The organism is Caballeronia sp. AZ1_KS37 (assembly GCF_023631165.1).
In the GTDB taxonomy this organism is placed as follows: Bacteria; Pseudomonadota; Gammaproteobacteria; order Burkholderiales; family Burkholderiaceae; genus Caballeronia; species Caballeronia zhejiangensis.
In genome coordinates, this window is record NZ_JALQDP010000043.1 from 1 (window position 1) to 230208 (window position 230208).

A 230208-nucleotide genomic window follows, 5' to 3' on the forward strand; every position below is an offset into this window, starting at 1 on the left:
CAAAGCCGATCAAGTGGAAGTATGACGATCCTTCACGTCGAATCCGCCAGGTGCCAAATCAATGACGCAGTCGACTAGCGTCCTGCGACCGCGGCGCGCTTGCGCCGTGCCCATCGCACGTTATCTCTGCATCGCCGCAGCGCGATTGATACAGGTCAACTCTGTGCAAAGGCGGGCGCGAGACGACCACCCTCAGTTCGACGACACGTGAAGCCTCACGCCCAGCCGCGCTAAGTTGCGGCCACGAAAGCGTCCGGCGCGTCTCGAAAGCAGAAACACTTAATCCAAGTCAATCAGCTATGGGACTATCGGTCATAACCTGAACGCTCGGACCAAAACTCATGAGTTCACGCGATGAGCAAGATTCTAGGGATAGTCGGTATTGCGATACTGATTGTGATCATCATCAGTGTTGCAGTCGTTCAGTACACAATTTGGAAAAACGCCGATTAGCAAGACATCGCGAACAGTTGCGGGCTTCAGGTCGGCGGGCCGACCCGCCCATGCTACTGTTGAGCGAAGCGATGCACACGAACTCGAGCGCATCGCTTCGCCGCTTTTCAGTGCGACAGCAGAACTGGAAGCGTTGATGTTTCCAGCAGAGTGCGCGTAACCCCACCGAGCACGTGCTCGAGCCCGCGCGAGTGGGCATAAGCACCCGCGACAAGCAGGTCCGCGTGAACACTATTCGCTCGGTCGATCAAGGTCATGCCCGTGTTTTCCCCGCGGAGGCGAGGCGTCGAAGAAAAGCTCGCGCGCACGCCTTGTCGATGGAGATATGCAGAGATCTCAATGCCTGCGGGCGCTTGCTCGTCCCGATTGCGCTCGACGGTCATGACTTCGACGAAGCGCGCGCGATGCAGGATGGGTAGCGCATCGGCGACGGCGCGAGCGGCCTCGCGACTGTCGTCCCACGCGATGGCCACATTCTCTCCAATGGTCTTGATGTCGCCAGCGCGCGGTACGAGCAGGACCGGGCGGCCTGAACCAAAGACGACATCCTCGATGAAGTGTCGCGCAACAAAGGCTCCAGAATCATCGGGATCGTCCTGTCCGAGCACAAGCGCATCGGCATGACGCCCGTGCGATATAGCCGCATCGAGCACGGGGCCTGTCGGCGCGCGCCACTCGGCGCTGACGCCAGCCAACTTTGTCGCATGCTCGAACGCTTCGCGCGCTTTGTCAAGCGAGTGTCGACGATGTTCTTCGTAGGCGCTGTGTAGCGTGGGCTCAGCGGCATCGAAAACGTCACGAAGCAGGTCCTGATAAACGAGGTAAAGACCAATGACGTGGGCATCGAAGCGGCGAGCGATGTCTAACGCAAAATGCGTCCGCGCCTCGGACCGCCGGCTGTCGTCCAAATGGACAAGGATCGTTTTCCAATTCATGATGTCGTTTCCCTCTAATGATTACAACCGCGCTCGACGACTCGAGGCGACTCCCCTTGCGCCGCTCGATCGCTTGCACGCGTTCTTGCCGGCACCACCAGGACCGGGCAGGGCGAAAGGCGCACTAGCTCTTCAGCGACGCTGCCTAGGGCGATGCGACGCCAGCCGCTCCTGCCATGAGTGCCCATCACGATGAGGTCGGCGCGGAACTCGCTGGCGCTTGTCGCGATTCGCTGTGCGAGGTCGTCGTCGGCGAGATCCACTTCGACCACCCGTGTTGAGCTCTGGAAATCTGTGTTTTCCATGCGGAGCGCAGCTTCGGCGCACACCGCCTTGCCTTCCCTCGCGTAAGAGTCGTGGAAGTCCTGGAAGCTGTATGGGCTGGCTCGGTCGCATACCGGCGGCGCATCAATTACGTAGAGCGCCTGGATATTCGCGCCCGCGTCATGCGTGAGGGCAAGCGCTTCGTCAAGCGCGCGACTCGAGATCGCACTGCCGTCTAGCGGCACGAGAATGCGGCTATACATGGATGGTCTCCTGCGTCATGAAGGTCAGTGAGACATCAGGACGGGCACGGTCATCGACCCGAGGAACGTTTTCGTTGCGCCGCCGAGCACGAGCTCCTGCCATCGTGCACGTCCATAACCGCCCATCACCACGAGATCTGCGCCCAGGTCCGCGGCCCGTGACAACAGTAATTCGCCCGCGGATGCGTCTGACGTGGCGCCGGCCGACAAGACTTCGGCCTTGACGCCGTGCCGAGCAATGCAGGCAGCAATGTCCGCACCCGGAATCCGGTCGCCGCGCGCCTCACCTCGGGCCGTATCGATGCTGACGATTGAGACCCGCTCGGCTCCCTTGAGAAAGGGCAGGGCATCGTGAACCGCGCGCGTTGCTTCCCGGCCACCGTCCCAGGCGATCATGGGATGCTTCCCGATCGAGGAAAAGAAGCCGGTATATGGGAGGAGCAAGACCGGCCGGCCGGAGGCGAGGATCACGGTCTCAGGGAAGTGATCGCCGACGTACGACTCGGGGTCGGTCGGATCGTCCTGGCTCGCAATCACAAGATCTGCGCATCGCGCAAAGCGCGGAACAGCGCGGTTCGCCCGTTCATGCGTTTCGACCCATTCGCCCGATACGCCTGCGCGCTTGACTTCCGCATGAAAGAGCCGCTCGATCGCGCCGCGCTGTTCGCTACGCACGGCCGCGTGCTGCTCATAGTAGTCGGCGGTGCCCGCCATGACGCTGAAGGCGCGCGGTTCAGGCTCGAAGACGGCAAAAAGTCCGGTGACGTGCGCGTCGAATCGCTTGGCCAACTGCAAAGCTGTTTCCAATCGGGGGTGTGCGCGTACGCTCGTGTCGAGGTGCACGAGAATCGTCTTATAGCTCATTGTCTAACTCCTGGAGTCGAGACCTGCAAATATGAACTGACAGGCACCGAGTCTAGAGAGGCGGCACGACGACCCGGTTGACGCAAGTCAATCGCGCCGCGCTTGGTCTACGTTCTTCTTACCGCTTGATTCAGGTCAATTGCAGAAGTTAGTAGGGGAATACAGTGGCCGCGTTACTTTGACCTTCTTCGTCTATGGAGCAGGATGATGAAAGCGCTCGTGTATCACGGTCCTGGCAAGAAATCGCTCGACGAACGCCCTCTGCCGACGCTCGTCTCTTCCACCGATGCGATCGTGCGCGTCACGAGAACGACGATCTGCGGCACAGATCTGCACATTCTCAAGGGCGATGTGCCGAGCTGCGAGGCTGGTCGCGTGCTCGGGCACGAAGGTGTTGGCGTCATCGAGCAAACCGGGGCCGCCGTTGCCGCCCTCGAGCCTGGCGATAACGTGCTGATTTCGTGCATCTCCCCTTGTGGCGAATGCGAGGCGTGCCGGCGCGGCATGTACTCGGATTGCTCGACAGGCGGTAGGATTCTGGGCAATAGAATCGACGGTACGCAAGTCGAATATGCCCGCATTCTCCACGCGGAAACGTGGTCGTTATGCTCTCGGACCAACCCGGCCAATAAGGCCATTGAGCACGCCGCGTTCGAAGCCCGTCAGAAAGATGTACAGTCCCAATCTTGGGAGGAGGACCGATCGGCCTCGCCTTGCTCACCGCGCAGTTCTATGCGCCAGCGCAAATCATCGCCATAGATGGAGACGATCACCGGCTCAAAACGGCGCATACCTTTGGCGCTGCGGCTTGCATCAACGTCGCGAAGAGCGAACCTGTCGCTGAAGTCCGGCGGCTGACGGATAGCGAGGGCGTGTACTGCGCGGTCGAAGCCGTGGGCGTTCCGTCGACCTTTGAACTGTGCGAGGAGATCATCGCGCGAGGTGGCACTATCGCTAACGTCGGTGTGCACGGCGAAAAAGCCGATTTTCATCTGGAAACACTGTGGGATCGCAACATCAACATCACCACAAGGCTCGTCGACACGGTCAGTACGTCGATGCTGATGAAGACCGTGCGCGCGGGGCGCCTGGACCCGAAGCGGCTTATCACACACCGCTTCACACTGGATCGAATACTCGATGCGTACGATACCTTCGGTGACGCCGCGGACACGAACGCGTCAAAGGTCGTCATCGAAGCGTCCTGAAGTGCTAACGGAGTAGGCTTATGTCGAAAGTGCTCGTCGTTTGTTTTTCGCGCAGCGGTAATACGCGGGCTGTCGGGGCAGCGTTCGCCGAGCGCCTGCATGCTGACTTCGAAGCCATCAAGGAGCTGAATGATCGCTCCGGTGTGTCAGGGTATATACGTTCTCTCATAGACGCCGTGCTCACGCGGAGCGTGCGCATCGAACCACCCCAGTATGATGTGAGTCTGTATGACATTGTGATTGTCGGCACGCCGATTTGGGCGGGCACGGTCAGCGCACCGGTGCGTACATGGCTTGCTTTGCACCGGCGCAAGCTGCCGCATCTTGCATTCTTCTGTACCGAACGCGTGCGAGGCGACAACACCGCATTCCAGGAAATGACAAGGCTTGTCGGCAAACAGCCTGTTGCGCGGTGCGCCGTCCGAGCAAGCCTCGACGGCCACGAAAAGAAGCGCATCGCCGACATCTTCATCGAGCGTATCGAGCGCAGACTCTCGCGCATCGACAACCTTGAGTGGGCTGCCTGAGTGGGCAGCGACTGAACGGGCTTGGGCTAACCGGAGATGCCATGTCTCGGAATATTGTGGTCGCATTCGACGGTAGCGCATCGTCGCTGCGCGCTCTGGATGAAGCGATCAGCGTTGCACAGGGTTCGCAAGCCGCTGTGCACGTTTTGCTTGTCGCGGACGGCGCCGCAATTTCGTCCTACCCGGCACATCATCGCAAGGAAGTTTTCTCCAATGCACGTCACATGCATCGACGATGCACGCATGCGTATGCGTGACGCTGGAGTGGCAGGCGAGACGGCCCTTCTCGAAACGGAAAACACGACCCACTCGATCGCGCGATGCCCTCAGCGGTACGCCGTGCAAATGCACGCCGATCTCGTCGTAAGGGGACGCTTGGTCGTACCGGAGCGCCTTGTTCTCGGCAGTGTGGCCGAAGCGTTTCTGCGGCACTCAATGTGTCCGGTGCTCCTTGTCCGTCCAATGCCTTGAGTGGTGCCGGATGTATTCCGCACTTCGAGAGGGACCGGAAGCTCACGCGATCGACCCGCGTGCGCTTCTTTCAGCGGCGAGCTTCGCGAGCGCAATCGACGCGAGCCGCACCCGCAGACTGTCGGCCCGACTAGTGACAATGATCGGAACACGCGCGCCTAGCAGTACGCCTGCTGCATCTGCGGCGCAGAAAGACATCATCTGCTTGGCCAGCATGTTGCCTGCTTCGAGACCCGGTACAAGGAGGATGTCGGCGTTGCCCGCGACCGGCGAAACGATGCCCTTAGTGGCCGCTGCGGCGGCACTGATCGCATTGTCAAGAGCAAGCGGCCCGTCGACTGTCGCGCCATCGATCTGCCCCCGTGCAGCCATCGCGGTGAGCGAGGCAGCGTCGATCGTGGCGGACATCTTCGGGCTCACGGTCTCAACTGCGGCGAGCACCGCGACGCTCGGACGTTCATTGCCGAGCAGATGAAGCAGATCAACAGCATTTTGACAAATGTCGCGCTTTTGTATGAGCGTCGGCGCGATGTTCACCGCCGCATCGGTCACGAGGAGCGGCTTCCGATAGGTTGGCACGTCCATCGCATAGGCGTGGCTCACGCGCCGGTCGGTTCTCAAACCGGAGCCTTTTGCTACCACCGCAGATAGCAATTCGTCGGTGTGCTGGCTGCCCTTCGTCAGCGCCACGACTTGGCCTGCAACGCTCAGCTGAACGGCGCGCGCTGCTGCTGCATGGCTGTGTTCGACTGCTTCGATGGCGACGCCCGTCAGATCAAGATGCGCTGCCTCCGTGGCAGCGCGGATCCCGGCTATTGGCCCAATCAGCAGGGGGTCAATGAGACCTTCATCGCGCGCCTCCATGGCGGCGGTGATTGATTCCGGCGAGGAAGGATGGACGATGGCCGTGCGCATAGGCGAACCTTGCGCTTCGCGCACGAAGCGGGCGTAACGGTCGTGCTGACGCACGTAGATGTCCGGCTCGGGCTCGACGGGCCACGTCAGGCCGCGCAGCGGAGCGATGACCGCAGCCGTTGCGCGAGGCACGACATCGCCGTTTTGGTTCGTACAACACTTATTGAGGCAGATCAAACGGCGCACGCATGCGTACTGATCCTATGCACGAGTCGTGATTTGCGTCAACGGCTCGATCGTCGTCGGATGCGAGTCTACACACTACGCGCACCTTTCGATCGTGACGGCACAAGGGAAAAGTAACCATAGAATGAGACATTGGCTTCGCACCCTCGGCTCGCACGGTGTCGAGCCTCACGATGCGCCCGCTGCGGTGCGGGCGTGGCAACGCATGCGCTGGCCGCTGCTTGGGGCGTTTCTGGCTTGCGTTCCCGCCTTTTATCTCGAACTCATCGGTCCCGCGCTCGCGCTTACTGTTGCGCGCTGCCTCTATGCCGCAGCGGGGCTGATAGGCATGGCCCTCCTCGGCTGGATGCTCGCTTTGACCCGCCATCCGTCGAAATTTCTGCGCCGCAATGCGCTGGATGCGGCGCTGACGATAGCAGCGCTACTCAGCGTCTTGGGCGGAGCGACGCCGTGGTCCGTTCCGGAATGGGTGCTGAGGCTCGCGTTCATGGGCGCGCTCGCGCTGAGGATCGTGCTGGCGCTACGGGCCTTGTTTGTACCTCACCGGCTGTTGATTTTGCTCGCGATTGGCGCTGCCGTGCTGATGCTCGCAGGCGCAGGATTTTATCTGCTCGAGCCGCGTGTGCATACCTACGCAGAAGGCCTGTGGCTCGCTTTCGAAAGCAGCGCGACGGTCGGATACGGCGACATCGCGCCGACCACGCCCGCCTCGCGTGTGTTCGCGGTGTTCATCGTGCTGTTGGGCTACGGCATGCTGTCGCTCACGTTCGCGAGCATTGCGGCGCTTTTCATCGGTCAGGAGGAGCAGCAGATTCGTCGCGACATGCACCGCGACATCAAGCGGCTGGAAGCGGAGGTGACAGGCATCCGCGATGACCTGCGCGTATTGCACGAACTCCTCGCGCGCAGCGAGCACGCGTCCGAAACTTTCCAGGCGGTAGAAGCCAAGCGCGAGCTTCAGTGAAGCTGCTGTTCACAATGCGCTTCGCTGAGCCAGATCAACCGAGCTCCGAACACGCGCCCGTATCGTACTTTCATCGACAAAGACAGGGCGGAGCCGAAGATGAAGAAGCGGGTCATCTGGGCAATCTTGCTGATCGAACTCGGAGCATGCGCATCACAAGTGCGTTGGAATCGATTCGATCAGACCGAGTCAGCGCTCATGCAGGCGCGAGAGTTCGCATCGGTCGACTGTTCCGGCATCGACGAATGTACGCAACGTTGGGAACGCACTCGCCAATATGTTGCGCGCTATTCCGCCACGCGCATCCGACGCGCGGACCAGACCGAAATTGAAACCGGGCGGCCGCTCGAGGCTGGCGTGGTCTATCTATGGGCTACGCGCACGCCAGCGGAACCCGGGAGTGAGCGCGCGCGAATCAGGCTCAAGGGAATGTGCAAGGGCATGTACGCAATGGACGGTGGGCCCGGCTTGCTCTACGCGCAATGCGCTGCTCAAATCCGTAGTATCGAGGAAAATTTTCGTGGCTTCATTCTGGCACCCGTAGTGGGACCGGCGGACGACGCCGCGTAATCACGCACAGGTTGATGTGGGTCAATTCAGTGAAGCGACGAAAGACGACGATGGGATGACTATAAGGTCGTGTGTTGAACGCCAGATCCATACGCCAAGTTGGCGACGAAAGCAGTTAGCGGGAGAGAAGACGTCATGGGCCTCGGAATGCAAATCGCCTATCAAGGCTTCGCCGGTAACAACGATGTCGAACGCGAAGCCGGCATTGAGCTCGTGCGGCTTGAACGCGCAGCGCAAGACATTGCCAACTGCCATCTCACGATCGAAGCGTATCGCGACGCGTCGGGGGACCGGCGATACGATGCCAGGCTTGATCTGGTGACCCGTGAATTCAACCTGATTCCGATCGAACGGGGTTCGGATAAGAATGTCGAGATGGCGGTCCATCAGGCGTTCGAAAATGCCATGCGGCTGCTTCGGCAGAGGCGCAATGCGTAAGCCCAAATTGACTGAGCTCCTTTGGGCTTACGCTTTTGTGCAGATCCGATGCCGTCTTACGTTGCAAACGGGCCGGGATCCCCTGCGCGCGCACTGCCGCCGTTGAATGCGTCTGGCTCGTCGGAAAACACCTCGTGCTCGGCAATGATGCTCTCGCGATCGACGCACTGCACATGCCAATGGCCATTGTCCAATGGGCAAGCTTTGCTGCGTGTGCCGCATCCGAAGTAATCGGCACGACCCCTTTGCGCTTCCCACCTCTGTTGGGCAACGTCCTGATGTGTGTCCTTCGTAGCGCGCATGTCGCTCGATGTGCTTAGCCGCAGCCCGTGAAGCATAAGAAGCGCTTTCGACGTGGCGGGGTCGAGTAACAGCGTGCCGTCGGACGCGGACTTCCACGTTCCCCAGGGTGGGACGTCGAGCCACTCGTGTCCTTCGCGGGACCAGCGGGCATTTTCCCGGTCGAGCCACAGCACCGCAAACGCGGATTCGCCGGCGTGATCGAATGCATCGAGCTTGATGGTGATACGCATGGCCGGTTTCCTCCGAGGACGTGTCAATGACGCAGCACCCATTCGACGAGCGTATGCGCGTCTTCTGGCGAGAGCGGGCCGCCGCGCTCCGCTGGCGAGGGCATCGCCATGTTGCCCCAATGCGCCCGACCTCCCACGCGCAGCTTATGTTCGAGCATGAGCTGGGCATGCGGGTCGTCGCGGTATCGATTGGCGATCTCCTGGAACGACGGCGCAAGGAAAGGCGCGTCGTTCATGTGGCAGAACATGCAATGTTGCTGGTCGATTAGGGCAGTCGGCTCGGACTGTGCGAGCGCTCGCGACGCGAGGAGCAGCAACGCCCCGAGCAGTGCCGCCAACGCGACGTGGCGGGCGTGAACATGCACGCCATGTGATCGGGCCTGCGAGTCATGAGGAAGGTGAGTGAGCATGGCGGATAAACGGAAGTGGGACACTGTGATGATGCAAGCGCACCCGTCCCGGATCGTTGATCTGCATCAACGCATGCCATGCGCCAAGCGCGAACACTAGAGCCGTATTCGAGCCCTTGCCTTTACCCGAAAGTGCTGACATGAACATCACGTTTCTTGCGCAAGCGCCGATATATCTCAGCGATGAGCCCGCGCTGCTGTTCACCGCTTTGGTGGACGACCGCAGCGTCGAATGTACGATCTCTGCGGAAGCGCTTGAGGATCACTTCGGCGCGGCGTCTTTGCGAGAAGAGGATCTACAACGCGCGTTCGAGAACAACCGCGCGGTCATAGAAGGCGCCGCAGAGCAATTGTTGACGAGCGTCGGGTGCAGACCGGTGATGCTTCGTAGCGGATATTTCAGATTCAGCGGGAAACGCATGGCTGTCGGCATGGAGCCCAGGCATGCGCGTTCCTTGAATGAAGGTCATAGGGCGGGGAATGGAAGTCAGCGCGGAACTCACGTGCCGGGAGGCGAATAATGCGAGCCATGCTCTATGAGGGAACCGATCGGCTACTGCGGGCAGCCGATGTCGAGGAACCGGTCGCGGGTCCCGGACAGTTGCTCATCAACGTGACGGCCTGCGGTGTTTGCCGGACGGATCTACATCTCATCGACGGCGAATTACCGCATCCGAAGCGCCCGGTGATCCCCGGACACGAGGTTGTCGGTCGTGTCATCGCTATCGGTCCTGGCGTGCAGGAATTCTTCTCGGTCGGAGATCGTGTTGGCGTGCCGTGGATGGGTCACACGTGCGGCGATTGTACTTATTGCCTCAACGATCGCGAGAATCTCTGCGACAGCCCCGGCTTCACCGGCTATACGCTTGATGGCGGCTACGCCGAACGTATGGTCGTTGATAGCCACTTTGCCCTGCATCTTCCGCGGCGCTACACCGACTTTGAAGCAGCCCCGTTGTTGTGCGCGGGGCTCATCGGCTTTCGGACGCTGCGCATGGCGGGACACACCAAGCGCCTCGGGATTTATGGCTTTGGCGCCGCTGCGCACATCGTCGCGCAGGTGGCGCAGCATCAAGGCCGGACCGTCTATGCGTTCACCCGTCCGGGCCACAACTCGGCACAGGAACTTGCATTGCAGTCAGGTGCTGCCTGGGCCGGCAGCAGCACCGAGCGCGCGCCGGACGAACTCGACGCCGCGCTGATCTTCGCCTCGGCGGGTGAGCTCATCCCTGTGGCATTGCGCGCGATTTGCAAGGGCGGCGTGGTCGTTTGCGGCGGCATTCATATGAGCGACATTCCGTCGTTCCCTTATTCGCTGCTCTGGGGTGAACGGCGCATCGTCTCGGTCGCCAATCTGACGCGTGCCGATGGAGTCGACTTCATGCGGTATGCGACCGACATTCCATTGCGCGTGCAGACTCAGATCTACCCGCTTGCCGAGGCGAATCGGGCGCTCGCCGATTTGCGGGACGGCAGAGTAGTCGGAGCGGCAGTGCTGCGTGTCGCCGAGTGACGACAAGCAGCACTGCGCGTGCTCACACGCTTTCGAGGCCCGCCTGATCGAGGATTTTCACTTCCTTGCCGCGCGCATCAACCACGCCGGCCTTCTGCAACTTCGAGAACATGCGGCTCACAGTCTCGAGCTTGAGGCCGAGATAACTGCCGATCTCTTCGCGCGTCATGCGCAAAACGAACTGAGCGGGCGAATAGCCGCGCGCCTTCATGCGCGTCGAAATGTTAAGCAGAAACGCTGCGACCCGTTGCTCGGCCGTCATCGTGCCGAGCAATAACATGAGGTTGGATTCCCGCACGATTTCGCCGCCCATCAGGCGATGCACATGGTGCTGGATCGCCTTGACCTCGCGGCAAAGTAGTTCGAGGAGGTCGAACGGGATGATGCAGACGACACTGTCTTCGAGCGCAATTGCATCGCACCCGTGGCGGTCGGAGCTTACGCCGTCGAGGCCAAGTGCGTCACCGGCGAGATGAAAACCCGTGACTTGCTCGTTTCCGTCCCGGTGTACAACCACGGTTTTAAAGCAGCCGCTGCGCACCGCATAGACGCTCTGAAAGGCATCCCCGGACCGGTAGAGCGTCTCGCCCCGCCGCACGTTCCGTGTCGAGCAGATGATCGCGTCTAGCCGCATATATTCATCTGACGAGAGGCCGCTCGGCATACAGACATGTTGCATCGAGCAGGTTGAGCATCGCACGGCCTTGCGCGTCGCGGGAGGCTGAGAGATATCCGCTATCTGGAAGGCGCGGCGCGGCGACGGTGCTTCAAATTGCCGGACGATAGGTTTGCCTTCGTTCACTGAGAGCATGCTGTGTCTCCTGTCGAACTGGTGTTCTCGCGTACGAGCCGGATGCCGGAAAGCTCAGCCCTCGATGCGCGGCAGACGAATCCATGCGTCGAATTATTGGCTGCGCTACCCTGGAAATAAATCGGCGATCGCGGAAAGTTCGGTAGGGATTTCGGCAGGCGTGTAGGGAAATGCTGACACGTTGCTGGGGACGCACCTCAGCCGTCGTCGACGTCATCATCGAAAAGCTTGTGACGCACCGCGTAGCGTACGAGCCCCGCCTCGTGCGGCATCTGCATCTTGTCCAGAACACGCGCTTTGTACGTGCTGACGGTCTTTGCGCTAACGGAGAGCGCCTCGCCAATCTGGTTGATGGATTCGCCTGCGCAAAGCCGGCGGAAGACTTCGAATTCCCGGTCCGACAAGCGTTGATGCGGCAGCGCGTCGGCAGGCTCGGTCAGGCTTTGGGCAAAGCGCTCCGCCATCGCTACGCTCACGTACGCGCCACCCGCGGCGACCTTGGTGATGGCGGCAAGCAATTCCGCGCTCGCGCTCTCCTTGGTCAGATAACCCGACGCGCCCCCCTTGAATGCTCGTGCGGCGTATTGGTGCTCAGCGTGCATGGTGAGCACGAGAATGCGCAGCGAGGGCATCTCCTCTTTGATCTGTTTGAGCAAATCGATGCCGCTTCGGCCCGGCATCGATAGATCAAGCACCAGTACCTGCGCTGGCGTTGAGCGCACCAAAGCTAAAGTGCTCGCGGCGTCGTTGGCTTCGCCGGCCACCACGAATTCACGCGCATTGGCGAGAATCTGGCGCAGTCCGTCGCGCACCATCGCGTGATCATCCGCAATTAGCACTCTCGTGGTCATGGTTGCGCTTCCTTGTCTCGCACCGCCTCGCGCGGCAGGACGACTGTCAGGACGAACCCGGTTTCTGGCATTGCATCGATGAAGACCTGCCCGCCCAGTGCATTGGCCCGTTCACGCACGCCGAGCAGGCCGAAGCACTTGCTGCCCGCCGCCGGCAAGGCCGAAGCGCCGATGCCGTCGTCGGCGACGCGCAGCACGCAACTGTCGCCGTCGGCACGCAGCGACAGATCGACGCGGCTCGCATGGGCATGACGCGCGACATTCGTCAGTGCTTCCTCAATGATACGGAAGATCGCCGTCGCTGCGTCGGCGCCGAACGCAATTTCGCCGGTCTCGACGTCGTGTTTGACCTCGATCCCGTGGCGTTGCGTGAAGTCGTCGACAAGCCAGTCGATGGCCGCCTGCAATCCAAGATCGTCAAGCATGACGGGCCGCTGTTGCGCCGCTATGCGCCTGAGCGAGGCAATATTGCGATCGATTAGACCGACCATGCGCTGCATCTGAGTGCCAACATCTTCATGTAGCAGGATATGGGTGTCAAGCTGTGCGTGCAGCGCAAACACATTCATTTTGAGCGCGCTAAGTGTTTGTCCTAGATCGTCGTGCAGTTCACGTGCGACACGGGTTTTTTCCTGCTCGCGGATTTCCTGGAGATTCGCAGAAAGCGCGCGCAATTCCTCACGTGACTGTCTGAGCGCTTCGTCCGCCTTCACGCGTTCGGTCACGTCGCGAAGAATCACGGTGAACAGCTTCTCCTCATCATCTTCGACCTGCGATATCGATGCCTCAATAGGGAACTCCTCCCCGCCCGCGCGCAATCCGTACAAGACGCGCTGCGGACCCATCTGGCGATCTGAGACCCCGGTCTTACCGAACTGCCGGACCTGATGTTCGTGCGCCGCACGGTAACGTTCGGGGATGAAGCGCGACAGAGGGCCGCCGATCGCGTCGCTTGCGGCACACTGAAAAACACGCTCCGCCATGGGGTTGAACAGGAGAATGCGCTGCGCCGAATCGATGGTGATGATGGCGTCTGTCGTAGACCGGATGATGCTGTCGAGCCGTGCGTGGCTCATGCTTCTTTGATCAAAGCCCGCCTGCGCGGCGCGTTGCCTGCCAAGGACAACAGTGAGGCTCGCGAGCAGCAGAGCGGACATCGCTGCTCCTGCTAGCAGCCACGCGCGCGCTGACGTGGCGATAGTTCCGGCGGGGCAAAACGCGAGAAACTGCTGGATGCCAATCCACCACCCGCCGAAGAGCGCCGCTCCCGCGAGCATCCCGTACATAAGCATCCTGTACGACAAGGCGTCAGGGACGGACGAACCGTTCGGTTGTGCGGGGCTGTGGCCTACGATTTTGCTCATATTCGCCTTGGACAAACGGAGGTCAGCCGGCCGTGCTTGCGTTTCGAAACCGCACGGTAAGGGAATGGCGAATTCATTATATTTCGAGATCCGGGTGCGGGGCGCACCTGAGTCAAAGGCGTCCGCGCCCGCGATGCGTTGCAGTCACTTGGTAGGTTGCGATGCGCTCTCACGACGTTTCGCGTCTTCTTCCGCCTCCCGTCCTGGCACGAGCATGACGGGGCAATGCGCGAGCCGCATGAAACGCTCAGCGACGCTGCCGAGCACAAGGCGTCGCCAGCCACGCCGGCCATGCGTGCCCATGACGACGAGCTCGGCGCCAAAGCCTTCGGCACATCGCAGAATGCGTTGTGCGATGTCATTGCCCGTCAGCTCGACTTCGCTCATGCGCGGCGTGCCTTTCACGCTTTCGCGCGCCATGCGCTCGACGGCCTGAGCGCCCAGTCGCTTGCCCTCTTCGAGAAGCGCTTCGCGTATATCAGGGTAGAAGGTCGCTGCAGCGTTGTAGGCGACGGGCTGTAAATCGACGACATAGAGCGGCTGGAGCTCGGCGTCGTTTGCACGCGCGATCTTGATCGCCTCGTCGAACGCGTGCGCGGAAGTAATGCTGCCGTCGATCGGAGCGAGGATTCGCTTGTACATGGTGGACTCGTCGAACGTGGGACAGGTTTCGGTCAATGCGACATGAGAACAGGCACCGGCATTGAGCGCAGCATGGTTCGTGTGGCGCCTCCGAGCACGACTTCCTGCCAGCGGGAATGGCCGTAGCCGCCCATGACGATGAGATTCGCGCCGACGCTTCGCGCCTCTAAGATCAACGCGTCGCCGACGGGCGTGTCAGCGGTTTCGACGGTTGGATCGGTTTCGCGGACGGTCACGCGCACGCCGTGCCTCGCGAGCGTTGACGCGATATCCGCGCCGGGGATGCGGGCGCCGGCCTGGTCGCGTTTTATCGCATCGATGCTCACGAGTGTGACGTGCCTGGCTTTCCCCAGGAACGGCAACGCATCCTGCACCGCTCGCGCGGCTTCCCGGCTGGCGTTCCAGGCGACCAGTACGTTGTCGCCCATGTTCGGGAACACGCCCGAATAGGGTAGGAGCAAGAGCGGACGTCCGGTCGTCATGACGAGCGTCTCGGCGAAGTGATCGGCGATATAGGTTTCCGGGTCGTTCGGATCGTCTTGTCCAGCGATGACGAGATCCGCGCACCGTCCGCGCCGGGCGACTTGCTCATGCGCGGGTGTCGGCGCTTCGATCCAGTCTCCGGAGAGTCCGGAGCGGGAGAGGCCGGCATGAAACAGCCGTTCCAGCGAACGGCAACGCTCCTGCCGATGGTTTTCAAGTTTTTCATACCAGCCTGCTGAGGCTGCCATGACACCCCAAGGCGACGGCTCTGGCGTGAACGTCGCGAAGATGGCCTCCAGGTGCGCTTTGAAGCGTTGAGCGATCGAGAGGGCGCGATCGAGACGATATGTGGCGCGCTCACTCGTATCCAGGTGAACGACGATGCTCCGGTAGCTCATCCAGGGACTCCTGAAGCGGGTGGCATCGAAAAGCGATGCGTCATGGCGTGATACCGAGTCTGCGGCCGTCGTCTTGGATGGTGATTGACTCAAATCAAACGATTACATCTCGGCTTCGATGGCGGCATACATTGATCTGGCTCAAGGGCGCGAAGGTCGCAACCCGTAGAGTTGGCGTGTCCCACGCGCGTCACTCGGTTCCGTCCATCAAGCGTTTTAGCCTCAGCCAACGATGAAAGCCTATATTCCCGATCTCGTCGCGGGCCACGGCGCTGTCGCCGACACGCATGCGAGCCGATCGACCGACCCGTGTCATGTCGATCTGCCACCCGCCGATGAAGGAATGCGGGCGTTCGATCGCTCGACCCATGCCGTGCTTGCTGCGCTTACGTCGGGTGTTTCGCCCGCGTCGCTGAGTCTCGCGTGGCTCGACTGGGCGCTGCATTTCGCGATCTCGCCGGGCAAGTGGCTAGAGCTGTGGGAGCAGGCCATGAAGGGGCTCGCCGGTACGGCGCCGCGTTCGGAGGCCGATCCGCGGTTCGGATCGGCCGCGTGGGAACGCTGGCCGTTCTCCGCCTACCGGGATACGTTTCTACGCGTCGAGCAATGGTGCAGCCAGGCCACGACGGGCGTGCTCGGAGTCGAGCGGCATCACGAGGACGTTATGCGCTTCGCTGTGCGGCAGATGCTCGATGCTATCTCGCCAGGCAATTTCGTGTGGACCAATCCCGCCGTCATCGAGGAAGCCATCCATACGCGTGGCGCCAACTTCGCGAGAGGTGCGCGGCATCTACTCGAAGATCTGGAAAATCTGTGCGAGCGTTCGCGCGGACAGCACAAGCAACATGGACCGTTCTCGCCTGGCGTGAACGTCGCCGTCACACACGGCAAGGTCGTATGGCGCAACGCACTGTGTGAGTTGATTCAGTACACGCCTGTGACTTCACAGGTGGCGCGCGAGCCCGTGCTGATCGTGCCGTCCTGGATCATGAAATACTATGTGCTCGATTTGCAACCACATAACTCGCTGGTCCGCTTTCTTGTCGATGCGGGCTTCACCGTATTTGCGATCTCGTGGCGGAACCCAGGCGCCGAAGCCCGTGATGTCGGCCTGAACGACTATTTGAAGAAGGGCTTGCTGGCTGCACTCGACGAAGTGAGATCGAGAAGCGCAAATGCGCGGGTCCACGCGACGGGCTATTGTCTGGGCGGCACGCTGTTGGCGATCGCGGCGGCGGCGCTCGCGCGCGACGGCGATAGTGCGGGGCTCGCCAGCATCACGTTGCTCGCTGCATTGACTGACTTCAGCGAACCGGGCGAACTCGGCATCTTTATCGATGCGGGCCAACTCGCAGCGCTCGATGCGCTCATGTGGGAGCAAGGTTTCCTAGACGGCGCACAGATGGCTGACGCCTTTCAACTTCTCAATGCGCGGGATCTCATTTGGTCGCGCATGATGAGCGAATACCTGCTCGGCAGGCGATCGAAACCGAACGACCTGATGGCCTGGAACGCTGACACGACGCGCATGCCATACCGCATGCACAGCGAGTACCTCTCGAAGCTGTTCCTGCATAACGATCTCGCCGAAGGACGTTATTGCGTGGAGGGCGCGCCCGTCGCGTTATCCGACATCGAACAGCCGACCTTCGTGATCGGCACGGAACGCGACCATGTTTCACCATGGCGCTCGGTCTACCAATTGCATCTGCTGACGCACAATTCGCTCACTTTCGTGCTCACTTCAGGCGGGCACAACGCGGGCATCGTTTCGGAACCGGGGCACGCCGGGCGCCATTATCGTAGCGCTATCCGAGCGGAGGGTGCGGCGTACCGCAGCCCCGAGACGTTCCTAACCGAATCTCAGCCTTTGGAAGGCTCATGGTGGCCGCTATGGTCTCAGTGGCTGCATGCACGGTCCAGTGGCGAAGTTGAGCCACGTTGCGTGGCCGCCGGAATCATTGACGCGCCCGGCACGTATGTCCTGCAACGTTAACACGCCGCGCGCTGCGACGAATTTTTGAATCACTCGAGGGAGAACCGACATGTCGCTCAAGGGATCTATCGACGATAGCGATTGGACCGTCAGTTGCATTACGGAGCAAACGCCAAGAGGCATAGAATGCTCGATCAACGTGGAGCAGCGCAACGTGGACGGCGGACGCTTCATGCACCGGTTCAAGCATGCGCATACGTTCGACAATGAGCGCGAGGCTATCCTCGCAGGACTGCGCGAAGGCATGACCTGGATTCGTCTCAAGACTTCGCATACGATTGGCGTTTAGCTCAAGTCGGCTGTTACTGAGCGATTCTGGTGCCGAATCTGATGTAGTCGAACCTGCAGCGAATGCCAGAATGCGCGCTGCTCGAACGCGTCTAGATCGATGTTCGTCTGAAAAGTCTCCGTGATCCGTTGCTCGTCGCGCTCCAAAGGCTCAGCATGAAGAAGTTGTTGCTTGAGCACGACCACATCCGCATCCGAAGGCCCATCCTGCGAGCAGGCGCGCGAGGCGACGCGCGCGAACAGCACGGAGCGGGGCGCCACGAAATCGAGGATCAGCACGGGCACGCGTAACACGCTCGCGACTTCCATGAAGCGCTCGCGGTGCGCGCGTAGGAGGAACGTCGCATCGACGATGGCGGCCATTCCCGCGTCGAGTACGTTGCAGGTGAGCTCTAGCAAATGCTCGTAATGTCTATCAATGGCGGCGGGGTCGTATGCCTCGGCCGGGAGACGCCCGCCTCGCGGCGGCGCCAACGGTGTCACGCGCTTGCGCTCGATATCGCTAACGATCCGCACAGCGCCAATTAGATGCGCGAGTGCAGCGCTTGCTGCGGACTTCCCGGAGCCGGAATATCCGTGGCATAGTAGGAGATACGCCGATCCACCGCGCGCCGCAATTGACGCTGTGCGCACGTATCGTCGCGCTTCGTCCGCGTGCCGCTTCAAACTTTCCACCAGCGCTCGCACGAGCGCTCGATATACGACATAGAAGCGCCATCCCTGGAGCCCGGCATAGTCGCCCGTCGCGAGCAGCCACGCGCTTAGGGCCCGTGCGCCGAGGTCGTTCCGGCCGTGCGCTTCGAGGTCCATGACAAAGAAGGCCACATCGCTTACCACGTCGATCCATCGCAAGCCCGCGTCGAACTCGATGCAGTCAAAGATCAAAGGCCTCTTGCCCTGCAACACAATGTTCTGCAAATGAAGATCCCCGTGGCATTCGCGCACGAATTCTTGTGCGCGTCGTTGCTCGAAGTGTCTTTCGAGGCGCAGCAACTCCGCCCCGCACCAGTCAGTGAGCTCTTTTGATATGAGCCGCGGCGCGATCGTGCGCAGATCGTTGAGTACCGAGCGGAGCTGACGCGCACAAAAATCGCTTGTCCCATACACGCGGCGCGGCGGTATGCGAGACGCGCATCGATGGAAGCTTGCGATGTCTGTCGCCGTGCGCTCGATGGTGTCGCCGTCCAGCGCGCCGGCGTCGATCAGGCGCGCAAAAATTCGTTTGTTGTCGAAGCGGCGCATCATGACCGCATGTTCGACCGCCACCCCTGCGCCCTTGATTCGAAGCCCGCGTCCGCGCCGCACGATCGGGACGACACGCAGATAGATTCGCGGCGCGAGCCTTCGATTGAGGCGGCACTCGTCCTCGCAGGCGAGAGAGCGTGCCGACGCGCGCGAGAAGTCCACGAATCCGAGATCGACCGGTTTCTTGATCTTGTAGGCGAAGCGGCCCGCCAGATAGACGATCGAGATGTGCGTTTCGATCCGCTCAATGCGTCCGGCCGGATGCGGATAGGTTGCGGGCCGGTGCATGGCCTTGTCCACTGCTCGTAATTGTCGCCGTCCAAAGCGTTGCTCGAGCCGTTTATTCAAGGTTTCGGTCATGACGTTAATGAGAGCGTCTCGGCGGGTCTGGCTGCTCCAGTTCGGTAGCCTTCAGGGCATTGTTGGCGGCATCACGGTCCGCCTTGCGGTTGATGCGTGCGTTGTCAACCTCTTCCTTGTAGCGCGCGTTGGCCTCGGCGATGGCGGTGCGCCGTTCCCGTTTCGACGACTGCTTCGATGCATGGTAATCGGCGTTGGCCTGAGCGTTGGCGTTGCGCCTTGCCACGAACGGGTCGGCCTTTCCCGGTGTGACGATCCGTTGTTCCCCCGATGCGTCCTCGAGCGACGCGGGCTGTGCCATGGCAATCGACGGCCAGCATATGAACGCTAACGAGGCAAGCGCGATTGCTGCCCAAGGCGCGTGGCACATACTAGACGCGTGTGACTTCATTGTTTTTCTCCGCAGGATTCATCCATCGAAGATGACTGTAGCGCGTTGAACAGGTGTTACCGATTGACTCAGGTCAACGCCACGAAAGGGATGGTGCTCTTAGCTCGTTTGATTCACGTCAAGCCGTCCGCCTCAGTTGACGGCAGCATGGGATGACTTAATCGAGAATGTTTTTCGAGGGATGCATGCAGCGAATCTTCTATGCCGTGATAGTCGGCTTGATCGCCCTGGGCGTGTCCGGATGCATTTACGTGCCCGTCAACCGGAACCCGCATGCAGACAACATTCTCGTACCGGTGCCCGTGGACCTGCCTCGCTACATGGGGCGTTGGTACGTGATCGCGAATATGCCGATGGTGGATGAGCGTGATTACGTGGCAAGTTGCGCCGTGTGGACGTTGCGCCCCGATGGACGTGTCGAGGATGCCGTCGTAGGGCGCAAGCACGGCTTCGATCAACCGGAAACAGGCACCACGTTCATCGCGAAGCCTGGGCACGGATCGCAGAATTCGGTTTGGCGGGTGCGTCCCTTGTGGCCGTTCGAGTTTATCGTGCTTACGGTGTACGTTGACCCCGACTATGAGTACACAGTCCGTGCGACCCCGGACAAGGAATTCGCATGGATACTCTCGCGCCATCCCACCATGAGCGAAGAGACATACCAGTCGCTGCTTGCGCGGCTCGATCAAATGGGCTTTGACACGCCGCGCTTCAAAAGAGTGGTGCAATTCCCCGAGCAAATCGGTCAGCCTGGCTTCCACGCGGTGCGCTGAAGCTTGATTGAAGAAGGAGATTCGCACAAAGCGGGTGTAGACTTTTCCTTACACGATCGACCGCCCGCTCACAGCATCTTCCGCCGTTCCTGATCGGCGTTGCCTGCTGGCTCGCCCATACTGCAATCAGACGAGGCGCGCGCATCAGCGCGAATCGGGGCGCAACACCCTCTGTGCTGCGCTTCCGGATCCGGGCGTCCTCGACGGAAGAGGAGTCGAAGATGGCCAGCCAGCGATTTCTGTCGAGACAAGAGATCTTCGACCACGCAGTCGATCATCTGTCCACGCAGCGTAGCGCGGCCCTGTTGCCCCGTGGCGGCGCAGCTTATCGCGGCGGATGCGGCGGATGGCCGATCGGCAGTTTCATCCGGCCGGCCGACTACGCGAGTGTGATCGAAGGCGTGCCGGTGCGCTTTCTCGACCCGGATGTGCCCGGGCGGCCTGACATTATGGAGCTGGGTCTCGCCGTGTTGCGGCGTGCGCTGAGGCGGGCTCGCATCGACGTAGACGATTCGTGCACTGTCGCGCTTCTCAGCTGCCTGCAGAACGTGCATGACGTCTTCGGCGTGTGGGAGTGGCGCGAGAGACTCGTCTCCATCGCCCAACAGTTCCAGCTGACCTGCGCGTTTCTCGCCAAGGCTGCCTGAGCTCCGGTTACGTCGCCTTGATGTGCATCAATCGTAAAGTGCCGATTGATGGGACGCTTGCCGTGGTCGCACACGGTGCGTTTCGTTGCACGCAAACATGCTCGGATTCCCGCAGACATTCAGCTTCCCCAAGCGCTCGGCACATCGATTGAATCAAGGTTCGCCATCAATGCGGGCGGGTGAATCGACTGAGGTGTTGCGCAAGATCGCGCGCCTCGACGGCGACGAGGCGCTCGCGCGCATGTCGAGCGCGGCATCGGGGCTGGAAGCGGCCGAGGCGCTCAAGCGATTGCAAAGACATGGGCCGAACGATGTCGCGCGCGCGAAGCAGCACGGTGTGCTACGTGAACTTGCCGGCCGCTCGGTCAATCCGCTCAATGCCCTTCTTTTGTCGCTCGGGACGGTGTCGCTCTATCTCGGGGAGCAGCGCGCCGCGGCGATGATCGTCGTCATGGTAGTTCTGAGCGTCGGTCTCGGCTTCGTTCAGGAGCATCGCTCCAACCAGGCCGCGGATGCGTTGCGCCGAATGGTTCGCACGACCGCGACCGTTCGCCGTCGCGGTGAAAGCCATACCGACCACATCGAAGTGCCGATCGAGGGAGTCGTGCCAGGCGATATCGTGCTGCTTTCGGCCGGCGACATGGTCCCCGCCGATCTGCGGCTCATCGCAGCCAAGGACCTGTTCGTCAATCAGTCGGCATTGACGGGCGAGTCGATGCCGGTCGAGAAATTTGCTCATGCTGCCGCAATCGATGTGCAAACGACGTTCGATCTTCCGAATATATGCTTTACCGGCACATCGGTGCTGAGCGGAGCCGGCTGCGGCGTCGTGGCGCTGACGGGCCCGCGCACGGCATTCGGGCATGTGGCGGGCATGATCGCCGCGCAGCGCGCGCTCACGAGTTTCGATCGCGGCATCTCGCGCTTCACGTGGATGATGATCGGGCTGATCGCCGTGATGGTCCCGCTCGTGTTCGTGATCAATGGTCTGACGAAGGGCGACTGGTTCGAAGCGTTGCTCTTTGCCGTTGCAGTGGCGGTTGGACTCACGCCTGAAATGTTGCCGATGATCGTAACGGTCAATCTCGCGAAAGGCGCGATCGACATGGCCAAGGCGCGCGTGATCGTCAAGCGTCTTGATTCAATTCAGAACTTTGGCGCGATGGACGTGCTCTGCACCGACAAGACCGGTACGCTTACGCAGGACCGAATCATTCTTAAGCGGCATCTTGACGTTCACGGCGACGAGTCCGACCGCGTGCTCGAATACGCCTATCTGAACAGTCTCTATCAGTCGGGGCTGAAGAACCTGCTCGATGTAGCGGTGCTCCAGCATGTGGAGATGGAGGAGCACCTGAAGATCGGTGGCGGATTCCAAAAAGTCGACGAAATGCCGTTCGACTTCGAGCGGCGGCGCATGTCCGTGGTGCTGGCCCGGGAAAACGGCGAGCGCCTGCTGATCTGCAAGGGGGCGGTGGAAGAAGTGTTTGCCGTTTGCACGCGCTATGCGACCGAAGCCGAGGAGGGCGCGCTCGATGCGGGCCATTTTGCCGATGCGCAGCGCACGACCGCTGCACTCAACGCGGACGGCTTTCGCGTGGTCGCCGTGGCATGCAAGCGCCTGCCCGAAGCGTCGCGCCCTTACACGACGGCAGACGAGCGCGAGCTCACGCTGATGGGCTATATCGCGTTTCTCGATCCGCCAAAAGAAACCTGCGCCGCCGCGCTTGCCGCGCTCGCAGCCAGCGGCGTTCAGGTGAAGATCCTTACTGGCGACAACGACATCGTTACCCGCAAGATCTGTCACGAGGTCGGGATCCGCGCGGATCGCATCGCGCTCGGCCGCGAGCTCGAATCGGCCTCTCCCGAGGCGCTCGAAACGCTTTCGGAAGGCGTCTCGGTATTCGCGAAGGTATCGCCCGCGCAGAAAGCGGCCATCATCGAAGCCTTGCGCCGACGAGGCCACGTGGTGGGCTATCTCGGCGACGGCATCAACGATGGTCCCGCGCTCAAGGCCGCGGACGTGGGCGTATCGGTCGATAGCGCGGTCGATATCGCGAAGGAATCGGCCGATATCATCCTGCTGGAGAAGAGTCTTGCCGTGCTCAACGAGGGCGTGCTGGAAGGCAGAAAGGTATTCGGCAACATCACGAAGTACATCAAGATGGGAGCGAGCTCGAACTTCGGCAACATGTTCAGCGTGCTCGGGGCGAGCGCCCTGCTTCCGTTTCTGCCGATGGCGCCGATTCAGGTGCTCACCAACAATCTACTGTATGACTTTTCGCAGGCCGCCATTCCCACGGACAACGTCGACGAAGACTACCTCGCCATGCCGAGGCGCTGGGACATCGGCACGATCTTCAGGTTCGTCGTGCTGATCGGACCTATCAGCTCCCTGTTCGACTACGCGACCTACTTCATGATGCTGTACGTCTTCCATGCCTGGGACAATGCGCCGTTGTTCCAGACCGGCTGGTTTGTCGAATCCCTGATGAGCCAGACGCTCATCATTCATATCATCCGGACGGCGAAGGTGCCGTTCGTCGAGAGCCGCGCGAGTGCGGCTTTGATCGCGACGAGTCTTTCGGTCGCGGCTTTCGGCATGGTCCTGCCTTATCTTTCGCTGGGTTCGCTGCTCGGCCTCGTGCAATTGCCGGGCAGATACTGGATCGGACTGCTGGCCATTCTCGCGAGCTATGCGCTGTTCACGCACATCCTCAAACGCTGGTTCGTACGCCGGTTCGGCCTGAACTGAACGGACACCGCTTGACCTGCATCAATGAGCCGCGCGCGCTGCCCGTTACGCTGAGTGCTCCGTCAACAAGCGAGCGGAAGTATCCGGTCGAGCCTTCCAGAAAGGGCGCAGCGTGATAGGCATCCTGAAACTGGCGTTCAAGCTGCTCGTCAACGACAGTGCGAAGTTCACGGCGTTGATCGTGGGCATCACTTTCGCGGTCTTCCTGATGGTCGAGATGACCTCGCTCTTTGCAGGCATCCTGAACCGCTCGTCGTCCACCGTCATCAACATCGGAGCCAAGGTCTGGATCATGGACCCTGGCGTGCAGACGATCGCCAGCAGCATCGGCATGCCGGACTATGTACTCGACGCGGTGCGCAGCATTGACGGCGTGAAGTATGCGGTCCCGCTCTATTCCGGCGGAGCGCTCGTGAAATTGCGCAACGGCGCCTATCAGGCCGTTACCGTGATCGGCCTCGACGACACGAGCCTCTTCGGCCGTCCCGCGATGCAGCGCGGAAGGATCGAGGACATCTACGCGGAGAACGGCTTCATCGCGATCAACGACCCGGAGTTCCATAAGCTCGGCAATCCCACGCTGGGCAGCGATTTCGAGCTCAACGATCATCGCGGCGTGATTGTCGGCATCGGGACCGTGACGAGCAGCGGCCTGTTCGGCTCGCCGACGCTTTACACGACCTTCAAGCGCGCCGTCGAGTACATTCCGTCGGCTCGCTTCACCACCTCCTATATCCTCGTCGAGCCGAGGTCCGAAGCGGACATTCCTCATATCAAGGAGGCGGTGCACGCGCTCGGCTACCTTGCTTACACGAAGCGCGAGTTCATGCAGCGCATCGCGGACTTCTACAAGTATGAAACCGGACTCGGCACCAACATCCTGCTGATGACGGCGATCAGCTTCATCGTCGGACTGTCCATCTCCGGTCAGACCTTCTATACGTTCATTCTCGAGAACCTCGAAAGGTTTGGCGCGCTGAAGGCGATCGGCGCGAAGAGTCACGAACTGGTGGCGATGATCCTGTTTCAAGCCACGTTTACCGCATTGACTGGCTATGGACTCGGCGTCGGGCTGTGCGCGGGACTCATCACCCTCGCGCGCATGCGCATTCCCGATTACGCGGCGATCATCTCCTACGGCAATCTGACGCTCGCTTTCGTGATGGTGCTTGTGATCGCGGCGAGTTCGAGCTACCTGGGCGTGCGGCGCGTGCTGCGCATCGAACCCTTCGATGTCTTCCGGGGATAGGCATGCCCGAGATCGCCATCGATGCGCGTGCGGTGTCGAAGTGGTTCGGCGAGGGCGATGCGCGCACGTACGCCGTGCGCGAAGTGTCGATGCAGGCGCGCTTCGGGGAGATGCTCCTCATTGTTGGCCCATCGGGCAGCGGCAAGACGACGCTGCTCAGCGTGATATCCGGCATCCTGAGACCCGACGAGGGCGGAGTAGTGGTGGATGGCGTCGATCTCTGGAAGCAATCGAAGGACGCACTGGCCGATTTCCGCCTCAAACGCATCGGTTTCGTATTTCAGGACTATCACCTCTTCGGTCGGCTCACGACAGTGGAGAACGTGGCCATTCCACTGATCCTCAAGCGGCAGCCGTGGGAGGATGCAACCGCGAAGGCGCTCGACTGTCTGAAGATCGTCGGGCTGGCCAATCGCGCCGATCTCACGCCGGTCAAGTTATCGGGCGGCGAGCAACAGCGCATCGCGATCGCGCGTGCGATCGTGGGGCAGCCCGACATCCTCATTCTCGACGAACCAACCGCATCGCTGGACGGCGACACCGGACGCAACATCATCGAATTCGTGAAGCATCACGTGCTCAATGAGCGTCGCTGCATCGTGATCGTGACGCATGACAGCCGCATTTTCGAGTACGCCGACCGCATCCTCAAGATGGAGGACGGGCGGCTGACTCACATCGAGCAAGGCGGCGCACGATGAAGCGGATCATTCTCTTTCTGCTTGCATTCGCCGGTTTCGCTGCCGGGATGTTCGCGGCGTACGTGTACGGCATTCAGCAGCAGCCGCAGCCGCCGGTCTTCGATCCGGCTTCGAATCCGTATACGCGCGGCGTGTACGCCAACGGTATCGTCGAGAGTGAGCAGAGCGCCGGCGAGAACGTCAACGTTTATCCGGAAGTGTCGGGGCCGGTCATGCAGATCTTCGTGCACGAAGGCCAAGCGGTGCATGCCGGCGATCCGCTCATCGCGATCGACGATACCGTGCAGCGTGCGACGAGCGCGCAGGCGGCGGCCCAGGCGGACGCGGCGCAGGCGTTGCTGGACGAGTTGCGGGCCCAGCCGCGCGCCGAGACGCTGGAAGTATCCAGGGCGCAGGTCGGCGCGGCGACGGCAAGTCTCAAGATGGCGCAGGACCAGTATGAAAAGCAGCGCCGTGCATTCGAGATCGATCCCAAGGCAGTGAGCCGCGACGCGATGGACAACGCCCAGAACGCATGGAAAGTGGCACAGGCCAATCTTGACGTCGCCGCGCGCCAGTACCGGCTGACCCAGGCGGGGGCCTGGACCTACGATATCCGCAATCAGGAGAAGCACGTCGAAGCGCTGCGCCGCGCGCAAGCCGCGGCGGCGGCATTGCTGGACAAATACACCTTGCGCGCGACGGCGGACGGCGTCGTGCTGTCGATCAACGCGGCGCGCGGTGCTTATGTGTCGCCACACGGCGTCTACGAAACCTATACCCAGGGGCAAGCGCCTGTCATCGTGCTCGGCAGTGGCCTGCAACGGCTCGCGGTGCGCTGTTATGTCGACGAGATCTTGATCCACCGGCTGCCCGATCTTCATCGGCTGAAGGCACGCATGTTCGTGCGCGGCACCAGGATCGAGGCGCCGCTCGAATTCATGCGCGTGCAGCCTTACGTGTCGCCCAAGATTCAACTGTCGGATCAGCGTACGGAGCGCGTGGACGTGCGCGTGCTGCCGGTGGTTTTTCGGATCGCGCAGCCTGACGGCGTGCGTCTCTATCCGGGGCAGATGGTCGATGTGTACATCGCAGCGGAATGAACCGTTGAGACCCCTGGGGCCCTTGAGCGCGGCTCGACGTGCCGTTTGCGTCGGCGCGTGCGCGCTTCTGTGCGCACTGCCGGCTTGTACGATGGGCCCAGATTTTCATGAGCCTCCCGCACCGCGCGTCGGGCGCATGGAGCGCGGCGCGCCTGTGGCAGGTGTAATCAACGGCGCGGGCGGGTCGCAGCGATTTTCCGCCGACGCGACGCTTCCGCGCGACTGGTGGACGACATTCGGTTCCTCCGCGATCGACCGGGTCGTGACCGACGCGCTCGTCGCGAATCCCACGCTCGCCAGCGCGCAAGCCGCGTTGCGCCAAAGCGAGGATGACGTGCGCGCCGGCGCCGGCGTGTTCTATCCGCAATTCGACGCATCGATGAGCGCGTCGCGGCAAAAGTATTCGCCGTTGCGCGTGGGCGCCGACGAGCCTCCGATGCTCTTCAATCTCTTCACGTTGTCCGCGCAGGTCAGCTATGCGCTCGACATCTGGGGCGGCGAGCGGCGCGCACTCGAAGCGTTGCGCGCGCGGAGCGACGTGCAGCGTCACGCACTCGCGGCGGCTTATCTGACTCTGAGCGCCAATATCGTCAATACGATGATTGCGTTCGCCGCATATGGCGACGAGATCGCCGCCACGCGCGAAATGATCGGGCTGCTCGACGAGCAGGTGAGCGTCACGCGCAGCCAGGTGACGGCCGGTGTGGCGGCGTACTCCGCCGTGCTGACGCTGGAGAACGAACGCGCGACACTGGAAGCCACGATCCCCGCCCTCATGCAGCGGCGCGAGCAGGCGGGCAATCTGCTCGCGGTGCTCTCGGGCAGCTTGCCCTCGCAATGGGACGCGCCCGATCTGTCGCTGCGGAACATCGCCATGCCCGCGCAGTTGCCGCGCGCGGTGTCCTCGGAGGTCGTGCGGCAACGGCCCGATATCCGGCAGGCCGAAGCCGCGCTGCATGTCGCGAGTGCGAATATCGGCGTCGCGACAGCGAATCTGGTTCCAGGCGTGACGCTCACTGCGAGCGGCGGATACGGCAACCGCTCGATGGGTGCGCTCTTGAGCCAGAACGGACAGGCGTGGTCGGTAGCGGCGGACGTCACAGCGCCGCTCTTTCACGGCGGCACGCTCTGGTTCCAGCGCCGCGCGGCGGTCGATGCTTACGACCAGGCGCGTGCGGCATACGAGCAGGTCGTGCTGGCGGCCTTCGAACAAGTCGCCGATACGCTGCGCGCGCTGGAAAACGACGCGCTTGCGCTCGATGCCGATGCGCGTGCCCTGGCGACATCGGACGAGGCGTTGCGGCTCCTGCAGGCGGACTACGAAGCCGGCACGGTCGGCTACCTGTCGATTCTCGCGGCCGACGGCCAGCGTCATCAGGCCCGTATTGCCTGGCTGCAGGGGATCGCGCAGCGTTTGCAGGACACAGTAGCGCTTTTTGCGGCGCTCGGTGGCGGCTGGTACGGGGAAGAGGCGCGTTGAGCTTGGCACGCGACTTCGAACTTCGATCCCTCAAAGGACGACCATGTCCGACATCGCGCGCCGCGGCGTGTGCGGAGACTTCGGGCCCCGGCCGATGCGCAACAGCAATTGAGGCAGCGTCGTCGTGCCGGTTTCGCGCCGCAGCACGTCACGAAGCGCGTCGATTTCAATCGGCTGATTCAGATACGAGACGCAGAGTCCAAGTCTGACCGCCGTGAGCAGCACGCGCTCGAGCGCTTGCCCGGCAGCGAGCCACGCCGCAGGATTGTCTTCGCCGGTGCCGATACACAGCAGCATCGGGGAATGTTCCACCAGGCGGCGATGGGCGGCTGCGGCGCCCGATCCGAGATCGAACGTACGCACCACGGACGATGCAATCGGCGATGCGAAATCGAGCAGGGCGCTCACGCCCGCTGCGTAGGCAGGCATGCCGTCCTTGCGTCTGCTCGCGTGAATCCAGCTTGCGAGTTCGCGACGAAAGCGCGGATCGCGGAATTGCTCGCGATCCGCCTGGGCGACGAGTTCGGCGATGCTTTCGCGCGTCGCGGCCCACGCGATGGACTGCGCATCCACACCTTCGGCGATGGCAGCCTGCACCAGTTCATCCTGCACATTCATCGGCACCGGCTCGATGTCGAACGCTTCGCGCGTCGTGACGCGCTCCGTCATGGCGTCGAAGAGCGACGCGAGGCTCGCATCACGCGTGCCCTGGAAGACACGCACCTGCGCGAGAACGTCCGGATCGAGGTGATCGGGCAACAAGGTGATCGCGTAGCCGAGGCCGAGGTGCTGCAACGCGACCCGCAAGTTGAAGAGCGCCGCGCCGCATCCGATGATGAGCTCCCGATCGTATGGATCGACGACGGGCAGCGCGCGCGTGCGATCGGCGCACAGAAATACGCTCGTCCCGTCGACGATGAAGCGCCATGGCTGCGCATTGTGATTCGACGGCGCAAGCACCGCGTAATGGAGCGCGAAACGCAGTTTCGCGGCGTCGTCCGCAAGCGGAGCAAGGTCGGTCTCTTTGATGCTCCAGGGATCGTTTGAGACGTTTGAAAGCATGACGTGCCTCGGATGATGACGTTGGATAGGTCTTCCCTAGCTTGAGCCGACTTCATTCACCGCGATTGATTCACGTCAACGGCAGGCGGACCGAGGAACTCCCTGCGCCGTTGATTTGGATCAACGGTGCAGGGTCGTCTGAGAATAGAGTCGGGGCGTACGCACAGCGCCTGTCGCGCCGGGCACGGCAAAGGGGAGGGTGTCATGCAGTTAAAGCCGGAACAGCCGTTCGACGTTCCCCGTGAGAACCTGCGACTCGGCCTGCGTTGGCTGCAGCTCGCCAACGACTGGCGCAGGCACCTGTGCGCGATCCAAATGCGAAAGATCGAGCTCGACGCTCGCACGGTGTCGCGGGAACGGGACGCCATTGCCGCGTGTAACGACTGGAACGAGGTCGCGTCATCGACTCAGACGATCATGCGCGATTACGTCGCGCAGATGATGTCACTCGCGCAGGAATCCATCGGCCTCGAATTGTCGGGAGAAGACGCAGTGACCCAAGTGCTTTCCAAGAGCCTGATGGACTGGCAACAGGCGTGGCTCAGACAAGCGAGTCGGCTCGTGGGAGCGGGAAACATAGCGGAGTTAATGCCGCTGGCAGTCGTGCGCGGCGACGAGCCTGAGGCGCGCGCAAAAGGAGATCAGCATGTCGCATGAGCGTACCGCGCTGGTCACGGGCGGCATGGGCGGTTTGGGCGCGGCGATCGCGCGAGCGCTGCATGACAAGGGCTATCGTGTCGCGGTCACCTGTTCGCCGCGCAATGACCATGTTCAAGCGTGGCTCGGAAACGAGTGGGAGAACGGTCGTGAATTCGGCGCCTTTGAAGTCGACGTCGCCGACTTCGACGCGTGCGCGCGCTGTGCGAACCAGGTGATCGCGGCGTTCGGCGCGATCGACTGCCTCGTGAATAACGCTGGCATCACGCGCGATGCGCGCTTCGTCAAGATGACCAAGGCCGACTGGGACGCGGTCATGCGCACCGATCTCGATGCGCTCTTTAACATGACCCAGCCGTTCATCGGTGCGATGGTCGAACGCGGCTTCGGACGAATCGTGAATATTGGTTCGGTCAACGGGTCGCGCGGGGCATTCGGACAGGCGAACTACGCGGCCGCCAAGGCGGGCCTTCACGGTTTTACCAAGGCGCTGGCGCTCGAAGTGGCGAAGGCAGGCGTGACGGTGAATACCGTCTCGCCTGGTTATCTCGCGACCGCCATGATCCAGGCCGTTCCCGAGGAGGTCATGCGCACGAAGGTCCTGCCGCAGATTCCGGTTGGCCGGCTCGGCCGCCCGGAGGAGGTTGCGGCGCTCGTGGCATTTCTTTGCACCGAGGAGGCCGCGTTCATTACCGGCGCAGATCTCGCGGTCAACGGGGGCATGCACATGCATTAAGGCCGCGGCGTGGCCTTCACTATCATCGTGGGCATAGAGGATCGTATGAGCAACACACCAACTTCGCGCAAGCCACGTGCGTCCTTCGGACGCGTCATGCTATGCATCGATTCGACCGAAGACTGGGCCGATGCCGCCGCGCTGATCGTCTCACTCGCCGACGCGGACACGAAAGTGCGCATTGTCGGATTGCTCGAAAACGCGCGCGCGATGATTCCGCACGCGCCGCTCGCGTTCTTCAATCTGAGCGCCGCACATGCGCACTTGCAGCGCGGCGTCGAGGCCAGCGTGAGCCGCGGGCTGGCCTGCCTGAAGAACGCGGGCATCGACGTCGACGTGCATATCGCCGATCTGTTCGAGGGCGGGGGCGATGCGGCTCACGCGCTCACAAATGCCGCGCAGTCGTGGCGAGCGGACCTCGTGGTGCTCGGCGCACGCCAGCACCTTTCCATCCTACAGTGGACCGAGCGCGCGGCGCGAGAGGCGCCGGGCACGGCCCATTGCTCGATGCTGGTGCTGCCTGAGAAGCACCCACGCAATCTAATCACGCGCCCCAGCCGACTTCTGTGCGCTGTCGACGGTAGCCCCGGTTCGTTGGAGTCGTTGCGAGCAGGGTTCAGGATTGCCGAGCCTGGGGCGCTCGTGAAAGCGATTTACGTGGTGGATCGATCGGTGAGAGGAACGGACACCGCGTCACGCGCGTCGCTTCAGGAAGCGTTTCGTGACGAAGGGCAGTTGGCATTGGCCAAGGCGCGCAGCATTTTTTCGCAGTGCTGGAGCGCGCAAGACTTCACGTTCGACGCGGCGCTTGTGCCCACCGAGGAGGTCGGGGACGATGTCGCGCATGCGATCGTCCGGGAAGCTGCGCGCTGGAAAGCCGATGCGATCCTCATGGGCACCCACGGGCAGCGCGGCGTTGCGCGGTGGATGCTCGGCACCGTGTCCGGGCGCGTGACCCAACTGACGGAAGTGCCGGTTCTGCTGTCGCGTCGTCGGCCGCTCGAAGCCATTCAGAACGCATGATCGTCGCCCCTTGCCCAACTTTGCTTGACTCAGGTCAATCGGGTCAAGGGCAAGAAAGTTACAGTGGTCCGGTACTCCATCAACGATGTGGAGTCCAAACACGGGCCGATCGTCAGCGACCGGTCGTCTCATTTTTCAGCTGTGCTCTCAAGGAGATTGTCATGAGCAATCTGACCCGTTTCGATCCCTTTTCCATCGAACCCGTATCCGAGATGTTCCAGGGACTATTCCGCCCACTACGCGGTCTCTCGCTCGAGGAGTCGCCCCTGGGCCAGGTCAAGATCGACGTGAGCGAAACGGACGCGTCCTATCAAGTGAAGGCCGAACTGCCCGGCGTCGAGAAGAAGGACATCGACGTCAAACTCGACCGTAGTACTGTGTCGATCCATGCCAAGTCCGAGCGCAATAAGGAAGTGAAGGAAGGCGAGCGCGTGATTCGCCGTGAGCGCTATGCCGGCGAAGTGAGCCGCACCTTCTCACTGGGCAGCGAGATCGATGAAGCCGGCGCGAGTGCACTGTATCAGGATGGCATCCTGACGCTGACGCTGCCAAAGAAGGCACCCGCGGACCAAAAGCGTCTGCAAATCAACTGACGTCTAGGGCAGGCGCGCGGCCTTCGCGCGCCAGTGATCGAAGCATGGAGGTGCGACTCATGAAAGAGGACTGGAAGATCAAGCAGGACGTGGAAGAAGAGCTCGAATGGACGCCGGGAGTGGTCGCGACCCACATTGGCGTAGAGGTCGCGAACGGCATCATCACGCTATCGGGGCATCCTGCGAGCTACGCCGAGAAGCTCGCGGCAGAGGACGCCGCACGTCGCGTGGCCGGCGTGCGCGCGGTGGTGGTCGAGATGGAGGTCCGGCTGCCTCATCACGAGGTGCGAAATGACGCGGACATCGCAGGCGCGGTCGACACCTTGCTGCGCTGGACAGCGGGGCTGCCCGCGGGCGCGGTATCGGTGCAAGTAGAAAAGGGCCATGTCACATTGCGTGGAGATGTCGATTGGGCGTACCAAAGCCATCTCCTTACCCGTGGAATAGCCCATATGCGAGGGGTAACCGGCGTAACGAATGTGATTTGTGTGCGCGCGGACCGTGCCGCCGCAGATATTGGCGAAGCGATCTCTCGCGCGCTCAAACGTCATGCCGAGCGCGAGGCCAAACACATCAACATCAAGGTGGAAGACGGGACCGTGACGCTCACCGGCAAGGTCGACAGCGCGTCAGAGCGCGATGCTGCCCGGGGTGCGGCGTGGGCGACGCGCGGCGTGACAGCAGTGGTCGACAACCTTGAGTTCACTTGATAAGGCCGGAGCTTCGAATGGCGAGCGAGTTCCGCGTGCAAGGCGCGCAAACGAGAAGAGCGGCGCGGAACATCGGAGGAAATTCACCAGATTCGGCCGGTTTCGTAACCGGAGACGACCCGCCACGGCGACAGTCTCACAACTCCGTGCTCTGCTTGTAGACTGGTACCGAGCAGGACCAGTGCAGCGTCTCTTCGATCCGGCGCCTGAGCGCGTCTGCCGCAGTTGGTTCGCCATGTGTAATGAAGGTGCGGCTCGGCGCCTCGGGCATGCCGCGCAACCAGTCCAGCAATTCGGCATAGTCGGCATGGGCCGACATCGAGTCAAGGGAGGCGACGCGCGCACGAACCGGAACATATTCGCCGAAGATCTTGATCGTGGGCGCATTTGCCGCGAGGGCAGCGCCACGTGTCCCAGCCGCCTGATAGCCAACGAGCAGGATCGTGTTGCGGTCATCCGGGGCGAAGACCTTGAGATGATGCAGAACGCGGCCTCCCGTCGCCATGCCGCTGCCGGCAACGACGACCATGGGCCCCTTGCGCGCGCAGACGGCTTTCGACTCGTCCACGCTGCGCACGATCGTGGCGACGTGCTCGATCGCCTCCAGTTGCGAACGCGTAAGACGGTGGTCGCTGGCGTGGCGAACGTAGGTCTCCGTCACGTTTGTGGCCATGGGGCTGTCCAGGAACACCGGCACGCGCGCAATGCGACCGGTTTCCCGGAGTGAAGCGATGAAATGAAGGAGCATCTGCGCACGTCCAACCGCGAAGCAAGGAATGATCACCACGCCCGCACGGCGGAACGTATCGGCGAACACGGCAGCGATTTCATCCAGCGGGTCGACCGTCGCATGAAGACGGTCTCCATAGGTCGACTCGACGACGAGCACATCCGCGCGCGGAGGAGCTTGAGGCGCGCGCATGAGCGGATCGCAAGGCCGGCCGATGTCGCCCGAAAAGAGCAGCGTCTGGCCGCCGATCCGCAACTCGACACTCGCCGCGCCAAGAATATGTCCAGCGGGCAGGAGCCGAAATGCCGCGTTGGGGCCAAGCTCTGTCGTCACGTTGAAGGCACGCGGCACGAGCAGCCGGAGCGCGTCCTGCGCATTCTTGAGCGTGTAGAGCGGCAAAGCAGGGTGGTGCTTGGAGAACCCATGGCGCGTCGCGAATGACGCTTCCTCTTCCTGAAGCTTCGCGCTGTCGAGCAGCAGAATTTCGCACAGATCGCTGGTGCCGGGCGTGCAGTAGACGGGTCCGCGGTATCCCGCGCGTGCGAGCACGGGCAGATAGCCCGAATGGTCGAGATGGGCGTGCGTGAGGATGATCGCGTTTAGCGAATCGACCGGGAACGCTGGGCTTGCCCAATTCAGCAGACGAAGGTTCTTTGTGCCCTGAAACAGGCCGCAGTCGACGAGGATGCGCTTACCCTCATGCTCCAGCAAGTATTTGGAGCCAGTGACTGTTTCGGCCGCGCCAAGAAACGTGAGTCGCACGATATCTCCGAAGGGTTTCATGAGCGTGAAAGTACTCGCGTTGAGCTGATCGGATTTGACTCCGATCAAATTCCCGCATCGAGCCGAATGTGCCGGCTTGATTGATCTGAGTCATGGGCTCCAAAAGGGCCGAACGTTAGGCTAGCGTGATGGATCTGCGCAGAGCGCGACGGGAGGAGCCATGGAAACCGATACAGACGTGCTGCCGCAGATAAGCGGCTTCAGACGCATCGTGTTATGCGTCGATTCTTCCGACGCATCGCACTGCGCCGCCAGGTTTGCCCGGCGATTCGCGCAGCACGGCGTCGAACTGACCATCGCCGCTGTGGCGCTGGATCCGCGGCCGCTCGCGCCGCACGCGGCGCTCTCGGGTCTGGATCTGAGCGTTGCGCGTAGGGAATTGCTGGACGACGCGCAACGCGCGATCACCGAGTCCAGCAGTGCGCTTGCAAACACGGCTGCCGCCGTGCGGGGGCACGTGATCGATCTTGCCAAAGAAAAGGGCGATGTCGCGCATGCGCTCGCCGGGATGGCCAAAGCCGCTCACGCAGACCTGATGATTCTTGGCACCCGGCAGCATCATGGCCTGGTGAGGTGGCTCGATCCGTCCGTGACAGACAGGCTCAGCCAGCTCGCGCCCTGTGCGATGGTCGTCGTACCGGACGGATACGAAAGTCCGCGCGAGCCGGGCTTTCAGCGCATTTTGTTTGCGGTCGACGGCAGTCCGATGTCGTGTGCTGCCGTGGGCATAGGTGCTTTGCTTGCAACGCCCGAGACAGCGATACGCGTGGTCTATGTCGTCGATCGCGCGGTGCGCTACAGCGATTTTGTGCCGATGACGCTGCTCGAAGACGCCTTTGTCAAGGAAGGCGAGTTGGCCATTTCAGAGGCGGCGCAGCGCCTCGAATCACTGCGCAATGTGACGCGGGCCCGTGTTTCGGCCAATCTTGTCAGCACCGACATCAGCGCAGACGATGTCTCGCATGCGCTGCTGCGCGACGCCGAACGCTGGAATGCCGATCTTATAGTGATGGGCACGCACGGCAGGCGTGGCGTGGCGCGCGCGTTCTTCGGCAGTGTGGCCAACCGGGTAGCCAGCCTCGCCAAGATTCCCTTGATGCTGGTGCGCGACCAGCATGAAGAAATCACGCCGAGCGCCGAGTCGAAGAGCGGGCGTTGAAGAATGTTCAGCGGGGCAATTCGGCCGGGTCGTAACGGTTTCTCGGGTTCCAGAGCATCCACCCGTCCGTGTCGGCCGCCTCGGCGGCCTGAACCTGCGCACGGATGGCCTGCGCGCCGAATTCCCGATGATCGAAGGCGTAGTCGCGAAACGCCTGAAGCCAGGGTCGGAATCGCACGCCCGGTAACCCGGTTCGTTGCTTGGCCTCCGCGAGCGAGCGTCTGACAATCTGCGCCGGATCGGCAACAGGGTTCACGCAACCGGGCAGGCCCCAGGTAAATCCCGAAGGGTAGAGCATCGGTGAGATGTAGTCGACGGATTGCCCGAGCGTGTTGATCTCCTGGCCGATTGAGGTGTCGTCCAGATTCCAGCAGACATAGCCGAAGATGTCGGCGGACACGAAGACGTTATAAGGGGTGAGCCGCTCGCGCGCAGCACTCAGAAACCCGACGATCGCAGCAGTACGGTTCGATCGTGAGTTCGATTGCGCAAACCGTAAGCCGCTGGCATCCGGGAAGCGCACGTAGTCGAACTGGATTTCATCGAAGCCGAGCCGTGCGGCCTCTTCCGCAATGTCCAGATTGTGCCGCCATACGTCGTGCGAGAACGGGTCAGTCCATTGCAGTCCTTCTCGGTCGCGCCAGGGTCTGCCAGATGCATCTCGTACGGCCCAGTTAGGATGAGCATCGGCGAGTGGGTCATCCTTGAAGACCACAATGCGTGCGATCAGGTATAGACCGGTACCCCGAAGTTCAGCGAGTCGCGCGGAAAAACGCTTGAAGTCGGGCAGATGCACCATCGCGCGCGACGTCGCGCCGATCGCCTCTCGCGCGGCACTGCGGTAGGGCGACAAGCCGCGATCGTCCTTTACATCGATGACCAATGCATTGATGACGGTGCTGCGAGCGAGTGCCAGGGCCGGTCTGCGTAGGGATTCGCTGTTGATACCATACGCGGAAAGGTAGACGGCTTTCGGACGGAATGGCGCGAGCGCCAGCGTGACCGGACCGTTGCCGCTGGCCTCGGCGTCGGCGCGACGATATCCGGGCGCGCGAGCAGAGATCCGAGTCGATGAGCTATGGAGCGCAAAGTCGCCATTCACGTCGCTGAGCGACGACTCATTTGACGCCACCACGGTCGCGCCTGCAATCGGTGCGTGCGTACGTGCGTCGATGACGTTGCCAGTGAGCGCCCACGCGAAACCACCGGAGCTGATTGCCACGAATCCCGATATCGAAACGAGCAACGTGCTCATGCGCAGCCGCGTCATGAAAGCCGGAGCCATGCGCATCATGGCCGCTTGCCCGCGGCGGTATTGGAGATCAGCCGTGCAAACCCCTTTGTGCCGGTCGCTTCGACGATCATGAAGCGCGGCAGAGCAAGTCGCGAATCGCCACGGCGCACGGGCCGCGCGTCGAGCGAGAAAGCGGCAATGTACCTTTCCTGCGATGCGAGCGCCATCAACTGGTCATCGTAAATGCCAAAGGGCCACGCGAGCAGGTCCACGGGTTGTCGGGTGTGAGCCTCAATGCGTTGACGGGACATCTCCAACTGCTGTCTCACGAAGCGCACGTAGTCAGACGGTCTGCGCCGCTCACGTTCGTGCCTAAAGTTCGGATGCCAGTAAGTGTGCGACTGGATATCGAACAAACCCGATTGCGCGAGCGCGCGCACTTGCTCCCAGGACAAAGCATAGTCCGCATTGGAGATGGCTGACGGATAGACAAAAAGCGTCACCGGCAACCTTTCCTTGCGGGCAATCGGGAAGAGCACGTCGTAGACCGATCGATGTCCATCGTCGGCAGTCAGCACCGCGACTCTGGCGGGCAGCACGGCGGAGGGCTCCTCGAGCCAGACGAGCACCGCGCGCAGCGGTACGATCTGATAACCGTATTCCTTCAATAAGCGCAATTGGGCTTCAAATGTCTCTGTGCGCACGGTCATGGAGTCGGCGACGTGATCGCTGAAGCGGTGGTAGACAAGAATTACCACATGAGACTCGGTCTGGGCTGCATAAGGGGCTCCGACTGAGAGGACGGTGAAAAAGACGAGAAGACGGAGGGCGCTTAGCATGCTTGCGAGTCTCGTGTGAAGCGTGCGCCAACTTTCTGTAACGCGCGCGGCCGCTATGTAAGCGCCGCGCGACATAGTAGTTCGGCAGCCGCGATCCTCATCGGATCGCAGGCTTGCCGACAGTCTGCGCGAGAATCGGCACCTCGTCCTCGTTCAGCCGCAAGGCATCAGCAAGCACGCGATGATTGATCCAGCCGCGCACCACCGTGGCCAGCCCGGCCGATGCGCAGTAGAGCGACACGTTCTGCGAAATGCATCCGGCTGCGACGGCCGCGCACGCCTGTCGCAACTGAGGTGGAATCTGCAAGAGGCGCGACATCTGGACTACATAGACGAGGTCGAGCGGCGCCGCCCCGACGAAATCCTGGTAACCCGTGAGGTTGCGAGCGTCGACGGCGTGCTTGAGCATGAGCCGGTGCCCTTGCGGATCGTAGCGATAGACGCCACCGGGCAGCGCGGCGTACACGTCAATCTCGTTGAACGCGTGTGCCGACGGCGCGGTGCGCCCGCCCGTCTCGGGGCGATTGATTCCGTTGGCGGCCCACAGCAATTCGCCCAAAACTTCTGCCGAAAGCGCTTCCTCATTAAAGGTGCGCTGGCTTCGACGGCGCGACAGTGCTGTCATGAGCGGGGCGCCTGCGTCGATGTTGGGATCGGCAAGCTCGATGACATCGACGGCTTCGCCGCTCGCGGCGGACGGTCGAGCCTCGGGCAGGGGTTCATAGGGAAGCAGAAGGGTGTCAGTCATTTGCGTTCTCTCTGTAAAGTTTCAACTGCGGCGGACTGCAAAGGCTCACGATGAGTCTCCCGGTCGTTCGGTTTGCGTCGAATCGAGGCTTGGCACAATCCCGCACGGTACGCTCTTCACGCGTGCCGGCGATAGCGTTCAGAGCGCGGCGGTGCGTGCCGCACGGCTTGCGCGAGTTCGCCGAAGGATCCACCGATCGCCCCCGAGTGCTTGCGAGACGGATAGCGGCGGCGCTCGTCCAGTCGAGGCCGCGTCCTCGCTGATGCAAGCTCGGTGCGTCGCTGGAACGGAAACGACACATGTCCGCCGAAGACGAGCGCACCGGCTTGCACGCGAGAGCGGTCGCGACTCATCACGCGCTCGATGAGCCCAATCAATCCCGAAATCTCGCGCAGCCGCGAGACGGAGAGGAATCCCGATGTGAAGGACGGCATGTCGTCGAGCATGCAAGCTGCATGTCGAATATCGATTTCGCCAAGGCGAGGGTCTTCGCGGAGCGCAACATATACGTCGTAGGCACGACGCGGACTGCGCTTCCTGATGTAACGGAAGCACACTTCGGTGCGGCCCTCGCCGCGTACCCAGGGATGGATCGAAGACATCATGTCGAATGCTCTTGGACGAGGACGGTTGCCGCTATTCAAACCTCATCGGCCAGTTATCGGCTTGATCCAGGTCAGCGAAATGCGGTTATCGCTGGTGTTTCGTTGCCTTGATTTACATCAGAAGCACTTGGAGCTCAGTGCGGCATGCTCTTTCGACGCGTTCGCCAACGGAGGAGATGGACCATGAAGAAGCGGCCTTTCGAGCTATCGAAGGCAATTCTGATGATTGGCCTCTACGGCTTTCTCGTGCTGTTGCTGAGCGATCTCGCGTTCTTCAACACGCGCGCCCGCGAGATCGCTTACAGCGACTTCCAGACGCTGCTGCGCGCCGGACAGGTCGACAACCTCGAGATCAGCCCGACGCAAATCAATGGCACGATCCGCTCACCGGAAGCGCTCGCCCGGTTACCCGAGGCCGACGCTTTGGCGCTGCGCAGCCAAGGTGCGCCTTACCGTTTTTCGACGGTGCGTATCGGTGACGAAGCGCTCGCCACGCAACTCGGGGCGACCGACGTCCGCTACACCGGCGTCGCCGACCGCGCGTGGCCCATCGGCTTGCTGGGGTGGATGCTTCCGCTGCTGGCGTTTTACCTTTTCGGGCGCTACGCCTTCAAGGGAGTGGGCGGACTGAAAGACCTGAGCGGGGTCGGCAAGAGCGGAGCATCCCTCTATGAACAACAGCAGAGCAGCGTCACGTTCGACGACATCGCGGGCATTGACGAAGCGAAGGCCGAATTGCAGCAGATCGTTCAGTTTCTTCGCAGCCCGGAGCGCTACCGCCGGCTGGGCGGGAAAATTCCCAAGGGCGTGCTGATCGTCGGTGCGCCGGGCACGGGCAAGACGCTTCTGGCAAAGGCGGTGGCGGGCGAGGCCAAGGTCCCCTTCTTGTCGATCAGCGGGTCAGCCTTCGTCGAGATGTTCGTGGGCGTCGGCGCGGCCCGCGTGCGCGACCTCTTCGAGCGCGCGAAGCAACTCGCGCCGTGCATCGTGTTCATCGACGAGCTCGATGCGCTCGGCAAAGTTCGCGGCGCGAGCGTGGTTGCCGGCAACGACGAGCGCGAGCAGACGCTCAATCAATTGCTCGTGGAGATGGACGGCTTCGAGCCGAACTCGGGCGTGATCCTGCTGGCGGCGACGAACCGGCCGGAGATTCTCGATCCCGCACTGTTGCGGCCGGGCCGCTTCGACCGGCATATTGCAATCGATCGGCCCGACATCAATGGCAGACGGCAGATCCTCCAGGTACATGTCAGGCAAGTCAAGCTTGCGGGCGATGTGGACCTCGCCGAACTGGCCGCGCGCACACCCGGTTTCGCTGGCGCTGACCTCGCCAATGTCGTCAACGAGGCCACCCTTCACGCGGCCGAGCTGGAGAAGGCCGCCGTTGAAATGGCAGACTTCGACGAAGCCATCGACCGCGCGATGGCGGGCATGCAGCGAAAGAGCCGCGTCATGAACGAGCGTGAAAAGCTGACTATCGCCTTTCACGAGGCGGGGCACGCGCTGGTTGCGCAGTCTCGGCCGCATTGCGATCCCGTCAAGAAAGTGTCGATCATTCCGCGCGGCGTCGCGGCGCTGGGCTATACGCAACAGGTGCCGACGGAGGATCGCTACGTGTTGCGCGAGAGCGAATTGCTCGATCGACTGGATGCGGCGCTCGGCGGCCGCGTGGCCGAGGAGATTATGTTCGGAGACGTTTCGACGGGCGCGCAGAATGACCTCGACCAGGCCACGGCACTCGCGCGCCATATGATCGTGCGTTGCGGGATGAGCCCGGCGCTGGGTCTCGCGACGTTCAGCGACGACGAGACGCTTTCCGGACCCGGCTCGATGCCGCGTCATCCGCTGCGCTACAGCGACCGCACCGCCGAATTGATCGATGCGGAGGTGAGGCGCATGCTGGCGGAAGCGCACGAGCGGGTGCTGCGCACGCTGAGGGACGAAAAGCCGTTACTCGAAAAGCTCGCCCGCCTGCTGCTGGCACGGGAGGTCGTCGATCACGAGACCTTGCGGCAGCTGATGGCAAGGGACGCCTCTCAGCAGGCCAATGGGCAACTTGCGTCTGAATCGATGCCGTTGCAGACGCAGACGCCTAACGAGCCGATTCATACCAGCGGTTGACGGTTTCCCAAGTCTGCGCCGCCGATTCCGCAAAGCTGAACAACGCGAGATCCGCCGCGGACACAAGTCCTTCCTGCAAGAGGAAATCGAAGTTCACCGCCTTGCGCCAGAACGCCTCGCCCACCAGCACAACCGGCAGAGGCCGGATCTTGCCCGTCTGCAAGAGCGTCAGCACTTCGAAAAGCTCGTCGCAGGTCCCGAATCCGCCGGGAAAGAACACGGCTGCCATCGCGCGTTCCAGAAGATGCAGCTTGCGGATCGCGAAGTAGTGAAAGCGCAGGCACAGCTCCGGCGTGATGTACGGGTTCGGATACTGCACGTGCGGCAGGGTGATGTTCAGACCGACGCTGGCGTGCCCCGATTCGAACGCACCGCGATTGGCGGCTTCCATGATGCCTGGGCCGCCGCCTGTCACGACGGTGAGCTTTGGCAGCGTCGCGGTCGCTGGCGCGCGGCCGACGATCTCGCCGAGCGCACGCGCGATCGCATAGTAGCGGCTATTGGACGCGATGCGCGTGCTGCCGTAGACGACGATGGTGTGGTCGACTGCGTGACCTTTCAATAGCGCTTCGGCCTTCCAGTAGTCGAGTTGAAGCCGCAAGCCGCACATCTCCGGGCGTTGCAGGAACTCCGCGTCCTGGTCCGCCTGGACGTAGCTCGGGCTATCGATCAACTTCTGTATGCGGCGCGCGACCTCGGGATCGTCATTAAGATGCGGCTTGATTTTGCTGCAATCCGACGTTTCGGGCGTGAGGGCGGGCATTGCTTTGTCTCGTCGGCATTTGATTGACGCAGATCGTCTCTCCGAATCGGCGCGGCGAACTTGATGCGAGTCAAGGCTGCGCTATTCCAGTATCGGGGCGCCGCGCCCGTTCGACTACGTTGCAAGCCATTGATGCATGTCAACGGGGTAAAAGGCGTGCGCGGTATCGTGGACACGCACTAGACGAGTTGTTTTTTTTCCTGCTCCGATATCCGAACCGCCTGGAGACCATGATGCAAGCACGCGATGTAATGACCACTACCGTCGTTTCCGTGACGCCCGAAACCACGGTGCATGAACTGGCCCGGTTGCTGATGCAGCATCGCATCAGCGCCGCACCGGTCGTCGACGCAAACCGGCGTGTAATCGGCATGGTCAGCGAAGGCGACTTGCTTCATCGCGAGGAAATCGACACCGAGAAGACGCAAGGCCGCCAATCCTGGTGGCTCGAGATGCTCGGTACCGACCGAGGCGCTGGAGACTATATCAAGTCGCATGCGCGCACGGTCGGCGAAATCATGACGCGCGAACCCATTTGCGTGAACGAGGATGCCTCGCTTGCAAACATCGCGTCCGTTCTCGAGAGCCGCCACATCAAACGTGTTCCGGTATTGCGAGACGGGCGCCTCATCGGCATCGTGAGCCGCTCGAATCTCGTGCAGGCGCTGGCATCCGCGCCTGTGGACGGTCGTACCCCCGGCGCAAACGATGCGGAGATTCGCGCGATGCTCATGGGCGAACTCGTGGGGCGAGGCTGGGCTTTACCCGGCCGCAACGTCGTGGTGCGCGACGGCGTGGTGCATTTGTGGGGTACTGTCTGGTCGAGCGATCAGCTCGACGCCATGCGCATTGCGTCGGAAGGCATTCCCGGGGTAAAGCGCGTGGAAGACCATACCATCCCGTATCCGATCATGCCGAGTATCTGAACGTGTGCGAGCACGGCGGCGTGCTCGCACGCCGTGCGAATCGAAGACTGGGGGAGGAGCGAAGCCATGATTCAAGAACTCACGCTCGATGTACCCTTGCGCGTCTACACGGACTGCGTTGAATTCACCGGTCGCCTGCACGGATCGCAGCAGGCTTTTCGCGTCGATGCCTGCGTGTTTAGGGACATGCTGCAGGTCAGGCATATCGACGAAGCCAGCATGAAGAATCTCTTCATGGCCGACCCGGAGCATTTTTTGTTCGCCGCGGCGCGCAAGCTCGCCGAGTCGGGTCCGAGCAGCGCGCCGATCCAGCTGACGCTTGCCGATCTGCTTCGTTGAGCGCGCCGGATAGGACCGCTCAGTTGCCCTCAGTTCACGGTCTGTTCCCGATCAGTTCGACATCACGACCGGCAGAACCGCCTCTTGCAGTGCGGCCCGGGTGAAGCCGCCGAGGAGCGTTTCGCGCACACGGCCGTGATGGAAGGCGCCCATGACGAGCAGTCGCGCGCTTGCAGAACTCAGGTAGGACATCAACGCCGTCTCGACGTCGGCCTCCCGAAGGACAGAGACTTCGACGACATTCACATGCACCGAATGCCTGATCAGGCTCCGTGCAAGGTCCGACGCGGCTAGTCCGTCCCCGAGCGAAGGACGTTTGTCAGCACGGACAGATACGATGTCCACGCGCCGCGCGCGCCGCAAAAACGCAAGCGCATCGAAAGCGGCGCGCGCGGCTTCCCGACTGCCGTCCCACGCGATAACCGCAGTTCCATCCAGCGGACTCGACGCGTTTTCGCGCGGCCAAACCAGGACCGGGCCGCCCGCGCCCATGATCGTGCTTTCGGGAAAACGGTCGGCAAGGTAGGCGTCGGATTCGTTGGGGTCATGCTGTCCGACAATTGTGAGATCGGCGCATCGAGCATAGTGGATGATCGAAGGCCCTCCGGTCATTTCACTCGCGACCCAGTCGTGCGCGAGCTTCGTTGCAGCAAGTCGTTCGCGGAACAAGTGTTTGGTGCGTTCACGCCGCTCGCGGCACACCTCCATGAGCGAAATGTCATAGCGGTGCACACTGTCCGCCTGATAGTAGAAGCGCGGATCGAGGGTGAATTCCGAGTACACGCCGCGCAGGTAAGCATCGAAGCGCTCGGCCAGCCCGACGGCGGCATCGAGCCGGTTCGCCGCGTGGCTGCCTGTATCGAGTCGAACGACAATCGTCTTGAACGTCATTTTGGTCTCGCTAGCCGGGTTGAATGCGCAACTTGACCTACTGGCTCAGCACCCACTGAACGAGCTTGCGGGCATCGTCGCCAGAAAGCGGCCCACCGCCTCGCCCGGCGGCAGACGGCATCGCCATCTTTCCCCAATGCGCCTCGCCACCCTGGCGCAGCTTTCTTTCTAGCATGCTGCTTGCATCCGGCACGTCCCGGTAACGGTCAGCAATCTGTCTGAACGACGGCGCACGGAAAGGCGTGTCGACCTTGTGGCAAAACATGCAGCGCTGCGCATCGACCAACCTCGTCGGTTCCGGCGTCATGAACGCGAGGCAACTCCCGCAAGTACCCACCCATACGAATGGGGCGAGCAACTTGAATAGGATCGCGCGCTCGTGCTTCTCGCGGTCTCGGAGCAGGCGCAACGACCGCGGCTGATTCGCCGCAAGGCCGCGCAATGACGGGGTCGGCGCGGCCTTCGTGCTCATGCGTCCTCGCGCGATTCGGCGACTGCTGGCACCGCATTAGCAATCAGACGATAGAGGCTCTCCAGGCTCTCGCCTTCGAATGTCGCCTCGCCAAACGGGTCCAGGCGGTTCTCGACGGCCGCATTGATGCGTGCCCAGTCACTTTCGGAGAGGAAACGCTCTGCGGCAGGAAGAACTACCGTCTCCTCGACCCGCCGGTGGTTCGCGCAAAAATTGACATATTGCTCCATCAGTGTGCGCAGCCCCAGCAGGGCCGCCTCGCCCTTCAGCTCGAAACGCGTGAGCGCATGCTCGAGATTGCGCAGGCGAACGTCGCCTTCTATGTGCTCGCATTGCAGCTCGTCCAGCACCTCGTCGAAGTCGTCCGTGCGGCTTCGCAGCGCAGCGAAGAGGTAGCGGTCCTCCATCGGGTGATGGAACTGTTCCGGATATTCGCGGATGTAGTAAAGCATCGCGCGCAGGAGGATAGGGTCGGGGGCGGCTCCGTCTTCGCCAAGCATGCGAACGAAATCCAGCATGGCTGCCGTGACTGCGGCTAGGCGCTTGTGATCGAGGCGGATGACATCCACCGCGAGGCGTTCGGGTTTGCTGTTCATACCTGTTCCACTTCGAAGTCATTGAACTGATTGAGTGCGTGCGAAATGCCCGACGGTTTGCGCAAGTACCGGCGTCGAGCCGACGGGCAGTTTCAGGTTGACTGCGAGGGCGGTGCGGTTCATCCAGCCGCGGGCACCCGCCGCCAGACCCGCCGAAGCGCAGTACAAGTAGACGTTCTGCACGATCGCGCCGGCGCTCGCATAAGCGAAGCTTTCGCGCTGGCGGGCCGGTACGTCCTGCATCCGATTCAGGTCGGCCACGAAGACGAGATCGACGGGCGCGTACGACAGAAACTCCTGATAACCCGTGGTCGCGCGCAAGTCGAACGGCGCGGCGAGCACCAGCCGATGTTTATCGGGTTCATACCGATACGAACCCGTCTCCAGCAGCACGTACATATCGATCTCATAACCGCCCAACGCGGAGGGCGCCGTGCGGCCGCGCTCCGCATCGCGGTTGATGCCATTGGCGGCCCACAGTAACTCGCTGAGCAGGTCCAGAGAGACGGGTTCGTCCGAGAAGTCGCGCGAGGTGCGGCGTGCAGCAAGCGCGTCCAGCAAGGGGATGCCGCCAAAGCGCTGCGGCTGGGGAAGATCGACGACGGCGCGAGGCGGGTTGTCGAGCGGTCGAGGACCCGGTGCGTTAAGCACGGCGCCGATACGAAAAAGAGGCTTGGCCATAGCTGCAGGCTCGCGCAAGCAAGCACGTGACGAAGAGTTGTCCGATTCTTGCACCGCGTGCAGTCTGGGGATTGATCTGGATCAGTCTGCATGTGTTTGCCGCCAGGGTTTTAACGTCACCCACCACTCGCGGTTTTTGCCGCGCCTTCCGATTGACTCACATCAACGATTTGCCTGCGCTGACGCTTAAGCTGGCCCGGATCGACCGACAGATCACGACGGAGACAAGGCGATGAACTGGCTCAACGAGTACTTCCTGCAGAAGACAAGCCCTTTGACGCTCTATCTTTGGGCCTATCCGCCGCTGTCCTTCGGGCCTGAAGGACCTTTGGCGCCAGCTTCCTGGCATCTGTCTCATGCGGGCCTGTCGCTCACGTACGTCGCCGGAGGCAAGGTCGAAGCCGGCGGCAAAGAGTACGCGTTACCCGCGCGCTACGAAGGCACGCAACAACCTGGCTCGCTGAGCGGGGCTTCGACCGACGAAACCGGCCGGCCGCTGATCCGGCTCATTTCGATCATCGCGCCGTCGTCGTTCAATTCCGACTTCACTGTTCGGATTGACGATGCATTCGCGTTCACGCCTGTCTTCGCGACGGACGGTAGCCCCGGATTTGTCGGCACGTGCATGGCGAAAGGCGATCGGGAGAGCGAGGGCGGCTCGGGTATGAAACTGCCCTGGCTCTTCCAGGGATATCTGAGCATCTAAACAGTGCGAGTTTTGCTCAAGGAAAAAGGAGCTCCAGATGGACGCTTGCACTTCGCAGATTGCCTGGTTCGAGGACCTGAGGCGCACGGATATCGCACGCGTGGGCGGGAAGAATGCATCGCTCGGCGAAATGGTGGCGATGCTCGAAGGCGTCGCCGTCAAGGTGCCACCCGGCTTCGCGCTCACGTCCGATGCCTATTGGGAATTCATCGACGCGAACAGGCTGCGCGAACCCATATCGTCGCTTCTCGAACAATGGGCGCAGGGCAAGCGCTCGCTCGCGGAGACTGGCGACGCGATACGCCAGGCGATCGTTCAGGGCGACTGGCCACCGGCGACCGCGCAGGCGGTGCGCAGCGCCTACGAAGCGCTCGGCAATCGGTCGGGACAGGATCGGTGCGACGTCGCGGTGCGTTCGAGCGCAACGGCCGAGGACTTGCCCGACGCCAGCTTCGCGGGACAGCAGGAGACCTTTTTGCATATCCGCGGAGAGGAGGCCCTGCTCAATGCCTGCCGCCGTTGCTATGCATCGCTGTTCACGGATCGTGCGATCAGCTATCGGCAGGCGAAAGGCTTCGATAACATGAAGGTCGCGCTGTCCGTCGGCGTGCAGCGCATGGTCCGCTCGGATCGTGCGGGAGCGGGCGTGATGTTTTCGATCGACACGGAAACCGGCTTCGATCGCATGGTGCTGATCACTGCTTCATGGGGACTCGGAGAGAATGTCGTTCAGGGCGCAGTTGAGCCCGATGAGTACGAGGTGTTCAAACCGCTGCTCGCGAACGAGCCGCTCACGCCCATCGTCAGCAAGAAGAGAGGTGCGAAGCGCTGCAAGCTCGTCTACGCGACGCAAGGCGAGCATCCAACGAAAAACGTGCCGACGTCGAAGCATGAGCGCGAGTCCTTTGTGCTCGACGACGCGGAAATCCTGAAGCTCGCACGCTGCGCTTGTGCGATCGAGAAACACTACGGCCAACCGATGGACATCGAATGGGCCAAGGACGGCGACACGGGCGAACTCTTCATCGTGCAGGCGCGGCCGGAGACCGTGCAGTCGCAGCGTGCGGCCGGCGCGGTGCGCAGCTGGCGCATCAAGCAGGCAGGCGCGCGGCTCGCGACGGGCATCAGCATCGGCGAGGCGATCGCCGCGGGGCGGGTATGCATTATCGAGAACATTCACGATATGGGGCGGTTCGTCGATGGCGCGGTCCTCGTCACCCAGACGACCGATCCCGACTGGCTGCCCGTCATGCGGCGCGCGAGCGCCATCGTCACGGATCACGGCGGCCGCACGTCGCATGCGGCGATCGTGAGTCGGGAACTGGGGCTGCCGGCCATCGTCGGTGCGGGAAACGCGACCCGCGTCCTTCACGACGAGCAGGACGTGACCGTCTCGTGCGCCGAAGGACGCGAGGGATTTGTGTATGAGGGCGTGGCCGACTTCGAGGTCGAGGACATCGATCTTTCATCCATTCCCGAAACCCGCACGAAGATCATGCTCAACCTTGCCAATCCTGCCGCCGCGCTGCGCTGGTGGCGCCTTCCGGCGGATGGCGTAGGACTCGCGCGCATGGAATTCGTGATCGGCAATCACATCAAGGTGCATCCGCTCGCGCTCGCTCGCTACGACGCGCTCGAAGACGAAGACGTGAAGCGCCGGATCGCGGAGCTCACGCAAGGCTACGCCGACAGGACCGATTACTTCGTGGACCAGCTCGCAAGCGGACTGGCGCGCATCGCGGCAGTGCTGCATCCGCGGCCCGTCATCGTGCGCATGAGCGACTTCAAGACCAACGAGTATGCCAATCTGATGGGCGGCGCACAGTTCGAGCCCAAGGAAGAAAACCCGATGCTCGGCTTTCGCGGCGCCTCCCGCTATTACTCTGAGCGCTACCGCGACGGCTTTGCACTGGAATGCCGCGCGATCCGGCGTTTGCGCGATGAGCTCGGCTTCAGCAACGTGATCGTCATGATTCCCTTCTGCCGATCGATCGAAGAAGCGGACCGCGTGCTGGACACCATGGCGCAGAATGGCCTGCGGCGAGGCGAGGGAGGTCTCCAGGTCTATGTGATGTGCGAGATTCCGTCGAACGTCATCCTGGCCAAATCGTTCGCTGCGCGCTTCGATGGATTCTCCATCGGTAGCAACGATCTGACGCAGCTCACGCTCGGCGTGGACCGCGATTCCGCAGAACTTGCCATGCTCTTTGACGAACAGAACGCCGCAGTCGAGTGGATGATTCGCAGCGTGATCGGTGCGGCGCACGAGGCTCAGGCCAAAGTGGGACTGTGTGGACAGGCGCCGAGCGACCATCCTGAGTTTGCGGATTTTCTAGTGGACTGCGACATCGATTCGATCTCCGTCAGTCCCGACAGCTTCGTTGCCGTCAAGCGGCGTGTCGCCACCGCGGAACGGCGCCAGGGTCACGAACGTCAGCACGGTGCGGTCGTAGCGTGGTGATGCTGCAAGGGGAATCGAAATGACAGACATCGTGACGGTGACGTTCAATCCCGCTGTGGATGTGGCGACGTCGGTCGACGTGGTCCTCGACACGCAGAAGCTGCGCTGCGCGCCGGCGCGACGGGATCCCGGCGGCGGTGGCATCAACGTCGCGCGCGTCGTGCAACGGCTCGGCGGCGATTGCGTGGCCTATTATCTTGCGGGCGGACCGGCGGGCGGTATGTTGAGCGCGCTGCTGAACGCCGAGCAAGTGACGAGCGAATGCGTGCCGATTGCCGGAGAGACGCGTGAGAACTTCTCCGTGCGCGAGAACGCGAGCGGTCGCGAATTTCGCTTCGTGCTCCCCGGGCCCGCCGTTGAAGAGCATGAATGGCAAAGCCTGATCAAGTGCGTCTGCGCGCTTTCGCCCGCGCCAGCCTATCTCGTGCTGAGCGGTAGCTTGCCGCCGGGGATCCCGGTGGACGTGTATGCCCGATTCGTGCATCAGATGCATTCCCGTGGCACGCGCGCGGTCGTCGACAGTTCAGGCCCGGCGCTGGCCGCGTCCCTGGCTGCGCCCGTGTTTCTGCTCAAAGCGAGCCTGGGAGAACTGCGAGCGTTGTCGGCATGCGAGTTGTTGTCCGAGACTGAATGGCGCGATGCCGCGCTCAGACTTGTGACGCAAGGCCGTGTGGAGGTGTTGGCACTGACGCTGGGCGCGGAAGGTGCCCTCATCGTGACGCGGGAGCGCTGCATCAGGCTACCCGGCCTGGCGGTGCCGGTCGCGAGTTCGATCGGCGCGGGGGACAGCTTCGTCGGCGGATTTGTCTGGGCGCTCAATCGGGCCGCGACACTTGACGATGCAGCCCGCTATGGCCTCGCGGCCGCTTCGGCGGCGCTGTTGAGCGAGGGCACTGGGCTATGCGAAGCGTCCGCCGTGGAGGCGATGTATCAACGCGTCTGCGACGCCGCTCCATCGAATACATTGACACATGTGGCCCGCGCATTGACCTCGTAGCGCTGCCTAGTCGATTCTGTGCTGGCGGACGATACGGGCCCAGTGAAGCACCAGCACCAGCGCACCCAACATGCCGCCCAGATGCGCAAAGTGCGCGACGTCGGGCTCGTTGCCGCTCATGCCGAGCAGCAGTTCGAGGAGCGCGTAAATCGTTGCGAACAGCCAGGCGGGCATCGGCACGGGCGGGAAGAGCAGGACCACGCGAAGGTGCGGGAAAAACAGCGCATAAGCGACCAGCACGCCGAAGACGCCGGCAGACGCACCGACGGTCGGATAGGCATCGCCTGCATGCGCAAGCGAAACCACCAACTGAACCAGCGCCCCCGACAGGATGCTCGCCAGATATAGTGCACACCAGCGCTTGCCGCCCAGCGTTCGTTCGACATCGCGACCGAACATATAGAGTCCAAACATGTTAAGCGCAAGATGCCCGGCATTCGCATGCAGCATGCTATACGTAAGAACCTGCCACAGATGGAACGGAGGGCCGCCCATCGCATGGCTTTGCAGCGGCCACAGCGCGAAGAGAGCGACCGCGCGATCGGGGTCCACGGCTTCCCACGCGAAGACGGCGATGTTTGCCAGAATGAGTGTGACCGTCATGGGCTTCCCTCGATACCTGTTCGAGACGCGACCTACGCTTTTACTCACCGCGTCGTGTCCGGTTCGCCGCTGTGCTGCACGATGACATCGCGCACTGCGTCGCGCATGCGGGCCGCCGCAGAGAAATCAGCGCCAGCAGGCGCAATGGGCGCAAACACGCTGACCGTGACAGGGCCAGGACGCGGAATCCAGTCCCCGTCACGCAGGACGGCTCGTGTGCCTCGCAATACGACCGGGGCGACAGGGCGTTGCGTGACGCAGGCGGCGCGAAAAGCGCCGAGATGAAACTCACGCACGCCTGCTGATCGCACAAATGTTCCTTCGGGGAAGAAGAAGAGGCTATCGCCCTCACTCGCGTGTCGGACGAGTTGTGTTTCGTCAGCCACGCTGCCCGAGAACACATCGCGCTCGACAAAGCGCGTGCCGAGCCGGCGCAGGATGGGGCCGACGAACATTCGGTCAGACAGTTCGCGCTTCGCGACGAAATTCACGGGCCAAGGCAGCGCCGCTGTGAGGACGATCACATCGAGATAGCTGGTGTGATTCGCGGCGAAGATCGGACGTGTGTCGAGAAGCGTCGTGCGCTCGCCATCCAGCGTGACCCTTACACCTGCGACACGCAGGAACAACCGGCAGGCGCGTGCCGCGATGCGCCAGTTGCGCCCTGTATCGCTGCTGAACGCGACCTGGCATCTTACCCAAAGCCCTAGAAGCAGCACCGCACTGCCGCAGGCGAGACCTCGCAGAATGCGCGCGGACCGGGCCGCGAGATCGCGGCAGGCAAGCGCGAGCGAGCCGGCGGCGATATGCACCCACTGCCTCGAGAGACTCAGCCGTGTCGTGGCTTGTCCCCGTTCCTCGAAACGCTCGAGCGTCGCTGCGTGGCGAATCTTGCCGCCGGGCGTTTTCAGAATCGTGTCGGGCGGCACCAGTGCGATCTCTTCGGCGGGGGCGCCGAAACATACGACGGTGGCTTCGTTGATGCGCGTTTTGAGAAGCGTTCGCGCTGCCTCGTCGGTGGACGTGGTCTCGACAATGATGACAAGCCGCTCGGTGCCTCCCTGCGCGTCAGGACGGCCGCAGACGGCGACGCCGCCTTGCGCCACGCCGGGCAGCTTGCCGATCGCCTCTTCCAGTTCGTACGGGAAGAAGTGCCTGCCGGCACGGATGATCATGTCCTTCAGGCGTCCGGTCACGTAGAGCTCGCCTTGCGCAAGATAGCCGAGGTCGCCCGTGTCGAGCCAGCCATCGTGTATGAGCCGGGCGGTCTGCACCTCATTGCGAAGATATCCGCGCGTCGCGGCATTTCCCCGGAACTCGATACGGCCAATGTGACGCTCGTCCAGAACCTCGCCATTTTCTCCGACGATGCGCAGCTCCGTTCCGTGCAGCGCGTATCCACAGGCCGCCAGTTCGGTAGCGTCCTCGTCATGTTTCGCGGGCTTGGCCTCGCCCCGTTCGGAAAGTAGGTCACGCACGACCCGGTCCGTCCTCAAGCCGCGCAAAGGCGGCGGGAAGGTTACCGCAAGCGCATTCTCCGCGAGTCCGTACACTGGCGCGAGGGCCCGTGCGTCAAATCCGTAGCCGGCGAAGCGGTTGGCGAAAGCGCGCAGGCTGTCGGGGCTGACCGGCTCCGCACCGCAAAACGCGAAGCGCAGCGAAGAAAGCTCGAGCCCTTCGAGGGCTTCCCGACCGAGCCGAGCCGCGCAGCGCGCATAGGCGAAATTGGGCGCAGCGGTGATCGTGCCGTGGTAGCGCGAGATCATCCGGAGCCAGCGCTCGGGGCGCGCGAGAAACGCGAGCGGCGAGGTGACGACGACCGGCAAGCCGTAGTAGAGCGGCGCGAGCCACGCGCCGATCAACCCCATGTCGTGATAGAGCGGCAGCCAGCTCACCAGCACGTCGTTCGAATCGACACGCATACGGTCGCCCATTGCGCGAATGTTGGCGAGCAAATTCGCATGCGTCAACACAACGCCTTTCGGCTCTCCGGTGCTGCCGGAGGTGTACTGGAGCAATGCGACATCGTCGCTGCCCGCCACGAACCACTGCCTTGTCTCGCGCGATTCGATCTGCCCGGGCACCAGCACCTCACGCAGCGTGGACACGCGTGCACGAAGCAGGCTCCCGAGTACGCCCAACTCGCCGAAAGTGATGAGAGCCTTTGCTCGCGCGTTTTCGAGTATCGCCGTGTGGCGGACGATGTGTTCTTCGAGCTGAGTCGCACGCGCCGGCGGATAGATGGGCACGGGCACCGCGCCGCACAGCACAATGGCCATGAAGCACACGAAGTAGTCCGATCCCGTCGGAAGCATCAGCGCGATGACGTCTCCCGGGCCGATGCCGCGCTCCTGCAGACCCGCAGCGTGCTCGCGCGCCCGGTGAAAGAGTTCAGCGAAGGTGATGCGCGTTTCGCGGAACTCGTCATCGAGGAGGATCAGATGCACCCGGTCCGCATGATGGATGGCGTGCCATTGAAGTGCTTCACCGAGCGAACGTGCGGAACGCGGCTCGTCGATCCTCGCTTGCGCGACGAGCGACGTTTCGCGACGGGCTGGCGTCGCGTTGGGGGGCGTCGCTGGCGCGGCATGGCGTAGGACCTGAAGGACATCGCCAAGCGTGACGGCCGAAGCGAACATCTCCACGGGCAGGCGCGTTGCGTACGCCTGCTCGATTCGACTCAGCAATTCGGCGCGGGTGAGGCTGTCGAAGCCAAGGTCGCGTTCGAATTGCGAATCCATTGCGACGTGGCTGGCCGGTGCGCGCATGTCATGCGTTTCGGCAACGAGCGACTCGACGATATCGATCAAGCGCTCGCCCATCATGGAATCTTCAGCGGTAGCGGTGCGGGCGTCCAAGGGCGTCATCGAATGACTCTGTTCGGTTTCGTGCGCGTTCGGTTCGTGAAGCGGCTCGGCTCGTTCATCGTCCGAGATCGCGACTGAGGAGCGCCACGACCCACGATCGGTTCTCCGATGGGCGTATCCCCGCGACCCGGGTGCCAGCCGATGTCACCGGTGAGCCGAGCCTCCAGCCGGCCGCGCGCACTGCGCAGGACATCGAGTTGATCGCCGCCTGAATGCGGCGCGCGGCGCGCTTGTCCCGTGCCGGCGCGCATCCCGGTCGATGGCCGAGGCATGCCGCGGTTACGGTCGCCGTCAGGATCTCGTCGACGAGTGTGGGTGTGGCGCTGAAGATACCTTCACGCAAGTCGGCGCGACCGCGGTTGATTCAGGTCAACCGAAGCGCAGTCGAGGGTCACCCTCCCGCTTGATTCAGGTCAAGCGCCAGCATCGAGCGCAGTCTTACGCTACGTGACTGGGGGATGAAAACACTCTCGGGTGAACGTGATGCGCTATTTCGACGTATGCAATGGGGATGCGGACGGGCTGTTTGCAATGCATCAGTTAAGACTCGCCCATCCGCACCGGGCCACGCTCGTCACCGGGCTGAAACAGGACGTCGCGTTGCTCGAGCGCGTCACCGCGCGGCCCGGCGACCGGGTTACCGTGACGGACGTGTCCATGCATGCGAATATCGCCGCCTTGGAACGTCTTCTGGCGCGCGGCGTTACGGTCGAGTATTTCGACCATCATCACGCAGGACCTATTCCGCGTCATCCGCTCTTGCACGTGAACATCGACCCTGCCGCCGATACGTGCACCAGTATGATCGTCGATACGCAACTCGGCGGCCGTTTTCGGCGCTGGGCTGTCGCAGGCGCGTTCGGCGACAACCTTGCGGCGCGCGCGCGCCGGCTCGCATCTCAATGCGGTCTTGGTCCAACTGACACCACTCGCCTGCAGGAGCTGGGCGAGAACGTTAACTACAACGCATACGGCGAAGACGAGCACGATGTGTTGGTGCCGCCCGCGGATCTTTATGCGGCGCTCTCGAAATACGAGGACCCGCTGGAATTCATCGGTAACTATCCCAAACTTGCCTTGATCGCACATGCGCGCCGGCAAGACATGGAACGGGCCTGCGCGACGCGTCCGTTCGTCTCCACGGCGCACGCCGCGATTTACAGGTTGCCGGACACACCTTGGGCGAGCAGGGTACGCGGCGCGTTTGCCAACTGGCTGGCCACGACAGCGCCCGACCGGGCGAACATCGTCGCGAAACACAAAAAGGATGGCGCATGGCACGTGAGCGTGCGCGCACCGCTGAGCGCGCCTCATGGCGCGGATCGACTATGTCGCCACTTCGGCGGCGATGGACGAGCCGGCGCGGCGGCGATCAGCGGTCTGCCCGATCACAGGTTCGACGCCTTCATCACCGCGTGCCTGCGCGGGCTCAAGAGCGAAGGGAAGCATTCCGACGGCTCTCGTCCGGGATGAGAGCGGCTGGCGGAGAGGGTGCGACTTCGCGCGCATTTACACGCTTGTACAGCACCGTAAGTCACGCTCGTTCTGCCGGCGTGTCAGCCGCGCCGAGTACCTGATGTCGATGTTCGGGCGCATCATCGCCAAGCGGGGCGAGAGCGTCGACGTACCTGCCGATTGCGGGCAGCGCCGTGACGCCGTGAGCGAAAATGCTAAGCAAGATCGTCGCCATGACGACGAGTTTGACGGTCTCTTCGCCGGGCAGGGCGGTTTGGCCATCGAGGTAGACGAGGCCAAGCACGATCGACGCTAGTCCGCGCGGGCCGAACCATCCCATGAATAGGACGGACGCCCGGCTAAGGCCGGTGCCCCATAATGCGATTGCGACCGGCACGACGCGAACCAAGGTGAGGCTCAGAATGCTGTACATGACGATGGCAAGACTGAACTGCGTCCAGACCTGCGTGACGAGCAAGCCGAATATGAAAAAGACGAAATAGTTGAAGAACTGCCCCCAATCCTCTGCGAACTCCAGACTATGTTTGGCGACCTGGGTGAAACCAGGCTGCGTTGCGAAGCCGGCGACGAACGCGGCGATGAACATGCTGGCGTGCGTCGCTTCAGACGCCACGACACAGCCAAGCGGCAACGCTACCACGCCAAGTTGCGCGGCCGCATCCGCCATCCATTGCTTTCGTTGAGCGAGACCTAGGAGCCAGCCGCCGAGCAGGCCGACTCCAAGTCCTATCAACGCTCCATAGCCGAGTTGCTCGATCAGAAAGCGCGTCAGGATCGCGCCACCGCGGCTTGTCTCGCGGGCCTCCGCCAATGCGATAAAAAGCATCAGGAAGGGCACCGAAAGGCCGTCATTGAGGCCTGCCTCGACGTTCAATGCCTGACGGATGCGTGGTGGCACACGCGGGCTGTTCACGATTACCTGCCCGAGCCCGGCATCGGTTGGAGCAAGAATGGCAGCCAGAATTCCTGCCTCCCACCAACTCAGCTTCCCGAGAACGACCATCGCGCACAGTACGCCGAGCGCGATCGTGACCAGCATGCCAGTGCTTAGCAGGCGCGCGGGCAAATTCGTTTCACCCTTCAGCATGCCCGGACTGACCCGTGAAGCGTCGGCGAAGAGCGTCATCACGAGCCCCAGTTCGGCAACCAATAGCAGATCCTTGCGGTCAAGCGCGAGCTCGTTCAGTGCTTCATGCGATAGAGACATGAGCGCGCCGAGCGCGGTGAACAACATGGGTGCAGTGAAGACCGTTCGCTTGAGCACCCGAGACACGAGGCTATACATAAAGACCGTCGAGATGAACGCGGCAATGATCAGCATCTGCGGACTCCTGCACTGGAACGTAACGCACGTAGCTCAAGGGTGGTGAAGACGAAAAGCCCATCCCGGCATCAAACCGTGGCTAAACGAGATGTTGGCTGATCCGGGTTAAGCCGGTGGAGAAGTCGCGCCCAGAATTCAGCCCGGCTCGGATACCTGATCGCTGAGGGGTTGCCTGCTCGGCTCGTCGAGTATGCGACTGGATTGATCTCAGTCAAGCGCATGCGATCCGGCAAGGCGAACAATGGCGCAAAGCCGTGGCGGCATGTCGCGGCTCGATGCCGTCGAGAGGGACGGCGCTAACTTCCTTTAAGGGGATGAGCATGCGAGCAGCCGACATCATGACGACGTCCGTCATATCAGCCGATCCGGAAATGACCGTGCGCGACGCCGCAAGAACGATGGTGCTCGGAAACATCAGCGGAATGCCGGTGATCAACGAGACCGGCAGGCTCGTCGGCATGGTGACGGAAGGCGATTTGCTGCATCGGCAGGAAATTGGCACCGGCTTCGAGCATCGCGCGTGGTGGCTCGAGCTTCTATCGTCGACGCGGGAACTCGCAAGCAAGTACGTCAAGGAACACGCAGGCAAGGTCAAAGATGTCATGTCGACGGAGGTCGTGACCGTCAACGAAGACTGTACCGTCGCGGAACTCGCCGAGTTGCTCGAGCGGCGGCGCATTAAGCGGGTGCCTGTTATGCGCGACGGAAAAGTGGTTGGCCTGATCAGCCGCGCCAACCTGATGCGTGCGATCGTCACCTTGGCACCCGAGCCACCCGCGCCGGTCGATCACAACGACGCCTCGATACGCAATGCGATTGTGCTCGCCATGAAGGGGCAGCGCTGGGCAGTCGCACCCGAGAATGTCCTCGTGAAGGAGGGCGTCGTCCATCTCTGGGGGGTCGTAATGAGCGAGGAGGAACGCCAGGCGGCTCGCGTCGCGGCGGAGAACGTCGAAGGTGTAAAGGAAGTCGTCTCGCACCTCGAGTTCCCCGTGGTGATGCCGGCCGCTTAGAGACGAGGCAATCTCGCCCGGTTTTTCGCTCAACTTTGCTCCGAAATGCCTAAACCCTGGTAACGATGAACACGCTGAACGACCCCGTCTTGCTAACCGATCTGTACGAGCTCACGATGCTGCAAGCGTACTTCGACTGCGGCATGAACGAGACGGCGACTTTCGAGCTGTTCGTTCGTTCGCTTCCGGCACAGCGGAATTTTTTGATGGCCGCGGGGCTCGATCCCGTGCTCGATTATTTGAGCGATCTCGAATTCAACCCCGTGGTGCTCGGATTGCTCAAGCGCACCGGCCGGTTCAGCGATCCGTTCCTTCATTCGCTCGAATCGCTACGTTTCACCGGTTCCGTGCACGCCCTGCCGGAGGGCTCGGTGTTCTTTGCGAACGAGCCGGTGTTGCGGATCACCGCACCCCTGCGTGAGGCGCAACTGGTCGAAAGCCGAGTCATGAACCTGATTCACTACAGTACGCTGGCCGCAACCAAGGCCGCGCGCTGTACGCTCGCCGCGCGAGGCAAGTCGCTCATCGATTTCGGGTTGCGCCGGGCCCACGGCAGCGAAGCGGCGATGCTATCAGCACGATCCAGCTATATTGCCGGCTTCGACGGTACAGCGACGCTTCTTGCGGGCTTGCGCTATGAGATTCCCGTCTTCGGCACGATGGCCCATTCATATGTCCAGGCGCACGACAGCGAACGCGAAGCCTTCGCAGCTTTCATGCGTTCACAGCCGGACAACGCCACGTTGCTGATCGACACCTATGACACGGAGAGGGCGGCCCGCATCGTCGTTGAGCTTGCCGGACACCTGGCTGCAGACGGACTCGCGATTAGGGGCGTTCGCCTCGATAGCGGTGACCTCGCCGAGCATGCGCGCCGGGTGAGGCGCATTCTCGACGAGGGCGGTCTGGCGGAAACAGCGATACTCGCGAGTGGCAATCTCGATGAGTGGCGCCTGCGCGACCTCGTACGCTCAGACGTGCCGATCGACAGCTTTGGAGTCGGCACGCGCATGAACACTTCGGCGGATGCCCCATATCTCGACTGCGCGTACAAGCTCACGCAGTATGCGGGCCGCCCGCGCCGTAAGCGTTCGGAGGGGAAGGCGACGCTGCCGGGCGTCAAGCAGATATTCCGGCGCTACGACGCTGCCGGAACGATAAGGTCCGACGTCATCGCGCTCGAGGAGGAGCCTTGCTCGGAAATGCCGCTCCTGCAGCCCGTGATGCGGTATGGGCTGCGTGTCCGCCCCACGCTATCCCTGAGCGAAGTCCGTCAGCATGCGCGGCGCGAAATGGCGTCGCTTCCTGAACGTCTGCAAGAACTCGACCCCGCGGACCCATTACGAGTCGAAACTTCGGCAACGATTAGCGAACTGGCTCGCCGCCTCGATCACGACCGCGAGTTCATGCGGGATGACCGCGGACTTGCGCAGGATCGCAAGACGTTTGAATGATGAGCCTACCACTCACGCCCAACTCGAGGTGATCATGCGCGCCGGCCAAATCTGCACGCTCAACGTGGTGACATGCGATCGCAATACAACGGTCCTGGAGGCTTCGAAGCTCATGCGAGCAAGCCATGTGGGCGACGTCGTAGTTGTCGAGAAGACGCACGATCGGATCGCGCCAATCGGCATCGTCACCGACCGCGACATTGCCATCTCCGTAGTGGCCGAAGAGGTCGAGCCAGGATCGGTTCTCGTCTCGGACATCATGAGCTCGCCCGCCGTAACAGCTTTCGAATGGGAAGACGGCTTTTGTTTGCCGCGGCGCATGCGGCGCCTTGGGGTTCGACGCATCGCCGTGATCGACGACGCGGGGAGTCTCGTCGGCGTCGTGACGGAGGACGATCTGTTGCAATTTATCGGCGATTACCTCGTCGAACTGTCCCACGTGAGCACGCGGCAGACAATACTTGAAGAAAAGCGGCGCGCCTGATTTCCCTTGTGGGCGAGAGCTGGCGTCGAATGTCATGTTGAAACGATCCCCCTCGCTCCACGTTTGCATCGTTGGCATTGAGGCGCTCGGCCTTGCAGTCGGCGTTGTCCTGTTTATCGCTCGCAAGGTAGGCTTGGCACATGCGATCTGGCTCGCCTGTGTCGTGCCTTCATGCGTGGTCTTGTGCGTCTCGGCAGCAAATGCGTTTCGTCGGCGAGAGGCCGGAATTGATGTGCTGGCGCTGCTCTCAATGATTGTCGCAGCGGCCATCGGCGAATCTTTTACCGCAGCGGTCGTTTCATTGATGGTGGCAGGAGGGCGCGCGCTCGAGGCCTTCGCGCAGGCCCGCGCGGGTGCCGAGATGACGGCTTTGCTCAAGCTTGCCCCGAACCACGCCAACCGGTACGAAGCGGGCGAATGGCGTCAGGTCGACCCGGATGCGATTCGCGCAGGAGATCGCCTGCTCGTTCGGGCGGGCGAACGGGTGCCCGCCGATGGAGCGCTGACACATCAAGCGGAACTCGACGAGTCGGCACTCACCGGAGAGGCTGCCATAAGGTCGCGAAATGCCGGCGAGAGCGTGCAGAGCGGCGTGTTGAACGCGGGTCCCCCCTTCGAGATGATCGCAGCCGCTACGGTGCGCGACAGCACGTTCGCCGGGATCATCCGAATGGTCGAAGCGGCGCAGAAGACGCGCGGTCCGACCGCGCGTCTGGCGGACCGCTACGCGATCTTTTTCGTACCCGTGACCCTTTTGATCGCCGGCATCTGCTGGATCGTGACAGGCGACGTCATCCGCGCTCTGGCGGTCCTCGTTGTCGCCACCCCATGCCCATTATTACTTGCCGTCCCGGTCGCGATCGTTTCAGGCATGTCTACATGCGCTAAGCATGGCGTATTGGTCAAGAGCGGTGAGGCAATCGAGCGTCTGGCGAGCGCGCAAATCCTCTTCTTCGACAAGACCGGCACGTTGACGAGTGGCCGAGCCCGACTGGTCGCAATCGAGAGCAGTCCTGGCATCAAGCCTGAACGTGTATTGCAACTGGCCGCTTCTCTGGCGCAGGCGTCGTCCCATGTCGTGGCGGAGGCCCTTACGCTGGCCGCGCGCGAGCGCGCTCTCGCGCTCAGTGTGCCTTCGCAGGTCACGGAGTGCCCGGGCGCGGGACTCATCGGCACCGTCGAGGGGAATGTCGTGGCGATCGGCTCGTTCACGCACGCAGCGGCCCAGGCGCAAGCCGCGCCGTGGAGCGCTGCGTTCCTGCGTCGTCTCGGCCATGAAGACGGTTCGGCCGTCTTTGTCGACGTGGACGGCGTGATGGTCGGCGCATTTCGGCTGGCAGACCCCATCCGGCTGGACACCCCCCGGGCAGTACGCTTGCTCAGACGCGCAGGCGTCTCGCGTATCGCCATGCTGACGGGTGACCGAAGGGACGTCGCGGAAAGCATCGGCGCGCGTCTGGGAGTCAGTGAAATTCACTCGGAACAGACGCCCGCCGACAAGCTCTCGTTGATCCGTTCAGCACGCGAACACGGCGTGGTCGTCATGGTCGGCGACGGAATCAATGATGCGCCCGCGCTCGCCGCCGCCGACATCGGTGTGGCAATGGGCGTCCGGGGTGCGGCAGCATCTGCGCAGGCTGCTGACATCGTGCTCCTGACCGATCGGGTCGACCGTCTTGTGGTCGGGCTCGAAATCGCACGCCGATGCCGGCGCATTGCGATACAAAGCGCGACGGCAGGTATGGGGCTATCGATCGTCGCCATGATCGTGGCTGCTCTGGGTTACGTGAGTCCACCCTACGGTGCGCTATTGCAGGAAGTCATAGATATGGCCGTGATCGGGAATGCGCTTCGCGTCCTGCGATTGAGAACTGGATCTCACCAGCCAATGCTGCCGCGAGGCGATGCAAGTCGCCTGCGGGCTGCGCACACGACTCTGGAGCCAGTTTTGGGCGAGTTGAGGCGTCTCGCCGAAGCGCTGCCTGAGCTTCCCAGGCAATCGGTGACGTCCGAACTTGTCAGAATCAACGAGCTTCTGGTACGCGTTCTGCTCCCGCACGAACAGGAGGACGATATCCGTCTGTATCCCGAGCTCGCCAGCAAACTCGCCGGTGAAGATCCCCTGGCCGCGATGAGCGGCACTCACGCGGAAATATTTCGCACCGTTCACGTGCTGCAGCGAATCGCGGCCGACCTTCCGGCTGATGGACCGGACGAACAGGGCATGCGGGAATTGCAACGGCTTCTTTACGTCCTCGATGCCGTCGTCCGAATGCACTGCGCGCAGGAGGACGAGCTTTTTCATACGCTCGATGAAGGAGCCTGAGCGACGGCGATGCGATCGCACGCAGTCTCGCAAATCTCGTTAGCGAAGCGTCGATTTGACGAGCAACAAGGGCGTGCAAGCGATGCGGGCGACGCGGCGCGCAACGCTGCCAAGAATCCAGCGGCCGGCGCCGCGGCGTCCATGCGTTCCCATGACGACGAGGTCGGCTCGCCATGCGTTCGCCTCACGCACGATCGTATGAGCGATATCGTCCCCGCACTGGGTGGCGCTCACGATCTCGGTCGTTTTGGTGCCGGGAACGTGATTAAGCACGCGGCGCGCCATTGCAATGGCTGACTTTCCTTCTTCCATGAGAGTCCGATCGAGCAAGGCAAAGGGCAGAGGATTGTCGAACCGCGAAGCCTTATCGATGACGTAAATGGCGCGGCTGTGCGTTTCCGAGGTGGCGAACGCCGCGCCAACCCGCAAAGCAGGGAGCACTTCGGTGCTTCCATCGACCGCGAAAAGAATGCGCCGTGGTCCGTATGCGAGCGTGGCGTCGAAAAACTCCGGAACGATCAGCAAGGGCTGATTGATGTTGCTGACCAACGGCTCCGCGACGCTGCCCTCGATCCAGCGCAAGAAGCCGTGATACTGATGCGCGCCGATAATCAGCAAATCAGCGCGCCAATTCCCCGCTGCCTCAGCAATCGCGTGAACTACATTACCGCCTTGTTTCGATAACTGGAGGAGCTCCGTGTCTGCCCGATGGCCTGCGGCCGCCAAAACCATCTGCGCGTGTTCCAGCGTGTCGCGCGCACTTCTCGCGAGATCCAGGCGGACCGAATGGAGCGATCGTGGAATCCTCTCCGGAAGCGGAAGCGGCACGACGGGGTCCTCGACCACACTGATCAGGCGCACGCACATGTCGGGCAGCAGGAACTTGCACGCGTAGGCGAGCGCGTTTTCTGACGCGGGCGACGTATCGAGTGAAACAAGCACCCTTCGGGGCCTGCAGGATTGCACAGAGGAAGTGATCGGTTCCATTGCTATCGGGCGACCGCCGCAGCGTTGCTTTGTGATGTGCGATAGCACCATCTTGATAGCGCCCAGGTTGGATTGCTTGATCCAGATCAGACCGAGACTTATTGTGATTGAATCATCATGAACAGAAGCGTGCTTGCGGGGCTGCGGGCACGTGCACGGACACGCGGTGACATTCCCGCGGCTTCGGCAACTTGATGGGCGAGAGCGCGATGACCGTCACCGACAATGCGCATTGGCACACGAAAGAAGCGCACAGCGTTGCGGTCGAGCAGTCGTCCGATCTCGAGAGAGGTCTCAGTTCAGATGAAGCCGCTCAGCGCCTGCTGAGCCACGGACCGAATGAGACGACGCGCGAGCAGCCGCGTCCGGTCATATCCCTCATCGTCTCGCAATTTGCGGACTTCATGAACCTCGTGTTGCTTACCGCGGCGGGAATCAGCGGCATGACGGGCGATGTCGAGGACGCGCTTGCCATTATCGCGCTCGTGTTGCTCAATGGCACGATAGGTGCGTTTCAGAGCGTGCGCGCGGAACACGCGATGGCGGAATTGAGAAAGCTCGGGGCGTTCCGCGCGACGGTGGTGCGCGACGGCGTCCGCATGACGATTCCTGCGAGCGAAGTCGTTCCCGGTGATGTCGCACTCCTTGAGGCCGGCGCAAGCGTGCCCGCGGACATTCGGCTCATCGCATGCGTGCAATTGAAGATCAGTGAAGCGGCATTGACCGGAGAATCGATAGCGGTCGACAAGGCGACGATGACTCTTTCGGACCATCATGCGCCGCTCGCCGAGCGCACCGACATGGCTTACATGGGAACGAGCGTCGCTTACGGAAGCGGGTCGGGGATTGTTGTCGCAACGGGCATGGAAACCGAGCTCGGCAAGATCGCTGCTCTGCTCAAACGCGTGGAGCTGCCGCGTACACCGCTGCAGAACCGTCTCGCAAGATTCGGACGCCAATTAGGCATCGCCATTGCAATCGTGTGTCTCGCACTCTTCGCCATGGGCCTTGCGCGTGGCGAACCCGTCACGTTGATGCTGCTCACATCGATCAGTCTTGCGGTGGCTGCGATACCCGAGGCATTGCCAACCGTGCTCGCCGTGATGCTTGCGCTCGGCGCGCGCAATCTCGCGCGGCGTCACGCTCTGGTGCGCAAGGCATCCGCCATCGAGACGCTTGGCTCGGTGAGCCACATCTGTACCGACAAGACCGGGACATTGACGCTCAACGAGATGCACGTAGTCGAACTGACCTCCCCGGGATGTGGGCGAATTGCTGGAGGCTTCCATGGGCCGGGTGTGCTGCCCCTGCTGTCGGCAGCGGCCATGAGTTGCAGCTCGGATGCTGGTGCGCGCGAGCATATGACTGGGCGATGGCTCGGTGATCCAACGGAGGTTGCTATATGGCGCGCCGCGGTCGACGCAGGGTTCGATGCTACCTCGCACGGCGAAGCCGGACAGCGGCTGCTCGAATTACCATTCGACTCGAAGCGCATGCGGATGACGACCCTGTACCGGACAGACGCCGGCTTCACAGCCTACATGAAAGGTGCCCCGGAAGCGGTCGTTGCACGCTGCGACGCGTGCATGGGCGATGTAGCGGCGACATTCGATCGCGCCGCGCAACTCGCGGCGGCAGCCTCGATGGCGGCCGACGGCGAGCGTGTGCTGGCCGTATCCATGCGTAGTTGGAGCGGGCTGGCAAAAATCGACCCTGTCGCGGAATCGCTCGAGTCCGGTCATACACTGCTCGGTTTCATCGGCATGCAAGACCCGCCGCGTCCCAATGCTCGCCATTCCGTCGACGTATGTAGGGCGGCCGGCATCGCTCCCGTGATGATCACCGGCGATCACCCCGTCACCGCGCGGGCGATCGCAAGATCGCTCGGCATTCTCGCTGAAGGCCAGTCCGTCCTGACCGGTCCCGAACTCGACGCTCTGAACGACAAAGCACTGGAGGCGGCGATCGAGAGCGTGGGTGTTTTCGCGCGGCTCGATCCGCCGCAGAAGATCCGCATCGTGGAAGCGCTGCAGGCGCGCGGGCATTGCGTGGCGGTGACGGGCGACGGCATCAACGACGCGCCCGCGCTGACACGCGCCGATATCGGCGTAGCAATGGGCAAGGGCGGCACGGACGTCGCGCGCGAAGCCGCGAGCATCGTGCTGCTCGACGACGATTTCAGCACGATCGTCGTCGGTATCGAGGAGGGACGGCGCATTTACGATAACGTTCGAAGATTCGTTCGCTATGCGTTGACCGGCAATACGGCGGAAGTTTGCGTCGTTGTCGCGGCGCCGTTTTTAGGTTTGCCCCTGCCACTGCTTCCTATCCAGATTCTCTGGATCAATCTTGTCACCGACGGTTTACCAGGACTCGCGCTTGCGGCCGAGCCCGCGGAGTCCGACATCATGCGGCGGCCGCCACGCGCGCGGCGCGAGAGTCTGTTCGCCGCGGGGACGTGGCAGCATATCGTCTGGGTGTCGATTGCAATGTCGCTCGTTACGCTCGCCACTCAAGGGTTTGCATGGAGTACGGATCAGGCCCAATGGCAAACCATGACGTTCACGGTACTGTCGCTTTCGCAGATGGGCTATGTGATTGCCATCCGCTCCGCGCGCAGATCAGTATTCGAGCTAGGCCTGCTGTCGAACCGCGCGCTTGCCGGCGCGGTTGCCTTGACGTTCGCGTTGCAGATCGCGGCGATTTACGTGCCTTTTATGAATACGGTTTTACGCACGGAGCCGCTCGACGCCTGGCAACTGGCCTGTTCTCTTGCGCTGTCTTGCGTAGTGTTCGTGCTCGTGGAGCTCGAGAAATACGTGAGGCGACACGGGCTGTTTCGCAGGGCCCGACATGCGTCGCGGCGCGAGGCATCGCTTCGCTAGCGCGAAGTCGACGTCGCGCTCCTCGATGACGCTCAGGCTTAGGCAGCGCAAACCGGGACATCGAGATGCAAAAGAGACCGTCTGTTGTCGACGCATCGTGGCTCCCCGCCATCCTGATCCTCGCGTTGGGCATAGTCATGTTTCGCCCGTTCATCGGCCCCGTATTGTGGTCGTTCATTCTTGCCTATGCGACCTGGCCGTTGTTCGTCGTCGTGCATCAGCGCCTGCGCGGACGGGCCTCGCTAAGCGCGCTTGCGACGACCGCGGCAGTCGCGATTGTCATCATCGGGGCGATGATCGCCATTGCGGTGCCCCTGACGCATGAAGTCGTTGACGTCGTTCGCCGGCTCGTTGCGTGGAGCGGCGGCGAGCCGAGGCGGCTCGCGGCGATCGTCTCGGACATTCCTGTCGTCGGCGAGAAGCTGTCCGAGTTGACACGTGAGGTGCCTGCATGGAGCGCTGAAGTCGCAGCCCTGCGCAATGGGTGGCTGAGCGCTCTTTCAAAGGTGGGTCGTCTGGCGGGACAAAACGCGCTCCAATTCGGCTTTACCTTCATTGCGCTCTATTTCACGTATCGGCACGGTGAATCGCTGATCGTGAAGGTGCATCGGCTGCTGAAACCGCTCATCGGTCCGAGGCTCCCGCTTTACGTCGCATCGCTTAGACGTGTCACACGGGCGGTGCTTTTCGGCGTGCCCATCACCGCGATCGGACAGGCGACTGTGGCGGGCATCGGCTATTGGGCGGCAGGCGCGGACGAGCCCGTCCTGCTCACGTTGCTCACCATGCTCGCGGCGCTCGTTCCATTTGGGGCGCTGTTCGTCTGGCTGCCTACGGGAGTGGCTCTCCTCGTGGATGGAAGCCCGTGGGACGGCGTCGGACTGTTGCTCTGGGGCGCAGTGGTGGTGAGTTCGATCGACAATGTCATACGCATGATAGTCATCGGCAACGCGATCCGCATGCCGTTCGCGCTCGCGCTGGTCAGCATCCTCGGAGGTGTCGCCGCATTCGGGCTGATCGGATTGTTCGTCGGTCCCCTCGTGGCGGAGATGCTTCGCATGCTGTGGGATGCGCGCGTGCCGGACGCGGCGCGGCGGGAGCGTTGCGCCGTCCGGCCAATCGGTGGCCGCTGCCTGCTGGTCCACCATCGCTATCCGACAGCAGCCGCGCGCGCGATGGCGCGACGCAGCTTTCGACAAGCGCGAAGTCGGCAAAAGTAGCGGTTGCGTCCCGCTCACCGTACGCCGCGGAACGAATTTTCGATGGCTCGTTCCACTTGATGTGCGTCAACCGGAACGAGTGCGATGGTGGGATGCTTCCAACACCGGAGCGGATAGACGATGGCGGCTAGGCTTTCGATACTTCGCTCGTTTTGCACCTAAACCCGAGAAACCGATCATGCAAGTCTCCCACCGATCGTTCCTTCGCGTACCCTTTGGCTTCATGCTTGCACTCACCACTTGGTCCGCCATGTCTCAACCGCTGCCCGAGCCGGTTAGCCGGGACGGCGTGCTTTATGCCACTGGCGGGATCGGCATAGACGAAGCACGCGCGTTCCAGGCTGCCGGGCCTCGGTATAGCTTGCGTCTGACTTTTGCGATGCCCTCGGGCGGCTATCTTTCCGATGTCGATGTGACTATCACGTCGAATACGGGTCATCCCGTGCTGCATGCGCGCAGCGAAGGCCCGTTTCTTTTCGTCATGCTGCCCGCAGGCCGCTATCGCATTCTCGCCAACAATGGCGCGGCCCAAGTGACGAGGCTGGTGACGGTGCCATCTCGAGGCGGAGTTCAGGTGAATGTCACGATGTCCGAAGCCCCCCTCGGTGCCCGCGCTGTGACGCCTGGACGCTGCCCGCGCTGTAACCCCTCGGCGGGGCGCTAGCCCAATTTCGAGGTGGTCCAGAGGGCCGGACAACGCATTTCGGACAATACATGGACTTTTCACAAGGACTTCCCGGCCGGGCAGCGCTAAGACGCGAAGCGGGCGGATGTTTCAAGCGCTATGGGCCGTCGTGAGATCCCGCCCTTTGGACAGCTCTCCCCAATCGATCGGACCATATAGGGTTCCACCGGCTACGCTGACGAGAAGATGGAATTGACGCAAGGTCACGCCCGCCTTGATGTGCACCGGTTCGCCGTGAAAATAGCTCTCGGTGCGCAGCCACGGCGCCGCGCCCTCATTGAGTTCACGCACACTAAGCGAGTGTCCGTTGCGGCCTGCTTCGGGCGGAAAGAACGGACCGTCGAAAGCCACTTTGAGAATCGGATGGATTCTGCTGGAATCGGGTAACCCGGCATGGAGTTCGTAGGGGGCTTGGTCCCAGTGTTCCCCCCATTGACGGTCAAGTGCGACGCGAGTGAAGAACGCCCAGGGGACGCGCACGAAACAAAGCCGGTAGTCGTCACCGACCGGATCGAAATTGGCGCTAAGTGTCATGATGCCGCTTCCTTCATTCTGCCCGTTAACAACAACGTCGTTGTTCGAGCAAGTCGGATGGTGGACAAAACTAGCCGGCGGCTAATCGGCGTTGTTCCAGACAGCGGCCTTGCGAACCCAGAATCGGTCCTGCTTCTCATACAGGCGCTTTACGCCTGCCCAGGCAATCCGGTGAGCTGCTTCCTCGCGCCGCGGATCGTTGCGATGATCTTCAAATGCATGGTTAAATGCGGCGCGGTAAATGTCCTGAGCGTGCGGAGGCAAATGAAGCCGCACCGCTGACGGCAAGTCGGCGTTCGTCGCGTAAGGCATGAAGACTCCTCGGTGCCCGGGTTACTTTGTGGTCGGCTAAGGTGTCGAGTTGCGCGTTTAAAATTCCTCGCTCAAATAGCTGGGCACGTTTCCTCCACGATTTGCCGTCGCGAGCGCCGGTTGCTGCGCCACCATGCAATCGGTCGTCATCAGCAGCGAGGCGACCGATATCGCGTTTTGAAGGGCCGAGCGCGTCACCTTCAGCGGATCGACGATGCCGGCGTCGAACATGTCGAGGTAGCGATCGTGCGCGGCGTCATAGCCCTGTGTGTCGTGCGCCTCCGCAACCTTGTGCACGACCGTCTGCGCATCGGCGCCCGCATTCTGCGCGATTTGCCGCAGCGGCGCCGCCAGCGCTTCGTGGACAATGCATGCCCCCGTGCGCCACGTGTCCGACTCACTTTCACGCGGCGTGAGCGCGGCGCGTGCGCGTAAGAGCGCCACGCCGCCACCCGCCACGATGCCTTCCTCCACTGCCGCACGTGTTGCATGAAGCGCGTCCTCGAAGCGGCTCTTGCGCTCGCGCAGCCCGGTTTCGGTGGCAGCGCCGACCCGAATGACGGCAACGCCACCCGAGAGTTTGGTCAGGCGCAACTCAAGTGCCTCACGGTCGTATTTCGTCTTCGCATCGCTCAGCCGCCTTCTAAGTCCGGCGACGCGGTCGGCCACAGCATGTCCGTTCGTTTGCGCCGCGATCAGAATCGACTTCTCGCGGCCCACCTCGACGCGACGCGCGCTGCCGAGGTCGGTCGGTGTGGCTTGTTCCAGGGTACGGCCCATCTGAGGGGAAATGACGGTCGCACCCGTCAACGCCGCAAGATCGGCGAGCTGCTCGCCACGAGCATCGCCGAAGCCGGGAGATCGGATGGCGCACGATTTGAGCGTGCCGCGCAGGTGATTGACGACCAGGGTCGCGAGCGCTTCGCCTTCGACTTCGTTTGCGACGATCAGCAGCGGCTTGCCGCTTCCGCTGACGGCCTCGAGCACAGGAAGCAACTGCGCGACAGAGCTGATGTTCATATCGCACAACAGGACGCGGGGCTCCTCCAATACGACCTCGGGATGCTCAGGCTGGGTGAACAAGGCGGATAAATACCCGCGCTCGATGACCGAGCCTTCCACCACATCGAGCTCATCCTCGAGGCGCGAGCCGTCCTCGATGCTCACGGCGCCTTCCTGCCCAACACGACCGACGGCACGGGCGACGAGCTCTCCGATGCTTGCATCTCCACTCGCGGAGATGGTCGCGATGTTGCGCATGGCATCGCTGGTGGAGCACGGCCTAGACATTTCGTGCAGCGCCGCAACGACACGCTTGCCAGCGTCCTCGATGGCGCGCTTGAGCTCCATCGGGTCGTGCCCCGCGGTGACGCATTTCATGCCTTCTATGACCATCGCCTGAGCGAGTGTCGTCGCAGTCGTCGTGCCATCGCCCGCAACCTCACTGGTCTTCGTCGCAACTTCCCGCAGCAGCCGCGCCCCCATTTCCTCGAAAGGATCGACGAGCTCGATGGCGCTCGCAACCACAACGCCTGAATTGGCCACGATCGGTGGGCCCCCCTCGCGCTGAAGGATCACATTTCGTCCTCCAGGCCCGAGGGTGACCTTTACGGCCTCCGCTAGCACGTTCACACCGTTGAGCAGCAAATGGCGCGCTGATTGATGGAATACGAGTGACTTTGCCGTCATGTCGTGCTTCTCGATGAGGTTAGCCTTGACCTGCCTATTCAACCCACGATGCGCGTTGAAGCGGTTGACTTGCATCAAACCACCGGACGATTTAAGGCCCTGCCGCTCGATGGAATCGACGCACGCTTCAATTGATGATTGATCCGTGTCAATTGACGGCGGGGAAGTGACGATAACCTGAGGGCACGCTTGGCCGAGGTGGCCGACCGATCAGCTCAGGAGGATGCGGCATGAGTCAAGGCAGCCATTCGACATTGAAGCGCCTGCGCGCATACCTCGACGTGCATGGCCCGTCATTCGGAACACCGGCCACGGTTCAGATGCCGTCGGCTTGGGCTTGGGCTTCGGCGTGCGGCGAGGCTTGGCAGATTGCCGACGGTCTGGAGCGAGGTGAGGGCATGCGCAGTCTGAAGCGTGCAAAAAGCCTGAATGCGGACAGTGTCGCCGCACTGGTGCACGAACTCGTGTTCGAACTCGGCGCGCTCCTGAGATGTTTGCCCGAAGCTGAGTCAATTGACGCGCTCGCCAGCGACTTCCGGACCTTTCTCGCTCTCGCAACGCGATATGAACAGGGATCCGAAGGCGCCGAGGGCCTGCTCAGGATGATCCTTGAGAACCAGGCCTTTCCTGTCGGCAGCCTTCAGAACTTGGACCACGGGTTTGCCGTCGCCATCGAGGCCTATCTGCTTGGTTCTCTGCTGCGTCTGTGCGCTCTGCAAGAACAGGCGCTTCGAAGTGGCGAGGCATCGGATGCCAGGGCGGTGAGTGCTTATTCAAGCCTGGCCGCGCGAACGGGCTTGGCGGCAATCGACACGCTGAGAACCCTTAATACGTCCCGCGTCGGCGCAATGGCTTGTGAACGTGAGTCGGGTGGATGTCGGGACACGGGCGACGAGCGCGAGTGTTGGTGGTGGCACCGCTACAGATACGAGGTCGACGGCATACGACGGTATTCCCGCTCCTGGGTGGGGGACGGGGCCAACGGCAATGCTCTGAAGACGCCGCTCGAGTCCGAACGGACCTTGGAGATACAGAGAATTTCCGCATACCTCGAAAACGACGTACTGCCTCCCATACGCCATACGGTGTCGTTGCTCGTGCGGATTGGGCAAATGACACCGCGGCAGCGCACGGCGCCTTGATAACGAGGGAATAGTCGGTCCATACACCATTGCGCGGGCGCCTTAAGGCGGGCGCAACGACGAGGAGAATTAGATGAAGGTCGCAGATATGTATAGCAAGGGTACCGTGCACATTCCCATGTCATGCACCGTGCAGGAAGCCGCCAAGCAAATGCGCGATCAGCACGTCGGCGCGCTCGCGGTCACAGAAGGCGGCGAGTCGGGCCGGGCCATCGGCGTGGTCACCGACCGGGACATCGTCTTGAAGACTGTGGCACAGGGCGTCGCACCGGCCGATATTCTCGTTGGCGAAGTCGTGACGCCGGGCATGCTGACCGTGGACGCGCAGGCCGACAGCGTCGATGCCGTGCAAACGATGCTCAGTCATGGCGTACGGCGTCTCGCGGTCACATGCGGTGAGGATCGCGTCGTCGGAGTGCTGTCCCTGGACGATCTCATGGAAGCGTACGGCCGAGACATGGCGATGCTGTCGTCGCTTCTTGCGAACGCGCGCAATCGCGAGCGAACGGGCAGTGTGCAGTCAGCATTGCATATGTAGCGGAGCATTGCTCCGTACAGGGAGGCCGATCATGAGATCTTTGGGGTGGATTCCGGGCATGAGCCCAGCCGTAACGGCCGGTATGGCCAATTCGAGGTGGCTCGAACTAAAAGCCGAACGCAGCCTGGGACGACTGACATGAGCACGATAACCTTGCGGCCAGCGGAAGTCACCGCACCCAGCCAGATCGCACTCGCAAATGAGGAACCTGCCGCTGAAGGCTCTCCGCAATCCGACAATGCCTTGTTCGTTGAAACGATCAACGTGCTTCAGCACGATCCGCACTTCGCTTCGGAACCGGTGTTCGCAGATGTCCACGACGGACACGTGACACTGCGGGGAAGCGTCAGAAGCTTCGCGAGCAAGGTAGTTGCATGCGAGATCGTCGGAGGGCTGTCGGGGGTCGCCTCGGTGACCGACTGCCTGGTCGTTGAGTTGCCGCCCGACGCGCGGCGCACCGACGCCGCGCTGGCTTCGGACGTTCACGCGGCCCTGAAATGGGAGGCGTGCCTTCCCGCCGACGCCATCGACGTTGACGTCGCTCACGGGTGTGTCACCTTGTCGGGTGAGATGCCCTGGTCGTTTCAGAAAAAACTCGCGGAGCATGCCGTCGCGCGTCTGACCGGCGTCACTGGACTAGTCAACCTGTTGCGGGTGAGTGACCGCCAGACTCAAATGCAGGCGATTACAGGTATCCATGCGGCCCTGCGCCGGGCGGCCGACATCGAAGCGGACGATATCGAAGTACTGGTTGCGCACGGCACGGTGACGCTGCGAGGCACAGTGTCGTCGCCAGCCGCGAAAAAGCTCGCATACGACACGGTTCGTTCCCTTGATGGCGTCCATACGGTGCGCGACGAGATCCGCATCGGACACGGCGACTGACGGGCGTCCGCCAAACCGACATCGAGCTTTTCTTTCCAACGACGAGGCCAGCATGAGCTTTCCATTTATCGACAGAACGGACGCGGGCATCAAACTCGCGCACGCCCTGCACGAATTCGCTGGTCGGAGCGATGTTGTCGTCCTTGCGCTGCCGCGCGGAGGCGTCCCGGTCGCGGCCGAAGTTGCGCGCATGCTCAATGTGCCACTGGACGTGCTGATCGTGCGCAAACTTGGCTTGCCTGATGATCCCGAGTTGGCAATGGGCGCGATTGCAAGCGGGGGTGTGACCTTTATCAACGAACCCGTCGTGCGGGCGTTCCGCATATCGCCCGAAGTACTGACCGATGCCGTCGCTCAGCAACGAGTCGAGTTGGAGCGGCGAGAAAATTTGTATCGCGGTTCGCGCGAAGCGGTATCGATCGAGGGCAAGACGGTCATTCTGGTCGACGACGGCATTGCGACTGGCTCATCGATACGCGTTGCCCTGTCAATGCTGCAATCGAGGCTCCCAGCTCATGTCGTGGTTGCGGTTCCGGTAGCGCCCGAGCATTTCCGATATGAAATCGAGGCGATGGGCGTGGAATTCGTGTGCCGTATCGAAGCCGCGAACATGATGGGCGTCGGTGGCTTTTATCAGCATTTCGATCAGGTCAGCGATGACGAAGTCACGCATACGCTTGCGAGCCTGACAGCCTGACTCCCGCAAGTTGCCGAGCCGGGACTCGAGATCGTGCAAAGGAGCACGCCGTGCAGCCATCCAAGACTCCCTTCCTCGCAGTGCACGAGTTAGGTCAACGCCTGCTCGACAGACCATCGGACTATGATGCCCTGATCGATATGACGTCCGGGTGTGATTACGTGCTTCTCGGCGAGGCGACGCACGGCACGGCAGACTTCTACCGTATGCGCGCCGCGATCACCCGGCGACTGATCGAGGAACACGGCTTTGACGGGGTCGCGATCGAAGGCGACTGGCCCGATACGTGGCGGGTCAACCGGTACGTGCAACTCGATGACGATATCGATGCGAGCGCGTCGCTCGATGCCTTCAACCGGTTCCCGACGTGGATGTGGCGCAACCGCGAGATGCTCGAGTTCGTTAGATGGCTGCGTGTGCATAACTCGAAACATCACTCTGAGAATCGAGTCGGTGTATATGGACTCGATCTGTACAGTCTGTACCGGTCCGCGGATGCGGTGATCCGTTACCTCGAAGCAGTTGATCCCGTTCAGGCTGATATGGCGCGCGCTCGTTACGAAGCGCTCGATCACGTACGGGAGCCGCAGTCGTATGGTTACGCTGTCGCGGTGGGCGCGAGGACTCCGGCGAGCGCGGCCGTCATCGAACAGCTTGCCCGTCTGCGCGCGGAGGAGTTTGAGTATTTGTCGCGCGACGGGCTCGATGCGCTCGATGCACAGTTCTTTGCTGAGCAAAACGCGCGGGTCGTGGTCAACGCGGAAGCCTACTACCGAGAGATGTTCACCGGCCGGCTCAACACATGGAACCTGAGAGATGCTCATATGGCCAGAACGCTGTTCGCGTTGGCCAAATACAGGGTCCGACGCGGCGGTGCAGGACGTATTGTCGTATGGGCGCACAACTCTCATCTCGGCGATGCGCGGGCGACCGAATCACACCAGCGGAGGGAGTGGAATTTAGGGCAACTCGTGCGTGAACAAGTCGGGAAGAAGGCGTTGCTCGTAGGATTCACGACCTATACAGGCCTTGTTTCCGCGGCTTCTCGATGGGACGGTGAAGTTGAACTGAAGCGTGTCTGCACGGCGCTGCCGGACAGCTGGGAGCATCTGTTTCATACGACCGGACTCGATCGGTTCTTCCTGCCGCTGAGGGACGCGGCGGCGGCGCCCTTGCAGGAAACGCTGCTTGAACGAGCCATTGGTGTCTTGTATCTGCCAAGAACAGAGCGTGAGAGTCACTACTTCGTAGCGTCGCTTGCGCATCAATTCGACGCAGTCTTCCATCTCGACGAGACCAGTGCGCTGGAGCCGCTTTTGCCTCCGACGGGCTGGAAGGCTGCTGGTCAGAGCGAACGAACAGCGCTTCCAGAGGAGGGAGAAGCGTGAAGGTGTTCGAGGTCAGCTTGCCGGCTGACCAACTCCAATTGCAAGGAGCGCTGGTCATCCCAGACCAGGCAAGCGGCATCGTCGTATTCGTTCATGGTAGCGGCAGCAGCCGTTTGAGCCCTCGCAATCGGGCCGTTGCGAGATCGTTGCAAGCTTCCGGCTTGGCGATGCTGCTTTTTGACTTGCTGGTGCACGACGAGGCCGAGCGGGATTCTCTCACTGCGGAGTATCGCTTCGATATCCCGCTACTGGCGCGCCGTCTATCATGCGTGCTGGACTGGTTGTCGGCTTGCCGGGAAATGAGCGGACTGGCGATCGGATTATTCGGCGCGAGCACCGGCGCAGCCGCCGCGCTCATCGTCGCCGCCGCGCGGCACGAGGTGCACGCGGTCGTATCAAGGGGCGGACGCCCTGACCTTGCAGATGAGGCGCTGGCTCGGGTCGAAGCACCGACGCTGGATTGTCGGCGCCCGCGACAGGGAAGTGATCGAACTCAATCGCCGCGCGTCGGACCAGATGATGTGTGAGCGAAAGTTGGTCCTGGTACCGAAGGCCACTCATCTCTTCGAGGAAACCGGCGCGTTGGAGCGCGTGGCACGTCTCGCCGTCGACTGGTTCGTGCCGAGATTGTCAGCGCCACGCTGATCGTCCTCACGCCATCAACGTCGGCGGAGGTCGTGTAGGGTTCCCCTGACAGACATTCAAGAAGTCCTACCGCCATTTCAGCCAGGGCTGATTGCTGCGTACCGGGATGACACCGATACTGATAGTGCACAGTCACGTCTACCGATGCGGGAGGTTGCAATGAGCGATGACCACGTCAACGGAACGGGCGATCCTGCTCAAGGATTCCATCCGTCTCACAACGTCCTGACCACGACCGGCGAGGCATGCTGCGATGAAATGGCCACGTTGATTTCCCTGGCAAGAGATGCTGGCATGCTCATCACGCTTGACGGCCAAATCGGGCGTGAGAAGTATCAGAGCATCGCCGGATCGCTCACTTCATTGCGCTGCTTCGCGATCAAGTTGCAAGATCTGTTGCTCACTCGCGTTCCCGCCTAGCACTAGCCTTCTGACGCAGCACGCTTGGTCGGGGCGTGCATTCGTCAGTCGATCGGGGGCGCCGCGCGCGTGCCGGAGTCAGTTAAGGTTTCGATGCTCCGGAAGGCTACTGGTTGCCCGAGTCCCCGCAGATAACTCAACGATTTCCGCTGTCACCATCTCCTGCCGCAGCCGGCAAAAGGAACCCGAAAGGCGCCGCGCAGTCTGGTGAACATTGTCCAGCGCGGCGCTCATCGCACGCATGCGGGCTTCGTTTTCGGCCGCATACGAGAGCATGATGGCCTCGCATAATTGCGCAAACACGTATTCCTGCGCGAGCTTTGCGAGCAACGTCGCCGCCCGCATCGACACGAGTGGCGGAGAACGCCGCGCTCGCGAGCACGGACGTGTGAAGCGCGCGAAATCGAAGGGCAACAGCGCGTGCCGGACCAGCGTGGGTGAGGGGCCCGGCGCGCGTTGCGCATGCACGAGCGAGACGCGCGAGGCGTGCGCCGCTCGCAACTGATCATACAGCGCATCGGCAAGGCGATCGGCAAGAACGGGCACCTCGTCGGCATGGATGGGCATCGACCCGGCCCAAACGATGGCAAGACCCTGTTCTCGCGCCACAGTCTCGCCGCGCGTGCCCATCACGAAGTACTCGGTCTTGTCTGCCTCATGTGCGGCGTCAGCGCTTGCGACGATATGTTCGTTGAACGTGCCGACGAACCCTTGTTCGGCGCACAGCAATACGATGATATGGTTCGACGCACGCAGATCGCTTGTCGCCGCTTCGCCACGGGACGGATCGTCAAGCCGGAGCGCGTCGGCGATCGCTTCTCCGATCACCAGCGAGCAGGACTGGATTCCCGCGATGCGTTCTTGTGCCTCGCGCGATCTCGCCGCCGCAATGGCGCGCATCGCGTTCACGACCGATTCCAGTTCGCGCACACTGTCGATGTGCTCCCGCAACGCGCCCATGCGTTCGGTCATGACGATGCGCTCCAATCGGCATCGCGCGCCCGAGGCTCATTGACGAGCTCGCGGACCAGGGCGACGAGCGCATCGCGTGCGGATGCGTCGAGCGGCGTGCTTTCTCCCGATTTGGCATCGATGCGGGCGGGCAGCCGCTCGCGGGCATCAACGATGCTTTCGGGAGGCAATGCATCGAAGACGCCATCGTCGAGCGCTGCGAGCAAGGCGACCGTGTCCACGGCACGCAGCGCCGCGAAGCGCGGCTGTGTGATGAGCGCGCGAATGCGCTCGCCGCGCGCAAGTTGCGCCTTGACGCGCGCATCGGTGAGCCCGCCGAAACGGGTGAACATCTCCAGTTCGAGGAACTGCGTGTAATCGAGCCGCAGGCGCCCGGCGACGGCGCGCAGCGGCGCGATTTGCGCCTTGCCGCCGACCCGGCTCACGCTCAGTCCCACATCGACGGCAGGCCGTTGATTCGCGGCAAACAGCCGTGCATCGAGCATGATCTGGCCATCCGTGATGGAAATGAGGTTGGTCGGGATATACCCCGAAAGGTCGCCGCCTTCGGTCTGCGCGATGGGTAAGGCAGTTAGCGAACCGCCGCCGCGCCCGGGCGAAAGCTGCGCGGCGCGCTCGAGCAGGCGCGCGTGCAGATAGAACACATCGCCGGGATAAGCCTCGCGTCCCGGCGGCTCACGCGTCAGCAGCGCAAGTTCGCGATGGGTAGCCGCGTGGTGGGTGAGATCATCGATGACCACGAGGGCGTGCTGTCCGCGATCGCGAAAGTACTCCGCAATCGAAAAACCGCTGAACGGCGCGATCCATTGCAGTCCCGGCGAAGCAGCCGACGAGGCGACGACGAATACGCAGCGCGCGATATCGCCGTGACGGCGCACCGCGTCGAGCACGCGCTGCACGGCGGTGGCGCGCTGGCCGATGGCCGCGTAGACGCAGATCACATCGGTGTGTTTCTGGTTCACCATGGCGTCGACCGCGATCGACGTCTTGCCGGTCGCGCGGTCACCGATGATCAACTCGCGCTGGCCGCGTCCGATCGCGAACAGCGCATCGATGAGCAGGATGCCAGTGGCAATCGGCTCGCTCACCAAAGCGCGTTCGATGATCGCCGGCGCGGGCCGTTCGATCGGCAGGCGCTCGCTGGCGAGCACAGGCTCGTCGCGATCCAGCGGACGGCCCAGCGGATCCACCACGCGACCAAGCAGCGCGTCACCGACGGGCACATCCACAAGCTCACCTGTCGCGCTCACTTGCGAACCCGCTTCGATGGCGCCGCCGTCGTCGAGCAGGACGGCCTCGATCGCGTGATCGTCGAGCGCGAGCGCAAATCCTGTCCGGCCGTTCTCGAAACGCATCAGCTCGTGCAGCCGAACATCAGGTAAGCCGGAAACTGACGCGACCGAATCCGCGATGCGCTCGACACGCCCCACCATCTCCGCGCGTGGCGCGAACACCGTGCGGGCGAGGGCGGCGCGGCTGTGCGCGAGCCAGTTGTCGGGGACCCGGCTAGCCATGATTCGAGTCGTTGCCGATCAGCTCGGCCTTCAACCGTTCGAGATCGGCGCGCAGGCTGTCGCGCACGATCACATGCGCAGTGCGCAGTTCGAGGCCGGCGATCAGGCCGGCATCGACCGTAATTTCAAGGCGGGGCTCACGGCGCAAGACCTTCGTGAGCGCTGCACGGCAAGCGCCTGCTTCTGTCTCGCTCAACGCGCGGGGCACGCTCAGTTGTATCGGCGTGTCGCTCCGGCCGATCTGTTCGCACACGGCCTCGGGCAGAGCGGCGATCTGCCGCGCGAGACTTTCGACGAATCCGGAGATACGCGCGGCGGGATCGAGCCGCTCGAACAGGCGCGCGGCGATGTCGAGCGCGAACGACGATGCGCGCTCGGCATCCGCGCGGCTAGCCGCGTCACGGGCGGCGTCGATATCGGCTTGCGCCCGCGCGCGCAGCGCGGCGATATCCGCCTGCGCGTCTTGCTCGAGTGCCACCTTGAGCGTGTGCGCCTCGGCGGCAGTTGCGTCGAAGAGTTTCGCGCGCTCGGCTTCGAAACGCGCCTTCTCGTCGGCCGCGCGCCGCTGCGCGTTTTCGGCGGCGGCTTTCGCGGCGGCGGCCTCGGCGATCAGCGCGGATGCCGCGCCTTGCCTGTCAGCGATGATCTTCGCGACGGGACGAAACAGGAAGCGTGCGAGCAGCCAGACCAGGACCAGCGCATTGACGGCCTGCAGCGCGAGCGTCGTCCAGTCGATATGCATGGCAGCGCGCCTCTTACCTTACGAAGGGATTGGCGAAAAGCAGCAGAAGCGCGACGACGAGACAGTAAATCGCCATGGTTTCTATCATCGCCAGACCGACGAAGAGCGTGCGCGAAAGCGTTCCCGCCGACTCGGGTTGCCGCGCGATGGCGTCCATCGCAGCGGCGACGGCGCGCCCTTCCGCCAGAGCAGGCCCGATCGCGCCGAAGGACACCGCAAGCGCTGCGGCGATGATGCTCACGAGTTACACGGCGTCGTTCATGATCTTTCAGCTTCCTTCTTTGATACCGCGTGTCCGGATTCCGCGAGCGTGGCTCCGATGAAGACCATCGCGAGCACGGTGAAGATGTAGGCCTGCACCGCACCCGTCAGCAAGTCGAACGCCATGAGAGGAATCGGCACGATGAGCGCTGCGAGCGACAACACGATGCCGATGACGAATGCGCCGCTCATCACATTGCCGAACAGCCGCACGAAAAGGGAAAACGTGCGCGTGATCTGCTCGACGAGGTTGAGCGGAATCATGAGCCAGGAGGGCTCGGCAAAACTCATCAGATAGCCGCGCAGGCCTCTTGCGCGGATGCCGAATACGATCGTCGCGCAGAATACGATACCTGCCAGAGCCGCGTCGGTTTCGATATGGGCGGTCGGCGGGTCTACGCCCGGAATGAGCGATGACCAGTTGCACGCGAGGATCAGCAGAAACAGCGTGCCGATGAGCGCGCGATACGGCGCGGGACCAGCCTGCATGGTGGCGCCGATCTCGGCGTCGATCGTGCCGACAAGAAGTTCAAGCGCGGCCTGAGTTCTGGTCGGGGTAGGCGCAAGGCGACTCGTCAGAGCCACCGAAGCGAGGGTTAGCACCGCCATGATCGCCCACGTGATCACGACCGGCGCCGATATGCCGACTGGCCCGATGTGAAAGAGTGGTAGCGTTGCGAGCGGTGAGGCTGTCATGACGGTTTTTCGGCGCGGACGAGCGTTGCCGTGCGCGCAACGAGGAATCCGGCCGCCGCGCCGAGCAAGCCCAACGGGCCGAGCCTCGCGATCGCCATGAACACGAGCACCGTCGTCGCGACACGCAGAATCTGCAGAGCAAGTGCGCGCCAGAGAGCGTTATGCGTGATGAGCCGCACATTCGCGGCCAGCGTGCCGAAGTGCGCGAGGCCCAACGCGAAGCCTGCAAGAGGCCCCATGACAACCCGCGCGGCAAGTGGAAGATTCAGGATCATTCGCGGTCTCCGCGATTTTGCCGATGCATCCATTTCCAGGCCGACCATAGACCGACGCACGCTCCGAGCATCAGAAGCGGCGCGGAGAAAAACACACGCGTCGCAAAGCGGCGGTCGAGCCAGTGGCCAATGGCGAGCCCGAGCAGCGTCGGCATGACAATGGCCCAGCCGAGTACACCGATTTGTCCGAACCGGCTGCCGAGTGAGGGCTCAGGGTCGCTTTCGGATCTGCGCTGACGCAGCGCCGCACGCTGCGCCGCGTGTGCCGTGTGATTGTCAGCGGCGGCACGATGATCATGTTGCGCGGCTTTGGTCGCAGCGTCCGTTTCGCGATGGTCCGCGTTCATGGGGTGGGGTCCTCATTCGTGGCGCGCGTGTTTCCTGGCGCGCTCGCATGCGGCCGCAGATAGCGCAGCAGCCGGCGCAGTGCCTGTGCCTGCAAGCGCATGTCTTCGACGCGCGCGCTCCGCGCGGTGTCGAGTGCCTGTTCCCGGGCGGCGTGAACGCGCGCTTCCAGCGTTGGAAGCGAATCGCCTTTGATGCCTTCACGACAGGCGATCGACACGCGTTCGCCGTCGTTGACGCGCATCACGCCTCCCTTCACGGCGCAGAAATGCTCGGTGGCGACGTCGCCTGTTTCGGCGATCTCGCGCCAGCGGATCACGGTGGGCACGAGCGCGGTCAGGAAGTCTGCGTGGCCTGGCAGAATGCCGAAGCAGCCAGATTCATCCTCCGCGCGTAACGCCGTGACGCGCCACGCATCGACGAGGATGATCGCAGGCGTACCGATGGTCAGATGCAGCGTCGGCTTCATGCTGAGCGCTCCGCCTGCACCGCGGAAGCCGCAGCGCTCGCGCGTTCTTTCTCGCGCGCCTCGGCGAGCGTGCCGACCATGAACAGCGAATTCTCCTGCCACGCGTCGCACTCGCCGGCGAGAATCGCTTCGCAGCCGGCGAGCGTGTCGTCGATTGCAACGGAGCGGCCCAAAACGCCCGTGAAAGCTTCGGTCACCGCGAAGGGCTGAGTGAGAAAGCGCTGCAGCCGCCTCGCGCGCATGACGATGCGGCGGTCTTCGGCGCCCAGTTCCTCGACGCCGAGCAGCGAGATCACGTCCTGCAGCTCGCGGTAATGCTCGATCGCCCGGCGCACCGCGATCGCGACGCGAGCGTGCCGCTCGCCGACAATGGCGACGTCGAGCAGCACGGATGACGAGCCGATCGGATCGACCGCCGGATACATGCCCTCGGCGGCCATAGCGCGCGACAGCACAATGACGCTGTCCATGTGGCCAGCGATCGTGGTGACGGCAGGGTCGGTGAAGTCGTCGGCGGGAACGTACACCGCCTCGATCGCCGTCACAGCGGCACCACCCACCGACACGATGCGCTCCTGCAGCGAAGCGACTTCGGTTGCGAGCGTGGGCTGGTAGCCGACGCGCGAGGGCAGCCGCCCAAGAAGTCCAGATACTTCCGCGCCCGCCTGAACGAAGCGGAAGACGTTGTCCATCAGAAGCAGCACGTTCTGGTGACGTTCATCCCGAAAGTATTCCGCCACGGCGAGCGCCGTGAGCGGCGCTCGCCAACGCGCGCCCGGCGGCTCGTTCATCTGGCCGTAGACCAACACCGTACGCGCAAGGACGCCCGAGGCGCTCATGTCGAGCAGCATTTCGTGGCCTTCGCGGGAGCGCTCGCCTATGCCGGCGAACACGGAAATGCCCTGATACTGCTCGACCATCGCATGGATCAGCTCCATGACGATGACGGTCTTGCCGACGCCGGCGCCGCCGAACATCGCGGCCTTGCCGCCTTGCGCAAGGGGCATCAGCAGATCGATCACCTTGATCCCGGTCCAGAACAAATCATTGGAGCCACTCTGCGAGGCCAGGGCGGGCGGATCCCGATGAATGGGACGATCGGGCGTGGAGTCGGGAAATGGCGCGCCATGGTCGCGGGGCGCACCCGTCACGTCAATGAGCCTGCCCAGAAGTGCCTCGCCAACGGGCACGCGTATAGGGCCGCCGGCGCGTCTGACGGTCGCGCCGCGGCGCAATCCTTCGGTCGACTGCAGAGCGAGTGCGCGTACGGTCGTGAGACCGACGTGAGCCTGGACCTCTGCGACAAGCGTTGCCGTTTCGTCAACATCGATTACGAGGGAATCAAAGATTGAGGGCAAGGGCGAGGCGTCAAATCTCACATCGACCGTCGCGCCTCGCACGGCGGACACCCGTCCAGCGCCGAGGTCTTGAACGCGGGTCGGCATGCGCGGCTCCCGAAGCGGTCAGTCGAGCGTCAGCACAACGCGTCCCGTGACCCTGCCGCCTTTGAGGTCGGCAAAAATCGCATTGATGTTCTCCAGCCGCTCGCGATGAATATGGGCGCGCACCTTGCCTTCCGCCGCGAATTCGAGCGCTTCCTGGAGGTCGCGCCGCGTGCCGACGATCGAGCCGCGCACGGTGATGCCGTTGAGCACGGTCGAAAAAATCGGCAAGGGAAAGTCGCCAGGTGGAATACCGATAAGCGATACGGTGCCGCCGCGGCGCAACGTGCCGAGCGCCTGAGCGAACGCGCTGCGCGATACCGCGGTGACGACCGCGCCATGCACGCCGCCGATTTCCTTCTGAATGACGGCGGCGGGGTCGGCCGTAGACGCGTCGACGGTCAGTTTCGCGCCGAGTTCGCGTGCGAGCGTGAGCTTGGCGGGATCGACATCGACGGCAACGACATGCAGGCCCATGGCGATCGCATATTGGACCGCCATGTGTCCCAGGCCGCCGATGCCCGATATGGCGAGCCACTGGCCCGGCCGCGTGTCTGTCGCACGAATGCCCTTGTACACGGTGACCCCAGCGCACAGGATGGGCGCGACCTCATCGAAGCCGAGATTCTTCGGCAGATGCCCGACATAGTTCGGATCAGCCACCACGTACTCTGCGTAGCCGCCATTCACCGAATAGCCGGTATTCTGCTGCGCATGGCAGAGCGTTTCCCACCCCGAGAGGCAATGATCGCAGTGACCGCAGGCAGAATAGAGCCAGGGAACGCCGACACGATCACCCTCTTTTACGTGGGTTACGTCGGCCCCGACAGCCGCGACATGCCCCACGCCCTCGTGACCAGGAATGAATGGAAGCGGGGGCTTTACCGGCCAGTCCCCGTCGGCCGCGTGCACGTCCGTGTGGCAGACGCCGGACGCGGCGATTTTCACAAGGATCTCTCCGCGGTGCGGCGTCGGTACTGGAACCTCATCGATGCTCAAAGGTTCTCCGAATGCGCGCACGACGGCGGCCTTCATCAGGTTGGTCATGGTCGAATTCCGTAGCCGGGATGGTTAGCGGCAAGCGTCATCGGTTGCCAGATGAAAGCTCAGTATCCGCAGTTGTCGCCGCCGGGCTTTTGACTTGCGTCAACCGGATGTTGCTCGTGCGCGAGCCGGGCCCGAAGCGCTTCCAGCCTTTCTGGCCTGATTCGGGTGCAGGTCGAGAGCGTTTCGAGCGCGCGCAGAGTCGGCTCTGAACCGCATAGGATGGCGGCGCTCCTGTCTGCCTCCACTTGCAGCGCGACGCCATGCTTCGACTCGTGCGTATGCGCTGACCAGACGTACACGCCGTACGCGACGACGAACACGGCCACGGGAATGACAATATCCCATGCTTTTTGGTGCGGCATCCATGCGTACAGCAGCGACGGCACCGCGAAGACCAGCCCCTTGCCCAGAGTATGCGTCAACATCTCGAGCAATAACGCGTTGCGTTGCGTGGCGTGCCCGAGCTCATGGGCAACAATCACCCTCACTATCGAACTCGGAAGGCCAAAAACGGCGTGGCCGAGCTCGATTCTGTTGAACAGAGGATCGTAGCCGGCCGGCGCGCTCGAATTCACGAAGCGGACCTCAGGCATTCGTACGTGGAGTTGCGCCGCAAACTCACTGGTCATCGCCCGGATGTAGGCTTCTTCCTCACCGGCCTTCAAAATCACCGTCCCCGGTTGATGCCGACATGTCTTTGCAGCAGGCGCGAGCCAATGTGCATCCCATAATCAGGGCGTAGCCCGATGAGCGCCGTTGCTTTCGCGCGTACACCAGGATGCAGGCAGGCGAGGCCCAACACCATAAATGAGCCGGGCAAAGTGAGAGGCGCCAATATCGCAATACCTCTAAGCATGATGTCGCCAATCGGGTGATGATGTTCGACGCCAAATTAACATCCCAGGCGCGCGGGGAGTTGATACGTATCAACCTGAGCAACAGTAAGACCACGCGATCGGGATCGATGCGGCCTCATTCGTCGATCGTCTGCCGTTTGCGTCTCTGGGCGTTGACCGATGCTTCGCCGGCCTCGACATGCTCGACCAGCCAGCGCCCGGACTGCGCCGTCACGCTCGGAGTGCCATACCACTGCGCGATACCATTCGCGCCGCGGCGTGGCCGTTCCAGATCGAATGCTTCCAGCACGCAGAGCGCAGCCATATTATTCGAACCGCATACGAGCGCGTGGATGCCGTCAGTGGTGAGCTTGCCCGACTCAGGCAGGTCGATTCCTACGTATCCTTCGCGCTGCCACGTTCTTGTGGCAGCGTCGAGCCAGATGACGGCATAGGGGCACGGTCCGTCAGGTGTCTTTCCGTCGAGATGAAGCGTCACGCGCATGGGTATGACTCCGAGTGAGCCGCTAACGAAGATACGCCTCGCTCGCGTATCGGCGCATCATTCGCTGGCTGTTGAAGTAGGAGGCGATATGGGCGATCGACTGTTTCATCATACGTCGCCACTGACCGGGCTCGTCGTAGTACAGCGGCAGAACGACATCGCTCAGCTTTCGATAAAGCGCCTGCGCGTGCTCGTGCTCGTCGTCGCCGGGACGGTCGATTCCCCAGCCCGTCACGCCTTCGATGCAAGCCTCTATCCACCAGCCATCGAGAATGCTGAGATTCAGCACGCCGTTGAGCGCCGCCTTCATGCCGCTCGTGCCGGATGCCTCGAGCGGAGGCAAGGGCGTGTTGAGCCAGATGTCGCAGCCGCTCACGAGCGCTTTCGCAATGCGCATGTCGTAGTTCGGCAAGAAGACGCACGACACTTTCCCTTCCAGTTGTCGTGCGATCGCATGTATCGCTTCGATCGCAGCCTTGCCTTCCGCATCGCGTGGATGCGCTTTCCCGGCAACGACAACCTGAAACGAGCATCGCTCGGCGATGGTCGCCAGTCGGGCGAGATCCTGGAAAAGCAGCGTGGGCCGCTTGTAGCCGGTCATTCGCCTGGCAAACCCGATGATCGGCACGGAAGACGAGAGTGTCTTGCCGACGCGTCGCTCGATCTCCTCAATGAGATTCTGCTTGGCCGCCTCATGGCAACGCCAGAGATCGTCCTCGGAAAACTGGAGCACGCGCACGAGTTGCTCCGGTTCATGCCGCCAGTGCGGAAAGCGCCTGGAATACAGTTCGGCGAACGCGGGGTGCGTCCAGGTCTGCGGATGCACGCCGTTTGTGATGGCATGAATAGGGTAGCCCGGGAAGAGGTGCGCAGTCGTTTCGGCATGCCGTCGCGCGACGCCGTTGACGAAGCCGGCGAGATTGAGCGCGAGGCGCGTCATGTTCAGTTGATCGTTGCCGCCGAACTGCTTGATGATGTCCAGCGGAATGAAGTCCGTCAGCAAGCGCTGGACGAGTTCGTATGAGAAGCGGTCATGTCCGGATTCGACCGGCGTATGCGTCGTGAAGACACAGCACGAGCGCACATACGCGGTGTCGTATTGCGGTTTGCCATCGCCTCTGGTAGCGGAACGATCGAGCAATTCGAGCAGAAGAAGAGCGGCATGCCCCTCGTTCAGATGGTGCGTTTCGACCGTCAAGCCGAGTGCTCGCAGCAGGCGTAAGCCGCCTATGCCCAGTACGATCTCCTGCTTGAGTCTGTAGGTCTCGTCGCCGCCATAAAGAAAATGCGTGATGGTGCGGTCTTCCGGCGCGTTCTGCGGCAGATCCGTGTCGAGCAGGAGGACCGGAATCATGTGGCCGTGATCGCTGGAGTGAACATAAAGCCAGGGTCGGATCCATACCAACCGTTGTTCGATTCGCACGGCAATCATGGCGTCCATGGGCGTGCACCATGAGGCCGGATCCCATGTGTCGGGCTCCTCCACTTGTCGTCCTTCGGGATCGAACCGTTGCCGGAAATACCCCGCGCGGCTGACGAGAGAGACGAATACGACCGGCAATTCGAGGTCCGCGCAGGACCGTGCCGTGTCTCCGGCCAGCACGCCCAGGCCGCCAGCGCATGTGGGGATCTCGGGATGGATCGCGATTTCCATCGAGAAATACGCGATTCGCGTGCGGTTCTGGAACGGCGTGATGAGATTCATCGCGAGGATATGCCCGTCTCTTCAGGCCGCGTCAGATGCAAGGTCTGCGGATTCGTCCGTCACCAACTCGACGTGCCAGTGACCGGGTGCGGGTTGAATGCCTTGTTCGCCGTACCAGAGCGTCGGGCCGGTCTGGCCCTCGAACGGTCCTTCAGGGAACGCGTCGAACGATTCGAGTATGCAGATCAACTCATGATCTCGCGCGACGCGCAATTCGGTGCCCGCGTCAGCTTTTACGATGACGCCTTCGCGTGGAAGGTGAAGTCCGCGTTGACTCAGGCACTTCCAGTGTCCTGACCGCTTGTCGATCTCGATGATCGCGTAGGCGCAGGGACTCACGCGGTCGAACGTGTCAAGGTGAACGGTGATACGCATGATGCTGGTCGTCGGTAGGGGCCTGAAGCAAGCTTGACGTGTGTCCGCTCCTCACGGATGACATGGATCAATGATTGGCGAGGCACCGTCGATGCGTCTGGAGCCATTGAGACCGAGGTCGGTTTGTGCGACCGATTTTCCGCGGCAATTGATCAGAGTCAAACGCGTGTTGTTCGTTACGCGCATTCTGTCGATAGGGCAAACAGCCGGTTGCATCAGGCAATCACAGAGACTTTCTTGGACAGCTTGGGAGACCATTATGGATTTCGAGTACAAGAAGTTTCGCATCGACGCTTCGTGCCTCGAAGAGGGCGGGCATTACTATGCGCGCGCGAAGATCTTTCTCGATTCCCCGGCCGATGAAGCCGGCGAGGTGAAGTGGTCAGGCGACATCGGCGACTATGGAAGCGATGCGGAGGCGGTCGAGGCAGCGCAGCAATGGGCGATCCGATGGTGCGATGTGAATGAAAAGAACATTCCTTCGCCGAGCGCGGGTCTCGGATCGGGCCACGCCTGACGAGGGAAGATCAATGAGCGTCGAGGGTAAATCGCCATCCGGCTATATACAGGAACTCCAGGCGCGTCTCAAAGCGCATCCGCTCGCCCAGGTCGGCCCCGGACTCGTCACGGGTGTGGCGGACGACGATCCGAGCGGTAACGCCACCTATTCGCAGGCGGGCGCGCAATTCGGCCTCGGCATGTTATGGACGATGCCGCTCGCCTTCCCCTTGATGGCGGCTGTTCAGTCGATGTGCGGCAGTCTCGGGCGCGTGACCGGAAAGGGACTGGCAGCCAACATCAAGATCGCGTTTTCCCCGGCTGTGCTTTATGGCGTCGTCGCCTCGCTCCTGATCGCGAATACGTTGAACATCGCCGCCGACGTGGCCGCGATGGGTGAGGCCGCTGAACTGATGACGGGCGTCGATCGCCACTCGATGACGGTGTTGTTCGTATTCGTGACGCTGTTGCTGCAAGTCTTCGTGCCGTATCACCGTTATGTGTTTGCTTTAAAATGGCTGACGCTCTCGCTGCTCGCCTACGCGGCGGTTCTCTTCACGGTGCAAGTGCCGTGGGGACAAGTGGCGCTACGCACCGTATGGCCGCGCTTCAGGCTCGATGCGTCCGCGGCTGCCGTCGTGCTCGGCGTGTTCGGCACCACCATCAGCCCTTATCTGTTCTTCTGGCAGGCCTCGGAGGAGGTCGAGGACATGCGTGCGAAGCGCGCCACGCCGCTCAGAAGCGACCCGGACAGCGCCGCCACTGAATTACGCCGGATTCGATGGGATACGTGGAGCGGCATGTTCTATTCGGATCTCACGGCATGGTTCGTCATCCTCGCAACGGCTGTGACACTGCATGCGGCAGGCGTCACGGACATCGATACCGGTGCGAGGGCGGCCAGCGCTTTGCGCCCTCTCGCAGGCGATTTCGCGTATTTTCTGTTCGCGATCGGGATTCTCGCCGTGGGCATGATCGGCGTGCCCGTCCTCGCCGGATCCGGTGCTTACGCACTCTCCGAAGCGATGGGCTGGCGCGAGGGATTGGAGCGCAAAGTGGCCGACGCCCGAGGGTTCTATTCCATCATTGCAGCGAGCGTGCTCATCGGGCTCGCGCTCCAGTACTCGCCGATCAGCCCTATGCGGGCATTGTTCTGGAGCGCCGTCATCAACGGCCTGGCTGCCGTGCCGCTGATGATCGTGGTCATCGTCCTCGTTTCGAGCACCGCGGTCATGGGCCCTTATGTCGCGAGCAAGCCGGTTCGCTTTCTCGGCTGGATCGCCACCGCCGTCATGGGCGCATCGGCGCTTGTGATGTTCCTTCTGTAATGATGGTCGAAGCGATCGACGGCGATCAATCGATCCAACGTGCTCGATCGGCCGACTCGCTTGCTGATGAGATACCGCTGGACAGCACCGCCAGCGCGTGCGCGTCGACTGTATAGCTCGCGCCTTCATGCGTTTGCGACGCAGTGGTCTGGAGGTGATCTGGCGCGGCCTGGCCCGTATCCATGACGAGACACCAACGATGAGAATCGCGCTCGGGGAGTTGAAACTCCGTCGCCACCTGAGCCGCGTTGAAAAGCAAACAGAGTGCGTGTAACGATTCGCCATCGGCGTCGACATCGACTCCGTTCCCGGCACGGCGAATGAGGCAGCCGATCGCAAACGTCGGTCCCTGCCAGTCTGGTTGACCGCCCTCCGGGGCGAACCAGTGCAGTTGATCTTCCGTATAGAATTCGCCCGCGCTGAATACCGAATGCCGCTTGCGCCAGTTCATCAGTTCTCGCGTGAAGCGGACCAGTTCCGCATTCCGCTCGACAAGACGCCAGTCATACCAGGAAACGCCGTTATCTTGGCAATATGGATTGTTGTTACCCAACTGCGTCCGTCCGAACTCATCGCCGCCCAGTAGCATGGGAACGCCACGGGACAGGGCGAGCGTCGCAAGCAGATTCCTGATCTGACGCTGTCTCAATTGCTGAGTCTGGATGTCGCCGGATTCGCCTTCAACGCCGTAGTTGGCGCTACAGTTCTCGTTCATCCCATCGCGGTTGTCTGCGCCGTTCATGGCGTTGTGCTTGTTGGCGTTGCATCGCTCGTCCGTGCTCGCGGGACACCTAGCGGCGTCGATCAAGCCGCACGGCAGCGCGAAGCTCACTGCGATGACCTTGCGCATGGTCGAGCAGACGTCGACACTCGCCTTAGCCGTTCCGCTCGTGACGCATCCGGTGCACCTATGGTTCGACAGTGGCCCGTGCGGAACGCAGCGCGCGTAGAAAGTATAAGCAGGCACCAAACGTGCATTTTGTCTTGGTCACTGCAGCGCAGCGCTTCAAGGCTAAGATGGTGCTCTGCCTCTGCGGCGACGGTCGCCGCTCGCGCTATTGCGTTCCACGCGGTCGGTTAGTTCGGCGATTCGTCTTTGAGCCGCCTATGGTGGTTCGCGATGAGCGCCGGTGTTCTTGGTGTGCAAGATCGTTCATGATCTTCTCTTTGAAGTGCCATGAGGCGGATCGGGTTCGTCGTCTCGGAGATCCGTTAAGACAGCAGCCAGTGGCTGGGCAACGCAAGTGATAACCTAAATGATCTTAGTCAACGCGGGGCCGGCGAAGCTGTCGGACGCTTGATCGGCCATCGCGAGATGGCTCCGGAAGGGACCGCTTTTTCAGCGTCGAATCGGTTGGAGCGTGTGCTGTGGACCAACAAATTTCCAAACTCTCTGTTTATGTCGTTGAAGATTCCGATATTGTGCTTCAGCGACTGGTGGCACTCATCGAATCCTCCGGGCTAGCGAAAGTGGTCGGAACATCCGGCGAGGCCGCCGCCGCGCTCGGAGAGATTTCCGCGCTCATGCCTAAGGTCGTGGTCGTCGACCTACACCTTCCGGGTGGGCAATGGTTTGGAGGTCATCAGTCAACTGAGCGACCGCGGCTGCGCAGTAACAAAGATTGTCCTGACCAATCATGCGTCGTCGGCGGTCCGTCGCGCAGCTGCTGCAGCGGGCGCTGCTTATTTCTACGACAAGACCAGCGAGTTCTCGATGGCGGTCGCTCAAATTGAGACGCTTGCTGGGCGCCGTCGCAATGGTCCGTAAGCTGACGACGGAAGGCGAGGAGAAAGAGCGCGGCCCAGATGCACTCAATTTTGAGTCGTGATCCGCGACAGCGGCACTCTCGCGGCAACTGTCACCCCGTCGCCCGGGCTACCGTCGACGTAGAGGTCTCCGCCGAGTTGCGCCGTCCGCTCGCGCATGCCGCGCATGCCGAAGGCATCGGGGCGCAGTTTCCAATCTATCGGAAGGCCGACGCCATCGTCACGAACCCGTACGTGGCAGTCGTCGCCCTCCGTGGACAGCGTGATCGCCACCGCTCTGGCTTTTGAGTGACGTGCAACGTTTGTAAGTGCTTCTTGGACGACGCGGAAAAGCGAGATCGAAGCGAGGTCGTTGAGACGGAGATCTTCGATACCGATCTCGCAACGCGTGGGCACACCATAGCGCTGCTCAAATTTCTCCGCCATCCATTCCACCGCTGCCGCCAGTCCCAAGTCATCGAGTACAGGCGGCCGAAGGTCGGCCGCGAGCCGTCGCATGGCCGTAGCCATCGCGTTGATCTGATCGGCAAGGTCTCGAACGCCAGTGAGAGAGCCCAAACCATCGCGTGGCAAGTATCTTTGAATTTCCGTCTCATGCAACGAGAGCGTCATCTTCAATGCTGAGATCCGCTGACCGAGGTCGTCGTGCAGTTCACGAGCAATGCGCTTTCTTTCATTCTCCTGAGCCTGCTGAAACAAGGCTGTGTCCGCTGCAACGCGCTCCAGTTCTCTGAGCCGCACAGATTCGGTCAGGTCCCGCGTGATCTTGGCGAACCCGATCAACTCACCGTTCTCATCCTGCACAGCGGTGATGACGACCTGCGCCCAAAATCGACTGCCGTCTTTGCGGATGCGCCAGCCCTGATCTTCGACTCGCCCCTGCGCTTTGGCGGCAGCTAACAGTCGCCCGGGCTTTCCGGCCTGCGCGTCCTCGTCCGTATAGAAGGCTGAAAAGTGCCGGCCGATGATTTCTTCAGCGGTATAGCCTTTGGCCCGTTGAGCGCCGGGGTTCCAGCTCACGACATTCCCAGAACGGTCGAGCATGAAGATCGCATAGTCTCGGACTGCGTCGATCAGAAGGCGATAGCGGTGATCGATGTCGACGGCACTGCGATTCACGAAGCCATCAGGCAAGGAATTTTGAGTCATGGCAGCGTCCATTGGAAGCTTCGACTCCACCCGGGCACCTTAGGCTCTCTTCTGGCCGTTGGCAGGGGTGCCCGAAGGGCACGAAAAGGTGGCAATACGTACTGCCGATCTACCTTGACAATGTAAAACATGGCGATGAAAGGGGAAAGCCGTGTGCCGCTGAAATCTTTCTTATGTAATGTGTTGCTTAGATGCCGCTCGACGCATCGCTTTCAGCCAGAAAAAACGACCGTCGCGGACCTCAGCTATGACGTGGATCAGTCGGCGATAGGGACAGGCGCGTAGGGTAGGGGTGGGCCTCGCTGGAGCTTGACATGTACTCGATCAAGCCGTTCTTTCGTTGAGATCTTTCCTCTTCGCGTCGACGGATGGAGGCGGCCTTGCCTTTGATTTCTCGTTCAGCACCTTCATGGTCCTCGGCCTCTACGACTGGGAGCGATTCTCACAATGGCGCACGTCGAAGCTGCAGGATAGGCCGGAAGCCTACACAGCGCTCAAGGCGACCCTCGAACGCAACATGCTCGCGGGCATTTCGCCGCAAGTCAAGCTCGTGAACTCTTACCGATCGCGGCTCGCGCCTACAATCGGCAAGGCGCTCGGGTATGTCCGGCAGATCGTCGCCGCGCTGCCCCCGCCGCGTGACCTAGCCCCCAGCGCCTGGGCAAACGACCCGAATCTGCGTGCCATGTTCGCGACACGTGACGACGTCGCGGAAGTGATTGGCCGGTCGCACGAGCTCCGCGCCTGGTTCGACGACCACCTCGCCGAGGAACACGCCCACGCGGTGCTAAGCAGCACGCTTGTCGAGCGCTGGGTGCTCGGCACCGTGCTCGAAGGTGGCGTCATGCGCTCGGACGTCGCGCGCACGGCCGTTGGGTTTGAAGACAAGCGCATAAGGTTCTGCAACGAGACCGAGGCGGCGCTCAGGGAGGAGATCGTCCAACGGATGGTCGAACAGTTTGCGCTCGAAGCGATGTTGCGCGTCTCGGCCCAAGAGGCGCGGCGCGATGCGCTAAAAGAGCACCGGGCGCTGCTCACGGCGCGCATACACATGCTTGGCCGGCGGGGCGCAGGCATGTCCGGCCTGATCGCCTTCGCGGATAGCGATGGTGATACCGCTCGCCAGCAACGCGACTTTGAGGAGAACGAGGCGGCGCTCGCTGCATTAGGTTCGCCCGCTGACGCCATCGACATGCAGTTGCGCACGATCGTCGAGGTGCTTCAGCAGCCGTCGGCGCTCCTTGACTTGACGCGCCGCACGCTGCGGTTTAATCAAATGAACCTCGTGGTGGAAAAGGATAGTGACGAGCGGTGCGCGGACGTCGCGCTCGATCTCGCTCGCCTGCCGACACAGCCGCCACAGACGCGCGTGGTGGGGCTGGTGCGCGTCGCACGGCGCGACATGCCGCCTGCAGGCGCCGCATTCAACGATGTCGCGAACATCATTCTATGAAGGTGCGAGAAGTACGTCGCGCGCGATCGCCTGACCGAACGATCCGGCACCGTGAGGACACGACGATACGGACCGCGCCGTCTGCGCACGCGCGCGTGAACTCGATCGAACCAGGCTGAGGACAGGCAGCGGCGTGGATACTGTCCATCATTGGCGAACGCCGCGAGCAGCGCACGGCACGCGCGAATGCGGCGACCCTCGGCGCGCTACGGGCGCACCGAAGCGATCGGGACCGCGCTTTCGACGCTCCGCAGGCGCGCGGAGCGCTGATCGCGCCGCAGTGGATCCCGGCCCCGCCCGCCGCAATCGATCCGCACATACACTGGGCCGCCTGGTGCGCGCTTCCATTGGAGCTGAGGCCCGCCCGCTGGGGTCGGCCATATAGGGTCGACCGCGCCGATCGCCTGATGGCCTTGCGCGGGACTAAGGTCTTTGCGATAACGATGGGCAACGCTTGAGGTTTTCCGCAGTTGATGCGGGTCGATAGGTGCGACGCCGCAGGCGTGTCTAGTAATGTTACTAAGTGGAAAACGCGATCGTTCACTGGGCGGATTCAACCGGTCGTCGCAACACTCGATTATTGAACAGACCTCAGGTATTCGTCCAGGGCTTCGGCCGGTGTCTTCCAACCAAGCGTTTTCCGGGGTCTGAAATTCAGTGTATTAGCGACGGCCTGGATCTCTCGAGCGCTCCAACGGGACAGGTCTGTGCCCTTTGGAAAGTATTGCCGCAGGAGGCCGTTCGTGTTCTCGTTCGTGCCGCGCTGCCATGGACTGTGCGGGTCGGCGAAGAATACCTTTACCCCGGACTCGACTGTAAAGCGGGCGTGATCGGATAGTTCTTTGCCACGATCCCAAGTCAATGACCGCCACAGCTGAGCAGGCATGTCTGTCACGGTTTTCTTGAGCGCATTGGCCATCGTGACAGCTCCGTAGCCAGCCAGCGCGGGACCATTCTTTGTTCTGGGCATCAGCCCGTAGCCCTCCTCGCGAGGTAGATGGACGAGCATGGTGAACCGGCTTGTCCGCTCAACCAGTGTTCCGATTGCGGACCGGTTCAGGCCGATGATAAGGTCACCTTCCCAATGCCCTGGCACAGCACGATCCTGCACTTCTGCAGGCCGGCTGGAGATCATCACGTCCTCGCTAACGTGCGCCCAAGCCTTGGCCTGTGCCCGGGCCCTCGGCACGCGCAACGCCCGCCCAGTGCGCAGACAGCTGACCAGCTCGCGCTTGAGAGCACCTCGGCCCTGAATATAGAGAGCCTGGTAAATGGCTTCGTGAGAGATGCGCATGGATTCATCATCCGGGAAGTCAGTCTGCAGCCGGTTGGAAATCTGTTCAGGCGACCAGCCATTGACCCATTTACGGTCACCGCGATGCGGTTTGTTTCTCCCTTTGAATGGTGCTTGCCGGGGCCCAGAAATCTCACGGCCATCAGCGTCGCGAACCTTGCCCTCCAGACGGTCCTGCACGTAGTGGCGCAGCCGTGGGTTAGTCACCAGTTTCGAAGGTTTAGGTCGTTTGGCAACCAGCTCCGCCTTCCACTGCGCAACCGAAGCCCGATACTCAAGCTGCCCGCCACGCGTTGCAGCGTTACGTGTCAATTCCCGGGAGACCGTTGATGGGCTACGTCCGATACGAGCAATATCGCGCACCCCGACGCCTTGATGCGAAAGTAGTCCAATCTCTTCTCGCTCCGCGAACGACAGGTACCTCCCGGATATCGGGCTCAACATGGAAAGTGGCATGCCGCCATTATGACGGAACCAGCGAGTGCCTACTGCCTGCGACACGCCAACCGCCTCTGCAGCCTTCTCGCTTGTAATACCTGTTGCGATTTGTTCCCAGAATCGCCGCTCGATCTCCCGTCGATGCGACGGCGCACCTGGCGAGCGCATCGCTCCTCGCCCTGTCAACTTACGCATCCAGCCCGCTGGTCGTCCCATAAACACCTCCTCGATCAAAGGTGTTGCGACGACCGGTTGAATCCGCCCTGTTCCAATTGCGCCATGGTCTGAAAAACCGAGATTGGCCGAGCACGCGCCGGCCCGCACGCTGGCACCGATGACCGCAGGTATCCTGGAACCTGTCGTCTAAGGGGGCGGGTACGAATGACGGGAGTGCGTCGGGACCGGTGGTTCGCGCCACGGTCACCTAGGGTCCCCAACGCGCGAACTGCGATCTTCGGCAGCCGGCCAATTACAGCCATCCGCCGTCTCCAGCGTGCGGTCACTCGAGCGGCTCCCTCACGCACCTAAACGGACGTTCTCTTCGCATGTCCGAGGAGGTATGCGCTTAGGACGTTCCCGGGAGAGGACTGGACACAAGAACTGCAGCGGCGCCAACCACGCCAGCGAGCACGACGGATTCGACTCGCAGAACAGCCGCAAAACGTTTCAGCGGTCGAGCAGTGGCGTCCGCACGTGCTTCCTTCAACGACGCGAGCAGTCGCGGCATCTCGATAAACCGATTATGTGCACCAAGCGCAGCGGCAATGAGCACAAGGGCGAACTTGAGCAGCAGCACTTGCCCGTACGTCGACGTCAGTAAGCTCTCAGACGTGTTCACCCCGCGCCAGCCGTTGTAGGCACCAGTAACGAACAGGATGACCAGCGCGAGCGTGGCGGCGTCAGACAGCGACTGGACGAACGCCGAACCGTTCGCACGCTCGGGAACTGGAGCACTGAACATGCGTGGCAGAACGACAAAGGTTGTCACGAGGACGAGCCCGACCCAGACGCTGATGGCAAGCAAATGGAACCAGTCGACCCACACCGGCATGCTCAGTACGCCGGCATTGACGGGATGGCCCGCATGGCTACGTGACAAAGCAACACCTGCGAGCGCGAGCCAAAGGACCCGCTTAGAGCGTATCGGATGTCCCGACTGCGCAAGCGACAGAATCATCACGACAAGCATGAAACCTGCGCCTGCAAGCCATGCGTGACCAAAGCCGGTCTCCACGAGCATTGAGCGGACAGCGGGACCCGCTTCCGCGAGTGTTGATTCGCTCATCAGCGCGCAATGAATCCAGAATGCGCTAGCGCTGCAGAAAAGCACAGCAAACGACGCGATGCGCAAAGTGAGGAGCAGGTGCCAACTGAGCCGGGTCTGCCATCGCGACGTGCGGCGAGACAACCACGTATCACTCAGCAACGCGCCTACGACAATCGCGAAACTGATGTTTTGAAGCGCAACAAACGCGAGCCGCAAAACCCCAAGGAAACCGTCGTTCATCACTTCACCGCAAACGTGTAAGTGCCCTTTGTCTTGTGGGCATCATGCGTCATAACGGCCCACTGCACGGAGTAAGAGCCAGGAGCCAGCTTCGGAACTGCAATCGTCATCACTCGCGGATTCGACGAGTCGACCTTTGCTTTCTCCTTGGTCGCAGGCGACCCGGATGCATCGACGACTTTCATCGTGCTGAACGTGGACTCGAGGTCCTCGTTGAACGTAAGGCGAAGCGACTCTGGCGAGCCATCGATTGTGCTGCCGGTCGTCGGCGTCGCACTTTCAAGTTTGCCGTGGGCAAATGCGAGCGCGGGCGATACCACAAGAGCAGTGATTGTCGCTGCCCGAATAAGAAGCTTGTACGTCTGAGTATTCACGATTGTTATCTCCCGAGATTGATTCGGGCGTTCGACAGCTATATCGTCGGCGCCCCATTCACGCTCACTGCTTCTGCATCTTCGTCACAGTGAGTGCGCCGTTGACTTCTTCTGCGACGAAATCAATCTTGTCGCCGACCTTAACTTGCGACAACATGGCCGGGTCACTTACCTTGAACACCATCGTCATCGCTTCCATGTCGAGATTTTCGAGCGGCCCGTGCTTGATGGTCAGCTTGCCGGCGGCGGTGTCCACCTTCTTCACTTCGCCATGCGACATGCCGTTCTTTGCGTCCGCACTGGCTTGCGCGCCGCTTGCCATTTTCGTGTTGGCCGTGTCGCCGGCCGCGTAGGCGGTCCCCGAAATTGCCACGGCACAGCCCATGACAATCGAAACAATTACGTTCTTCATCACGCTCTCTCCCAAAGTTGAAGTTACAAACATCGGCCGAAGTCATCTCCGGCCTTCTATCAAGTTAGGTATCCGGCAACTCACCGGTGTACTCGTAAGCCACGGTGCCCTTCGGGTGCTTGAACCAGCCCGGGTCGCGATAGTCGTTGCGACCGAGTCCTTCACGCACCTTGACGACGGTGAACATGCCGCCCATCTCCAGCGCGCCGAACGGCCCCGTCCCTGTCATCATCGGAAGCGTGTTCTCCGGCAGCGGCATTTCCATCTCGCCCATCGAGCCTCCCGAACTACCCATCGCCATGTAGTCAGGCACGAGTTTGTTGATGCGCTTGGCGAGGTCTTTCTGTGGCACGCCAATCAGGTTCGGCACCTGATGTCCCATCGCATTCATCGTGTGATGCGACTTGTGGCAGTGAAACGCCCAGTCGCCGGTCCGGTTTGCCGTGAACTCGATGGCGCGCATCTGACCGACCGCGACGTCGGCGGTGACTTCCGGCCAGCGCGCGGAGTGCGGAATCCAACCGCCGTCGGTTCCTGCGACCTCGAAGCTGTACCCGTGCAAATGAATCGGGTGATTAGTCATCGTCAGGTTGCCAAAGCGAATGCGAACACGGTCGCCGGCGCGCACCGGTAGCGAGTCGATGCCCGGAAAGACCCGCGAATTCCAGGTCCACATGTTGAAGTCCGTCATTTCGTTGACGCGGGGCGTGAAGCTGCCCGGGTCGATGTCGTAAGCGGACATCAGGAAGACGAAGTCGCGGTCGACCGGCATGACGCTGCGGTTCTTCGGATGGACGATGAACGTGCCCATCATCCCCATAGCCATCTGCACCATCTCGTCGGCATGCGGGTGATACATGAAGGTGCCGTGCTTCTCGAGCTCGAATTCGTAGACGAACGTCTTGCCCGGCGGGATGTGTGGTTGAGTCAAGCCCCCGACGCCGTCCATCCCTGAAGGCACCAGCATCCCGTGCCAATGGACGGTGGTGTGTTCCGGGAGTTTGTTGGTGACAAAGATGCGGACCTTGTCGCCTTCCACGGCTTCGATGGTCGGACCGGGTGCCTGACCGTTGTAACCCCAAAGATTCGCCTTCATGCCGGGCGCCATCTCGCGGACCACAGGCTCCGCAATCAGGTGGAATTCCTTCCAACCGTTCTTCATCCGCCACGGCAGTGACCAGCCGTTCAACGTCGCGACGGGCGTATATGGGCGACCATTGGGTGGGACCAACGGTGGCTGTGTGGCGGTCGTTTCCATCGTTGGCGCCTCGGGAAGCGACGCCGCGCCAGCCTTGCTAACCAACGCCGCGCCGAGGAGCGCAGCGCCGGAGCCGCCGATAAAACTTCGACGTGAAACCATGTTCATTTACCTTCTGAATTCGTCGGCAACGCCGGTCGGGTCGCGTGAGCGGGCGACGGCGCATCCTGCCCCGTCGCCTGAGGGCCCCGAGACGTTTGCGACGCAGCTTGAGATGTAGTCGCTTCGCCTTGGGATGGGCTTGCAGCCGGTGGCGAAGCGAGAGGTGGGAGTCGTCCACCGAGCGACTGCTGCAGGTCCGTCTCCGTAGCCCAATAGTCTTTCAAGGCATCGATGTACCCATTGACGGCCGCGACCTGGTCGCGTGAATCAGCAAGCAGCTCGAACACGCTCGTGAGCATGCCGTTGTAACGCAGCAGCATTTCATCCGAAATGGTCTTGCGCAGAGGCACGACCTCGTCGCGATAGTGCTTCGCAACGTCGTAGCTCGTCACATATCCGGCGTACGACTCGCGTACCTCGGAACGAGCGTCAATCGCCGTCTGGGCGAGCCGGTTCGCCGACTGCATATAGATGGCTTCGGCGCGTGCGACCTTCGCGCTACCCCAATCGAAGATGGGAATCTCGACACTGATTTCGTACCCCTGCTCGCGCCCCTTGTCCGTCTCGAAGTTGTTGAGATAGCCGACATCGAGCGCATTGATGAAGCGTGTCGCCTTGCTGAGCCCCAAGGAGCTTGCAACACTTTGCGTCCGCAGTTTCGCCGCCTGAATGTCCAGACGGTTCTGCATCGCAAAGCTTTCGAGCTCGTTCAATTGGGGCCTGTCCTTCGGCAGGTCGGGCAGTCGGTCCGGCAACGTGTACTGAGTCCCCGAACCCCACAGTCCCATCGCGCGGGTGAGCTTTTCCCGAGCCATGACTGACTGCTGCCGGGCCTTTGCCAACTGCGCGACCGACTCAGCGTAGAACGCCTGTTCGCGCGCGTAATCGAGCTTGCTGAAACTGCCAGCCTGGCGCATGCGCAAGGCAAGCTCCGCGCCCGCCTCGGCTGAGTCCTTGACCTGTGCCGCGTAAAGCGCTGCCTGCTCCGCAGCGACGGCGCTCACGTAGGCTCGGCGAGCGTCAGCGGCCACGTCGAGCATCGCGTTGGCCGTCTCGAGCTTCGTCTGTTCGAAGCGGCGGCTCTCGATGCGCGTCGCCACGGGCAGCGTGAGAATTCCCAATACGCCCATCGAGAACGTCCGGCTAATTCCAAAGCCGTCGCTCCAGTGCGTGTGGCTGAACGTAAAGCCCGGATTGGGCAGGCGACCCGCCTGCACGAGGTCAGCCTCGGAAATGCCGAGCTCCCCGTATAAAGCCTGGAGGCCCCGGTTGTTCAGCAACGCGACCTGGACGGCATCGTCCATGCCGAGCGGCTTCGACAGCAGTTCCTGGGTGCGCTTGAATGCGGCGTCGCGGTCTTCGTCGGTCTTGATGTAGACCGCATCCTTGCCAAGGCGCTCGGACGCGGTCGTCGACACGGTGTTGAATCCACCGTCCTTTGAAAACGTCGTGCAGCCGGCCAAAAGTACCATAGCGATGGCGATGAATGCCACGCGGTTGGGGGCGAAGTTCCGAATCATTTTGACTCGCTCCCGTGTTCGTGACCGCTCTTTTCTTCTGGTGTCGCAACTGGTTGCTGGCCGCGCTTGATGGCCGTCGTGCCTCGACTGGGCGCAACGGCACGGTTCAACTGTTGCCAGCTCGGCGCGTCGCCGTCGTGCCAGGATTTGTATCCGTCGAACGCAGATTGCGCTGCGACGAACGGAACCGATGCCCCGGCATCAGTCGGGTCGGGCACGACTGTTGTGGCGTGCGCGAGCAACGGCAACACTGCGCTTGCGCCCAAGAGCGCCGCAGATATTGTTCGCATGAATTTTTCTCGTCGTTAATCGTCCGGCGTCCGTGAAAGACGCCAGAAGCACTTGCTGGTCGCAGCGAATGGCCGCGAGTGAGCGGATTAGACGAGAATGAAGCGGGGAGGACGTTCGATGCCGTCGGTCAGGAACAACACGACACCGGCATCGGGAGGCACTGGGACGGAGAAATGAACCAGGTCAGCCATAGCGGAAACCGTAGGCACTACCGGTAGCGCCGCACCGACACAACACGACGCGCAAGTCAGACAGGCATGAGCATGGTGGCCGCCGTTGTGCTGATGACCATCGTGGTCATTGCTGTCAGCCACAGGCGTATGCACGTCCGCTGCACCAGATTCATGGAAGTGATGGGGGGGCGATGCTTCGTCATCGGCCGCCTCCGACGGCGCACAAATCATCGAGACGGCCGCAAACGACTGAACCGGAAGGCTCAGCATAAGCAGCACGACGAGAATGAGTTTGCGCCAATAGGACATGGGTGCGAAGTCTAGCACGGGGTGTCGAGCCGCGTAACCGCGGGAAGGTGTCAGTGTGCAACCCTACACGCTTCATTGCGAGAACTCCATTCAACGGTTCGACGTTCGCGTCTACTGGCCCCGCTTAACCCTCTTGACCTTCCCACCATGGGAAAGTTGATGCTACGGGGAATCGCAGATGAGATGGAGGCGGAAATGGAATTCAGAGTACCGGGCATGTCGTGCGGCGGATGTGCCAGCGCAATCACGAAAGCAGTTGCAAAGCTCGACCCCGCGGCAAAAGTACAAATCGACATTGCAGCGAAGACGGTGAAGGTTGTGTCGTCGTTGAATCAGGACGACATTGCCTCTGCCATTGCGCAAGCCCGCTTTCATCCAATCGTCAATGCTCCTTAAGCCGCGAACACGGCCGGCGTGGTCCCCGAGCTGTTATCAACTGGCGCTTTCATCGGCCGGCAAGTCTCCCGCACGGGCGCGCTTCGGGTGAAGAATGGGTGGGCACGACGGGTGTGGGCTACGTCGCCGGGCGCGCCTGGAGGGCCAGTTATGCCGACAGGATGCTCGCCATGTTCGCTCGACTGCTGAGTGGTGGGAATCACTTTGTACAGGCCCGATGCGTCACACCCCGATTTACGTCACGTGGTCTCGGGAGAAAGTCGCGAATTCTACGAAGTCGCCACTCCTAGGACTCGGCCGACGCCGAACGTGAAAGCAGCAGCGGCAAGTCCAACGAGTACCTGTCGAACAGCCGAAAAGCCCGCACTACGACCATTGAACAGCGATGTGAACACGCCGATGGCGGCAAGGGCCAGCACACTGAAGGCAATGCACTGAACGATAGCAGGGGCCCCGGACGACCAAAGGAACGGCATAGCCGGAAAGATTGCTCCAACCGCGAACAGGCAGAATGAGACGCCCGCCGCGGACCACGGATTGCCGCCAAGCTCGGCTGGGTCCAGCCCCAGCTCCTCACGAACAAGCGCGTCCAGGGCCTTGTCCTTGTCCTGCATCAGTTGCGCGGCGACTCGCTTCGCTTCGTCAGCGCTCAATCCCTTTGCCTTGTAGATTAGCGCGAGTTCATGCTCTTCGGACTCAGGGCTATGCTCGAGCTCGTTCGCTTCCTTCGAGACTTGAGCCTGCGCCAGCTCCCGCGCGTTGGTCACGGACAACCATTCACCCAGCGCCATCGAGCACGCTCCAGCAATGAGTCCGGCGAGCGCCGTAAGCAAAATAGCCTTGTTGCCGGTCCCAGCGCCTGCCACGCCCATAATTAGACAGAAGTTCGAGACTAAGCCGTCATTGGCACCAAGCACGGCGGCACGCAAGTCATTACCTGACGCGACGCCACGATGCCACGACTCCGCCTGAGCGATGTCTGCGCCCTGAGCAGCGGCGGGCTTTCCGGCGTTAGCCATAGCCTGGACAACGTTCGCATGTTCGTGCTCGTCCTTCGACATGCGTGCGGTATCGGGGTTGCCGGCGTACTTGTTCCGGTCTGCAAACTCGGCGGCGGCGAGAGACGGAAGGACGAAGCGAGGCCCGAGCAGATGAACGAGACCCTTCATCAGATACGTCTTGGCGTTGAAGCCAGATGGCGCCGTTCTGCCATGAGCTTTCAGCTTGTCTGCCCAGACTCGTGCGTGCATACGCTCGGACGCCGCGAGCTCACTGAACACCTGCTTGCGGGATTCATCTCGCTCGACCTGAGCGAGCGTCTCGTAGATTGCTGCACTGTGAAGTTCGTCGGCGAGGTTTGCTCGAAATTTTCGGACCTCTTGTGCGGAAGCCATTTAATCATCCGTTGCAGTAATTCGTTGACAGGACGCCTTCGGCTCACCGCTAAAATACAAGACGCTAAGTCTTAGATGAGAATAAAAATACTTCTAAATCTGCGAGTTGAAACAGTTACCCCTAGCGCATGCGTGAAAAACGGGCGGCCAGTCATTCGACTGGGTTGCCCGAACAAAGAAACGATTTTCACAACGGTCGGGCTTGTTCAACCTACTTCGACGACACCCTTCACACGCAGTTCAAAGCATACGTTTAAGCACCGAGTCACGAAAGACAAAGCGATGAAACAAGGCTGCCGCGATATGCAAAGCAATCACCGCGAGCAACACCCAAGCGAGCACGCTGTGGACGTCGCCCAGCGCCATTCCTGCCGGCGCCCCCTTCGGTGCTAGGGCCGGATAGGGAAGTACGCCTAGGAGATTCACCATCCAACCTCTTGCCGACGCATTAGCCCATCCAGCAAGCGGTACAGCCAGCAGCAAGGCGTAGAGAAGCCAATGAGTTACGTTCGATGCGAACCTTAACTGCGGCGAGAGTTCAGCCGGTTCGGGCGCGTGCGTCATCCGCCAGATGATTCGAACCACCATTACGGCGACAATCACTGCTCCCACGCTCAAATGCCACGCAATCTCGCCCGTTGGCAAGGTATCGCGATGCACATCTGGCATCGTCCAACCGATGATGAACTGAGCAAGGATGAGGCCCGCAATAAGCCAATGAAGTATACGAGCGACGGGACTATACACGTAACTCTGCAAATGATTCTCAACCACGTTGGTCGCTCCTCAGAAAGGCTTAGGTTGAGATATTAACGCGTCGAACCTGAACACAAACTTAGGGACAGCTGCCCCACCGCGCGAATAACCGCTTAGACTAACGACGGGATTCGGGTGGAAGATTCGGTGGACACCACATGCGCATACTTCTGGTTGAAGATGATGACCTCATTGGCAGCGGCCTTGAAGCAGGTCTGCGCAACGCGTCCTTCGCAGTGGATTGGGCGAAGGATGGACAACACGCCAAGCTCGCGCTGTGACTACGCGCTACGACATGGTTGTGCTGGACCTGGGGCTTCCGGGTCTTTCGGGAAGAAGTCTGCTCGAGCATTTGCGCGCACAAGGAAACCCCGTTCCTATTCTCGTGCTGACGGCGAAAGACACCACGGAAGACCGAATAGCAGGATTGGATGCCGGTGCCGACGACTATGTTGGAAAGCCCTTCGACCTCGGCGAGGTCATCTCGCGCTGTCGCGCCCTAATGAGACGCTCGCAAAGTCGTGCCTCCGAGGTACTTGTGTGGCGCGACCTGACAGTGAATCCGGCGACGATGACCGTTTCGAGGGGTGAGATGCCGCTCCAACTCAACACACGCGAGTTTGGCATCTTAGTTCATCTGCTTGTGCATGTTGGCGAACCGCAACGGAAAGCCAAAATCGAGGAAAGTATCTACGGTTGGGATGAGGAAGTGGAGAGTAATGCCATTGAGGTCCACGTCTCTACGCTCAGAAAGAAGATTGGTGCCGATACGATACGAACGATTCGTGGAGTGGGTTACGTGATAGAGAAGCCATGAGCGTGGGAGAGACGTCCATAAGGCACCGATTGATGTGGCTTGTTTTGCTAAGCGTCGGTCTATCTTGGGCCGCGATGTTTGCATGGAGCTTCCACGCTGCTCGGAATGAAGTCTTCCAATGGGACGAGACTCGACTTGTTCAACTTGCTCCGCTTCTCTCCGGGCTCGACGCCGGCGACCTCGCGAAGTTGGCAGAGCACGGCATCGATGCTCGTAACGAGATTCCTCATCATTCTCGTTCCGTGGAGCGTGACTCTGATTTCGGAGACCGCTTTGTGCACTTCTACGTGATTGACCGGGATGGCCGGACTATCGCCAGAAGCAGTGACTTCCCAGCTATCGACTTGGCCGCCTATCCTCGTAACGCCGTGACCGACGTCGACGTGAAAGGCGGAAAAATGGCTGCTATACACCGCTCGCGATGCCCGAAGTGGGAAAACCATCAGTCTTATGGAACCAGTCAACGAGCACAGCGACCTCGTAAGCGGCGTAGCGGCACGCATTGCGCGACCTGTTCTTCTCATCCTTCCTGTCATGATGGCTGTGGTCTGGGTTAGCATCGGGATTGGTCTACGACCTCTCGCGTTGCTTTTGAAAGCGGTGCAGGCGCGTGATGGTCAGAACCTTCGACCCATCGAAATTTCGCGGTCTCCGAGCGAAGTTAGCTCAGTCGTGACTGCCACAAATGGCCTTCTCGAGCGCTTGCGCATATCACTCGCACGAGAGCGGTTGTTCACAGCAGATGCAGCGCACGAACTGAAAACGCCGCTTGCTGCCATTAAAGTGCAGGCACAAGTTGCCATGGCTTCGAAAGATGCTGGACAACAGCGTCAGGCACTTGAGCGGGTCGTCCTCGGCGTGGACCGGAGCGCTCACCTCGTCGAGCAACTGCTGTTGCTCGCACGTCTCGATGAGGATGCAGGGCTCAAATTGTCAACGTTCGTACTCCGCGATGTTGTTGCTGAGGCTATAGCGTTCAGACGACAAGTCGCCAATGACAAGTCGATAAGCCTGCGAATTACCGGCGACGGAGGCGCTGAAGTCTACGCGGACCGAGTTCTCTTGCGTGTCCTGGTCGACAATCTCCTTGACAACGCGATTAAGTACGGGAAAAGCGGAGGGACCGTTGACTTCAATCTCGACATGGACTCACGGTTTGTTCGTTTGACAGTGCGAGATGATGGCCCCGGTGTAAGTGCTGAGGAGATGAAGCGTCTCGCAGACCGATTCTTTAGGGGCTCGTCCGCGACAGCAAGCGGTAGTGGGTTAGGCCTTTCTATCGTTTCCCGTGTCGCCACTCGGTGTGGAAGCGGGATGAATTTCGACTCCGGCCTCAACGGACAAGGGCTTGGAGTTTGTGTTGCCTTTCCGGTAGCTCCAGTCTTCGGCAGCCTCCCGTGCTCGGGAAGAACCACGTCTGCACACAATGACCGACCATCAGTTGCTTGACCATCGATATTACGTTGCAGCGATTTCCTGGACGCCGTTCAATCACGGTCGAAGGATAAATTCCTTTCGGGACAGGCGGAGATAGAGAACCACGAGCGCAAACGAGGGACAACTGCTGTCAACAAGCACAGGGTATCCGGAGCCTGCGTCGACGGCATTGTGACGTGCGAGGGCTCGCCGGAAAGCTCGCATTGCTCAACGTCTTACTGTCATGGTGCAAACGACGAGAGCGCTTATCGCAACAAGTCGGAATGGTGAGCCCTCAAAGATAGTTTCAGAAACATGAAAGACTATAACTGCAATCACAATTGCACCGTTGATACACACGGCTACCATCGAAGCCGTCATGAGATAGGCGCGCAGCATATCAACAGTAGTGCGACTTATGCGCATTTCGAATCCTCTCAGCAGACTGGGCCGCAACGTCTAAGAAGCCTTAACAAAAAGAAGAAAGGGGCTGCTAACCCGCGATGAATCCTGTTAACCTGCTCATTGTTTCGACGACGAAAGGGAAATGGCTAAACCTATACTCGACGACGAACTTTGGGCACTCATCGAACCGTTGCTGCCCCCTCCAAAACTGCGGCGCCACCGTTACCCAGGACGCAAGCCGCTCGACAATCGTGCAGTGCTCACAGGCATCCTCTTTATCTTGCAGACCGGCCTGCGGTGGGACCTGCTACCTCGTGAGATGGGCTGCGGCAGCGGTATGAGTTGCTGGCGCCGCCTGCGTGACTGGCAGGAGGCAGGCGTCTGGGACCAGTTGCACGAGTTGCTGCTTGCGCGGCTACGTGCCGCCGACCAAATGGACTGGTCTCGCGTCATCGTCGATTCCTCCTCATCCGCGCTGTGGGCTCAGGTCAAAAACAGGACCGAATCCCACAGACCGCGCGCGACCCGGTTCAAAGCACCACCTCATCACCGAAGCGCAGGGCATCCCGCTCGCGGTGATACTGACCGGCGCCAACCGCAACGACGTCACTCAGCTTCAAGCGCTGGTCGAGGCGATCCCGCCCATCAGCGGCAAGCGTGGCCGACCACTATCGAAGCCTCGGGTCGTTCAAGGCGACAGAGGCTACGACCACGACAAATATCGACGTCCACTACATGCCGCCGGCATTGCTACCGAAATCGCTCGGCGCGGTCAGCCTCACGGCAGCGGACTAGGCAAAACACGCTGGGTCGTGGAGCGAACCATTTCGTGGCTTCACAACTTTCGCCGGCTACGCATCCGCTTCGAACGGCTCGCTTTCATCCACGAAGCCTTCATGAAAATCGCTTGCTGCATCATCTGTTGGCGAAGATTGAACAGCTCATTTTGTTAAGGCCTCTAATAGCAGGTCGTTGAAATACCTCGTCGAACGGTCATCCTGAATAAAAGGGTGAACGTTGAATCTGATGTCATTCACGAGAGCGAGATGGAACGGATGCGCGGCAGCGATAGTTTTACCGAGTCGATGTTCACGGTGTTGAAGCTTGATGATTTCGTGCCGAAGGACCATCCGTTGCGTCCGATTCGTACATGGCTCAATGACTCGCTCAAGCGCATGGATGATGTGTTCGCGCGAATGTACGAGGCAGACGCGAGAGGTGGCCGACCAAGCATTGCACCGGAGAAGTTAGTTCGGGCGCTGTTGCTGCAGGTGTTGTACTCAATTCGCAGCGAACGGATGTTAATGGAACAGATTTCTTACAACATGTTGTTCCGCTGGTTCGTCGGTCTGCCGATGGACGGAACGCTGTGGGACCATTCGACGTTCAGCAAGAATCGCGACCGCTTGCTCGAACACGATGTACTGGTGTTGCTCTTCAACGAGACGGTCGAGACGGCCCGCGAGCGAGGCTATCTCTCTGGCGAGCATTTCAGCGTCGATGGCACTTTGATTCAGGCGTGGGCCGGGCATAAGAGCTTCGTGCCCAAGGCGAGTCCGAGCGGCGACGATGCGCCTCCAGACGAACCGCCCGCACCGAATGACAATTGGCATGGGCAAAAACGCAGTAACGAAACGCACCAGTCCACGACGGACGAGCAGGCGCGCCTGTTTCGCAAGAGCAAGGGAACGGGAGCGATGCTCTGTTATATGGGCCATGTATTGACCGATAACCGACACGGACTGGTTGTCAACGCGCAGGTGACGCTGGCGACCGGCACCGCCGAGCGAGACTGCGCGGCGCAGATGCTTGCCGATGCTGCGAGTGTCGCACCGAGCGGCATCACGGTCGGTGCGGATAAGAACTATGACACCGCCGGCTTCGTAGCCAGTTGTCGCTCGAATCGCGTCACGCCTCATGTGGCGCAAAACGAAGGGCGCTCAGGAGGCTCAGCGATTGATGAGCGAACTACACGTTGGCCAGGCTACGCGGTGAGCCAGCAAAAACGTAAACGGATTGAGCAGGTGTTTGGATGGGGCAAGACGGTCGGGCGAATTCGACAAGCGATGTGTCGGGGACTTGAACGCGTAGACCAGCTCTTCGTGCTGACCCAGGTTGGCTACAACCTGACGCGTATGCGAACACTTGCCGCTTGAACGGCAGGAAGCATCGATAGGGTCGGTTTCGTGAACTCACGAGCAGCCTCGAACGCTCACAAAGGCTTTTGTGCGATTCAGAAATGCGAGTTCAGCATCCGTCGCAACGCGCCTTAGCGCGCCAACGACGGATATTTCAACGGCCTGCTAAGTCATCGCTCCGATATCGTGTGTGTCATAAACTGTGGAGAACGCTAATGAACATACCACCTGAATTCCAGCATCTTGATTCGCCCGACGAATGGGTCGAAGCCTTTCCAATCATGCAGGAACTGCGTCCGCATCTGCGAGACGCCACTTGCTTCGCTAAACAGGTTCAGCGTCAGCATGAAGAACACTATCGCCTGTTGGCCGCTCGCGACGCATCGGGCGCCATCCTCGGCCTCGCCGGCTATCGTCTGCAGATGAATACGCTGTACGGTCGTTTCCTCTATGTTGACGACCTCATTGTTACCGCGCGGCAGCAACGCAGCGGCATCGGTGCGGGGCTGCTCGACCAGGTCCGCGCCATCGCGAGCCGATCAGCGTGCACGCATCTCGTACTCGATACCGGCCTGCACATGCCGTTCGCGCAGCGCTTCTACTTCCGCAACGGCCTGCTTGCAAAAGGCATGCATCTCGTCGAGTCGCTTCAGACAATCCACAAGGAGGCCGCGCAATGAAGGTGCTGTTCATTAATGCCAGCCCGCATCGCGAAGCCAGCCACGGCTATCAGCTTGCGCTCGACATGATCAGGAAGCTCGGCGAACGCGCGCAAAGCAACATGGTTAGCCGGGACCTTGCCGCAGATCCTTTGCCGCCGCTCACCAGCGACTACGCGCGCGCCATCACGTCGCGCGAGCCGGATGAGCGCCATTTCGAACTTTCCGAGCAACTGATCCGCGAGATCGAAACCACGGACGTGCTCATCATCAACACGCCGATGCACAACTTCGCGGTGCCCGCCGCGCTTAAACTGTGGATCGACTACGTGTTGCGCATTCATCGCACCTTCGCCAGCACGCCGGAAGGAAAGGTAGGACTGTTGCGCGATCGGCCGGCATTTGTCATCGTCGGCTCGGGTGGTCATCACAGCGGCGAACACGCGTTACAGCGTGATTTCCTCTCGCCGTATCTGCGTTATGCGCTCGGCTGCATCGGCGTAACGGATGTGCATTTTCTGCTTCTGCAAGGTCTCGTGCGCGGCGAAGCGGCCGTGACCGAAGCACTGAAGGCGGCGCGCGAAACGCTCGCGCAACACAATCTCTTCAACGCTCAGAACGCCACCGTGACGCTCTAGCCGTCATACGCGCGCCGCAACTGGCGCACGAGCCGCGTCGCTTCGGCTTCGTCCGCGACGTTCGCGAAGCCGAGCACCAGGCCGCGCAAGGTGCGCTTCGTGCGCGCGCCGATATGCCACGACGACAGCGCGCTCACCGCCAGCCCGGCTTCCTGCGCCCGCGCGGCGATGGCGAGATCGTCGACGGGGACGCCGCTGACGTTGTTGAACAGCATCACGAGATGCATGCCGCCCGACGGCCGCTCGATGCGTACCTTCTCCCCGAACGCTTTTTCCAATGCCCGGGCGCAGACCTCGCGGCGCTCCGCGTAGAGCGCGCGCATGCGCTTCAGATGCCGCGCAAAATGCCCTTGTGCGATGAAGTCCGCGACTGCCGCCTGCAACAGGTAAGGCGGTCCGGCGTTCATGCTCGTCGTGAGTTGCGCGAAGCGTGCAATGGCCCGCTCGGGAACGACCACATATGAGAGCCGCAGCCCGGGAAACAAAACCTTGCTGAAGGTGCCGCAGTAGATTACGCGGTCGTCGACATCGAGGCTCTTCAGCGCGGGCAGCGGCCGCCCGGCGTAACGAAACTCACTGTCATAGTCGTCCTCGACGATCCAGCTTCCCGTGTGTCTCGCCCAGTCGAGCAGCTTCATGCGCCGCGGCAGCGAAAGCGTCGCGCCGAGCGGACTTTGATGCGACGGCGTCACGATGGCGAAGCGCGCGTGCGGCGCGTGCGCCTGCCCGGCATCGACGTCGATTCCGTCGTGATCGACCGGCACCGGCGCGAGCTTCAGCCCCGCCTGATTGAGAAAGTCGCGCGCCAGAAAATAGCCCGGCTCTTCGAACCAGGCGCTGTCGTTCGGTTTCGCGAGACTGCGCAGAATGAGTTCAAGCGACGCGCGATAGCCGCTCGTCACGATTACCTGTTCTGGCGCGCACTCGACACCGCGCGACAGGCCCAGATAAGTCGCAACGCGTTCGCGAAGCGGCCCGAAGCCGGCAGGCTCGGGATAGGTGAGCGAGGCTAGATCTACGCTGCGCGCCCGATGCGCGATGATGCGGCTCCACACTTTGCGCGGAAAAGCATCCAGCGCGGGCAATCCGGGACGCAGCGGGCGGGCTTCATGGCCGAGTCCTATTTCCGGTGCCGGTTTCGCGCGCGGCACATCAGCGCATTCTAAGACTCGAGGCGCTGCCAAGTTCGAAACCGATGCCGGCAGCGACGACGACACAAAAGTGCCCGCCGCGCCGCGCATCTGGAGATAGCCCTCGTCGACGAGTATGTCGTAGGCCAACTCCACCGTGCCGCGCGCCGTGTTGAGCTGCGTGGCAAGCGCGCGCAGCGCGGGAACACGGTCGCCGGGCTTGAGGTGTCTCGCGCCGATCGCGGCCTTGAAGCGCTCGCAGATCTGCAAATAGATCGGCAGTGCGTGCCGCCGGTCGATATCAATCTTCAGTGCGTGTTGCGGGTTCCGCATGAGTGATCCTTGGACTAGTCAGATCGACGATTCTTGTCTCTTCTAACCAAGACATGATTCTCACACAATGATTTCACTTTCATCAATTCAACGAGGTGTGTCATGAAGATCGTCGTCATCGGAGGGACCGGACTGATCGGTGCGAAGGCTGTGGCCTTGTTGCGCGAGAAGGGACATGAGGCGGTCGCCGCATCGCCGAGCACGGGCGTCAACGCGATCACCGGCGCGGGCCTGGACGACGCACTGCGCGGCGCGCATGTCGTGATCGACGTGACCAATCCGCCGACGTACGAAGGCGATGCCGTTACGTGTTTCTTCCGCGATGCGACGCGCAATCTCCTTGACACCGAGCGCAAAGCCGGCGTGCAGCACCATGTGGCGCTGTCGATCGTCGGCGTGGATCGAATGGAGGGCAATGCATACTTTGCGGCGAAGTGCGTGCAGGAACGGCTGATTGCGGCATCGCCCGTGCCTTATTCGATCGTGCGTGCCACGCAGTTCATGGAGTTTCTCGGCACCATCGCCGATCTGAGCACCGCCGACGGCACTGTGCGTCTTTCACCGCATCAGTTCCAGCCCATCGCCGCCGATGATGTCGCGGCCATCATCGTCGAGATCGCCCTGGGCGTGCCGCTCGACGGCGTCGTGGATATCGCCGGTCCCGAACGCGGCGCGATGCATGCGTTCATCGGCACCTATCTGCGCGCCACGCGTGACGCACGCAGGGTGGTCGCCGACGACAAGGCAACCTACTTCGGCGGCTCAATGGCCGAAAATTCGCTCGTGCCGACAGGCGGGATGCGGCAGGGCCGCATGACTCTCGGCGACTGGCTGGACCGTATGCGCTTGACGGATGCGGCAACGGCCTGATGCGTCTCTGACATTCACGGCTTGATGTGGAACGTGCGCGACCATGCGGCGCTGTCGGACGGCTTCGTCGGCAGGAAAACTCCGCTGAGCATCGCCGGCGTAACATCACGAGCCGTGCGCAAAGGTGAAGTAACCGACCTGCGCCTGTAAGCGCAGGAGACATTTCCAACGGACGAAAGGTAAAGGACGAAGATGACCCGCTTGAACTGGCACGAGATCGCCCCGGACGGCGCAAAGGCGCTTATGGGCGTTCATCACTATGTGACGAAAAGCACCAACCTGCCCGAGGAGCTTATTCATCTTGTGTTCCTCCGTGTTTCCCAGATCAATGGATGCGCTCATTGCATCGACAAGCATAGTCGTGATCTCAGAAAGACGATGTCCATCGACAAGATCTCGCTGGTACCGGTGTGGGACGAGGTCTCGCACCTGTTCTCCGATCAGGAACGCGCAGCTCTCGCCTGGGCCGAAGAAGTGACGCGCGTCAGCGAAACGCACGCTTCGGATGAAGCTTATGCAGCGGCCTCAGCGGCATTCACGCCGAAGGATCTCGTCGATCTCACAATAACAATTGCCGCGATGAACGCTTTCAACCGTCTCGGTGCGCCATTCCGACTCCCGGTCGCTGCCAAGGCTTGAGCTCAATGCGGCGTCTGACGACGCGTGTCGGACAAGATCCGTGCAATGTCTTTACACAAACGGATATAGCTCAATGTTTCGGCTGTCACTAACGATGCATCTGTTTGTCTTTGGTTGATTGTGGAAGGGCCTTGCAGATCCGGGATGTAAAAGTGCGGGTTGCATTTTTGTAATCCGAAGCGAGGTCCACGACGCCGGGGTCGATCGAAATCTAAATGACGGGTATGGCCCGGGAACGGTCAAAGAGACGACGCATGACGACGGGCCGAAGTGGGTCGAAAGTGTGAGTTGGGGGTGTCGCCGGTGGCGCGGCCGTGGTTAACCCGGGGTGTTTCGCCCTCCGCCGGATGCAACTAATAGTCTCTGTTTCCATGCGCCTTTGCGTTGCGGTGCACCCAGCGTTTCAGTGTGGGTTTGCAAAATGAGACGCGAGACCGTCAACCACCTGAAAAGTCAGCCTCTGTGAGACGGACGAGACTCGTTGGCCGGGCCCGCAATTTCCGTCGCGCGACCGCTTCGATCCGGGCGAACCCGTCCCTGAACACGCTCACCAGCCGGCTATCGTCCGCGTCGGGCGGGAGCCAGAAAAAGACTTCCAAGCACCTGCGCGTCACGACGCACGACACGCTTTCTCCGCGCCAATCGATGACGAAGCTGAGGGCCTGTTTGTCTGTTGAGATCTGGGGTTCGGGCACGAGGACTTTCATGAGCAGAGTTACGGTTGACGGCTAGAATCGGCGGTGCGCTCACCGGGACGCGATAGGCGATCTAGCGAAGTTTCACCAGTCTACCCGGTGCTTTTCTTCGGTCTCCTGATGGCGACGATCGTCGTCGACGTGCAGGTAGATGCTGGTGGTCGTCAGCGAAGCGTGGCCGAGGTTGTCGCGCACCGTGCGCAGGTCAATCTTTTGATCCGCCATGTGCGAGCCCGCGCTGTGCCTGAGCCAATGCGCGGACGCTTTTTCGAGCAGATCAGCCCGCGCGCTCTGCGTCTCATCGCGCTCACGCAAGCGCGCCGCTGCCCCCGCAAAGACGCCCTTGACGATGGCGTGCAGCGCCGCACGCGTAAGCGGCGCGCACGTCTCGGTACGTGCGTTCGACGCCGTGACGCCAATCGGCAGCACAAGCGGCGTGTCTTCGTTGGGCGACGGCAGGGCGCTCAATCCAAGCTGCTGCCGATAGCGGGACAGTTCCATCATCATCTCGCGCGTCGCGGGCACGAGCCGTTGCTTGTCGCCTTTGCCGTGCACGGTGAGCCACCAGCGCAGCGCGCCGTCCGCATCATGTCGGACGAAGAACTCGCCCATGGTGGTGGCGCTGACCTCCGCAATGCGCAGTCCGCCGAGATAGAGCAGCGTAAATAACCACCGTACGCGGGACGCATGGGCTTTTTCCCGGTCCGTTTGCTTGGGCATGGTCGCAATGAAGTCCTTGGCCTCCTGCCACACGCTCGGCTCCAGATACCGGGTGATGCGTGGCGCGGCGTGGCGCGTGCGTTGGCGTGAGAGCGACAGCGGATTGCCGGCCAGATAGCCGGCCTGCACCAGCCACGAGAACATCGCGTTCAGGATGATGGTTGCCTGGCGTTGACTGGACGGCGAGAGCGGACCGTAGAACGGCCGCCAGCGCACGTCGCTGCGTGGATGCTTGCGCCCGCCCCCGGCCACCCAAGTGCGGGCAGGCTGTGGATCGGCGAGAAACTGCTGATAGCGCAGGCAGTCTTCATGGGTCAGAGAGGAGAGGGGTTTGCCCATCTCGACGACCGACCAGAGCAGGAGCCGTTCAGCTTCCTTGCGGTAATTCTCGAACGTGGTTTTCGTATCGACGAAGCGTGACAGCCAGGCGCGGATCGCGTCGAGGTCGTTATCGGCGGCAATCTGTGCGCGTCCCGTCACTGCGCGATTTACGCCCGTTGACCCGTCGAGCTCGGCTGGAATGACGAGCGCGTCGAGGGGTGTCAGGTGCAACGCGTACGGCGGTGGGGTCGGCGCATCGGGCGTTGAGGTCACGTTTGTGTTGACATCGGGTCGTCATCCATTTATCAACATTATAGCACTAATGTCAAATCGGATGCCGTCGAGGATTGGGAATTCGCCGGATTACGTTGTATTATGGACGAATTACTTTGCTCCGTTGCGCGTATGTCCGACGTTCTCTCCGACGAAACCCGCCTCGCGGCCGACATTGAGCGCCTGAAGGTCGATTTTCCCAAGACCCGCGAGCTCTATCGCGAGGTGTGCGCACTGCTGTTTTTCCGCTTCGGTGTGCCCCCCACGGCCAATCGCCTCTACAACCTGGTCCGGCGCGGCACGATGAGCACGCCCGCGTCGGTCTTGAGCGAGTTCTGGGCGGAGCTGCGCGAGAAGAGCCGGGTGCGCATTGACCACCGGGAGGTGCGTATGTATGTGAGGGAGGGGGGGGGGGTGTTGAGGGGGACGGTGGGGCCGCGCGCGGCCCCCCCCCCGCAGGCCGAGCTCACGTCGCTGCGAGACGAAGTCGAGGCGCAGCGTGCCGAGGCCGAGCGAAAGGTTATCGCCGCCCGGGAAGAACTGGGCCGCACGGAAACGGCGCTCGAGCAACGCACCGCGGCATTGCTAACAGCGCAGGTCGAGATACGTGAATTGGAGCGGCAGCAGGCACAAGAGGCCGCCACGCGCAAAGCGCTCGAGGCGCAGATCCAGCGTCTCGCCGAGGAGGCGGTGACGCGCGAGCGGGAACTTGAAAAAGTGCGCGACACCTTCTCGCGCGACCTTGAGAAGCTGCGGGAAACCGCCAGCCGTGCCGAGGAGCGCTTGCGCGCATCGGAGAAGCGCGCGCTCCTGGAGATCGATCGGGAGCGCAGCGCGAGGGCCAAGGCGCAGAAAGAACTGGCCGAGGCGGCCAAGCGGGCGGAAAAACGAGAGGCCGAGCATCGTCGCACCGTCGACGCGCTGCAGGCGCAGCAGGGCGACACGCGGCATCAGAACGGGATGCTTCAAGGCAAGCTCGCGGCGCTCGAAGCGGCACATCACGCGCTGCAGGAACAGTTGAAGTCGCTGCGCACCGCGGCGCGGCCGTCGACGCGCGTGACCGCCGCCGAAGCGCGTTCGGGGCGAGTCGCCCGAAAGGCGCCGGCTGGCAAAACGGCGAGCGTGAAAGGTCGTCGATAAATACTAATCGGATCGCGCCCGCGGGTAGGCGCCATCCAAGGCCTGCGCGCCATCCGCGTGGTCGGCCAACAGGAGCGAACAGATGAGAAGATCAGCAGAGAACAAGCTGCGGGTGGTCGCGGTGCGGATTGATCCCGTCATCGAACAGCGCTTGCGCGTGTTGGCAGAGGCGACAGGGCGCAAACAATCGTTCTTTCTGCAGCGGATGATCGAAGAGGGGATCGAGGCCATGGAGGAAATCTGGCTGTCGCCGCAGACGCTCGCCAAGGTCCGAAATGGCGATTTGCCTGAGCTGCTTGACGCGCGCAGCGCGACCTCGGATCTATTCGACTTGGATGGGACCGACGCAGACTCGTCGATAGCAGAGGGTCGCGATCCGATGGGTGTCCAGCGTTCGGTATGATCGGGTTTGTTTTTAATAGAAAGGAAGCGTTTCAATGAACAAGCAGGAACTGATTGACGCGGTGGCGTCCGGAGCCGGTACGAGCAAGCTCGCCGCAGAGGAGGCCATCAATGCGGTGTTTGAGACGATCGCCAAGACGGTGGCGGCAGGTGATGCTGTGCAATTGATCGGCTTTGGCTCGTTCGGGGCCGGCGAACGCGCCGCGCGCACGGGCCGCAATCCGAAGACCGGTGAGCCGATCGAAATCGCGGCAGGCAAGACGGTCAAATTCACCGCGGGCAAGGCGTTCAAGGACGCCGTCAACCAAGCGTGAGCGAGGGCGGCGCCTTTCATGCCGCCGACTTAGAAGAGTTGTGCTCCGAGCGGCCGTAGGCTATTGAGCTTGACGGCCGTGCGACGTTCCGTGCCGTCCGCGTGAATCGAGCGGATCATGATCCGTCGGCCACGCGCCTCGCCCAGCACCTCAACGATGCGATCCTCATACCGCATGAGGGTACCGCGGGGCGGTTTGCGTTTGATGCGGCTGCGACCGGTGGAAGAAGACGGCATAAGGGTATCGACGGGCGTGCGGCGATCGTATCATGCCAAGATGCGGCGGCGGCACATCGTGTCGCTCACCGGTTCACAGCAATAGGGAAGGGCAAAATAATGCGGCGCATCGTTGTACGTTCTTCGCCGGTCCACGGACGCGGCGTATTCGCGCTGACTCAGATCCGTGCCAACGAGCAGATTCTGGAATACAAGGGCAAGCGCGTGTCGTGGGCACAAGCGCAGCGCCAGTATGCGCGTTCGGCGGCCGAAGACGGCCACACCTTTTACTTCGATCTGGACGACGGGCGCGTGATCGATGGTGCACAGGGCGGCAACTCGGCGCGATGGGTCAATCACAGCTGCGCGCCGAACTGCGAGGCCGAGCAAGACGGCAGCCGGGTGTTCTTCCTCGCGCTGCGCGACATCAAGCCCGGCGAAGAGTTGTTCATCGACTATGGACTAATCGTGCAAGGGCGAAAAACGGCTGCGCTCAAAAAACTCTATGCGTGCCGGTGCGGTGTGGACACCTGTCGAGGAACGATGCTGGCCGCGTCCTGAAAGCGCTCACGAAACGACACACCTGCTTCTGGCTATCGCACGTCAACTTCCGCACAGGCTCGGCCGCGACGATTTTGACGCTGCCCTCTGTGGACGGAACCTGACTGTTATGCCCTCACCGAAATGGACATTTGCTTCACGCTTTCGACGCAACGCATTCGGATGGCGATCGTCGCTGCCGATCCAACGCCTGAAGGAGGCGGTCTCCGAGATCCGTTCGGTCGCACGCACCGATCGCCCGCTCGCGGCCGACGGGGCCGTTCTTCTTCTTGAAAAACTGTCGCCCGCACTCGAGCACGTCGATAGTTCCTCGGGCGCCCTTGGCAGCGCGGTCAATCGTGCAATCGAGGCGCTTGTCCCCCTGATCGCCTCCGCCGACGTGACTCCAGCAGCACGGCAGCGTTGGCTGGAACGACTATTCGACGCGTTGCAGGACGATCAGATGCCCTACATCGAGAGCCTGGGCGAACATTGGGGAACCTTGTGCGTGACGCCCGCGTTGGCATCTGACTGGGCCGACCGGTTGTTGCCGCTCGTCACACATGTGCTGGAGGCTAAAGGATTCAACTACTTCGTTGGCGTCGTGCCGTGCTTGAGTGCGCTGTACGCGGCCGGCCGCTTTGAGGAAATCGTTGAGCTTGTGCGGCGCGATCGGCTGAGTTCCTGGTGGTATCGACGTTGGGCCGTCGACGCGCTGGTTTGCCTTGGGCGGCCGGGCGACGCGCTCCGCCTTGCTGAAGCGAGCCGAGGGCTGAATGCGCCCGAGGGCGCGATCGCGCGCGCCTGCGAGACGATCCTCCTCGAGTCCGGCATGTCTGAGGAGGCCTATGAGCGCTATGCGATCGCCGCTAATCGTGCAGGCACGTACCTCGCAACGTTCCGGGCCATCACCAAAAAATACCCCGAGAAAACCGCGGAAACGATCTTGTCTGACCTGGTTCGAAGCGAGCCCGGGTCGGAAGGCAAATGGTTTGCCGCCGCCAAAGACGCCGGGCTGTTCGATCAGGCCATTGCGCTGTCCAGACAGAGCCCCACCGATCCCAAAACGCTCATACGCGCCGCGCGAGACTTCGAGACGAAGCAGTCCCGGTTCGCGATGGACTGCGCGCTGTGCGCACTGCAATGGATGGAGGCCGGCTACGGCTATGAAGTGTCGATGGCTGACGTCACTGATGCCTACGATGCCCTCGTCGCAGCGGCAACTGCGAGTCAGATTTCGAAGGCAGCGGTGGACGATTGCGTGCGACGCCTGATTGGCAATGCGGACTCGCTTGTTGGGCGTGCGTTGCGCGCGCGATTGGAAGCCGACAGGCGCTAGACCGGAAGGAAAAAGGGTTGGGCTCAAGTAGCGCGTCGGCGCCGCTTGCGCCTTTACGGGAGCGCGGCAAGGAGCGACCCTCCAGAGCCGCGGTCTCATACACGCCCGCATGCTTCCTTGACTTTCCGTGAGCCTCGATACGCTGGTCTCAACGATCAGGAGATGCACAGCGTATGAAGCGAATCGCAGCAAACCGACATCATCAAGTGCCGGCTAATTGTCCCGCCGTGCCAAAGCGGACCTCCCTGGAAGCGGACCGTGAACTCGCGCATATACAGAAAGTGGTGACCGCAGTACGGGCAACATCCGTGCCGTTGCCGATAAGCGTTCGGTATTGGAAAGTGCGCTTGCATGAGCTTCGCATTGGCTACATGTTGCTTCCTGTCCAACTTGCCCGACTGTCCGTGCTTGAGCTTGACGTCGAGAAAATCGCACAAGGACAGGTGGACGTCAGCACGAGCGACGAGCGCCGTGTGGCGTAGACACTCAGCGCGGCAAGCGGACTATGACAGGCGCTATTCTTACGCGTCGTCCCAGACAAGTCGGCATTCGCGCACGAAGGCACGAAGCCCGCGCGCAGCGCGAATTCTATCGCCCTGGAGCCCTGTGCTCACAGGCCGTGACGTCGCCGCTAGAGCAAAACGGCCTGGCGCAATAACTCCAATGCCTTCAGTTCATCCAGGCGACCGGTGCGGGCCTTGCCGGCGAGCGTCTTCAGGAGCGCCTCTGCGATAGGTGCAATCCCGTCCAGGCCGTCCAAGGTGGTCCCTAAAGTGGAGGAGGGTGCCGTGTCTGTAGGCGGTGACATTGCCACCGCAGGCTCCGACGCCACCGGTGCAGGAACGGCTGCCGGCGTGTTGCTTGCGATGCGTTGCACGGGACCGTCGCGGCGCGTTGCGACTGCACTGCTGACGTTCTCGTGGTGAGGACTTGCAACGTGGTCGCCGTCGCCTGCCGCATCGGCTGGCAATGGCTCAATGTGCGCGTTGCTCGAAGCGCCAGGCAGCGCTTGTTCTATCTCGCTGGTCTGCGCCGCCGCGACTGCTGTGTCCTCAGACGCCGCCACAGCGGTGGGCGCCGGTGCTTGGCCAGGCGCGCGCACGCGTGATGTGGGCGCGAGCAGTTGCGCAACTGACTCGGGAATGTCGGCTTCACCGCGGGGTGTGTCGAGCCACCCCGCAGGCAGACCCAGACCCGCGGTGAAGCGCTCGGCTTCAGCATCATCCATGCGCTTTTTACCGTGGAGTCGGTGCGCCATATTTGATCCGCTCAGACCCAAGACTGCGCCGAGCTTGACCTTCGAACCGTTGCGTGTGGTGAGAACGTGAAGGTTGGCCTGCCTGATGCGCTCTACGGTCACACCGCCGTTTGGACGCGCCCGTTTCCGCCCGGCCGCTTGATGCGATTGGTGCGGTTTCGACGATTCTGCTGCTCTTGCAGCTTGACCGCTTGCCTGCGCAGACGCCTTTTGGGCGCGGGTCTTGGTCGCACCCGACGCTTCTTTCGAACTTTTAGACCGCATGGTCGTATCCTTGGACAAACTGCTGACAAGCAGCGATGGCTCCTGCGCACTCAAAAGAAGGGGTGCTTGCTCGATGCCACCTTCATTGACGGTCTCGTCGGCATTGACGGTCTCGTCGGCATGGACGAACTCGAGCGGCGCCTTCAGGCGCGCAATCGTCTCCGGCGAAAGGACCGGATGAAGTTGGTCAAAAAAGCCGGAAGGCAGCCCAAGCGTCGTTTCCATATGGAAGGCGGTCTCGGGCGTGAATCGCTCTCCGCGCATCAGTTCGGCGATCCGGGTCATGCTGGAATCGAGCCCCAGCGCGATGTTCTCCGCGCCGACCGCATCGACGAGGAATCTCAACGAACGCGTCTTAATAATCGACGCCGGCGTCGCTGCGCCATTGGTCTCCCTTGAAGGAGATGGGCCTCGCGCGGGGCGCTTCTGATTCGTCAGGTGATGAGGTTGGCGCCGACTGTTTGGCTTGCCCCGATATCCCGCATTCGGTCCGCGGGTTTGGATCATAGGAGAACTCCGGTGCAATGCGTAAAATTTCTGCGATCCATTATATCGGCCGTCATTCGAACTGAGCGACTATCGCCACGCACACGACAGTCTGGTGCTAATGGGCACTTTCGCGCTATGGCCGATTGCGATTAGTGACGTGCCGCCGTGTACGGGAGCGGCGAGGCGTGCCCGCTAGTGGCGAATCGTTTAAGCCTGTCCCGTGCAGCAACGTGAACATATCTTGGCGCGCTCGCTAGTTGTCGGTCTGCCTGCTGCAACACCGCTTCGAACAACGGCAGGTCCGCCGCCTCGAATGCCCATCGGCGCTCGACTTCGGCGCGCTGCAAGGCGCGTTCCAAAGCAGCTTCAGCGCGTGCATAAATAACTACATCCGTGTCCCCATAGCCCGCATCTTGCACAAAGAACGTGACGTAGACCAGTTGAATAAGCTCGTTGAAAAGATAGGCCGATCCAGCGCCGGCCCGACAGGCGGCGAACGTCAAGTGATTCGATAACGCGACGGTCTGCGCCGCCGACGGAGGCAGGGGCAGCAGCATCTCTTTGCTGAGCGGTTTGCGAAACAACGATCGAGCAGCTTGCGAGGAAGAGCGACGAGATGACATCGGGAAAGAAGGAACTGGAGGTGCCTGGAAAACGCATGCCGCAAAAGCATAACAGGCTGGAAGGGTGCGTTATTGTCGCGCGTGCCTCGTTGGCGCACGGACATTTGTGCGTCGGCGAACTTGGGGGCATCTGAATAATGCCTCGCTCTTTTTTTGGCAGTCGAGAATCAACACAGCGTTTCGTCGAACGATGCATGGCAGCTTCTTTGACGCGGCGAAATCGATTAGCCTTTATCGTCTTCATGGACCTTCTTGGGCGCGACGACAATGCAGCAACTCGACATATTTGCCGACAGCCGCGACGTAGCGCTGCGCAATGATGTGGTGGAGCAGTTGCAGCTTCGCGACGCCTCCGCGGCGCGAACGGCACTCGCAGTGCTCGCCGGCGAATACCCGAACGACAGTGCCCTGCCTTCCATGACGGCGCTTGTCCAGCAACTTGAGAATGCATCAACGCTCGCCGTGACCGACCACGCTGAGTTGGCCGTGATCTGCCGTCACTTTGAGAATGACGTGGCGCACGCTGCCCGAAACGTTTTGCCCGAGCGGTACGCCCAGTTGTGGATGACACAATGCTGGCGTGAACTCGCTCAGCGCGCCGCAGCGTTGAGGTACCGTGCCGGTGACCCGGACAGTCACGCCGCACCTCTGTGGCTTCGGGCAGGTGACTGGGCCGCTGCAAGCGATGCTATCGAATCGATTGGGTCTTGGTGGCGCATTCCATCGCCGCTCGCCTGGATGACCGAGGCGCGCTATCGTTCCGCCGGAGTCGATGCCGCATGGCCGCTAATTGCGGAGTTGGCGTGGTTGGCACCGGCCCGGTTCACCGCGCTCATCGTCACCCTGCAGGACGCTTCGCTCAACGTACTGCGTCGACGCTTTGATGCAGATTTCCGAGGCACAGGGGAAATCCAAGATTACGCGTGGTTTCCAGCGTGGCTGCTGATCATCAAACCGGCAGTCGCAGGCAGGCTCGGGGAGGCGCGCGTACAGCGCGATCTGCCGGCATCACGTGCCACTGCCTTACTCGGAGAGATTTTGCGTCGGGAACGTGAAGGTGAACGGCACGAACTGATTGCCCTGCGTCAAGAGATCCGCCGCCTGCATTCAGGCCTTTTTGACATATACATGGCAACGCGGAACGTGCAGCACCGATGAGGCCACGCCGCGCACGTTGCAGGGCCGTCGCACCGAAGATCCGCAAAGCCGTGACCCATTGCGTAGCTCGACCTAGGGTTATCCCGAATACAGCAAGAATTTGTTGTTCAAACGCTCATTAATCTTAAGCGGGCGCTTACCTATACTGAAGTCACTGAAACGCAAACAGGGCTGTTTGCGAAAAACAAGACTCGGAGGTAAGTATCATGAAACTTGCAACTATCGTCGTCGCCGCTGCACTCGCTATCCCGGCAGTTTCTTCTTTCGCTCAAAGCCAACCGGTGACCCGCGCGCAAGTAAAAGCAGAACTGGTCCAACTCGAACGCGCTGGATACAACCCGAGCATGGATCGAGTGACGTATCCGGCAGAGATCCAAGCAGCCGAAGCGAAGGTCGCAGCGCAGAACGGGCAAACGAGCTACGGCGGCGTGGCTGACACTGCGTCGGCTTCGGGCGGCCCAGCTCACATCGGCAATAGCATCGCTCCTGTCTATTTCGGTCACTAATCGACCGGCAGAGCCGAAAGGCTCTCGCACAATAAGAGGACTGGCCGCTGTGGTGGTACGGCCAGTTTACCTAACAACACCTCCGCCACCGGCCTAGCCGGTGGCTTGCCCAGCACTTAAGTCGTCCTGGGCCTTTTTGCGTGGGTGTTTTCAGGCGAAAAGGCCCGCGGCGATGTCTCTGGCGCTACGCAGGACGTGAATTACGTCGATGCGCTCGGGTTGCCCAGTGACGCGATATGAAATCTGGTAGCTGCCGAGCACACGATGCCGCACGCCGCGATCTTCGTACCGAGGCACGAGCGGGTAGGCGAGGGGCATATCTGCAAGGTCAGGACTTCCCGCGCTCCCTCCCCTCATTCGGTACTACGATGAGTTCGACGATGTCACGCGTTCCATCGCCTCACCCGGCGAAGCCGAAGCCTTTGAGTTGCAGATATACGGACGAACACACCGGCTGGAGTTGAGTCGTTACCCGGCTGCGTACGGCTTGCTGGTAAAGCAGCTCTTCCTGTATCTGCTCGGCGAAGGGCTTCATGTCATGTCTGCGTTCAAGGCCGCGAATGGCGCGATGCACTTCTCCATGACCGAGGTCGAGAAGCTGATGGGTGCCGGTCCCCACAAGGTGAGTCGTGAATGGACTCTTATGCGAGCTCGCGACCTGCCTCAGGACGCGTACCGGTTCGGCAAGACGTTGCTGCGGTTACTGTGCATCCACAGGCTCTGCGGATGGTCGCCGACATACGGTGAGTTCATACGCTCCTCTCTCCCGGGTCCGGCAAGCGACTCTCATGCAGGGGTGCATTCGGGCGATGTCTTCCTATCGGTCGACGAGGAGGCGGCAATCGTGCGGCACCTGGATGAAGTGGTTGCCGTCCTTGGGTCGTCGGCAACCGCAGCTCCGTCGAACGAAGAAGTCCGCGACGCAGGAATGATGCTGTGCGCCTATCAGTTTGCCATGCGACCAATCCAGATTGCGATGCTACCCATGCGAAATGTTCGCATATGGCATGCTACTCCGGATGAGCCGCCGACCGTTCACTTAACCTTCCACATGGCCAAGCAGCACAGCGACTCGAAAAGACGGCCCCTTACGCGTCGAGTCAAGCGCGAGTGGGCGCCGCTGTTCGTTGCGTTCAATGAGCGGCGCAAGGCCGAAGGTGCTGCCGGTGCCGCTCGCTTCTTTGATGTTCAATCAGTTGCTGAGGTAGGAATTCGCATCGCCGCGTTGGTGCGGAGATTGATTGGGTCCGATGACCTCGGCACGGCCACCGATTTGCGACATACGGCAGCCCAGCGACTTGTTGACGCCGGTGCGAGCCACGAGGAATTGGCTGAATTCATGGGCCACGCGCATGTGCAAACGGGACTGGTGTACTTTGCAACGTCGGCCACTCACGCGGAACGGGTGAACCGTGCGCTCGGTGCGTCCGACGTTTATCGGCGCGTGGCGAAAATCGCGCATGACCGCTTCATCTCCGCCGAGGAGCTTGCGCAACTCAAGGGCGAGCAGCAGATTGCCGGTGTGCCTCACGGAACTCCAATTGCCGGCATCGGCGGCTGTGAATCCGGTCAGCCCGCCTGCCCTTACAACCCCATCACGTCGTGCTACGGATGCCGGAAGTTCATGCCTTTGCACGACAAAGCGATGCATGAGCGAGTGCTTGCCGACATGCGTGGTGTGGTTCTGTTCTTCGAACGCAGTTCTCGGGGTGATGTTCGCTCGCCCGCCTACCTTCAATTGCAGCGTACCATCGTCGAGATTCAGGCTGTCATTGAAGAACTGGAAAGCGAGGACCGGCAATGAACCCACACTACTCCGCGTTCATTGAGCTGGGCAAAGCGCTGGCTCAGGAAAAAGGCCTGCCGTGGGAAATCGACCTCAATGAAGACGGTACCGCACGCGATGGTATCGGCTGGAATCTTACCGCTGTGGCAGGTGATGTACCACCTCCGACACACTATCTCCGGGACCTTGGGCCCGAAGCAAAGGTGCTGGCAATCATCAACGCCGAGCGTCTTGAGTTGGGATTGGCGCCGAAGGTACGGGAGCCGCTATCGCTGGCATGGCAAGACCTCGTGAAAGCAGCGGTAGCCGAACAACTGTTGTTCCGGCGCAATACGGTTCCGCACGTGTCACAGTGTATCGCGCGCCCGTTGAGAGCGATTGCAACATGCGTAGATTCCGAACCGTGGCAACTGACGATTGATGACCTGCGAGAGGCCGTTCGCATCGCGAAAGCGGTTCAAGCATCTGGAAAGTTCGGGGACTTGGTCGCGGGCATCGTGAAAGTCCTGTTTGACCCGAATCACATCTGCGATGCAGGACAGATGTACGCATGGCTTGATGTCGCGCGCCTTCGAACGAAAAGTGTCATTCGCGCCAAGCATATCTGGTCGCAGGAGGCGTTACGTGCCGACCTCGAGGCTCGCAAGCGTGCAGAGCGCTTGCCTGAACGCCGTGCGTTCTGGGAACTGACGCGCATCGTGATGACCGAAAGACCCCGTACATTCGTCGACGACCTGAGATTCGCCGCTGCGCGCACAATGATTGTGACGGGCATGCGCGCTGGCGAAGTGGCCCTGTTGCCGCTGGACTGGAAGCGGGAGCGTTCGTATGTGGATTCCAAGGGTCGACCAGCCGGTGAAGCGGGAGGTATCTCGACTTCGCTCATGGTCCGGCACTTCGCGGAAAAGCAGCAGGATGAGGACTCGGATAGCCGTATCCTGCGGGAGAACGCTCAGCCCGTGCCGGACATGTTCCGGTTGTTACTGACGGAAACGCTTGACCATGTAGTCACGCTGACGGAGCCGTTACGTGCGACGCTGAAGCTTCAATGCGAGACTGGGCGATTGCTCCCATGGTACGCGGCTGACGACATTGTTCCGTTCACGGAACTGTACACACGGATATCGGGCAGTCCATTCTGGTTAGAGATGGAAAGTGAAGAGTTCGTCCGTAGATATCGGGAAAGCTTCGACCCCTCAGTATTGAGTGACCTCTATGCTCTACAACAACAGAAGCAAAGCACTGGTCGGCTCGCACTTCATATGGCGTTATACAAGCTTGGGAACCGCCTGCAAGACAAGATGCGCGCCGAACACATTGCGTTACGATTCAGACGTGCTGATGGCGCGGCTATTGGGGTGAAGGAGCGCATGAATTGGAAAGACACTTATCTGCGTGTCGGCGAGCTTGAGGACTACATTCGCTCGACAACACCGACGAAGGTGTCCGACACCGCGCCGCTGCCTCTCGCTGACGGCTTGGTTCAACCTTGGGAGTTGCTGTTCCTGCAGCCCAAGCGTTCGCTTGCCGAGGAACGTAACGACGGACTGTGCGATATCACGCGGTACATGGCGGTTAACCGGCCCGACCCTTCCTTCATTGGGTACGCACTTGGTGACGCGAAGGAGTTGCCGTCACTGTTCGAAAAGTACGGCGAAACGGACGAAGACCGGGCGTTGAAAATCGAGTCACACATGCTTCGCCACCTCCAGAACACCGAACTGTTCCGGCTGGGCGTAGCCGACACCATCATCTCGAAGCGCTTCAATCGGCGCAGTGTCGCTCAAAGCTATGAATACGACCACCGCAGTCTTGCCGAGGAACTGGACCAGATAGAAATTCCGCCGGACATCGAGATAATGCTCGGCGAGAAAGCGAGCACAGTGGCAAAGCTCATCAAGGGCGGCCGAGCCAGCGGCCCTATCGTGGAGGCGTTTCGCCGCATCCAGGCGACCGAAGGCGACACTGCCGCGTACGAGTATCTGCGCGTCGAAGCTGATGGCTTCCATGCCACGCCATATGGGCATTGCCTGAGTTCGTTCACGGTTGACCCGTGCCCTAACCATCTCGAATGCTTTAACGATTGCCGCCATCTCTCGGCAACCGATTTACCTGAGAACCGGGAAAATCTGATTCGACTTGAGGGCAAGCTCAAAATTGCCGTCGAGGAAATCAAGGCTAGGCCGTCGACCAGCATTGGCTGGAAGAACCAGCTCGAACATGCGGAACAGCGCCTGGTTGGCGTTCGCACGTTGCTGGCCACGCCTGCGGGCGAACGCCCCTTCCCGGATGGCCGCGACCTGTCGCTGCCGCCGCAACGTGGAGTACTTGATGACTAAGCCCAACGATACGGCGCAAGTCGATGATAACGAGATGCGCGAGATTCTTGAAACGCTGCTCGCCAATGATGAAGACATCACGGCGCGCGCTGTCTCTCGGTTGCATCCGTCCATCAAAGCGGCATCGTCCATCACCCGCAGCGAATCGCGAAGCCAGTTGCTTGCCGAGTATCAGCAACGCCAGACGGAATACCGACGCTGGCGTGGTCGTGTTGCCAAACGGTCTGGCGCCGACATTGCCGCATCGCTTGCCGACAAGGACATCCGGATTGCAGAGCTCGAGGCCACCGTGCAGCTGCTAACGGCTTCCCATCTTGCCATGCTACGTGCCGTTGGCGAACTAGGCGGCTTCAGCAAGTGGGCAAAATTCTACGAGCATCACAGGGAAGCGCGCGACAAACTGATTGCCATGGGTGCCGTGCCAACCGCAACGGTATCGTCGCTCGCCGAAAGTCCTGGTGGTAATCCTGGCAGCCCGCACAGGCCTAAAGGATGAGTGGAAAAGCGCAACACTGACGGCTCATCCCACTCCTCAGGGTCTCCTGAGCGTTGTGCCGCAGTCCGCCGTTCAGCGCAACACCAAGCATACGACGCGGTGCGCAACACGGAAAGGCGAAAAAAGTGGATATCCTGTGGATAACTCGGTCGCCTTACCCATTAAAAGATAACAAAACCTGAAAAACCAAACCAGCGCAACATCACACCACAGGTACCAAGAATCGAATGACTCTGTAATTAGCTAACTAAGTCCTCCTCGAGGTGCGTTTCCCGTGAAACTAATAAGGGTACGCCCCTAATCGTTGTTTGGTGTGTACCCGTTTTCAGAAAGCGAGCATTTGCGCGACTACCACGTGGTAGTACCCGGGCGTAATAGTGGTGGATCTCTTAGTGCGTACAGCAGCGACACGCCGAATGAGCCTGCGCGCTACACCTCTTTTTGTGGCTCTCTCCCACACGCGTCAGGCACCCTAGGCGGATCGGCGCGGTGAAAAATACGACTATTTTCGCCGTTACGTGCGAGAGATTCTTCCCTAAGCGCGAAGTAGAGTATTTTATACGGAGCGGCGACGGCTACCTCGCCGGCAGGACAGTAGAGCCGAGTTTCACCGGTGAAACTGGTTCGGGCATATAGACGCAGGTCACTCGCAATGCGCATCAACCTGCACTGGACTATCCTATTGTTTTACAATAAATGTTATTGGAATATGTCGTGAGGTCCAGGATGACCATTGAAACTAGAACGTTGACGGCACAAGTGCCCGTCGAACTTGCTCACGAAGTAGACGCATTATCGGAGCTTCTTGAACGGCCTCGGCAGTGGATTATCAAGAAGGCGCTGGTCCAGTTCCTTGCGCGTGAGGCAGAGAGGCGTCGCCTGATTCAGGAGGGCCTGGACGATGTCAGCGCGGGCCGCCTGCTCTCGATGGAGCAAGCGCGTGCGTGGGCAAATAGCCTTGGCACGGACAACGAGTTGCCGGTACCAAAGGCGTGACCGTCAAAGTCCTACCCACCAGCAAAGCGATGTCCGATTTGAGCGCGATCGCTGCGCATGTGAAGAAATACAACGACGCGGCCACCGCGCGTAAGGTTGTCAATGCGCTGCTCGACGAGGCGGAGCGCTTGGGTCAGGACCATTTCCATCGTATCGGGGAAGAACTCGACGGCTACGATGGCCCCCCGGCGCGCGAAGTGCATCGGTGGGTGTGCCTCGCGGGACACTACGAGCTTCACTATGAGGTCCTGCCCGCCTACGGGGAAGATCCCACTGCTATTGCAATCCTTCGGGTCTGGGACACTCGACAAGACCGTTAAAAGAGGCCGTTGCGCTGCCGGCCGGCGGTCCCCTAACATTCTGCTGCCGAAGCTTCTTTCGCCGACGCTCGGCGCGGACCCCGTTCCGGGGTGACCTTGATTTCCGTGCAAATTCCGGGTTAGGGCGCTCTAGCTCCGACAAGGCTTTGCGTTCTGGCGCCAAAATAATACCTCTTTAGATCAGGGACTTGCTGTCTACCCCCCAGCGTGATCCGGCGCATCGCTATGCGCGCTGAGTGGCTTCACGCGTCGCCGTACCTTGAACCAAGCTTGGAAGGAGTCTGCTTGCGTAGCGCCCAACCGGAAAAATGAAGGTCCCGCGCAGGTTGATGCCCTCCAGATGCGTCGGCGCAATCCTTCTGAGCTGTTCGGCTCCAGGCGATTCGCCTCCGGAGGCTTGCAGCGCCTCGAGCGCATGCTGCATGTGGGTCGTGTTCCATGCCATCAGAATGTTCGCAAGCAGCGTCAATGCGGAAGACACGGCTGAGAGCGAATCTTCGCGCCGTGCCAATTCGACGGGGATGCGTCCAACATGAATCGCGCGTTGAACCACATGCACGGCCTCGCCCCGATTCAACACGTGCTGCAGCTCCGTCCGGAATGTCGTGTTCGTGAAGTAATCGATCAGGAAGATGCTACGGAACAGCCGACCGATGTGGACGCCTCCGTCATAGACCGGCTGCCCACGCGCTGCTGAGCCGAAGCGGGTTAGGGCTTCCACTGCAGTACATTTTCCTGAGCGAATCGATGCAGCAATCCTGACAAACTCGTCCCAGACTTCAGCGATGAGATCAAGTCTGATGTCGCGGTCTGTCACGGCACAAAGCTCTTGCGGCACGTCCTGGCTGCGAGGAACGTGAAGCCGACGATCACGAAGATGCGACAGGCGAGGGCAGAGATCAAATCCAAGCGTGCGGGCCAGGCCCATCGCGAAATCGGTGTACCCATGCGTGTCGACAGCGAGCTGAGCGATGTCTTTCGTGGCACTCTGGCGCACGACACCTTCGATGGCCGCACCTGCTTGCCGCTCATTCAAAACGATCGGCTGATCGTAAAAGATGCCCCAACGATCGAGCACGTGTGTGTACATTCCGATGGATGCCGAGCGGCGCCGCGGATCTGCCCGAGCCTGCCATACCTTTCGTGTGGTTTCGAGCGACATCATGTCGGAAGACGCGAGATCAGAACGGCCCCAGTGAGCAGCGATAGGGTGCTCGTGCATGAACTCAAGAACTGCATCGGCGGCAAGCCTCAGCTTTCTCTCGTCCGCCAAGCGTTTCATCATTTGGCGGATCGCGTCGCCTGACACCTCGGGCACCATCCTAGAGAGTTCCGCGGCCGAGAGAGATGTTCCATGCGCGAGCACGGCAGAATAGACCATCAGCAGTTCCACTCGTGAGCGAGGTTCACGCCCGAGCAAAAGCCAACTGAATCGTGTTGCGCTATCGATCTCGAGGATGATCTCCGGTAGTTGCCCCTGCGGATGCGCCTGGTAGATCGCCTGTCGCAGGCGATCCGCTTCGTTGTCCGCCGGCTGGGCATTGAGCGGACTCAAATGCACGGCCGTATCAACTTGCACATCCCCTTGCTTCACCGCTTCGAGCAAGAGATCAAGCCTTTGATCGAGAAGTGCAAGGATCGGATCGAGAAATTCCTTGGGATCTTGCGGAAGACCCAGTTGCCCGTAAAGATTGTTGCGTTTGGCGATCCACTCGCCCATCGGAATCAACATGCGCGTTCGACTACGGAACGCGAAACTATGCTCCACATAGACGGATCCGTTGCGAAGCGCGACGCGCAGGGCGAACAACGTGGCCCATTCGAACGCCTTCATGGCTTTGATTCGGTCGAATCCGTCGATCGCTTCGCGCCACGCGCGACCCAGACGAATATTCAACCCATCGGGCAGTAAGTAAGCGTGACGGCGATAAAGATCTCGAAGCAGAACGATCGCGTCGAGTACGGGATGAGTGGAATCAGCCTCGAAGGGCAGTTGCACTATCCGCATCAATAGGTTCCGTGCCGAGTGTCGCTTGCCGATTAGATGCTGCCGCATGAGGCTGCGGCGGCTTTGCGGTGGGCAGAGAACTGTGTCGGCCAGTTCACAGAGCGCGCTACCAAGCTGTTCGCGCGACAGGGACTCGTCAATCGCCAACGCCTTCACAGCCAGGGCGAACTCGCGAAGCTGATCGTCAAGCTTGTTCTTCGCCGCGTCGAGCGCGCGAGATGCATCATTCACGACTTTCTGCACCCAGCGCCGGAGCATCGTGAGTACGTGATCGGTCGCCGTGCACAGCGAATAACGCATGAAACAGGCGGCCTCGAGCCTCCGGCTTTGCGGCGCGATCCGTTTGCTGATGGATGGAGAGCGGTTGGCACAGCGACGAGCGTAGTAGCGAACAATTGCATCGTTGCATGCGCTTGGCCATGGGGATGCAACGCCGTGCATGGTCAGGAGATTAATCTTATCCAGCACTTCACCCATCTGCTGAGTCGAACCACGGAGCGGCACAGCCCAAAGCCAGCCCTGCAGGCTCACGTACTCCTTGTGTGGCTGGGGTAAAAGGCGTGCCCAGCTGTCCAATTTCTCCGGGCCGAAGGTTCGCTGAAATTCCTCGTGGAGCGAACTCTCGATATCGCGAACTGCTTGGACGATGAACTGTCGGATTGTCCGTTCGTTGGGTATGACGATCCGATGTTCGTAGAACCATTGCTTCAGGTCGTTGCCCAATTGGCCGCGCTCTGGGCGACCCGTCAATTGTTCTTTCAGCCAACGGATCACGTATCGACGTTGGTGCTCTCAGATCGTGCGGAAGTTCGCGATGATTTGAGCAAATCGTTGATGGTCGGACAGCGTATCGAAGCGTCCGTCGTAGATCGAGCGCAGCGTTCCGAGATCGGGCGGCTGGACATGCAGTTGTCGACCGAGGTGCCGCCACAGCATCGCAGGTATCTGGCGATAGGAATCCAGCGATCGGCCGGACATTCGTATGAACCCGACGTGCAACGCAACGGCGAGACGATATAAATCAGATCGCCGCGTCTCGATGAGCGCGATCTCTTGCTTCGAGAACGTGAAGAAAGTGTTGAGTTCAAACTCGCTCAGATCGCGGGGTACTTGACGGATCCCAAGATAGCCTGTTCGCCAGCTTTCCATCGTCTGTGCTCCGCGGCGATCACGAAGCGATCCAGCCTAGCGGCGCAAAATCGGCGGCGCTACGGTACAAATCGGGATGCCGACCTGGCATCGGCTGTCCAGCCGACAGCACCAGCGGCGATTCGAGGGGATTGACATAACGTGACGCGTAACGAGCCTAGTCAGCCGATGGTCCTTGACATAAGGCCTCCCGAAATTAAAATGCGATAACTCGGGTTATGTAAAATAATGGCGCTTAGAGAAGACTGCGTACGGCTCCGCCGCGAGCCTACGATCAAGCAGTAAGACGCGCAGTTGTTCAGTCGATAGACCCATCTGCTCAAGAAAACGGGTTTATCACGGTCAGCTGGCCGAAGATGACTTGACCGTGGTGCATGTCTTCGCTGTAGAGGACTTCGCAATCCGCGAGCAATGCGAAAGCAATAATGCAGGAATCGTAAAACCTGAATCCGTAGTGCGCTGCAATCCGACGTGCTTCTTTATGAACTTCAAGCGTCAGCGGCACGACTTCGCAAAACACTTCGACATCGTCCAAGATGTGCTCAATCTCAGGCCACGATAAGCCCATCTTCCGGCTCATCACAAGCGTGACCTCGTTCATCACCTGAGTACTGATGACTGGCCTGAAATGTCCGCTAGCCACCAATGCCTCAGCCCTGTCAGCCTTCGCGGCATCGTCCGAAAACAGATAGACGAGTATGTTGCTATCGACGGCGAACCGAGTCGGTGCGGCCACTGTCATTCGACGTTATCCCCGGTCGCTGAGCGATTCCCGATCAAACTTAAAGTCCGCGGGCAGACGTCCCCGATACTTGCGCAGTCGCTCAATCCGCTCGGCAACGGTCGGCTTTTTGCTGACCGAGAACGCGCCAGAATCGGCAGCGTAAATCTCAATATCGTCGCCCTCCTTCAAGCCCAGCGCATCGACGACACTTGCGGGCAACCGCACGGCAAGGCTATTACCCCATTTCGCGACCTGCATGATAACTCCCATGGCATGGATACACTTTAATATAATTGTATATCCGATCCGGGGTTGTATCAAGTCCAAGCCGTGGTGACTTCCTGGCCCGCGAACACTTACCCTGCGAGCGCGGTTTTCAACACGCCGCCGATGCTTGTCGGCTCTCCCGCATGCACCCGTCTTAGGATCGGGTCGAGTCAGTGCCCATCGCCGGGCAGATAAGAACCGACCTCCGGCGACGACGGTGGCAGCGATCGAAAGTGTCGGGCGGTCGGAAGTACGTCAAACAACATAGGAATGCTAACTCAGATGCTGATCGCTGATCCTGCCCGGTGCGTCACCTTCGAGGTGTCCCACGATCCGTGTCACGTTATCTTGGCCGATGCGCTGCCCATGCTAGCCCCGGCACCGACTACGACTGGCGACTCGCGTGAACGCGTCCGAAAACTTACCGATACGAACGTGCGTTTCACCCGTTTCCCCGCCTAAAATGGTCAGCCAACAGACAGCCCACTGTCTTAAGAAAATAACCACTGCACTGTCGAAGCCTCTAGTGCGGCACCGAACCCTGCGCGCTAAACAGCGCCGCCCAAACGGAGGATCATGGTGATCTATCATTCAGGAGCGGCATTCGAGCCCTCCGTTACCCGTAAGGGCGCTGCATTCGTCGCTAGCGTTTCGATCCTTGAAGAGGACGGACAGTCGACGTCGCTCGGCGAACTCGGTATTTTTGCCACCGAAGAGAGCGCTCTCAGGTTCGCGGTTTGGTACGCTGCGGCTTTCATCGAAGGCCACGACCTTCCGGTCCCGCCCCTGCGCTCGGTACTGCCAGGAAATTCCTGAATCGATAAGACGGAATCGTCATTCTCGCAGTTACAGCCCCGCCGATCCGGTCGCCTGATCCCGCTCCCGCCGGGTGGCTATATCGAATAAACGCGCTCGAAAGGCCGCCAATGCATACCTCCGACGTGAGTCGCCAACGATGACCATGCCTTCCGCAGAATAGCGCTGGCGTGGCGCAATGCTGCAATAGCCTTTGATGAATCCGCGACTGGCCGATGCTGCTGCTATGTCACCAAGAGAGCGTCGCAGATGGGTCGGCTCCTGACCGCATCGCGCGGTAAGCGCGGTGCCGTAGCCGATCGAACTTGACCGGGTCGAGTTCCAAGCTTCAGCAACCTGTCGCCTCGTTCGCTCGAGTTCAAAGCCAGTGTTGAAGACACCCCCGCCTAGTCGGTTGCCGGTAGAATACGGACGTTCGCCTCGGGCCGGCTTTCACGCGCGAAGACCAGTGCCTCCTGTTCGCTGCAAGCGAAAGTGACGCGCTTGCCATGCTCAGTCGGAACTTCGACCTGCCATCCACCGCCTGAACACGGGCGAATAATGATTTCGGCGTCGTCGGCGCCTTCTGATGTCAGCACGTGCCTTGACTCCAACGGGATGCACTCTAACAGACGATCTGCGAAGCGTTTAGCGAACCACCAGCGTCCGTGATTCAGGCCATCGCACTCGTCACAGCATTCTCAAAAAATTCAAGTCCATTATAGGTCGTACACGGCCGACGCCTGCAGGCCCGTCGTATGGTGGTGTACGAATGATTCGTCTTTCTCAAAACGCGTCACAAACGCAATTATCAAGCGACGGCCAATGGCGGACGCGGACTTGAATAAACAAATACCCTATAACTGGCCAATCCGACCAAGGAACTCGATTCGGCCACATGCGTTCGTGATCGCCGATTTGAGCGCCTTTTCCTCGGACAAGCTCCCCGCAATACAGGGGTACGGCTCCAAGCATGAATAAAACACGACTCCAGTAACAACATGCCGAATCGTGACGTCGATCCAGACGCTATTTGTCCCTCGAAACGGCTGCACATCGAGCATAACCTCATAATCCCCGTGCACAATGTTCTTCGCCAATGTGGTCCTCCTCTAATCGGAATGCAAGCGAGGCTGACAGACCGAACGCGAACCGAGCCCTTCGCCCAACACCCCTGCGCGCATTCCTGGTTGCTCCGTTGCTCTCGGAGCCAGCCACTTTCTTCCTCGACACTTAAATCCATCTTAAGTCGCTTCGGCGTTTAAGCGCCCGTGGACCCTTAGACGGTCGATTCACCTCGAAAAGCAAGCCGATGAACGGCTAACAGGTGTATGCCGAAAGCGGTTCGAACATATGCTCAGCACGCTTGCGTGCGCCAGCATTTCAAGCATCGCAATCGCCACATCGGTTCACATCGCGAAAAGGGCCCTGTCGCAGCGGGTGCCCTGGTGGACAACGCCATCAAACTTTCTGAATGAGAGTACGGAACTCTTGCACCGTTGTACAGACAGACTGTAAGTGATAGTAACGATAAGAGAGGAAATTACCGATGCAATGGTTCAGTTCGGCAAAATGGTTCGATCTCGGAGCGGTGTTCGGCATACCGCCTGTCGAATGGCTCTACGCAGCAGTCGCCGTTGTGGCGAGCTACCTGATCTTGTCAGGACTACTTCGCATTTGCGTCGCACGTCTTGGCAGGATCGCGGCGAAGACATCAACTCACTTTGATGACATCGTTGTTGATGTGCTTGACCGAACACACCGATTGACGATTGTGATGGCCTCACTGCTGATCGGCACCGAATTCATTGATCTGTCGGCGAAGTGGGATAGTCGAATCAGCCATTTGTGGTTTCTCGTCGTTGGTTTCCAGATGGCGCTCTGGGTTAATCACGGCGTCTCGGTCTGGACCCACCGGCGCCTCACCAGCGCTGCGGCAACGGCTCACAATCCGGTCATCACCACAATGATGTCATGGATGCTCCGGGCGCTGCTGTGGTCTGTTCTTCTGCTCGCCGTTCTCGCCAACATGGGCGTGAATATCACCGCGTTCGTCGCCAGTTTGGGCGTCGGCGGTGTTGCCGTCGCACTGGCCGTCCAGAGCATTCTCAGCGATCTGTTCGCATCCTTGGCAATCGGCCTGGACAAGCCGTTCGAGATAGGCGATTTCATCGTGTTCAATGACGTCGCTGGAAGCATCGAGCACATCGGCCTCAAAACCACCCGCATTCGCAGCCTGAGCGGCGAGCAGATCGTCTGCAGCAACACGGAACTGCTCAAAAACACGATACACAACTATAAGAGAATGTCGGAGCGTCGCATCGTGTTTGCCTTCGGAGTGACCTACGACGCTAAACCCGAGCAACTGAAAGAGGTCCCACAGATCGTGAAGGCCGCCGTCGAATCCGCGGGGAACACACGTTTTGACCGCGCGCATTTTAAGCAATTCGGTGAGAGTTCCTTGGACTTCGAAGTGGTCTATTACGTCACCGATCCTAGCTTCAACCTGTACATGGATATTCAGCAGACAATCAATCTGGATCTTATGACCGGGTTAGCGGAGCGCGGCATGGATTTCGCGTTCCCCACACGCACTCTCTACGTTGTCGGCGACGCTGCGGATCAGGCGCAAGAAGACGAACCAAGCAAATCTACTCGGCCACGCGTGCGCGCTGTTGGCACCGCATCAGCGCCGCTCAAAGGTTAGGCCGCGCGGCTCTGGCGAGCACTGCATCGCACGTTGTGCGCCTGCCCGCTTTTAACCTCGCACAGAACCTGCGTAAAGAGGATCGACAGTGCTCGACATCGTCGCAATCAGCATCTCGATGACCGCGGTATTGGCCTACTTGAATCATCGATTCATCAGACTCCCGACAACCATTGGCGTCATGGCGACATCGCTGGGGGTGACGTTCTTGCTCGTGGTGCTCGATGGGCTCGGATGGGACCTGCTTGGGTTCGTCCATCGTCTGAAAATTGCCGAAGCGGGCTTCCTTCACTCTGTTGACTTCAGTCAGTTGCTCTTGCAGGGCATGTTGTCGCTTCTGCTTTTTGCGGGCGCCATGCATGTTGACTTTGCCAGACTTGCGCACTATCGCTGGCAAGTCCTGGCGCTCGCCATCGTGAGCACGAGCGTCTCAACCGCCGTGGTCGGGGTCGCAATATGGCTGTTGCTGCCGCTTCTCGACATGCGACTGTCTCTGCCCTATTGTTTGGTGTTTGGCGCGCTGATTTCCCCGACCGATCCAATTGCAGTCATGGGCATTCTAAGATCCGCCGGCGCGCCACGTAATCTGGAAATTGTCATTACTGGGGAGTCTCTTTTCAACGACGGCGTGGGGGTCGTGCTTTTTTCCTTGATGCTCGCCCTCGCAACAAGCGGTGACGCACCGAGCGTTTCGAGCGCTTCGCTCATCCTGCTGCGTGAAGCTGGCGGCGGAATTGCTTTTGGGTGGGTATTAGGATATGCCTTGTATCGACTCCTCGCATCGGTCGACCATTACCAGATTGAGGTCTTGCTCACCCTGGCAGCCGTCCTTGGGGGTTATTCGCTGGCCAGTCACCTTGAGATCTCCGGTCCGCTTGCGATGGTTATTGCCGGTGTGATGACCGGCAACCGTAGTCGCGAGCATGCAATGTCTGAGACAACGCGCCACTATGTCGACATGTTCTGGGAACTCATCGACGAGATTCTTAACGCCTTGCTCTTCGTACTAATTGGCATGCAGGCCCTGATCGTCCCATTCACCTCGAGGATGATACTTGCCGGCGTTGTCGCTTATGTCATTGCGCTAGCTGCTCGGCTTCTGACGGTAGGTGCTCCAATTGCCTTTTTCCGGCGCGCCGCAGGACTGCCGCGCGGCTCATGGCTGGTTTTGACGTGGGGTGGCTTGCGTGGAGGCATTTCCGTCGCGCTCGCCCTCTCACTTCCGAGCGGCGACGCACGTGAAGTCATTTTGGCCATGACGTACCTCGTGGTCATGGTCTCAATCTTAGGACAGGGACTGACTATTGGGCGCATCGTACGTAAGTCCGTCCGTCAAGGAGAGCCGGCGCAATCGATGCAGACCGATGCAGACCGATGCTAGAGCTTGACACCCGAATTGCCGATGAGCATCTGAGACTTGTCCGGCCACGCGCGAGGCGACATCCTTCAAACGGTCAACTCATTCCGGAGACGTCGAATGCAAATATTTGGTCTTCAACTGAACAAGCCTTCATTCTGGGATATCACGCTCACAATGGCCGGATGTTCGCTCTTGATTCTCATCGTGTTTGCATGTTGTTTGGCGCTCGGTTACTTTCCCGACCTCGTCACGAAGCTACTGTTCACTGTATCCTTCATGTGGGGCGCGTTATGCAGTCTCTTTGGCGTCCGACCGTCTTCAGGACGCCGCCATGTTGTTCTCATCATAGGAGGCTGGATCCTTCTCGGTACGCTGTCACTTTTTGCGGCGCAGGCAGCAAGCGTCTAAAGAGGACAATTTCACCTGATCGGACGCTGAAAAGAGCGTCGCTAGAACGCCCAGACAGATGCCGAAGGCGCAGCGCGGAGAAAGCAGTGGACCTGCAATCGACTAGCAAGTCGATCGGTCGGCTGAAACGTTGTCGTAAGCGCCTTGTCGATCAATGATGCAAATACAAGCGCTTTCGCTGAGCCTTGGGATGCCTTGAGGACGACGAGGCCCACAATCCGCCATACGTGAAACCGTAGCCCGACAGCTTTGATCCGGGTACTAACGTATTCCTGTCTGACAACCCCTCGGCTTGCAGCTTCGGATGGAACAGTCCAAAAGTTTCTGCATGCGCACCTGCCCCTCTGCGATCCCCTGCGGCTTGCGTCGCGTTCTTGTCAGATGCGAACGACGCACCAGAAACCAAAGAAGCGATGAAAAGTGCAGCGGTCAATAGGCGTCTCATTTCGTCTCCTGCATTTGCCCTGCGTCTCTCATGTTAGGTCGACCAAATTGAACCCCCACGGTTCCCATCAAGGAGCAGGACTTGCGCAATACAGTGTCCGATCGGCTTTGCTGATCATCAGTGACGCAACTGTCGGTGCTACCAGCACGCGAGGTTCCGGCGCCTTGCAGGTCCGTGAGATCTTGCTCAGCGCAGCCTTAAGACAGGTTATCAACTTGGCCGCTACCTAGTCTCAAATGACAGCCGTGCTCCTGTTTACGCAACAGCGACGTGCTACGCTAACGCCTCACCTTATCGATGCGCGATACAGATCGCGAGTCGACTAGCAATCCGTTATTGCCGGCAGACACGTGGCACCTCTTCGGTGGCGTCTATTATTTTACGCAGCGACAATCGGCTTGTCAGCGTTATTGAAGTCATGGGTGTGAATGCGATCATCGCCAAAAATCTCGAAGACGCAGCAGCGTCTGGCCCTCATGCTAGCCCTCAGCCTGACCCTGTTCGCTTGCTCCCGTGAGGACGGTCCCTTTGCCATGTCTCCGCTCTTATCGGCGCACACAGATGCGTCCGCCGCAATGGTGGCTACTTGTATCGAGTCTCGCTGGGCCGACGCGACGCGCAATGTGCGCATTGCCGTGGCGAAACATTCTATCCGACTGAGTGCGAAAACCTTCTTCGCCGGCGTCCGAATCGGTGCACGCTTAAAAGAAGAGTCCGGTCACACAACAGTTGAGTATTTTGAAAGGCGGCTTGCTGATCGTCGCTATTTGGCTATGGTGCGGGCGTGCCTACATCCAGAAATGCCGGGCAGACCCTAGCAGAGTAACTCTGCAACCGCACCATGAGCCGCAATTTACTGAATTCTACAAATAACTTACTCAACGGCACGCACCTTCAGAGCCAGCCGCCGCAATTGAATTTTATCCTCCTCAAGGTCGAGCGCAATCTCGGCTCGCTTCAGCGCGAGCGCAGCGTGACGCACGGCCGCCAACTCGAACGAAGTGTCCCCATTCCGAGCAAGCAACGCCAATGATTTCTGCAACCGGATGCCTACTTCCAGCATGCTTGCTGCGTCGCGGGACAAGGGACCGAAGAAGTCGTCGAAGAGATCAGCAAGAGATAGGCCGGGCACGCAAACTTGGTCGCAGCCCTGCAACGGCTCCTCATTTAACTCCGATCGCCGGTCCCACCGTGAAAGGATGCGTACCCCTCTGCCAATGACTTCGATCGCGGTGCCTGGATCATTGATAGCTGGAGAAAGCGCACGCGACGCAATCTCAGAAAGAACCGATATGCCGAAACGCGGATCCTCATCGAACGAGCGCCGCACGCCGACTGTGAACGCGGCCCGAATGGACTCGACATCCCCGCCATCCAATCTTTCGACGTGGGTCAAAACAGTGTGCTCATCGACGAAGCTTCCCGGAAGGACACGAAGGGCGATAGCGGTGGACAACGCTTGACTGATTTCACCGAGAGCCTTGATGTCAATATGCTCAATGTAACCGATCGAATTAGAATAAACAGCGCGGCCGGATGTTAAAAACTCATCGCCCGGAAACGGACTGCCGCCCAGATAGGGATGCTTGAGTCGCTGATCAAGCGCGGCGATTGCCGCTGCCTCGACGCGATCGGACGTTTCACCAAGTCTGCCCAGACGGGCAAGATGGTCAATCCATCGTAGGAGTGTATAAACGATCAACACGATGACCGCAATTGTCACTGCGAACAACACGACCCGGCCGTTCCTGCCATACAGGCCGGTACTTAAGGCGATGATGCGCACCAGGCTAAACAAGAACGAACCGATGAACGTGGCCAGGACATTCTGAGTCGTGGTGTCTTCAACAAGCAGTGGCGTGGCCCGGGGCGTCACATTTGTAGTCGCCGACCCAAAGGCCGACACCATAATGTTCAGAGAGAATGTCGTCGCAGCCAGCATGCTTGAAGCGATGATGCCGAGAATATTGTCGACTGCATCGGCGCCGACGCGTGCGGAGAGGTCGTCTGGAATATAAGGCTTGACTGCCAGCGCTAGCAAAGCCGTTGCGACGCCCAACACCGAGAAAAGTCCTGTCCGGAACCACAACCGCTTGCTGATCCTTTTCAACACCCACTGCCATCGAGCGATCATAACGAGACACCCCTGAATTCTGCTTAACGGTAGGATATCCCGAAGGCCTGAGTCCTTTCCATCGGCGGAGTAAGTTCACACGAGATGTGAGGCGCGAGGTCGATATTCTCTGCTTCTCTGATGCAGCGACGACCGCGACGACCTTGTCGTTGAGCGGCATAACCTGCTTCTTTTCTAAACGTTCGCGGAGATTTCTAACGTTCCAGCGACGATCGGCGTCGATAGCGTGATTTTGAACAATCGGCGCGCCCACGAATTTAAGCGCCATGTTACGTCGACTCGGCGCCCGATGCACCGCATCGCCGGCCGCTCCGGCCCTGCAACGCGACAGGTTCGGTATTGCCGTGATCGCGTCTTCGGCCGATTGCAAGCCCAACTCGTAGCCGATCACGAGCCGCTTTTCGATCGCCTTAGACAACATCAACGCCTCACGAGCAGATCGTCTATCGGCACTGAAAATAGAATGGCGTGACACAAGAATATCTTGAATGATTGACGTGAGAGACGATTTGAGATCGATGATTGTTGCGAGAACAGTCGGCCGCCGCACGAGAAGACGAAGGAGTCAAGGTCGCTTGCACCCGCGCCAAAACTCCTGATGTACGGGTAGCTTGCCGATCGCTCCGCAACATCTCGCTGTGCGTGGCCCTTGGGTCGCTGGTGAACATCAGTCGCCGCGCTCGGCGAGCGCGTTGCCTCGATCGGCGTCAAGAGCGATGGTGGGATTGGCTCGTCAGAACCTTCCATTCTTCAACCACCCTCCTCAATGGTGCGCTCCCATTGTTGCGCAGATACGCCGAGAGCATTTATTACGAAGGATTCCTCAGATGCACACGCCAGGTTCCGAGCTCCGCAGTACAGGTGCACCACCGGATTTCCAGGAAGCCAGACGCGAACTGAGTCGCCCGCCCCGGCCAGCGCATTTCGGCCCCACGCCACCCGGTAGGTCAACGTCTCGTAAAAGCGATTTACCTGGAATCGAGACTCGACAATTGCCTCACCGGCTCCGTTGTCACCTTCGAACAGCCGCAAATGCACGATGGCACCATTATTGGCCTTTCCTGTATAAATGACCGTATGGTCGTAGCCATCGGCGTGACAAACACTCGACAACAGTAGAGTCGAAATCGACAGTAGCGCGGAAGTTCTGACCATGCTTAAAAACTAGATTCACTACAAGCCGCCGATCACGGCTCGTTTTCACGGGGATGAATGGCGGAAGGAGCAGAATAGCCCAGCGCTGTCAGCGCGCAGCTTCCGACGCCAAATCCCACTCGCTGCATATAGGTCGCGCCGGCACCGTACAAAGTTGCGTCATCCAGCGAGGCAGAACGGTCCGGACCGATTGCACTCGCCGGACGAGCGTGCTCGACAGTCACGAAAAGGTCGCGATGCTGAAGGTCGCATGTCGAAAAGTAACGTCGGCTTGCCGATGCTTGGTCATTCAGCTGCGCAACTTCGTCACAAGTCAATGCTCCGTGGATGAGTCCCGGGGCAGTGTTGGCGACTTCAACAAAGCCACACAAAGCGTCGACGATCCATAGCTTCGGCAACCAAGAAAGGTACTTCATCGAGATCCTCGCCAAAGCATTATCGGTCGTTTCCGCACGTATCGGGCGTTTTCCGCATCCATTAGGCTTCTATGCCGTGTACAACCGTGACGCACAATATTGATATAGCACAGTGTGCCATATCTACCTGTACTGGTGATATTGGGGTTTGCTCCATCGCAGCTAGAAGTGGGAGATGTGAGGCGCACCGTCGTAGCTACGACACCAGCGGGACCTGATCGCCTCTGTGAGCAGTTTTGTTAAGCGCGGCAACGGTGCAACGGACCGGAGGGCCTCGGCCTCGGCTCCTCGCTCTTTCAGCGCCACCGCGCACCGGTGCAAGTTCCTCGGAGTCGTCTCACCTCTATCTGCTATTACAGTGTGAGCCAGTGTCGGTGATCCGGGGGCGGCTCGAGAACGGAATGGGCCAACAGAAATGTAGTCCCGAGCCCTGACGTTTTCGCGGGTTCGGCGAGCCCCAGCGACTGCGCCGCCGAACCTCCCGTAGGGAGGCCACTACTTATGAATCTCCGCGCGAAGCCGCTCGACCTGTCGGTCGGAGACCGGCGCCGCATGATTTCCCCACGTGCTCCGGATGAAGCTGATCACCTCCGCAATCTCGTGCGACGTCAGCTCGTGATGGAAGGCAGGCATCTTCTGCGCTGCGGGGCCGGTTTCGGTGGCAGGGCTTTTACTGCCTTCAACGACGATGCGAATGATTGATGTCGGATCTTCAGCCAGAACGAGAGGGGCACCGGCCAAGGCCGCCACTCTGCCTGGTTCGCCGCGCCCGTCGGCCTGATGGCAACGGGCGCAGAACGACAGGTATATACCTGCGCCAGGCCGTTCATTTTCTCCAGTCTCAAGGCTGCGCGCAGTTTGTAGCTTGGCACGCGCGTCGTTGTCGTAGACACCGTACGTTTGCGTCGGGGGGAGCGATTTGAGATACTCGCCAATGGCGCTAAGGTCCAAATCGGTAAGATACTGGGTACTGTCCTCCACGGCGGGCGCCATCGCGCCGAACGCGATCGTGCCAGCGCCGTGGCCCGTGCGCAAGAAGTTGACGATGTCTTGCCGTGACCAGCGCCCTAATCCGCTCCCCCGATCGCCGGTGAGGTTGGGTGCTAACCAATGGTCGACTACTCCACCGGTTAGGTATAACGGCGACGCCTCGCTATATCCGAGTTCGTTATACGCTGGGCCACGCGGCGTGTGACAGGCGCCGCAATGCCCGAGCCCTTGGACTAAGTACGCGCCGCGATTCCACTGAGCACTTTGTTCGGGATCAGGTGAAAACTCATCGCGGTTACCGAAAGCGAAAGTCCAGAACAGCATCCCCCAGCGTTGATTGAACGGGAACGGCAAGTGCGTCCGCGGCGCGCGTTTCGCTGCGGGCGTCACGCCATGCATCAGGTACGCATACAGCGCCGTCACGTCAGCGTCGTTCATTTTCGCGAACGACGCGTACGGCATTGCTGGATAAAGGCGCTTTCCATCGCGGCGCTTGCCGTAGCGCAGGGCATCGGAAAATTCCTTCAACGAGTAGCGGCCGATGCCGAATGTGGGATCAGGCGTGATGTTACTCGCATAGATCGGGCCGAAAGGCGAGTTAACGGGCAGTCCTCCGCCCAGCGGGGTATGGTCAGCCGCGTCGTGGCACGCGCTGCAGTCGCCCGCCTTTGCAAGATATTCGCCACGCGCAACGAGCTTCGGATCGCTAGTCACGGGCGACTGCGCGGTAACGGCAGTCGGCAAATGATCATCAGCGCTTCCGCTACACGCGCCAACGGCGAGTGGCACAATTAGCATCAGCAGGACGGTGGTCGGCTTCGAGCTTCTTGGCGCGTTCATATCAGTGCCATTGACTGCAAGAATCGAGGAACACTTCCGCGAGGATCGTGAACACTAGTCCCACCACAAATCCACAACCGATCAATGCGCTGCATAGGGCGATGAATCGTTTTCGACTAATCTCTTCCTGTTCGCGCCGCGGTTGCTCCTTCAGTTCGTTAGGATCGCCCTGCTCTCTGATACTGTTTTGCCTCGCGTGCAAGAGAGCGAAGCCGTACGTGGACAGTGCCGCGCATACGATCGAAATCGCAAGTGCCAGGGCCGATGTCGCGTACAGCCATGTGTGCATATGGGTGACACCCGGCGACCGGAGCGGCGTTGTCGTTGCATCGCACGTCTGCGCGGAAACGGTCTCAGAAACGATGACCTGCAAAAGCCATGCACCCGGTGAGATAAAGAATCCCGCACCAGCATAAATCCATAGGCGGCGTTTCTCCGCCTGTGTCAGTCCTTCGTCTGTGCGGACGTGCGGATGCATCACTGACCCCTGAGCCAAATCGGCGTCACGTAGAGCGCGGTGAAAATAAACAGCCACACCACGTCGACAAAGTGCCAGTAAAGGCCGCCGATGCGCATCGGCGCATTGCGCGCTTCGTCGAAATAGCCCAACGCGATCCATATTGCCAACAAAATCAGGATTACCAGTCCCACCAGAACGTGCGCCAAGTGAAAGCCGGTGATGGTGAAGTACAGCGAACCGTAGAGGTGCGCGGTCAATCCATACGGATGGTCGTGCCATTCCTTCAGTTGTACGCCGACGAAAAGAGTCCCGAGTACGATTGCGACCAGCAACCATGCGAAAGCCCACCATCGCTTGTTCTTCTTGAGCGTGCGCTCGGAGAACCACGTGAACACGCTGCTAAAGATAAGCACGCCGGTACTCACTGCGCCAACGCCGATCTTCGGCATGCCCTCGGGGGGCCATGGCAGCTGCGTTTGGGATTGCGAGTAAAAGTAACTAAAGAGCAGATAACCGAAGAGGCTTGCCTCCGTGGCGACAAGCGCGAGGACACCCCACCACCCGCCGGAGTGTTCGCCGGCGCTGCCCACGGGAAGTGCACCATCCTTTCGCGCGCTTGGCGCCGCAGTCACCTGCTTGGGTGAAGGCGGCTCGCGCTGCGCCAATGACCGACGCGGCCACATCCATGCAATCAGCGTCGTGCCGCACGCGGCGAAAGCGATGATCGTGAACGAAGGCGACCGTACCAGCAACGCGAGAAACATGCACGCGGCAAAGACCCCAAGGAAGAAAGGAGACCATGCGTCATCCGGCATCTTCAAGATGACGTCTGGCTTGCCACTGAACGGATGGACGCCCAACGCCTCCCGGCCGTGATGCAGCAGGTACCCTTCCTTCAGATGCGAACGCCGGCCAGTCGGCTGAATTCGATCTTCCCACATGGGATGGCGTGATTCAATGATCGGAAGCACGGCGAAGTTATAGGGCGGCGGGGGCGACGAGACGGACCACTCAAGACCTGAGGCGTCCCACGGGTTGGGCGGGGCTTTACTTCCGCGGCGGGCTGAGAGCAACGCATTGATGGCAAATAGCACAATGCCTATACCGAGCAAAAACGAGCCAATGGTCGTGATGAGATTGGATGTGTCCCACCCCATTCCTTCGGGATAGGTATAGACGCGTCGGGGCATGCCAAGCAGACCCGATATGTGCATCGGGAAAAAGCCGACGTTAAAGCCAATGAATACGATCCAAAAGGCGATCCTCCCAAGCCGCTCATTCATGAGGCGCCCCGTGAACTTGGGGAACCAGTAGGTAATGCCACCAAGCACCGGGAAGACATTGATTCCGAGCAAGACGTAGTGCAAGTGCGCGACGATGAAGTACGTTTCGTTCAGTTGCCAGTCGAGCGGCACGGCGGCGGTCATCACGCCGGAGACCCCACCTATCACGAACATGAGGACAAAGCTCGCGAAGTAAAGAAATGGGACCGTAAAAACTGGGCGGCCCATCCATATCGTCGCGATCCACGCGAACACCGCCACCGCACTCGGAATCGAAATGAGCACGCTTGCCGCGCCGAAGAACGCCAGTGCGAGCGGCGCGATGCCTGTCGCAAACATGTGATGAATCCACACCTCGAAGCCGATAATCATCGTGGCGACCGTTGACATCGCCACGGCGGCGTACGCAACCAGCGGCCGCCTGCAAAAAGTCGGTAATGCATCGGAGACGATGCCCATCGCTGGCAACACGACCACGTATACCCAAGGGTGCGCGAACATCCAGAACAAGTGCTGCCAAAGCAGCGGTCGGCCGTCGGCGGCGACGTCAAAGAAGTGCGTGCCGACATTGCGATCCATCCACAGCAATAGAAATGCAAGACTCACGGACGGCACGGCAAAAAGATTGGCAAACGAGATCGTGAGCGTTCCCCATACGATGATCGGCAGGCGATCCACCGACATGCCGACCGCACGCATGCGAAAGAGCGTGACCACGAAGTTCACCGCGCCTACCGTCGTCGATATGCCTAGCAGGACCATACCGAGCGAGTACACATCTATATTGGGTCCGCGGTTATATTCGAGCGAGGAGAACGGCACGTAGTTGAACCACCCCGCATTCGGAGCCTCGCCGAACGGAAAGCTGCAATAGAGGAAAAGTCCCGCAAACAAGAACAACCAGTAGGACAGCGCGTTCAGGCGCGGGAACGCCATGTCACGTGAACCGAGCATGAGCGGCCAGAGGAAGTTAGCGAAGCCGCTCAGCACCGGCAGGGCGTAAAGAAAAATCATCGTCACGCCGTGCATGGTGAATAGCTGCGCATACTGCTCCGGGGACAGCAGGGTTTCGTTCGGTCGCGCCAGTTGTAGGCGCATCAGCAAGGCCTCAACCCCACCGATCAGGAGGAATGCGAACGCCGTGACGATGTAGCGCAAGCCGATCTTCTTATGATCCACCGTCGTAAAAAATCCGCGCCAGCCAGACTCGCCTTCCCAAATTTCACGCAGACGTTTTTCCGCGTCCGAACCCTCGGTCACGCTGCCGTATTCCGGTTCTCGCCGGAAAGCCACCCGCCCCGACTGCACCACGCTGCGATCACTCGTCGCGGACATCGTTATTCCTTACCTAAGAGTAGCGAGATAGGCCGAAAGATCGCCCGCTTCCGCAGGCGAAAGCTTCATGTCCGGCATGAGCGCACCGGGCTTGATTTCCTGCACGTGCTGCACCCACTGCATCAAACTTTCCGGCGAATTAGCGACCGTACCGGCGGCGATCAATCGGCGGGACAGCACATGTGTGAGATCAGGCGCTTGTACGCCAGCGGAACGGGTGCCACGAACCGTATGGCAGCCCGCGCAACGCTTCTCAAACAGCGTGGCTCCCCTCGCCGCTTGAGCATTGGCGGGGACGGGCGCCGGCATTCGCTGCGCTGCTATCCAATGCTCAAAGTCCGTGTGCGGCTGGGCGTACACTTCGAAGGCCATATGCGCGTGCTGCAGGCCGCAGTACTGGGTACATTGCCCTCGGAATACGCCGGGACGGTCCGCCTGAATCCACTGACGGTTGGTCACGCCAGGTATGGCTTGCGTCTTGCCTGATAGCTCGGGCACCCAGAAGGCGTGGATGACGTCCGCGCTTTTCAGCAGGATGAGCACCGGCACGCCCACTGGAATATGCAGTTCGTTCGCGCTCGAGAAATGACTTGGACCATCGCCGTAGTCGACTTTCCACCACCAGTCGTAAGCCGTGACAGTGACAGTCATCGCCGGTTCGTTCGGTGGTTGGGCGACACGTGCGAGCACGACGAGCATATACACCGTAATGCCTAGGAGGGCGACTGTGGAGATTGCCGTGCCAACATAAACGAAGCTCGTGCCTCCTTCGGTGCTAAGCGACCTTGGGTCTTCAGGCTTACGGCGCCGAAACATCCCGATGATCAGCATAACGGTAATGATCGCGCACACGGCGGTGCAGATGGCCGCGAGTATCCATCCCAGGTAAAGGACCGGCTCGGTCGCAGGACCTTTGCTGTGAAGGAAGTAAGCGAGCGGTGTTTGTGTGCCGGCAAGGGACGTCGCCACATGGGCCGTCGCGTCAAATCCCGCCCGAGCCTTGTCGTGAGCTAGCGCAATCGTCAGCGCCAATCTACAACGGGCGGACCGAGCAGTGAGGCGAGGTGCGCTGCTCACATCTTCTCCTTCACGCCACGCTTGATGAGCCAGTAATTGACCGGATAGGTCGTGACGAAACCTGCGACCATTGCCACTTGCATGCGCACCCAATATGCAGCGCTCGTCGGCTCCAGCGACGCGGCCCATTCGGAGAAAGCAATCATGCAACCGAACATACCGATTTCGTAAGCGAGCAGGGAAAGCGTATCTGCCTTGACAGCCGCAACGATGCCGTCGCGCAGTCCCAAGCTACGCATCGGTGCAATAGAGAAATACTGGAAAGCGATGCCAAGCAGGTAGGCGAGCGCGAAGGCCAACGCTAGTTTCCCAGCCAACGCGGAGCCGGCAATAGTCACTGCGAACCCAAACGCGAGCCATTCGCCTATGAAGTCGCCCAGGGCACATCCGGCGCCACAGTGGGTCGCGCCGAGAAAGGTGGCCTGCCACATCGGAGGTTCAGCTTTCTCAGCACCCGCCGTTGACCGCCCAAACCAAAAATAGAAGATCAGGCCAACAGGACCCCAGTAAAGCATCGTCAACGGCCAGACGACGGACATAATGACCATCGGCTGCCGGTGTCCGCCTAGCCATACGTCGAAAGCGACGATAATGGCCGATAGCACGGATAGCGCAAGCCATATCGACGCCGCGGCGGGCAATCCGTATATTGGCATCGAAGGTTCTCCCGTGCACATGAGACCAGACGAAGGTGACGCTAAGGTCTCCAACGCTCGCTTGCCCTGCACACCCAACGGGTCCGCATGAGGGTGCAAACACGCAGCAAGCGGTGTTCCGCGTACGCAGTCTTGGAGGCCATAGCGAGCCGGCGGGGGCGGCCGTGCAAGACGGTAGGCTCGCTACATGTCACATCGTGCCGCTTTCACTTGCGCGCTTAAGCGGTATGCTCGATAAAGGTCGGGCTCTGCTAACATGTGGCCAGTTGAACGACCGGGAGCCATTGTTTCCGCCATCTCGAAACGAGACTTACCCTCATGAATCAGCGAAAGAGTCGCGCTCAGGGCGGCCTTCTTACCAAAAGAGACCTCGAGTCGATGTCCAATTTCCGGTATCAGCTCCGGAAATTTCTCCGATACTCCGAGGAGATTACTCACGCAGCCGGCATTACACCGCTCCAGTATCAACTGCTCCTGCATGTGCAGGGCATTCCGGGGAAGAGCTGGGCAACTGTTGGCGAGATTGCAGAACGCCTCCAAGCAGCGCCCAACGGCACCGCAGCGCTAGTCAATCGATGCGAGGCAGCGGGACTTGTGCTTCGCAAGCCTGGTGAAGCCGACCGGCGGCTAGTTGAAGTTCACCTCACACCGAAAGGCGAACGCTGCCTGCTGGAGCTGGCCTCCTTGCATTTCGCCGAGTACCGCGCGTTTGGCTGGTTAGCCAGCAGCGTCGAGGCACAGGGGTAGGCCCGCTCAGGGCTCGGGGCGTCTCCGGCGATCCTTTACGGCCCCTCGCGCCACCATCAGCCTGCCGACTCATACCTTTGAGCGAGCGCTTCATAAAGCGGCGGAGCAAAAAACTTCGAGACCTGGCTAGAAATCAACGCAGTTGCCATCAGAGAGATGACCAGTTCGTGGCCATTAATCATCTCGATAACGATGATAAATGCAGTGATCGGGCTCTGTGTAACGGCAGCCAGATAACCCACCATGCCCAAAGCGACTAGCATCGGCAGCTGCATCTGTTCGAAAAGCAGATGCAGTGCATTGCCAATCCCGGCGCCGATAGCAAGCGATGGAGCGAAGAGTCCGCCTGGAGCGCCAGGCAGGTAGGAACCGATCATCGAAGCCATTTTGAGGATCGGATACTCGACGCCCAACTGCACCCTCCCCTCGAGCATGCCGCGTGCTTCCGCATAGCCACTGCCAAAGGTATGGTTCGCCGTTGCGACGCCGATGACCGCAATGACCAGGCCGCAAAGCCCCCCGAAGAGCACAGGGTACCTTGCCCGCCAGGCGAGGAGCGCCTCGGGCATCCACCGGCGCGTATTGAGCAATAGCCAACAGAAGACGCCACCCAAGACACCGGCGAGCACGCCGATGAGAACCACCGCCGCGGCTAGCAGATCCGGAAAGTGGCTACCCACATCGATCGAGCCGAAATACGTATAGTTGCCCTGTAGCCCAAGGGACACGATGCCGGCAAAAATGATTGCGGTAATCAAGACGCCGCTGGTGCGCTGCTCGAAGCTGCGCGTGAGCTCTTCAATGGCAAAAACAACCCCGGCAAGGGGTGCATTGAACGCGGCAGAGAGCCCTGCGGCGGCGCCTGCGAGCGCCAGCCTGCGCTCAAGACTTGCCCCGCCCATGCGTCGCAGGCGCGCCGGATAGAGGCATCGAAGCGTGAACATCAGTGAAGCACCCACGTGAATAGTCGGCCCCTCACGTCCGATCGTGAGCCCACCCAGAATCGAGAGAAACGACACGGCGATCTTGCCGACGAGGATGCGAAGATTGAGCAGGCGCGGACCCATCTCACGCCCTGCGTGAAGTGTGGCGATCACCTGAGGAATTCCGCTACCTTCGGCGCCTTGGAACCACTTACGCGTGATCCAGGCCCCCGTAGCAGCCATCGTTGGCGTCAATAAGAGCGGCAGCCACCAGAATTGCTGCGTATACCGCAGAAATGTGTCGTAGCCAAAATCGATCACGCGCGCATAGAGCACAGCGAGCAGCCCCGTCGCTACCGCTCCGAGCCAGAACACCCCGTACTGGAGCCAGAGTCGCCTGCCGTGCAGTATCGTTCTTCGGTCTATCCAGCGCGGGAGTTTCATTGCAACCCTGCGGTTTCAGATTCAGCGCAGATTGTGACACAAATGGCCTTCTCACGACACCGCGCGATCCACGGCCCCGGTACAACACGATATGTCACAACATGCCGTATTTACAAGATTTTGGAAGTTTTGCAAAGGCGTCGCCGGACACATTAACGATCGCCGTGTCAGGTTGATCCTTGTTGCTCGCGAGCCGGTTATCAAGCTTTTTCGAATGAGAGGAAAGAAGTTCGCGCGGTGACGCGCGACGGCATAGGTATTGCGTCAACGAGACCGTCGTGCCTACGCTCTCTGATCGTTATGCAGTTGTAGGCCAATTACCGAGGCGATTTTTGGAGAAAGCGATGGCTGCGACTGTGGGCGACTTCCTTGTCGATCGTTTGCATGCCTGGGGCGTGCGTCGCATTTACGGTTATCCCGGCGACGGCATCAACGGCGTATTCGGCGCGCTCAGTCGCGCTAAAGGCAAGATCGAATTCATTCAGGCGCGTCATGAAGAGATGGCTGCATTCATGGCGTCGGCGCATGCGAAGTTCACGGGCGAACTGGGCGTGTGCATCGCGACATCGGGTCCGGGCGCGGCGCATCTCGTCACCGGTCTCTACGATGCGCGTCTCGATCACATGCCCGTCCTCGCCATCGCGGGCCAGCAGGCGCGCGCGGCATTGGGCGGACACTATCAGCAGGAAGTCGATCTGCCCGCGATGTTTAAGGACGTCGCCGGCGCCTTCGTTCAACAGGCGAGCGTGCCCTCGCAGATTCGTCACCTCGTCGATCGCGCGGTGCGCATCGCGCTATCGGAGCGCAAGGTGACGGCGCTCGTACTGCCCAACGACCTGCAGGACCTCGATTACGAGCCGCCAGGCCGCAAGCACGGCACGCTGCATTCGGGCGTCGGGTATCGCGCGCCGAAGACCGTGCCGCAGGACGACGACCTGCAACGCGCCGCTGACGTGCTCAACGACGGCAAGAAGGTCGCGATACTCGTCGGGGCGGGCGCGCTGCACGCAACAGATGAAGTCATCGCGATAGCAGAAAAGCTCGGCGCGGGCGTCGCGAAGGCGCTGCTCGGCAAGGCTGCGCTACCCGACGACCTGCCCTTCGTCACCGGTTCTATCGGTCTGCTCGGCACCGAGCCGAGCTACAAGATGATGACCGAATGCGACACGCTGCTCATGATCGGCTCGGGCTTTCCCTATTCCGAATTCCTGCCGAAGGAAGGCGCGGCGCGCGGCGTGCAGATCGACATCAAGGCGGACATGCTGTCGATCCGCTATCCGATGGAGGTCAATCTCGTCGGCGACAGCGCGGAGACCTTGCGCGCGCTCCTGCCGCTTCTGCAACAGAAGACCGATCACGCGTGGCGCGAGGACATCGAAAGCTGGATCGGCGACTGGTGGAAGAAGCTGGAAAAGCGCGCGATAGAGCCCGCGAAAGGCGGCGTGAATCCGCAGCGCACGGTGTGGGAACTGTCGCCGCGCGTGCCCGCGAACGCCATCGTCACAAGCGATTCCGGATCGGTCGCGAACTGGTACGCGCGCGATCTGAAGGTCAAGCGCGGCATGATGTGCTCGCTCTCGGGCGGCCTCGCATCGATGGGCGCGGCCGTGCCTTACGCGATCGCGGCGAAATTCGCGCACCCTGCGCGGCCGGTGATCGCGCTCGTCGGCGATGGCGCGATGCAGATGAACAACATGGCCGAGCTCATCACGGTCGCGAAGTACTGGAAGCAATGGTCGGATCCGCGCTGGATCTGCATGGTCCTCAACAACGAAGACCTGAATCAGGTCACGTGGGAACAGCGCGTGATGGAAGGCGATCCGAAGTTCGAGGCATCGCAGAACATTCCGTCGGTGCCTTATCACAAGTTCGCGGAACTGATCGGGCTGAAGGGCTTTTATGTCGACGATGCCGAGCGCATGGCCGCCGTGTGGGACGAAGCGCTCGCGGCGGACCGTCCCGTCGTGATCGAAGTGAAGGCTGATCCGAACGTGCCGCCGCTGCCGCCGCATATCACGATCGCGCAGGCGAAGGCGTTCGCGACCACGCTCATGAAGGGCGATCCGAGCCAGAGCCATGTGATCGTCGATACGGCGAAGCAGGTGCTGAGCGCCGTGCTGCCGGGCCACAAGGAAAAGTGATCGTTCATGCATCTGTCCAAGCGCGAGGCGCCGATCGAAACGATTCGAACGCGCGCCTACACCATTCCCACCGACAAGCCCGAAGCGGACGGCACCTTCGCATGGAATTCGACGACGCTCGTCATCGTCGAGATCGTCGCGGCGGGGAAGACTGGCATCGGCTACACGTACAGCGATGCGAGCGTCGCGAAGTTCGTCGAAGCGACGCTCGGCTCCGTGCTCATCGGCGAGGACGCCTGGAATATCGACCCGCTCTGGCTGCGCCTGCAACAGCGCGTGCGCAACATCGGCCGCTCGGGATTCGCGGCCACGGCGATCTCCGCTATCGATTGCGCGCTGTGGGACGTGAAGGCGCGTCTGCTCGACATGCCGCTCGCGCGGCTCCTCGGTATCGTGCGCGCGCGCGTGCCGCTCTATGGCAGCGGCGGCTTCACGACCTATACCGACGACGACATGCGCGATCAGCTCGCGCATTGGGTCCACGAAAACGGCTGTCGCTGGGTCAAGATCAAGATCGGCAGCGAGCCTTCGCGCGATCCGAACCGCGTGCGTGTAGCGCGTGAAGCGATCGGCCGCGATGCGGGACTGTTCGTCGATGCGAATGGCGCGTTCGATCGAAAGCAGGCGCTCCATTACGCGGCCTTGTTCGCGGAACACGACGTCATGTGGTTCGAAGAGCCTGTTTCATCCGATGACATCGCGGGACTCGCATCGATAAGAAGCGCCTTGCCCGCGCGCATGGAACTCGCGGCAGGCGAATACGGCTATACCCTCGACGACTTCCGCGCGCTGCTCGCCAATGAAGCGGTCGATGTGCTGCAGGCCGATGTCACGCGTTGCGGCGGCATCACCGGATTCATGCGCGTCGCGGCGCTGTGCGATGCATTCCATGTGCCGCTCTCCGCGCATTGCGCGCCCGCGATGCATTTGCATGTTGCGTGCGCCGCATCTCGCTTGCGGCATCAGGAATGGTTTCACGATCACGTCCGCATCGAGCAGATGCTGTTCGACGGCGCTCCCCGCGCGATCGATGGCGCCATTGCGCCGGACCTCTCGCGGCCCGGCTGCGGACTCGATTTCAAACATGCGGACGCGCAACGCTTCGCCGCGTAGACGACAACGGAATGATCGATGAAGCACATCACGTCAGGGAATATCGCGATTGCCTGCGGCATCGCCGCTGCGGGCGCGGCCTTGATCGGCAGAAAAACGCGCACGCATGAAGCGCCGATGGAGACGCATATCGATACAGCGCGCACCTTCAATCGCAGCTCCGCGCTGCTCGCGCTTTCCGTGCTCGCGGATAGCGCGATGGAGCACTACCGCGGCTCCTTCGACAACCCCGCGATGTTCACGCCGCTCGTCGCCTCCACTCTCTCCCTTCTGGCGGGCCTGCACGGCGGACGCGATCACGAGACGCAGCGCCATCCGGTACGCGATTCGGTCTATCTCGGCGCGGCGCTCGCGGGCATCGCGGGCACGGGATTTCATCTCTACAACATCGCCAAGCGTCCTGGTCGATGGAGCTGGCATAACCTCTTCTACGCGGCGCCGATCGGCGCCCCAATGGCCTTGCTGCTTTCGGGCGCGCTGGGTGCCGTCGCTGAAAGACTGCGCGACGAGCCCGCGCATGAGCCACGAATGTTCGGCATACCCGCGGGACAGGCGCTCGCGCTGCTGACGGGCGCGGGCATCGCCGGCACGCTCGGCGAAGTCGCATTACTGCATTTTCGTGGCTCGTTTCAGAACCCGGTGATGTATGCGCCCATCGTGATTCCGCCGGTAGCGTCCGCGCTGCTCGTGAACGCCGCGATCGCCGCACCGCGCGAGCGCTGGTTCACGCGGCTCTGGCTGCGCATGACGACGGCGCTCGGTTTCATCGGCGTGGGCTTTCATGCGCGCGGCATTGCGCGCAATCAGGGCGGCTGGCGCAACTGGAGCCAGAATCTTTTCAACGGTCCGCCCTTGCCCGCGCCGCCGAGCTTTTCGGCGCTCGCGCTCGCGGGACTCGCCGCATTGCGCCTGCGGGAGACCGAGCGATGACGCTGCCTCGCTATCCCGGCTACGACGTCACGAAGAAACGCGACACGCTTTCATGGGACGACATCACGCGCAAGGTCATCGACGAACGTCTCGCGACGCCGAAAGATGCGCGCTTCTTCGATGCCGTCGAATGGATCGCGTTGCGTGCGCTGTGCGCGTGCATCGTGCCGCAGGACGAAGAACGCGAGCCCGTGCCATTGCCCGCATTGCTCGATGCAAAGCTCGTGAAAGACACCGGCGACGGATATCGCGATACGCGTCTTCCACCGATGCGCGAAGCATGGCGCATCGGCCTTGCCGCACTCGATGCCGAAAGCCGCGCGCGTCATGAACTGCCCTTTGCGAGCATCGGCAAAGAAGCGCAGAACGCGCTGCTGCGCGACATGCAGCAAGGCACGTTGAATCACGATGCATGGCGCCGCATGCCGCCCGCGCTCTTCTTCTCGATGCGCGTGCTGCACGACATCTGCGGTGCGTATTACTCGCATCCGCGCGCGTGGAGCGAGATCGGTTTCGGCGGACCGGCGAATCCGCGCGGCTATGTCCGCATGGTGTTCGATCGCCGCGATCCGTGGGACGCGGTCGAAGCGAAGCCCGGCGACGAAGCACGCGCGAAGAAGGAGAACCAGCGTGTCCGATGATCCGCAACATGCGCCGCGCGGCAAGCACGGACGCGCGCCCGATGTCTTCCATCATGGCGCGTGGCTGCCGATGCGCGAATACGACGAAGACGATGCGGTCGATTTCGCGATCGTCGGCACGGGCGCGGGCGGCGGCACGCTCGCATGCCGTCTCGCGGAGAAAGGCTTTCGCGTCGTCGCGTTCGATGCGGGCGCATGGTGGCGTCCCCTCGAAGAGTTCGCATCGGACGAGACGCATCAATCGAAACTCTTCTGGACCGACGAGCGCATCTGCGACGGCGACGATCCGCTCAAGCTCGGCAACAACAATAGCGGCAAGGCAGTTGGCGGCAGCACCGTGCACTTCGCGATGGTGTCGCTGCGCTTTCGTCCCGAGTGGTTCAAGTCGCGGACCTTGCTCGGTTATGGCGCGGACTGGCCGCTCGACTGGCGCGAGATGTGGCGCTACTACGCGCAAGTCGAGAATGCGCTGAAGATCGCGGGACCGGTCACGTATCCGTGGGGACCGAAAAGGCCGCGTTATCCGTATCGTCCGCATGAGCTGAACGCGGCTGCGCTCGTGCTCGCGCGCGGCTGCGAAGCGCTCGGCATCGACTGGACGCCGACGCCGCTCGCGACCGTATCCGCGCCGCGCGGCGAGGCGCATCCGTGCGTCTACCGCGGATTTTGCGTGTCGGGTTGCGCGACCAACGCAAAGCAAAGCGCGCTCGTCACATGGATACCGCGTGCAGTGCGCGCCGGTGCCGAGATTCGCGATCTCGCGATGGTCGGGCGCATCGTCATGGGCAGCGATGGCCGCGCGACCGGCGTCGAATACTTCCGCGAAGGACGATGGCGCTTCCAGCGCGCGCGCAATGTCGTCGTCGCGGGCTATGCGATCGAAACGCCGCGTCTCTTGCTGATGTCCGCGACGGACCGCTATCGCGATGGACTCGCGAACAGCTCCGGCCTCGTCGGAAAGAATCTGATGGTGCAGTTGAATCAGGCCGTGTGGGGCACGATGGAAGAAGAAGTGCGCTGGTACAAGGGGCCGCCGTCGCTTTCGATGACCGAGCACTGGAATTACGAAGACAAGGGCAAGGACTTCTTCGGCGGCTATTGCTACATGAGTCAGGGGCCGCTGCCGGTAGCATGGGCCGCCGTGCAGAACGGGCGCGGATTGTGGGGCCAGGCGCTCGTCGACGAGATGCGCAAGTACAACCATCAGGCGGGCTTGAAGATCGTCGGCGAAACGATGCCGCAGGAGCGCAACCGCGTGACGCTCGCCGACGAGAAGGATCAGTACGGCCTGCCCGTCGCGCGCGTCACCTATTCGCTATGCGACAACGACAGGCGTCTCGTGAAGCATTCGCTCGATTACATGAGCATGGCGCTCGATGCAGCCGGCGCGCGCGATGTATGGCGCCAGGACGACGATACGTGTCATCTGAACGGCACCGCGCGCATGGGGGACGATCCCGCGACGAGCGTCGTCGATGCGGACTGCCGGAGCTGGGACATCGACAATCTGTGGATCTGCGACGGCTCGGTATTTCCGACCGTCGGCGGTGTGAATCCGTCGCTCACCATTCAGGCGATCGCGATGCGCACCGCGGATCGCATCGAGGCGTTAGCGGCAAGGGGCGAACTCTAGGACGAGGTTATTATGGAGAAGGTAGTCGTTGTGACGGGGGCAGGCGCGGGAGTAGGACGAGCCTCGGCCGAAGAGTTCGCCCGTCATGGTTTCGATGTCGCGCTGCTGTCGCGCGACGCCGGGCGGCTCGAACGCGCAGCCAAGGAACTCCGCAACGCCTACGGCGTGCGCGCACTGCCCATTTCAACTGACGTAGCCGATGCAGGCGCGGTCGATGCCGCGGCAACAGAAGCTGAAAAGACACTCGGGCCGATAAGCGTCTGGGTGAACGTCGCGATGGCGACTGCCTTTGCGCCCGTGTCCTTGTTGACCCCCGAAGAAATCGAACGCGCCACCAAAGTCACCTATCTCGGACAGGTGCACGGCATGATGGCCGCACTTTCACGCATGCGTGTGCGCAATCGAGGCACGATCGTGAACGTGGGTTCTGCCCTAGGGTACAGGTCGGTTCCCCTTCAATCGGCCTACTGCGGCGCAAAGTTCGCCATTCGCGGTTTCACCGATTCGTTACGATCTGAAATCATTCACGACCGGCTGAACGTTCATCTGAGCATGGTCGACCTGCCTGCCGTGAACACCCCCCAGTTCGACTGGGCGCTCAACAAAATGGGCAAGCGTGCGCGGCCCGTCGCTCCTATTTTCCAGCCTGAAGTCGCCGCGCGCGCCATTTACTTCGCCGCGACTCACCGTCGGCGCGAGGTCTGGGTGGGCTTCCCGACAGTCAAGGCGATCCTCGCCAACCGTGTCGCGCCTGCGCTCATTGATCGCTATCTTGCGAAAAGCGGTTACAGCGGTCAGTTGACCGCCGAATCATTAGCGCCGGGTTCGCCCAATAATCTCTTCGAACCGGTACCTGGCGACTTCAGCGCACACGGACGCTTCGATGAGCAGGCCAAGCAGCAGAGCTGGGAAATGTTCACGGATCGCCATCGCACGTTGTTCTGGTCGCTTGCTTGCCTTGGCGCCATGGGTTTGGTGAGTCTTTTGCGGCGCTCGGGCTCCTCGAAATGACCCGCCAGATCGAAGACTACGCACTGCTCGGCGACGGAAGCACGGCGGCCCTACTGAGCCGCGACGGCTCGATCGACTGGCTTTGCTGGCCGCGCTTTGATGACGATGCGTGCTTCGCAGCGTTACTTGGCACCCCCGAGAACGGCTCCTGGTCTCTAGCACCGGACGAGGCAGTGGTCCGGCAAGACCGCCGCTACCAGCCTGACACCGTCATCGTCGAAACCGACTTTGAAACGCTTGGCGGCCATGTCCGCATCATCGACTTCATGCCGGTCGGCAACTTCCCCAGTTCGGTAGTACGCATCGTCGTCGGATTGCGAGGGACCGTCACCATGCGTTCTACTTTGCGTCTGCGCTTCGACTATGGGCGCCTCTCGCCTTGGGCGGAGCGGATCGATTGTACGCTACAGGCTAGCATCGGACCTGACCAGGTTGTCTTGCGCACCGATGTGCAACTGTCATTAGCCGACGACATCATCCAAGCTGAATTCGACGTTGCCGCCGGTGCCCGTATCGCTTTCGTCATGAGCTACGGTAGGTCGCATCAGCCACTACCGCGCGCCGTCAATGCAGAGGCCGCGCTTCTCGATACGCAAACTTATTGGCGTGGCTGGATCGGCAAGTTCGATACCGCGCGCACCGATTGGCCTGGCGCCGTGAAACGCTCGCTCCTCACCTTGAAAGCGTTGACTCACCACGGTACCGGCGCGATCGTTGCTGCGCCCACCACATCGCTACCTGAGGCGCCCGCGGGCGAACTCAATTGGGATTACCGGTATAGCTGGCTGCGAGATACAAGCTTCGCCATGGTCGCGCTCCTGAATGCCGGCTTCGATGCAGAGGCATACGCGTGGCGCAGTTGGGTATTGCGCACCATTGCCGGCTCGCCGGAGCACATCCAGGTCCTGTACCGCGTCGATGGTGGGCGGCACGTGCATGAATGGAACCTTGACTGGCTACAGGGCTTCCGTTACGCACGCCCCGTACGCATCGGCAATGCCGCTGCGGGGCAGCACCAGGTGGATGTCCTCGGCGAAGTCATCGACTGCCTCGACGTGGCACGTCGCGCGGGCATGCCGCCATCAAGCCAGGATGATATCGTGCAACGGCGCATTGTCGAGCATCTTGAAACCGTCTGGAACACACCCGGTTCGGGGATCTGGGAGTCGCGCGCCAAACCACGCCACTACACCTACTCTCGGGTGATGGCGTGGGTCGCGTTTGATCGGTTCGTCAGACATCGATCCTCGATCGAAGGCGCGGACGCCCAGCTCATCGCGCGGTTCAGCGCATTGCGTGAGACCATCCACGCGGAGGTTTGCCGTGAGGGATGGAACGACGGACTCGGCGCCTTCACCCAGTTCTATGGAGGTGACGAGTTGGATGCAAGTCTGCTTTTGATGCCGCTCGTCGGCTTCCTACCTGCCGACGATGCTCGCATGGCCTCGACCATCGAAAGGATTCGCTGTGACTTGGATGAGAAGGGTTTGATACGTCGGCACAAGAAGTTTCCGGCCGAACCGAACGAAGGCGCTTTTTTGGCGTGTTCGTGTTGGATGGCCGATTGTCTGCAAATGCAAGGGCACACAGCGGAAGCTAAGATGCAGTTCGAACGCGTACTCTCCGTTGCAAACGATCTTGGCCTACTTTCAGAGCAGTACAACGTCCCGAGCAGGCAACTCGCTGGAAACTTCCCACAAGCCCTCACACACCTCGCTATCGTCAACACCGCGTTAGGACTCTGCGGGCCGACTTTGCAACGAGGCGGCGGCTAAGAGAGAACATCCATCGGTGCAAGCCGCTTTCACATTACCATACGCCCCGAAGCGGTAGGCAAAATCGGTACGTCGAGTCCGACCGGTTGACCATCGCGCATAGCGGCCCGCAACGCAGTCGTTTGCGCTGGCGGTAGGCTTCTGACGAACGCCGCGACGCTACGACGGTTGCTCAACTGGTTCGCTCGACGCACACCATGCGCACACGCGTCTAGTAGGCAGCGCTCAGGAACTCGACGTTCCAACTCCTCACCCAATAGTTCACGGGTTCATTTGGGACCTGAATCAGAATCGCCGCCGGGTCAGCGACACCGTCGTCGGTAACGATACATGCGAGAGTTCCATCCTGAAGCATTTTCACCTGCTGCGCAGCGATGAACGATGGAAGCTTTCGCGCATCGACTGGTCGACTCGCCTCGAAAATGTCGTAGCTAATCGCGGCAGGCGCATCACCGACGATGCGTACCTCTTGCGTCTCACTACAAGTAGCGGCGTGCGCGCACACTGGACCGACAAGACACAGCAACGCAAGCAGCTGGCGCGCGCTCACTCTTGTTTCCTGAAGCTTTCTCGAAAATGGTATATGCATATGCCGTGGCGTAAATCAGGTGGGTCTACTTCATGTTAAGGCGTCGAGCAACCTCCCGGTGAGACCGTCATGTCGCTCGCCGACCAGTGAGTGGCGCTACATCGTCGCGTGGACGCCCGCCTTCTTCCCGGTGGACTTGTCTGGCGCGACATTCAAGAGTTGCATCGCTTGCGTTGCGATCGTGACAAATGGCGGCCCAGCAACGGCGCCGCCGAAATGTGATCCATGCAGTGGCCGGTCAATCGATACCGCAATCACCACTCTTGGCCGCTTAGCAGGCACGATGCCGATGAACGAAGCCCGAAATTGCTGACGGTCGTAGCCCTTTGTCGTCCATTTGTACGCGGTTCCCGTCTTACCGGCGACGGAGTAACCTGGCACGGCGGCCTGCGGCGCAGTACCGTCGGCGGAAACCACATTCTCCATCATCCCAAGCACTTGTCGTGCAACCCGTTCCGAATAGACGCGGCGTCCCACTGGCATCGATAGTCCTGAATCTCGGCGATAGATTGTCGCGGGCACAATCCGCCCGCCATTCGCGAAGCTCGTATAAGCTTGGGCAAGCTGCAGCAGCGACGCGGAAAGTCCGTAACCGTAAGCCATCGTCGCCTGCTCGATCCGGCGCCAGTGGCGATAAGGGCGCACCCTTCCTGCCGCCGCGCCGGGAAGTCCAGCACGAGGCGCATGACCGAGCCCCAGCGCGTGAAAGTTTCCGTACATGTCAGCAGCCGAGAGCAGCAAGGCAATCTTGGTCGTGCCCACGTTACTCGATTTCTCAACGACCCCTGCGGTGGTGAGAGTGCCGAAGTTCTTGTCGTCGTGAATGGTTCGCCCATCGAGTCGAAGTTTCCCACCGTCGGTAGGGACGATTGTGTTAGGCGCAATTCTTCCTCGCTGCAACGCGAGCGCAATAGTCAGCGGCTTCATCACCGAGCCTGGCTCGAAGACGTCCGTCACGGCGCGATTGCGCACTTCCATGCCACTTCGCGCATCGTGCTGATTCGGATCGTAGCTCGGCCAGTTGGCCATGGCGAGAACTTCGCCGGTGTGTGCATCCAGTACGATAGCGGAACCTGATCTCGCATTTGATCGCGTCACCGCGTCGCGCAAAGCGCCGAACGCAGCATACTGCAATGAACGATCAATCGCGAGCGCGAGGTCGCGGCCGTTGCGGGGCGCTTGAACGCTGAGGGTGTCAATCACCTGTCCGCGCGCATTGCGAAGCACCCGTCGATGTCCGTCCGCTCCGCGCAGGCGCTGTTCAGCGAAACGCTCCATCCCTTCCTGCCCGCTTCCATCCTGGCCCGTAAAGCCGGTGATCTGGGCGGCGATCTCGCCTTCCGGGTACGACCGTCGATAGTCATCCTGCGCAAAAAGTCCGGGAAGGCCGAGACGCAGCGCACGTTCGGCGACATCAGGTGGCACTCCCCGCCTCAGATACGCGAATCCGCGATGTGCCGCGTAAATCTGCTCGATCGCAGTCGGCTCTACGTCTATAAGTCGAGCGAGCGCGTCGATCTGCTGTCGCGAAACGCGCTCGTCGGTGCCTGATGCGTCCACGCAGAGCGAACGAGTTGGACTGCTGATGGCAAGCGCCAATCCGTTACGATCAAGGATCCTACCGCGTGAAGCATGCGTTGGCCAGTCGCGCACCTGCCGCAATTCTCCCTGTTGGCGGTAAAACGCATCGTTAATGCCTTGTACCCAAAATGCGCGTGCGATCAGTGCTACGAACAAAACGGCAAAGCCGCCGCTGAGCACGCTCGATCGCCAACGTTCCAGCACATTCGGATCAAGGGTGTGGCTGGACAAGCGCACGAATTTTCTGGAAGTTCTCATAACTTGGACACAAACAATCGCGATCGTCTGTCGATTGATGCTTTGAGAAGAAGAGTTGTTCGCTCCGCGGCGCGCAACGACAAGTACTAGCGATGCAAAAAGCTGACGCCTCACAAGCGGGAAACGCGACGAACACGCGCCATTTGCCTGGGTCCGCGGTGTCGCTACGAACGACGGCATAGATAATTAACTTTCGGTTGTTCTCGTGACATTTGCACAATTTGTCCCGCGACGACTGGCATGAACTACTGGGCCCTCGCCGTGATTCAAACGTGAGTCGAAACTCCAACGGAGTTTGATTGCATTCAACCCATCGCGCGCACCCTCGCGATCTGCGCGTATCAAGCGAAGCTCGCGGGAAGCCACAACGTTACCAAAGTGAACCTAGGGGAAACTTCACGCGAGTTGAGATCGGCTGATAGGCATTGCGAGCACCAGACTCCAGAAGAAGCATATTGTGCCATAAATGCCTAGGGCCGCTTTTTGCATCCGGAGTGACGGGTTCGCAATCCCGAGCTGTCCAGCCACTCACGCGGATCTTAGAGACGCGACGCCTTCTGCCCGCTCAACTCGCCGTTGCTTGCACGTTGATCGCCACGATTGAGGCTGCCGGCGGCGAGGTTGTGCGCGTTAAAGGCGCGGTCAATAGCAGATGCTAGCCGATACCGTATTGGCACGAGCCCGCTTCCTCCACGATCGCCGCTTCAGTGACGTTGTAGCCTGAGGAAGAGATCCCAGCGCGTTGATCGCTCCGTCTTGGGTATCGCTGCTCGTGTTTCACGAACTGCCTCAATGGACTGGCGCCCGTCCGCTTTCCGCGGTGAATGGTTGTTGTAAGATATAAATTCAATGAACTCGCGGGTTCGCTTCCGCACACGCTTTCCACCGATGCCTCATTCCATTGAAATTGCTGCCGCTGTCATTTTCGCACTCGCACTAATCCATACTTTCGCCGTAGCACGAATCGAGACACTTGCCCGGCGCTTTCCTAAGCACTCAGGTCTCTTTCACTTTCTTGCAGAGGTCGAGGTCATCTTTGGCTTTTGGGCGCTTGTGCTGTGTCTTGTCATGTGGGTGGTTGTTGGGGCCAAGGCGACCGTCGGCTACCTAGAGCATCGCGAGTTCACAGAAGCGCTCTTTGTCTTTGTGATCATGGTCATGGCGGCGAGCCGGCCGATCTTGGTGCTTGTCACGAATGCGGTGATCTGGCTGTCTCGCTTCCTTCCGGTGCGCACGGAAGTGGCGATCGTCTGGTTCTCCTTGTCTGCCATCCCCCTTCTCGGTTCCTTCGTAACGGAGCCGGCTGCTATGACGCTCGCTGCGCTCTTGCTACGTGATCGGTTGTTCGTTGCTCAGACGCCGGAGCGCGTCAAATATTTTGGCCTTGCGTTGCTCTTCGTTAATGTTTCGATCGGCGGCGTTATAACTGCATATGCGGCCCCGCCGGTATTAATGGTTGCAAATGCGTGGGGATGGAACACCGCGTTCATGGCGGCGACTTTCGGTTGGAAAGCGGCGGCCGCTGTCCTTCTTAACGCAACTGTCTTCGTTATGCTAACCGGGAAAAGCATACCGAGGCTACAGATCAGCAAAGACGACGGGACTTCGGGACTGAAGCGCGTCCCTGTCGGCGTGACGCTTGTCCATCTAGGATTTCTTGCGCTGGTCGTCGTCAATTCACATCATGCGGTCGTTTTCATCGGAGCCTTTCTCTTTTTCCTTGGATATACCCAGGCTTACGAGCACCATCAATCGCCGCTCATGCTTCGTGAAAGCCTCCTGGTTTCATTCTTCCTCGGCGGCTTGATTGTGCTCGGCGGACTGCAACAATGGTGGCTGGGGCCTGTCGTGGGTTCTATGGATGCGCTGACTCTCTTCTTCGGCGCTACCGGGCTGACCGCGGTGATGGATAATGCCGCCATCACTTATCTGGGGTCACTAATATCTGGTTTGTCTGACAGCGCAAAGTATCTGCTCGTGGCAGGCGCTGTTACTGGAGGCGGATTGACCGTAATTGCTAACGCGCCCAACCCGGCCGGCTTGGCGATACTGGGACATCGGTTCTCTGGAGGCGCGGTAAGCCCCCTGAGATTGCTCGGCGCCGCGCTCGCGCCCACCATCACCGCAGGCGCGGCATTCCTCTTCCTCTAACGACGGGCAATCCGCGGCTGCGGTGCTCGGCAACGGCGGTCTTTCTTTCCGATCCACACCCGCTCTGAGGCTTCAACAGTCCGTCCTCTTGATTTTGATGCCAGCCTTCGCGACGAAGGCTGTGGTTCGCCGGTTGATTCATGCGAAAGGCTCGGGAAAGCCTGAGGTACAAATACATTGGGCCAAGTCCGCGGCATCAGAAGAAAGGCCGGACGCGCAGCAAACAAGCGCAGCTCAACCGCCCGTCCTCAAATTGCGCGATCCACAACACCCGTCGCACAAGTGCCGGCGCACCGCATGCCGCCACGAAGCAAGCATCGGCAGGAAGCGCTCGACCTTCACGACCGCCATGCCATCGGTCTGCGTAGGTGCGGTGAATACGGCAACTTCAATGCCGCTCGTCCGGTAACCGCAACGGCGCTGAAGCGTTCGCATCGGCGTCGGTTGCTTAGATCGCCTGTTGCCAAGATACGATCGCCGCCCGCAGCTCAATGGTGAATTTCGCGATGTCTCGATCAGGCCAGTCTCGGTCGCTGGTATCCAACGTCGATTCTCTCGGGTAAAACGTCGTCATTCGCCTTAGCCGTAAAGATCAGGAGATTTTGTGGTAGCGTTAAAGCTTCCGTTCACGTCGGTCGGCTCGCTCCGCCGCAGAAGGACGGCAACCTGACATCACTTCTCTACCATGCAGCTTGAAAAGAGTCGATAGTCGACGCCGTAACACGCCGCGAGCGACCGAGAACCACCACGGAATCACCGCTCGCCTTGCTACTCAATTAACATCCAGAGGCCCATTCCGATCATCATCAGGTTTTCTGTCAACGACACAAACCCAAGAGGGACGTTGCTACTGCCGCCCACACAAGCGCATTTCAGTTCGCGCTTATCGACATACACCGCTTTGAAAACTGACACTGCACCGATTGACCCGATCAGCAATGCAATCGGTATCGACACCCACTTCAGTGCGCCGGCAATCATCAGCACACCAGCAAGAGCCTCGCCGAAAGGATAAAGGTAGCCATAGCGTACCCACCGCCGAGCAAGCAGATCATAGTTCAGGAACATCGTTGAGAAGCTTTCGATATCTTGCAATTTGAGCATGGCGAGCAGACACATGCTCATCGAGATGAACCATTGGACAGTGCGCATCGTGACCGCCACGCCAAAAGCCGCCCAACTCGCCGCGAACGCCATCAGCGCTGCGATTGTGAATACCGCGATGACCGGTTGATAGTTGGTCGCGTTGGGACTTCTTACTGATCGGCCGAAGTAACGTCGCAGTTCGTCGTAGCCACCAACGCGCTGGCCATCGATATAAGTTTGAGGTGTCGTTTCGACCTGTTGCTCGGCCATGAAAGCGTCGGTTTCTGCCCGTGTGCGCAGCCAATGGTCTTCAACCCTGAATCCTTCTCGACGAAGAAGGTCCATGGACTTGATTCCGTATGGGCAAACGTGCTCGGGCATCACCATACGGTGAATTATCGCTTGCCTAGTACCGGTGTTCGTCCCCATCGCGCGCCCCTAAAAATGCGAGATCGATGCTTCCGTGGAAGCAAACCGCGGTCCAAGGCGAGGATCGACGCGGCATGCCTCACGCATCGATCGGACGATGGCTGTCCGTGTAAGGATCAGCCCTCGATTTCGCGTTCAGTGCCGACAAATGCTGCACCAGGCGATTGCATCGGCATAAAAAGGCATTGGAAGTTCTCGGTTGCATGTCGATCATCCGGCCACCGCATCCAACGGCGAACGATGCCACCTCGAGCTCGGGGTCAGCGCCTTGTTCGTAGCTCGTAAAGTTGTTGTGGAGCGCGTCTTAGAGGCGCCCGCATGTTCAAGCCCAAGCTGCAGTGGTCGATGCCGCGCACGAAGTTGTCGACGCGCTCAGCTGCACGGTCCCGCACCGGCCTGTGCTCAGAGAGAAACTAGAGTGTCCGATCAAAGTCCTCTTCAATCGCCCCGCGCGAGAACAATAGTAACCAATGCTTTGAATAATAGTCCTTATTATGTTTTACCATCTGCTTAAGATGGTCGTTGGAGGAGCGAATGGACTTCAAGCATCGCCTTTTTTAATATCGCCTTGCTCGAAGAGGTAAAGGGTACTAATCAAACGTTCGCGTTCGGATGACTCGAGCGTCATCAGTCGTTCAATCTCCCGCATATACCGGGGCACATCAATAAGCAAAGCATCCCGATACTTCTCGGCCCGATACCGATCGGCGTATTCATCAACACTTCGCAGCGGTCGGCCAATTGACTGATCGTTTGTTGATAGATTCGGTGCATGGAATCGGTTCCGACTAGAGCTGTCTTTGGAGGAATGGACGGCGCTGGGTGAACATCCGCAGACCGCCGCTTTCCTTCCGCCTGCACCCTCTGCTCCGTCGCTGACCGCCTGGATCTCGTCGACCTGCGGCAATTCGACCGAGTGAATTGGGATGAGCGCTGGTACGACTGGCGCGAGGATTGGCGCTACTGGAAAATCGAGCAACACATCGCGCCGCCGACCGGGGTGTTGAGCGACTTGGTCTAGGAACTTGACTGTCCAGGCAGTTGTGCCGTTTGACTTACTATCACGGTTGCGTCTCTCTTCGTTCAAAACAGGCCATTGTTCATGATTCGAGCGACTGCATGAGCCGCGTAAGATCCCGGGGCTCGACGCGGATGAGTCCACCTTTCGGACTGTCGATGTCGGCAATGAGCGCTAGTGAAAGCGCGACCGTCGCCGGAAGAATCGTGATGAGCAGTCCTTTGCGCAGGCTTCCCTTCGCGCCATAGCCTTGCACAACACAGCCGAGCAACGCGATGATGATCATGAGATACCACGCGCCCAGCGGAATATGATTGATGCGCGCTGCCTCCGAGTAGTCTTGCGAGTTCAGGACGTCGTTCATGCCGGCGACGACAAGCGCACCGATTGGTGTCGGCTGCCCGTTGGCCGCCTGCGTCGCGAGTTGCCATAATTCCGCTTCGATATTAGCCGTCTCGCGGACGATCTTCGCGAGTTCCTCGGGCGCACGCGTCCGGTAGTTGGCCAGTCTCAATCTGGTATAGCGGAGCAGCGCAGACTTGATCTTCTCGCCGGTGGCGGCATCAGCGAGATCCGCGCGGGAATACTCAGTGCCGATGGCGTTGGCTTCGCTTTCCTCCAACGTCTTGCGCAGGTCGTAGCGGTTCACCGCCATCGACAGACTGAAACCCACCAGCAGCGCGAGCAGCGTCAGCGTGGACGTTTGGATGATGACGAAGTCTTCGCGGTCCTTCTCTGGCAGCACCGCCAGACGACGCAGCACGAACGCACCGAGCGCCACCGCACCGACGAACAACGCAAGAAGAACTAAAAAAAGCACGGCCGGGTGATCAACGAACACTGTCATTCGATTTACCTGAGATGCAGGTTGAGAAGGAGCGGCTCATTCCGGCCGCGCGTGTAAGGTCCGAAGAACATCGCTTGGAGTTTCCGGCGGCCAATCACCCGCGACAGCTCGGTGATGACGCAATGCATGAAGAGCAACATCACGAGCAACACAGCCCAGAGTCGCGGCCAGTTGGCATCGGCGAAAATCTGCTGATTTGCCGCGCGCAGGCTGGGCGCTTCCTTCGAGGCACCGTCAATCCGCTTGGCAGAGCGGAGCATCGCATCGAAATCGCCGGTCCATGGCTTGGTCGTCAGGCTCAGTTGCCTGGCTGGGACAGACGACGCCGGCGATGTACTCGCAGCGGCCGGCGCGAACGCGGGCTCGACAGGCTGAGCGGCTTGCACGTCAGCGGCCTCGGCAGAAGCACGCAGCGCCGTTGTCCGGATCGAGAATCTGCAAGGAAGCATATCCGGTCTCCCCGTGCGTCATTGTCGCCGCGTGGGCGACATGATCCTTCACGCGCATTGCCTCGCGAGTTGCCTGAGCGCCGGCCCCGCGTGATCGTGGAAACGCCTGATTCCGCGACAAAGGTAATTCAGACCCGGCTCGCCATCAGGGCTGCACACGAAGCGATTCTTCGGGCATTCTCCCCAGCACAGCTTCAGATGCCTGCATTGATGGCAATACGCCGGAAGGCTGTCCCGCTTCGCATAGCCGAAGCTTTGTTGCTTCTGCGAAAACGCCATCTCACCGAGATGCGTCGTGTGGATGTTGCCGAGCGACCACTCCGGATAGACATAGTGATCGCACGCGTAGACTTCGACGTCATGTTCGATCGCGAGCGCCTTGCCGCAAAACTCGGCGGTTACGCAAGTTTGCGCGGGACGCCCCATCGTCTGGACGACGGCTGTTTCGAACAGGTTCACCAGCACGCGGCCGACGTCTCTTTTGTGCCACTCGTCGAAAGTGCGCGACAGGAAGTAACCCCAATCGTCCGGGTCGACCGACCAGTCCGTCACGACCGAATCGGCATTGCCCGGTCTGGCGGCGCTGCTGCCAAGCATGGGCATCGACTCGGCGGACCAGTGCTGGGGCGCGACGCTGTGAAAGTCCTTCGGTTCCACGCACGGGATGAACTGGATGTAGCGCGAATCCAGTTCATTGCGCAGGAAGCGGTAGACGTCGAGCGGCCTTTTGGCGTTGACGCGATTGACGACCGTGAGCGTGTTGAACTTCACGCCGTGCTTCTTCAGACAGCCGATGCCCGCCATGACCTTGTCGAAGGTCGGCTGGCCACGGCGATCCTGGCGAAACGCGTCGTGCAATTCGCGCGGCCCGTCGATACTCACGCCGACGAGGAAATCTTGCTCCTTCAGGAAGGCGCACCATTCGTCGTCCAGCAGCATCGCGTTAGTCTGAAGATCGTTCGAAATGCGACGCCCGGCCGGCGTATGCATCTTCTGAATCTCGACGATGTCGCGAAAGAATTCAACGCCAAGCATCGTCGGTTCGCCGCCCTGCCACGAGAAGATGATCTCATCGCCGTTCTGCGCCTCGATGTATTGGCGGATGTAGCGCTCCAGCATCGACACTTCCATGCGGCGGCCGCGATGCGCATGGAGCAGATGTTCCTTTTGCAGGTAATAGCAGTAAGTGCAGTCGATATTGCACGTCGAGCCGATGGCTTTGGCCATCGTGTGGAATCGGCCTTTCTGCGCGGGCGCGGCGGGTTCGGGCGCGCGCGGGCGCGTCGCGTGAAAGAAGACCGGCTGCTCGCGCGTACTGCCGCTGATCTCATGCCTGTCGACTCCTGCTGATTCCGGATTGCCTGCGGTCCCCGCTAGGGTTTCGGCGCGGGGTACACCGTCTTCCAGTCCTGCTTCATGCTGACGACCACCCATCCGCGCGCGAGCGCCTCGTCCCATGCCTTGTCGAGCCGCGCAAGCGCCGATTGCCGGTCATAGGCGAATTCCCGTTCGGCATCGTCGTGATGCAGCAGCAGCGCCAGCGTTTGGCCGGCTCCGCCCGCGGTGTATTCGAGCATTTCGCGATCGCCGTCGGAGTTGCCGAACGCGAGGATCGGACGCCGTCCGATTGCGCGGAAGATGCCCACCGGCTTGCCCGGACCATCATCGACGAAAGCGAAGCCCGGTTCGCGTATCAACGCGGGCTTGCCGTCGCGCAGGGCGTAGCTGAGCTTTTCTTCCGTGCCCACGATCTGCTCCGGGGCAATGCCATACGCCTGACTCGCCCAGACGCGCATGAATTCGGCCGTGCCGCCCGAAACGATCCAGATTTTGAAGCCGTTCCAACGCAAGAGATCCAGCAACTCGAGTTGCGCCAGGTAGATGAGTTCTGTAAAAGGCCGGTTAAGCGTGGGATGCCGGGCGCCGGAAAGCCAGGTGCTGATCGCGCGGTCGTATTCGTCCGTGGTCATGCCGCTATTTGCGACCGCGAGCAGTTGTATCAGGGCCTTCTTGTTCTGCGCGAGCGCCGCAGCGTCGTGCGCAAGCAGGGCCTTGTAGGCGGGATTATTCTGCCATTCCGGATGCCGCGGCGCAGCGGCCTTCACCTGATCGATCATGAACAGCAGCTGGAACGGCATCGGCTGCTCGCTCCATAGTGTGCCGTCGTTATCGAATACGGCAATGCGTGCTTCCGGCGGCACGTAGCCCGGCGTACCCTCGCGCGTCACGTCGGAAACGAACTTGAGAATCGCCGCGCGCGCAGCGCCGTTCTGCCACGAAGGCAATGTTGCGGAAGATTGCTGCTGCGCGCCGACGCTGGCGGGAGCCGCCTGCTCGTGGTTCGCGCATCCTGTCAGCGCGACGCACGCGCATATGAACAGGCTCGCCAGATTGAGCAGCGCGCGTCGTCTCGGCGCGATGTGTGCTTTCGAACGCATCCGTACCCTCTCGTCTCGGGCCTATCCGCTTCACGCGCCGCGGCCGTTCCCGTCGATCAGGAAACGGGCCGCGTTCATGATCGCGACGCTCATCAGTTTCCGGTCGGCAAGGGAATGCTGAACCCGTTTTTCTCCAGTTCGTCGCGAACGTACTTGAATCGCTCGAACTGGCTCAGTGTGATCGGGCCCGAGTAGGCTTCGCTCTGCGCTTTGCGCGGCGGATATGTTACGTAGGTCTGCATCTCCTCTTTGACTGCCCCGCTCAGGGCCGGCAGCGTCCACGTATGCTCCGTATAGTTGTTCATGAAGATGTCGTAGCGCTCTTGCGGATCCTGATAAAGGTCGAACACTTGCGGCACGGTCGCGACGTAACTTTCGGGCCCCTTCCAGCCGAGGTTCGAATCCACTGCGAGGCCACCCGTTTTCACCCCGGCGTCGCCGCGCAGATTGAACACCGCCTTGAACTGACCGACGCGCACCGCGCCCGGCGTCAGCTCGTTCTCCGTGAAATAGAACCACGCTGTGCGCTTGCTCTTGCCCGTGCCGAACAGTACGGGTGACATGTCGTAGCTGTCGAAGATGATCGGCTTGCCGTCACGATCGTTCTTCGGCAAGTCGACGCCCGCCACGGCGGCGAACGTCGCCATGCAATCGAGACCGCCGAGGATGTCGTAGTTTCGTGAGTGAGGCTTGATCTTGCCGGGCCACCACGCTATGGCGGGCACGCGCGTGCCGCCCTCGCGATCCGTGCCCTTCGTGCCACGGAACGGTGTGTAGCCCGCGTCGGGATAGACGTCCTGCCAGGCGCCGTTATCGGTCGTGAACAAAACGAGCGTGTTCTTGTCGAGACCTTTCTCTCGCAGCTTGTCGAGAATGTGGCCGACCCGCGCATCGAGCTCGACGAGCGAATCCGCGTACTTGGACTTCGCCAGCGATTTGCCGATGTAATCGGGATCAGGCATGTTAGGCTGGTGAACCTTCATGAAGTTCACGTTGATGAAGAACGGCTGCCCGCTCTGCGCGGCCTCGTCGATATCGTCGAGCGCGGCCTTTTCTATGTAGCGATCGACGAACGGAATGCCGACGATCCGTTTGTCCGGTTCGTTCTGGTATTGACCGTTCAGCTTGAAGTCTTCGTGAGCCTTTTCACCAGCCTTCCCGGAGAGCATGCCGGTCGTCACCTTGATGAACATGTCGCGGGTCGGCTGATCCATTTCCGGGAACCACTTAGGATCGGCGTAGGTATAGGCGTTCAGGTGATAGAGACCGACGTATTTCATGTCGTCGTAGCCCTGCGCGTTGGGCAACGCGTAATCCGCTTCGCCAAGGTGCCACTTGCCCGTAAAATACGTCTTGTAGTTGGCGAGCTTCAACACCGAGGCCAAAGTCCACTCGGCGTGCGGAAGCCCTCCGCCTTGCCCTTGAAACGCGACTGTCGTCATGCCGCTTCGGTTCGGGTTGCGGCCGGTCTGAAGCGCTGCACGCCCCGGCGTGCAGCTCGGCTGCCCATAGAAATCGAAGAAGGTCATGCCTTCGTCGGCCATTCTGTCGAGATTGGGTGTGGGAATGCCGCGCCCCTCTCCACCGCCATAGACGCCGAGATCGCCCCAGCCGACATCGTCTCCGACGATCAATATGATGTTTGGCTTCGAGGTCTGTGGTGAGTGGGTCTGAGCCTGGCCGCAGATTGCCACGCTCAACAGGCCGGCCGCCACAAGGGCGAACGGTGCGCGTGTTACGGGCTTCGCCACTGCCGTAAAGCATGCACCAAGGTTCATCTTCTTCCCCCTAGATGTCGACCGACGTACGCACCAAATGAACGTCGCGCGTGCCCTCGCCGCGGCGAAGTACACGCAGAATTGATGCTTGGCAGTTGCAAACCGATATCGTTTCCTCACGCACTTGGCAAGTGCTTTCGCTGCGCATCGTTGATCCTGACGGTCGGTAAGCACATTTTGGCGAGAGGAAGATTGAAAGCTCGGCTTCCCGAAAGAAACATTTCAAAGCTCGACCACTGGCTTGAATGGGCAGCGGGCTAGCCGGTGGCGAATCGGGTCATCGCCCGCTCGAGCTCCAGTTCGTCGGTATTGAACGAACAATCACGACGCGCTGCGCCCTCAGTACGGCACGAATCGAGTCGGCAAGGCGAAAGCTAGAGAGTCATCCGAATGAATCCGCTAGGTTTCAGCGTTGCTGCACCTCAGCGTGTCGGATCCTCTGACAGAGCGGCCACCCCGCCTGATCAGCACCGCCCGCCCCGGTGTGCTGGAGCGGAGCCGAAAGCTAAACTGGGCGAACTGCACAATTTTTTTCCAGGATTGCCTGCCGATTTGTTTGCAAACAGCAAACCATTGATGTTTCGCGACTCTTATATAGGGACATCTCGCAAACCGCGTCGCGTTTAGGTTCTCCGAACCCGACTTTTGCATCGATCAAGACGACTCCGCATTGGGCTCTGCCTGCTCTTCGGCGAGCGCCGCAGGTCCTGTATCCGCTTGCGACGAGACCGATACGTACGCGCCTGTCGCCATCGACATCGCGCCGGCTGCCAATCCGGCCTGGCCGGTCAGCACCAGATGGCCGTGTTCGGCGTGCGCGGACGCGACGCCGATTATCAGACTTGCCGTCGAAATGATGCCGTCGTTCGCGCCAAGGACCGCCGCGCGTCGCCACCCGATCGCCTTGATTCGATGCGGTTTCTTGTGAGCCTTGGGCGTTGGCGGACCCTAGCGATCTCGACCCTGATCACGCGACGGGCCTGCGTGGGGCAGCATCCTTTGCAGCACATGGTCCTTCAGGACAAAGCGGTGGAACAGCGCTGCGACGACATGCAGACAAATCAACGCGAAGAGCACCCATGCGAGGATGCCGTGCACATCCCCCATTGCGTGGCCGAAGGCCGAGCCCGGTTCGCTCAGCGCCGGATAGGACACCACGCCCGGCAAGCGGACCGTCCAGCCTCGTGAGGACGCGTTGATCCAGCCGAGCAGCGGCACCAGCACCAGGGCGGCGTAGAGGAGAACATGCGTTATGCGCGAGACGACGCTGAGTAGCGGTGGCAGTTCATCCGGCGTGGGCCAATGCGTCAATCGCCAGATCACCCGGATTGCAATGACGGCGACGAGCGTCGCGCCCACCCCAAGATGCCACGCGATCAGATCAACCGGCTGCGTGTCTTTGTGAACGTCCGGCATCGTCCAGCCGATCACAAATTGCATTGCGACCAACAGGACGGTTAGCCAGTGCAGTGTGCGTGCGACCGCGTCATATGCCGGACGCTGCGTTTTGTAGACCTTCGCCATTCTTGCTCCTCAAGTTGTCACGACTTGATGAATTGATGGGGATGCGCAGCCTGCGAATCTTGAGTTGATGGCCTGAAAGAAGCACTACGCAAATCCGATAGATGCTAGCGACTTTATCTTAAGGAAAGCTGACGCCGGGGAGGGGCGATTCGGACGCTCGACTCCGCTGCTATTCCCGCACGACCGCCAACGGGGGTCAGCACGACCGAAGCCGGGAGCCCGAGGTTTTCCACTTGAATCACGGAATAGTTTGCGCATTTAACAGGCAACGTCATGGCCGGTTTATTGCTGTTCGTCCCGTGCACCGTCGATTAACGCTCTTCACTCGGAACCTACATGCGCCTGCTAAACCGTCTGGCTATTTCACTGGTTTTTCCGCTGGCCTCTTGTGCGATTGGGCCATCAGCTTCAAGCAACGCCGGCTTCGGCTCGTCGCCCGTCATGCCGGCTCCGGAATCGTCCTTGATTCCGATGGTCAACATCGCGCCTGTTCAGGCGCGCCCCGACGGTTTCACGCCCACTGCTCCCGCAGGCTTTCGCGTCACGGAGTTTGCCGGTGGCCTCGCCCACCCGCGCTGGCTTTACACGCTGCCCAATGGTGACGTGCTGGTCGCGGAAAGCGACGCGCCAAACGAACACGATAAAGGCAGCGGCCTGTTCGGCTGGGTCAGAAAGCAGGTCATGAAGCGCGCCGGCGCCGGTGTGCCGAGCCCCGATCGCATTGTGCTGTTGCGCGATGTGGATGGCAGCGGCGTCGCGAGGACTCAGACCGTGTTTCTGGGTGGCCTCCACTCGCCGTTCGGGATGGCGCTCATCGGCAATCAACTCTATGTTGCCGATACGGACGCTCTGCTGCGTTTCAACTATGTGACGGGCACCACCCAGATAACAAGCCTCGGGGTCAAGGTTGCCGACTTGCCGGCAGGGCCGATCAACCATCACTGGACCAAGAACATCCTGGCCGATCGGTCCGGCAAGCATCTGTACATCACGGTGGGATCGAACAGCAACGCGGGGGAAAATGGAGTCGACGCCGAAGAAGGTCGAGCGCGCATCCTCGTGTTCAACATCGACACCGGTCATGTGCGGCCCTATGCGACTGGATTGCGTAACGCCAACGGACTTGCCTGGCAACCGGACAGCGGCGCGTTGTGGACGGCAGTCAATGAGCGAGACGATCTCGGCAACAATCTTGTCCCCGACTACATGACCGCCGTGAAAGATGGCGCTTTCTATGGCTTTCCCTACAGCTATTACGGCCAGCACATTGACACCCGCGTCAAACCGCAATGCCCCGATCTGGTTGCAAAGGCCATCGTGCCGGACTATGCGCTCGGCAATCATACGGCTTCGCTCGGTCTGGTCTTTTACGACCGGACGCTTTTTCCGCTTCATTATCGTGGAGGTGCATTTGTTGGCCAGCATGGATCATGGAACCGTAAACCGCGTACCGGCTACAAGGTGGTGTTCGTGCCATTTGTCGATGGAAAACCTGCTGGCTTGCCTGAGGATTTCCTGAGCGGCTTTCTGACGGCAAACGGCCACGCGGTGGGCCGACCCGTTGGCGTCGCACTGGACGCGCATGGTGCCTTGCTTGTGGCTGACGACGTCGGCAACGCGGTATGGCGAGTAGCGCCGCGTACCGACGACAGATCAGCTGACGTCGCGCCGACAGGTAAATGACACAGCCCTGGCCGGTTTGATCGGCAACCGGGCGACCGCAAGGTTACCGTGCCGATTAGAACCGCTCCATCAGTCAAAGCAGCACGCCGGTGGCGTCACTTCAAAAGACGGGGACCCGGAACTGGGTCCCGGTGACGCTCTGCAGTAAAGTGCCAGCGTTGTCGTGATTCGGCAGTTTGTGGTGATTGATCGGACATCCGCCTCGCTGCGTGAGCCATCTCTCTGAACGAAGGCTGGTTCCGCACCTCTCCGTCCGGTTGGAGGCACACAATCGACCGAAAGCGGAGCTCCTGTAGAGTTGAGGCATCAGCAGTAGTACTGATTTGAAGAGGTACCGAAAGATCGGTGGCGAGGGGATGCACAATCATGAGGTACTTCCTAAAAGCATTGAAGCACGCGCCGGCCTAGCGTTCTCGACGCCACGCCAGGCAAGCACTGCATCAAACAGCATTGAGCGGGATCTTGAGGTAACGGATTCCGTTTTCTTCCGGCGGAGGAAGGTCGCCCGCCCGGACGTTGACCTGTACCGCCGGCAATATCAGCGTGGGCATCGCCAAGGTCGCATCGCGTGCCTGACGCATCTCCACGAACTGCTCCTCACTCACGCCCTCATGCACATGGATGTTGCCATCGCGCTGCGCACCCACTGTCGTTTCCCATGTGGGTTCGCGCCCCACGGGCGGATAGTCGTGGCACATGAAGAGCCGTGTGTGCGACGGCAGGTCCAGCAGTTTGCGTATGGAGCGATAGAGCTCGTGCGCATCGCCGCCCGGAAAGTCACAACGAGCAGTGCCCACGTCCGGCATGAAGAGCGTATCGCCGACGAATACGGCGTCGCCGATCCGGTAGGCAATGTCAGCTGGCGTGTGACCGGGCACATGCATCGCCTTTCCTGTCAAGCCTCCGATGGCAAACGTTTCGCCATCGGCGAAAAGATGGTCGAACTGCGACCCATCGAGGCGAAACTCAGGCTCCAGGTTGAAAAGCTTCTTGAACACGCCTTGCACTCGGCAGATGTTCTTGCCGATCGCGATGTGGCCACCGACTTCTCGCTTGAGATACGTGGCGGCGGAGAGATGGTCGGCGTGCGCATGGGTCTCCAGAATCCACTCGACACGCAGCCCGCGCTCGCGCACGAAAGCAATCACCTTGTCGGCACTGGCCGTAGACGTGCGGCCCGATTTCGGGTCGTAATCCAGCACTGAGTCAATAATCGCGCACGCTGAATCACCTTCCTCGTAAACCACGTAGGTCACGGTCCAGGTCGCTGAGTCGAAGAACGGGTGAATGATGGGCTTCATGTGGAGCTCCTTGGATGCGCGCATTCTATTCACAAACATTATGTTTTGCAATATACTATGTTCAGATAGATCGTGAACATTTTATGAAACCCTCCAATCCCAATCCGACGCTCGATTTGGCCACGATGCAGGCCGGCGCCGCAAATGCATGCGCCCTGTTGAAGGTTCTCGCCAACCCGGACCGCCTGCTCCTGATGTGCCAGCTTTCCCAAGGAGAGCTGTCCGTCGGCGAAGTGGAGCAACTGCTCGGCATCCGGCAACCCACCCTCTCGCAGCAGTTGGGCGTGTTGCGGGAAAGCGGCCTGGTGAATACGCGCCGCGAGGGCAAAAACATCTTCTATTCGGTGGCCAGTCCGCAAGCCCTCGCGGTGATGGCGGTACTTTATGAACAATTCTGCCCGCAGCAGTAAGGGGATCCATTATGCTGATTGACGTCATCCATTTCACACCCGGCATGTCGCTGGCGGGGGGACTCGTGATCGGCATCGCCGCCGCAGTGCTCGTGCTTTGCAACGGCCGAATCGCGGGAATAAGCGGCATCATCGGCGGCCTGCTGAGCTGGCCGCGCAATGACATTGGCTGGCGGATTGCATTCCTCACCGGTCTGCTAGGCGCGCCCGTCGCAGCAAGCGTCCTCGGCAGGCCCACTCACGTGGACATTGAAGCAGGCTGGGGAGCTATCCTCGCTGCCGGGTTTCTCGTGGGTATTGGCACCCGCTACGCCAGCGGCTGTACCAGCGGTCACGGCGTCTGCGGCCTGTCGCGTGGGTCGGTGCGCTCGCTGGCCGCAACCGCTACCTTCATGTTGGCCGGAATCGTGACTGTTTTCGTGGAACGTCACCTGATCGGAGGCTGATATGACTGCCCTCATGACACGCCTCGCGGCACTACTCGCTGGATTGCTTTTCGGTATTGGGTTGATGGTCTCCGGCATGGCGACTCCCGCCAAGGTGCTGAGTTTCCTCGATCTCGCGGGCCGCTGGGATCCATCGCTTGCCTTTGTGATGGCCGGTGCCATCGCGGTCGGCTCTCTGGCATTTTTTGTCGCGAATCGCCGAAACAGTTCGCTCCTTGGAGCGCCTATGCAACTTCCGGCCGGCACGGCCATCACGTCGAGACTAATCTTCGGCAGCGCTGTTTTCGGTATCGGCTGGGGCTTAGCCGGATTTTGCCCAGGCCCGGCATTGATCGCGCTCGGCGCGGGCTATCCGAAAGCCGTCGGTTTCGTGGCGGCGATGATCGCTGGCATGGTCATCTTCGAACTCGCGGAGCGGGCGAAAGCGACCATGCAACGGGCATGAATACGCACCTCGTCAACCGCCCAGCGTGGAATAACCCATTTGCACGCAACAGCGCTCACGGGGCGAATGAACTGGCAGGTCGGTGTGCCTCTCGCCGCGGGCGCGATGATCGGCATGCTAGGCGGCAGGCTTATCGGGAATCGTTTGCGGTCAACGACATTTTAGTGCCGGCAGACCCATTATTCAGATTGAAGATGCTGTTATACCGCTGCCTCCGTCGATTTTCTTGTTGGCGGTGATTGCCGCTCTGTCGGTTGCCGATGTGCTCGGCCTCGGGCGCGCTACCGCCGAGGCAGACGTCGCGATTGTGATTTGTGTCGGCTCGCTTGTCGCTCGAGTGGCATTCGTTGCACGCTATGTTTCCGACTACGATGACCTTTTGCAAGCCTGGATGTACGAGACCTCGCATTCGACGCTCCGACCGGATTGCTTGGATCATTGCTTATCTTAGCCTGACGTCTGACAAGAAAGTATGCTCATCGCCTTTCGGTAATTGTCGCACTCCTTGCCGGTACGGCCATCTTAGCAGAGCAGCGGCTCCGACCAGCTGTCCGACTCGCCAGCGCTGCAGGTGGATCGCCGGCCGGAAGCGACGACGCGTTTTCTGGTAGACAGCAAGCCTCTGATTTTGAACATTATTAATTTAGTGCCGGAAGGCAAGGCCTTCTCGTAGATAGAGCGCCTTAACCCGGAAATTACACCGAAATCAAAGCCACCCCTTCCTTTGCCTGTCAGATGCAGCCAGTCATCACCGTGAGCATCGCGCTGGACGCCGCCGAGGTTTGTGCCAACCAGTTCCCCGGCACGGAGTCCTGTTGCATACGCGAAGTCGAGCAGGAAGCGCAGGCGCTGGGCCGCTGGCGCCTCCCAGCCATACGACCATTCCAGACCATCGGCCACCGCGCGAACCAGCAGCCACTCGCCTTCGGAGAAACCGCGGGACGCATCGAGCGCTGTGGCGCGCGCACCGCCACGCACCCTGATGCCGGCAAACGGGTTCGCTAGCAGATAACGTTGCTCGATCAACCACCTGAACAGTGCGCCGAGCACCGACAGCGCGTACGCAACCGAGCGCGCCGACAGGCCGCGTGCGAAAGGCCGCCATTCGGCAGAAGTGCGCGGCCGGGGCGGACCGACCCAGCGACCGTGTGGTGTCGGCCGGCGCAGGAAGGCGCGGTAGGCGACCGCATCGTCCGTGGTGAGCGACGAGAGCGCCCGTTCGCGCTCGACAACGGCCCAAAGGATCAGGCGTTCCGCCTCCTTGCGATAGGTACGTTGCGTGGCCGGTGCTTCGTGCAGCGACAACCAGGCCTGAACGGCTTCGTAGTCGTTCGTGGCATCGAGCGTGCATGTCGCTTGCGGTGCGCGAAAGGTGCCCTGCGAGCCGTTGACTTCTTCTGGCAGCCGTAGCGATTCCCAAGGGACGACGATTGCCGGTTGTGTCATGGCGACCAGTTGGCGGGCGCGCTCCGTCAGGTGCGGGCAGGCGGCGAAGAAAGCTTCGATCCGCCGGGCGCTGGCGGACCCCAGACCGGGAACCACAACCCACCAGCGTCGCCGGCGCGGAATGCGTACCGTCAGGTCCGCCAGTGTATTGATGCCCCGTGCGCGCAAGGCGCTGACCGCGCGTGACGTAAACCACAGGCCGACGTCGTCACTGATGTGCGGCTCGGGCACGGGCTGTGACCGCAGGAACTCGATCGTCTGGCCGACAGCGCTCGCCCGCTTTAACCGCTCACCAACGGGATGCTGGAACAGGACCGCCAGATCGTCGCGCTGGCGACTGTGCGCAAAGGCGGCAAGCTGACGCCGGATTCGACCAAGGATGCCGCGCGCGGACTGGCCGTCGGCTCTGGTGGAGGACAGGTAGCGGGCGACAGCCGCGCGGGCTGTCAGGCCTGCGTACCAAGCCCGCAGCGCGGCGAGCGACGCAGCATCGGGGAAGTGCGGCGAGGCAGGTGCAGCGAGCGCAGGCGCCGGAGACTGACGCGTTTTCATGCCTTCCAGTTTAGACACGAAATCAAGCGATTACGATAAGAAAACTTATCGCAACGCCCCGCCAAGAAGCACGTCTGTAACCGGAGCCATGCTTCGGCAGGTCTCGATCCTCGAACAGCGGCTGTCCGGCGGGCGGACGCCATTAACTCATGACGGCCCACTCTTGCAAGAAGACTTTCCCACTCCGGTCACGCAGCGAACGTCGAGTTTCGAATGGAATGCCAGTCAACGGCCATTCGCGACCTCACCCGATCGGCTACAAGAGCCGCTCGGGGATCGCGTAGATCTGATATTAGCGAGTAGTTGCTACGCAGCGCGGGCGCGGAGAGTAGCCGAATCGCCCACGTCGAACGCGGCGACTTGTCGGACTAGGTGAGTCGCCTGTTCTCGAAGTGCAGAGGCCGCCGCGGCAGCCTGCTCGACCAGAGCCGCGTTTTGCTGCGTCACCTCGTCCATTTGCGCGATCGCCTGATTCACCTGCTCAATGCCTTGATGCTGTTCGTCGGATGCCGAGGCGATTTCACCCATGAGATCCGTCAGATGGCGCACCGAGGAGACGACTTCGCTGATTGTGCGGCCGGACTCGTCGACCTGCGCCTGACCGGCTTCGACGCTCGCCACTGACTCATCGATCAGTTCCTTGATCTCCTTAGCGGCAGCCGCGGACCGTTGTGCCAAGGCTCGCACTTCGCTCGCCACGACAGCGAAGCCCTTTCCTTGCTCGCCAGCCCGCGCGGCCTCAACCGCTGCATTGAGCGCAAGAATGTTCGTCTGGAACGCGATGCCGTCGATCGTGCCGATGATGTCGGCAACCTTCGCTGACCGGTTTGAGATCTGGTGCATCGTTTGTACGACACGCTCGACCACCCGGCCACTGTGCGCCGCGACTTCGGAGGCTCTTTGTGCAAGCAGAGTCCCCTCTTTCGCGCTGTCGGCATTCCGGCGCACCGTGGCGGTCAGCTCTTCCATGCTCGAAGCCGTTTCCTCAAGCGCCGCAGCCTGTTCTTCCGTTCGCGAGCTAAGATCGACGTTGCCGGTCGCAATCTCATTGGAAGCCATCGCAATCTCGTCCGATCCTTTCCGAACGTCGGTGACGACTTTGCGCAGACTGTCGTTCATTTCACGCAAAGCAGCGAGCAGCTGCCCCGTTTCGTCTTCACGCGTGACAGCGATGTCACGCGTGAGATCTCCCTTTGCAACTGTAGCGGCGATCTCTACCGCATCGGCAATCGGAGCAGTGATGCTCCTTGTGATGACCCAGCCTGCGCCAATGCTCATCAGGAGAGCCGCTGCGCCCAGGCCGATCAGGAGGATGCGACTTTCGCTGGCGATCTCGCCGATCGAGGCCGTCGCCTGGCGCGTCGCGGTCACCTGAAACTGGTTGATGTCGTCGAGCGTAGCCGTATAGCCCTTATAGATAGGAAACAAGTCATTGTTCAGGCGCTGAATCGCGTCGACGCGCTTTCCTTGTGTCTGCAACTGCAAAACGTTGGCGATTTCGCGGTCATAGTCCGCGCTGTACTTCAGAAGCTGCTCGCGCACATCGGGACGTGCGAGCGTCGACGAAAGTCGTTGCATCGTTTCGCGCGTGATACCGCGCGCCGAGCTGATCCGTGCAAGGGAAGCTTTCGTCACTTCGGGGTCGTCGTTTAGAAGCAAATTCCGCACAGCGACTGCCATGGAGTCCAACTGCTGTCTGATTAAATTCGCATTCAAAAGGCGGGGCAGATTGGCTTGCTCAACACTTGCCGCTTGTTCGTTAAGACGTCCAAGCATCGCGATACCGACACCGATCGTGATCGCCGCAAGCAAAAGGACGACCGCAAACCCCGCTGTCATTCGGGTCCTGATTCTAAGATTCGTGAACTGCATGTATTTTCCGAGCTTTTAGACAAAAAGAGGGGGCGAGGAGGATGAACGAGCGAACTCCTCGTGAGTTCGTTCGAAAACCCGGCGCGCTGGCGTTTTTAACGGCGCTCGTAGCGGAAACTGGAGTCTCGCAGTGTTTGTGCCGAGTGCGGCAAATTGCCCACCTTAATGTACGGACCTGCTCAGTCGAGAAAATGCGTCGATACAGGGAAGAAAATTACTTTGTCTAGTTTCCGGAGCCAGTAGGTGCGCTGCTTGTCGCACCGTCGAAGGCAGGGCGAACAGCCGAACGATGAAGTGCTAGTTTGGGAGCAACGGAAAAGCCGGTCGCGTCGCATTTGCATCCGTTGTTGAGAAGTGGGTCTGCTAATTGCTGCAACGCGCTCACGTTGATTTGCCAAAAAAGCAATTAAAACCCAGCGGACTGTTCGACTATTAAGGATTAATAGCGGCGGTAGTTATAATTTGTTCAGCTAGTGCCTTCGGCGGAGTAGCAATGAAGAATAACAGGCTGGAGATGATAAGGGTCATACAAGGTCGGTTGCTTTTCGTCGTCGCTGTGTTTGCGGCGACCGTTCTGCTCAGTGAAAGAGTCGAAGCCGCGCCCATCGAACGCGCGCCCGACACGATGCAGGCCCGCGTCATGGGATGCGCCACCTGCCACGGCGCGCACGGCGAGGGCACGGACAACGACTACTTCCCGCGTCTTTCCGGCAAGCCCGCAGGCTATCTCTACAACCAGTTGCTCGCATTTCGCGACGGGCGCCGCAAGTACCCGCCGATGAACTACCTGCTCGCGTATCTGCCCGATGCGTATCTGAAGCAGATCGCCGATTACTTCGCCGCCGAGCGTCCGCCGTTCCCGCCGCCCGCGCCCGTCACCGTCGACGCCAAAACGCTCGACCTCGGCAAGACGCTCGTGATGAAGGGCGATCCCTCGCGCAAGGTGCCGGCGTGCGTGAGTTGCCACGGCGCGTCGATGACCGGCATGGAGCCCGCGATTCCCGGCCTGCTCGGCCTGCACGCGGACTACATCAGCGCGCAACTGGGCGCATGGCGCTACGGCACGCGCACGACCTTCGCGCCTGACTGCATGCGTCAGGTCTCGCAGCTTCTGAGCGAACGCGACATCACCGCGATCTCCGCCTATCTCGCCTCGCTGCCTGCGCCGGCCAATCCGGCGCCGGTCGCGGCCGGTTCATTGAAGATGCCGCTGGCGTGCGGCAGCGTTACCAACTGAAGAGGACCCGACGTGCTTCGTTTCCGACAACTTGGGGCGCTTGCCGTGACGGTCCTGATCGCAGCCCTGGCCGGACATGTGCAGAACGCGGCGGCGCAGGCGAAGACTTTCGATGCCGCGACCGTCAAGCGCGGCGAGTACCTGGCGCGCGCGGGCGATTGCATCGCATGCCACACGCTGCCAGCGGGCAAGATCTTCGGCGGCGGCCGCCCGATGGAAACGCCGTTCGGCACGCTCTTCACGCCGAACATCTCGTCGGACAAGGAGACGGGACTCGGCCAATGGACCGCCGACGAGTTCTACAACATGATGCACACGGGCCGCTCGCGCGACGGCTCGCTGCTGTATCCGGCGATGCCGTTCACTTCCTATACCAAGGTCACGCGCGCCGACTCCGACGCCATCTATGCGTTTCTGATGTCGACGCCGCCCGTGCATCAGCCGAACCGTCAGCATGAACTGCGCTTCCCGTTCAACCGGCGCGAACTGCTGCTCGGCTGGCGGTCGCTGTTCTTCAAGCAGGGCGAGTATCAGCCGGACCCGAAGCAGTCCGTCGAATGGAATCGCGGCGCGTATCTCGTCGAAGGACTCGGGCATTGCTCGATGTGCCATACCGCGATCAACGCGCTCGGCGGCAATGTGTCGTCGAAAGCGTTCGAGGGCGGGCTGATCCCGATCCAGAACTGGTATGCGCCTTCGCTCACGTCGAACCGCGAGGCGGGGCTGGGCGACTGGAGCATCGAGGATATCGTCGGGCTGCTGCATGCGGGCGTGAGCAATCGCGGCGCGGTGTACGGACCGATGGCCGAGGTCGTCTATGACAGCCTGCAATATCTGAGCGAAGAAGACGTGCGCGCGATGGCCGTCTATCTGAAAGCGCTGCCCGCGCGCGCCGGCGACAAGTCCGAGCCGCCGACTCAGGCCGCCACCGAGCAGCGCACGAGCCTCTCGCCGCTCGGCAAAAAAATCTACGACGCGCAATGCGCCGAATGCCACGCCGCGCAGGGACAGGGCAAGCCGCCGGACTTTCCGCCGCTCGCGAACAATCAGTCCATCGTGATGAGTTCCGCGGTGAACCCGATTCGCATGGTGCTGAACGGCGGCTATCCGCCCGGCACGTTCAAGAACCCGAAGCCGTATGGCATGCCGCCGTTCGCGCAGTCGCTGTCGGATGTGGAGGTCGCGGCGGTCGTCACGTATATCCGCACGGCGTGGGGCAATCGCGGCGCGCCGGTATCGGTGAAGGAAGTGAACGAGTTGCGCTCCGCACCACTTTATTGAGCATCGACGACACCATGAACGAAGATCAAAGCGAAGACGCGAAGCTCGACGAAATCGTGAGAAGCGGCCCCGCCGGCGCGCTCGCGGTCGCGGGCGTCGCGACGGCCATCGTCATCGGAAGCTGGTTCGTCTTTTACTTCGCCGTGTTCCTGCCGCGCGGCGTCATTCAGTGAACCCATGGCCATTCATCCGCATTCACACGAAGTCGCCGAACGCGTCGAGAAACGCTGGGCGATGCTCGTCATCGCGATCGTCGTCGTGCTCGTCGCGATGGTCGTCTACACCGGCCTGCACTGGGCGATGATGCCGCCTTCGCGCGTCGAGACCGTGCGGCCCGAAACGCTGCACGTGTCGGGCGAATTCATCGAAAGCAATCTCGGCACCGCGCCCGAAAGCGACGGCTCGGTGACGGTGCGCGTCGTGGCGCAGCAGTACTCGTTCACGCCGCAGTGCATCCTCGTGCCCGCCGGCGTGCCGGTCACGTTCCGCGCGACGAGCTCGGATGTCGTGCACGGCTTTCTCATCACGAAGACGAACATCAATTCGATGCTCGAGCCGGGTTATGTCTCGACCTTCAAGACCACGTTCGACGAACCCGGCGACCATCTGATGCCGTGCCACGAGTTCTGCGGCGTCGGGCATCACGGCATGTGGGCGCATGTGAAGGTGATCGATCGCAACGAGTTCATGCAGATGGCCGGGCAGTTGCCGGCCGATTCGCGGAGACTGTCCTGTGTTAAATAGCAAGCGCCTCATCCTCGCGCACTTCTGGCTGGCGTTCATCGCGTTCGGCGTCGCGCTCGTGCTCGGCGCGTGGCAGATGTTCGCGCGCAGCCCGCTTTTCGCGGGGCTGCAGAATCCCGAGATCTACTATCGCTCGGTGACGGCTCACGGCTCCGCGATGGGCTACGTGTTCCCGACGCTCATCGCGATGGGCTTCGGCTATGCGGTCACGGAGCTTTCGCTCAAGCGCACGCTCGTGGGCCTGCGCTGGGCGTGGGCCGGCTTCTGGCTCGTCGCGGTCGGCTCGGTGATGGCGATGATTCCGGTCGCGATGGGCCTAGCCTCCGTGCTCTACACGTTCTATCCGCCGATGATCGGCAGCGCGTTCTACTACCTCGGCGTGGTGCTCGTCGTGGTCGGCTCGTGGATCTGGGTCGCGCTGATGTCGGTGAATCTGCACGCTTGGAAGCGCGACAATCGCGGCACGACCGTGCCGTTGCCGATGTTCGCCACGGTCGCGGGCGCGTACCTGTGGGGCTGGACGGCGGTAGGCGCGGCCATCGAAGTGCTGTTCATGATCCTGCCGGTGGCGCTCGGCTGGAAGTCGACGATCGACGCCGGCCTCGCGCGCGTCTTCTTCTCGTGGACGCTGCATGCCATCGTCTATTTCTGGCTGATGCCCGCGTATATCGCGTATTACACGATCATTCCGCGCGCCATCGGCGGACGCCTCTATAGCGATGCGATGGCGCGCATCTCGTTCATCCTGTTCCTCGTGGTGTCGATGCCCATCGGCATTCACCACCTGTTCGCCGACCCGCAAGTGGGCTCGGGCTTCAAGTTCATGCATTCGGTGTTCACCGCGCTCGTCGCCGTGCCGACGCTTCTGACCGTGTTCACCATCTGCGCATCGGTAGAGATCGCGGCGCGGCTGCGTGGCGGCAAGGGCGCGTTCGGCTGGGTCAGGGCGCTGCCGTGGAGCAACCCGATGATGCTGGCCGTCGCGTTCTCGTTCGTGATGCTCGGCTTCGGCGGGGCGGGCGGTCTCATCAACATGAGTTATCAGCTCGATTCGACCGTGCACAACACCCAATGGGTCACGGGGCACTTCCATCTGATTTTCGCGGGCGCGATCGTCATCATGTACTTCGCAATCGCCTATGACCTGTGGCCGCATCTCACCGGCCGCGCGCTGCAGAGCATCAGGCTCATGCGCTGGCAACTGTGGCTGTGGTTCATCGGCATGATCGTGCTGACGTTCCCGTGGCACTACACGGGCATTCTCGGCATGCCTCGCCGCATGGCGTTCTATGACTACGGCGACCCGCAGATCGCGCATCAGGCGGCGTCGGTCATCATGTCGGTGGTCGGCGGTTTCATTCTTGTCGTGTCGGCGGTGCTGTTCTTCGTCGTGCTGATACGCGGGCACCGGGCGCCGCGAGTGAGCGTCGAGCAATATACGTTCAGCCGTGCGGTGCACGAGCCGCGCACGATTCCGGTCGCGCTCAACAGCTTCGCGCTGTGGCTCGCGCTGATGATCGGCCTCACGCTCGTGAACTACGGCTATCCGATTGCGCAGCTTCTCGCGCGCTCCGATACCTCCGTGCCCGCCGTTCCCATCGGAGCGCAGCGATGAGCGACGAGCGCCTCTTCACCTTCCGCAATCGCTGGTTCGCGGCCAGCGTCCTGGGCACCATCGGCATCGCGGCGGTATCGGCGGTGATCGGCTTCGTCTGGCTGCCGTCCGCTCAAAGCGATGCGTCGTTCACCGGCATCTGGAACGCAATCTGCAGCGCAGCGGGCGTGCCGCGCAACTGGTATTCGGGCGAAACGAACGTCGAGCCGAAACGCAAGCTCACTGGCGTCGAAGTGACGCCGCAACTGCTCGTCAGCGCGAGCGCGAATTCCATCGGCCGCGGTGCGACGCTCGCCTTGCGATGCACGATGTGTCACGGCGAACGCGGCATGAGCGAGGCCAACTCGCCGAATCTCGCGGGGCAGTATGCGTCGGTCATCTACAAGCAGTTGATCGACTTCCAGACGGGCGCGCGCAACAACGCGGTCATGTCGCCGATGGCCGTCAATCTGAGCGATCAGGACATGCGCGATCTCGCCGTCTACTATGCGAGCCTGCCGAGGCCGCCCGCGCAGCGCAAGGTAAGCGATGCGCTCGCGCCGGCGATCGTTTCGCACGGCGCGCCGATGCGCAACATCGCGCCGTGCGCGGCCTGTCACGGCGGTATCGACAACAAGGCGGGCAGCCCGTGGATCGATGGCCTGCCGGCGGCTTACACCAAGTCGCAACTGATCGCCTTCGCCAACGGCACGCGCACCAACGACATCAACGAAGTTATGCGCAACGTCGCGCGCAACATGACGCCGGAAGAAATCGACGCGGCAGCGGCTTATTATGCGAAGGGCCTCGCTTTGAAGTGACTGAAGAAATGCGGGCCTTTATTCCGATGCTCAAACGAAAACTCTTCCCGTTTCTCCGCTTGAGCCAAGCGCGAGTCCAATTTAATCGACGGAGCAGTGTATGGTCATGTCAGTTCCGTGCACTATAAGAGCCGGTACTCGTAAGACTTCTTGGCCCGCCTACGGGGCGGTGTTGCTTAGCCTTGTTATGCTAGGCGGTATGGGTCTTCAGCGCGCCTATGCCGCGCCTGGCATCCAGGCGAGTGCCGAAGCACAAAACGATGGGCCGATAAGATACACCATTACGATGGACTCGAAGGTGTTCGGACACGAACGCGCAACGCGTACGATTCGCTCTGGCCAATCAGACGACTTCACGTGGCAGGACGTGGCCCCGAGCGTTTCCCAGCCAGTCCCGGATGCCTGCCCAGGCGCGTCCAATATTCCGCGAAGCGGCGACGGCTCGCCAGTCCGGCAGATCCAGGTTCGTCTGACGCCAGTCGTTGAGCCCGACGGTAAGGCCACCATCCAAATCATCTTTCAGGGCTATGCGCCGCGAGGAACCGACGCCGTCGCGGTCGCGGGCAAGACCTTCCAGTGCCCAACGGGCGCGTCGCATAACGAGCTCATGAGATTTTCCATGTGGACTGCCACTGGAGCCAAGAAAACCATAACGCTCGGTGATGGATCGAGATTGACGATCTCAGTGAGCAGGAAATAGTTGGGAAAATGGAACGACAAGACAGTCTGCACTCAAGGTGGTGAGGACTGTGCACTCGCCGAGGTGTTTGCTCGCCAGCTGCGCGTCGGCAACACCGCCAGCGACTGGCTGTGCACTTCGTCAAGAGACGCCCATAATCCTAAGAGTGGAGCGGCCGAGTCGGGGCGGCTCCTGCGGACCCCTCCGACGGCAATCGGCCAGTGCGAGACAGTCAGCGATGCCCCGAAGTTGACGCTCCAACGGCCGTTGGTCTTGAATAACGAACGCTGTTAGCTGCCCTCCGGGCAGTCAGCAACGCAGGATGGCACTTGCATTGCTCCGCATGATCTGGTGAAGCTGCCTAGCTGCACCGCCGCGTCAGGCGGTCTCGCTCAAATCGCTGTATTTGGGGACGGGCAAAGTTGGGAGGGCCAGCGCGATGCAAGCTGATAACGTTGCGGAAACCGGATTTGACATCGGTTGGGATTTCGCCCGCTTTGGTCGTGTCTTGGGCTGCGGATCTTGCGAGCACAGTGTACTGGCTGGTTACCGCGCGGGACGCCAGCATTTTCGCGTTCCGCAGCATGTCCCCGATCGCTTCGTGTCCAAATGGTTGCAGCTTCGGCTGAACGCCTTTCGACGCCGCCGAATTCTCGACGTGGAAGTAAATCCTGCCTACCTAAGAAAGATCGACTGCGAGAGGTGTCCGATCACATTGATCGACATGACACATTCTGCTTTAGTCGAAAGCGACTGGTCGGTCGATCGGATCAACAATGACGGCGCCTATGCACCCGGCAACCTTATGGTGATGTGCGTCAAAGCGAATCGAGCCAAGGGAGCCAAGAGTCTTGGGCAGGTCATCGAGCTGGCGTCGGGAAGCGCGCAGGGCGCAGTGTTCGGTCTTTCGAAACGCGAGTGGGCACGACTTGCCTGCGTGATGGTCGGCGCAGCGAACTGGACCGGGGTTAGTCCACCTCTTTCTCCGCTTCTTACCCGGCTCCCAGAGGACTCGCGAGCGCCGCTGTACTTTGTCTTTCAGCAGACGCTCCTGCTTTCGGCGCGACTAGCGACGGAGCGCAATCGGGTCATGAAGGCGCTCTATCGCTTGCACCCCTCGAGCGAGCGGTCCGCTATTTTGAGATGCGCAGTGGAAAAGCTGGCAGTGGACTTGAAGTATGCCGCTTACCCCTACGACGCCTTGGCTGGCGAACGTGTACAGCGTCCGATGAGAAGCTGGTTTACGACCGTGCCCGCAACCAGCACTCCCGGATTGCTTCAAGTGTGTTCCCAGTACTGCGCCGGGCGTTGCGAACCTGCGCCTCCGGTTGGATGGGCGCTAGAAACAAGCGGTCGCTTTTAGAGCATCCCCGGACCTGCCAGCGCCCCGTCAGTGAACAAGGCCCCATGGCGATCTTCGCACGGTGTTCGGCGGGCGACCGAGTCACTGCGTCTTGCATAGCGGGCGTGCGGCGTTCGGCGCTGCGGGCTACGCCCCTCGCAACGAAGGCTGCACAGAAGGTGTAATCTCGTTCTTTGCCTATCCGCCCGAGTTGCGAAAAATCATCTATACGACGGATGAAACGACCAGCCCGATAACCATATATTATTTGCGTTTCACCGGGGCCTTGCGGGCGGACGCCGTCAGCACATGGTCATCCGGACTCAGTTGAGTTGCAACTTGCTTATGCTCGTCGCGTCTTAATCCAACGCGACCGCCGGATCTCAGTGTTCCATTCTCGAGATACGCGACTTCCGCCACCGATCTCGATACATCCATTCGAGGGGAGCGCGAAACCAGCTTGCAGCGCCTGTGACGTTTGATCGCGTCACCGTGCACCTCGTATTGTGGCTCGCGCAGGATCGCTTCATTGCTTAATGAGCTGTCTGCCGTTCGTCGCATCTGTCGTCGATCCTTGAGCGTCCAACACTATCGCCCTCCATGCTCGCACCTGAGGCGTCGCTCACCAGCACAGCCCGAAGTTGAGCGGCCGGCACCGGACGACTAACAAAATAGCCTTGAATTGCGCTGCAGCCTTCCGACACGGCAAAGCCGAATTGTTCGGCCGTCTCCACGCCTTCCATCGTTGTCGAAAGCCCGAGACATGCGCTCATCGTGATGATCGCCCGCACGATCGCGACGCTTTCCGCATCGTGAGGAATGTTGCGAACGAATGACCGGTCGATCTTAAGCTTGTCGAATGGGAATTTGCGAATGTAGCTCAGCGACGAGTAGCCCGTGCCGAAGTCGTCCATCGAGATTCTCACATGCATGGCACGCAGATGACTCAGCGTATGAAGGGTCCGCGCCTCGTCCATAAGCAAGACGCCTTCGGTGATTTCCAGCTCCAGTCGCTGGGGCGCGAGCCCGGCCTCTTGGAGCGCCGATCCCACATTGGACGCGAGCGCCTTGTCGCGAAACTGCACCGGCGACAGATTGACAGCCACACCGATGTGCGCAGGCCACGTTGCCGCTTCCAGACATGCCGTCCGCAGGACCCAGTTGCCCAAGGGAACGATGAGGCCCGTCTCTTCGGCGATCTCGATGAACTCAGCCGGAGAAATGAGCCCGCGCTCAGGATGCCGCCAACGTACCAGCGCTTCGGCGGAAGCCATGCGCCCGGTCTTGGCATCGACGAGTGGCTGATAGTGAACGTCCAGTTGCCCATCCGCTAGTGCGCGCCGCAATCCGGCTTCCAATGCTTGTCTTTCTTGATTCTTGTCGTTCAATAAGGATTCGTAACGCCGATACGTGCCCTTCCCATCCGCTTTCGCTGCATAGAGCGCGAGATCCGCGTTACGCAGCAGTTCGGCCGGAACGCCGCCGTCTTCCGGATAAAGCGCGAAGCCGACGCTCGCGCCGAGGTGAATAGCCTGACCGTCCACGACGAAGGTCTCGCTATTGCATGCTTCGACGATGCGCACGCATAGCGCGCAGGCCGCTTCCGCATGAGCGCCGTGTTGCATCACCGCGAACTCGTCGCCGCCGAGGCGTGCCACGACGTTTTCGCCATTGACGAGCGCCCGCAAGCGAGCCGCTATCTGCACCAGGACGTTATCACCGGTGGGATGGCCGAACGTATCGTTGACCTGCTTGAAGCGATCCAGATCGACCATGATGACGGCAAATGGCTTGTCCGCATCGGCGGGAAGCGCGGTTTGCAGCGTAAGCAGTTCATAGAAGCTCGCGCGGTTCGGCAGCCCCGTGAGCGAATCGTTGAAGGCGAGCGCGCGCATCTTCGCCTCGGTGCGCAGCCGTTCCCGCTGGTCGCGCACCGCGATGACGGTCTGCAGCTTGTGGCCCAGCGGGACTTCGGAACGGAGAACGCGGACCGGAATGCTCTGCCCGGTCGCGCCGACCAGGTTTGTTTCGCGCTCCTCTTTCTCGGGCAAGCCTGCGAGGTCGATGTGCGGAAGCAGCGCGCTCACATCTCTGCCTGCAAGATCGTCCTGCGCAAAGCCCGACAGGCGCTCGATGCTGCTGTTCGACGTGACGATCACGTTGCTTTGGGTGATGAGCAGCCCTTCCAGTGCGACGTCGGCAAGGTCGCGCAGCCGTCGCCTGTCTTGCCGGATTCGCGCTTTCGCCGCGAGGTCGAATCGCCAGCCGAGCACCGCCAGCATGATCAGCGCGAGAGAGACGCCGGCGACGACGGGCGTAACGGTGCGGGGAAGAACCGCATCCGAGGGAAAGGCGACGTTCGGGTCGTACTGCAAGGTCATCGCCGCCATGCCGCAGAAATGCAGCAGTGCGATTGCGAAGAGCATCAACGGAGCGGCGAACTGGCGGATGCGGCGGTCGCGACTGGCGATCGCCAGCATGGCCACGCCGAACAGCGGCAGGCTCACCGCGATCGAGGACAGGACCAATGCGAGATCCCATGACACCGTGCCCTGCACCAGATAGGCGCTCTGTCCGATGTAGTGAAGCGCCGCCACGCCGGTCCCGATGATCAGCCCCGCCACGAACTGACGCGACCGCCGGGGACCGGCGATCGAAACGGTGACGCCCGCGCCGATGCCGACGATCGCGCAGGCCAGCGACACCGCGGTCAGGACTGGTTCGAAAGCCGCCGGCATGTGCGGCTGAAAAGCGAGCAGGACGATAAAGTGAGTCGCCCACGCCGTGCAGCCGCTCGCGACGATATTCACTATGCCCCAGTGAATCCGCACTTTGCCCGACGCGCGGGCGGCATGTCGCCCGACAGCGAACGAGGCATAGATCCCGATGGCGCATACGAGGCAAGCAAGCAGCAAAAGCGTTGCGTCGTGCGCGTGAAGCATGCAGTCGATAACTCGGAAGCCCGGTGCGTTCTTGTGGTCCATTCGTTGTCCGGTTTTTGTAGCAGGCTCGGCTGCAGCGACTCCGCCTAAATTGCGCTGTCCGCTGTGTTGGCTTGTCGTTATGCAACGCGCGAACATGGCGAATACGTTGAAGCGCCGCACCTCATATATCGGCCGGAACGAGCGCTGCTTAACGGCTGGTGAGTGGTTATCATTGCGTCTCTTTTCGGTGACTACCTTTACGACAAACAATCAGCCCGCTACGACAGCTTGTTCCTGCCGCTTCCGGGACGCGGGCCTGTAAGTAAAAGGCCATCGCCTAAGGTTTTTTTGCGTCTGCTAAACGTTTGCTTGCATTGTCCGAGTTTTGTTCATCTTCAGCCTTTCTGCTAATTGTCGTTTAACAGTCGTCAGCGCCTTTAGCGGCTGTAACCCGGAACCCATAGGAAAACAAGAAGAATGAGAACGAAGCGAATGTCTGTCAGAACGAAATTGGCTATCGGATTTGGATTGCTCACTTGTGCGGTGTTCATGGTCGCTGTGATGTCCATCGAGGCGCTCGCAAGTGCGAATCAGCGCTTTACTGCGTTCGTCTCCGAGATCAACGCGCGCGCGAATCTTGCGGAACAGGTGGGCGCTGCTGTCGACCGGCGCGCGATTGCTGCGCGCAATCTCGTGCTCGTCACGAAGCAAACAGATCGCGATCTAGAGCAAGCCGCCGTCACCGAAGCGCACCTGGACGTGCAGCGCAACCTCACGAAGCTAAAGCAACTGACGGAGACCGGCGCAGATGTCGATGCAGACGCGCGTAACCAAGTCGCCGAGATCAGCCGCGTTGAATCGCTGTACGGGCCGGTTGCACTGGGAATTGTCGACCTTGCGCTGAAGGGCCAGCATGAAGCGGCCATCGCAAAGATGAACGACGAGTGCCGGCCGCTGCTCGCGGCGCTTGTGGAAGCGACACAACGCTTCGCCGAAATGACCGACGCACACGGCGCTCGTCTCCTCGCGGAGTCCGCACAAAGCTATGCACGCTGGCGCATGTGGCTCATTGCGCTATGCGCGGGGGCTGTGGTCGCAGCGGTGGCGGCGGGCCTCGTCATCACGCGCGGCATTCTGCGCGCGCTCGGCGCGGAACCCGGCGAACTGAGCGACGTGGCCGAGCGCGTCGCAAGCGGCGATCTTGCATCCGTCGCGCGTATCGACGCCGCCCGCCAGGGCAGCGTGCTCGCCTCGATGAACGCAATGCAGGCGAACCTCGTGAAGCTGATCGCTAACGTGCGCACGTGCGCGGACAACATTGCGACCGGATCGAGCCAGATCGCGACCGGCAACCTGGACTTGTCGACGCGCACGGAGCAACAAGCGGCTTCGCTGGAGGAAACGGCATCCAGTGTCGAGCAACTGACATCGACCGTCCGTCAGAACGCCGATCACGCGCAGCAAGCCAACACACTTTCCGCGGACGCGTCCGCCGTCGCGCTAAAGGGCAATGCAGTCGTTGCCCGCATGGTCGAGACGATGTCGCAAATCAGCGAGCGCTCAGCGAAGATCGCGGACATCACGGGCATCATCGAAGGCATCGCGTTTCAGACCAACATCCTTGCGTTGAACGCGGCCGTCGAAGCCGCACGCGCTGGTGAAGAGGGACGCGGCTTCGCAGTCGTCGCATCGGAGGTGCGCAGTCTCGCGCAGCGTTCGTCGACTGCGGCAAAGGAGATTAAGGAACTGATCGGCGCTTCAGTTGATCGCGTGGCGGAAGGATCGTCGCTTGCACTCGAAGCCGGCGAAACAATGGCCGATGTCCTCGGCGCGGTCTCGAAGGTCAGCGGCATCATGAGCGAGATCGCGGCGGCTTCGCATGAACAGAGCCGCGGCATCGAGCAACTCAGTCAGGCCATCGCGCAAATGGATCAGGTGACGCAGCAGAACGCGGCGCTGGTCGAGGAATCGGCGGCGGCATCGCAATCGCTCGATGAGCAAGGGCGCCATTTGACGCGGGCCGTCTCGTTCTTCCGGCTTGCATCCGCATGATGCGGCTATGTGGGTTACTGCCTGCGTAACAACGGCGAAGGGCCAGTCAAGAAAGATGGGAAAATGCGTCTATGCAGTGCCCCCAGGATGCACGACGCACTGGGGTTTCCTTTCAGACTCCCACGCGCCTCGCACGGCGAGGTATTGCCTCTAGAGGCTATCCTGTTGGAGACAAAACTGACCGTTCCCGTTCTCAGTCTCCCATTGCCGAAACCGCGAAAATAGCCGCGACATTTCTCACGGGCCCATCAGTTTTTATGTTTGGATGCGTGGTGATGCGCGGCGCGCTGCGCCAGTTCCAGTTTCTGCCGCCAGGATCAATTCCGCCGGTAAGCGACTGCGTCGCCCAATCAGGCTGTCAAGCTCCCCAGGGTATCCCGCTCCTAGGTGTTGGACGACACAGAACGCAGCGGGAATCCCCGCAGGAAAATGAGAGAAGAGTTCCGGCAGCGATTCGACGCCACCCAAGGAGCGACCGACCACGACGCATCCAACGGCCACGACCGGCCCCGAGCCTGCCGATGTAGTCCTGGGACGGGGAGGCCTCGCTGCCAGCCGCCAAGTGGTCGTCTGGCAGCCGCCGCCCGTAGCGGCCACCAACCTGATGATGCCTCTATTCGGTTCCCCGGGGCCGACTCGGGCGAGGCGAAGCGAAACGTTCTGAGGTGAGAAGCACGCGTGCTGCCCGCCCGCCTTGACTTTCTTTGACGCTCATCAATTCAGCGAACGATGCTCAGAGGCAGCATTGATTCGTCTGGCGCTAGAAAACGACGCCCCCAGCGCTTTGCAACGCATTCCAAAAAGGCGGTGGGGCCAGTTCATGTTGCCGGGCGACATCTGCTTGGGCACCAGAGTGTTGTGGATCGGAAGAGAGGTTCAAATGCAAGTCAAGGACGTCATGCATCGCGCCATATGCATCGCTCCGGAGGATCAGTTGGCGACCGCTGTGCGCATGCTGACCGACGAGCGTATTGGTTGCTTACGCGTCTGCGAGGGCGGGAGCGTGGTCGGTATGCTGACAGATCGCGACATCGCGCTGCGCGCGATCGCCACCGCTCGTGGAGTGCACGGCACGACGGTGCGCGAGATCATGAGCGTCGGCGCCGTTTGTTGCTCACAAGACGACTCTCTGGAGGAAGCGGTTCGGTTGATGCGGCGGGTGCATTTGCGCCGGCTGGTCGTGCTCGATCGCCGATCCGCAGTCACTGGCGTCATATCCGCTGGCGATATCAGCGCACTGCGTGTTGTGCACGGTGGAATCGAGCTGATAACTCATGTTGATGGGTTTCGCTCACGGCCGCGACCATTCGAAGTTGTTTTCTACAAGGAAGTACTGGACCATGCCGGCTATCCGCATCGCAGCCAGCTAATGCGTATGTCCGTTGCGCGAAGCACGGGCGACGAAGCGGTCCGCGCCGCGATTCACCAGTTCGAAGAAATCCGCCACGTGAGTCGTTGGGATGCGCTGGCTGACGGGTATGATGTGGAGGATAAGCATTCACCGGGTGACTGCTGATAGGGCCCGGCGTTGGTAGGCCGGAGATTATCCAGTTCCGCGATTGGGCAAACGGCTGTTCGCACAGATAGCCGCCGGCACTCGCATGCCGCAACGACAGAACAGCACAACGCGGAATCCCTTGTGAATCAAGAGCCCCTTGGTCAGGTGACGCGACTTCCAAACCATGTCTACCAGCGTCCCATGATCGAGTGAAGCGGACCTTCGAACGTCACAACGAGCCCCAAGCCCAACGGCTGGTTGTGGCCGGGTTGAGGCGGAGCTGCCCGCAATTCCCTCTTCGGATAGCGGTCATTGAACAACTGAAGATGAGGCCTCGGGCATCCAAATCGGACGACGACCTCGACCGGCGGCTCATGGCGCGAACTGAGGCGTTGGTGCGCTGCCTGCCGCCCAACCCTGACAACTGACCTTCCCTCGTGACACAGTTATTTCGCTCCGGGAAGTCCTTGCCTCACAAGGCTGAGCGGGCGCGGGCATAGGTTCCCACCGCGAGGTGACAAAATTATTGGCGCAAGAGTGACACCTTTAATGCGGTCTACGGTCATGAAGCGCGGCTTTGATCGCAGCCACTTTGTCAGTATCGGTATCCATCGCGCTCGAGGGGCGCAAAACCGAGCTCGACGAAAGGATGACCGCAGAGCTATCCGCCGCGACGGCTTCTGATTGCTGAACGGAGCCTGCGGCGTAGTCTGCGCTAGTGTTCGTCGAACGGCGAACGGCAAATTCACGCGACGTATCTGCCGTGATTGAGGTCTGAATCTTCATGGTGTCGTTTCTCGCTGGCATGTGTCTTCTAACGGTTGCCTGCGTTGAAATCTTTACCATGGGAGCGACCGGGCGGCTGCTTCAAAGCAGTCGGGATCGCCCGAAAGCCTTGACGGGCAAGGACCGCGGGCATTTGCAACAAAGTGAAACAAATTGTGATTGGTGACTTACGCGGTCCTGTCGAAGATTGCCGCGAACACCGAAGAGTTCGCCTCGGTCGAAGCGGCGCTTGCCGAGGGTGGCGCAATCTGGGTGAGTTTGTCCGCAAGTGCAGCCTCGGAAAATTGCTTCACGATATAGCCGTTCGCACCGGCCTCAATCGCCGCAAGCACGTTCTCGCGCCTCTTCTCAGCGGTCACCATCAAGACAGGCAGCTCTGCGAGCTCTTCGCTCTTTCGGATTTCCTGCAGAAGGGATAGCCCGTCCATGTTGGGCATGTTCCAATCAGTTATGACCGCATCAAATTTCTGAATGCGCAACTTCTCGAGCGCTGCGACTCCATCCTCTGCTTCGTCGATCGTTGTGTACCCAATTGCCCTCAGCATTTTTCGGATCAAACTGCGCATGGTGGCCATATCATCGACTACCAGCAGACGCGTATGAGCATTTACCATCTGTGAACCCTCCCCTATCCCTTCTTTGAAACAACGCTTGCATGGCGCGGGCGACCGCCCCTGCAGGAGGCCTCCCACGAGTACATCGGCATGTAGGCGCTCCGGTTCGTGCCCAGACGCACGCTCCGTCCAGTGGGTTCCTAGGCACCGTTCGCCGGCGACCTAGGATATTGAGCGACGACCCACCGCAGCGGCCGCCGTCCGACACCCCGGCGTTCAGCGGGCCGCAAGGACATCCGATCGAAGCAACGCGTCCAATTCGACGCAAGCCTTCACGACCGACTGGATCGCGTCCTCAGACCCACGACTTGGCATGTCCGCAAGTCGGCGACGAGTTCGTGAAGTTGGACGACCATGTCTCCGACTTGCGTGCGAACCTGTCGCTTCCGGTCCGCACTGCCGGCAACCGGCGCCGGTGGCGTTCTGGCCGCTTTAGACGTCAAAGCATGAGTGAACACTTTGGCACGCCTACCACGCTTAGAATGTGGACCAGTCGCCGTCAGCCGAAGCTACGACTGCTGCCGGCTTCGGCGCGCCCACCGGCTTCAGCACTCGCGTCGTCGTCCCGGTCTTCTTGGCGAGCGCGGGTTGCGGCGCCTGAGGAGCGCGATGACTGACTTGCTGGACGGCGAGCGTCTGACCGGTGCGGAACACGCCCACGGCGGCGGTCAGTTGCTTGGCCTGGTCCTCCATCGAGCCTGCCGCGGCCGCTGCCTCCTCGACGAGCGCGGCATTCTGCTGCGTCACCTCGTCCATCTGCGCGATGGCTTGATTAACTTGCTCGATACCACGGCTCTGCTCGTTCGAAGCCGAGGCAATTTCGCCCATGATGTCGGTAACGCGCTGAATCGCGGTACCGACGCGCTGCATCGTTTCCCCTGCCCGCGCGACCAGTTCCGTTCCGGCCTGAACCCGGCCGCCAGAGGTCTCAATCAACTCTTTAATTTCCTTAGCAGCGGCCGATGATCGTTGCGCAAGGCTGCGAACCTCGCTTGCCACCACAGCAAACCCGCGGCCCTGCTCGCCCGCGCGCGCCGCTTCGACGGCCGCATTGAGTGCCAGTATGTTCGTCTGGAAGGCGATGCCCTCGATCATGCCTATGATCTCTGCAATCTTCGCAGAGCTTTGCTCAATGCCCGCCATCGTTTCAATCACCTCGCCAACAATCGCCGCGCCTTCGTTGGCTACGACGTTCGCGTTGTCGGCGAGGCCACTAGCTTGCGAGGCGTTGTCGGAGTTTTGCTTCACGGTCGACGTTAGCTCTTCCATGCTCGCAGCCGTTTCTTGCAGGGAAGCGGCTTGTTGTTCGGTGCGCGACGACAGGTCAGTGTTGCCTGCGGCGATCTGCTTACTTGCACTCGCGATCGCCTCGCTGCTCACCCGTACCGTGCCAACGGTGTCTGCCAGTTTGCTCTTCATGGTGGCAATGCCAGCAAGCAACTGCCCCATCTCGTCTTGCGTCTTAATCGTCACATCGCGCGTCAGATCGCCGGCCGAGATGTGCTCGAAGTGGCCGAGCGCTTCAGCAAGTGGCGTCATAATTGCTCGGCGAAGGAAATACCAGCCGGAGGCCGCGGCCGCGATACCAAGAATGAGGGCGACAACGCCCGAGATCCGCAAGGTCGAGAATTGCCGATCGTTCTCCGCGTCTTGATGCGCCGCATCCGTCAGTTGGAACTCCTTGAGTTTCTTGAACGCGTCGCTGGCCCGATTGTATGAGGCCGGCAGATCTTTCATGGCCAGGCGGGTCACGTCGGCCTGCTCCCGTTTCTCAATGGCCGATGCGAATGCTTCGATCTGCTTGCGCATATCTGCGCGGGCATCGACTACATCCTTTGCCAGCGCGTCTTCTTCAGGGCTGCGCGGAATGACGTCGTACTTCTTGTACCAGTCGTCGGAGTCCGCCAAAAACTTCCGGGCCCGAGCGGGCAGACCGCTGGCGTCCGGCGCGTCAGGAGCGAGCGCGTAGCGATCAAGAGCGAGTCGGGCGCGTCCAAGGTAGACGTCCGAAACACCCAGGGCGTTGATCGACGGCAAGGTGTTGTTGCTGACGTCCTTCGCCGAGGAGTTGATGGAATTCATTCCCAGCAGGCCGAACGCGACACACAGACAGAGCAAAGCGCCCAGGAACGTCATCGTGAGCGCAATTCGCGCCCGGATAGATAAAGTCATTTCTCTCTTCCAACCAGATACCGACAAAAACGATGCGACCGCGCACCGCCGCTTGCCCTTTTTTTGACGAAGGGGCAACTGTTTATCGGCGGCAGTGAGGACATCTGAACCGCGTCGTCCAGCAGCAGCGGTTATTCAATTGATTGGGGCGCTCCCCCGCGCTCCGATCACGCGCAGCGACACTGCGCGTCGGTTCCTTGACAACGGGAAGGCGCCGATATGCTAGAAAGGTCATCGATATCCGAACCAGCGAGCACGCAGACGACTTGATGCCTACAAGAAATCCGACCCATTCGCAGTTACGACTGATGGAACAGCTCGACCGAGGACTCTCCGTTGAGCAGATTGCGGCCGATCACGGCAAAAGCGTGCTGGCGGTCCGAAGACAGGTCGCGCGCATTAAGCGCCGGGTTCGCGAAGGCAACATTGCGCCCGCCCCGTTGCCGATCGAACGCGTCGCGGCAGAAGCCCGGATTTACCTCGCAGGCTTCGACGTCTTCCGCCCCGACGCGAAGGAGCACGGCGAGCACCTCAAGCAGCTCTGTCGCGATCGCGGCTTCGTTGGTCTCTATCCACTCGACGGACAAGTCCCCTGCTCGCTTCAACGGCAAGACGCTGCTCGATGGATATATGCCGCGAACATCGAACTGATTCGGTCGGCCGATATCGTCGTGGCGAACCTCGATGACTTTCGCGGGTCCGGCGAACCGGACAGCGGGACGGCTTTTGAAGTTGGTTTTGCAGCCGCTCTCGGCAAGCCGGTATGGGCGTATCGATCCAACGAAGGGACGCTTGTTGAGCGCGTGAAGGCAGCGGCGATTGGGGCCGAAGGCGGCTTCTGTGCCGGCGGCTACCTCATTGAGGACTTTGGCTTGAGCGTCAATCTGATGCTCGCGTGTTCGGCACGCATCGTCGTCGGCGGACCTGCAGCTTGCCTTGAAGCGATTCAGAGAGAGGTTGCCGGAGGTGCCCCTGTCGTTGGTGGCTCGGGGTTGGCGAAGCGTTAGCTTCGCTGTAGGGTTTGGGTTGAGCGAATTTCAGTATATCGAGTTCTATGTCTGACGATATTTGGCTTGTTGCACCCGAAGACGCCCACGTCCAATGGCAGCGGGAAGAAGCCACCGGCGCCGATCGCCGGGCGTTCGCCGACCAATCGATCGTCCAGCACTGCTCGATGTTCTCGCGCTTCAACGACTATCTGATCGCGCACCGTGCGACGGTGGCGAGCTTCGGGGCGGACCACATCGATGGATTCTTCGCCGAACTGGCGCAGGACTGCGCTTCCGGCACGACGACACGCCTGCGCTATCTAAAGCTCATTGACCGGTTCACGCGTCACCTCGTGAACATCGAATTGCGCGGTGACAATCCGGCGGCACTGATGTTGGTCAATGAGAGCTGGCCACAAGACGAGCCGACGCCGATCTATCTCTCATCGGAAGACGATGCGCGGCTACAAGCGGTGTGCGTTGCAACCGAGGGCGCGGCGTTCAAGGAACTGCGAAACACGGCGATCGTGGCGCTATTTCTCGCGTCAGGGGTCGCGGCCGCCGAACTCAAGCAGTTGCGCGTCGACGACCTCGATGTGCATGGCGAGCGCCCTACTGTCTTCGTGGACAAGCATGGGCCTCGTATGGCACGGCGGGTGCCGATCGAATCTTTCGCGGTCGACGTGCTGCGCGAATATCACAAGGCGCGCAGCCGCATTCAGGCCCCGACGCAATGGCTGTTCATAGCCACTGCGGGCGGCAAGCCGATGCTTCCGGATACGATGCTGAAATGTGTCCGCGTAGCGCTACGCCGTGCGGACCTGTCGGCGGCCGACGAGAGTCCACGCTTGCTCAGAAACACGTTTGGTCGTCGGCTGATCATCGCCGGCAAAACCAATGAGCAAGTGAGCAATCTTATGGGCCTGTCGAGCCATCGCACTGCGACTCGCCTTCGTCAAACACTTGGGTCGTGCGAGGCGTCCGAAGCACAGGCTTAGTGGCTTGCGGCCGGCGTCAGTCACAACTGGTTAGCGTCATCGCGTCATCGGTTGCCAGATGCTTTGTCACGGTCTTCCTGCGGGCCTAAACGACCGTTCGACTCCGCGCGTCGAGCCGGCGCACGCGTCACGCTGGAACCACCCTTGAGCCACCTATCAACGGCTATATAGCGGGCGGATGAAAACTCGACCATTGTCGCGACCGCTTTCGCCGTCCGTATTTGTTGCGCGATTTCGGGAGGAATTTCGCCACAGGCAATTAACACGCCCTTTCCGCTGATTGCCTGCTCTATCGTCTTCCCACGAAAGGAAAGACGTACGCGAAACGACGGCTGCTCATCTGCGTCTGGCGAGTATGCAACGTCAAGCGTCGAGTCCGCAAAGTCGGTCCATAATTCGGCGAGTCCAGGGTGCTCACTGTCCGTCAACTCCGATGCACGGTCGAACCCATCATTCACCTTGGTTATCCAGCGTCTGTCAGGGTCAATCAGGTAGCACAGAAACATGTTACCTCCTGCAGTCGGAGGCCCTCTCGGAAAGCCAGCTACGAGTTAATGACTTTGGTCGAATGGCTTGCTGCCCGGCCAAAGAACCGAGCCACGGTGTTGGGAGGCGCGGTACAGCGCGCCGTGGTGCTGACCGCCGCTTTAAGGATAGAAGCAAAAAAGAGCCCTGAGCGCGGCTTTTGCGTTCGTCAGACCAAAATTGGGATAGGAGCCGAAGCGCAGACTCGTGGACGGAACGCGGCGAAGGGGCGAGCCGTCCGGCTCATTCCGGCCAATTCCGGACGCTCGACGCCGGCTTTCTGATCGTTGACAATCTGGACACCGTTACGAATGACGTTGGCGGTCAACATCGGTAGGTTAAGCGGAACAACCACTTTCCCCGCCCCCAAGCTGTGGAATTTACATGCTCATCGTTATTGGTAGCGTTTTGCACAAGTGCTTTCACGAGGCTGGCCATATCGAGGCCGCCTATATTTTTGGCGCCACTGTAATTCACGCGTCAATTGACTCTGGAGGCGTTGCACGAACTTCGGTGCAACACAAGACCGATTTAAGCACGAAGAGTCCGGTCGCATGTGGAGGTTTCGCGGTAGAGCAACTTCTCTTCGACCGTGCACGCCTGGTCGATCAGGAGGGAAATCCGTTGTCGGTGGCCGCGTTCAGGAAGCAGGCGATGGAAAACGCACGTATGGACAAGTTCCCCTTCTACATTAAACAACCGATCGATGCCGCGGGGATCTATCCAGGGAGTCCGTATCAACCTGCCAGCGATTTGACTTGGCCCATCGAATCGGATGCCCCGTTTATGGCCTACGGGTTTCAACATATCGTTCCCAAGTTAGATTCGAGAATGCCGATTGTTGAGAAATTGGCTTGCGAGTTGTATGCACGCCGCTCGCTCACACAAATAGAGATCGAAGCGATCAGGGGTATGTCAGTGTGCTGAACTGCTGAGCGAGGTCACCGCCGACTGCCTCCTTGTTATTACCAAATAAAATGAAAGCAAAAATGAGCGAACACCAGAAACTAAGATTGCGTGAGATGGGTTGGCAATTGAATGACCTCGTTATGGACCTAAAGACGCCGGTTGATGTTGCAATGCTTCTGAGAGTTGAAGCAAGAACAAACCTGGAAGCGATGTCGCTAAGTCGCATGGTTTTAGGCGCGCTTTTCGTAAATCTCTGTAAGCTTCTAGAGATTGCAAATCACTACGGGAAGGAAGTAAGAGATCTGCCTGATGATATCCGAGTTGACCTTCTTGAGATTAAGAGAAAAATCGAGGAAAAGGGAATTTATCAGTACCGGAGCACCTACATTGCCCATGCTTTCATTCAAGAAAAGGGACAGCCCAAACGAGCATTATCGTTCAGAGAAGCCACTCAAGCACTTCAGGCAATTATTGATGAAGGGTTAACTCCAGTAATGGAGAACGTACACGCGTTCTGCCGATGGATCTACGAACAGGATGACCAAAGGTGCGTAGTCAACGTCATCTATCGAACCGTTCGTGCGGTCGAGGCCAGTCTGGGTGGGCTTGGGATTCGTGTATAGCCCGTCAAATAGGTCGAACCCGGGGTTGGACATCGGTTTTCGAAAGCCACTGGGTCTTCTTTGGGTCGCGCTCTCGCTGTCACCGTACGGCCACGGACTCCGGGCCTCATGCAAACCACATGGGACGGAAGTCGGGCACCAATGGACTTCCGACGCTCCTCCATGGAAATCGTCGACAATCATTGAAGGCGGCGGCTCTTAATCGATTGCATCAAAGCCACCGGTGGTTTGGCAGATCTCCGCTCGCCGCAAATGACTGCATATAAGGCCGCGGCAGCCCACCCCGATCAGTTGCAAAACTATTGCATACTTAACTTACATGAAATCACTTCCAAACGAAGATAAGCTTCAAGAGGGATTCGTAGATTTTTCAATGCTCTCCTTCGAGCTTTTGGAGCGCGCGGATAAGGATGGTAAATACCTAAAGTTTGCGGCCGTCAATGCGCAGATTGCTCTAGAGTTGTTCCTTAAGTTCTATTTCACAAAAAAAGGAAAACTTGATCAAATTCAGAAGAGAAAAAATGGGGTCGCGCAGAACGACTACGTCGATTTTTCGCAGATATTGAATCTTTACTACTCCACGACCACATGGTCTTTTGGAGTGAAGCGTGAGCTTGCTGACCTCTTGGATGCCAGAAACTCGATTCTGCACAGAGCGCACCACACGGGATCACTGGAAGAACTAGCCACAAGCGTGGTAAAAACACTTTATTTTATTCATAGTACATGGCATTCTGAGTTCGGTGGGCTGCTGTTTGAGAGGAGCTACGCCTTACCTTCCGATATGTCAAAAAATAGAATGTGGCGAAAAGGCGTCCGAGGATTCGTGGAGCAACTAGAAAAAATACATAGCATGGATGTCAGGCCTTGCTTGGCCTGCCAGCAGCACACTGTAATAACCGGCGAATGTTTTGGGCTGGTTGGTGCAGAGGGAATAGAGTATCTGATCTGCCTCAACTGCTTTGATTCTCTTGATGTAGAACACGAAGCGAGGTTGATTTCGTCCGCCGGTGCATTCAGTGTGAGAATTTTTACCACCCGGAAGACGGGGAGTTCAATAAAAGAGGAAGGTTTTTTTGCTCACCTGGCTGTCTAGAGTGTGCATCGGACAGATTTGAAGGCCGGGCGTAGCCCGATTTGCCACTGGCGGATCTCGCCTCATTGCGATTGGCCGCTACAGAGAAGCAGAAATGTCCCTTGTGGATCGGGTGCTGAAGTCACGGCCGCGGTCGCTGTCGTTGTGCGGTGCTCGTCAAGTGCGATCTTCAGCAACCGGCCACAAGCAGCCAATCGACTAACGCACCGAGATCGTCGACAATGCTCCGTTGAGCGGCAAACGGAACGCTACTTCGCCGTCCAGTACGTCGATCGTTATTGCTCTCCGTGGCCATCCAAAGCTACAAAGGTTGACGTACATGAGTGTTGAGGGACCAATTGAGCAGAGCGCCGGTAATTCACCAAAGCCGTAAGAACCCAATCCAAAAGCTGTACGCGTATGCGTCCGATGTGGATAAGGGGCCCGGGCAAGCCTATGCAGCATTGGCATCACTGCCTTTCGACGCGATGTGTCGCGCCGCGCGCGATTTGCGCCGAACCCTGCCTGCAAACAACGCCGTATTTGGGAAAATCTACGCAAAAGACTACGCCGATCTGTGCGATTGGTCGAACATCTATTATTCAGACCATCCTCGGCAAGACATCTATATTGCAGCGGCGGAAGTTCGTGCTTTTGCAGATGTATTGAACGAGTTCGTCCCTCTCGAAGAGGAATTGGACGGACTAGTTTTGAGCGGGGAGTTTGACGCCGCATTGTCTCTGCTTCAACGGATAGAGGTGCGTTTTGGGCTTTCGTTATGGTCACTTTCTAACCGATTTGCTCTGCTTGAACTGACGTCAGGCGTAGATGCACAGAAAGCGTTCGCCAGTGAAATCAGAAAGCGTGAGGACGTCGCAAGTGCGTTACGCACATTCTCGTACTTCTTTAGTCTCAAAGCAGAACGCGCGGTCTCTCCTGCTCGGTATCACGCCGCAGTCGCTAAGTCCTTTACGGCCGAGGGAAAAGACAGCTACTCCAGCGTATCTTATTTTAATTTTCACACCGGTTTCTACTCGAATAGCGAGATAACTAATCTTGCGGCAATACTTGTTTACGAGAGAGGTTCTCCCTTAATTGACAGATACCTGACTTTTATTCGCGTGGCGCAGCTCGCGACAATAATCTCGAATCAACAAAAACTCCTACCTCATTTTCAACATGCTATTAGAGCACTGGGCGATAAAATACGTGACGATCGCATAGAAGCCTTGCTGATGAAGCTGAACGCAGCAAACCGTATTGGAAAAAATTTCCTCGAAGAAAGAAGCGATTCCGTTCGTAGCTATCTGTCCATTGTGGATGACTATACGAAGGGGAACTACGAGTGCGTCCGCGATACAATCGATCGATTGCCCCACCGTGAAAAGGCGTCGTTAACAGACCTCTACTGCAGGTGTGCGACGAGAGTCGCAGATGCAGGACGCGGCTTTAGCCTAGTCCGTGAGCATCTGGCGGAGTTGCTCATCAAGAGCGCGCAAAGCAACCGCGCCTTTGACCAACTTATTAAATCGGTACATATGTTCGGGTACAGTAGGTGGGCTGTCCAGGTATTTGCAGTCGCGTGTCATGAAACATCAGCAACTGGCACAAATTATCGCGAAGGAACACTCGAACTAGGACTGCTCAACGGAGCGGCCGCGAGCCCCCGACTTCATGCTGCACTGTTCGGCGCACATGCGTCAGATCGCCTCGTCGCCAAGAGTTTCACGTATAGATTTTTAGCCTTCAGACCTAATGGCGACTCATTGCTTTCTGCGGGCGAGCGCGATTTAATTCCGCACACTCGCGCCGTCCGCTATCAAGCAGGTGCCATGAAGCAGAGCGGCGATCTAGATGGAGCAATCCGAGCTCTTAATGTTTTGAAGGCATCTACCGTAAAAGTAGACCTCATCGATTCTCTTGCTATCACCAGCTCCCTTCTAACATTTAACTTAGAGAAAGGCGATGTACTGGCCGCGGCACGCGTCGCAGCCGAAGCCCTTTGCAACAGGCCTCAACTCTCGGCGCGGCTCCAACTCGGAGAGGTGATCTATTTAAATAACGAGTTGTCATCTCAAGGCGGCCTTGTCAGCGGCGATATCTACATGACCGTGTGTTACGGCCTGCTCAATGAATATTACACTACCGCGTTCGAAGGTGATATTCCCATCCGGTGCGAGCAGTTTCTGCTAAGTATTGGCGTGGACCGTCCAAGTGCCATGCGATCGCGGCTAAATGACATCTCTACCGAGGTCATGGCTTTCTTCCTCTACGCAATGTGCAAGCCAGAGATTATTGACTCGCACATCGCGTACGAAACACCATCTGATGTTCTCGACGAGCGCGTGTTGATTTTGCAGTGGCTGATTGAGCTAGATGAGAGGCGTCGATCCATCTACGCCGATGAAATCGCTCAGATAACACAGAAGCAGCTTATCCGGAAGGGCGTGCAGGCGATCGAAAAAAGCCGCATCCAGGTGGATGTAGAGGGTATTCGCAATTCGTTGGATAAGGACTTCACCGAGCTTTACACACGATTTATGACATTGCCGCAGGAGATCGCGCCATATTCTGACGTCGTCATCAGGCTGGCCAGAGATCACGAGCATGGCGGCGTCGTCCTTGTTTTGCCGCGCAACGAGCGGTATAGCGCGCTACTGCAGATCGTTCAACTTGTGCGCGAGCGCTTCGTCTCGAGCAACGAGCACGGTCTCGATGTTTATCTTAGTGTTGGCATTCGCCACGGCACGCTTTCGGGACAATTACGTAGCGTGCTCGAAAAGTGGCATCTGACATCGCAAAAGGGAAGAGCCGGTGACTACGACTCGAACGAATATTGGACGAAGTGCCTCGCCGAAGACAGTGTGAGTGCGGAAGAGATTAACCGCATGGACCAAGCTCTCCGAACGCTTTCACAGTCCGTGGACGACCTAATTGCGAAGCTGCGCGACAAATGGGTGCAAATTCGTACGGAAGACAAGAATCACGATGGATTCTTCAACTTCACCGTTACGAATCAAGAGGTTCTCGAAATAGGACGCGCGATTGACCTGTCGAAAAGTTCGGCCAACGCGCTCGACTTACTGTTCGACTTTTTGTGGAGGAAAACGGACGCTAGCCTTTTAAATCTCCGAAGCGTCCTTAAAGCTGATTTTAAAACGGAATTTTCGGGCACAATAGACGTCTGCCTGACCGAAATCGGTTCTGTGGTCGAAGTGCCCAGCATCCAGCGGCTAAGAACCGCGCTATTGCGCGCCCGCACAGACGTACAAAGCGAGATAGACGATATTGCGGAGTGGTTCACACGAAATTCGGAAGTCGATGTTTCCGACTATCAGTTTGATTTTGCTGTCGACGTTGCGCAAGAGATGGTGCGTCGCTGCTATCCGCAGCATACACTACATTTGTCGCGCGCTTCTGAAAGACCGCTGACACTCCCCGGTTCAACACTGAAGGGTGTTGTGGAGATATTTTTCATTGCTCTTGACAATATGCTCAAGCATTGTGGGAAATCAGAGGGTGTCGTGTCTGCGAAGATTATTCGACAACAAGCGTGCAATTCAATGGATATCGAACTTTCGAGCATCGTCGCGCACCCGGTGAATGTCATCGACGAGAATCAAAAGTTGAAGCAACGTCTTCAATTGGTGCTGGCAGATGAAACTACCGATACAGTGCGCAGAGAGGGCGGGTCGGGATTTTTCAAAATTGCGAAGATCATTCGAATCGACTTTGCTAGTACTTTGAAATTGTGGTTCGGATACACTTCTCCGAATGAATTCTCGTTGAAAATCGGCGTTACAGGTGGGAGCCCCTTCGATGAAAATTTTAGTGGTTGAGGATGACGATAATAAGCGGCATCAGTTGGTGACATTTTTAATAGAAACCTATTGCAAATCGAAATGCACAGAAGCGAAATCGTATCAGAGCGGACTCAAAGCTATCATTCAGGAGCGCTACGATATCGTTTTTTTAGACATGACCATGCCTACATTCGATCGCGCCCCAGCAGATGGCGGCGGTAGAATTCGCCCGTTTGCAGGAAGAGACATATTTGCGCAAATTGCAAGCCGTAAAATTTCACAGCAAATTATTGTATTTACTATGTTCGAAGTACTTGGGGAAGGCGGTAATCAAGTAACTGCACGCGAGCTGGACAGGCAATTAAGTCGCTTGTACCCCCAGAACTACATGGGCCTGGTTTACTACAACGCAGCGTCAAGCGAGTGGAAGGGCCGCGTAAAAGAACTGATTAGTCAGATCAAGGAAGCTCAATGAAGCTGCATGTGCTACTCGTTGAAGACGACGACGACAAAGCGGAGGCGGTCGAAACCGTCGTGTCAGGTGCGGGACATGAAGTGAATCGAGCTAAGGATCTCGTATCCGCAAAGCGTCTACTTCTTGGCACGCATTTCGACGCGGCTATTTTGGACATCCAGATTCCTATCCGAGAGGGCGAAGAGCCCGATGCGTCGGGTGGAGGGCGGCTCATTCGTGAGATCGAACTCAATGGCCTCGTCCATCGACCCAGATATATCGTGGGACTCTCCCAATATTCGGATGCTGACGAAAGATGTGGGCAGGCGCTGTCTGAAAACGCATTCGGGTTTATCCACTACGACGGAGCGTCAAGTGTTTGGAAGGAACGGCTGCGACGATTTCTCGAGCACGTGGCTTCAGCATCCACTGTGCAAGATCTACCAGGTCAGGAAAGAACTGATCTAGCTGTCGTCTGCGCGCTTTACGACCCTGAGTTGGAGGCGATCTTGGAGCTTCCTTGTGAGTGGCGAGAAATAGACTCGACTGACGATTGCATTGTTTTTTTTCGCGGGGTAGTACATGCGAAAAGCGGGATGCGATCCGTAGTGGCGGCAGCGTGTATGGAACCGGGAATGTCGGCGGCAGCTGCGCTAACTGCCGCGACCGTGATGAGGTTTAAACCACGTTATGTCGCAATGACCGGTATTACAGGCGGTATGCGGGGCAGCTGTAACCTCGGTGATGTAGTTGCTGCGGAATCGGTCTGGGATTATACGAACGGGAAGCATGCCGTGGTCGATGGAAAACCAGCCTTCCGCCCGGCACCGCGGGTGATCGACACGAATCCGATTTTGCTATCCCAGTTGGGAAGACTCTCTCGCACCTCGGGGCTCGCGGAAAGGATAAAGGCTGGGTTCAGAGGCACTCAACCGCAGCATCCGTTGGCTCTGAAAGTGGGACCTATGTTCACTGGGACGGCTGTAGTCGCCGATAGGGACGTTTCCCAGTCTTTAGAAGCAATCAATCGAAAAGTGGTGGCCGTCGAGATGGAAGGCTACGGGGTTGCCTGCGCTGCTAAATACATTGGCCCGAATCGGCCGGAGGTCTTCATTCTCAAAGCCGTATCGGACTTTGCGGATGAGCACAAAGACGACGATTGGCACCGTTATGCCTCATATACTTCGGCCCAAATGTTGTACGAATGGGCGCTGAGATTCTTGTAATTCGAATGTGCAATTCGTTTCCTGTTGATCTTTGCCCTAAGACGCCAGGTCGGGCTCGACGAGCCCGACCGTCCGCTTCGAGGAATGCTGAACGTCTCATACGGGTCGGCAACGGCCGGCGCCGACTCGACACATCGGCGTTCGCGCGGCTACGTTGCGGAACGCAGATAGGCGTCCAGCATCTCCAAATGCATTTCGGAGATATTCTGCCGATCAGACCAGTGCGCATAATCGCGACCGGTGAACGCGTTGATAGTGAAGCGGTTTGAAGCGATGTAGTAGCCCATACCAACTAGCGTGACATAAAAGTCAAGCGGATCGATTCCGCTACGAAACTGTCCTGCATCGGCTCCGCGCGTAAGAATCGACCTGACGACTTCAACCACTGGCGAGATCGTCTCGCTGAGTTTTTCTGAAGACTTCAGGTACCGGCCCTGATGCAGGTTCTCGTTGTTGATCAGGCCGATCCATTCGGGGTTGTCCCATAGATGCGCCCAGATTGAGGTTGCGAGCGCTGCCATCGCCTCGCGAGGCTGCAGGCCGCTCAGGTGCAGCTCGCTCTCCTTCTGCGCGTAGTCGGCGTACATGGACTCCAATACGGCGACATAGAGCAGTTCCTTACTGCCGAAGTAGTAGTACAGCATTCGTTCGTTGGAGCCAGCGACTTCGGAGATTGCGTCGGTCCGCGCGCCGGCTAGTCCGAACTTAGCGAACTGGCTTTTTGCCGCTTCGAGAATGCGGCGACGAGTCCCCTCGGGATCACGCTTGACTACTAGCTTAGGCGGTTTGCTGTCCATTTTTTGTCGGTAAAGTTAGCGGCGGCATATGGCTGCTAGACATCATTATGAACGCCACATCACACCCTAGATCGGTTTGCCGCCTTGCCTTGACTTCGCTCGCCGCTCCGTAGGCTCGGTAGTGAGTCGTGACGATAGTGTCGCGGCAGCTAACGGAGGGAGCATGGCGTATCTAGGTCAATTCAGGGACATCGTCTACGCGAATGAGAAACGGGAGCCTCGCGTCGCGACTTACCGCTTGGTGCTTCGCGAAGAAAAGCCCACAGCGGCTGTTGTGGTCCACCTGCTTCGTAAGCACAACGCAGGAACCGTTCGCTTCGCGCGAGAGCAAGAACTCGACGTCGTCATCGGTCGCATTGTCGGCCAAGAGCTTCGGGGCATTCGCGTGGACCGCACGCGCGTCGTGGTGGAAACAGATCAGGGATTCACCGAGTACTCGCTCGATTTCAACGCGGCTGACCTGCCGAGCACTCGACCAGTTGGCGAACCATGGAAACCGGCGGTTGTCGCCGTTGAGTCGCGCGACATCGTCGGCGGCAGTTTGCCCATATTTGTGGACCTAGCAAGTGCCCGCCCCGTTGACGCTTGGCTGCTGAAGGTTCTGAAACAACGGTCCAAATAGGGACTTTTCGGTAAGCCCTTAAGAATTTCGCTGAGCTTTTTGTGGACGTCGATCCCGGTCGCCCTGCGGAGCCGTGGCTTATTGAAGCCCTGCGGGACTGATTAGATGCGCACAACTATTAGGCGGACCCTTAAGAACGGCTGATTTCATCCGCTAAATCAGATTTATTCCAGAACTTTCGACCGCCATGTCCTTCATGTCCTACGAACCGCCAGTCCTGTCGGATTTCATCGCCGCCGGTGACGAGATCAACCTCGCGCTGCTGGAGATCGATTCCAGAGAATTCGCCACTGCTGAGGACCGCAATCTCGCGCAACGAGCAGTGTTCACCGACGTGATGGAGAAGCGCGGCTTGCCGGATCGACGGCAAGCGGTGCTATGCCACGAGATTAGCGCCCTAGTCGCGAATCGGCCAATCATGACTAGCCTCTTCGACTTTGTTGAGCTGAAGGCGTTGTGCATGCTCCGGGTTGCGCCTTCGCTTGTCGACCGGTTCATCGCGGTAAAACGTGACAATCCAGAGTTCGGCCTAGGCGAGATCATGGCGGTGGCCGTAGAGGCGCGCGAGCACCACCAGTGGGGACACTATTGGCAGGAGTAAAGCAACGATATGCGGTCGGGGAGTGGGACTCGTTATGGGCCAGCGACCCGTACATGAAGCACCGGTTCGTGCTGGACCTCCAATCGCGCACCGTGATCGCCGGCGAGGACCGCATTCGCCGTCACTGGTGGTCGATGCGTCTTGAGCACGTCGCCTATATGCAGCAAATCCTCAACGAGACGTTCGATTTGATATGGGAAGAGCCAGAGGAGTTCGGCTTTGTTCGTCAGGCCGAGATTCCATCGTGGGCAACTAAAGCTTGGCCGTGGCCGCCATTGCCCGAGGCCGAAGAGGTCGAGAAGCTGCTGGACGGCCCGGACGTTCCGCTTGAGCGCGATGATTTGGGGCGTCTTGTCTTCCCGTTCCGCTTCGTCGCCGACGGACGCAAATAGTAGCCTCCAGCAAGCCCATCCGAGGCCTGTCGGACGAACTTGCGGCACACTGCTTCTTTTCGTTGGAAGGGCGTTCGGTGGCCAAGGCATACAAACCGACGGCGGAACAGGAAGCGGTCGTCGAAGCCGCGAGAAGCGGCGGTGATCTCAAAGTCAAAGCGTACGCGGGCGCAGGCAAGACCTCGACGCTGCGGCTCGTCGCTCAGCAGCTTACCGGCCAGCGCGGCAGCTACCTCGCATTCAACAAGGAAATCGCGGACTCGGCGCGGCGCGGCTTCCCGGCCAACGTCTCAGCGCGCACTGTCCATTCGCTCGCCTATGCAAGCGCTCCCGCGTGGCTGACCGCGCGCATCAATCTGCCGTCTGAGCCACCGCATGAACTCGCTGCCCGTTATGGCTTCGGGCCAATCGAAGTGCCGACCATCACGGGAAAGAATGCGGAGGTCGCGCCGTTCGAAATTGGCCGCATGATCGCCGACGGGCTCGGCCGGTTCTGTCGATCCGCCGACCATACGCCGCAGCCCTTCCATGTACCGGTCGACGAAAAGATCCGCGACGACGCGGCCGACTGGCTGCGCGAGCAGCTCGCACCGAGCGTTGGGCGGTTGTGGGCGGAAAGCATCAACCCCCGCGGTCTGAAGGCCATACAGCCGGACGTTTATCTGAAGGTGTGGGGACAGTCCAATCCGCGTATCAACGCCGACTTCATCTTGTTCGACGAAGCCCAGGATAGCGATGGGATCATGCTGTCCGTTCTTGCCCAGCAACGACACGCGCAGACGATCTACGTGGGCGACCCGTATCAGCAGATCTACGAGTGGCGCGGCGCGGTCAACGCGATGGCACAGATCAATGCGCCAGAGCGACCGCTGACCGAATCGTTTCGTTTCGGGCCGACCTTCGCAGGACTCGCGAGTTGTGTGCTCGCACTGCTTTGGGGAATCCACCCCGATCCGCGGCCAGCCGACCATCGGCTCGATCATGGTCGAAGATCCGTCGGTACAGCCGCCCGTGGACGCGGTGCTTTGCCGCAAGAACGCGACGGCAATCTGGCAGTTCGCGGCGGGCATTGAGATGGGGCACCGGCCAGCGCTTCGCATGAATCCGAGCGAGATCATTGCTTTTGCGGACGGCGCCGATCAGTTGCTCAACGGAAGGCGCACCTTCCGACCAATCGCCCTATCGCTATTCGAAAACTGGAAAGAAGCGCAGGCTTTCGCGCGCAGCGCGGTCGGACGCGACTTGCTGCCTGTCGTCGAGATCGTCGACGATCGCGGCACCGACTACTTGCGCGCGCTCGCTCAACGCCAAACGCCAGAAGGCCAAGCTGACTATGTCATCTCGACCATCCACCGGGCGAAGGGGCTGGAATGGAAGCGGGTGCGGATCGTCAACGACTTCCGCTTCAAGATGGTCGACGGTCGGCTGACCTTGGACGAGGACGAGATGCGGCTGCTGTATGTCGCGCTCACGCGCGCGCAACACGTGCTCGACATCTCGGATGTTCGCGACGAACTGCTTCGGCTCTTCAACGTGCCGAAGGCCGCTCGCGGATAAACGCTCAGGCCGCTTTTGCCTGCAAGGCGGCGTCTCGCTCGAGCGCGGCTTTCGCGGCCGCTTTCGTCTTGCCTGCTCGTGACGGCGGCTGGCAGATGCCACACACCATCGAATGCGACGGCTCTTGGGCGTGCGCGACGAACTTGCCGCGGCAACGTGTGCAGCCCGCAAGACGCAGAATGCCGGCGTCCTTGAAACGGATGAAGGTCCAGGCGCGCGTCAGGTCCATCTGCAACGGCTCGCCGATCATGTCGAAGTGCTCGGCATAGAGCGAGTAGGCGCGAGTCAGCAGATCCACGCGGTCCAAGCCTTTGCTGTTCGCTTCGAGAAAGGCGTAGACGTTTGCGAACATCGACGTATGGATGTTCGGCGCCCACGTCAGATACCAGTCCTCCGAGAACGGCAGCATGCCCTTGGGCGGCGATGCACCCTTCACTTCTCGATACAGACGAATGAGCCGCTCACGCGAAATCGTTGGGATTTCCGATTCCAGCACTTGCATACGTGCGCCGAGCTTGATCAGCGTGATGGCGCGCATGACTTGTGCAGCTTCCTCAGCGAGGCTCTTTGAAGGCGTAGTCGTGGTCATCATCAGGCCGCCAAAAGGACGTCGTTAGCGACGGGCGACGCCACAACGTCGTGGCTGCGACCGGCGAGGCCCGCGAGCATCGCATCCGTGCTCATGCGGAAGAAGCACAGCACTTGCGACGACGACGCGAGTTTCAGCGTCTGTTCCGGCGAAAGCTTCAGAAGCATGTCTGCCATATCCACCGAGAGACCCAAGTGCGACTGTGCCGCTTCCCGGTCCGATGCCAGAACGCGTTGCGCGAGCATGAGGTACGACATGTTCAATTCGCGGATAGCACTGAGATCGGAGGTGGTGTTCATAGCGGCAGACCAGAGAGTAATTTCGACTTGCTCGTCGCGCTGTCAATCAAGGCGCGAACGAATTGTCTGATTACAAAAGCCACTTTGCAACAAATAGTTACACAGGGTAAACGTTTGCGAGGGGAACTTAGCCTTTTCGCAATCGTTGGCGCGGAATGAGATTCTTCTCCCTCTACCGCTGTCCTCACGACGGAATATTCTTCGTTCTGAGGGTCTGTGCACCCTTTGCAGCACTGATCGCGCTTGCGCGAGCACAGTCGCCCTCATCGCGGGCGGAAACCGGCGTCGCCGAAACTAGGTAAATCATACTGATTCGGCAATTAAGACTGACGTTTTACTGCGACAAGCTTACTTGCGCTGAGAAAGTTGTTGCACTTCTCCGACATACCAAAACGCTGTCCTTCCGGTAGACTACTGTACAAACATACAGTACGGGGTTCGACATGGGAGCGTTAGCCCTCGAAGACATTCATCCAAGTTTATGGCGAGGTTCGCAACTGGCCTCTGCTCGCGTGAACGTCGTGCCGTGTGGATCTGAGACGCTTGCCGCGGAACTGCCGGGAGGTGGCTGGCCCAAGGGCGCGCTGACCGATCTGCTGGTGCAGCAGCCGGGCGTGGGTGAAATGCGATTGCTGCTGCCGGCGCTGAAGGCGGTCGCGTCACGGCGCATTGCTTTTCTGCAGCCGCCTCACCGCTTTCAACCCGAAGCGGCGGCTTACTGGGGTCTGCCTGAGACGTCGATCAACGTCGTGCGCGCTCAGAAGACCGCCGATGGGCGGTGGGCGGGTGAGCAGATTCTTCGCGCGGGGACGTTCGGCGCACTGATCTTCTGGCAAACGCATGTGCGACCTGAAGCGCTACGCCGCCTGCACCTTGCCGCGCAGACGAGCGAATCGCTGTTCTTCATGGTCCGACCGCTCGCTGCTGCGAGCGATACGTCGCCTGCCCCGCTTCGCATTGCTGTACGCCCTGCGCGCGACAGCGTTTCATTGGAGTTCGTGAAGCGCCGCGGCCCGGCGCGTGACGAGCCGCTTGTCGTTGGACTGACCCATTCGCCTATCCTGTTGAATCGCCATGCAAATGTGGATCGGCGTGTATCTGCCGCACCTCAGCCGAGAAGTCTTCCAGCCGAGCTGGTCGTCCACGAGTGAGACAACTTCCGGCTTGGTCGTGCTCGATCACGAGCGTGTCGTCGCGCTCGATCAGGCAGCGCACGACGCAGGCGTTCGCGTAGGCATGCGCAAAGGCGGCGTTCTCACGCTCGCGCCCGATGCGCGCATTCACGACAAAGACGAACTGAAGGAGCGGCAGGCGGTTGCCGATGTGGCGACCGCCCTCATGCAGTTCAGCCCGCAAGTGTCGATCGCTGAGGAGCAGACGGTTCTGGTCGACGTGTCGGCGAGCTTGCGCTTGTTCGGTGGCGTTCGCGCGCTCAGACGCGCGATCCGCGCCTCGCTCTCCGCCTTCGGCTTCACGGTGCGGATGAGCGTCGCGCCCACTGGCCAGAGTGCATGGCTCATGGCCCGCTATCGCGGCGGCCGCCGTCTCTCCATCCGCTCGCTGATGCGGCAATTGCCGCGCTTGCCCGCCTTGCTGGTGTTGGAAGCGCGACGCTATGCCGACTGGTTCGATGGTCTCGGATGCACGAGCGTCGCGGACCTGCGGCGCTTGCCGCGCGCCGGTCTTAAGAAGCGCTGCGGTACCGCGCTGCTGGATACGCTTGATCGCGCCGTGGGCGAAGCGCCTGAACTCTATGAGTGGGTACAGACGCCGCCGTCGTTCAATGCACGGATCGAGTTACCGGATCGCGTCGAGCATGCGGAAGCCGTGCTCTTCGTAGCTCGACGGCTCATCGTGCAATTGACCGGTTGGCTTGCGAGCAAACAACTGGCGCTCACGCGCTTCTCAATCGAACTCGAACACGAACGCGGGCGCGCGGCGTTGCCACCAACGACGATTGAGGTCGCGCTCGCGGAACCCACGTGGCATGAGGAACACCTGACGCGCTTGCTGAAAGAGCGGCTTGGGCGCGTCGAGCTAGCGGCCGCGGTCATCGCCGTGCGCCTCGAAGTCAATGAGGTCGAAGCCGCGGAGCCGCCGTCCGACACGCTATTCCCTGAGCCAGGCGGCAGCGCGGCCGACCATAACCGGTTGATGGAACTGCTCGTCGCGCGTCTTGGCCACGAGAACGTGTTGCGCGCGGCACCTGTGGCCGACCATCGACCCGAGATCGTATCGAACTGGGTGCCGGTCGCAAGCGACGTCAAAGGCTGTCCGCTGCCCGGCGATCAGCCGCGCCCTTCATGGCTGCTCGAAACGCCCATCCAGTTGATGACGCGCCAGCACCGGCCGTTCTACGGCAGTCCGTTGCGCACGGTATCGTCTGGTGAGCGGGTCGAAGCAGGATGGTGGGGCGGCGAGCTCGTCACGCGCGATTACTTTGTCGCAGAAGCCGACGACCACACCTGCTATTGGATCTACCGTGAGCGCGTCGGTAGTCGCGCCGAAGAAGATCCTCGATGGTTCCTGCACGGTCTGTTCGGGTGAGCGATGGACGTGTACACCTCCATGCTGCCCGGCTATGCCGAGTTGCAGTGCTTCTCCAACTTCACGTTCCTGCGCGGCGCCTCGCACTCGGAAGAACTGATTCTGCGCGCCGAGCAGCTTGGCTATCTCGCGATCGCAATCACCGACGAGTGTTCGCTCGCGGGCATCGTGCGCGCGCACGTCGCCGCGAAGGAGGCCAATATCCGGCTGATCGTCGGCGCGCACTTCCAGTTGACCAATGCCGACGGCACGCCCGCCCTCGCCTTCACGGCGCTGGCCATGAACCGCAACGGCTATGGGAATCTGTCGGAACTCATCACGCTCGCGCGCACGCGCACATCGAAGGGCACCTACCTACTGACGCCGAACGATCTGGCGCGGCCCGAAGCGCCGCACGAACATCTGAAGGGTCTGCCCGACTGCCTCGTCATCCTCTCGCCCGAATATCCGGCAAAGGAAGAGCGACTCGATGCGCAGATGGAATGGCTCGCCCGCACGTTCGAGGGCCGCTGCTGGGCGGCGCTGACGCTCCACGCCCGCGCGATGGACGACATTCATCGCGGCATAGTCGAGTACGTCGCCGACCAGCGCGCCGTTCCGGTCGTTGCCACCGGCGCTGTAACCATGCACGTACGTTCTCGCAAGCCGCTGCAGGATACGTTGACTGCCGTGCGCCTGAACCGGTCGATTGCCGAGTGCGGGTTCGAGTTAGCGCAGAACGCCGAGCAGCATTTGCGAGCACGGCTGCGGCTCGCGAATCTGTATCCGGAACGAGCGCTGGCCGAGACGTTGACGATCGCCAATCGCTGCACCTTCTCGTTGGACGAACTGCGGTACGAGTATCCCGACGAGCTAATCCCGGAAGGCACCACACCGACCGCCTACCTGCGACAGGAAACGTACATCGGCGCGCATCGCCGCTTTCCGAAGGGCATCCCGCACAAGGTTCAGACGCAGATCGAGCACGAACTCGCGCTCATCGCCGAGCTTCGGTACGAGCCGTACTTTCTGACGGTGTACGACCTTGTGCGCTTCGCGCGCAACGAGGGAATCCTTTGTCAGGGACGCGGATCAGCGGCGAACTCCGCGGTCTGCTACTGCCTGGGCGTAACGGAAGTCGATCCCGCTCGCAGCTCCATGCTGTTTGAACGCTTCATCTCGAAGGAGCGCGGCGAGCCGCCCGACATCGACGTGGACTTTGAGCACCAGCGCCGCGAAGAAGTCATCCAGTACATCTATCGCAAATACACGCGCACCCGCGCGGCATTAGCGGCCGCCGTGACGACATATCGGCCCAAGAGCGCGCTGCGGGACTCAGGCAAGGCGCTGGGCGTCGATCCGATCATCGTCGACAAGGTAGCGAAGTCGCATCACTGGTTCGATTCCAGTGCCGACCTGCTGAATCGTTTCGTTGAGTCAGGCCTCGACACGTCGACACCAATCATTCAGCAGTGGGCGAGCCTCGCGTCGCAATTGCTGAACTTCCCGCGCCATCTCTCGCAGCACACGGGCGGCTTTGTCATTGCGCGCGGCAAGCTCTCGCGGCTCGTGCCCATTGAAAACGCCGCGATGGTCGATCGCAGCGTGATTCAGTGGGACAAGGACGACCTCGAAGCGCTCGGCCTGCTCAAGATCGATGTGCTCGCGCTCGGCATGCTTTCAGCAATTCGACGCACGCTCGACCTGATCGCCAAGCAGCGCGGCGAGCCGTTTGAATTGCAGGACATTCCAGCAGAAGATCCCGCGACCTACGAAATGATTTGCCGCGCCGATACCGTCGGCGTGTTCCAAATCGAGTCCCGCGCGCAGATGAGCATGTTGCCGCGCCTGCAGCCGCGCCAGTTCTACGACCTCGTGATCGAGGTTGCGATCGTTCGTCCCGGACCGGTTCAGGGCGGCATGGTGCATCCGTACCTGCGCCGGCGGCAAGGACTGGAAGCGGTGTCGTTCCCCTCGCCCGAGATGGAGACCGCGCTGGCTCGCACGCTCGGCGTGCCGATCTTCCAGGAGCAGGTGATGCAGGTCGCGATGCTTGCCGCAGGCTTCAGCGCCGGCGAGGCCGACCAGCTTCGGCGCGCAATGGCCGCGTGGAAGCGCAAAGGCGGGCTACAGCATTACTACGACCGCATCGTGAACGGCATGCTCGATCGCGGCTACGACCGCGAGTTCGCTGAATCGATCTTCGCGCAGATCCAGGGCTTCGGCGAGTATGGCTTTCCGGAGAGCCACGCCGCGAGCTTCGCCCTGCTCGTCTATGCAAGCTGCTGGCTGAAGTGCCACGAACCGGCTGCGTTCCTGTGCGCGATGCTTAACAGTCAGCCGATGGGCTTCTACTCGCCTTCGCAACTGGTTCAGGATGCCAAGCGTCACAAGGTGCGGGTATTGCCGATCGACGTCACGGTCAGCAACTGGGATTCGTTCCTGGAAGGCGACGGCTCGATGGCGCCGGTGCGCCTCGGCATGTCGCTGATTCGGGGCATGCGGGACGAGTCCGCTGCTCGCATCGAGGCCGCGCGAGCCGTGCGTCCCTTCGAGTCGGTCAACGATCTTGCGAACCGAGGCCGCCTCGATCGCCGCGACCTGCAGCTACTAGCGGACGCGAACGCCCTTTCCTCGCTATCTGGCAACCGACGCGAGGCCCTCTGGCAGGCGGTAGCGGCGGTGCCCGACAAAGACCTGTTGCGCGCTACCACGCGCGAAGAAGAGTTGCCGATGCTCGCCGCGCCAAACGAGGCGCAGGAGATCGTCAGCGACTATCGTTCGACGGGCCTGACATTGAACCGGCACCCTCTCGCGTTGCTGCGTGAACGGCTCAGCGAAAAGAAGATATTCCCGGCGTCGAAGCTCGCCACTTATCCGAACGGTCGGCTTGCCAAGGCATGCGGGATCGTCACCGTGCGTCAGCGGCCGGGCACGGCGAATGGAGTCTTGTTTATCACGCTGGAGGATGAGACCGGCCAAATTAATGTGATCGTCTGGCCGTCTTTGGTGGAGAAGTTCCGGAGGGAAGCGCTCGGGGCTTCGCTGCTTGGCGTCTATGGCGTTTGGCAGAAGGAAGGCGAAGTAAAGCACCTTGTCGCGAATCGACTTGTCGACATGACCGAACTCCTTGGCAACTTGGCCACGTCGACCCGTAACTTCCATTGACGCACTGACGGGAACCGACCCCTTGCGGTCGGTCAGCGCATCGCTATTGTGACGTCTCGTGCGAGAAGTACACCGGTCATTCGCTGTTCGCCAAGCTAAAGAATCTGGCTGTGAGCGGAAGCGTTGAGACTTTCCTCTGTTGACTCGCGCTTTTGTCGGTTTTTCTCACCATGGGATCCCAATTGCACGACCGCGCTCATACCGACGCGCGGCCGCGAAATCTCGCCCTCAATTCTCTTCGGTCTGCACCGTCAACTTGTTCCTGACGTCGGTGACGCCGCTCACCCCTTTCGCAACCTCTGCCGCCTTCGATGCCTCGATCGCGGACGGCACCGATCCAGCCAGCGTCACCACGCCACTCTTCACGCGCACGCTGAGGGCTGCCATGTCGACGCCCCCCGCCTTCCTGATCGCGCGCCGGACGTCCTTCGCCAGTTGCCTGTCGGCGGGTCTCGCCTGCGCGCCCGATGCGGGAGCTTTGCCCGGCGCGTCGCTCGCCTGACCGGGACCTTGAGCCATCGCGAGTCCGGTGGATGCCATCACCATGCACGCGATACCGACTCTTGCTGCCGTGCGAACTTTCATGCTGCTCCTCCTGTGTCTCATCGTTGTGTGTATGGATTACGAGCGTTACGACGACGCTAGCGCAACGTGGCGCTCAGGTCGTCGAGTTGTCCTGCCAGAAGCGCCGCGTCACTGGAAACACCATAGACGTAGTGATCGGGCCGCACGATTGCAGCGCCGCACTGATGCTTTTCGAACCATCCCGCGAGCACGCCTTCAGTCTCCTGCACGACCTGCCCATCGAACCCAGCGTCGCGCGGATTCGGCTGCAAGCAGGACCAATGCACGCCTAGTTCCGCCGCTTTAGCGCGCGCGCCGTCGCTGACCAGCGATGGATCGGCGACCACGACGCGCCATCCGCAGCCGATGACTTCATCGAGCAACTTCACTGCAGCAGCGTCGCGCACGCGGGGCTGCGGAAACAGCGTGCCGTTGGCCGGATGCGCCGTGCCGCTCAGCATGCCGTCGCGCAATCCGGGAACGATCTCCTGCCGCGTGACCGTGCGGATCGTCCCGCCCGCCTCGTCGATCAGACGCTGATCGCGTGCGCGAGCCGCCGCAGTATCGCGTTCGCAGATGACACGGCCGAGCGCCTTGATGCGTGTCGTCAACTCGCGAACATGCGCCTTGCGTTCCGTCTCGTAGCTGTCGAGCAATGCATCCGATGCCGCGCCCCGCATGACGGCGTCCAGCTTCCAGATCAGATTGGTCACATCGCGGATACCCTGACACATGCCCTGACCGATGAACGGAGGCTGCTGATGGGCCGCATCGCCGGCGATGAAAACGCGCCCGTGCCGCCACGCTTTCGCGACCAGCGCATGGAAGCGATAGCTCGCCGCGCGCCACAACTCGCCGTCCTCGGGCGTCATCCATCGTTCGAGCAGCTTCCAGACCTGCGGCGCCTGCTGCATGTGCGCCGGATCTTCGTCTTCCTGCAACATGATTTCCCAGCGCCGATGCCCGCCCGGCCCGACGATATACGTGCACGGGCGGCTCGGCTCGCAATACTGGATGGCAGTCTTCGGCAGCTTCGCCAGGCCTCGCTCGTCGACCTTCACATCGACGACGAGCCACGGCTCATCGAATTCCAGATCTTCGTACGCGATGCCGAGCGACGCGCGCACCGTGCTCGACGCGCCATCGCAACCGATGAGATACCGGCACGTCACGCGCCGGATGCCGCCGTCCTCCGCTCGAAGTTCGACATGCACGCAGTCCCCTTCCTCGGAAAAGCCGGCGAACTCGGTTCCGAGCGCCACCTCGACGCTCGGATACGATGCCGCATGCTCGCGCAGCGCCGCTTCCACGGGAGGCTGGGTGAACACCATGGTCGGTGTGTAGCCGAGCGGATACGGCTGCGGCACGGTGTCGATACGCTTGATCAGACGGCCGTCCACACCGTAGAACTCCGAAGCAGGAAAGTCCGCGACATGCTCCATCACGCGATCCGCGACGCCCATTCCCTGAAACACGCGCATGATCTCGTGATCGACGGCGATCGCGCGCGGCTTGTCGTACACCTCTTTCGCACGATCGACGCACAGCGTTCTGACGCCCTTCTGCCCCAGCAATCCGGCCGCCACCGCGCCGGACGGACCGAAGCCGACGACGACCACATCGAATCGTTCATCGTTGGCTGTCATTGCGTCCGCGCCTCGTCTTGCACCACGTTTTCAAGCACGCCGATGCCATCGATCTCGACGGCGACCGTGTCTCCGTGCTTCAGCCACACAGGCGGATTGCGCGCCCAGCCGACGCCCGCGGGCGTGCCCATCACCACGACATCGCCGGCTTCGAGCGTCAGGCATTCGGTCAGCAACTCGATGGTCTCCGCCACGCTCCAGATCATGTCCGATGTATTGGCGCGCTGCATGACTTCGCCATTCAGCCGCAGCCGCAGATCCAGACCTTGCGCGCCGGGCGGAAGCTCGTCCGCGGTGACGAGCCACGGACCGAACGCGCCAGTGCCATCGAAATTCTTGCCGATGGTCCATTGGCTCGTGCGCTTCTGATAGTCGCGCACGGAGACATCGTTGAAGCAGGCATAACCGAACACATAGTCCAGCGCGTTGTCGCGCTTCACATGCCGCGCGCGCTTGCCGATCACCATGACCAGTTCCGCTTCGTAATCGAGCTTCTCGGACACTTGCGGACGAATCACCGGATCGCCATGCGCGATCAGCGAACTGGCTCCACGGAAGAAGATCAGCGGATATTCCGGCTTGAGATTGCCGCCTTCCTTCGCGTGGTCGTAGTAGTTATGCCCGAGGCAGACGATCTTGCCCGGCTCGGGAACGAGCGGCGCAAGTTCGAGCGACGCCATCGGCATGCGCTCGTGCTCGCTGTCGGCCAGCGCCTTGCGCGCGGCCGCCACGATATCGATGCCGGCGCGCAACGCCTCGCGCAGATCGGCGGGAATCGATGCATCCGCCTTCGCCAGATCGACGACCTGTTCCTGGTCCAGCACGCCGAGGCGATATCCCGCTTCGGTCTTGAATGTGATCAGCTTCAACTTGTGAGTCCTCGAAATGATTCCGGATTGTTCAGAGCGCGGCGCTCAGGCCTGCAACGCGCTGTCCTACGCGAAGAAAATCGCCTTCTGCGCGGCTTTCAAGCGAGGCGACGGCGGCTTGCCGATGCCCCATTGATCGATGCGTCCCGGTGGCCATTTCCAGTCTTCCGGCCCGCCGGTTTTGTAGCTGTCGTCCACCTGCTGCACTTCCGCCGTGTACTCGATGACGAAATCGAACGGCCCCACGAAATACGCGAACGCGTTGTTGCCCGGCCCGTGCCGCCCGACGCCCCATTCGATCGGATAGCCCGCGTCGTTCATGCGTCCGCCGCCGCGCATCACGGAATCGAGATCGGGCATCAGGAACGCGACGTGATTGAGGCTGTTCTCTTCCGCATCCGCGAGCGCGATGCTGTGATGGTCGGAACCGCAGCGCATGAACGCCATGATTCGCGTGCGATCGGAGAGCCGGAAACCGAGCGCGTCCTCGAAGAAGCGCTGCGCGAGCGCGACGTTCTCGCTGTTGAGCACCACATGCGTGATCTTCACGGGACAGTCGGCGGCGGCTTGCGTATCGGCATGACGCGCATCGCCGGTCACGAAGCGCAAGCATCGCCCTTGCGGATCGCGCGCGACCAGTTCGACGCCACCCGCCGGATCTGTCGATGATTTCGGATCGCCAAGGATTGCGCCACCGTGCTCGGCAATCTTGCGCGCCAGCGTGTGCAGCGCCTCGATGGACGGCACGCCGAACACCACCGCGCGCACCTGCGGCGTCTCGCTGCGATGCAGGGCGAGGACGTGATGCGCGTCGCCGGTGCCGCGCAGATAGACCGCATCGTCGTCGCGTGCGGCGACCGACAGCCGCCACGTCTCGGTGTAGAACTGCGTGGCCAGATCGAGATCCGGCACCCCGATATCGATCCCGCGCAACGCGGTGACGAGACCCTGTGTCATGTGTGACTCCTTCATTGCAAACCGAGAAAGGACTCGGCGTTTCGATGGATCAAGCGCGCGCGAACGTCCTCGTCCGGCACGGCGCGTTCGATGCGTTCGCGCGCGATCGCATCGGAGAATGCGAACGGATAATCGGTGCCGAGCATGATTCGCGTATCGCCGAACATCGCTCGCAGATGCGAAAGCGTCGGCGCGTCGAACACGAGCGCGTCGTAATACATGCGGCGCGCCTGTTCGACGGGCGTCATCTCGATGGCATCACCGAGCGGCGCGAATACCGTGCGCGCCTGTTCGAGCCGCGGCAGCAGCGATGCGAGCGTGCCGCCCCCATGACTGAACGCGATGCGCAGATGCGGACGGCGCACCATCAGATTCGTGCAGATGGCAGAAGCCGCCGCGAGCCCGACATCGGTCGGATACGCGAGCGCCTGAACCAGTTGCGGCGGACCGATGAGCCGCTCCTTGCCCGCAGGCCGCAGCGCATGCACGAACACGGCCGCGGCGAGCCCTTCGGCCGCTTCGAAAAACGGATCGAATTGCATTGCGCCGATGGGTGCGCCGTTCACGTTGCTGCCGATCTCGACGCCCGCGAAGCCCGGCTCCCGCATCAGCCGCTCCAGTTCGGCGATGGCCGTATCGACGCTTTGCAGCGGCACCGCGCCGAGCCCGATCATGCGGCCGCCGCTTTGCGCCACCATCTCACCGATGACATCGTTCACGTAGTTCAGCAACGGCAGCGCGTCGGCTTCGCTCATCCAGTACGAGAGCAGCTCGGGCATCGGCGAAAGCGCCTGCAGGCCGATACGCTGCGCGTCCATGTCGGCGATACGGTGCGGCACGTCCCAGCACTGCTCGGAGACGGTCCGATAGCGCCTGCCGTCGATCATCACGTGACGATGGCACGCGTGCGCCGGCTCCATCGACGGCCAGCCGGCCGGGACGCGTCCCGCGACGCTCGCCGGAAACGATGCGGGCACGACATGCGTATGGATATCGACGCCGCCCTTCGCACATGAACAATGGCTCGTGTGATGCATGAGCGCCTCAGCGATGCGTGAAGCCGGCCGCTTCGAGGCCGGCGATGCAAATGGCTTCGTCCTCGTCGCCCGTGCCGCCGCTCGCGCCGACCGCGCCCAGCACCTGCCCCTCGCTGCCGATGATCACGACCGCGCCCGTTTGCGGGACGAACTTGCCCTGCGCGGTCGCGGAGAGCGCGCCGAAAAATGCGGGATTGTCTTTGGCGCGCTCGTGCAGCGCGCGGCTCGCGACGCCCATCCCGGCCGCCGCATACGCCTTGCCCTGCGCGATATCGAAGCGCAGCATGCTCGCGCCGTCCTCGCGCTGCATGGCCTTCAGATGCCCGGCGTCATCGAGCACGACGACCGCCATCGGCTTGTGATGGCGCTCGCGCGCGGCGGCGAGCGCGGCTTCGAGAATGCGGCTCGCATCGGCGAGACAGAGGCTTTGCATGATGTCGTCTCTCCGTTGCGATCAGAGCGTGGCGGGCTGGACCGGCGGCTTCGCGCGCTGCACGAACTCGATCAGGTTGCCCGCGTTGTCGCGCATGAAAAGATTCGAGCCGAAGGGAAATTTCTTGACCCAGACGATATCGGCGCCGCGCGCCTTGAGCTCGTCGGCGAGCGCGAACACGTCTTCCGCCGCGAATGAAACGTGCTTGTTGCCGAAGGTCTTGAGGTCCTCGTTCGGCAGGCTGCGGTCCTCGGCGGGAGGCTTCGCGCCCGGCACCTGAAACAGTTCGAGGCGCAAATTTCCGTTGATCAGGATCGCCACTTCGGCGGGAATCGATTCGATGGTGTTGCGGCGCTCGACGGTGAAGCCGAGCACGCCTTCGTACCACGCAATCGATTCGTCGAGATTGGGCACGCTGATGCCCGCATGGTCATGCCAGAATTCGATGCTGCTCATTGAACGGGTCTCCACGTAGTGTTCATGCTATTCATGCGTTCGGAACGGTCTCACGCGCGGCCGATCGCGCGCGCTGAAACCGGGCGTCGTGAAATTCGAGCGCTTCACGATTGAGCGGCTCGCCTGCTTCGATGCGTTCGCCGAAGCGCATCGCGAGCGGCGCTTGCGGCATGAAGGCGGGCCATGCGGGCAGGCCGTCGACATTCGGATTGCCGGTGCGCGCGAAAGCCACCCAGCTACGCGACATGTGACGCGCGATACGTTCGTCTTGCGCGGTCCACGCCCAGGGCTGCTGCTTCAAGGTATCGAACACATACCAGAGCTCCGCGCCGTGATACGCGCCGTAGCCATGCGGCGGCGGCGGCTCGTGAAAGCGCGCCGTCTGCGGCAAGGGCACCTCACGCTCGAAATTGAAAAGCCAGGTATCCACGATGCCCGCGCGCGCCGCGAACTGCGCGTACTTGTACGGCTGATAGGCGAACGCCGTGTCGCGCCGGAGCAGATAGCTGGACTGCGCGGCCTCCTCGTCCATCGCATGCGGATAGAGCCGCAGGAAAGCCTCGGCGTCGTCGCCATAAGTATTCGATGCGTGACGCATGAAACCTTCGCGCGTATGCAGATCGGTCTGCGGATACGGCGCGGCTTCATTCGACGTATAGCCCGTGAGCACGGGCACGCGCGTTTCGCCGCCGCGTTCGAACACGGCCTGCACGCTGTCGGCGAGAAGCGCGCCGTCGATGATCGGATTCCACATGCCGCGCGGACCCGTCATGGCATCGGCGGGCATGTTGCGCAGTTCATCGAGCGAGCGAGCGCCGAGGCTCGCGAGCAGACGTTCGCCGTCCTGTTCCGCTTCGGCGAGCGTTTTCATCGGCGCGCCCATCGGCCCGCCTGCGAAGCGCCCGGAACTATGCACGATCACGCGATGAAACAGCCCCCGCGCGCGCGGCGACGCGGCAAGCACGTTCACATGCGCCGCGCCCGCCGATTGCCCGAAGAGCGTCACGCAGGAAGGATCGCCGCCGAACGCGTCGATGTTGCGCCTCACCCATTGCAACGCGGCCACGAGATCGAGACCAGCGTAGTTGCCCGACGCGCCCGTCTCGCGCGTCAACTCGGGATGCGCGAGATAGCCGAGCGCGCCGAGCCGGTAGTTCACCGACACGACGACCGCGCCGAGCTTCGCGAGCTGCGTGCCGTCCGCGACGGGATGCGACGCGCTCCCGACCCGATGCCCGCCGCCGAAGATCCACACGATCACGGGCCGCTTCTCGCCGGAAGCACGCGCGCCGGTCCATACGTTCAGATACAGGCAATCTTCGCTGATGCCGCATTCGGGTGGACTCGCGAACGAGAACTGCCGCATGATGCTGTCGCCCGCGATGAGCGGCTGCACCGGCGCGGGGCCGAAGCGATCGGCGCGCCGCACGCCCTGCCACGGCTCGACCGGCTGCGGCGCGCGCCAGCGCAACGGACCGACGGGCGGCGCGGCGAACGGAATGCCTTTGAACACGCGGCAGGCGCCATCTTCGCTGACGAGGCCTTCGATGCGCCCGCTGTCGATCTCGACGATATCCGTGTGCATCATGAGCGGTCTCCGCCGAACGTCACCGCCTGCTTCGCTTGAACACCGAACGCGTTGATCGTCATCGAGATCAGCGTGTAGTAGCCCGCCAGGCCGACGAGATCGATCACCGCGTCCTGCCCGAGCACCTCGACGGCGTGCGCGTACAGTGCATCGGAAACGGCGCGCTCGCGATGCAGCGCGGTCACGAAGTCGTGCACCGCCTGTTCATCGCGCGCCGTGAAGGCCGGCGTGACGCCATCGCGAATGGCATCGACGATATCGGGCGCGAGTCCCGCCTGCAACGCGAGCGGCGCGTGCGCTTCCCACTCGTACGCCGATTGCCAGATCGCGCCCGTCACGATGATGGCGAGCTCGGACAACCGCGCGGGCAAACAGGTTTCGTAGCGGCAATACTGGCCCAACGCCTGCGCATGCATGGCCAGCTTCGGTCGATGCAGCCATACGGCCAGCGGTCCGCGCACGCCGCCGCGCGGACCGGCAGCGATGGCCGCGTGCACTTGCGCCTGTTCGGCATCGAGCGCGGATACATCGAGATCGGCGATTCGTTTCATGGGTGTCGGTCGTGTCGTCATGCCAGCTCCGCGACAAAGCATCGAAGCACGTCGTTGAACGTTTCCGGGCATTCGAGATTGGGCAGATGGCCCGCATCGGGAATCATCATGTAGCGCGCGTCGGGGGTCGCGTCGCTCATTTGCCGCATCACAGCGGGGAGCGCGCCATCGTTCGCGCCGACGACATAGCGCGCCGGCACGCGCAGATGCGGATAGTCCGCGCGAAAGTCGTACGACTGCATCGCGCGGGCGGCGGCGATGTAGCCCGCGGCGGAGGTCGCGCCGATCATGCGTCGCGCGTGCCGCACGCCGTCCGTCGCGTGGGCGAGCGAACCTGCCGTGAACCAGCGCGACACCGTGGGTTCGACGAGCGCCGCCATGCCTTCGTCCATCGCGATTCGCATGCGCGCGTCCCAGGTCTCGCGCGCGCCGGATGGCGCGGACCACTGACCATCGCAGGCGAGCACGCCCGCCACGCGCGAAGGATGGAGCGCAGCGCAACGCAGCATCGTCACCGCGCCCATCGATACGCCGACGAGCAGCGCGCGTTCGACATCGAGCGCATCGAGAACGGCCACGACATCCTGCGCGAGCGCGTCGAAGGTCACTTCGTCCGACGACACGGGCGTCATGCCGTGTCCGCGCTGATCGTAGCGAATCACGTTGCATCGATCCGCGAGCGAAGCGACTTGCGCGGACCACAGCGAAAGATCGGTCGCGTGGGAATTGCTGAAGACGATCGCAGGGCCATCGGGGTTACCGTCGAGTCTGCAATTCAACAGTCCGCGCGGCGTATGCAGGTGAAAGCATTCACCCCGGCGCGATGTATGAAGCGTGCTCGCGTTGCTCATGCCGTCAGCCTCGCGTGTAGGGAACGTACAGGTTGAACACGTTCGCGCCGTGTCCCTTCAGTGCTGCCAGCGGCTCGTGAAGCACGGCGGCGGAGATCGGCGCGTCGAAGCCGACCATCAGCCAGAGCGACGTGGCGTCGTCCTCGCACTCTTCGAAGCCACGAACATGCACGACGTCGTTGCGCGCGGCGAGACGTTCGTGAGCCTGCGC

General features: G+C 60.8%; 209 protein-coding genes and 10 pseudogenes (1 of these 219 only partly in view). 111 read left to right on the forward strand and 108 right to left on the reverse strand.

The genetic code is table 11. The annotated features are described in order from the left end of the window. Positions 1-560: 560 nt before the first annotated feature. Genes NCS00_RS29075 through NCS00_RS29085 form a run of 3 tightly spaced genes read right to left on the reverse strand, consistent with a single transcriptional unit; the run spans position 561 to position 2779 of the window. Positions 561-1388, reverse strand: a complete 828-nt coding sequence (locus NCS00_RS29075; protein WP_250441652.1) for a universal stress protein — start codon at positions 1386-1388, stop codon at positions 561-563. Between the two features lie 14 nt (positions 1389-1402). Further along, positions 1403-1915, reverse strand: coding sequence for a universal stress protein (locus tag NCS00_RS29080; RefSeq protein WP_250441653.1), 513 nt, complete (start codon positions 1913-1915; stop codon positions 1403-1405). 24 nt (positions 1916-1939) lie between these two features. After that, a complete protein-coding gene (locus tag NCS00_RS29085; RefSeq protein WP_250441654.1) occupies positions 1940-2779 on the reverse strand; it encodes a universal stress protein in 840 nt (279 codons plus the stop codon). A 207-nt stretch (positions 2780-2986) separates the two neighbouring features. Here NCS00_RS29085 and NCS00_RS33730 point away from each other — a divergent pair. The 5 genes and pseudogenes from NCS00_RS33730 to NCS00_RS33740 form a co-directional block, all read left to right on the forward strand. Then, positions 2987-3376: pseudogene (locus tag NCS00_RS33730) on the forward strand (alcohol dehydrogenase catalytic domain-containing protein); the annotation flags it as partial. 66 nt (positions 3377-3442) lie between these two features. Continuing rightward, positions 3443-3987 (forward strand): annotated as a pseudogene (locus NCS00_RS33735) (zinc-binding dehydrogenase); the annotation flags it as partial. A gap of 20 nt (positions 3988-4007) precedes the next feature. After that, positions 4008-4514 (forward strand): flavodoxin family protein, encoded by a 507-nt coding sequence (locus NCS00_RS29095; protein WP_250441655.1) that lies wholly within the window; start codon positions 4008-4010, stop codon positions 4512-4514. A gap of 41 nt (positions 4515-4555) precedes the next feature. Next, the gene (locus tag NCS00_RS29100) at positions 4556-4771 is read left to right on the forward strand and encodes a universal stress protein (protein WP_250441659.1); all 216 of its coding nucleotides are present in this window, start codon (positions 4556-4558) and stop codon (positions 4769-4771) included. A gap of 88 nt (positions 4772-4859) precedes the next feature. Continuing rightward, positions 4860-4985 carry a universal stress protein gene (locus tag NCS00_RS33740; protein WP_250442062.1) on the forward strand — a complete coding sequence of 42 codons (126 nt, stop codon included), beginning with the start codon at positions 4860-4862 and terminating at the stop codon, positions 4983-4985. 42 nt (positions 4986-5027) lie between these two features. Here NCS00_RS33740 and NCS00_RS29110 read toward each other — a convergent pair. Further along, positions 5028-6068: pseudogene (locus NCS00_RS29110) on the reverse strand (bifunctional enoyl-CoA hydratase/phosphate acetyltransferase); the annotation flags it as partial. A 223-nt stretch (positions 6069-6291) separates the two neighbouring features. Here NCS00_RS29110 and NCS00_RS29115 point away from each other — a divergent pair. The 3 genes from NCS00_RS29115 to NCS00_RS29125 all read left to right on the forward strand — a co-directional run bounded on the left by NCS00_RS29115 (position 6292) and on the right by NCS00_RS29125 (position 8058). Then, on the forward strand, positions 6292-7050 hold the full coding sequence (locus NCS00_RS29115) for a potassium channel family protein (RefSeq protein ID WP_250441661.1): 759 nt from the start codon (positions 6292-6294) through the stop codon (positions 7048-7050). A gap of 99 nt (positions 7051-7149) precedes the next feature. Then, positions 7150-7620 (forward strand): hypothetical protein, encoded by a 471-nt coding sequence (locus NCS00_RS29120; protein ID WP_250441662.1) that lies wholly within the window; start codon positions 7150-7152, stop codon positions 7618-7620. A 135-nt stretch (positions 7621-7755) separates the two neighbouring features. After that, positions 7756-8058: a hypothetical protein gene (locus tag NCS00_RS29125; protein WP_250441663.1), complete on the forward strand. Its 303-nt coding sequence runs from the start codon at positions 7756-7758 to the stop codon at positions 8056-8058. A gap of 56 nt (positions 8059-8114) precedes the next feature. On the opposite strand, the gene NCS00_RS29130 is transcribed toward NCS00_RS29125, so the two are convergent. Both NCS00_RS29130 and NCS00_RS29135 read right to left on the reverse strand, forming a co-directional pair. After that, on the reverse strand, positions 8115-8591 hold the full coding sequence (locus NCS00_RS29130; protein ID WP_250441666.1) for a DUF3564 family protein: 477 nt from the start codon (positions 8589-8591) through the stop codon (positions 8115-8117). A gap of 23 nt (positions 8592-8614) precedes the next feature. Further along, the gene (locus NCS00_RS29135; protein WP_250441667.1) at positions 8615-9001 is read right to left on the reverse strand and encodes a c-type cytochrome; all 387 of its coding nucleotides are present in this window, start codon (positions 8999-9001) and stop codon (positions 8615-8617) included. A gap of 140 nt (positions 9002-9141) precedes the next feature. On the opposite strand from NCS00_RS29135, the gene NCS00_RS29140 reads away from it, so the two are divergent. Then, positions 9142-9522, forward strand: a complete 381-nt coding sequence (locus NCS00_RS29140) for a DUF1488 family protein (protein WP_350029742.1) — start codon at positions 9142-9144, stop codon at positions 9520-9522. Further along, on the forward strand, positions 9522-10514 hold the full coding sequence (locus tag NCS00_RS29145; RefSeq protein ID WP_250441669.1) for a zinc-dependent alcohol dehydrogenase family protein: 993 nt from the start codon (positions 9522-9524) through the stop codon (positions 10512-10514). Before NCS00_RS29140 ends, NCS00_RS29145 begins: the two co-directional genes overlap by 1 nt. 22 nt (positions 10515-10536) lie before the next feature. On the opposite strand, the gene fnr is transcribed toward NCS00_RS29145, so the two are convergent. The 5 genes from fnr to NCS00_RS29170 form a co-directional block, all read right to left on the reverse strand. Further along, complete coding sequence (fnr, locus tag NCS00_RS29150) at positions 10537-11325, reverse strand: fumarate/nitrate reduction transcriptional regulator Fnr (protein ID WP_250441670.1); 789 nt, start codon at positions 11323-11325, stop codon at positions 10537-10539. Positions 11326-11522: 197 nt separating this feature from the next. Further along, on the reverse strand, positions 11523-12176 hold the full coding sequence (locus NCS00_RS29155) for a response regulator (protein WP_250441671.1): 654 nt from the start codon (positions 12174-12176) through the stop codon (positions 11523-11525). Continuing rightward, positions 12173-13333, reverse strand: coding sequence for a PAS domain-containing sensor histidine kinase (locus NCS00_RS29160; RefSeq protein ID WP_250441672.1), 1161 nt, complete (start codon positions 13331-13333; stop codon positions 12173-12175). Before NCS00_RS29160 ends, NCS00_RS29155 begins: the two co-directional genes overlap by 4 nt. A gap of 351 nt (positions 13334-13684) precedes the next feature. Beyond that, a complete protein-coding gene (locus tag NCS00_RS29165; RefSeq protein WP_250441674.1) occupies positions 13685-14182 on the reverse strand; it encodes a universal stress protein in 498 nt (165 codons plus the stop codon). A gap of 32 nt (positions 14183-14214) precedes the next feature. Then, positions 14215-15063 carry a universal stress protein gene (locus NCS00_RS29170; RefSeq protein WP_250441676.1) on the reverse strand — a complete coding sequence of 283 codons (849 nt, stop codon included), beginning with the start codon at positions 15061-15063 and terminating at the stop codon, positions 14215-14217. Between the two features lie 343 nt (positions 15064-15406). Between NCS00_RS29170 and NCS00_RS29175 the strand changes: the two genes are divergently transcribed. After that, a complete protein-coding gene (locus tag NCS00_RS29175; protein WP_502801613.1) occupies positions 15407-17059 on the forward strand; it encodes a PHA/PHB synthase family protein in 1653 nt (550 codons plus the stop codon). A gap of 49 nt (positions 17060-17108) precedes the next feature. Continuing rightward, positions 17109-17348: a UDP-glucose 4-epimerase gene (locus NCS00_RS29180; RefSeq protein ID WP_250441681.1), complete on the forward strand. Its 240-nt coding sequence runs from the start codon at positions 17109-17111 to the stop codon at positions 17346-17348. On the opposite strand, the gene NCS00_RS29185 is transcribed toward NCS00_RS29180, so the two are convergent. Continuing rightward, the gene (locus tag NCS00_RS29185; protein ID WP_250441683.1) at positions 17345-18952 is read right to left on the reverse strand and encodes a bifunctional aminoglycoside phosphotransferase/ATP-binding protein; all 1608 of its coding nucleotides are present in this window, start codon (positions 18950-18952) and stop codon (positions 17345-17347) included. The two genes, NCS00_RS29180 and NCS00_RS29185, sit on opposite strands and share 4 nt — an antisense overlap. 4 nt (positions 18953-18956) lie before the next feature. After that, entirely contained in the window at positions 18957-19253 is a 297-nt protein-coding gene (locus NCS00_RS29190; RefSeq protein WP_250441685.1) for a hypothetical protein, read from the reverse strand. A gap of 275 nt (positions 19254-19528) precedes the next feature. On the opposite strand from NCS00_RS29190, the gene NCS00_RS29195 reads away from it, so the two are divergent. The 7 genes from NCS00_RS29195 (at position 19529) to NCS00_RS29225 (ending at position 28030) form a co-directional block, all read left to right on the forward strand. After that, positions 19529-20116, forward strand: a complete 588-nt coding sequence (locus NCS00_RS29195) for a lipocalin family protein (protein WP_250441687.1) — start codon at positions 19529-19531, stop codon at positions 20114-20116. 221 nt (positions 20117-20337) lie between these two features. Next, positions 20338-20763: a hypothetical protein gene (locus NCS00_RS29200; protein WP_250441688.1), complete on the forward strand. Its 426-nt coding sequence runs from the start codon at positions 20338-20340 to the stop codon at positions 20761-20763. Positions 20764-20932: 169 nt separating this feature from the next. Continuing rightward, positions 20933-23518 carry a magnesium-translocating P-type ATPase gene (gene mgtA / locus NCS00_RS29205; protein ID WP_284508206.1) on the forward strand — a complete coding sequence of 862 codons (2586 nt, stop codon included), beginning with the start codon at positions 20933-20935 and terminating at the stop codon, positions 23516-23518. 112 nt (positions 23519-23630) lie between these two features. Continuing rightward, positions 23631-24767 (forward strand): ABC transporter permease, encoded by a 1137-nt coding sequence (locus NCS00_RS29210; RefSeq protein ID WP_250441691.1) that lies wholly within the window; start codon positions 23631-23633, stop codon positions 24765-24767. Positions 24768-24769: 2 nt separating this feature from the next. Continuing rightward, positions 24770-25468 carry an ABC transporter ATP-binding protein gene (locus NCS00_RS29215; protein WP_284508207.1) on the forward strand — a complete coding sequence of 233 codons (699 nt, stop codon included), beginning with the start codon at positions 24770-24772 and terminating at the stop codon, positions 25466-25468. After that, complete coding sequence (locus tag NCS00_RS29220) at positions 25465-26550, forward strand: HlyD family secretion protein (RefSeq protein ID WP_250441694.1); 1086 nt, start codon at positions 25465-25467, stop codon at positions 26548-26550. Before NCS00_RS29215 ends, NCS00_RS29220 begins: the two co-directional genes overlap by 4 nt. Beyond that, positions 26528-28030 carry an efflux transporter outer membrane subunit gene (locus NCS00_RS29225; protein WP_250441697.1) on the forward strand — a complete coding sequence of 501 codons (1503 nt, stop codon included), beginning with the start codon at positions 26528-26530 and terminating at the stop codon, positions 28028-28030. Before NCS00_RS29220 ends, NCS00_RS29225 begins: the two co-directional genes overlap by 23 nt. Before the next feature lie 30 nt (positions 28031-28060). On the opposite strand, the gene NCS00_RS29230 is transcribed toward NCS00_RS29225, so the two are convergent. Beyond that, positions 28061-29092: an Acg family FMN-binding oxidoreductase gene (locus tag NCS00_RS29230; protein WP_250441699.1), complete on the reverse strand. Its 1032-nt coding sequence runs from the start codon at positions 29090-29092 to the stop codon at positions 28061-28063. Positions 29093-29296: 204 nt separating this feature from the next. Here NCS00_RS29230 and NCS00_RS29235 point away from each other — a divergent pair, with 204 nt between their 5' ends. The 5 genes from NCS00_RS29235 to NCS00_RS29255 all read left to right on the forward strand — a co-directional run bounded on the left by NCS00_RS29235 (position 29297) and on the right by NCS00_RS29255 (position 32811). Continuing rightward, the gene (locus NCS00_RS29235) at positions 29297-29749 is read left to right on the forward strand and encodes a hypothetical protein (RefSeq protein ID WP_250441701.1); all 453 of its coding nucleotides are present in this window, start codon (positions 29297-29299) and stop codon (positions 29747-29749) included. Further along, entirely contained in the window at positions 29739-30485 is a 747-nt protein-coding gene (locus NCS00_RS29240) for a beta-ketoacyl-ACP reductase (RefSeq protein ID WP_250441703.1), read from the forward strand. Before NCS00_RS29235 ends, NCS00_RS29240 begins: the two co-directional genes overlap by 11 nt. Before the next feature lie 96 nt (positions 30486-30581). Then, positions 30582-31508 carry a universal stress protein gene (locus NCS00_RS29245; RefSeq protein WP_250441709.1) on the forward strand — a complete coding sequence of 309 codons (927 nt, stop codon included), beginning with the start codon at positions 30582-30584 and terminating at the stop codon, positions 31506-31508. A gap of 161 nt (positions 31509-31669) precedes the next feature. Continuing rightward, complete coding sequence (locus tag NCS00_RS29250) at positions 31670-32101, forward strand: Hsp20/alpha crystallin family protein (RefSeq protein WP_250441711.1); 432 nt, start codon at positions 31670-31672, stop codon at positions 32099-32101. Between the two features lie 59 nt (positions 32102-32160). Beyond that, positions 32161-32811 carry a BON domain-containing protein gene (locus NCS00_RS29255; RefSeq protein ID WP_250441712.1) on the forward strand — a complete coding sequence of 217 codons (651 nt, stop codon included), beginning with the start codon at positions 32161-32163 and terminating at the stop codon, positions 32809-32811. A gap of 136 nt (positions 32812-32947) precedes the next feature. Here the strand turns inward: NCS00_RS29255 and NCS00_RS29260 are convergent, their stop codons facing one another. Continuing rightward, entirely contained in the window at positions 32948-34303 is a 1356-nt protein-coding gene (locus NCS00_RS29260; protein WP_250442067.1) for an MBL fold metallo-hydrolase RNA specificity domain-containing protein, read from the reverse strand. A 181-nt stretch (positions 34304-34484) separates the two neighbouring features. Between NCS00_RS29260 and NCS00_RS29265 the strand changes: the two genes are divergently transcribed. Beyond that, positions 34485-35483, forward strand: coding sequence for a universal stress protein (locus tag NCS00_RS29265; protein ID WP_250441716.1), 999 nt, complete (start codon positions 34485-34487; stop codon positions 35481-35483). Positions 35484-35490: 7 nt separating this feature from the next. Here NCS00_RS29265 and NCS00_RS29270 read toward each other — a convergent pair whose 3' ends face one another. The 4 genes from NCS00_RS29270 to NCS00_RS29285 all read right to left on the reverse strand — a co-directional run bounded on the left by NCS00_RS29270 (position 35491) and on the right by NCS00_RS29285 (position 38750). Then, complete coding sequence (locus NCS00_RS29270) at positions 35491-36738, reverse strand: putative glycoside hydrolase (protein ID WP_250441723.1); 1248 nt, start codon at positions 36736-36738, stop codon at positions 35491-35493. A gap of 35 nt (positions 36739-36773) precedes the next feature. Next, positions 36774-37475: a polysaccharide deacetylase family protein gene (locus tag NCS00_RS29275; protein WP_250441726.1), complete on the reverse strand. Its 702-nt coding sequence runs from the start codon at positions 37473-37475 to the stop codon at positions 36774-36776. Between the two features lie 178 nt (positions 37476-37653). Then, positions 37654-38304 carry a SagB/ThcOx family dehydrogenase gene (locus NCS00_RS29280; RefSeq protein WP_250441727.1) on the reverse strand — a complete coding sequence of 217 codons (651 nt, stop codon included), beginning with the start codon at positions 38302-38304 and terminating at the stop codon, positions 37654-37656. Positions 38305-38420: 116 nt separating this feature from the next. Next, positions 38421-38750 (reverse strand): hypothetical protein, encoded by a 330-nt coding sequence (locus NCS00_RS29285; protein WP_250441728.1) that lies wholly within the window; start codon positions 38748-38750, stop codon positions 38421-38423. Positions 38751-39092: 342 nt separating this feature from the next. Between NCS00_RS29285 and ftsH the strand changes: the two genes are divergently transcribed. Beyond that, positions 39093-41030, forward strand: a complete 1938-nt coding sequence (gene ftsH, locus NCS00_RS29290) for an ATP-dependent zinc metalloprotease FtsH (protein ID WP_250441730.1) — start codon at positions 39093-39095, stop codon at positions 41028-41030. On the opposite strand, the gene NCS00_RS29295 is transcribed toward ftsH, so the two are convergent. After that, positions 41002-41793: an LOG family protein gene (locus NCS00_RS29295; protein WP_250441732.1), complete on the reverse strand. Its 792-nt coding sequence runs from the start codon at positions 41791-41793 to the stop codon at positions 41002-41004. The genes ftsH and NCS00_RS29295 overlap by 29 nt on opposite strands. A gap of 233 nt (positions 41794-42026) precedes the next feature. Between NCS00_RS29295 and NCS00_RS29300 the strand changes: the two genes are divergently transcribed. Beyond that, positions 42027-42719 (forward strand): CBS domain-containing protein, encoded by a 693-nt coding sequence (locus NCS00_RS29300; RefSeq protein WP_250441734.1) that lies wholly within the window; start codon positions 42027-42029, stop codon positions 42717-42719. A 66-nt stretch (positions 42720-42785) separates the two neighbouring features. Next, entirely contained in the window at positions 42786-43058 is a 273-nt protein-coding gene (locus NCS00_RS29305) for a hypothetical protein (RefSeq protein ID WP_250441736.1), read from the forward strand. A gap of 51 nt (positions 43059-43109) precedes the next feature. Here NCS00_RS29305 and NCS00_RS29310 read toward each other — a convergent pair whose 3' ends face one another. The 4 genes from NCS00_RS29310 to NCS00_RS29325 are packed head-to-tail and all read right to left on the reverse strand — an operon-like array spanning position 43110 to position 45698. Then, entirely contained in the window at positions 43110-43949 is an 840-nt protein-coding gene (locus NCS00_RS29310) for a universal stress protein (protein ID WP_250441737.1), read from the reverse strand. Between the two features lie 37 nt (positions 43950-43986). Then, positions 43987-44421 carry a c-type cytochrome gene (locus tag NCS00_RS33745; RefSeq protein WP_502801608.1) on the reverse strand — a complete coding sequence of 145 codons (435 nt, stop codon included), beginning with the start codon at positions 44419-44421 and terminating at the stop codon, positions 43987-43989. Then, complete coding sequence (locus NCS00_RS29320; protein WP_250441738.1) at positions 44418-45017, reverse strand: hemerythrin domain-containing protein; 600 nt, start codon at positions 45015-45017, stop codon at positions 44418-44420. Before NCS00_RS29320 ends, NCS00_RS33745 begins: the two co-directional genes overlap by 4 nt. 18 nt (positions 45018-45035) lie before the next feature. Beyond that, positions 45036-45698, reverse strand: a complete 663-nt coding sequence (locus NCS00_RS29325; protein WP_250441739.1) for a nitroreductase family protein — start codon at positions 45696-45698, stop codon at positions 45036-45038. 232 nt (positions 45699-45930) lie between these two features. Here NCS00_RS29325 and NCS00_RS29330 point away from each other — a divergent pair, with 232 nt between their 5' ends. Genes NCS00_RS29330 through NCS00_RS29340 form a run of 3 tightly spaced genes read left to right on the forward strand, consistent with a single transcriptional unit; the run spans position 45931 to position 49862 of the window. Continuing rightward, positions 45931-46404: a hypothetical protein gene (locus NCS00_RS29330; protein ID WP_250441740.1), complete on the forward strand. Its 474-nt coding sequence runs from the start codon at positions 45931-45933 to the stop codon at positions 46402-46404. A 37-nt stretch (positions 46405-46441) separates the two neighbouring features. Next, positions 46442-48865, forward strand: coding sequence for a phosphoenolpyruvate synthase (gene ppsA / locus NCS00_RS29335; RefSeq protein WP_250441741.1), 2424 nt, complete (start codon positions 46442-46444; stop codon positions 48863-48865). A 19-nt stretch (positions 48866-48884) separates the two neighbouring features. Beyond that, entirely contained in the window at positions 48885-49862 is a 978-nt protein-coding gene (locus tag NCS00_RS29340) for a 1-phosphofructokinase family hexose kinase (protein ID WP_250441742.1), read from the forward strand. Positions 49863-49868: 6 nt separating this feature from the next. On the opposite strand, the gene NCS00_RS29345 is transcribed toward NCS00_RS29340, so the two are convergent. Both NCS00_RS29345 and NCS00_RS29350 read right to left on the reverse strand, forming a co-directional pair. Continuing rightward, entirely contained in the window at positions 49869-50465 is a 597-nt protein-coding gene (locus NCS00_RS29345; protein ID WP_250441743.1) for a rhomboid family intramembrane serine protease, read from the reverse strand. A 44-nt stretch (positions 50466-50509) separates the two neighbouring features. Beyond that, positions 50510-53332, reverse strand: coding sequence for an AMP-binding protein (locus NCS00_RS29350; RefSeq protein WP_250441744.1), 2823 nt, complete (start codon positions 53330-53332; stop codon positions 50510-50512). Positions 53333-53815: 483 nt separating this feature from the next. On the opposite strand from NCS00_RS29350, the gene NCS00_RS29355 reads away from it, so the two are divergent. Beyond that, positions 53816-54805 (forward strand): acetyltransferase, encoded by a 990-nt coding sequence (locus NCS00_RS29355; protein ID WP_250441745.1) that lies wholly within the window; start codon positions 53816-53818, stop codon positions 54803-54805. 61 nt (positions 54806-54866) lie between these two features. Here NCS00_RS29355 and NCS00_RS29360 read toward each other — a convergent pair whose 3' ends face one another. Continuing rightward, entirely contained in the window at positions 54867-56129 is a 1263-nt protein-coding gene (locus tag NCS00_RS29360) for a cation:proton antiporter domain-containing protein (protein ID WP_250441746.1), read from the reverse strand. A 323-nt stretch (positions 56130-56452) separates the two neighbouring features. On the opposite strand from NCS00_RS29360, the gene NCS00_RS29365 reads away from it, so the two are divergent. From NCS00_RS29365 to NCS00_RS29380, 4 genes are all read left to right on the forward strand, one after another. Then, on the forward strand, positions 56453-57145 hold the full coding sequence (locus NCS00_RS29365; protein WP_250441747.1) for a CBS domain-containing protein: 693 nt from the start codon (positions 56453-56455) through the stop codon (positions 57143-57145). 65 nt (positions 57146-57210) lie between these two features. After that, a complete protein-coding gene (locus NCS00_RS29370; RefSeq protein ID WP_250441748.1) occupies positions 57211-58599 on the forward strand; it encodes a nicotinate phosphoribosyltransferase in 1389 nt (462 codons plus the stop codon). A 34-nt stretch (positions 58600-58633) separates the two neighbouring features. Continuing rightward, positions 58634-59083, forward strand: coding sequence for a CBS domain-containing protein (locus NCS00_RS29375; protein WP_250441749.1), 450 nt, complete (start codon positions 58634-58636; stop codon positions 59081-59083). Between the two features lie 34 nt (positions 59084-59117). After that, positions 59118-61409, forward strand: a complete 2292-nt coding sequence (locus NCS00_RS29380; RefSeq protein WP_250441750.1) for a heavy metal translocating P-type ATPase — start codon at positions 59118-59120, stop codon at positions 61407-61409. 39 nt (positions 61410-61448) lie between these two features. Here NCS00_RS29380 and NCS00_RS29385 read toward each other — a convergent pair whose 3' ends face one another. After that, on the reverse strand, positions 61449-62351 hold the full coding sequence (locus tag NCS00_RS29385) for a universal stress protein (RefSeq protein WP_250441751.1): 903 nt from the start codon (positions 62349-62351) through the stop codon (positions 61449-61451). Positions 62352-62605: 254 nt separating this feature from the next. Here NCS00_RS29385 and NCS00_RS29390 point away from each other — a divergent pair, with 254 nt between their 5' ends. From NCS00_RS29390 to NCS00_RS29400, 3 genes are all read left to right on the forward strand, one after another. Then, on the forward strand, positions 62606-65281 hold the full coding sequence (locus tag NCS00_RS29390; RefSeq protein WP_250441752.1) for a cation-translocating P-type ATPase: 2676 nt from the start codon (positions 62606-62608) through the stop codon (positions 65279-65281). Between the two features lie 65 nt (positions 65282-65346). Continuing rightward, positions 65347-66501, forward strand: coding sequence for an AI-2E family transporter (locus NCS00_RS29395; protein ID WP_250441753.1), 1155 nt, complete (start codon positions 65347-65349; stop codon positions 66499-66501). A 178-nt stretch (positions 66502-66679) separates the two neighbouring features. Then, positions 66680-67165: a carboxypeptidase-like regulatory domain-containing protein gene (locus NCS00_RS29400; RefSeq protein ID WP_250441754.1), complete on the forward strand. Its 486-nt coding sequence runs from the start codon at positions 66680-66682 to the stop codon at positions 67163-67165. Positions 67166-67276: 111 nt separating this feature from the next. Here the strand turns inward: NCS00_RS29400 and NCS00_RS29405 are convergent, their stop codons facing one another. From NCS00_RS29405 to groL, 3 genes are all read right to left on the reverse strand, one after another. Continuing rightward, entirely contained in the window at positions 67277-67720 is a 444-nt protein-coding gene (locus tag NCS00_RS29405) for a hypothetical protein (protein WP_250441755.1), read from the reverse strand. An 81-nt stretch (positions 67721-67801) separates the two neighbouring features. Further along, on the reverse strand, positions 67802-68032 hold the full coding sequence (locus tag NCS00_RS29410; protein ID WP_075583888.1) for a ChaB family protein: 231 nt from the start codon (positions 68030-68032) through the stop codon (positions 67802-67804). A 57-nt stretch (positions 68033-68089) separates the two neighbouring features. Continuing rightward, positions 68090-69721 carry a chaperonin GroEL gene (gene groL / locus NCS00_RS29415; protein ID WP_250442072.1) on the reverse strand — a complete coding sequence of 544 codons (1632 nt, stop codon included), beginning with the start codon at positions 69719-69721 and terminating at the stop codon, positions 68090-68092. 230 nt (positions 69722-69951) lie between these two features. Between groL and NCS00_RS29420 the strand changes: the two genes are divergently transcribed. The 7 genes and pseudogenes from NCS00_RS29420 to NCS00_RS29450 all read left to right on the forward strand — a co-directional run bounded on the left by NCS00_RS29420 (position 69952) and on the right by NCS00_RS29450 (position 75436). Then, a complete protein-coding gene (locus NCS00_RS29420) occupies positions 69952-70863 on the forward strand; it encodes a hypothetical protein (RefSeq protein WP_250441756.1) in 912 nt (303 codons plus the stop codon). Positions 70864-70936: 73 nt separating this feature from the next. Beyond that, positions 70937-71401 (forward strand): CBS domain-containing protein, encoded by a 465-nt coding sequence (locus NCS00_RS29425; protein WP_250441757.1) that lies wholly within the window; start codon positions 70937-70939, stop codon positions 71399-71401. 138 nt (positions 71402-71539) lie between these two features. Beyond that, the gene (locus NCS00_RS29430; protein ID WP_250441758.1) at positions 71540-72286 is read left to right on the forward strand and encodes a BON domain-containing protein; all 747 of its coding nucleotides are present in this window, start codon (positions 71540-71542) and stop codon (positions 72284-72286) included. 52 nt (positions 72287-72338) lie between these two features. Then, positions 72339-72983 carry a phosphoribosyltransferase gene (locus NCS00_RS29435; RefSeq protein WP_250441759.1) on the forward strand — a complete coding sequence of 215 codons (645 nt, stop codon included), beginning with the start codon at positions 72339-72341 and terminating at the stop codon, positions 72981-72983. Between the two features lie 50 nt (positions 72984-73033). Then, positions 73034-74371 (forward strand): erythromycin esterase family protein, encoded by a 1338-nt coding sequence (locus tag NCS00_RS29440; protein ID WP_250441760.1) that lies wholly within the window; start codon positions 73034-73036, stop codon positions 74369-74371. Then, positions 74368-75016, forward strand: a pseudogene (locus tag NCS00_RS29445) (dienelactone hydrolase family protein). The gene NCS00_RS29440 and the pseudogene NCS00_RS29445 overlap by 4 nt, the downstream one beginning before the upstream one ends. A 159-nt stretch (positions 75017-75175) precedes the next feature. Further along, entirely contained in the window at positions 75176-75436 is a 261-nt protein-coding gene (locus tag NCS00_RS29450) for a hypothetical protein (RefSeq protein ID WP_035504323.1), read from the forward strand. A 78-nt stretch (positions 75437-75514) separates the two neighbouring features. Here the strand turns inward: NCS00_RS29450 and NCS00_RS29455 are convergent, their stop codons facing one another. From NCS00_RS29455 to NCS00_RS29520, 14 genes are all read right to left on the reverse strand, one after another. Continuing rightward, positions 75515-76408 carry a F0F1 ATP synthase subunit gamma gene (locus NCS00_RS29455; RefSeq protein WP_250441761.1) on the reverse strand — a complete coding sequence of 298 codons (894 nt, stop codon included), beginning with the start codon at positions 76406-76408 and terminating at the stop codon, positions 75515-75517. Next, on the reverse strand, positions 76405-77922 hold the full coding sequence (locus tag NCS00_RS29460) for a F0F1 ATP synthase subunit alpha (RefSeq protein ID WP_250441762.1): 1518 nt from the start codon (positions 77920-77922) through the stop codon (positions 76405-76407). Before NCS00_RS29460 ends, NCS00_RS29455 begins: the two co-directional genes overlap by 4 nt. Next, a complete protein-coding gene (locus NCS00_RS29465) occupies positions 77915-78664 on the reverse strand; it encodes a F0F1 ATP synthase subunit delta (protein ID WP_250441763.1) in 750 nt (249 codons plus the stop codon). Before NCS00_RS29465 ends, NCS00_RS29460 begins: the two co-directional genes overlap by 8 nt. Positions 78665-78677: 13 nt before the next feature. Beyond that, complete coding sequence (locus NCS00_RS29470; protein ID WP_250441764.1) at positions 78678-78905, reverse strand: F0F1 ATP synthase subunit C; 228 nt, start codon at positions 78903-78905, stop codon at positions 78678-78680. 17 nt (positions 78906-78922) lie between these two features. Then, positions 78923-79621 (reverse strand): F0F1 ATP synthase subunit A, encoded by a 699-nt coding sequence (locus NCS00_RS29475; protein ID WP_250441765.1) that lies wholly within the window; start codon positions 79619-79621, stop codon positions 78923-78925. After that, positions 79618-79896, reverse strand: coding sequence for an N-ATPase subunit AtpR (locus NCS00_RS29480; RefSeq protein ID WP_250441766.1), 279 nt, complete (start codon positions 79894-79896; stop codon positions 79618-79620). The genes NCS00_RS29475 and NCS00_RS29480 overlap by 4 nt, the downstream gene beginning before the upstream one ends. Then, positions 79893-80243, reverse strand: a complete 351-nt coding sequence (locus NCS00_RS29485; RefSeq protein ID WP_250441767.1) for an AtpZ/AtpI family protein — start codon at positions 80241-80243, stop codon at positions 79893-79895. The genes NCS00_RS29480 and NCS00_RS29485 overlap by 4 nt, the downstream gene beginning before the upstream one ends. After that, positions 80240-80710, reverse strand: a complete 471-nt coding sequence (locus NCS00_RS29490; protein ID WP_250441768.1) for a F0F1 ATP synthase subunit epsilon — start codon at positions 80708-80710, stop codon at positions 80240-80242. The genes NCS00_RS29485 and NCS00_RS29490 overlap by 4 nt, the downstream gene beginning before the upstream one ends. Further along, the gene (gene atpD, locus NCS00_RS29495) at positions 80707-82155 is read right to left on the reverse strand and encodes a F0F1 ATP synthase subunit beta (protein WP_250441769.1); all 1449 of its coding nucleotides are present in this window, start codon (positions 82153-82155) and stop codon (positions 80707-80709) included. The genes NCS00_RS29490 and atpD overlap by 4 nt, the downstream gene beginning before the upstream one ends. An 18-nt stretch (positions 82156-82173) precedes the next feature. After that, positions 82174-83199, reverse strand: a complete 1026-nt coding sequence (adhP, locus tag NCS00_RS29500) for an alcohol dehydrogenase AdhP (protein WP_250441770.1) — start codon at positions 83197-83199, stop codon at positions 82174-82176. Positions 83200-83258: 59 nt separating this feature from the next. After that, entirely contained in the window at positions 83259-83870 is a 612-nt protein-coding gene (locus tag NCS00_RS29505; RefSeq protein WP_250441771.1) for a hypothetical protein, read from the reverse strand. A gap of 301 nt (positions 83871-84171) precedes the next feature. Next, positions 84172-84540 carry a DUF3564 family protein gene (locus NCS00_RS29510; RefSeq protein WP_250441772.1) on the reverse strand — a complete coding sequence of 123 codons (369 nt, stop codon included), beginning with the start codon at positions 84538-84540 and terminating at the stop codon, positions 84172-84174. Between the two features lie 22 nt (positions 84541-84562). Continuing rightward, positions 84563-86245 carry an alpha-glucan family phosphorylase gene (glgP, locus tag NCS00_RS29515; protein WP_250441773.1) on the reverse strand — a complete coding sequence of 561 codons (1683 nt, stop codon included), beginning with the start codon at positions 86243-86245 and terminating at the stop codon, positions 84563-84565. Positions 86246-86266: 21 nt separating this feature from the next. Next, positions 86267-86620, reverse strand: a complete 354-nt coding sequence (locus NCS00_RS29520) for a DUF3564 family protein (protein ID WP_250441774.1) — start codon at positions 86618-86620, stop codon at positions 86267-86269. A 259-nt stretch (positions 86621-86879) separates the two neighbouring features. Here NCS00_RS29520 and NCS00_RS29525 point away from each other — a divergent pair, with 259 nt between their 5' ends. After that, on the forward strand, positions 86880-87137 hold the full coding sequence (locus NCS00_RS29525) for a hypothetical protein (RefSeq protein ID WP_250441775.1): 258 nt from the start codon (positions 86880-86882) through the stop codon (positions 87135-87137). Between the two features lie 13 nt (positions 87138-87150). Continuing rightward, a complete protein-coding gene (locus NCS00_RS29530) occupies positions 87151-88446 on the forward strand; it encodes an NRAMP family divalent metal transporter (protein ID WP_250441776.1) in 1296 nt (431 codons plus the stop codon). Between the two features lie 25 nt (positions 88447-88471). Here NCS00_RS29530 and NCS00_RS29535 read toward each other — a convergent pair whose 3' ends face one another. Both NCS00_RS29535 and NCS00_RS29540 read right to left on the reverse strand, forming a co-directional pair. After that, positions 88472-89296, reverse strand: a complete 825-nt coding sequence (locus NCS00_RS29535; protein WP_250441777.1) for a GlgX family protein — start codon at positions 89294-89296, stop codon at positions 88472-88474. Between the two features lie 962 nt (positions 89297-90258). Then, positions 90259-91362 carry a PAS domain-containing sensor histidine kinase gene (locus NCS00_RS29540; RefSeq protein ID WP_250441778.1) on the reverse strand — a complete coding sequence of 368 codons (1104 nt, stop codon included), beginning with the start codon at positions 91360-91362 and terminating at the stop codon, positions 90259-90261. A 340-nt stretch (positions 91363-91702) separates the two neighbouring features. On the opposite strand from NCS00_RS29540, the gene NCS00_RS29545 reads away from it, so the two are divergent. Then, positions 91703-92815, forward strand: coding sequence for a hypothetical protein (locus NCS00_RS29545; RefSeq protein WP_250441779.1), 1113 nt, complete (start codon positions 91703-91705; stop codon positions 92813-92815). 577 nt (positions 92816-93392) lie between these two features. Here the strand turns inward: NCS00_RS29545 and NCS00_RS29550 are convergent. From NCS00_RS29550 to NCS00_RS29585, 8 genes are all read right to left on the reverse strand, one after another. Next, positions 93393-94742 (reverse strand): IS30 family transposase, encoded by a 1350-nt coding sequence (locus NCS00_RS29550; protein WP_250442073.1) that lies wholly within the window; start codon positions 94740-94742, stop codon positions 93393-93395. A 370-nt stretch (positions 94743-95112) separates the two neighbouring features. Then, the gene (locus tag NCS00_RS29555; RefSeq protein ID WP_250441780.1) at positions 95113-96054 is read right to left on the reverse strand and encodes a CopD family protein; all 942 of its coding nucleotides are present in this window, start codon (positions 96052-96054) and stop codon (positions 95113-95115) included. Continuing rightward, complete coding sequence (copC, locus tag NCS00_RS29560; RefSeq protein WP_250441781.1) at positions 96054-96428, reverse strand: copper homeostasis periplasmic binding protein CopC; 375 nt, start codon at positions 96426-96428, stop codon at positions 96054-96056. The genes NCS00_RS29555 and copC overlap by 1 nt, the downstream gene beginning before the upstream one ends. A 64-nt stretch (positions 96429-96492) precedes the next feature. After that, positions 96493-96840, reverse strand: a complete 348-nt coding sequence (locus tag NCS00_RS29565) for a copper-binding protein (RefSeq protein WP_250441782.1) — start codon at positions 96838-96840, stop codon at positions 96493-96495. Positions 96841-96904: 64 nt separating this feature from the next. Then, positions 96905-98200: a multicopper oxidase family protein gene (locus NCS00_RS29570; protein WP_250442074.1), complete on the reverse strand. Its 1296-nt coding sequence runs from the start codon at positions 98198-98200 to the stop codon at positions 96905-96907. Positions 98201-98202: 2 nt separating this feature from the next. Further along, entirely contained in the window at positions 98203-99720 is a 1518-nt protein-coding gene (locus NCS00_RS29575; protein WP_250441783.1) for a TolC family protein, read from the reverse strand. Next, on the reverse strand, positions 99717-100010 hold the full coding sequence (locus NCS00_RS29580) for a hypothetical protein (RefSeq protein ID WP_250441784.1): 294 nt from the start codon (positions 100008-100010) through the stop codon (positions 99717-99719). Before NCS00_RS29580 ends, NCS00_RS29575 begins: the two co-directional genes overlap by 4 nt. Positions 100011-100097: 87 nt before the next feature. Beyond that, the gene (locus tag NCS00_RS29585; RefSeq protein WP_250441785.1) at positions 100098-100493 is read right to left on the reverse strand and encodes a hypothetical protein; all 396 of its coding nucleotides are present in this window, start codon (positions 100491-100493) and stop codon (positions 100098-100100) included. 195 nt (positions 100494-100688) lie between these two features. Between NCS00_RS29585 and NCS00_RS29590 the strand changes: the two genes are divergently transcribed. Beyond that, on the forward strand, positions 100689-100889 hold the full coding sequence (locus tag NCS00_RS29590) for a heavy-metal-associated domain-containing protein (RefSeq protein WP_250441786.1): 201 nt from the start codon (positions 100689-100691) through the stop codon (positions 100887-100889). Between the two features lie 269 nt (positions 100890-101158). Here the strand turns inward: NCS00_RS29590 and NCS00_RS29595 are convergent, their stop codons facing one another. Together NCS00_RS29595 and NCS00_RS29600 are read right to left on the reverse strand one after the other, a co-directional pair. Beyond that, positions 101159-102283: a VIT1/CCC1 transporter family protein gene (locus tag NCS00_RS29595; RefSeq protein ID WP_250441787.1), complete on the reverse strand. Its 1125-nt coding sequence runs from the start codon at positions 102281-102283 to the stop codon at positions 101159-101161. 240 nt (positions 102284-102523) lie between these two features. After that, positions 102524-103057: a cytochrome b gene (locus NCS00_RS29600; protein WP_250441788.1), complete on the reverse strand. Its 534-nt coding sequence runs from the start codon at positions 103055-103057 to the stop codon at positions 102524-102526. A 140-nt stretch (positions 103058-103197) separates the two neighbouring features. Between NCS00_RS29600 and NCS00_RS29605 the strand changes: the two are divergent. The 6 genes and pseudogenes from NCS00_RS29605 to NCS00_RS29630 all read left to right on the forward strand — a co-directional run bounded on the left by NCS00_RS29605 (position 103198) and on the right by NCS00_RS29630 (position 109112). Then, positions 103198-103856, forward strand: a pseudogene (locus NCS00_RS29605) (response regulator). A 450-nt stretch (positions 103857-104306) separates the two neighbouring features. After that, positions 104307-105305: an ATP-binding protein gene (locus NCS00_RS29610; protein WP_250441789.1), complete on the forward strand. Its 999-nt coding sequence runs from the start codon at positions 104307-104309 to the stop codon at positions 105303-105305. Positions 105306-105819: 514 nt separating this feature from the next. After that, positions 105820-106630, forward strand: a protein-coding gene (locus tag NCS00_RS29615; RefSeq protein WP_250441790.1) for an IS5 family transposase whose coding sequence is annotated in 2 segments (ribosomal slippage) — positions 105820-106148 and positions 106147-106630 — 813 coding nt in all. Because the reading frame shifts where the segments join, the coding sequence is not laid out codon by codon here. 102 nt (positions 106631-106732) lie between these two features. Further along, complete coding sequence (locus NCS00_RS29620; RefSeq protein WP_250442075.1) at positions 106733-107833, forward strand: IS5 family transposase; 1101 nt, start codon at positions 106733-106735, stop codon at positions 107831-107833. A 197-nt stretch (positions 107834-108030) separates the two neighbouring features. Further along, on the forward strand, positions 108031-108495 hold the full coding sequence (locus tag NCS00_RS29625; protein ID WP_250442076.1) for a GNAT family N-acetyltransferase: 465 nt from the start codon (positions 108031-108033) through the stop codon (positions 108493-108495). Continuing rightward, complete coding sequence (locus tag NCS00_RS29630) at positions 108492-109112, forward strand: FMN-dependent NADH-azoreductase (protein ID WP_250441791.1); 621 nt, start codon at positions 108492-108494, stop codon at positions 109110-109112. The genes NCS00_RS29625 and NCS00_RS29630 overlap by 4 nt, the downstream gene beginning before the upstream one ends. On the opposite strand, the gene pdxR is transcribed toward NCS00_RS29630, so the two are convergent. After that, the gene (gene pdxR / locus NCS00_RS29635) at positions 109109-110575 is read right to left on the reverse strand and encodes a MocR-like pyridoxine biosynthesis transcription factor PdxR (RefSeq protein ID WP_250441792.1); all 1467 of its coding nucleotides are present in this window, start codon (positions 110573-110575) and stop codon (positions 109109-109111) included. The two genes, NCS00_RS29630 and pdxR, sit on opposite strands and share 4 nt — an antisense overlap. A 102-nt stretch (positions 110576-110677) precedes the next feature. On the opposite strand from pdxR, the gene NCS00_RS29640 reads away from it, so the two are divergent. Both NCS00_RS29640 and NCS00_RS29645 read left to right on the forward strand, forming a co-directional pair. Further along, complete coding sequence (locus NCS00_RS29640; protein WP_250441793.1) at positions 110678-111445, forward strand: SDR family oxidoreductase; 768 nt, start codon at positions 110678-110680, stop codon at positions 111443-111445. A 192-nt stretch (positions 111446-111637) separates the two neighbouring features. After that, positions 111638-112084, forward strand: a complete 447-nt coding sequence (locus tag NCS00_RS29645) for a carboxymuconolactone decarboxylase family protein (RefSeq protein ID WP_250441794.1) — start codon at positions 111638-111640, stop codon at positions 112082-112084. A 437-nt stretch (positions 112085-112521) separates the two neighbouring features. Here NCS00_RS29645 and NCS00_RS29650 read toward each other — a convergent pair whose 3' ends face one another. Beyond that, entirely contained in the window at positions 112522-112791 is a 270-nt protein-coding gene (locus tag NCS00_RS29650; RefSeq protein WP_250441795.1) for a DUF1488 family protein, read from the reverse strand. A gap of 72 nt (positions 112792-112863) precedes the next feature. Next, a complete protein-coding gene (locus NCS00_RS29655) occupies positions 112864-114093 on the reverse strand; it encodes a tyrosine-type recombinase/integrase (RefSeq protein WP_250441796.1) in 1230 nt (409 codons plus the stop codon). Positions 114094-114225: 132 nt separating this feature from the next. Here NCS00_RS29655 and NCS00_RS29660 point away from each other — a divergent pair, with 132 nt between their 5' ends. From NCS00_RS29660 to NCS00_RS29680, 5 genes are all read left to right on the forward strand, one after another. After that, a complete protein-coding gene (locus NCS00_RS29660; protein WP_250441797.1) occupies positions 114226-115233 on the forward strand; it encodes a DNA-binding protein in 1008 nt (335 codons plus the stop codon). A gap of 82 nt (positions 115234-115315) precedes the next feature. After that, positions 115316-115636, forward strand: a complete 321-nt coding sequence (locus NCS00_RS29665; RefSeq protein WP_250441798.1) for a YlcI/YnfO family protein — start codon at positions 115316-115318, stop codon at positions 115634-115636. 34 nt (positions 115637-115670) lie between these two features. Then, positions 115671-115949 (forward strand): HU family DNA-binding protein, encoded by a 279-nt coding sequence (locus NCS00_RS29670; protein WP_053572625.1) that lies wholly within the window; start codon positions 115671-115673, stop codon positions 115947-115949. Positions 115950-116284: 335 nt separating this feature from the next. Continuing rightward, complete coding sequence (locus tag NCS00_RS29675; protein ID WP_250441799.1) at positions 116285-116725, forward strand: SET domain-containing protein; 441 nt, start codon at positions 116285-116287, stop codon at positions 116723-116725. Positions 116726-116834: 109 nt separating this feature from the next. After that, a complete protein-coding gene (locus tag NCS00_RS29680; RefSeq protein WP_250441800.1) occupies positions 116835-118043 on the forward strand; it encodes a hypothetical protein in 1209 nt (402 codons plus the stop codon). Between the two features lie 631 nt (positions 118044-118674). On the opposite strand, the gene NCS00_RS29685 is transcribed toward NCS00_RS29680, so the two are convergent. Together NCS00_RS29685 and NCS00_RS29690 are read right to left on the reverse strand one after the other, a co-directional pair. Next, entirely contained in the window at positions 118675-120072 is a 1398-nt protein-coding gene (locus NCS00_RS29685) for a hypothetical protein (protein WP_502801609.1), read from the reverse strand. Positions 120073-120203: 131 nt separating this feature from the next. Continuing rightward, the gene (locus tag NCS00_RS29690) at positions 120204-120611 is read right to left on the reverse strand and encodes a hypothetical protein (RefSeq protein WP_250441802.1); all 408 of its coding nucleotides are present in this window, start codon (positions 120609-120611) and stop codon (positions 120204-120206) included. Positions 120612-120944: 333 nt separating this feature from the next. Here NCS00_RS29690 and NCS00_RS29695 point away from each other — a divergent pair, with 333 nt between their 5' ends. The 7 genes from NCS00_RS29695 to NCS00_RS29725 all read left to right on the forward strand — a co-directional run bounded on the left by NCS00_RS29695 (position 120945) and on the right by NCS00_RS29725 (position 128278). Then, positions 120945-121835 carry a hypothetical protein gene (locus NCS00_RS29695; RefSeq protein ID WP_250441803.1) on the forward strand — a complete coding sequence of 297 codons (891 nt, stop codon included), beginning with the start codon at positions 120945-120947 and terminating at the stop codon, positions 121833-121835. Positions 121836-122041: 206 nt separating this feature from the next. Continuing rightward, entirely contained in the window at positions 122042-122341 is a 300-nt protein-coding gene (locus tag NCS00_RS29700; RefSeq protein ID WP_250441804.1) for a DUF4148 domain-containing protein, read from the forward strand. Positions 122342-122828: 487 nt separating this feature from the next. Then, positions 122829-124145 carry a site-specific integrase gene (locus NCS00_RS29705; protein ID WP_250441805.1) on the forward strand — a complete coding sequence of 439 codons (1317 nt, stop codon included), beginning with the start codon at positions 122829-122831 and terminating at the stop codon, positions 124143-124145. Then, entirely contained in the window at positions 124142-126466 is a 2325-nt protein-coding gene (locus NCS00_RS29710; protein ID WP_250441806.1) for a hypothetical protein, read from the forward strand. The genes NCS00_RS29705 and NCS00_RS29710 overlap by 4 nt, the downstream gene beginning before the upstream one ends. Further along, entirely contained in the window at positions 126459-126962 is a 504-nt protein-coding gene (locus tag NCS00_RS29715) for a hypothetical protein (RefSeq protein ID WP_250441807.1), read from the forward strand. Before NCS00_RS29710 ends, NCS00_RS29715 begins: the two co-directional genes overlap by 8 nt. 726 nt (positions 126963-127688) lie before the next feature. After that, entirely contained in the window at positions 127689-127958 is a 270-nt protein-coding gene (locus tag NCS00_RS29720) for a CopG family ribbon-helix-helix protein (RefSeq protein ID WP_250441808.1), read from the forward strand. Next, a complete protein-coding gene (locus tag NCS00_RS29725; RefSeq protein ID WP_250441809.1) occupies positions 127955-128278 on the forward strand; it encodes a type II toxin-antitoxin system RelE/ParE family toxin in 324 nt (107 codons plus the stop codon). The genes NCS00_RS29720 and NCS00_RS29725 overlap by 4 nt, the downstream gene beginning before the upstream one ends. 223 nt (positions 128279-128501) lie before the next feature. Here the strand turns inward: NCS00_RS29725 and NCS00_RS29730 are convergent. From NCS00_RS29730 to NCS00_RS29740, 3 genes and pseudogenes are all read right to left on the reverse strand, one after another. Beyond that, positions 128502-131435 (reverse strand): annotated as a pseudogene (locus NCS00_RS29730) (Tn3 family transposase). Positions 131436-131754: 319 nt separating this feature from the next. After that, positions 131755-132177 (reverse strand): PIN domain-containing protein, encoded by a 423-nt coding sequence (locus tag NCS00_RS29735; RefSeq protein WP_250441810.1) that lies wholly within the window; start codon positions 132175-132177, stop codon positions 131755-131757. Between the two features lie 6 nt (positions 132178-132183). Then, positions 132184-132417 carry an AbrB/MazE/SpoVT family DNA-binding domain-containing protein gene (locus NCS00_RS29740; protein WP_233392212.1) on the reverse strand — a complete coding sequence of 78 codons (234 nt, stop codon included), beginning with the start codon at positions 132415-132417 and terminating at the stop codon, positions 132184-132186. Between the two features lie 585 nt (positions 132418-133002). Between NCS00_RS29740 and NCS00_RS29745 the strand changes: the two genes are divergently transcribed. Beyond that, positions 133003-133242, forward strand: coding sequence for a hypothetical protein (locus NCS00_RS29745; protein WP_250441811.1), 240 nt, complete (start codon positions 133003-133005; stop codon positions 133240-133242). Positions 133243-133628: 386 nt separating this feature from the next. On the opposite strand, the gene NCS00_RS29750 is transcribed toward NCS00_RS29745, so the two are convergent. Beyond that, on the reverse strand, positions 133629-133820 hold the full coding sequence (locus tag NCS00_RS29750; RefSeq protein WP_233392205.1) for a hypothetical protein: 192 nt from the start codon (positions 133818-133820) through the stop codon (positions 133629-133631). A 950-nt stretch (positions 133821-134770) separates the two neighbouring features. Between NCS00_RS29750 and NCS00_RS29755 the strand changes: the two genes are divergently transcribed. Together NCS00_RS29755 and NCS00_RS29760 are read left to right on the forward strand one after the other, a co-directional pair. Next, entirely contained in the window at positions 134771-135928 is a 1158-nt protein-coding gene (locus NCS00_RS29755) for a mechanosensitive ion channel family protein (protein ID WP_008344637.1), read from the forward strand. Positions 135929-136016: 88 nt separating this feature from the next. Next, positions 136017-137309: a cation:proton antiporter gene (locus NCS00_RS29760; RefSeq protein WP_250441812.1), complete on the forward strand. Its 1293-nt coding sequence runs from the start codon at positions 136017-136019 to the stop codon at positions 137307-137309. A 1706-nt stretch (positions 137310-139015) separates the two neighbouring features. Here NCS00_RS29760 and NCS00_RS29765 read toward each other — a convergent pair. From NCS00_RS29765 to NCS00_RS29800, 8 genes are all read right to left on the reverse strand, one after another. After that, complete coding sequence (locus NCS00_RS29765) at positions 139016-140275, reverse strand: DUF2254 domain-containing protein (protein WP_250441813.1); 1260 nt, start codon at positions 140273-140275, stop codon at positions 139016-139018. Between the two features lie 750 nt (positions 140276-141025). Next, positions 141026-141430 (reverse strand): hypothetical protein, encoded by a 405-nt coding sequence (locus NCS00_RS29770; RefSeq protein WP_144403855.1) that lies wholly within the window; start codon positions 141428-141430, stop codon positions 141026-141028. A 32-nt stretch (positions 141431-141462) separates the two neighbouring features. After that, positions 141463-141846, reverse strand: a complete 384-nt coding sequence (locus tag NCS00_RS29775) for a hypothetical protein (protein WP_250441814.1) — start codon at positions 141844-141846, stop codon at positions 141463-141465. Positions 141847-142341: 495 nt separating this feature from the next. Further along, positions 142342-143676, reverse strand: a complete 1335-nt coding sequence (locus tag NCS00_RS29780) for a c-type cytochrome (protein ID WP_250441815.1) — start codon at positions 143674-143676, stop codon at positions 142342-142344. A gap of 1 nt (position 143677) precedes the next feature. Then, positions 143678-144154 (reverse strand): hypothetical protein, encoded by a 477-nt coding sequence (locus NCS00_RS29785; RefSeq protein ID WP_250441816.1) that lies wholly within the window; start codon positions 144152-144154, stop codon positions 143678-143680. Next, complete coding sequence (ctaD, locus tag NCS00_RS29790) at positions 144154-146754, reverse strand: cytochrome c oxidase subunit I (RefSeq protein WP_250441817.1); 2601 nt, start codon at positions 146752-146754, stop codon at positions 144154-144156. The genes NCS00_RS29785 and ctaD overlap by 1 nt, the downstream gene beginning before the upstream one ends. Before the next feature lie 9 nt (positions 146755-146763). Then, positions 146764-147831 carry a cytochrome c oxidase subunit II gene (gene coxB, locus NCS00_RS29795; protein ID WP_502801610.1) on the reverse strand — a complete coding sequence of 356 codons (1068 nt, stop codon included), beginning with the start codon at positions 147829-147831 and terminating at the stop codon, positions 146764-146766. Then, a complete protein-coding gene (locus NCS00_RS29800) occupies positions 147828-148487 on the reverse strand; it encodes a DUF4396 domain-containing protein (RefSeq protein ID WP_250441818.1) in 660 nt (219 codons plus the stop codon). Before NCS00_RS29800 ends, coxB begins: the two co-directional genes overlap by 4 nt. A 318-nt stretch (positions 148488-148805) precedes the next feature. Between NCS00_RS29800 and NCS00_RS29805 the strand changes: the two genes are divergently transcribed. After that, positions 148806-149234 (forward strand): MarR family winged helix-turn-helix transcriptional regulator, encoded by a 429-nt coding sequence (locus NCS00_RS29805; protein WP_008344646.1) that lies wholly within the window; start codon positions 148806-148808, stop codon positions 149232-149234. Positions 149235-149290: 56 nt separating this feature from the next. On the opposite strand, the gene NCS00_RS29810 is transcribed toward NCS00_RS29805, so the two are convergent. After that, on the reverse strand, positions 149291-150601 hold the full coding sequence (locus NCS00_RS29810; protein WP_250441819.1) for a chloride channel protein: 1311 nt from the start codon (positions 150599-150601) through the stop codon (positions 149291-149293). Between the two features lie 344 nt (positions 150602-150945). Here NCS00_RS29810 and NCS00_RS29815 point away from each other — a divergent pair, with 344 nt between their 5' ends. The 7 genes from NCS00_RS29815 to NCS00_RS29845 are packed head-to-tail and all read left to right on the forward strand — an operon-like array spanning position 150946 to position 159845. Beyond that, complete coding sequence (locus tag NCS00_RS29815) at positions 150946-152742, forward strand: thiamine pyrophosphate-requiring protein (RefSeq protein WP_250441820.1); 1797 nt, start codon at positions 150946-150948, stop codon at positions 152740-152742. A 6-nt stretch (positions 152743-152748) separates the two neighbouring features. Beyond that, positions 152749-153855 carry an enolase C-terminal domain-like protein gene (locus tag NCS00_RS29820; protein WP_250441821.1) on the forward strand — a complete coding sequence of 369 codons (1107 nt, stop codon included), beginning with the start codon at positions 152749-152751 and terminating at the stop codon, positions 153853-153855. A gap of 18 nt (positions 153856-153873) precedes the next feature. Then, positions 153874-154785: a hypothetical protein gene (locus NCS00_RS29825; RefSeq protein WP_250441822.1), complete on the forward strand. Its 912-nt coding sequence runs from the start codon at positions 153874-153876 to the stop codon at positions 154783-154785. Next, positions 154782-155426, forward strand: a complete 645-nt coding sequence (locus tag NCS00_RS29830; protein ID WP_250441823.1) for a gluconate 2-dehydrogenase subunit 3 family protein — start codon at positions 154782-154784, stop codon at positions 155424-155426. Before NCS00_RS29825 ends, NCS00_RS29830 begins: the two co-directional genes overlap by 4 nt. Continuing rightward, positions 155416-157059, forward strand: coding sequence for a GMC family oxidoreductase (locus NCS00_RS29835; protein WP_250441824.1), 1644 nt, complete (start codon positions 155416-155418; stop codon positions 157057-157059). Before NCS00_RS29830 ends, NCS00_RS29835 begins: the two co-directional genes overlap by 11 nt. A 12-nt stretch (positions 157060-157071) precedes the next feature. Then, positions 157072-158070, forward strand: coding sequence for an SDR family oxidoreductase (locus tag NCS00_RS29840; protein WP_250441825.1), 999 nt, complete (start codon positions 157072-157074; stop codon positions 158068-158070). Beyond that, positions 158067-159845, forward strand: coding sequence for a glycoside hydrolase family 15 protein (locus tag NCS00_RS29845; RefSeq protein WP_250441826.1), 1779 nt, complete (start codon positions 158067-158069; stop codon positions 159843-159845). The genes NCS00_RS29840 and NCS00_RS29845 overlap by 4 nt, the downstream gene beginning before the upstream one ends. A gap of 685 nt (positions 159846-160530) precedes the next feature. Here NCS00_RS29845 and NCS00_RS29850 read toward each other — a convergent pair. After that, positions 160531-162273, reverse strand: a complete 1743-nt coding sequence (locus tag NCS00_RS29850) for a peptidoglycan D,D-transpeptidase FtsI family protein (RefSeq protein WP_250441827.1) — start codon at positions 162271-162273, stop codon at positions 160531-160533. An 888-nt stretch (positions 162274-163161) separates the two neighbouring features. Between NCS00_RS29850 and NCS00_RS29855 the strand changes: the two genes are divergently transcribed. Continuing rightward, complete coding sequence (locus tag NCS00_RS29855; RefSeq protein ID WP_250441828.1) at positions 163162-164424, forward strand: putative Na+/H+ antiporter; 1263 nt, start codon at positions 163162-163164, stop codon at positions 164422-164424. 768 nt (positions 164425-165192) lie between these two features. On the opposite strand, the gene NCS00_RS29860 is transcribed toward NCS00_RS29855, so the two are convergent. From NCS00_RS29860 to NCS00_RS29900, 9 genes and pseudogenes are all read right to left on the reverse strand, one after another. Further along, positions 165193-165855, reverse strand: a complete 663-nt coding sequence (locus tag NCS00_RS29860; protein ID WP_250441829.1) for a MauE/DoxX family redox-associated membrane protein — start codon at positions 165853-165855, stop codon at positions 165193-165195. 625 nt (positions 165856-166480) lie between these two features. Then, entirely contained in the window at positions 166481-166921 is a 441-nt protein-coding gene (locus NCS00_RS29865; protein WP_250441830.1) for a hypothetical protein, read from the reverse strand. Between the two features lie 118 nt (positions 166922-167039). Then, entirely contained in the window at positions 167040-167804 is a 765-nt protein-coding gene (locus tag NCS00_RS29870; RefSeq protein WP_250441831.1) for a bestrophin-like domain, read from the reverse strand. 5 nt (positions 167805-167809) lie between these two features. Then, complete coding sequence (locus tag NCS00_RS29875) at positions 167810-168190, reverse strand: hypothetical protein (RefSeq protein WP_250441832.1); 381 nt, start codon at positions 168188-168190, stop codon at positions 167810-167812. A 111-nt stretch (positions 168191-168301) separates the two neighbouring features. Next, a complete protein-coding gene (locus tag NCS00_RS29880; protein ID WP_250441833.1) occupies positions 168302-169687 on the reverse strand; it encodes an anaerobic sulfatase maturase in 1386 nt (461 codons plus the stop codon). Next, the gene (locus tag NCS00_RS29885; protein WP_250441834.1) at positions 169627-170691 is read right to left on the reverse strand and encodes an HAD family hydrolase; all 1065 of its coding nucleotides are present in this window, start codon (positions 170689-170691) and stop codon (positions 169627-169629) included. Before NCS00_RS29885 ends, NCS00_RS29880 begins: the two co-directional genes overlap by 61 nt. A gap of 92 nt (positions 170692-170783) precedes the next feature. Beyond that, positions 170784-172544: an arylsulfatase gene (locus tag NCS00_RS29890; protein WP_250441835.1), complete on the reverse strand. Its 1761-nt coding sequence runs from the start codon at positions 172542-172544 to the stop codon at positions 170784-170786. A gap of 588 nt (positions 172545-173132) precedes the next feature. After that, positions 173133-173378, reverse strand: a pseudogene (locus NCS00_RS29895) (VIT1/CCC1 transporter family protein); the annotation flags it as partial. A gap of 39 nt (positions 173379-173417) precedes the next feature. Continuing rightward, a complete protein-coding gene (locus tag NCS00_RS29900) occupies positions 173418-173993 on the reverse strand; it encodes a cytochrome b (protein WP_250441836.1) in 576 nt (191 codons plus the stop codon). 336 nt (positions 173994-174329) lie between these two features. On the opposite strand from NCS00_RS29900, the gene NCS00_RS29905 reads away from it, so the two are divergent. Beyond that, positions 174330-175676, forward strand: a complete 1347-nt coding sequence (locus tag NCS00_RS29905; protein ID WP_250441837.1) for a PQQ-dependent sugar dehydrogenase — start codon at positions 174330-174332, stop codon at positions 175674-175676. Positions 175677-176116: 440 nt separating this feature from the next. Here the strand turns inward: NCS00_RS29905 and NCS00_RS29910 are convergent, their stop codons facing one another. Then, a complete protein-coding gene (locus NCS00_RS29910; RefSeq protein WP_250441838.1) occupies positions 176117-176977 on the reverse strand; it encodes an MBL fold metallo-hydrolase in 861 nt (286 codons plus the stop codon). A gap of 83 nt (positions 176978-177060) precedes the next feature. Between NCS00_RS29910 and NCS00_RS29915 the strand changes: the two genes are divergently transcribed. From NCS00_RS29915 to NCS00_RS29925, 3 genes are read left to right on the forward strand one after another with little or no spacing between them, the layout of a single operon-like run. Continuing rightward, positions 177061-177387 carry an ArsR/SmtB family transcription factor gene (locus tag NCS00_RS29915; RefSeq protein ID WP_250441839.1) on the forward strand — a complete coding sequence of 109 codons (327 nt, stop codon included), beginning with the start codon at positions 177061-177063 and terminating at the stop codon, positions 177385-177387. A gap of 11 nt (positions 177388-177398) precedes the next feature. Next, positions 177399-177833 (forward strand): YeeE/YedE family protein, encoded by a 435-nt coding sequence (locus NCS00_RS29920; protein ID WP_250441840.1) that lies wholly within the window; start codon positions 177399-177401, stop codon positions 177831-177833. Between the two features lie 13 nt (positions 177834-177846). After that, the gene (locus tag NCS00_RS29925) at positions 177847-178278 is read left to right on the forward strand and encodes a DUF6691 family protein (RefSeq protein ID WP_250442078.1); all 432 of its coding nucleotides are present in this window, start codon (positions 177847-177849) and stop codon (positions 178276-178278) included. A gap of 720 nt (positions 178279-178998) precedes the next feature. On the opposite strand, the pseudogene NCS00_RS29930 reads toward NCS00_RS29925, so the two are convergent. Both NCS00_RS29930 and NCS00_RS29935 read right to left on the reverse strand, forming a co-directional pair. Beyond that, positions 178999-180276 (reverse strand): annotated as a pseudogene (locus NCS00_RS29930) (site-specific integrase); the annotation flags it as partial. A gap of 306 nt (positions 180277-180582) precedes the next feature. Continuing rightward, the gene (locus tag NCS00_RS29935; protein WP_250441841.1) at positions 180583-182148 is read right to left on the reverse strand and encodes a methyl-accepting chemotaxis protein; all 1566 of its coding nucleotides are present in this window, start codon (positions 182146-182148) and stop codon (positions 180583-180585) included. A 514-nt stretch (positions 182149-182662) separates the two neighbouring features. On the opposite strand from NCS00_RS29935, the gene NCS00_RS29940 reads away from it, so the two are divergent. The 8 genes from NCS00_RS29940 to NCS00_RS29975 all read left to right on the forward strand — a co-directional run bounded on the left by NCS00_RS29940 (position 182663) and on the right by NCS00_RS29975 (position 189867). Next, positions 182663-183385, forward strand: a complete 723-nt coding sequence (locus NCS00_RS29940) for a c-type cytochrome (RefSeq protein ID WP_502801614.1) — start codon at positions 182663-182665, stop codon at positions 183383-183385. Positions 183386-183397: 12 nt separating this feature from the next. Then, positions 183398-184666, forward strand: a complete 1269-nt coding sequence (locus tag NCS00_RS29945) for a c-type cytochrome (RefSeq protein WP_250441842.1) — start codon at positions 183398-183400, stop codon at positions 184664-184666. 14 nt (positions 184667-184680) lie between these two features. Next, entirely contained in the window at positions 184681-184839 is a 159-nt protein-coding gene (locus NCS00_RS29950) for a cytochrome c oxidase subunit 2A (protein WP_250441843.1), read from the forward strand. Positions 184840-184843: 4 nt separating this feature from the next. Next, positions 184844-185410 (forward strand): cupredoxin domain-containing protein, encoded by a 567-nt coding sequence (locus NCS00_RS29955; protein WP_250441844.1) that lies wholly within the window; start codon positions 184844-184846, stop codon positions 185408-185410. Beyond that, a complete protein-coding gene (locus tag NCS00_RS29960) occupies positions 185400-187025 on the forward strand; it encodes a b(o/a)3-type cytochrome-c oxidase subunit 1 (RefSeq protein ID WP_250441845.1) in 1626 nt (541 codons plus the stop codon). Before NCS00_RS29955 ends, NCS00_RS29960 begins: the two co-directional genes overlap by 11 nt. After that, positions 187022-187825: a c-type cytochrome gene (locus NCS00_RS29965; protein ID WP_250441846.1), complete on the forward strand. Its 804-nt coding sequence runs from the start codon at positions 187022-187024 to the stop codon at positions 187823-187825. Before NCS00_RS29960 ends, NCS00_RS29965 begins: the two co-directional genes overlap by 4 nt. A 199-nt stretch (positions 187826-188024) precedes the next feature. Then, on the forward strand, positions 188025-188525 hold the full coding sequence (locus tag NCS00_RS29970; protein WP_250441847.1) for a DUF6013 family protein: 501 nt from the start codon (positions 188025-188027) through the stop codon (positions 188523-188525). Positions 188526-188943: 418 nt separating this feature from the next. Next, positions 188944-189867 carry a hypothetical protein gene (locus NCS00_RS29975; RefSeq protein ID WP_250441848.1) on the forward strand — a complete coding sequence of 308 codons (924 nt, stop codon included), beginning with the start codon at positions 188944-188946 and terminating at the stop codon, positions 189865-189867. A 282-nt stretch (positions 189868-190149) separates the two neighbouring features. On the opposite strand, the pseudogene NCS00_RS33750 reads toward NCS00_RS29975, so the two are convergent. Both NCS00_RS33750 and NCS00_RS29980 read right to left on the reverse strand, forming a co-directional pair. Next, a pseudogene (locus NCS00_RS33750) lies at positions 190150-190284 on the reverse strand (IS110 family RNA-guided transposase); the annotation flags it as partial. Positions 190285-190379: 95 nt separating this feature from the next. Further along, on the reverse strand, positions 190380-192830 hold the full coding sequence (locus NCS00_RS29980) for a bifunctional diguanylate cyclase/phosphodiesterase (RefSeq protein ID WP_250441849.1): 2451 nt from the start codon (positions 192828-192830) through the stop codon (positions 190380-190382). A 417-nt stretch (positions 192831-193247) separates the two neighbouring features. On the opposite strand from NCS00_RS29980, the gene NCS00_RS29985 reads away from it, so the two are divergent. Continuing rightward, a complete protein-coding gene (locus NCS00_RS29985) occupies positions 193248-194822 on the forward strand; it encodes a methyl-accepting chemotaxis protein (RefSeq protein ID WP_250441850.1) in 1575 nt (524 codons plus the stop codon). Positions 194823-195077: 255 nt separating this feature from the next. Here the strand turns inward: NCS00_RS29985 and NCS00_RS33590 are convergent, their stop codons facing one another. After that, complete coding sequence (locus NCS00_RS33590) at positions 195078-195419, reverse strand: chemotaxis protein CheB (protein WP_350029744.1); 342 nt, start codon at positions 195417-195419, stop codon at positions 195078-195080. Positions 195420-195702: 283 nt separating this feature from the next. Between NCS00_RS33590 and NCS00_RS29990 the strand changes: the two genes are divergently transcribed. Then, positions 195703-196338, forward strand: coding sequence for a CBS domain-containing protein (locus NCS00_RS29990; RefSeq protein ID WP_250441851.1), 636 nt, complete (start codon positions 195703-195705; stop codon positions 196336-196338). Between the two features lie 935 nt (positions 196339-197273). Here the strand turns inward: NCS00_RS29990 and NCS00_RS29995 are convergent. Together NCS00_RS29995 and NCS00_RS33415 are read right to left on the reverse strand one after the other, a co-directional pair. Further along, positions 197274-197720: a response regulator gene (locus NCS00_RS29995; protein ID WP_250441852.1), complete on the reverse strand. Its 447-nt coding sequence runs from the start codon at positions 197718-197720 to the stop codon at positions 197274-197276. 477 nt (positions 197721-198197) lie between these two features. After that, positions 198198-199892 (reverse strand): methyl-accepting chemotaxis protein, encoded by a 1695-nt coding sequence (locus tag NCS00_RS33415; RefSeq protein ID WP_284508210.1) that lies wholly within the window; start codon positions 199890-199892, stop codon positions 198198-198200. Positions 199893-200200: 308 nt separating this feature from the next. Here NCS00_RS33415 and NCS00_RS30010 point away from each other — a divergent pair, with 308 nt between their 5' ends. Together NCS00_RS30010 and NCS00_RS30015 are read left to right on the forward strand one after the other, a co-directional pair. Further along, on the forward strand, positions 200201-200899 hold the full coding sequence (locus NCS00_RS30010; protein ID WP_250441853.1) for a nucleoside 2-deoxyribosyltransferase: 699 nt from the start codon (positions 200201-200203) through the stop codon (positions 200897-200899). 47 nt (positions 200900-200946) lie between these two features. Further along, positions 200947-201879 (forward strand): tyrosine-type recombinase/integrase, encoded by a 933-nt coding sequence (locus tag NCS00_RS30015; protein ID WP_250441854.1) that lies wholly within the window; start codon positions 200947-200949, stop codon positions 201877-201879. 44 nt (positions 201880-201923) lie between these two features. On the opposite strand, the gene NCS00_RS30020 is transcribed toward NCS00_RS30015, so the two are convergent. Then, the gene (locus NCS00_RS30020) at positions 201924-202385 is read right to left on the reverse strand and encodes a hypothetical protein (RefSeq protein WP_250441855.1); all 462 of its coding nucleotides are present in this window, start codon (positions 202383-202385) and stop codon (positions 201924-201926) included. A 403-nt stretch (positions 202386-202788) separates the two neighbouring features. Between NCS00_RS30020 and NCS00_RS30025 the strand changes: the two genes are divergently transcribed. The 6 genes from NCS00_RS30025 to NCS00_RS30050 all read left to right on the forward strand — a co-directional run bounded on the left by NCS00_RS30025 (position 202789) and on the right by NCS00_RS30050 (position 210494). Then, complete coding sequence (locus NCS00_RS30025) at positions 202789-203331, forward strand: hypothetical protein (RefSeq protein WP_250441856.1); 543 nt, start codon at positions 202789-202791, stop codon at positions 203329-203331. A gap of 62 nt (positions 203332-203393) precedes the next feature. Further along, positions 203394-203936, forward strand: a complete 543-nt coding sequence (locus NCS00_RS30030) for a hypothetical protein (protein WP_250441857.1) — start codon at positions 203394-203396, stop codon at positions 203934-203936. A 319-nt stretch (positions 203937-204255) separates the two neighbouring features. Next, positions 204256-205032, forward strand: a complete 777-nt coding sequence (locus NCS00_RS30035) for a hypothetical protein (RefSeq protein ID WP_250441858.1) — start codon at positions 204256-204258, stop codon at positions 205030-205032. A 338-nt stretch (positions 205033-205370) separates the two neighbouring features. Beyond that, positions 205371-208850, forward strand: coding sequence for a hypothetical protein (locus tag NCS00_RS30040; protein ID WP_250441859.1), 3480 nt, complete (start codon positions 205371-205373; stop codon positions 208848-208850). Then, entirely contained in the window at positions 208831-209289 is a 459-nt protein-coding gene (locus tag NCS00_RS30045; protein ID WP_250441860.1) for a response regulator, read from the forward strand. Before NCS00_RS30040 ends, NCS00_RS30045 begins: the two co-directional genes overlap by 20 nt. Further along, complete coding sequence (locus NCS00_RS30050; protein WP_250441861.1) at positions 209286-210494, forward strand: phosphorylase family protein; 1209 nt, start codon at positions 209286-209288, stop codon at positions 210492-210494. Before NCS00_RS30045 ends, NCS00_RS30050 begins: the two co-directional genes overlap by 4 nt. Positions 210495-210643: 149 nt before the next feature. Here the strand turns inward: NCS00_RS30050 and NCS00_RS30055 are convergent, their stop codons facing one another. Then, positions 210644-211291: a TetR/AcrR family transcriptional regulator gene (locus NCS00_RS30055; RefSeq protein ID WP_250441862.1), complete on the reverse strand. Its 648-nt coding sequence runs from the start codon at positions 211289-211291 to the stop codon at positions 210644-210646. A gap of 163 nt (positions 211292-211454) precedes the next feature. On the opposite strand from NCS00_RS30055, the gene NCS00_RS30060 reads away from it, so the two are divergent. From NCS00_RS30060 to NCS00_RS30075, 4 genes and pseudogenes are all read left to right on the forward strand, one after another. After that, positions 211455-211913: a hypothetical protein gene (locus tag NCS00_RS30060; RefSeq protein WP_250441863.1), complete on the forward strand. Its 459-nt coding sequence runs from the start codon at positions 211455-211457 to the stop codon at positions 211911-211913. A 187-nt stretch (positions 211914-212100) separates the two neighbouring features. Then, a complete protein-coding gene (locus NCS00_RS30065) occupies positions 212101-212514 on the forward strand; it encodes a hypothetical protein (protein WP_250441864.1) in 414 nt (137 codons plus the stop codon). 53 nt (positions 212515-212567) lie between these two features. Next, positions 212568-212906, forward strand: coding sequence for a hypothetical protein (locus NCS00_RS30070; protein WP_250441865.1), 339 nt, complete (start codon positions 212568-212570; stop codon positions 212904-212906). Between the two features lie 77 nt (positions 212907-212983). Beyond that, positions 212984-214463, forward strand: a pseudogene (locus NCS00_RS30075) (3'-5' exonuclease). Positions 214464-214467: 4 nt separating this feature from the next. Here NCS00_RS30075 and flhC read toward each other — a convergent pair. Then, positions 214468-215052 carry a flagellar transcriptional regulator FlhC gene (flhC, locus tag NCS00_RS30080; RefSeq protein ID WP_250442080.1) on the reverse strand — a complete coding sequence of 195 codons (585 nt, stop codon included), beginning with the start codon at positions 215050-215052 and terminating at the stop codon, positions 214468-214470. Positions 215053-215054: 2 nt separating this feature from the next. Continuing rightward, complete coding sequence (locus tag NCS00_RS30085; protein WP_250441866.1) at positions 215055-215351, reverse strand: flagellar transcriptional regulator FlhD; 297 nt, start codon at positions 215349-215351, stop codon at positions 215055-215057. Positions 215352-215794: 443 nt separating this feature from the next. On the opposite strand from NCS00_RS30085, the gene imuA reads away from it, so the two are divergent. Genes imuA through NCS00_RS30100 form a run of 3 tightly spaced genes read left to right on the forward strand, consistent with a single transcriptional unit; the run spans position 215795 to position 221045 of the window. Continuing rightward, positions 215795-216502 (forward strand): translesion DNA synthesis-associated protein ImuA, encoded by a 708-nt coding sequence (imuA, locus tag NCS00_RS30090; protein ID WP_250441867.1) that lies wholly within the window; start codon positions 215795-215797, stop codon positions 216500-216502. Beyond that, entirely contained in the window at positions 216426-217898 is a 1473-nt protein-coding gene (locus NCS00_RS30095) for a Y-family DNA polymerase (protein ID WP_250441868.1), read from the forward strand. The genes imuA and NCS00_RS30095 overlap by 77 nt, the downstream gene beginning before the upstream one ends. 3 nt (positions 217899-217901) lie before the next feature. Continuing rightward, a complete protein-coding gene (locus tag NCS00_RS30100; RefSeq protein WP_250441869.1) occupies positions 217902-221045 on the forward strand; it encodes an error-prone DNA polymerase in 3144 nt (1047 codons plus the stop codon). A 228-nt stretch (positions 221046-221273) separates the two neighbouring features. Here NCS00_RS30100 and NCS00_RS30105 read toward each other — a convergent pair whose 3' ends face one another. The 11 genes from NCS00_RS30105 to NCS00_RS30155 all read right to left on the reverse strand — a co-directional run. Then, positions 221274-221630 (reverse strand): BON domain-containing protein, encoded by a 357-nt coding sequence (locus NCS00_RS30105; protein ID WP_250441870.1) that lies wholly within the window; start codon positions 221628-221630, stop codon positions 221274-221276. A gap of 56 nt (positions 221631-221686) precedes the next feature. Further along, positions 221687-223255: a bifunctional 3-(3-hydroxy-phenyl)propionate/3-hydroxycinnamic acid hydroxylase MhpA gene (gene mhpA, locus NCS00_RS30110; RefSeq protein ID WP_250441871.1), complete on the reverse strand. Its 1569-nt coding sequence runs from the start codon at positions 223253-223255 to the stop codon at positions 221687-221689. Continuing rightward, complete coding sequence (locus tag NCS00_RS30115; protein ID WP_217192804.1) at positions 223252-224124, reverse strand: fumarylacetoacetate hydrolase family protein; 873 nt, start codon at positions 224122-224124, stop codon at positions 223252-223254. The genes mhpA and NCS00_RS30115 overlap by 4 nt, the downstream gene beginning before the upstream one ends. A 66-nt stretch (positions 224125-224190) precedes the next feature. After that, positions 224191-225081 (reverse strand): VOC family protein, encoded by an 891-nt coding sequence (locus NCS00_RS30120; protein WP_250441872.1) that lies wholly within the window; start codon positions 225079-225081, stop codon positions 224191-224193. 11 nt (positions 225082-225092) lie between these two features. After that, positions 225093-226118, reverse strand: a complete 1026-nt coding sequence (locus tag NCS00_RS30125) for an amidohydrolase family protein (protein ID WP_250441873.1) — start codon at positions 226116-226118, stop codon at positions 225093-225095. A gap of 7 nt (positions 226119-226125) precedes the next feature. Beyond that, entirely contained in the window at positions 226126-226551 is a 426-nt protein-coding gene (locus NCS00_RS30130; RefSeq protein WP_250441874.1) for a GlcG/HbpS family heme-binding protein, read from the reverse strand. Positions 226552-226572: 21 nt separating this feature from the next. Continuing rightward, positions 226573-227007, reverse strand: coding sequence for a VOC family protein (locus NCS00_RS30135; RefSeq protein WP_250441875.1), 435 nt, complete (start codon positions 227005-227007; stop codon positions 226573-226575). Between the two features lie 31 nt (positions 227008-227038). Next, positions 227039-228595, reverse strand: a complete 1557-nt coding sequence (locus tag NCS00_RS30140) for a carboxylesterase/lipase family protein (protein WP_250441876.1) — start codon at positions 228593-228595, stop codon at positions 227039-227041. Continuing rightward, positions 228592-229146: a carboxymuconolactone decarboxylase family protein gene (locus tag NCS00_RS30145; protein ID WP_250441877.1), complete on the reverse strand. Its 555-nt coding sequence runs from the start codon at positions 229144-229146 to the stop codon at positions 228592-228594. The genes NCS00_RS30140 and NCS00_RS30145 overlap by 4 nt, the downstream gene beginning before the upstream one ends. A 17-nt stretch (positions 229147-229163) precedes the next feature. Further along, positions 229164-229997 carry an alpha/beta fold hydrolase gene (locus NCS00_RS30150; protein ID WP_250441878.1) on the reverse strand — a complete coding sequence of 278 codons (834 nt, stop codon included), beginning with the start codon at positions 229995-229997 and terminating at the stop codon, positions 229164-229166. Positions 229998-230001: 4 nt separating this feature from the next. Next, on the reverse strand, positions 230002-230208 hold the 3' end of the coding sequence (locus NCS00_RS30155; RefSeq protein WP_250441879.1) for a DUF4286 family protein. Its footprint extends 393 nt past the window's final position; 207 of the gene's 600 nt are visible here — the last part of the coding sequence; its start codon lies off the right edge, out of view; the stop codon is at positions 230002-230004.

Bases quoted from the DNA above. Each gene is read 5' to 3' on its own strand.
- NCS00_RS29680 (WP_250441800.1), top strand. From the start codon at position 116,835: ATGCCCTCACCGAAATGGACATTTGCTTCACGCTTTCGACGCAACGCA.
- ftsH (WP_250441730.1), top strand. From the start codon at position 39,093: ATGAAGAAGCGGCCTTTCGAGCTATCGAAGGCAATTCTGATGATTGGC.
- NCS00_RS29480 (WP_250441766.1), bottom strand. From the start codon at position 79,896: ATGATCCTGAATCTTCCACTTGCCGCGCGGGTTGTCATGGGGCCTCTT.
- NCS00_RS29525 (WP_250441775.1), top strand. From the start codon at position 86,880: ATGGATTTCGAGTACAAGAAGTTTCGCATCGACGCTTCGTGCCTCGAA.
- flhC (WP_250442080.1), bottom strand. From the start codon at position 215,052: ATGACCACGACTACGCCTTCAAAGAGCCTCGCTGAGGAAGCTGCACAA.
- NCS00_RS29540 (WP_250441778.1), bottom strand. From the start codon at position 91,362: ATGACTCAAAATTCCTTGCCTGATGGCTTCGTGAATCGCAGTGCCGTC.
- NCS00_RS29405 (WP_250441755.1), bottom strand. From the start codon at position 67,720: ATGACACTTAGCGCCAATTTCGATCCGGTCGGTGACGACTACCGGCTT.
- NCS00_RS29770 (WP_144403855.1), bottom strand. From the start codon at position 141,430: ATGGTCAGAACTTCCGCGCTACTGTCGATTTCGACTCTACTGTTGTCG.
- NCS00_RS29215 (WP_284508207.1), top strand. From the start codon at position 24,770: ATGCCCGAGATCGCCATCGATGCGCGTGCGGTGTCGAAGTGGTTCGGC.
- NCS00_RS29555 (WP_250441780.1), bottom strand. From the start codon at position 96,054: ATGAACGACGGTTTCCTTGGGGTTTTGCGGCTCGCGTTTGTTGCGCTT.
- NCS00_RS29805 (WP_008344646.1), top strand. From the start codon at position 148,806: ATGAATCAGCGAAAGAGTCGCGCTCAGGGCGGCCTTCTTACCAAAAGA.
- NCS00_RS30045 (WP_250441860.1), top strand. From the start codon at position 208,831: ATGAAAATTTTAGTGGTTGAGGATGACGATAATAAGCGGCATCAGTTG.
- NCS00_RS29975 (WP_250441848.1), top strand. From the start codon at position 188,944: ATGCAAGCTGATAACGTTGCGGAAACCGGATTTGACATCGGTTGGGAT.
- NCS00_RS29985 (WP_250441850.1), top strand. From the start codon at position 193,248: ATGAGAACGAAGCGAATGTCTGTCAGAACGAAATTGGCTATCGGATTT.
- atpD (WP_250441769.1), bottom strand. From the start codon at position 82,155: ATGCCGACCCGCGTTCAAGACCTCGGCGCTGGACGGGTGTCCGCCGTG.
- NCS00_RS30020 (WP_250441855.1), bottom strand. From the start codon at position 202,385: ATGTTTCTGTGCTACCTGATTGACCCTGACAGACGCTGGATAACCAAG.
- NCS00_RS30070 (WP_250441865.1), top strand. From the start codon at position 212,568: ATGAAGCACCGGTTCGTGCTGGACCTCCAATCGCGCACCGTGATCGCC.
- NCS00_RS30145 (WP_250441877.1), bottom strand. From the start codon at position 229,146: ATGAAACGAATCGCCGATCTCGATGTATCCGCGCTCGATGCCGAACAG.
- NCS00_RS29820 (WP_250441821.1), top strand. From the start codon at position 152,749: ATGCATCTGTCCAAGCGCGAGGCGCCGATCGAAACGATTCGAACGCGC.
- NCS00_RS29180 (WP_250441681.1), top strand. From the start codon at position 17,109: ATGTCGCTCAAGGGATCTATCGACGATAGCGATTGGACCGTCAGTTGC.
- NCS00_RS29135 (WP_250441667.1), bottom strand. From the start codon at position 9,001: ATGCTCACTCACCTTCCTCATGACTCGCAGGCCCGATCACATGGCGTG.
- NCS00_RS29425 (WP_250441757.1), top strand. From the start codon at position 70,937: ATGAAGGTCGCAGATATGTATAGCAAGGGTACCGTGCACATTCCCATG.
- NCS00_RS30015 (WP_250441854.1), top strand. From the start codon at position 200,947: ATGTCTGACGATATTTGGCTTGTTGCACCCGAAGACGCCCACGTCCAA.
- NCS00_RS29675 (WP_250441799.1), top strand. From the start codon at position 116,285: ATGCGGCGCATCGTTGTACGTTCTTCGCCGGTCCACGGACGCGGCGTA.
- NCS00_RS29855 (WP_250441828.1), top strand. From the start codon at position 163,162: ATGCCTCATTCCATTGAAATTGCTGCCGCTGTCATTTTCGCACTCGCA.
- NCS00_RS29115 (WP_250441661.1), top strand. From the start codon at position 6,292: ATGCGCTGGCCGCTGCTTGGGGCGTTTCTGGCTTGCGTTCCCGCCTTT.
- NCS00_RS29935 (WP_250441841.1), bottom strand. From the start codon at position 182,148: ATGCAGTTCACGAATCTTAGAATCAGGACCCGAATGACAGCGGGGTTT.
- NCS00_RS29225 (WP_250441697.1), top strand. From the start codon at position 26,528: ATGTGTACATCGCAGCGGAATGAACCGTTGAGACCCCTGGGGCCCTTG.
- NCS00_RS29100 (WP_250441659.1), top strand. From the start codon at position 4,556: ATGTCTCGGAATATTGTGGTCGCATTCGACGGTAGCGCATCGTCGCTG.
- NCS00_RS29370 (WP_250441748.1), top strand. From the start codon at position 57,211: ATGAACACGCTGAACGACCCCGTCTTGCTAACCGATCTGTACGAGCTC.
- NCS00_RS29685 (WP_502801609.1), bottom strand. From the start codon at position 120,072: ATGATCCAAACCCGCGGACCGAATGCGGGATATCGGGGCAAGCCAAAC.
- NCS00_RS30025 (WP_250441856.1), top strand. From the start codon at position 202,789: ATGCTCATCGTTATTGGTAGCGTTTTGCACAAGTGCTTTCACGAGGCT.
- NCS00_RS29245 (WP_250441709.1), top strand. From the start codon at position 30,582: ATGCTATGCATCGATTCGACCGAAGACTGGGCCGATGCCGCCGCGCTG.
- NCS00_RS30095 (WP_250441868.1), top strand. From the start codon at position 216,426: ATGCAAATGTGGATCGGCGTGTATCTGCCGCACCTCAGCCGAGAAGTC.
- NCS00_RS29925 (WP_250442078.1), top strand. From the start codon at position 177,847: ATGACACGCCTCGCGGCACTACTCGCTGGATTGCTTTTCGGTATTGGG.
- NCS00_RS29920 (WP_250441840.1), top strand. From the start codon at position 177,399: ATGCTGATTGACGTCATCCATTTCACACCCGGCATGTCGCTGGCGGGG.
- NCS00_RS29755 (WP_008344637.1), top strand. From the start codon at position 134,771: ATGCAATGGTTCAGTTCGGCAAAATGGTTCGATCTCGGAGCGGTGTTC.
- groL (WP_250442072.1), bottom strand. From the start codon at position 69,721: ATGACGGCAAAGTCACTCGTATTCCATCAATCAGCGCGCCATTTGCTG.
- NCS00_RS29690 (WP_250441802.1), bottom strand. From the start codon at position 120,611: ATGCTGCTGCCCCTGCCTCCGTCGGCGGCGCAGACCGTCGCGTTATCG.
- NCS00_RS30065 (WP_250441864.1), top strand. From the start codon at position 212,101: ATGTCCTTCATGTCCTACGAACCGCCAGTCCTGTCGGATTTCATCGCC.
- NCS00_RS29840 (WP_250441825.1), top strand. From the start codon at position 157,072: ATGGAGAAGGTAGTCGTTGTGACGGGGGCAGGCGCGGGAGTAGGACGA.
- NCS00_RS33745 (WP_502801608.1), bottom strand. From the start codon at position 44,421: ATGAGCACGAAGGCCGCGCCGACCCCGTCATTGCGCGGCCTTGCGGCG.
- NCS00_RS29580 (WP_250441784.1), bottom strand. From the start codon at position 100,010: ATGCGAACAATATCTGCGGCGCTCTTGGGCGCAAGCGCAGTGTTGCCG.
- NCS00_RS29240 (WP_250441703.1), top strand. From the start codon at position 29,739: ATGTCGCATGAGCGTACCGCGCTGGTCACGGGCGGCATGGGCGGTTTG.
- NCS00_RS29670 (WP_053572625.1), top strand. From the start codon at position 115,671: ATGAACAAGCAGGAACTGATTGACGCGGTGGCGTCCGGAGCCGGTACG.
- NCS00_RS30035 (WP_250441858.1), top strand. From the start codon at position 204,256: ATGAAATCACTTCCAAACGAAGATAAGCTTCAAGAGGGATTCGTAGAT.
- NCS00_RS30100 (WP_250441869.1), top strand. From the start codon at position 217,902: ATGGACGTGTACACCTCCATGCTGCCCGGCTATGCCGAGTTGCAGTGC.
- NCS00_RS29720 (WP_250441808.1), top strand. From the start codon at position 127,689: ATGACCATTGAAACTAGAACGTTGACGGCACAAGTGCCCGTCGAACTT.
- NCS00_RS30055 (WP_250441862.1), bottom strand. From the start codon at position 211,291: ATGGACAGCAAACCGCCTAAGCTAGTAGTCAAGCGTGATCCCGAGGGG.
- NCS00_RS29080 (WP_250441653.1), bottom strand. From the start codon at position 1,915: ATGTATAGCCGCATTCTCGTGCCGCTAGACGGCAGTGCGATCTCGAGT.
- NCS00_RS29410 (WP_075583888.1), bottom strand. From the start codon at position 68,032: ATGCCTTACGCGACGAACGCCGACTTGCCGTCAGCGGTGCGGCTTCAT.
- NCS00_RS29915 (WP_250441839.1), top strand. From the start codon at position 177,061: ATGAAACCCTCCAATCCCAATCCGACGCTCGATTTGGCCACGATGCAG.
- NCS00_RS29450 (WP_035504323.1), top strand. From the start codon at position 75,176: ATGAGCGATGACCACGTCAACGGAACGGGCGATCCTGCTCAAGGATTC.
- NCS00_RS29130 (WP_250441666.1), bottom strand. From the start codon at position 8,591: ATGCGTATCACCATCAAGCTCGATGCATTCGATCACGCCGGCGAATCC.
- NCS00_RS30150 (WP_250441878.1), bottom strand. From the start codon at position 229,997: ATGAGCAACGCGAGCACGCTTCATACATCGCGCCGGGGTGAATGCTTT.
- NCS00_RS29380 (WP_250441750.1), top strand. From the start codon at position 59,118: ATGTTGAAACGATCCCCCTCGCTCCACGTTTGCATCGTTGGCATTGAG.
- NCS00_RS29970 (WP_250441847.1), top strand. From the start codon at position 188,025: ATGGGTCTTCAGCGCGCCTATGCCGCGCCTGGCATCCAGGCGAGTGCC.
- NCS00_RS29625 (WP_250442076.1), top strand. From the start codon at position 108,031: ATGAACATACCACCTGAATTCCAGCATCTTGATTCGCCCGACGAATGG.
- NCS00_RS29430 (WP_250441758.1), top strand. From the start codon at position 71,540: ATGAGCACGATAACCTTGCGGCCAGCGGAAGTCACCGCACCCAGCCAG.
- NCS00_RS29700 (WP_250441804.1), top strand. From the start codon at position 122,042: ATGAAACTTGCAACTATCGTCGTCGCCGCTGCACTCGCTATCCCGGCA.
- NCS00_RS29095 (WP_250441655.1), top strand. From the start codon at position 4,008: ATGTCGAAAGTGCTCGTCGTTTGTTTTTCGCGCAGCGGTAATACGCGG.
- mhpA (WP_250441871.1), bottom strand. From the start codon at position 223,255: ATGACAGCCAACGATGAACGATTCGATGTGGTCGTCGTCGGCTTCGGT.
- NCS00_RS30120 (WP_250441872.1), bottom strand. From the start codon at position 225,081: ATGACACAGGGTCTCGTCACCGCGTTGCGCGGGATCGATATCGGGGTG.
- NCS00_RS29285 (WP_250441728.1), bottom strand. From the start codon at position 38,750: ATGCTCGACGACATGCCGTCCTTCACATCGGGATTCCTCTCCGTCTCG.
- NCS00_RS30060 (WP_250441863.1), top strand. From the start codon at position 211,455: ATGGCGTATCTAGGTCAATTCAGGGACATCGTCTACGCGAATGAGAAA.
- NCS00_RS29485 (WP_250441767.1), bottom strand. From the start codon at position 80,243: ATGAACGCGGACCATCGCGAAACGGACGCTGCGACCAAAGCCGCGCAA.
- glgP (WP_250441773.1), bottom strand. From the start codon at position 86,245: ATGAATCTCATCACGCCGTTCCAGAACCGCACGCGAATCGCGTATTTC.
- NCS00_RS29550 (WP_250442073.1), bottom strand. From the start codon at position 94,742: ATGCGTAAGTTGACAGGGCGAGGAGCGATGCGCTCGCCAGGTGCGCCG.
- NCS00_RS29475 (WP_250441765.1), bottom strand. From the start codon at position 79,621: ATGACAGCCTCACCGCTCGCAACGCTACCACTCTTTCACATCGGGCCA.
- NCS00_RS29885 (WP_250441834.1), bottom strand. From the start codon at position 170,691: ATGCGTTCGAAAGCACACATCGCGCCGAGACGACGCGCGCTGCTCAAT.
- NCS00_RS29165 (WP_250441674.1), bottom strand. From the start codon at position 14,182: ATGTACAAGCGAATCCTCGCTCCGATCGACGGCAGCATTACTTCCGCG.
- NCS00_RS29435 (WP_250441759.1), top strand. From the start codon at position 72,339: ATGAGCTTTCCATTTATCGACAGAACGGACGCGGGCATCAAACTCGCG.
- NCS00_RS30050 (WP_250441861.1), top strand. From the start codon at position 209,286: ATGAAGCTGCATGTGCTACTCGTTGAAGACGACGACGACAAAGCGGAG.
- NCS00_RS29085 (WP_250441654.1), bottom strand. From the start codon at position 2,779: ATGAGCTATAAGACGATTCTCGTGCACCTCGACACGAGCGTACGCGCA.
- NCS00_RS33740 (WP_250442062.1), top strand. From the start codon at position 4,860: ATGCACGCCGATCTCGTCGTAAGGGGACGCTTGGTCGTACCGGAGCGC.
- ppsA (WP_250441741.1), top strand. From the start codon at position 46,442: ATGGACGCTTGCACTTCGCAGATTGCCTGGTTCGAGGACCTGAGGCGC.
- NCS00_RS33415 (WP_284508210.1), bottom strand. From the start codon at position 199,892: ATGACTTTATCTATCCGGGCGCGAATTGCGCTCACGATGACGTTCCTG.
- NCS00_RS29160 (WP_250441672.1), bottom strand. From the start codon at position 13,333: ATGTCCGCTCTGCTGCTCGCGAGCCTCACTGTTGTCCTTGGCAGGCAA.
- NCS00_RS29175 (WP_502801613.1), top strand. From the start codon at position 15,407: ATGCGGGCGTTCGATCGCTCGACCCATGCCGTGCTTGCTGCGCTTACG.
- NCS00_RS29145 (WP_250441669.1), top strand. From the start codon at position 9,522: ATGCGAGCCATGCTCTATGAGGGAACCGATCGGCTACTGCGGGCAGCC.
- NCS00_RS29660 (WP_250441797.1), top strand. From the start codon at position 114,226: ATGTCCGACGTTCTCTCCGACGAAACCCGCCTCGCGGCCGACATTGAG.
- NCS00_RS29280 (WP_250441727.1), bottom strand. From the start codon at position 38,304: ATGACTGACACCCTTCTGCTTCCCTATGAACCCCTGCCCGAGGCTCGA.
- NCS00_RS29305 (WP_250441736.1), top strand. From the start codon at position 42,786: ATGATTCAAGAACTCACGCTCGATGTACCCTTGCGCGTCTACACGGAC.
- NCS00_RS30105 (WP_250441870.1), bottom strand. From the start codon at position 221,630: ATGAAAGTTCGCACGGCAGCAAGAGTCGGTATCGCGTGCATGGTGATG.
- NCS00_RS29765 (WP_250441813.1), bottom strand. From the start codon at position 140,275: ATGATCGCTCGATGGCAGTGGGTGTTGAAAAGGATCAGCAAGCGGTTG.
- NCS00_RS30010 (WP_250441853.1), top strand. From the start codon at position 200,201: ATGGAACAGCTCGACCGAGGACTCTCCGTTGAGCAGATTGCGGCCGAT.
- NCS00_RS29825 (WP_250441822.1), top strand. From the start codon at position 153,874: ATGAAGCACATCACGTCAGGGAATATCGCGATTGCCTGCGGCATCGCC.
- NCS00_RS29330 (WP_250441740.1), top strand. From the start codon at position 45,931: ATGAACTGGCTCAACGAGTACTTCCTGCAGAAGACAAGCCCTTTGACG.
- NCS00_RS29845 (WP_250441826.1), top strand. From the start codon at position 158,067: ATGACCCGCCAGATCGAAGACTACGCACTGCTCGGCGACGGAAGCACG.
- NCS00_RS29300 (WP_250441734.1), top strand. From the start codon at position 42,027: ATGCAAGCACGCGATGTAATGACCACTACCGTCGTTTCCGTGACGCCC.
- NCS00_RS29715 (WP_250441807.1), top strand. From the start codon at position 126,459: ATGACTAAGCCCAACGATACGGCGCAAGTCGATGATAACGAGATGCGC.
- NCS00_RS29170 (WP_250441676.1), bottom strand. From the start codon at position 15,063: ATGAGCTACCGGAGCATCGTCGTTCACCTGGATACGAGTGAGCGCGCC.
- NCS00_RS29455 (WP_250441761.1), bottom strand. From the start codon at position 76,408: ATGACCGAACGCATGGGCGCGTTGCGGGAGCACATCGACAGTGTGCGC.
- NCS00_RS29990 (WP_250441851.1), top strand. From the start codon at position 195,703: ATGCAAGTCAAGGACGTCATGCATCGCGCCATATGCATCGCTCCGGAG.
- NCS00_RS29390 (WP_250441752.1), top strand. From the start codon at position 62,606: ATGACCGTCACCGACAATGCGCATTGGCACACGAAAGAAGCGCACAGC.
- NCS00_RS29665 (WP_250441798.1), top strand. From the start codon at position 115,316: ATGAGAAGATCAGCAGAGAACAAGCTGCGGGTGGTCGCGGTGCGGATT.
- NCS00_RS29460 (WP_250441762.1), bottom strand. From the start codon at position 77,922: ATGGCTAGCCGGGTCCCCGACAACTGGCTCGCGCACAGCCGCGCCGCC.
- NCS00_RS29140 (WP_350029742.1), top strand. From the start codon at position 9,142: ATGAACATCACGTTTCTTGCGCAAGCGCCGATATATCTCAGCGATGAG.
- NCS00_RS29610 (WP_250441789.1), top strand. From the start codon at position 104,307: ATGGAACCAGTCAACGAGCACAGCGACCTCGTAAGCGGCGTAGCGGCA.
- NCS00_RS29520 (WP_250441774.1), bottom strand. From the start codon at position 86,620: ATGCGTATCACCGTTCACCTTGACACGTTCGACCGCGTGAGTCCCTGC.
- NCS00_RS29815 (WP_250441820.1), top strand. From the start codon at position 150,946: ATGGCTGCGACTGTGGGCGACTTCCTTGTCGATCGTTTGCATGCCTGG.
- NCS00_RS29310 (WP_250441737.1), bottom strand. From the start codon at position 43,949: ATGACGTTCAAGACGATTGTCGTTCGACTCGATACAGGCAGCCACGCG.
- NCS00_RS29995 (WP_250441852.1), bottom strand. From the start codon at position 197,720: ATGGTAAATGCTCATACGCGTCTGCTGGTAGTCGATGATATGGCCACC.
- pdxR (WP_250441792.1), bottom strand. From the start codon at position 110,575: ATGCGGAACCCGCAACACGCACTGAAGATTGATATCGACCGGCGGCAC.
- NCS00_RS29640 (WP_250441793.1), top strand. From the start codon at position 110,678: ATGAAGATCGTCGTCATCGGAGGGACCGGACTGATCGGTGCGAAGGCT.
- NCS00_RS29530 (WP_250441776.1), top strand. From the start codon at position 87,151: ATGAGCGTCGAGGGTAAATCGCCATCCGGCTATATACAGGAACTCCAG.
- NCS00_RS29570 (WP_250442074.1), bottom strand. From the start codon at position 98,200: ATGGTTTCACGTCGAAGTTTTATCGGCGGCTCCGGCGCTGCGCTCCTC.
- NCS00_RS29185 (WP_250441683.1), bottom strand. From the start codon at position 18,952: ATGACCGAAACCTTGAATAAACGGCTCGAGCAACGCTTTGGACGGCGA.
- NCS00_RS29535 (WP_250441777.1), bottom strand. From the start codon at position 89,296: ATGCGCAAGGTCATCGCAGTGAGCTTCGCGCTGCCGTGCGGCTTGATC.
- NCS00_RS29980 (WP_250441849.1), bottom strand. From the start codon at position 192,830: ATGGACCACAAGAACGCACCGGGCTTCCGAGTTATCGACTGCATGCTT.
- NCS00_RS29565 (WP_250441782.1), bottom strand. From the start codon at position 96,840: ATGAAGAACGTAATTGTTTCGATTGTCATGGGCTGTGCCGTGGCAATT.
- NCS00_RS29250 (WP_250441711.1), top strand. From the start codon at position 31,670: ATGAGCAATCTGACCCGTTTCGATCCCTTTTCCATCGAACCCGTATCC.
- NCS00_RS30030 (WP_250441857.1), top strand. From the start codon at position 203,394: ATGAGCGAACACCAGAAACTAAGATTGCGTGAGATGGGTTGGCAATTG.
- NCS00_RS29695 (WP_250441803.1), top strand. From the start codon at position 120,945: ATGCAGCAACTCGACATATTTGCCGACAGCCGCGACGTAGCGCTGCGC.
- NCS00_RS29125 (WP_250441663.1), top strand. From the start codon at position 7,756: ATGGGCCTCGGAATGCAAATCGCCTATCAAGGCTTCGCCGGTAACAAC.
- NCS00_RS29745 (WP_250441811.1), top strand. From the start codon at position 133,003: ATGGTGATCTATCATTCAGGAGCGGCATTCGAGCCCTCCGTTACCCGT.
- NCS00_RS29585 (WP_250441785.1), bottom strand. From the start codon at position 100,493: ATGTCCTATTGGCGCAAACTCATTCTCGTCGTGCTGCTTATGCTGAGC.
- NCS00_RS29490 (WP_250441768.1), bottom strand. From the start codon at position 80,710: ATGAAGCCGACGCTGCATCTGACCATCGGTACGCCTGCGATCATCCTC.
- NCS00_RS29800 (WP_250441818.1), bottom strand. From the start codon at position 148,487: ATGCCAATATACGGATTGCCCGCCGCGGCGTCGATATGGCTTGCGCTA.
- NCS00_RS29775 (WP_250441814.1), bottom strand. From the start codon at position 141,846: ATGAAGTACCTTTCTTGGTTGCCGAAGCTATGGATCGTCGACGCTTTG.
- NCS00_RS29620 (WP_250442075.1), top strand. From the start codon at position 106,733: ATGCGCGGCAGCGATAGTTTTACCGAGTCGATGTTCACGGTGTTGAAG.
- NCS00_RS29910 (WP_250441838.1), bottom strand. From the start codon at position 176,977: ATGAAGCCCATCATTCACCCGTTCTTCGACTCAGCGACCTGGACCGTG.
- NCS00_RS29400 (WP_250441754.1), top strand. From the start codon at position 66,680: ATGCAAGTCTCCCACCGATCGTTCCTTCGCGTACCCTTTGGCTTCATG.
- NCS00_RS29710 (WP_250441806.1), top strand. From the start codon at position 124,142: ATGAACCCACACTACTCCGCGTTCATTGAGCTGGGCAAAGCGCTGGCT.
- NCS00_RS29320 (WP_250441738.1), bottom strand. From the start codon at position 45,017: ATGAACAGCAAACCCGAACGCCTCGCGGTGGATGTCATCCGCCTCGAT.
- NCS00_RS30140 (WP_250441876.1), bottom strand. From the start codon at position 228,595: ATGATGCACACGGATATCGTCGAGATCGACAGCGGGCGCATCGAAGGC.
- NCS00_RS29870 (WP_250441831.1), bottom strand. From the start codon at position 167,804: ATGACAGTGTTCGTTGATCACCCGGCCGTGCTTTTTTTAGTTCTTCTT.
- NCS00_RS29850 (WP_250441827.1), bottom strand. From the start codon at position 162,273: ATGAGAACTTCCAGAAAATTCGTGCGCTTGTCCAGCCACACCCTTGAT.
- NCS00_RS29630 (WP_250441791.1), top strand. From the start codon at position 108,492: ATGAAGGTGCTGTTCATTAATGCCAGCCCGCATCGCGAAGCCAGCCAC.
- NCS00_RS29650 (WP_250441795.1), bottom strand. From the start codon at position 112,791: ATGAAAGTCCTCGTGCCCGAACCCCAGATCTCAACAGACAAACAGGCC.
- NCS00_RS29340 (WP_250441742.1), top strand. From the start codon at position 48,885: ATGACAGACATCGTGACGGTGACGTTCAATCCCGCTGTGGATGTGGCG.
- NCS00_RS29785 (WP_250441816.1), bottom strand. From the start codon at position 144,154: ATGCATCCGCACGTCCGCACAGACGAAGGACTGACACAGGCGGAGAAA.
- NCS00_RS29395 (WP_250441753.1), top strand. From the start codon at position 65,347: ATGCAAAAGAGACCGTCTGTTGTCGACGCATCGTGGCTCCCCGCCATC.
- NCS00_RS29905 (WP_250441837.1), top strand. From the start codon at position 174,330: ATGCGCCTGCTAAACCGTCTGGCTATTTCACTGGTTTTTCCGCTGGCC.
- NCS00_RS29950 (WP_250441843.1), top strand. From the start codon at position 184,681: ATGAACGAAGATCAAAGCGAAGACGCGAAGCTCGACGAAATCGTGAGA.
- NCS00_RS29355 (WP_250441745.1), top strand. From the start codon at position 53,816: ATGCGCTATTTCGACGTATGCAATGGGGATGCGGACGGGCTGTTTGCA.
- NCS00_RS30085 (WP_250441866.1), bottom strand. From the start codon at position 215,351: ATGAACACCACCTCCGATCTCAGTGCTATCCGCGAATTGAACATGTCG.
- NCS00_RS29200 (WP_250441688.1), top strand. From the start codon at position 20,338: ATGGCCAGCCAGCGATTTCTGTCGAGACAAGAGATCTTCGACCACGCA.
- NCS00_RS29120 (WP_250441662.1), top strand. From the start codon at position 7,150: ATGAAGAAGCGGGTCATCTGGGCAATCTTGCTGATCGAACTCGGAGCA.
- ctaD (WP_250441817.1), bottom strand. From the start codon at position 146,754: ATGTCCGCGACGAGTGATCGCAGCGTGGTGCAGTCGGGGCGGGTGGCT.
- NCS00_RS29810 (WP_250441819.1), bottom strand. From the start codon at position 150,601: ATGAAACTCCCGCGCTGGATAGACCGAAGAACGATACTGCACGGCAGG.
- NCS00_RS29420 (WP_250441756.1), top strand. From the start codon at position 69,952: ATGAGTCAAGGCAGCCATTCGACATTGAAGCGCCTGCGCGCATACCTC.
- NCS00_RS29270 (WP_250441723.1), bottom strand. From the start codon at position 36,738: ATGAGCACGTTGCTCGTTTCGATATCGGGATTCGTGGCAATCAGCTCC.
- NCS00_RS29940 (WP_502801614.1), top strand. From the start codon at position 182,663: ATGATAAGGGTCATACAAGGTCGGTTGCTTTTCGTCGTCGCTGTGTTT.
- imuA (WP_250441867.1), top strand. From the start codon at position 215,795: ATGGGAGCGTTAGCCCTCGAAGACATTCATCCAAGTTTATGGCGAGGT.
- NCS00_RS29155 (WP_250441671.1), bottom strand. From the start codon at position 12,176: ATGACCACGAGAGTGCTAATTGCGGATGATCACGCGATGGTGCGCGAC.
- NCS00_RS29735 (WP_250441810.1), bottom strand. From the start codon at position 132,177: ATGACAGTGGCCGCACCGACTCGGTTCGCCGTCGATAGCAACATACTC.
- NCS00_RS29860 (WP_250441829.1), bottom strand. From the start codon at position 165,855: ATGGACCTTCTTCGTCGAGAAGGATTCAGGGTTGAAGACCATTGGCTG.
- NCS00_RS29345 (WP_250441743.1), bottom strand. From the start codon at position 50,465: ATGACGGTCACACTCATTCTGGCAAACATCGCCGTCTTCGCGTGGGAA.
- NCS00_RS29965 (WP_250441846.1), top strand. From the start codon at position 187,022: ATGAGCGACGAGCGCCTCTTCACCTTCCGCAATCGCTGGTTCGCGGCC.
- NCS00_RS29595 (WP_250441787.1), bottom strand. From the start codon at position 102,283: ATGGCTTCCGCACAAGAGGTCCGAAAATTTCGAGCAAACCTCGCCGAC.
- adhP (WP_250441770.1), bottom strand. From the start codon at position 83,199: ATGACCAACCTGATGAAGGCCGCCGTCGTGCGCGCATTCGGAGAACCT.
- NCS00_RS29265 (WP_250441716.1), top strand. From the start codon at position 34,485: ATGGAAACCGATACAGACGTGCTGCCGCAGATAAGCGGCTTCAGACGC.
- NCS00_RS29235 (WP_250441701.1), top strand. From the start codon at position 29,297: ATGCAGTTAAAGCCGGAACAGCCGTTCGACGTTCCCCGTGAGAACCTG.
- NCS00_RS29575 (WP_250441783.1), bottom strand. From the start codon at position 99,720: ATGATTCGGAACTTCGCCCCCAACCGCGTGGCATTCATCGCCATCGCT.
- NCS00_RS29220 (WP_250441694.1), top strand. From the start codon at position 25,465: ATGAAGCGGATCATTCTCTTTCTGCTTGCATTCGCCGGTTTCGCTGCC.
- NCS00_RS29780 (WP_250441815.1), bottom strand. From the start codon at position 143,676: ATGAACGCGCCAAGAAGCTCGAAGCCGACCACCGTCCTGCTGATGCTA.
- NCS00_RS30130 (WP_250441874.1), bottom strand. From the start codon at position 226,551: ATGCAAAGCCTCTGTCTCGCCGATGCGAGCCGCATTCTCGAAGCCGCG.
- NCS00_RS29325 (WP_250441739.1), bottom strand. From the start codon at position 45,698: ATGGCCAAGCCTCTTTTTCGTATCGGCGCCGTGCTTAACGCACCGGGT.
- NCS00_RS29465 (WP_250441763.1), bottom strand. From the start codon at position 78,664: ATGCATATCGACTGGACGACGCTCGCGCTGCAGGCCGTCAATGCGCTG.
- NCS00_RS29350 (WP_250441744.1), bottom strand. From the start codon at position 53,332: ATGACGCCCTTGGACGCCCGCACCGCTACCGCTGAAGATTCCATGATG.
- NCS00_RS29195 (WP_250441687.1), top strand. From the start codon at position 19,529: ATGCAGCGAATCTTCTATGCCGTGATAGTCGGCTTGATCGCCCTGGGC.
- NCS00_RS29955 (WP_250441844.1), top strand. From the start codon at position 184,844: ATGGCCATTCATCCGCATTCACACGAAGTCGCCGAACGCGTCGAGAAA.
- NCS00_RS30125 (WP_250441873.1), bottom strand. From the start codon at position 226,118: ATGCATCACACGAGCCATTGTTCATGTGCGAAGGGCGGCGTCGATATC.
- NCS00_RS29075 (WP_250441652.1), bottom strand. From the start codon at position 1,388: ATGAATTGGAAAACGATCCTTGTCCATTTGGACGACAGCCGGCGGTCC.
- NCS00_RS29590 (WP_250441786.1), top strand. From the start codon at position 100,689: ATGGAATTCAGAGTACCGGGCATGTCGTGCGGCGGATGTGCCAGCGCA.
- NCS00_RS29830 (WP_250441823.1), top strand. From the start codon at position 154,782: ATGACGCTGCCTCGCTATCCCGGCTACGACGTCACGAAGAAACGCGAC.
- fnr (WP_250441670.1), bottom strand. From the start codon at position 11,325: ATGCTCTCAGTGAACGAAGGCAAACCTATCGTCCGGCAATTTGAAGCA.
- NCS00_RS29510 (WP_250441772.1), bottom strand. From the start codon at position 84,540: ATGCGCGTGACGCTTCATCTCGACGGAAAGACACCTGACGGACCGTGC.
- NCS00_RS29880 (WP_250441833.1), bottom strand. From the start codon at position 169,687: ATGGGTGGTCGTCAGCATGAAGCAGGACTGGAAGACGGTGTACCCCGC.
- NCS00_RS29645 (WP_250441794.1), top strand. From the start codon at position 111,638: ATGACCCGCTTGAACTGGCACGAGATCGCCCCGGACGGCGCAAAGGCG.
- NCS00_RS29230 (WP_250441699.1), bottom strand. From the start codon at position 29,092: ATGCTTTCAAACGTCTCAAACGATCCCTGGAGCATCAAAGAGACCGAC.
- NCS00_RS29255 (WP_250441712.1), top strand. From the start codon at position 32,161: ATGAAAGAGGACTGGAAGATCAAGCAGGACGTGGAAGAAGAGCTCGAA.
- mgtA (WP_284508206.1), top strand. From the start codon at position 20,933: ATGCGGGCGGGTGAATCGACTGAGGTGTTGCGCAAGATCGCGCGCCTC.
- NCS00_RS29190 (WP_250441685.1), bottom strand. From the start codon at position 19,253: ATGGCACAGCCCGCGTCGCTCGAGGACGCATCGGGGGAACAACGGATC.
- NCS00_RS29365 (WP_250441747.1), top strand. From the start codon at position 56,453: ATGCGAGCAGCCGACATCATGACGACGTCCGTCATATCAGCCGATCCG.
- NCS00_RS29375 (WP_250441749.1), top strand. From the start codon at position 58,634: ATGCGCGCCGGCCAAATCTGCACGCTCAACGTGGTGACATGCGATCGC.
- NCS00_RS29360 (WP_250441746.1), bottom strand. From the start codon at position 56,129: ATGCTGATCATTGCCGCGTTCATCTCGACGGTCTTTATGTATAGCCTC.
- NCS00_RS30135 (WP_250441875.1), bottom strand. From the start codon at position 227,007: ATGAGCAGCATCGAATTCTGGCATGACCATGCGGGCATCAGCGTGCCC.
- NCS00_RS29295 (WP_250441732.1), bottom strand. From the start codon at position 41,793: ATGCCCGCCCTCACGCCCGAAACGTCGGATTGCAGCAAAATCAAGCCG.
- NCS00_RS29900 (WP_250441836.1), bottom strand. From the start codon at position 173,993: ATGGCGAAGGTCTACAAAACGCAGCGTCCGGCATATGACGCGGTCGCA.
- NCS00_RS29740 (WP_233392212.1), bottom strand. From the start codon at position 132,417: ATGCAGGTCGCGAAATGGGGTAATAGCCTTGCCGTGCGGTTGCCCGCA.